The sequence below is a fragment of the Acinetobacter faecalis genome, assembly GCF_034187745.1.
Classification (GTDB): Bacteria; Pseudomonadota; Gammaproteobacteria; order Pseudomonadales; family Moraxellaceae; genus Acinetobacter; species Acinetobacter faecalis.
The window spans coordinates 171676-360047 of record NZ_JAXHPF010000002.1; the positions used below are offsets into that span (position 1 = coordinate 171676).

The window sequence follows — 188372 nt, forward strand, 5'->3', positions numbered from 1 at the left end:
ACGGTTACGCTCACCACCTGACAATTGACCTACGCGTTTTTGCTGATCTTGACCTTTAAAGTTAAAACGACCGATATATGCACGAGATGCAATTTCGTAATCGCCAATCTTCAAGATATCTAAACCGCCAGAAACTTCTTCCCAAACAGTTTTGTCGTTATCTAATGTGTCACGAATCTGACCTACATAAGCAACTTTAACAGACTCACCAAGAACTACAGAGCCTGTATCTGGTTGCTGTTCGCCAGTCATCATGCGGAATAAAGTTGTTTTACCTGCACCGTTTTCACCCACGATACCAACAATGGCAGCAGGTGGTACAACGAATGATAAATCTTTATAAAGCGTACGATCACCAAACGATTTACTGATGCCTTCAACTTCTACAACCTTGTTCCCTAGGCGTGGACCAGGTGGAATGTAGATTTCTGAAGTTTCATTACGTTGTTGGAATTCACGCGAGTTAAGCTCTTCAAAACGCTCCATACGCGCTTTGTTTTTCTTTTGCTGACCTTTCGCATTTGAACGAACCCATTCAAGTTCTTTTTTCAATGCTTTAGCAAAAGATTCTTCTTGCTTGTTCTCTTGTTCTAAACGAGCATTTTTCTGCTCTAACCAAGAAGAGTAGTTACCTTGGTATGGAATACCCATGCCACGGTCAAGTTCAAGAATCCATTCCGCAACGTTATCTAAGAAATAACGGTCATGCGTAATTGCTACGATAGTACCTGGGAAGTCTTTCAAGAAGCGTTCTAACCAAGATACAGAAGATGCATCTAAATGGTTCGTCGGTTCGTCTAGAAGCAACATGTCAGGTTTAGAAAGCAATAAACGGCAAAGTGCAACACGACGGCGTTCACCACCTGAAAGCAACTTAACGTCTGCATCCCAAGCTGGGAGGTTTAACGCAGCAGCAGCTTGATCCATTTGGTTGCCAAGGTTATGTGCATCCCAAGCATGAATAATTGCTTCTAACTTCTCTTGCTCTTTTGCAAGTGCATCAAAGTCAGCATCTTCAGCTGCATATTCAGCGAAAACTTCGTCTAAACGAGCTAAAGCATCAAGCGGCTCACGTAAACCATCTTCTACGTTACCACGAACGTCTTTAGTTTCATCTAAAGGTGGCTCTTGCTCTAGATAACCGATTTTAATACCCGGTTGTGCACGAGCTTCACCAGAGAAATCTTTATCTACGCCAGCCATAATACGAAGCAAGGTAGATTTACCTGCACCGTTTAAACCAAGAACACCAATTTTAGCGCCTGGGAAAAATGATAAAGAGATGTCTTTTAAGATTTCGCGCTTAGGCGGAACCATTTTAGACACACGGTTCATCGTGTAAATATATTGGGCCACGTAGGACTCCTCAATAGAAAAACCAAACTGGAGATATCAACAACCTATCCCCTTACTCAAATGAGCAGAAAAAATAATCGACCATTATACGATGAAAGTCCTGAAAAAATAAGGCATCTCGGTCAACTTCATCACTTTGTTGTAAAAAGTTTTTCGATTACAAATTAAGCAAATTATTAAATACTGAATTTCTTGCATTTTCACTTGAAAACATTTCAGCGTTATTCACTTTAAATATAAATATTTCAATAAATAAGCGCTTTATTTCATAAAAAGAAATGTTAAGATCGATCAAAATTAACACATGAAGATGAAATAAAAATGACGTATAAAGATGAAACTTTAGCCATTCATGCAGGTTACAGCCCTGAGCCTACAACCAAAGCTGTTGCTGTGCCTATTTATCAAACCACATCGTATTCATTTGATAATACACAACATGGCGCAGATTTATTTGATTTGAAAGTTTCAGGCAATATTTATACGCGCATTATGAACCCAACTACTGCGGTGCTTGAACAGCGTGTAGCTGCTCTTGAAGGCGGTATTGGCGCATTAGCATTAGCTTCTGGTATGGCAGCTATTACTTATGCTATTCAAACCATTACTGAAGCAGGCGACAACATTGCATCTGTATCTACACTTTATGGTGGAACATACAATCTTTTTGCTCATACTTTGCCAAAACAAGGTATTGAAGTTCGCTTCTTCGATTATCAAAAGCCTGAGAGCTTACGCAACTTAATTGATGAAAAAACCAAATTGGTTTTTGTAGAATCTATTGGTAATCCACTTGGAAACATCATTGATTTAGAAGAAATTTCAAAAATTGCACATGAATATGGCGTGCCTGTTATTGTAGATAACACGGTTGCAACACCTGTTCTGCAAAAATCTTTCGAATTTGGCGCAGATATTGTTGTGCATTCTTTAACGAAATATATTGGCGGTCATGGTAATTCTATTGGCGGCATTATTGTCGATAGCGGTAAATTCCCTTGGGGCGACCATGCCAAGCGCTTCCCTGCTTTAAATACACCAGACCCAAGCTATCACGGTGTAAATTATGTAGAAGCATTAGGTGCAGCAGCATATATCGCACGTGCGCGCGTTGTACCCTTACGTAATACAGGCGCTGCAATTAGCCCTCAAAATGTGTTCTTAATTTTACAAGGTTTAGAAACTTTAAGCTTACGCATGGAACGCCATACTGAAAATGCGCTCAAAGTTGCGGAATATTTAAAAGCACATCCAAAAGTGAAATGGGTAAATTACGCAGGCTTAAAAGACCATCCACAACATGTGTTAGCGCAAAAATATGTAAAAGGTAAACCATCTGCAATTTTATCTTTTGGTGTTCAAGATGGTTTAGCTGGCGGAACTCGCTTTATTGATGCTCTTCAATTATTTACACGTCTTGTAAACATTGGCGATGCAAAAAGTTTAGCTTGCCATCCTGCAACAACGACACACCGTCAATTGAATGAAGAAGAGTTGAAAACTGCTGGTGTAAGTATTGATATGGTGCGTTTATCTATTGGTATTGAACATGCAGATGACTTAATTGCAGACTTAGAACAAGCGCTCGCACAAGTCTAAGTTCCAACCAAAATCCCTTTTATTGCATAAATAAAAGGGATTTTTCACATCTAAGATATTGGTTTTACATAAGCTTCATGCTAAGAATAACAATTAAGCAATGAATATAAAAATACCAATCCAAAGCCACTTTAAGCTTTAGCATGACAAACTGAATATAAAAACAAGCTTTTTTGATATTCATTAAGCTCATGCATTGCTTTAAACTGCCATTCTTAATAAGCGATTGAAACCTTGAAGTCTTCAATATTTCAGTCAATTTTTATCAGGGATATAAAGCTGTGAACACCAAATTAGAAAAAGCCTTTAAGCAAAAAGTAAATGGAAAAACTGTCCTCATTACAGGTGCATCAAGTGGTATTGGTTTAACCGTTGCCCATAAACTTGCTGATGCTGGCGCACGCGTACTTCTTGTTGCACGTACCGAAGAAACTTTAAATGAAGTGAAGCGTGATATTGAAGCTAAAGGCGGTCAGGCTTTGGTTTTCCCATGCGATTTAAATGATTTAAATTCTATTGATGAAGTTTCAAATCAAATTTTAAGTTCTGTCGATCATATTGATATTTTAATTAATAACGCAGGTCGCTCTATTCGTCGAGCAGTGCATGAATCTGTAGATCGTTTCCATGACTTTGAACGTACTATGCAGCTCAATTACTTTGGCGCTATTCGTTTGGTAATGAATATTTTACCGCAAATGATGATTCGTCGAGATGGTCATATTATTAACATTAGTTCAATTGGTGTATTGGCAAACGCCACTCGCTTTTCTGCTTATGTTGCTTCAAAAGCTGCGTTAGATGCATTTAGTCGTTGTTTATCCGCAGAAGTGCATTCTCACAATATCGCCATTACCTCTGTATATATGCCACTTGTACGCACCCCAATGATTGCACCAACTAAAATTTACAAATACGTTCCGACATTATCGCCAGAACAAGCAGCGGATTTAGTTGCTACAGCAATTGTTAAACGTCCGAAAAAAGTAGCGACAAACTTAGGTCGTTTAGCCTCTATCACCTACTCTATTGCGCCAGATATTAATAATAAATTAATGTCTATTGGCTACAACTTATTCCCAAGCTCAAGTGCATCTGTAGGACAACATCAAAAATTAAATTGGGTACAAAAAGCGTATGCTCGCTTGTTCCCTGGTGAGCATTGGTAAAACCTAAAAGATCATTTCATTACATTCAAGCACTTTAGTTTGAATGTAATTTGTGACGATTAATTTTTTATAGCCAACTGTTTTCATGCTATAAACATCGTGCTTTTTATCTTGTCTATTGGTTTTATGCGAATACTTGGTTTTGTTTTACAGTTTGCTTGTGTAGCTTTCGCACTTTATCTTAGTTATAAAGTTGGCGTGTCTTTGTATCAAAATAACTATGAGCTTATGGAGCTTGTTGCAGATATTGGTACTATTTTAATTTGTATCGACTTGGGTACGTTCTTATTCTCCACGAACAATAAAGGTGGTTTAAGCCTTGAGCAGTATGCAAAACAAATTGATCAACCACCTTCAAAGCTTATTAGTGTGACTCGCAAACTTGGTCACTTAGGTATTATGCTGATTATTTGTAGCTGGATTGTTCCGCTCATATAAAAAATTAAGAAATAAAAAAACCTCCCAAATGGGAGGTTTTCTTATTTAACAGTTAAAGATTACTTCGAACCTTTAATCCCTGCTTGTAATAACAATGCACCTAAACCACCAATTTTTTGCTCTTGTGGTTTTTGGTTTTGAGGTTTCTTCGCTTGAGGGCGATCACCTTGAGGACGTGCATTTTGCTGACGTTTTGTTTGTGGCTTACGTTCAGCACGTTGCTCATTATTTTGCTCACGACGTGGCTGACGAAGTGCTTTAGCAGGCGCTTCAGAACCTTCAGGACGCATAGACAAGTTTACGCGGTTACGCTCAACATCTACATTTAAAACACGTACTTGAACAATTTGACCTGGTTTAACCACTTTATGCGGGTCAGATACAAATTCATTCGCAAGTTCAGAAATATGAACTAAACCATCTTGATGAACACCAACATCCACAAATGCACCAAAGTTCGTTACATTGGTAATCACACCTTCCAATTGTAAGCCTTCCGTCAACTGTTTTACTTCCGTAATATCTTCACGAAATTTAGCAGTACGGAATTCTGGACGTGGGTCACGACCTGGTTTTTCAAGTTCAGCCAAAACGTCTTTAATTGTAGGCAAACCGAACTTATCATCCACCAATGCTTCAGCATCAATTTGACGAATAATTTCAGAATTACCAATAATATCTTTTACTGTTGTTGCTTTCGCTTCAACAATCTTGCTGACTAATGCATAAGATTCTGGGTGAACCGCAGAAGCATCAAGTGGCTCTGAACCATCTTGAATACGTAAGAAGCCCGCAGCTTGTTCAAAAGTACGTTCGCCTAAACGTGGTACATTTTTCAACGCTTGACGGTTGTCGAAACGACCGTTTTCTTTACGGAAATCTACAATTTGCTGTGCAATTGATTTATTCAAACCTGCGATATAACCCAAAATTGCTGAAGATGCAGTATTTACATCTACACCAACCGAGTTCACACAGTCTTCAACGACAGCTTCTAGCGTTTTCGCTAAACCTGCTTGGTTTACATCATGTTGATATTGACCCACACCAATCGACTTAGGATCAATTTTCACAAGCTCCGCTAAAGGATCTTGTAAACGACGCGCAATAGAAACCGCACCACGAATTGAAACGTCAAGTTCAGGTAACTCAGCCGATGCTAATTCAGATGCTGAATAAACCGATGCACCCGCTTCTGAAACAGAAACACGTGTTAAGTTTAGGTCTGCATTTGCAGTCATCATTTCAGCTACAACCGCTTCTGTTTCACGGCTTGCAGTACCATTACCAATCGCAATAAGTTCTACATTAAACTCACGGCAAAGGCGCGCAAGTTCAGCAATTGAACCTGCTTTATCTTCTTTTGGAGCAAATGGATAAATTGTGCTGTGTGCAAGTACATCACCCGAAGCGTTTACAACAGCAAGTTTCACACCTGTACGAATACCAGGGTCAACACCTAAAGTTGTACGCGCGCCTGCAGGTGCAGAAAGCAATAAATGACGTAAGTTTTCAGCAAATACATCCATTGCTTCAGTTTCTGCATTTAAACGCTTTTCTGTTAATAATGAATGTTCGATGCTTGGACGAACTTTACCTAACCAGAAGAGTTTTGCAGTTTGCTTTAAAAACTCTTGACGGCTTTGTGGCTGTACAGTTTCTAAGTCGTATTCAGTTTCAATACGGGCTAATGGCGCAGCATCTTCACCATCTACTTTTAAACCAAGTACATTTTCTTGACGACCACGCAACATTGCAAGTAAACGATGCGATGGCACTTTATTTAGATTTTCAGAGAAATCGAAGTAATCGCGGAATTTCTTACCAACTTCTTTTTTCTCTTCACTTGCAACTAAGCTTTTTAAAACTGCTGTTTTTGCAAATATTGCTTTTAATTCTGTTGTTAAACCAATATTTTGCGCCCAATCATCAATTAAAATGTGTTGGATTGCGTCTAATTGGCTTTCTGTATCTGCATAATCTTCATGGCTAAAACCAGCTAAAGCTTCTGTAGGATCTACCGCTTCTTTAAAGATTTTTTCTGCAATAGGACCCAAACCAGCTTCTTTGGCTTTAAATGATTTGCTCGTACGTTTTGGACGGTACGGTGCATAAATTTCTTCTAATGCATTTTTTGTTTCAGCAGCATTTACACGCGCAAGTAAATCATCAGACAATTTATTTTGTTCTGTTAATGACTCAATTACTTTTTCACGACGTTCAAACAAGTCGCGTAAATAAGATAACCGTGTATCAAGCTGACGTAATTGCGTATCGTCTAAACCTTGCGTTACTTCTTTACGGTAACGTGCAATAAATGGAACGCTTGCGCCATCATCAATTAACTTGATAGCAGCTTCAATTTGATTAGGACGTACGGCAATCTCATTTGCCAACTGCTGAACTAAGTCAGTCATCGTGTTTAATTCCACAAAGGATAAGGACTAAAAGTTAGTGATTATAAAGACCAAGACCATAAAATCCACAATTGTTTTTAAAATTACTAAAGAAAAAAACTATAAAAGCTTACTTTTCAATATTTTTTTCTGTGCAATCAGCAATTTCATGTTCTTTGCCTAAAAGTGACTGCTTAAATAAAACAATCTGATCAATTTTACACCGAGTTAATTTAACTTGTCCTTGCATTAATGAACTAAAGTGAGTTTTTCATCTTTATTGAAACAAAAAATTAATGTAACAAGACCTAAAACTTTAAATTGAAATATCATGCTTTTATGATTTAGAAACACAAGATAGGCTAAATTATTTTCAGATGTTGTTTTTTAGTTTAAATAAGCCCTTTAAATTGTAATTTTGAGCAAATTGATACATAGTCTTAACAAGAGCTTAGGCATTATACTGAGATTAACGAATATTTATAATTTACAACATTTAGGGAGTGCATCATGAGTTTAGTTGTACCTGCTGAAAATACAGATGTCGTACATAACGAAACTGATCGTGTCGAACGCATTTTAGTGGTCGATGATGATGTGCGTCTTCGCACATTACTCCAACGCTTTTTAGAAGATAAAGGCTTTGTAGTAAAAACTGCGCACGATGCAGCGCAAATGGATCGCCTACTTCAACGTGAACTTTTCTCGCTCATCGTTTTAGACTTTATGCTTCCCGTAGAAGACGGTTTAAGTATTTGTCGACGCTTACGTCAATCGAATATCGACACACCTGTAATTATGCTCACTGCACGCGGTAGCGATGCTGACCGTATTGCTGGCTTAGAAGCTGGTGCAGATGACTACTTACCAAAGCCATTTAATCCAAATGAATTACTAGCTCGTATTCGCGCAGTATTACGTCGTCAAGTTCGTGAAGTGCCTGGCGCACCTAGCCAACAAATGGAAGTTGTGAGCTTTGGTCCTTGGTCTTTAGATCTATCTACACGTACTTTAACGCGTGAATCTCAAGTTGTAACTTTAACAACAGGCGAATTTGCCGTTCTTAAAGCACTTGTTCAACATCCACGTGAACCACTTACACGCGACAAGTTAATGAACCTTGCTCGTGGTCGTGAATGGGGTGCAATGGAACGCTCTATTGATGTTCAAGTTTCACGCTTACGTCGTTTAATTGAAGAAAACCCTGCTCGCGCACGTTATATTCAAACGGTTTGGGGCGTAGGTTATGTCTTTGTTCCAGATGGTGCTGAATAAAAATTTGTCTTTATGTAAGTGATGAAATATCTATTACATAAGTTTTAAAAAGCCATTCTCAACTTTTAAAATCTTGTTAAATCTATGTTTTAGATGACATATAAAAGTTAAGTGAATGGCTTTTTTTGATTCATTCAGAATAAATGGTACGAATCTTTCGAAGATACCAAATCGATTTACTTTCAAATCTCGAATAACCATCTGCCATTAAAAAATATAGCTAAAGGAATCAGGTGTGAAACTCGAACCAATTGATCCACAAAATTTCACAGAATATGAAGCTTATTCGGAAAGAAAACGTACACCTTGGGAACGCTTTTTAGACAAAATTAAGCCTCGCTCAGCCGCAATGCGTACAGCTGTTTTAGTTGTATTTGTCGTTTTCTTTAGCTTATTCATGTCATTGTGGTTCTTTTGGCGCACTCTGTATTTACCTGAAATACAACAACACGCACGCTATTTAGCAATTGAGCTTGAATTGCTTAGAAGCAACGACATTAAAATCACGTATAAAGATAAAGAAATTACTCCGCATGAATGGCTAAATACACGTGCAGGTCTTGAATACGTTACCGACCCTGAAAAATTTCCTAATGTTAAAGATAAAATTGTTGCAGAAATATTTACAAGTAGAATCGAAGAAAGCTTAGCCAAAGAATTAAATATTGATGCTGCAACAGTTTATTTCCAGTTTAAACCTAGCCCTCAAATTTGGATTCAAACACCAGAAATGAATGGCAATTGGGTTCGTGAGCCTTTAGGTACTTATGCGAACTATAGCCCTGAACTTATTCTTATGTGGCTACTCGGCGTTCCATTATTTTCAGCCATTATTATTTTAACGCTTGTTCGTCAGCTCAATAGACCTTTAAGACGCTTACAAAATGCGGCAAATAGTTTCAGTAAAACAGGGACAGCACCTTATTTAGAAACAAATCATGGTCCGCTTGAAATTCGCCAAGTAAACCAAGCATTTAACCAAATGATTTACACCCTAGAGCAAACAGAGCGTGACCGACGTATTATGTTGGCAGGTATTTCACATGATTTACGCACGCCCCTCACACGCATTCGCTTAAGCGCAGAAATGATGCCTGATGAAGACTTTCTTAAAGAAGGCTTCATTTATGATGTAGAAGATATGGATGCGATTTTAAATCAGTTCATTTCATACATGCGTGATGGCTCAGATGAAGAAACTCATGACACCGATTTAAATGCAGTTTTACAAGAACTCATTATTCAGTTTAAACCGCTAGATATTCGTTTTGAACCAGCAGACCTACCTATTATTCAAGCTAGAACACTATCACTTAAACGCTTGATTGGTAACTTAATTAACAACTCAAAACGCTATGGTGCAGAACCTATTGAGCTTTCAGCAAGCATTGAAAATGAAAATATTTTCATTCATGTTGCAGATAATGGTGATGGTATTCCTGAAGATCAAATTGAAGAACTTATGCAACCTTTCGTTCGTGGTAACGAAGCACGTACGATTCAAGGAAGTGGTTTAGGTCTTTCTATCGTGAAACGTATTGTAGATATTCACCAAGGCGAACTCACAATTAAAAACCGAGAACAAGGTGGTCTAGAAGCAATTATATCTTTGCCTATAAATTTAGTTGAAAAAACAGACATGCCAACTGTGAGTCGCTTCGAAAAATTAAAGCAAACTTTGACAGAACATTTCTAAATGGTGGCGAATAGTTAATCAAACAGTTTTGGTTAACTATTCAGCATTAATATTTTTTACATTAAATATCAACAACATAAAAACCATCATATTTTTTTATACCTTCATTTTTTCAAAAAATTAGACCTTAGCCTAACAGGTATGTAAATTGGCTTTTTGAACGGTACAATCCGTATCAGTTCAAGATTTTAACGAGAGTAATCCATGTCTTTAGATCGTATCCGTTTAGCAAGTCTACATAACAAAGTAATCAGTGCTGAAGAAGCTGCCAAGTTTATCAAAGATGGTATGACTGTAGGCATGAGTGGCTTTACTCGTGCAGGGGAAGCAAAAGCAGTTCCTTTAGCTTTAGTAGAACAAGCAAAAAATAATCCTTTAAAAATCACTTTAATTACTGGCGCAAGTCTTGGTAATGATTTAGACAAAAAGTTAACTGAAACTGGCGTTCTTGCACGTCGCTTACCATTCCAAGTAGATAACACTTTACGTAAAGCCATCAACAAAGGCGAAGTAATGTTTATCGATCAGCATTTGTCTGAAACTGTTGAGCAAATGCGTAATGGTCAGTTGAAAAAAACTGAACTTGCAATTATTGAAGCAGTTGCAATTACTGAAGATGGCGGTATCATTCCAACAACTTCTGTAGGTAACTCTGCAAGCTTCGTTGAATTTGCTGATCAAGTTATTGTAGAAATCAACACTAACTTAAGCCCTGCTTTTGAAGGCTTACACGATATCTACATTCCACCTATGCGTCCTACACGTGGTGCTATTCCACTAACTGAAGTAGATCAACGTATTGGTACTAGCGCAATTAAAGTAGATCCTTCAAAAATTGTTGGTATCGTAATTAACAGCGAATTACATGACTCTCCATCTACAGTAACTGAACCAGATGATGAGACTCAAGGTATTGCAGATCACTTAATCGCATTCTTTGAAAAAGAAGTTTCTGAAGGTCGTCTTCCAAGAAGCTTAGGTCCATTACAAGCAGGTATTGGTTCTATTGCAAACGCAGTGTTAACAGGTCTTAAAGATTCTAATTTCGAAAACCTAATCATGTATTCTGAAGTACTACAAGACTGTACTTTCGAATTAATTGATGCAGGTAAAATGATCTTTGCTTCAGGCTCTTCAATTACGCTTTCTGAAAAGTATGGCGAAAAAGTATTTGGTAACATTGAAGCGTACAAAGACAAACTTGTTCTTCGTCCACAAGAAATTTCTAACCACCCTGAACTTGTACGTCGTTTAGGTATTATTGGTATCAACACTGCGCTTGAGTTCGACATTTACGGCAACGTAAACTCTACTCACGTTTGTGGTACTAAAATGATGAACGGTATTGGTGGTTCAGGCGACTTCGCACGTAATGCACACATGGCGATTTTCGTAACGAAATCTATTGCTAAAGGTGGCGACATTTCTTCTATCGTTCCGTTCGCATCTCATATTGACCATGCAGAACACGACGTAGACGTACTTGTAACTGAACAAGGTCTTGCAGATTTACGTGGTTTAGCACCTCGTGAACGTGCTCGCGCAATTATCGATAATTGTGCTCACCCAATGTACCGCGATGCATTGAATGACTACTTCACTCGTGCATGCGAAAAAGGCGGTCAAACTCCTCACATCCTTCGTGAAGCGTTATCTTGGCACTCTAACTTCGAAGAGCAAGGTAAAATGCTTGTAGAAGCGAAATAATTTTTTAAAACATTCGTTTTAGCATATGAAAAACGCCCTTTAGGGCGTTTTTTTATTTCTTAAAATTTGGATAAGTACTGTTTACTATTCATACAATTTTAACTAATCTCAAACTATCCTTATTCGGTCACTTTTAAACAAATATGTTTATTATCAGACAATTTGCAGAAACAGATTTAGACGATATTATTTCACTTTGGGAAATTTGTGATTTAACACGCCCTTGGAATAGTCCTGAAATTGATATATTCAGAAAAGTTGCTCAAAAGGATGATTTATTTTTAGTCGCAGTAAAAGATAACGAACTTATCGCCACGCTTATGGGCGGTTACGATGGTCATAGAGGCTGGTTAAACTATTTAGCGGTTCATCCTCATGTTCAGCGCAATGGCATCGCTACAGCGCTTATACAGCAGCTAGAAAAGCGTTTAATCGCACTTGGTTGCCCAAAACTACAATTACTTGTTCGAAAGGACAATATCGACATACAAAGCTTTGCAGAACAACTTGGATATGAAGAGGATGAAGTTGTTTGTTTCGGAAAGCGCCTTATTTCAGATTGAATATCTTTAGAAGTTTTAACGCCCTATTCTTAATAAAATAGGAAACTCTATTTCATAAGATACGTCCTGTTCTGTTAGCGCCATTTTTAATGTAGCGAGAGGATCATCTTCATTTTTCTTTTTATAATGTTTAATAGCAGACCATGTATTCAAATAATCGAGTAATTGCGCTGCCGACCAAGAATATTCCATGCTTAATTTAGGCACATCAATTTCTTGAAAAGGAAATGGAATTTTTAAATATTCTTCATCAATATATTTACGTTCAGCATCCCAATAACCTTTTAACGTTTGGTAATACAGTTTTTGAACTAAATCATTAATTCGCACATCTTTAATTTCCAACAATCCATAACCAACCACAGCAAACACACCATCTGGCTTTAGAACACGCTTTACTTCTTTATAAAAAATATCAAAGTTAAACCAATGAATGGCTTGTGCGACCGTAATCAAATCGAAATATGCAGATGGAAAATCATTTTCTTCCGCAGGTTGCGCTAAATACTCCACATTGCTGAATACAGGTGCTTGATCTAATTGCTGTTGACTTAAATCAGTTGCAATCACATTTGAAAAATATGGACTTAATAATTGGGTAAATTGTCCTGAACCTGCTCCACAATCCCAAGCAAGCTCTTTATGTTCAACGTGTTTTAATATTTCATTGATGACACTTTGTGGATAATTTGGACGTGCCTTTTGATACAACTGACTTTGGCTTGAAAATAAATCTTTCATTTTTAATTTAAATATTTATGCTATTTGAAATTTTAATTTAGCAACTTTTCACGGCAAAACAATGCTTGATATAAATTTTAAGCAATAAAAAACCCCAAACACTGTTTGGGGTTTTTTGAATATGGTGGCGAGACCCAGGATCGAACTGGGGACACACGGATTTTCAATCCGTTGCTCTACCTACTGAGCTATCACGCCGATGCGGTGTATTAAGCCGTATCTCGAGATAATAGTCAATATAATTCCTAACTTTTTTATTTGAATGCTTTTTTTTTGCACAAAAAAAATCTCCAACAATTGTCAGAGATTTTTTAAAACGTTTTCACGTTTGAATATGGTGGCGAGACCCAGGATCGAACTGGGGACACACGGATTTTCAATCCGTTGCTCTACCTACTGAGCTATCACGCCGATGACGCACATTAAACAGTTTCTCGGTGAGCACGTCAAGATACTTTCTCTGACATTGAATCAAATGTTCACTTTTAAATCATATTTAACGTAATAATTGGAATTTAGCTTATTTTACAAACAATTATTGAGTCATAAACTCGTGCTTTAAAGCTTATTTAAGCCTTCTAAGCAACGACGAATTGCACCACATCCCGGAATAAAAGTGGTCACACCTTTCTCTTCTTCCATTCTGCACACTTCGCTTACCAATCTTTCTGCTACACCACGACCTCGGTTTGCAGAATGAATAACAATATTTTCAATTGTTCGAGTTTCAGCCTGTCCTGTACACCAAACTGCCCCAATAATTTTTGTATTAAATTCTGCCATGTAAAGTAAGGTATACTGTTGCAAGTTTTGTTCAAGTTGTGCTGTCGCATCTTTCCCATCTGCAAACTCTGGGCTAGTGTCATACAGTCGCTCAAGCTGAGTACGGACTTCATCATTTTCGATAGAAGTTTTGGCATGTACGTTAATAGGCATTGATTAACCCTCCTGAGCAATCTAATATGCGGTATTTAGTTACCGCTAAAAACATTTTATATCAATCATTTCAACGTTTTTGAGGAACGTGTTTATGACGCAACGTATCAGTGCAGTAGTAAGAAATACTAACGAAACTAAAATTCGTGTTCGTGTAAATCTTGATGGTACGGGTCAAGGCACCCTCAATACAGGTGTTCCCTTTTTAGATCATATGATCGATCAAATCAAGCGACATGGCTTATTTGATATCGATATTCATTGTGATGGCGACCTTGAAATTGATGATCACCACACTGTAGAAGACTGTGGTATCACACTTGGTCAAGCATTTGCACAAGCATTAGGCGACAAAAAAGGTCTAAAACGCTACGGTCATTTCTATGCACCGCTTGATGAAGCTTTAAGTCGTGTTGTTGTAGATTTATCTGGCCGTCCTGGTTTGTGGATGGATATTCCATTTACACGTGCACGCATTGGTACTTTCGACGTAGATTTATTCTCAGAATTCTTTATTGGCTTTGTGAACCACTCTTTAATGACTGTTCATATCGACAATTTAAAAGGTAAAAACAGCCACCACCAAATCGAAAGCGTATTTAAAGCATTTGCTCGCGCACTTCGTATGGCATGTGAAGTAGATCCACGTGCTGAAAATACTGTTGCTTCAACTAAAGGTACTTTGTAATGACCCGTATTGCCCTTCTTGATTATGGCATGGGAAATCTTCACTCAGCAGCAAAAGCATTAGAACATGTTGGTGCAACTGTTGATGTGACAAATGATCCAAAGTTAATTGCTCAAGCAGACAAAATTGTTTTCCCTGGTGTCGGTGCAATGCGTGACTGTATGCAAGGCATGCATGAAGCAGGCATTGATGACGTTGTACGCAATGCTGTATTCAATAAGCCTGTATTAGCGATTTGTGTGGGTATGCAAGCGCTCATGCAACATTCTGAAGAAAATGGTGGTGCAGATGCACTGGGTATTTTTGAAGGTACTGTAAAACGCTTCCCAGATGTTGATGGTTTAAAAGTACCGCATATGGGTTGGAACCAAGTTCATCAAGCTGATCCAAGCCACCCTATGTGGAAAGATATTGAGCAAGATGCGCGTTTCTACTTTGTGCATAGCTTTTATGTAGAACCACAAGATACATCTATTGTTGCTGCAACATGCGATTATGGTCTTGAGTTCTGCACGGCTATTCATAAAGAAAACTTGTTTGCAACGCAATTCCACCCTGAAAAAAGTCATACAGCAGGTTTACAACTGTTGAAAAACTTTGTGGAATGGAAAATCTAATTTTCCTCATGAATTCAAAAAAGCTCACTTCGGTGGGCTTTATTTTTAACCATAAAGCACATATTATTCACCGCGTAATATATCTAACAGCACAATATTTTAAAAAGTTTTTATAACAATTTTTATTTTTGGAATTATTAAAAATGAATTCATCAATTCAACAAACTGAAGATTCACCGTTCAAAGCTAATGGTCGCTTTGGGCGACTATCATTTGCTGCATGGAACTTACTACTTGCAATATTTATATTGGCTCTATTCATATTAGCATCGATTTTTTTTCAAAGCTCTGAACAATCTGACTCAATTTATTCAGGGATATTTTTCTTTTCAGTTGTGATTTATGCTTTAGGACTGTACTTCTCTTTTGTTTTTATCATTAAACGCTTACATGATAAAAATCAATCAGGCTGGCTTTCTCTTCTCGTTCTCCTACCAATTGCCAATCTAATCTTAATTATTTATTTACTCTGTGCAAAAGGCGATCCTGCACTTAACCGTTATGGAAATCCTCGCTTAACAGCTGGATGGGAAAAAGTATTGGGTTGGATTTATATTATTATTATTCCTCTCACTTTTGTTCTTGGTATTTTAGCCGCAATTTTTGTCCCCGCTTATCAAAATTATATTGAACGTTCTCAACAAATTCAAATTGAGCAAAATCATCAACAATAAAAAGCCATTTTAAATTAAGCCTGAATCATCAGGCTTTATTTTTGCTTAAACATTCAAAATCTTTTAATCTCAAAAATTATTGATTTAAATTTGAAATTATATGGAAGTGCAACAACCTGCTTTATTATCAAAAGAAGAAATTTCAAAACTTCCTTTATTTAAAAACTTATCTTCAAATCAAATTATTGTGCTAAAAACACTCGATCAATGTTTAGCATTACAAGAAGAACTTTATAGCATCGCATTATTCGGCTTCGATTCAGAATCTAAACCCACTTTTAACAAAGGTGAAACTCAAACAGGCCCTCACCTTATTCAATTAGCCACATTAGAAAAAGCCTATTTATTCCAAGTAAATAATGAAATTTTAGAATTTTTAGCGCCTATTTTTAGCAGCCCCGACCAAATTAAAGTGGGTTTTGGATTAAAAAATGATGCTCATCTATTTAGAAAAAAAGGAATAGAACTCAATAGCGTTATTGAATTATCTAAATGCTTTTCTTCATTTGGATATAAAAATCAAGTCGGGCTAAAAAATGCAATTGCGATACTATTTAACCTACATTTTCAAAAATCTAAAAAAATAAGCACCTCAAATTGGGCAAGAAAAGAATTAAGCCCACAACAAATTTCTTATGCAGCAGCAGATGCTTACGGTGCAGTTTTAGTATTTGAAGAACTTTTACGTTTAGGTTTATTACCAAAAGACATTCCAAATACAAGTTTAAAGCTCCGAATACGCCCGATTAAAATAAAACCATCATCAGATGCTTAGAGAATTGCCAATACTTTGTTAAGATTGTCGCCATTAAATTCATCAAGATTTGGCTTGGAGCGAAAGCATGCTAATCATTCCTGCAATTGACCTGAAAGATGGCAAATGTGTCCGTTTAAAACAAGGTCGTATGGAAGACGATACTGTATTTTCTGATAATCCAGTAGCAACTGCACAGCATTGGGTAAATGAAGGCGCACGTCGTTTGCATTTAGTTGACCTAAACGGTGCTTTCGCAGGTACGCCTATTCATAAGCCTGTTGTTGAAGCAATTTGTAAAGCTCAACCAGAACTTCCAATTCAAATTGGCGGTGGTATTCGTTCTTTAGAAACAATCGAGCATTATTTAGATGCTGGTGTTTCTTATGTGATTATTGGCACGAAAGCAGTTCAAGACCCATCATTTGTTGAAGAAGCATGTAAAAAATTCGCAGGTCATATCATTGTTGGTATTGATGCAATGAATGGCATGGTTGCAACTGACGGCTGGGCAAATGTAACCGATGTTAAAGCAACTGACTTAGCTAAACGCTTTGCAGATGCTGGCGTTTCTAGCATTGTTTATACAGATATTGCACGTGATGGCATGATGCAAGGTGTTAACATTGAGCAAACTGTAAATCTTGCTACATATTCAGGTTTACCAGTAATTGCTTCTGGTGGTGTAACGAACCTAGATGACGTTCGCAACTTGAAAGGTCAACCTGGCATTTTAGGTGCAATTACAGGTCGTGCAATTTACGAAAACACGCTAAATCTTCGTGAAGCACAAGCACTTTTAGATCAAGTGTAATTAACCCTTTTTATAAAAAAGAGGTCTTTTGACCTCTTTTTTTCATTTCATCAATTATAAGATTTTTACCTAATTTCATGGCTTCACTATCTCCTACTTGGATTAAATCTAAAGCACCACAACTTTCACTCATTTTAATTACGTTCATTTGGGGTGGAAGTTTTATCACTGTTCAGTACGGTTTAAATTTTAGTAGTCCCATTATGTTTGTGGCGCTTCGCTTTGCTGCGGCAGCAATTGCGGTAAGCCTACTTTCTTGGAAATATCTAAAAGATTTCAATAGCCATGAAGTATTTGCAGGTGCTGTCATTGGCGCTGTTATTGCAATTGGTTATGGTACACAAACGATTGGCTTACAAACCATTAGTAGTAGTGAATCTGCGTTTCTTACAGCGTTATATGTTCCCTTAGTTCCTATTTTTATGTGGCTCATCTTTCGTAAAAAACCATATTTAATGACATGGATTGGCTGTCTATTTGCCTTTGTCGGATTAGTTTTCTTAACAGGAAATGGTTTTGGACAAATTCAGCTACATTTCGGACAAATTATTACGATTATCGGCTCTATAGCAATTGCGCTAGAAATTATTTTTATTGGATATTTCGCAGGAAAAGTAAATGTTAGACGAGTGACCGTTTTACAGCTCATTTTTGCATCTTTATTCTGCTTTATTATCAGTCCAATTTTAGGTGAGAGTGGTTTACCTGCTTTTAATTGGATGCTTGTTGTTATTTTAGTTGGCTTAGGATGTGCAAGTGCATGTATTCAACTTGTTATGAATTGGGCGCAACAATCTGTAGATTCATCTCAAGCTGCAATTATTTATGCAGGCGAACCTGTTTGGGCAGCGCTTATTGGTCGAATTGCAGGTGAAAGACTTCCATTTCTTGCGCTTATTGGAGGTACATTAGTGGTATTAGGTGTTGTATTAAGTGAATTAAAACCTGACTTTTTAAAGAAAAAACTTAAAAAATAAATACAAAAAAAAGAGCTTAATTAAGCTCTTTTTTTACGCATAAATTTGAAATTTAAGATTGATACATTGGCTTATTATCGTTTACACGAATTAAGCCAAGAATTGCACGATAAACAATCCAAATCCATGCAAGTACAATAATAGAAACACAAAAAGCAGATGCACCAAACGCAACACCTACAAATGCATTCGGGTTTTCACCCGTAAAAAATAAAAATATAAATGGAATGAAAGCGATAATATTCCAAATCAAATACCACCAAAAACTACGAATTTGCCATGTGAAATGACTTTCAAAAATCGAGCCTTTAACTGCATCACGCTTAATATAATTAATAATTAAAGCAACAATTGCCAAAATACCAGCCGAAAAAATCGCGACAATGTAAAGAATATATAAAGCAATAGTGAGTGTACGATTTGAATCTTTATCTATTGAATAAGTCATTTTATACCCTCTAAAAATTAGGCCTTATTAAATAGAAAAGCTATTTAAAGGTGAGACCAACCATAAAATTAAAAGAATGTTAAATGCTATAGTACAAAAATAAATCGTTCTAAATGGTTGTTTTTGTGTTTTATGTCTCAGGCGTTGTTGCGCAAGCCATGCTGCTGGCCAACCACCTAAAAAAGCTAAAATGTGCAATGAATTTTCAGGAATACGTTGCTTATTTAACTGTGCTGCTTCTTTGTCCTGCATATAAAACCAATAAGTCGCTGCGTTCATTAAACTAATAAATAATAAGTAAAGTCCAGCCAAAAGACCTGTTAAGGTTAACAAAGCCAATAACAAAATATATGCGATACATAGAATTTGCATTGGTTGCATCTTTTTATTCATTTTTACGACATTAGATGCAGATGATGACTTTTTTGATTTAACCGTTTGAGCTGCTTTTAAATACACAACTTTTTGCGCTTTATAACGTCCCTTTTCATCTAAAATAACTTGATAATCTAATGCACAACCCACGATTGGACGTGGGCCTTGCCGTGCAAAATCTTTTATATGTAAAAACACACGACCCTTATTTAAATCATTTGGTTGAATAAATCCATAACCTTTGTCATCAAACCATTCAACTAATCGACCTTGATCGCGCATTTTTACTTTTCCTTCTTAAGCCGTAACAAACTTCAATCTTTCGATTAGCATATTACGCATTTCTAAAGGATTTTTTTGCAAAATATCATCACCTGTACGTCCTTCAGCAGCATTTTTTTGTGCCACTTGCAAACGCATCATCCAAAAACGACCTGCTGCCATTGCCAAATATATTTCAAGACAAGCACGTTCATCTTCAGTTAAAGGGCGAACTGTTTCATAAGCAGTTAAGAACGCAACTGCTTTATCTTCGTTTAAATGCACATCAGGATATTCTGTACAGAAATCATTTAAAGTAATTGCTATATCAAATAACAATTCATCTTTATTAAGTTCATAGAAATCTAAAATACCCTTAAGTTGGTCGCCTTCAAATAAAGTGTTATCACGGAACAAATCTGAATGAATAAAACCTTTTGGACGGTTTGGATAAGCTGCTGTTAACGCTTCATATAAACCTAATAATTCGCCCAATAATATTTTATCGGCAACATCTAAATTTGGTTTTAGCTCTTGAGTTACCTTCGCCCAATAAGCCTGATCTCTATATTCTGCACGCTCTAAAGGAAAATCTTTTAAAGCAACATGCATTTTTGCTTGTGCAATTGCAATTTGTTTTACTTGCTCAATGGTCGATGGCATGGGATGTTCTCCCATCATACGTGGAGCAATTTGTGCAGGTTTATTCTTAAGGCTATGAATAGACTTTCCTGAGTGATTTAAAGGAACAGGCACAGCTAAGCCTGCTTTTCCTAAATGCTCAAGTACAGGTACCAGTTCTCCTGCGCCATGCTCATCCATTTCTTCAAACACTGTGAGTACAAACTGAGATCCATCTTTTGTGACTAAAAAATAGTTTGTATTTTGAATACCTCCTTGAATTGGAATCAGGTCAATCACCTCTAATCCATAAGGTGAAGAGAAGTCCTGAACTTCCGTTAAAGTCAAAGTGGTATAAACCGACATAGAAAACCTGCGAAAAAACTTACATATTTTTGATAGAATACATTGTCCATCTACCAAGGTGTAGCACCAACCGTAGGTCTGTTTCGTAATATGCTGTAATTATTGGAAAAAATTATGCTTGCTAAACGTATTATCCCTTGCCTAGATGTCGATAATGGTCGCGTTGTTAAAGGTGTTCAATTTTTAGATATTCGTGATGCAGGTGATCCAGTTGAAGTTGCACGTCGTTATAACGAACAAGGTGCAGACGAAATTACCTTTTTAGACATTACAGCAACTTCAAATGGTCGCGATACAACATACAGAACTGTTGAACGCATGGCTGAATCTGTATTCGTTCCGCTTACCGTTGGTGGTGGTGTTCGTAAGGTCGAAGATATTCGCTTACTTCTAAATGCTGGTGCAGACAAAGTAAGTATTAACTCTGCTGCTATTTATAACCCAGAATTTGTTCAAGAAGCATCTCAACGTTTTGGTGCACAATGTATTGTTGTAGCTATTGATGCTAAAAAAACTGGCGATAATAAGTGGGAAATTTTTACTCACGGCGGACGCAAAGAAACTGGAATTGATGCTATTGATTGGGCTGTAAAAATGGCGGAATTTGGTGCAGGCGAATTACTTGTTACCTCTATGGATGCCGATGGTACAAAAGCAGGCTATGACCTTGAGTTAATGCGCCAAATTAATGACCGTGTCACTATTCCGACGATTGCATCGGGTGGTGTAGGTAACTTACAACATTTAGCAGATGGTATTTTAAAAGGTGGTGCAGATGCGGTTCTTGCTGCTTCTATCTTCCATTTTGGTCAACATACCATTCCTGAAGCAAAAAAATATCTTGCAGAACAAGGTATTGAAATGCGTCTGTAAAATTTAAATTATTAATATAAAAAAGAGTGCCTTAAGTGCACTCTTTTTTATTAAACATTAAAAAATAAATCACTTTAAACCGCACTAAAATACCTAAAAATAAAGGCTTTATAAGCGATATATTTGAAAATGATCAAAAAAAAGGCTAAAGTGCGCTTGCAACAATAAATACATACAAATGTTTCAACCTCTAAAAAGCAATAAAAATAAATTGCTGGAGAAAATAAATGAATAAATATTTAGCAGAACTTTTAGGTACCTTTTGGCTTGTTTTTGGTGGTTGTGGTAGTGCTGTTCTTGCTGCTGCCTTCCCTGAACTAGGCATTGGTTTTGTTGGTGTTTCTCTTGCCTTTGGTTTGACTGTTTTAACAGGTGCTTATGCACTTGGTCATATTTCTGGTGGTCACTTTAACCCTGCTGTAAGTATTGGCTTATGGGCAGGTGGTCGTTTTGAAGCCAAAGAACTTGCACCATATATTATTTCTCAAGTCATTGGTGCAACATTAGCGGCATTGGTTCTATACATTATTGTTCAAGGTCAAGCTGGCTTTGCAGGAACTGGTGGTTTTGCTACAAATGGCTATGGTGAATTATCTCCAGGTCAATACTCAATTGCCTCTGTACTGCTTATTGAAGTTGTATTAACGGCATTCTTCTTAATTGTGATTATGGGCTCTACAGACAAACGCGCTCCTGCTGGCTTTGCACCAATTGCAATTGGTTTGGCATTAACACTCATTCACTTAATTAGTATTCCTGTTACAAATACCTCTGTAAACCCTGCACGTAGTACAGGTGTTGCATTCTTTGCTGAAACTGCGGCAATGGGGCAATTGTGGGCGTTCTGGGTAGCACCAATTGTAGGTGCTGTTATTGGTGCTTTCCTTTATAACCTTATGGCTAAAAAAGCAGACTAAACGCATTCAATTTTAATCATAAAAAAGCCCACATTATTGTGGGCTTTTTTATGTTTCATGTGGAACATAATATTTTAAATTCTTTATAAAAATGGATTTTCGATTTCATCACTCTCTTTATTTTGAATATGTTCAGGTAAATCACTTTCACTTTGTAGCTGTTGCACAAGTTGATTCATAACAGCTTGTAAAGCAAGCGCAGCCTTTAGCCCTGCTTGATCTTTTGTAATCTGTAAATTGCCATAAATATTCACACGATCTACATCATTTTCAATTGTAAGATCATGAATTGCATGTGATTCCGTACCATTTTCAAAAGCTTTGAACATATTTATTTCACTCTATTTCTTGTTATAAGCATAAATTTAAACCATCTCATGCAAAATAATAGGCGTTCAAACTTATCTTAGCAACTGTAAAATATACTGTAATAATGCTTCTACAAGCTGTTTTACAATCGCATCAAGCGTACTCTGATCCATGCCAGATTGGCTAGATTCAGAATTATTTGAGCTTTGAGATAAACCATCCGACTTAAATTTCTTTTGAAGTGCAAGTAATTGATCCTTTGATACATCTTCCGCACATTGACTTTCAGCATCCCAATTTCCGTATGGAATTTCTTGATGAGCTTTCACCGAGTTTGCATTTAAAGGCAATTTATAGATATTTCGTTTTTGTTCCTCGGTCAATTGAGGGAAAATATTCATACCCAATTGTTCTTCTAAATAACAAATACTGACTACTTTTACCTTTAAAGAATTATCATTTGGCGCGTAATACGCCCCAATTGCACCTGTTTTAGGAATATAAATTGCCTTAAAAACAGAAGTTGGAACAATAACCTTATTATCACCAATCGTTTTTAATTTTTTGCCCGTAAACGTTGGCCCAGTTACCACATAAACATCATGTTTTTGCTTCGTTACAATTGCACGTGTCGCCTCTTCTAACTCTCGCCAAACTTGCTGATTATTTTTAGGCGCTTGAGGCACCATGTTCGCTAAAGAAAAACTATCTGCTTGTGCCGCTTTTGTTGGCATATCTGCATTAGGCGCCATGTGCCCACGGTCATAGCCTGAAGCTCTATAGTCAGCCAAAGTCGCACGATACGCTAAAGGAACTTTTAGCTCTTCATGAAAACTATCTTTACGTGGAATTTTTTGGCTTAAACGCTGTGGTGTCAGTGCTTCTGCAACCCAAAGTGGCGTTTTAGATACACCTGAATACATCACATTAAAACCATTAAAACATAATGGATATGTATTTTTACTCAGCGCTTCTTTGGCGATGAATGGCGGAATATCTTTATAAAATTGTTCTGCACAAACAGAACTTGAAGATGATGATGACGGCAATGAAATCCACTGGCTAATTTTTTCTTGCCCAAAAGCAATCACAAAACTTCCCGATGCAACTAAGCCTAAAACAATTTTTAAACCGTTTTGCCCTAAAAGTTGAGTAAAAACATTTTTCGAACTGGTTCTTTTCTTCGCCATTAGATCTACAAGTACTGTACATATACACAAATTTTTCAGCAGATTAGCAAGCACCACATAGCTTGTATATGCCGCAGAATCTGTTCGACCAACAAATAGGCAAAAGGAAATATACAGAAATACTATGTTGTAACAACATGTCTTTTTTATAGAGAGTTTTTAGGTAGTCTATTTGAGTTTTCGTGTGTTTAGTAGAACCAAAACTTCAAAATATGGCACTGTAAAATACGAATAAGCACAATCATTATTTTTTGGAGTATTTTATGCGTTCTTCTAAAGTTACAGGTTCTAAAATTTTAGGTCTAGGTCTTATCGCTGGCATTATCAGTGTTGCAGCTTTTGCTGAACCTGCTATTCAACCTGGTGAAACATTAGAAAGCTTATCTCAAGCGAAAATTACGACAACTGTAAATGGCCAACCAGGTTCATTACAAGAATTAGCAGCTAGCGGCAAAATCAAAATTTTAGGTGATTCTGCTCAAGCAACTGAAGCTCCTGCATCTGAAGTAGCTACATCTGATGCTATTGCTGACGAAACTGCTACATCTGAAGTAGTAGCTACTGAAGAAGCGCCTGCATCTGAAGTTCCTGCGCAATAATATTTGCCAAGCTTTTAAGCATAAAAAAACCAGAATAAATTCTGGTTTTTTTATGCTTAAAATTAAGTAAATGAAACTATATCTACTTAAATTTCAATCTGACTTCCAAGTTCTACCACACGGTTTGTTGGAATTTGATAGAAATCACTCACTGGGCTTGTATTTCGTTGCAATGAAATAAATAATTTTTCACGCCACGGTGCCATACCATCACCCACTGTATGAATAATACGCTCTCTTGAAATAAAGAAGCTGACTTGCATTAAATCAAACTCAAAATCAAGTTCGTCATACGCCTGTTTTAATGCAGGGGTAATACTTGGCTTGTCTTTAAAACCATAATAAATGGTTATTCTATAAAAACGATCATCAAGCTTTTCTACAGCAACACGATCTTCTTGCCCAACATACGGAATATCTTTTGTAATAACCGTAACGATAATATTTCGCTCATGCAGCACTTTATTGTGCTTAATGTTATGCAACATCGCATGTGGAACAATATTTGGTGTTCCTGTTAAGAAGATAGCATCACCCGGTACAAACTTAGTTTCAGAACCAGAGTTTACGCTTTTAATAAATAAATCGATTGGAATTGAGTCTCGTTGTAAACGATTGAATACGAGTTCTCGTCCATCTTTCCATGTCATTAAAATTGTAAATAACACCGCACCAATCATAATTGGCACCCATCCACCCGATATAATTTTGAGCGATGTTGATGCAACAAAAATAAAATCTAAAATTAGGAAAGGCATTGCAAATAATATGATTTTCCAAAGTGGCCAGCGCCATACACCATAAGCCAATACGGTAATTAAAATCGTACCGCACAGCATTGTCATTGTTACGGCTACACCATAAGCACTTGCAAGGTTTGCGCTATTTTTAAAGAGTAAAATTAAAATAACGACAGAAATAAACAGTACCCAGTTAATAAATGGGATGTAAATTTGCCCTTGTTCTACGTCAGAAGTATGGCGCACGGTTAAACGAGGTAAATAGCGAAGTTGGATCGCCTGATTCACCATAGAGAACACACCCGTAATCACCGCTTGAGAGGCTATGACAGCCGCTGCTGTCGCAAGCCCAATCATCGGGAAAAGTGCCCATTCTGGAACAAGCATGTAAAACGGGTTCGCAATCGCATCTGGATTACGTAGTAATAATGCACCTTGCCCTGCGTAGTTCAATAACAAACAAGGTAAAACCACAATAAACCAAGCTAAGCGGATAGGTAATCTACCAAAATGCCCCATATCTGCATAAATGGCTTCACCACCTGTCATTGTTAAAATAACAGCACCCATTGTTAAAAATGCAACATAAGGCTGTTCTACAACAAAGTTAAATGCCCAATGTGGACTAATCATTGATAGTACAAATGGTGTTTGGCTAATGCTCCATACACCTAATGCACCAATAGATAAGAACCAAAGTAAGGTAAGTGGACCAAAGAACTTACCCATTGTTGCTGTACCATGGCGCTGAACTAAAAATAGTCCTGCCAAAATACCGATGGAAAGTGGTTCTAACCAATGATTCAGCATTGGCGTGGCAATACTAATTCCTTCAATAGCAGATAGAACTGAAATTGCAGGTGTGATAATACCGTCACCAAAGAATAATGATGCACCAATAAAGCCAAGTGCAATTAAGTAAATTTTCTTTTGTTCCGCAATTCGATTGGTTCTTAAATTCAACGCAAGCAAAGACATAATACCGCCTTCACCGTTGTTGTCTGCACGCATAATAATAGTGACGTACTTGAAGCTGATGCTAAGCATCATGCACCAAAATATGAGGGAGAGAATACCGAGCACCGTAGCATTTGTAATTGCTAAGTGAGCCGTTAAGAAACATTGGCGGAGCGCATAAAGTGGACTTGTACCAATATCACCAAATACAACACCAAGTGCTGCCAAGGTAATAACAGGCAATGCCGCTTTTTTTGCAGTATTTTGCATATTTTGTCTTCATTTTAGACAGTATTTTGGCGAATCATATCACCACAGTGAAAGTTTTTCTTTAAATCAATTGTTTCAGCTTGGCATAGCATTTTTTTTTCGTTATCATCCATCGCCTATACGGTGAGGTGTCCGAGTGGCTTAAGGAGCACGCCTGGAAAGTGTGTATACGTTTGCGCGTATCGAGGGTTCGAATCCCTCTCTCACCGCCAGAATTATCAAAGACTTAGATACAAATATCTAGGTCTTTTTTTATTCCGGAAAATAATCTGTATCAAAATATTTTATGTTAAAGATGAAACTTAGATGCTTAAATTTCTACATATTGTGGTCTTATAAATAGAAAATTTAGCATTTTTCTTGCTTATTTTATGACACCTTTTATTACAAATTCCTTTTACAAACAATAAAGACAATGACCTAACTATATGCTAAAAAAGGAATATCACATCAAATAGATGTAGCTTAAAACATATTTTAAATATCTATTTGTGATGATTAAACCTCAACATCAACCCTCACATTTATACAAAGCGTTATTTCAGGAAACACAACATATAGAAACTGCTATTCGGGGAGCGAACATGAATAACAGCACAAATTATGTCAAACAAATTAAAAACGCTAAACGAGGAGGCTACACCCCTACCATTGCCAAAGACATCAATAAACATAAAATTCAAAAAGCGATACGCCTTATAGATGAATGGAGAAAACTTGCAATGGAATTAAAACCCCAACTTCAACTAGACACCGCATTTACTTTAGAAGAATGCGCCCAAGACCTAGACCGAATATTACGTAGTAAATAACCACGCTAAATCTGTTATCTTAAACTTATATGTAGATCGCTTACTTCATATGAGCTAAGCGATTTACTTATTTCGAAGCAGTTTTTTAATAAATTTAATAAAAATATTCAAAATAGAATTAAGTGCTCAATTTTTGGCTTGCATTCAATCAAACTTTCTGTAGAATGCATTCCACAACGCCGGCATAGCTCAGTTGGTAGAGCAACTGACTTGTAATCAGTAGGTCCACAGTTCGAATCCGTGTGCCGGCACCATATCTTAGCCTCGCTTTTTAGTGAGGCTTTGATGTTTTTACAGCATGCATTTTTCTTCTAATTATTATTTTTAGCTGTTACTTGTACGTATTTCACCAAACCATCTTCATATAATTTCGAACATAGCTTTGCTGTCATTTCAATTTTAAAACTATCTAATTTGTTCGTTTGCATATTTAAATTCAAAACATCTTTTACATAAGTAGCAAAACCCGCAAACACCTGTTTAGATAAATCTACAATTTGAACATCTTTAAATTCATTTTTTTCTATCGTCTGTTTCATTTCTTTCTGCATCATTAAATGTTCTAAATTTATATCCGCTGCTTTAAGCAACCATTTGTATTTTTGCTTTTGTAATGAATTCAAACTTTGCCACTCATCAGACAACATTAAGTAATGAAAACCTAATTTTCCATTTGAATTTAAAACTGAATTTACCGATTTTAGAAATGAATTCAAATCGCAGTGATATGCAGCATCAATACAAACTGCAACATCAAACTTTTGCTGAAATGAAATTGTTTTTAAATTCAAAAATGATTCGCAATGAATATCTACAGATGGACATAATTTTGCTTGAAGGTTCTGCACGCATTCTTGTTGAAGCTCTACAGCAGATATTTTATGAATGTGATAATTATTCTGCCAATGCAAAAGACTAGCGCCCTGCCCACAAGCAAGATCTAATAAATGATGTTCTGATGTTAATTCTAATGATTGTGTAAGCTGATCTGCTAATACCTGACAAGCTTCAGGATAGGAAGATGTTGCATCTTCCCAATATCCCAAATTGCTCCAAGCAAGTTCGTTATGATCTCCCAATATGTGCGCATTAATTGCATATTTATGTTTTGGAACAGTGTTACGAATTGCTTGAAGCCATTTCATTCTTAATAACCAAGTTGCGGTGCGACCTCAACTTTAGGTTTTAATCCTACAAACGGCAATGGTGCACCAAAGTTTTCTACAATTTTCATAGCTGATGTCACCGCAGATTCTAAAATTGGTAAACCATCACAAGACCAAGAGCCACAGAAATAAACTTTACGATCTGCTGCTTTATGGCGTTCTTGCAGTTCTTTATTCAATGCAATTGTGTCTGAATCTACAACAGCACGTGTTAATTTCACAGAAGAAATTACTTTCTTAGGATCGATATCTACAACTGGACGCCATGTTTGAAAAATTGGTGATTTACCTACAAGTGATGGCTCAATTGAGTTCAACCAAACTGTAAATTGCTGACGGGTAAATTTACGATCCATCATGTAGCTTAATACAGCCCAATCTTTACGTTTAGGTGGCATTGCAGATTGATCTGTATGAATAACCAATTCACCATCTTCAAATCTAAATTTTTTCAACAGCGCAATATCATCTGCAAATTGTTCAGCATCTAAGAAAGATTCAATTTTAGTAGTTGGTGTTGCAACAACAACTTTATCAAATTGATAACTTTCGCCTGCTTCATTTTGAACAAGTACTTTTCCATCTAATTCTTTTACGCAATTAATTGGCGAACCACTTTTTACATTTATGCCTTGAACAAGCTTATCTACAAATGCAGGCGTTCCACCTTGCAAACGAAGCAATGCATCGCCATCTGTCAATTGACGTAAAAATACCAATAATGGTTTTGCAGGCCATTCGCCAATTGTTTTTGGATCGCAAGTACAAATAGTATAAAGCACAGGCATTACCGCACCATGCCAAAATACTTCTTCAATGTCGTTATTATTAATAAATTCGGCAAGCGTAATATCTTGGTTTTTAGATTTAAAAAATTTTGCGATTGCAGTTTTAAGTTGCAACATACCTTTAACTAAACGCCAGCCATATTGTTGCAAACCTTTGCGGTTGTTAATAATTGGAAAGTTGCCAATACGACTACGAGATGTCGTTAGCCATGTTTCTGTTTTATCTTCAAACAACCAACTGCACGCCATATAAGTACGAACAGGATATGTACTAATACCAAGATGAGTGGCTAAACTTAAAGTATTCTTCCAAAGATGTGGATTCATTACACGCAATGGTGCATCAATTAAACCACCTTCAAACTCCATGCTATGGCTGTCCATGCCACGTCCAGATAGAGCTTCAAATATTGTTATATTGTGCCCTGCATCTTTAAGAATTCTTGCTGTAGCGAGACCCGCCATGCCACTACCAATGACTGCAATATCCAAAATATAATCCGTCTTTATTGTCTAACTCATCAAGATTATGAACTAAAGATTTCAAAAAGCGGTTAGTAAAAACTACCAGATTATTAATTTATTGTGCGTATCTAAAAAATGTTAAAAAAATGCACGAAATTACAATGTAACCAAATGTACACAAATATAGGAATTTATTGAATTTTTAAATGCAACTTACAAAAATGGATAAAAATCATTCAATATTTTTTAATTTTTTTAGCAAAAGTAGTTTACAAACAATTACGAAGTGGTTACTATTACACCAACAAAAACGATAACTGCATCACAATAATAATACATTACAAATATAACAACACAATAATAAGAAGAACTAAAATACAGCGTAAATAAAAAAGCCCTTGAGTGCATCCAAGGGCTTTTTTATGATTTAAAAAAATATAATTAACTAATTACATTAATGAGTTACAGGAATTTCTCCAAATTTTCCATTATTAAAATCATCAAATGCTTTAATAATTTCTTCTTTGGTATTCATTACAAATGGACCATAACCTTGAATTGGCTCATTTAATGGCTCACCTGTAAGAACTAAGAACTTAGCAGTGCTTGTCGCTTCAAGTTGAATATCTGTATCGCTATCTTTGTTAAAAATAACAATAGAACTATCCAACACTTTTTGCGTACCGTTTAATAGCATTTCACCTTCAAGCACTACAAACAAAACAGTATGACCAACAGGAACCTGAATCACTTCTTTGTGACCTACTGTTAATTCACCATCCCATACATTAATAGGACTAAAAGTAGATGCTGGACCTTGAGTTTTCGCAAACTCACCTGCAATCACACGTAAATGACCTGCATCATCTTTGAATTGAAGCACTGGAATATCTTTGGCTTCAATTGCTTGATAACGTGGTGCTGTCATTTTGTCTTTAGCAGGCAAATTCACCCACAATTGTGCCATTTGAAATAATCCACCTTTTTTTGCAAATTCAGGAGAATGGAACTCTTCATGCACAAGACCTGCACCAGCTGTCATCCATTGCACATCACCTGTTTTAATAGTTCCACCACCACCAGCTGAGTCTTTATGAGTGACTTCGCCTTGGTAAGCAATTGTCACTGTTTCAAAACCACGATGAGGATGTGAACCTACACCACGTTGAGCAGTAGATGGATCAAATGGGTATGGCGAAGCATAATCTAAAAGTAAAAATGGGCTAATCGCCTGACCTAAACGATCATAAGAAAATAGACCTTTCATTGGGAAACCATCACCCACCCAATGCATATTTTCATTGCGATAAACGCCTATAATTTTTTTCATTTCAAGCTCCTACGCTCGAACTTAACTTGCGATTATTTTATGTTTTATAGCGCCTTTAACCAATGGCTCAGGCAGAAAACAGCATCTCATAATTAGAACAATTAATAACTATATAAATTAATATTTCAACTAAATGTCATTTTATCTCATTTTTAAGATTATAAATCCTAAAAAATAGGCTATATCAAAAAAAACTATCCTATTAATATGAATATTCACTAGAGATTGATCTTACTTTCAGTCGTCTAATTTACTTCTATTAAAATTAAAGGATGCCATCATGGGTAAGCCATATGTTCGTTTAGATAAAGACAATGCAGTAGTATTATTAGTAGATCATCAAACAGGTTTACTTTCTTTAGTTCGTGATATCGATCCAGATAAATTTAAAAATAACGTATTAGCTCTTGCAGCTGCTGCAAAATATTTCAACCTTCCAACAATTTTAACAACTAGCTTTGAAGAAGGTCCTAATGGTCCTTTAGTTCCAGAATTAAAAGAAATGTTCCCAGATGCACCTTATATTGCTCGTCCTGGACAAATTAATGCTTGGGATAACGAGGATTTTGTTAAAGCTGTTAAAGCAACAGGTAAAAAACAAATTATTATTGCTGGTGTTGTAACTGAAGTTTGTGTTGCATTCCCTACTTTATCTGCACTAGAAGAAGACTTCGATGTATTTGTTGTTACCGATGCATCGGGTACGTTTAACCACTTAACTCGTGATGCTGCTTGGCAACGTATGAGCAGTGCTGGCGCACAATTAATGACTTGGTTTGGCGCAGCAGGTGAATTACACCGCGACTGGCGCAACGATATTGATGGTTTAGGTGCTTTATTTAGCCAGCACATTCCAGACTATCGCAACCTAATTAACAGCTACATTCAAAACACAACTAAAAAATAAGTTTTAGTTTTCACATAAAGGCGATCTTTTGATCGCTTTTATTATTTTTAGATTCGTATTTGAATAATATCCTTTATGATGAATATTCAAATTTCAAAATCCTACTTTGTACGGAGCGAATATGCATTCATTTGATGATTACTATTACTTTTACCTTGTTGTAAAACATGGTGGTTTTAGTGCAGCCAGTGAAGCAACGAATATTACAAAATCTAAGTTAAGCCGTAGAATTTTAGACTTAGAAAATAAATTTGATATCACACTTATTCAAAGATCAACTCGACATTTTAAAGTTACACCCTTAGGACAAGAATTCTTTGAAGCATGTGAAAAAATTATTTCGCAAACAAATTTTGCTCAAAATATTTTAACCAAACAAACCTTAGAGCCTAAAGGCTTAGTCAAATTAAGCTGCCCATCTGTCATGATGGAACATCAAATTCGTCCACTACTCAATCAATTTTTAAAGCAATATCCACAAGTAAAAGTAGAAATGGAACTTACTAGCCGTCGTGTTGATATTTTGCATGATGATATTGATTTAGCGATTAGAACCAATTTTGAAAATAATGAAGATTCAAGCATTATTGTACGTGATGTGATTCGTACTACACATTGCCTAGTCGCAAGTCCTGAATTATTGAATGGTCATATCATTGAGCATGTGACTGAGCTTTGTAATTATCCAAGCATTGTTTTAGGTACACAAAAAACCAATTATCGTTGGTCTTTATACAATGAAAAGCATAAAGAAGAAATTGATATTCTCTTAGATCCAAGAGTGAAAAGTAACGATTTATCTGGCGCTTATTTTTCGGCTTTAGATGGTTTAGGTATTGCGGATTTACCTTTTTTAACTGTAGAAAAAGATATTCAAGAAGGGCGATTAATCCATATATTACCTGAATGGTGTTCTAACATTGGAACAGTGCAAATTGTCTATTCTTCAAGAAAAGGACAGCGTCTTGTCATGGAAAAATTAATTGATCATTTAATTGAAGGTATTAGAAGTTATGCAGAATCGAGCAAAGGCTATTTAATATAATTTTAAAATTCATATAAAAAGCCAGAACAAATGTTCTGGCTTTTCTTTTATCTAAAACTTAGATTTTACCAACTAGGTCAATTGACGGCGCTAAAGTTGCATCGCCTTCTTTCCATTTAGCAGGGCAAACTTCACCTGGGTGAGCATAAACATATTGAGCTGCTTTTAGTTTACGAAGCAATTCAGATGCATCACGACCAATACCACCTGCATTAATTTCTACAATTTGAATTGTTCCGTTTGGATCAATTACGAAAGTACCACGGTCTGCTAGACCATCTTGCTCAATAAGAACTTCAAAGTTTTTAGCAAGTGTCCAAGTTGGATCACCTACCATTGGATATTCAATTTTTTTGATTTCTTCAGAAGAATCATGCCAAGCTTTATGCGTGAAATGTGTATCTGTCGAAACAGAATAAACTTCAACACCCATTTTTTGGAATTCAGCATAATGATCAGCTAAATCGCCTAATTCTGTTGGACATACAAATGTGAAATCTGCAGGATAGAAAAATACAACAGACCATTTTCCAATCATGTCTTTATCAGACACTTCAATGAATTCACCATTTTTATAAGCTGTGGCTGTAAATGGTTTTACTTGGGTGTTAATTAAACTCATGAGATATTCCTCTAGCTTCAATTTATATAAGTGCTTATCTTGTGAAGCTAGAATACGAAAATATCAAACATTGGTAAAACAGTACTTTTTTATAATTTTAATCGTTTTTTTAAATCAAAAGATAAACTTTCATTCTTAAACCAAATTTTAAGATGACATGCTATATATACGATGCTCTTTCCCCCACTTCACCATCATTACAATAACATCTTCTAATTTTCTACCAGATTCCGTTAAGCCATATTTTGTAATGCTTAAACCATTTTCAATGACTTCGACCTTTTTAATAATGCCATTAATTTCTAGCTCTTTAAGTTCTTTTGAAACCATGCGCGGTGTAATGCCTGTTATTAAATGTTCAATATCTTTAAATCGTCTTTGTTCTTCAAGCAAAATACAAACAATTGCTAGCTTCCATTTGCCATTAATCACGTTAAGTGCATCTTTAAGAGCAACAACAAAACTAGCGCTACAGCTCTCTTGATTAATCATATTTGTCATAATTTTCAATTACCTTTATCAGTAGCTTAACTTTAATTTATGTACTTAAATTTTCACTATCTTCGAGTATAGTAGAGCACAAATTAACTTTACAATTACTCAATTTATATATATTGTTTGACATAAATCACATAAATAGAGCATTAATTACTTAATATTTAACTTTGATGAGATCATCATATTTCTTTCATTTGAAGATTATATATCTCCATATTAAAAGAAATATAAATATTATTTTATTAATTATGTTGTCTATTCATATACAAAAAATCAGAGGATAGAACATGATATTAGTTACAGGCGCAACAGGTCAGTTAGGCTCAAGCGTAATTTCCCAATTAAATAAAGTTTCAAAAAAAGATCAATTTGCAATTTTCGCTAGAGATGAAAAGAAAGCAACAAAATACAAAGAACAAGGTATTGAAGTTCGACTTGGTGATTTCAATCAAATTTCCTCTTTAGGACATGCTTTTGAAGGTATAACTAAACTCTTGTTAATTTCTACAATGGAATTTAACCGCTTTGAGCAGCATAAGAATGTCATTGATGCGGCAAAAATGGCAGGTGTAAAACATATTATTTATACTGGTTTAGCCATTCAAGATATTGAAACATCTAATGTGAAAGACCTCATGCAAAGTCACTTCGACACAGAAAAATATATTCAAGCAAGTGGCTTAGATTTTACCTTTGTTAGAAATACTATGTATACAGATGCAATTCCACAGATTGTTGGTGAAGCGGTATTTGATACAGGCATTTATCTATCAGGCGGTGCCGGTAAAGTCCCTTATGCTTTACGTAGAGAAATGGGTGAAGCAATTGCAAACATTCTTGTACAAGACAATCATGAAAATAAAATCTATAACATTACAGGTGATATTGCTTATTCATATGCAAATGTTGCTCAAACACTTAGTGAATTAACCAATCAAAAAATTGACTATGTCGATTTAGATGAAATTCTTTATGAACAATTTTTAACTGATATTCATTTACCTGAATTCCTTATTTATTTAACAAAAGGAACTGTGGTTGATATTAAACAAAATCAATATGAAGTGAATAGTTCGGATTTAAAAACACTATTAGGTAGACCACCTCTAGATTTGAAATCTGCACTTAAAGAACTGTACAAACTTTAACAATCTCAATGAAAGACTAAATCACAAGACAAAATAGGAACACATATGGAACTTTTAAAAGCTTTAAAATGGCGCTACGCAACTAAACGTATGACAGGTGAAAAACTTGATCAACATCTTGTAGATCAAATTGTTGAAGCTGCTCGCTTAGCACCAACTTCAGCAGGTGTACAACCATTTCATATTTTTGTAATTTCAAATCCTGAACTTAAAGAAAAAATTTCTCCTATCGCATTTAATCAGCCACAAATTACTGAGTCTTCTCATTTACTTGTTTTCACGGCTTGGGACAAAATGGATCCTGAACGTATTCAAGCAATTTATGACTATACAAATAAAGAACGTGGTTTGCCTTTAGATAAAACTGCCGATGTCGTTGCTGGATTAAATAGCCTATTCTCAACATTCACAGAAGAACAGCAACATCACCATGCATCTAAACAAGCGCATATTGGCTTTGGTATGGCAATTGCTGCGGCAGCAGAATTAGGTGTAGATGCAACTCCAATGGAAGGTTTTGACAAAAATCAATTAGATGAGTTATTAGATTTAAAATCAAAAGGTTTAATGTCTTGCACTTTACTCGCTTTAGGTCGTCGTCAACCTGAGGGTGATTGGCTAAGCATATTGAAAAAAGTACGCCTACCAACAGAAAAATTTATTACCGAAATTAAATAAGCTTTAATTTCAGCAAAAAAAATAGCACTCAAATGAGTGCTATTTTTTTTAAATTTTATTTTTAGCCTTGCAAACATATTTATAGACTTTCATCAGATCTATATGCGAATCATAAATAGGTTCAAAATATACTGTTGAAAATGGTGTATCCATATCTATTGCTTTGCCATTTGGCTTAAAACGCTGACTTTTAATGGTTGCTTTAGTTTGTTCTTTACAATTGATTTGGTGTATTGCTTGAATATAACCACGCGGTGCAATTTGTAATGATGGCACACCATATGTATAAATATATTTATAACCATACTCTATAACAGATGGATGTCCCGCTACACTTTTTATATGGCTTGAGTTTACAAATGTTTCGCCATATTCATCTGTACTTACTTTTACCCATTTTTCTGATGTTGTTGCATAAGCTGTTGTCGTAAAAAATAAAATTGATATTGCTATGAGTTTTTTCACGCTTATTCCCCCAAATAATTATTCGTGTTTGATCCTTTATTTATAATAGATTTTTTAAAATTTAACAAAATAAATTATATATGCACTTTTAACTTAACATTTTCTATAGTTAAAAAAATAGCTTCTCTTATTTACAAAATAAAAGAAGCTATAATTCAATCTAAGCAATTGAGTTTAAATAAATTTAATAAAAAATCACCTAGAGTAACTTAACAGATTAACTCTATATATGATCTAGAACGGTAAATCATCATCTAAGTCTGAAGGTGCTGTTGCCATTGGCTTAGCAGGTTGTTGCTGTGGCTTAGGCGCTTGGAAACCTTGGTTAACATTGTTGCCATAGCCACCTTGTGGTGCTTGTTGTTGGTTGTTATAACCACCAGACTGTTGACCGCCATAACCACCTTGATTGCCGTAGTTATTGCCACCGCCTTGGTTATTATTGTTAAAACGTGGTTGAGCAAAACCATCTTGCTGATCGCCACCTTGTTGTTGACGGTTCGCAGAATCGAGCATTTGCATTTGTTCGCCACGAATTTCAGTCGTGTAGCGTTCTTGACCACTTTGGTCTGTCCATTGGCGTGTACGCAATGAACCTTCAATATAAACTTTAGAACCTTTACGCAAGTATTGTTGTGCAATTTCACCTAAACGGTTGTGCAATACAATACGATGCCATTCTGTTTGTTCTTTACGTTCACCTGAACTTTTGTCTGTCCAAGATTCGCTTGTCGCGATAGAAAACTGAGTGAGTGATCCACCATTTGGAAATGTTTTTGTTTCAGGGTCTTTACCCAAAGTACCAACTAAGATTACTTTATTTACGCCGCGCATTTGCTGTTATCTTCCTATTCGATTCTATGTTTTACTTTATAAGAGTTCTCATTAAATGACTACCTCTTTACCTAACAAGTGCGTTAAATGTTGTCGTGCAGTATCATCTAGCTGCAATTTATCAACTTTTACATAAGCAACTTGCTGTTCAGGCATCACTAAGACTTCTTCAATACCACGAATTGCCAATAATTGAGAAGTCCATTCATCTGTTTGTTTTGTCTCTGGCAATCTTAATACCAATGATGATAAATAACGAGGTTGAGACAGACCAAAACTAATAATTAACCAAATAATTGCGATTGCCGTAAGTATGCCCCATCCCATTGCAGTATTGTTGAGCATGATCAATTGACCACCTAAAATACCACCACAAAATGCACCTAAAAATTGACCGCTCGCATTTATGCCCATTGCCGTTGCTTTAGACTGAATTGGCGCAGCTTTAGATAACCAAGAAGGCAACAAAGCTTCCATCACATTAAATGCAATAAAGAATAATCCTAAGCCTAAAAGCAGAATGTATTTAGATTCAAATCCAAATATCATAAAGATTAAACCTAAAATAATTCCGCCAATTGCTGTGAGAAAAATGCCTCGCATTTTGCGATATTTTTCAGCCAAAATAATACTTGGAAATGCAAAAAACAAGCTTAAAACGAGAAGTGGTAAATAGATTAAACCATGGCTCGAAAGTGGAATTTTTGCATAATTAATGAGTTGTAAAGGCACATAAATAAACATGGCCGTAAGCAGTAAGTGCAATGAAAAAACAGAAACATGAAGTCTGTTTAAATCTTTCATTTTAAGCACTTCTTTCAACTGCACAAAATAGCCTTGTTGAAAGCTTTTATGATGGCGCGTGACTTTTGGTACAAGCAACAACATAGAAATGGCAAGCATCCCCATAATAGTTGTTACCCAAAATAAACCTGAAATGCCCACTAAACTGGTTAACCAAGGTCCTAAACTAAAAGCAATCACAAAAGATAAGCCAATACTCATGCCCATCATTGCCATTGCTTTAGAACGCTGTTCTTCACGAGTAACATCTGCAAGCAATGCCATCACCACCGCAGAAACTGCACCACCACCAGCAATAGCACGACCAATAATCACGCCATAAATAGTGTCGGACATGGCAGCAATTGCACCACCTAAAGCAAAAAGTAAAAGTCCAAATACAATAAGTGGTTTACGACTGTAACGGTCTGCAATAAGACTAAATGGAATTTGTAAAATAGCTTGAGTTAAACCATATACACCTACTGCTAAACCAATCAGCGCAGGCGTTGCCCCTTCATAAGCCTGACCTGCCACTGAAAATACAGGGATGATCATGAACAAACCCAACATGCGTAAGGCAAAAATACTACTTAAAGCAAAGGTTGAGCGACGTTCTAGGGCGTTCATCATAGGTCGTTAAAACTCGTTAATTTCTGTGGAAGATTATAGGACATTTGGTGCAATTCTCGGCATATATTTTATTTGAATTAAAGATCATCGCCATCTAAAAAACAAAAAAGCGTAACTTGCGTTACGCTTCTCAACAACTTAATCACAAATAGATCATGTTATTTGTCGTTTATTATATTGAATAGATGCAATAACCGCCCAAACAATAAATGCCACACCAATTAAGCCTGTTAAAACTTCTGGAACATGCAAGCCTGTACCACTCGCAATCATAATAAATGCTAAAGCACCAATTGCATAATGTGCGCCATGCTCAAGGTAAATATAAGCATCTAATGTTCCCTTCTCGACTAGATAAATTGTCATAGAACGTACAAACATTGCACCAATTGCTAAACCTAACATGATAATAACAACATCTGAAGTAATGGCAAAAGCACCAATTACACCATCAAAACTAAACGATGCATCTAATACTTCTAAGTAAAGGAAACCACCAATACCTGCTTTAACCACACCACCTGGAACAATATTACCTTGCTTATCTACACTGTTTCCGTCTTCATCTACTTCAGGTTCACCACCCAATAAGTGACTTAAAACTTGAACACCTACATAAACAACAATACCCCAAATACCTGCCATTGTTACAACCAAACGTTTCGCTTCATCTACGTTTGCAGCCATAATTAATAAAGCAATAAGGGCAATAAATACTGACATTGCAGGTACATTTGCTAGGCTTGCTAAACGGCGTTCAACCCATTTAAACCAATGCGTATCTTTACCTTCATCTAAGAAGAAGTTTAAAAATACTAATAACAAGAATGATCCACCAAATGCTGCAATTTCAGGATGATGATCCATTAAACGTTGTGAATAGGTTTTAGGATCGTTCAATGCCAATTTCACCACTTCCACAAAGCCCATATCTGCTGTTACAGCTACAATAGCGACAGGGAAAATTAAGCGCATACCAAAAACAGCAACAATAATACCCACTGTTAAAAACAGCATTTTCCAAAAGTGATCCCAGTTACGTAGAACTGAAGCATTTACAACAGCATTATCGAAAGATAAAGACACTTCCATAATGGCTAATATGGTAGTTACCGTTAATGCTGTAAGCATTGTACGTATGCCTGCTTCTGGCCCATGGGTATAACCCCAATATGCAGAAATTGCTAAACACACAATCGTAAAAAAGATAGAGAAACCAAAATGTTTCAACATGGCAGAACGACCTTAAATAATTTCAATATTAAAATTTGGTAAAATTATACAGCACAAAATTTACTTTTATTTTCAGTTTTAGATATTCCGATATCTGTAGTTTTCTGTCTTTGTGTAATTTTACCTTGGAAGATAATCAAGCAGGTTTAAGTGTTGTCTGATTTAACTTGGTTCAATTATGAACGTTTTTTTAAATTAATCCAAAAAGTTCATATTATTTTTTGAAACCGAGTAATTATTAATACTTCTTCAACACCATTCATGCACACAATTGTTATATTAAGCTCAACAATATCAACATGCTCTAAATAGGATTTGAAATGAGCTTTTCACAAGACGTTTGGTCACGAAATTTAGATTTATATCAAAAAACACTTCAGCATCCTTTTAACCAAGAACTTGCGCAAGGCACTTTAAATAAAGATGCGTTTTGCCATTATGTGATTCAAGATGCGCATTATTTAGTGGCGTATGGTCGTTCACTTGCAGTATGTGCTGCAAAGGCATTCAGCGCAGAAGAAATTATTCAGTTTTCAGAAGCAGCAAAACTTGCGATTGTTTTTGAACGTGAAATGCATAATGACTTTTTAGATCAATTTAAAATTTCTGCGCAAGATTTTGAATCGACTCCTCTTACGCTTGCTTGCCATCATTACACTTCTTTCTTACAAGCAACGGCTTGGTCTGAAAGCTACCCTGTTGTTTTAGCATCTCTACTTCCTTGCTTCTGGATTTATGCAGAAGTAGGTAAAGATATTGTAAATAAATCAGTAGAAAATAATCCGTACCAAGCTTGGATCGACACTTATGCAAGTGAAGAATTCCACGAAGCGGTACAAAAAGTCATTGAAACTGTAGATGCAGTTGCTGAACGTGCTGATGCCGATACGCTTGAAAAAATGCATCAGGCTTATACACGTGCAGCACAGCTTGAATGGTTGTTCTGGGATGGTGCTTATCATCAAAGACAGTGGAACGGATTAGAGGCTTAATTGTCTTCATAAAAATATTCTCGATGCACACTTGTATCGAGAATATTAAATACATCAGCTAATTCGTTACTTTGGTTTCGCCCAAAGTAACCAAAAGCATTTTCATTCGCAAAACTCGTCAAATTACAGTGAGAATCAAAAAAATCGCAGAAACATTCTCTTTAAAATTTCAGTCTGCCTCGAACAGTTGCGAATGATATTCGCACGAAAGCAATGTGGTTTTTTTATAATTATTTACTGATGATATAACTGCCAACCATAAATTAAACCTGCTGCAGCAATCACCCAACACAAAGTCGCAAGTCCTAAGCACGACCACATCGACATTTTAGTTGCCAATACATACACCATAAACAAATAAATAAAATATGGAATAAGTGACCATAAACCGAAAAGTGCAGTTTTCTGTAGAGCTTCAGCCCCTTGTTGTTGTGAAACGATGACATGTGCAATAAGTGCAAATGTAGGAAATAAAGGAACTAAACCTGCAATATAGAATGCTTTGCTTTTAGATAAAACTGCAATAATTAAGACAACAGCAGCACCAAGTACGCACTTCAGAAACAACCCAAACATAATTTATTATTCACAAATTCCTTTTTTAATAGTATCGCGAAATTCATATTTTTTTAATAGACAGTAAATTTTTACAACGAGATGAATTGAGATTTTAATTTTAGTTAAATAGAGAAATATACAAAGTTTAATTAACGAAAATTTTCCAAAACCATTTAAAGATATTACCAACCACATTAGGAAATAAATAGCCTATAACGAAACAGCAAATTACTGTAAAAATTACAATTTTAGGTGAGCTAATTGTAGAGCTTAGATATAGAGAGAAAAATATTGCTAGCCCTAGACCTAAAATGATCCCACCTACAAAATAGTAAAATGCTGTAATTAAACGTTCCGAATTGTCCATTCTTTTAACTACCTACTGGAAAGCCGTGAAACATCCATTGTATGCCCCACAAAATAGCGAGGATTAAAATTATTAAAAAGATAATTTCTATTTTTTTCATTTTTAAATATTTCTAAAACCAACATAATACCTGCTCAAGATAAGTCTTTATAGCTCTTAATTCAAATACTTAAATCATTTCAAAGTATCCAATTTTAACCAACTAGACTTATATATTTTTTCATATTCGATGGATTCATATAATTTTAGTTAATCCCCAAAAGAGAAGAAATTTAAATACTCAGGGTACTCAAAATATCTAAAGAATAAAAAACCAGCATCTTTAAACCGAATAAAATTTGGCATTTCAATCGTTAAAATTACACTACTAAAACTTGTAATTATGCTCACTTCCAATATTATAAATGATAATCATTATCGTTTATTTAATTACTGGGGTTAGCTATATGACAATTGAAACTCAAGGTACTGAAGCCATCCGTGCCATGATTACATTACGGAAATGCTGGTATGAAAATGAAGAAATCTATTTGAATCAAGGCTGTTTACATTGCGGTTCTGCTGCAACGTATTTAATTTATTTTACCAACCGAAAAGTTCAAAAATTAATGCTCGACTTTATTGGGCACTACAACTGTAACGCTAAACTCAATTTTGATTTTCTAGATATCGAAAACTTTCCCGAACAATACGAACAGTTTCTATCTCAACTCGAACGCTTAGTCATCCAATATTCATTTGGTAAAACCCAACAGAAAAAAACACAGTCTTTTGAAGATATTGAATCTATTTTCGAGCGCAGTTATAACGCTGTATGTTTTGCCTAATAATCACCTAACATTTATATAAAACATAAACTTAGAATTTAATTAAATAGATACAGCACCCCAAGTGTAATGATTGCAGGTAAAGCCTGAATAAAGAATATTTTCTTGCTTGCAGTCATTGCACCATAAATACCGGCAACCACAATACAACTCAAAAAGAAGGACGCTATATGAATAGAAAAACTCGACTTTTCAACAACTGCCCAAAGTAATCCTAGGGCTAAAAAACCATTATACAAACCCTGATTTTGTGCCAAAACCTTTGTAATTTTCGCTTTTTCTAAACTGTTTCCAAAAGCTTTCATACCAAGTGGCTTATCCCATAAAAACATTTCTAAAATCAAAAAATAGATGTGTAATAACGCAATAAATACCATTAGAAACTTAGCAATCAACATTGTATTTTCCTTGTTTTATTTTGATAAAAGCCAAACTTATTATTTCTTCTGCGCTATAAATAACATGAAATTGAAAAAAGTATGTAACGCGTTCCTATAACCGTCATAATTTGACGTTTAAATTACTTTATTTTGCACTTGAACATTTTTCATGCGCTATCATATACACCTTTCCACGCACCTAAAAATTGAGAAATATTTATGAGCCAAAGTCATATCCGTATTCGAGGCGCACGCACACACAATTTAAAAAATGTGTCTCTCGATATTCCACGCGACAAGTTTGTGGTAATCACGGGACTATCAGGCTCAGGGAAATCATCTTTAGCATTCGATACTTTATATGCCGAAGGTCAACGTCGTTATGTTGAATCACTTTCTGCTTACGCACGTCAGTTCTTATCGCAAATGGAAAAACCTGAAGTCGACTCTATTGAAGGTTTAAGCCCTGCTATTGCCATTGAACAAAAATCGACAAGTCATAACCCACGTTCAACTGTGGGAACAATTACAGAAATTTATGATTATTTACGTCTTTTATATGCACGTGTGGGTACGCCTTACTGCCCTGAACATGACTTGCCGATGGTCGCGCAAACTATTTCGGAAATGGTCGATGCGGTAAAAGCACTTGAAGAAGGTACAGCACTGATGTTGCTTGCGCCTGTTGTGCGAGATCGTAAAGGTGAATACACCAACTTATTCGAACAATTACAAAGCCAAGGTTTTGTGCGTGCACGTGTCGATGGCGAAGTCATGGATATTGACCCAATTCCAGAACTCGATAAAAAGAAAAAACACACCATTGAAGTTGTTGTAGATCGTTTTAAAGTTCGTGACGATTTGGGCAATCGAATTGCAGAAAGTTTTGAAACAGCACTACGTTTAGGTGGTGATATTGCCATTTTATCTTGGATGAAAGGCGAACAAACAGATCGTACTTTCTCTGCAAAACATTCATGCCCAGAATGCGACCGTGCTGTTGGCGAATTAGAACCACGCTTGTTCTCGTTCAACAATCCATTTGGTGCCTGCCCTACTTGCGATGGCTTAGGCACACGTAGCCATTTTAGTTCAGACAAACTCATTCCAAACCCAGAAGTTTCTATTAGCCAAGGTGCAATTCGTGGTTGGGACAGACAACGTCCTTATTACTACACCATGATTCAAAAAGTTGCCGATCATTTTGGTTTTTCTGTAGATACGCCTTGGAATGAACTTGATGCAGATACCAAAAAGAAATTTTTATATGGTACAGGCAAAGAAAAAGTAGATTTAAGTTATATCGATGAGCGTGGTCGTTCACATAAACGTGTGCAAGCTTTTGAAGGAATTTTGCCACATTTAGAACGTCGTTACCGTGAAACAGAAAGTAATTATGTCCGTGAAGATTTAGCACAATATCTTTCAAATGCAGCATGTGACGTTTGTGATGGTTCACGTTTAAATGAAATCTCACGTAATGTAAAAATCTTAGATAAAACCATCGCCCAAATTACTAAGATGTCGATAGGCGACGCTGAAAATTACTATCAAGACGTTCAGCTTGAAGGTGCCAAAGGCGAAATTGGCGATAAGATTTTTAAAGAAATTCGTGAACGTTTGCATTTCTTAGTATCTGTTGGTTTGAACTATTTAAGTCTTTCACGTTCTGCCGAAACCCTTTCAGGTGGTGAAGCACAGCGTATTCGTTTGGCATCGCAAATTGGCGCAGGCTTAATGGGCGTCATGTACGTGCTCGATGAACCCTCTATTGGTTTACATCAACGTGATAACGACCGCTTGCTAGAAACCCTTGTGCGTTTACGTGATTTAGGCAACACCGTTTTAGTTGTGGAACACGATGAAGACGCCATTCGTGCTGCCGATCATATTATTGATATTGGTCCTGGTGCAGGTATTCATGGTGGTCACGTGATTGCCGAAGGTACGTATGATGAAATTCTTGCCAATCCGAAATCGCTTACAGGGCAATATTTATCGGGCAAGTTAAAAATTGAAGTGCCTAAAGTTCGTGTACAACCGCCAAAACCTGAAGAGCAAATTAAGTTGATGGGCGCGGCAGGTCATAACTTAAAGAATGTAGATTTAGCCATTCCTTTAGGCATTATGACTTGTGTAACAGGTGTTTCGGGTTCAGGTAAATCGACCTTAATTAACCGTACACTTTTACCGCTTGCTGCAACGCAATTGAATGGTGCAACAACACTCACTGCTGAAAAATTCGATTCTATTGATGGTCTACAATTTTTAGATAAAGTGGTTGATATTGACCAAAGCCCAATTGGTCGCACGCCTCGTTCAAACCCTGCAACGTATACAGGTTTGTTTACACCTATTCGTGAATTATTTGCACAAACACCTGAAGCAAAAGCACGTGGCTATGCCGCAGGTCGTTTCTCGTTTAACGTGAAAGGTGGTCGTTGTGAGGCCTGCGAAGGCGATGGTATGATTAAGGTTGCAATGCACTTCTTACCCGATATGTATGTGCCTTGCGATGCGTGTCATGGCAAACGCTATAATCGTGAAACTTTGGAAGTTGGTTATAAAGGCAAAAATATTTCCGATGTTTTAGAGATGACCGTTGAAGATGCAATGCATTTCTTTGATGCCATTCCTGTGATTCACCGTCGTTTAGAAACATTGAACCAAGTTGGTTTGGGCTATATCCGCTTAGGTCAATCTGCGACTACGCTGTCAGGTGGTGAGGCGCAGCGTGTGAAATTGGCGCGTGAACTTGCTAAACGAGATACAGGTAAAACCTTATATGTGCTAGATGAGCCAACCACAGGTTTGCATTTCCACGATATTGCGAAATTGCTTGATATTCTTCATGAGCTTCGTAATAAGGGTAATACGATTGTGGTAATTGAACATAATTTGGATGTGATTAAAACTGCCGATTGGATTGTAGATTTAGGTCCTGAAGGTGGTGCTGGTGGCGGTATGATTATTGCAGAGGGTACACCTGAAGAAGTTGTGAAAAATAAGCTTTCGCATACTGCTCGATTCTTAAAGGCGATGTTGAAGTAATCTCCCTTAGCCTCTTTTTAAAAAAGAGGAGCATTCCCTCCTTTTTCAAAGGAGGGTTAGGGAGGATTCAAAATAATAAATTATTATGCTAAAACGGTGATTCATTCACCGTTTTTTATTTCGGGAAATAATGTGGTTTTCAACAAACATTCAAAATGTAGAAAGTAGACTATCCCCAAACTCTTAACTCTTAACTCTTACAAATAATGAAAAACACCCAACTTATCTAACGCATCTAAAGTCAGTTGCTTCCGTAAATTTACATCATCACCATCTTTCATTTGCATATTCAAAGCAAAACTTACAACCTGACCATCTGCCTTTTCAACAAAACCTACATACCAACCCACTTGGGGATCAACATCCATTCCCCAACCACTTTTCGCATATAAACGATTCTCCCCTCTGCGCTCCACATACAACATTTCTTTCACTTTTTGCTGAACTTCAGGTTTAAACGCCAACTGCCCTTTACCAAGTTGATATAAAAATTGCACTTGTTCATTTGGGGTAATGGTTAATGGACCTTTCAACCAAAACTGATCGACCTGTGCACCCACTTGCATATTGCCATAACCAATTCGCTCCAACTCCTTTTGCATTAAAGGCAAACCCGTTCGACGCGCCAAAGTTTGATAAACTGGCACAGCAGATGCTTGCATTGCCTCTGCCAAAGTCATGTCACGTTCCCAAGACTTAATAAATTTAGGCTTTCCATCCCATTTAAAAACTTCTTGAGTATTGGCTTTTCCATGTTGCAAACCAATAAGCGCATTTACGATTTTAAACGTTGATGCAGGAATATAAGCAGTATCGGCACGGTTCAAATGTGTGCCATATGCATTGAGTTTTGTCCCATCGAAAGTCACAAAAACAGCATCTGCATGTACCTCTTTAAATAAAACCTGAATTTTTAAAGCAGGATTCACAACACTTAAATGAGATGTGACAGGTTGATGGTTTTGAATTTGAGATGGCACACATGCCATAAGCCCCATGCTGAAAAGCATCACAGCACAATATTGAAATAATTTCATATTAAAAAATAAGATAAATAAAACTAGATTGAATCAGGTGCAGAAAAAATACCATTAAGTTTTCGTATATTTATAAATAAACGGAGATTAAGAGCTGTTTCGGCTTATCCCAAAACAGCATTTTTACCCTGAGTTTTCACTTTTAATAATGATTTATCTGCACGTTCTAATAAAGCCATCCACGAGACTGCACCTACCGCAACACCAGCACTCACAGAAATACCTACGAACTCATTTAACTCTTTGATATAACAATCAGATCGACCAATAGATTGACGGATATTTTCTGCCAAAATTAATGCATCTTTAAAATTAGTATTATCAATAATAATTAAGAATTCATCACCACCATAACGTACAACAAGCTCAGACGATGTTAAATGTTCTTTTAAAGTATCAGCGACAAATTTAATCACTTGATCACCAATAATGTGCCCGAAGCGATCGTTCACAATTTTAAAGTCATCAATATCTATAATAATTAAACCTGTTTGCGTTAAACGTTCAGGTCTTAACTCGAGTAAACGAATATATTCATTTAATGCCAAACGATTCGAAACACCTGTCAAAACATCTGTATTCGCAATATTTCGTAATTGAAATTCTAAAATATCTCGTTGTTGCAACATTGTTTGTAATTTCTGAATAGCCTCAAACAATGAAATTTCACGCTTATTTTCCATAATTTTATGAGAAATAGACTGATGCGATTCCGAAAGCTCTAGAATTTTTTGTCTTGCTTCAATGAGTGGGGTAAATACTTTTTTCCGTGCATAAATTAAAGTAAATAATGCTGAAAATAATGAAATTGCTGAAACAGTTAAGGTAAAAATAAACTTTCTAAATTCTTTTTTATAACTTCGCTCGACTGAAGATAAGCTGCGCTTTAATATATAGCTTTGTAAATCAACAACAGTTGCGAACTTTTCAACCATAGCCTTTGTTAATTCAGTTCCTGTAAGTGAATAAGGTTTATTCTGTCGACTTTCTTGAACTAATCCTGCAACAACAGGTATACCCTTATTAATGAACTCAGCTTGAACTTTTTTATGTAAATCTAAATATTCTTCAGTGCGCTGTTCCGCAGGTTGCAGAGTATTAATTAAATCCCATAAATAATGTACTTGATATTGGTTTTGTAGCGAGCGAGAAATATTATTTTCAGATATAGGTTGCTGATAAGAAACTGCTGCCATAATTGTAGATGCTACACGTCCAGCTTGATCTCTTAAATCTGCAAGTAAAAGCACTAAAGTATAATTATCTGAAATACTCGATGTACGACCAACAGAATGATAAACCACATCTTTTAATACGACATGGGTAGCATCCCAAGCAACAAACATCTTTTTAATTGCCTGATCTAACTGCTCTGCACTTCGTATTGAAACAGGTGTTTCAACATATTCATCTACCGCTTTTCGCCCAGTTTCAAGTCTTTTAATTAAATTGATATATAGCGCTTCAGATTGGTCAGGAAAACCATGACTATTTAAGACATAAACTGTCTTCTGTATTTGACGATCAACTTTTTTTCTATATTCTGTAAGTTCTTTTAAATTGGCTTCTAATTCTTCTGGTGTACTCGACATCACCTTATTTGAAGGTGCTCGCTCTCTCGACACATTATTGGCAAGCTCAGCAACATTTTGCAAAACTAAAATTTCAGACAATGCTAGTTCAGATTTTTTATAACTAAAATAACTATTTACTGTTAATGGCACAGAAATAATGAGTAATGAAGCAATAATGACACTCATCGACCAAAATAGTTTATGTCTAATATGCTCCGAACGCAGTTTTTGATTCATTAGAGCTTACCCTTAGTGCGTATGCGTAAGGGTCAAATAACGAACCCTAAAATAAAGCCTATATAATATACACTTGTTATAAATAAGCATATATTATTTAACCTTAAAATTTCGATGTACTGAATTGCTTAATCCGATTATATTTTCAACATTTTGTATAAAATTAATTCATTTTTCGCTATTTAAATAAACAATTTTTATTCACTTGCATAATATTTACCAAACAATATTGATAAAAAATGCACTGAATATTTACACTTGCATCAATTGAGTGCATAATGCACCCCATTAGGGCAAGTTAATAAATTCCTCAGCAGATTTATAAGTTTTCCCGCAATTTTTGGCGATAAAAAAACCAGTTTTCTAAGAAAACTGGTTTTTTTATGCTCTTTTTTACGGAAATCATGTTTCCAAGTCACTTTTAAGCACTATTTTGGTGCAACCAATTAACTCATTAAAAAAAAGCCCAACCTTGGGGAAAGCTGGGCGGATAAAAACTATATTCGTGGAGAATTAAGTTAATTTTTCACACTTAATTGAAATCCAATTCAAATTACAAACCAATAAAGCCAACTGGTTTGGTTGGTTTTCAGTAATTATTATTCACCATATTATGTGATATGTAAAGTAGATTTATAGTCTAATTTTTCATACTTATTAAATAAAATTTCAATATTATTCAAAAATATATTAAAAATAGTATCTGTATTGATTAACCTATATTTAGATAAAATATAACCAATCGATCTATTATTCCAATAAGCATATTCATCAATAAAAACCTTTTCCTGAACAAAAATTACTCTTAGATTGTTGTAATACAAATTTTTTTTAGAGGTTGACAAAGAAATATTTAATTGCTTATTTTTCAAACAAATTTAAATATCTAAATTTAATGATAACGTTCTGTTACTTAACTTCATTGACTTCATAATTTGTTACAATACAATGGCAACCGCTTTTACTTTTTTTAATAAAACTGGTAACTATCATGAAAAAACTCGGTTTAGCCACTGCATTATTATTAGCAATGACCGGCGCTCAAGCGTACCAATTTGAAGTACAAGGTCAATCAGAATTCATCGACAATACTGCTAACCAAAATGACTTCACTGGCGCTGTTCAGGGTACTTACTACTTCAATAATGTTGATTCTTCTAAAGGTCCTTTAGCTGAAGCTGCATTCTTGAATCAAGCATCAAACGTTTCTTTAGCGTATAACTACGGTGAATATAAAGAAGCTGGCAACCGTACTGTAAACCACACTTACGGTGCTAAAGCTGAAGCTTATATTCCAACTAAACTTGTTCCTGCATACGCAAGCGCGTCTTATAGCCACACTATTTCTGATAGCAAAACTGGCCAAAACGATGACAATGGCGACCGTTATGCATTAGAACTAGGTGCTGTTGTAGCTCCTAACTTCTTAGTTGCTGTTGGTTACACTAGCGTTGCAGACCAAGCGTCTTACGATGCTTTCAACATCCTTTCAAATGGTGTTGCTAAAGCTGCAATTGAATCTGGCACAATCGCTGACGACCAAGATGCAATCACTGCACGTACTAAATACGTAGGTGCTATCGATGGTACAAACATGTCTATCGGTTTTGATGCTGGCTTAGTTTATGGCGAAGATACTACTTACAACTTAGGTACTACACTTTACCTTAACAACCAGTTAAGCGTTGGTGCTTCTTATGTTGAAACAAGTGCTGACTTAGACGCTAAATCAGCTTGGGGCGCCAACGTAAACTACTTCATCACTCCTGCTGTAGCAGTTGGTGCAACTTACGTAAATGCTAATGCTGAAAATTCAACACGTGACACTCAAACTGTTGGCTTAAATGCTAAATTCCGTTTCTAATTTAAATTAGATTCTGAGTATAAAAAAAGGACGCATAAGCGTCCTTTTTTTATGGCTGTTCGGTTCGAACCAAACTTAAAAAATGTAAGTGACGTTCGTATTGATCAATAATGTCTTGAATTAAATCTTCAACCGTCCAATCCATCACATCATAATTTTGTCCACCTTCTCTTAAGAAAACTTCAGCTTGATAGTTTTGACAGTCTTCAGCTTGCGGTTCTGCCATAAAGCTTGGTGTAGATGTTTCACGTGAAATAACTTGATAAACAAAATTGATTTCATCGTGGTGATTCACACGCAATTGCAAACCATCGTCTACATCTTTAATGCTGATATCTAATTTACGGCGTTTAAGTTCTTTTTGAACGCTTAAGAAGGCTTTTTTCACAACATCTTGAATATAAGCCTCCACCTCTTGCTGAGTATGCGGATAATGCATAATCAAGCCTAAACGTTGTTGCCAACTTCTTGGGTTTTGAATGGCACGAGGTGTAATACGAGCAGTTTGTAAGGCTTGCATTTTAATTGCATCTAAACGTAATGCTTTGACTAAGCCCCAACATATAAACAGCATAATAAAAGTGAATGGCAATGCACTTAGCATAGTCGCAGATTGCAAAGCGCTTAAACCACCATTCAATAGCAAGACAATTGCCAAGAATGCCATGAGCACAGTCCAAAATAGACGTTGCCAAGTGGGTGAGTTTTCAGATTTCGCAGTTAAATAATCTGTAACCAATGCGCCTGAATCGGCTGAAGTCACAAAAAATAGGATGACCAATAACGTCGCAATTAAACTCATTACACCTGAAAAAGGTAATGTATTTAAAAACTCAAATAGCGCTACAGATGAATCATTTTGAACTGCTGTAACAAGCGTTGTATTAGCTTCATTTAAAATGCTGTTTAATGCAGCATTTCCCATAAAGCCCATCCAAATTAAAGTGAAGCCTGTTGGAATAAATAGCACCCCAACAATAAATTCACGAATAGTTCGCCCTTTCGATACACGCGCAATGAACATTCCTACAAATGGCGACCATGAAATCCACCATGCCCAGTACATAATTGTCCAACCACCGATCCATCCATTCGGTTGGTAAGCATACAAATTAAAGGTCATGTTAAATAGATTGGAAACGTACTGTCCTGCGTTTTGAATTGTTGTCTGTAATAAATAAATAGTCGAACTTGCGAAGAAAACAAAAAGTAAAAGTACCAAAGCTAAAACTAAATTTAATTCTGAAAGACGTTTAATACCTTTATCTAGTCCTAAAAATACAGATAAAGATGCCATGATACTAACCACTATAATCAAAATTACTTGTGTGATAGAAGATTGCTCTATACCAAATAAATAATTAAGGCCCGAGTTAATTTGGGTTACACCAAAACCTAAGGTTGTCGCTACACCAAAGACCGTACCAATTGTGGCAAAGGTATCTACCCCATCTCCAATTGGTCCATAAATTTTCTTACCAATTAATGGATATAAAGCAGAACGAATTTTTAAAGGTAAATTATGTCTGTAAGCAAAGTAAGCAAGCGATAAACCAACAATGGTATAAATTGCCCAAGCATGTAAGCCCCAATGAAAGAAGGTTACTTGCATGGCTTGTTGTGCAGCTTGAATCGTTTCTGCATCTCCTATTGGTGGAGATACATAGTGCATAACAGGTTCTGCAACGCCAAAGAACATTAAGCCAATACCCATACCTGCGGTAAATAACATAGCAAACCATGAACTGTTACTATAAGTAGGTTGGCTATGATCTAAACCAAGCTTAATTTTACCCATATCTGAAATGGCAATATAAATGAGTAATATCAAAAATATTGCGACAGATAAAACATAAAACCAGCTAAAGGAATCTGTGACCCACTGATTCAGATGCTTTGTGACCAAATCAAATGAATTTGGAGCGAGCAAAACGACAATTAAAAATAATCCAATAATTGCCACTGTGCTAACAAAAACATTGGGATTGATATTTTCATACCATGCTAATTTTTCGGAAGGCATATTCCCCTCATCTTAATTATTTATAAAAACAGACAGACCTTAAGAGTCAAAAAGACATTCACGACAAGTGAATAAAGCGCATGCTTAATATTTAAAGCAGAATAAAATGATAAATTACTGTTAAAAATAAAGCTGTTAGACAACTGTTCATTTATTGTTAACACAACTTTTTTTAATTATTGGATGATCAACACAAATTTTTAGACAATAAAAAACCCCTTTCGGGGCTTTTTATTTAGGCAATCTTATCTTAGTGATCAGATGCGCCTGAGATACCAACACCAGTTTGTGAACGTACATACTGTGCATCAAACGCTTTGCGTTCTGCTTGTGCTTGTGCTGAATTATCAGTCACAGAGAACAACCAGCAGCAGAAGAATGATAATGGCATAGCGAACAATGCAGGACCATTGTATGGGTTAATAGGTGTATCAGAAATACCCAATGTATCTACCCAAACTGCTTTAGATAATACAATTAATACTACTGCTAATACTAAGCCTACAACACCACCAATTACGGCACCACGTGTAGTTAAACCTTTCCAGAACATTGATAGTACTAGAACTGGGAAGTTCGCACATGCAGCTACAGAGAATGCTAAACCAACCATGAATGCAACGTTTTGTTTTTCGAACAAAATACCTAGAATCATTGCGAAAATTGCTAGACCTAAAGTCGCAATTTTTGACATACGAAGTTCAGATTCAGGAGTTGTTTGACCTTTTTTGAATACGTTTGCATACAAGTCATGTGAAATTGCAGAAGCACCAGACAACGTCAAACCAGCTACAACCGCAAGAATTGTTGCGAATGCTACTGCTGAAATGAAGCCCATGAACAAGTCACCGCCTAATGCATCAGACAAGTGAACCGCAGCCATGTTGTTACCACCAACAAGTTCTAACTTGCCTGTAACCGCCATTTTAGCAACATCAAGGAATTGTGGGTTGTTCGATACATAAAGAATCGCACCAAAACCAATGATGAATGTTAATAGGTAGAAGTAACCAATAAAGCCTGTTGCAACAACTACAGATTTACGAGCTTCTTTCGCATCTTTTACTGTAAAGAAACGCATAAGAATGTGTGGAAGACCCGCTGTACCAAACATCAATGCAAGACCTAACGAAATTGCATCAACTGGATTTGCAGCAAGCTTACCAGGACCCATAATTGCGCCAGCTTGATCCAAAGTCACATCATGAACTTTTGAGAATACTTGAATAGCTTGAGTGAACATTTCAGTGAAGCTGAAGCCAACACCTTTCATTACCATAAATGCCATGAAAGTTGCGCCTGAAAGCAACATCACCGCTTTGATGATTTGCACCCAAGTTGTTGCCAACATACCACCAAACATTACGTATGCCATCATGAGTAAACCCACAATTACAACAGCAATATTATAGTTCAAGCCGAAAAGTAACTTAATAAGCTGACCAGCACCTACCATCTGAGCGATTAAGTAGAATGCCACTACAACTAATGAGCTTACTGCAGCTAAAGTACGTACTGGCTTTTCTGCTAAACGGAAAGACACAACGTCAGATAAGTTGAATTTACCTAAGTTACGTAAACGTTCTGCAATTAAGAACAATACAATTGGCCAACCCACCATGAAACCTAGTGAGTAGAGTAAGCCGTCAAAGCCTGACATAAATACCATGGCAGAAATACCAAGGAATGACGCAGCTGACATATAGTCACCAGCAATTGCCAAACCATTTTGGAAACCAGAAATACCACCGCCTGCTGTATAGAAGTCATTGGTATTGGTTGTTTGCTTTGCAGCCCACTTGGTAATAAATAATGTTGCACCAACAAAAATCATGAACATGATAATTGCTGGCCAGTTTGTTGCTTGCTGTTCCGCTGCACCTAAATCTGGACCTGCAAAAGCCATTCCAGACATGAATGCCGTTGATGCGACAAGTGCTTTAAGTGAATTCCATTTCATCTTAATTTTGTCCTTTTTCATGAGCAATTGCTTCAACTTCACGCATTGCATCTTCATTTAATTGATCTAATTTATTGTTCGCGATATATGAATAAACACCACATAATAAAAATGACAATACAATGATGCTTAAACCTAGAGGAATACCCCAAGTTGTAACACCACCAGAAAGTGAACTATGAAGAAATTCTTTGTTATAGCCTACTAACAACATGAAGCCTACATATACAAACAACATAATGGCAGTTAAAGTCCAACTTAATGTACTTTTTTTACTGACCATTTCTTTAAATTTTGGATTTTGTAGAATACGTTCTACTTGTTTATCATCCATTAAACCAACTCCTATAATTGCCCAACCATGGACACATTTTTAATTCGAATTTTCACTATGCAACTTAACAATGTTTAATACTGCTTGTAATTTAGACTTTGGTCGTTAAAAAATGATCAATTTAAACTGATAAGTACACGAATAGAGTATGATGAGCCTATAGATTTTCTGCTGTGAGCAATATGAATAGCTGGCTAATTATTGGGGTGCTCGCCCTTTATATCGCATTACTTTTTTTGTGTGCATTTTTTGGAGAAAAACACGCAAGTCGTTTAAGTACTCGCGGTCGAATGTTTCTATTCAGTCTAACTTTAGGCGTTTATTGTTCATCTTGGACATTTTACGGTGCTACTGGTGCAGCCGTAAGAGAAGGCATTCTCTTCCTTCCTATTTACTTAGGTCCCTTACTTTTTGTTGCTTTAGGTTATGACATTTGGCGACGTTTAGGCAGAGTTAGACAACACCACGCTATTTCATCTATTGCCGATTTTATTGCAGCTCGTTACGGAAAAACTGGTGCGCTTGCATCGCTTGTAACCATACTTGCCGTTATTGCTGTTATTCCCTATTTAGCACTACAACTTCGTGCTATTGCACTTAGTGCAGCAGTCATTTTAGAGCCTACAGCAGGTGTAACAAGCGCAACAAATAGCGTGTTATTCCTTACTAGTGTTCTTGCTATTTTGGCTATGATTTTTGGCACACGACAAATTGCCAACACAGAACAACATGGCGGTTTAATGTTGGCGGTAGCATTCGAATCTTTTGTTAAGCTTTTTGCTTTACTTGCTGTTGCATGCTTCTTTATATTTGATTCACCTGAAAATATTCATCAAATTTCACGAGATGTTTCACGTACTTTTGGTGAAATAAAAATGTATGGTGTGCCCGATACTTTCTGGGTTCAAACCTTACTTGCAGCACTTGCAATTATTTGTTTACCACGCCAATTCCACGTTGCTGTGGTCGAACTTCGAGATGAAAATCATATTCGAGGTGCAAGACGTTGGTTTGCTGTTTATTTAATTTTAACCACTATTGCAATTGTTCCTATTGCAAGTTGGGCAATGCATGCTGCTCCGCATTATCTTGCTATTCCAGATATTGCAGTTTTGTCTTTACCGTTAAGCTATGAGCAAGATTGGCTCACATTACTCGCATTTTTAGGTGGGTTTTCAGCATCTACAGGAATGTTGCTAGTTTCTTCCGTAGCCTTATCTATCATGCTCAGTAATGACTTAATTATGCCTGCATTATGGCGTTTTAAAATCTTCTCTCGTCATGATAAACGTCTACCTTTAGTACTTAAATTTACACGTCGCGTGTGCATTTTAGTTGTAATGTTACTTGGCTTTTTATTCTTCCATTTCTTTAATGATATCGACCAACTTTCAGTATTTGGCTTATTGGCATTTAGTGCTGTAGCACAATTTGCACCTGCTTTAATTGGTGGTCTTTATTGGCGTGGAGGCAGTAAACAAGGTGTTTATGCAGGTTTAATTACAGGCTTTATTATTTGGGCATATACATTATTACTCCCTACTATTTTAAGAAGCTTACCTGACAGCTTCCTGGATTTTTCACATTATTTTTTAAATTATGGACCTGCAGGAATTACTTGGTTACGTCCAGAAGCATTGTTAGGTTTCCAATCTTTAGCCCCTCTTACACATGGTGTACTTTGGTCCTTAGGATTAAATTTAATTTTATATATTTGGATCTCTCGAATTTTCCGCCCAAGTGTTGCAGAACAAATTCAGGCAGAAAGCTTCTTTTATTATGAAACTAAACCACTACCATCTCAAAATACAAATAACGAAACAAATTTCTCTCATCAAGATGTTGCTCGTTTAAAAGTTCGTGACTTAATTACCCTTGCAAAACGCATTACCGGTGATGAACCAACAATTAAGGCATTTGAACAATTTTGTACACTAAACAATCTAGAACTAAATGAAAATAGCAGTGCTAATGGTATGTGGTGGCGCTTCACAGAACAATATTTAGCAGGAACAATTGGCGCAGCGTCTGCTCGAACATTACTAACTACAGCAATGGTAAATAATGGTTTAGCTTTGGGACAAGTTGCAAATATTCTTGACCAAGCATCTCAATGGCAACGTTTTAATCAAAATTTAATTATGACAATGATCGATCACATGACTCAAGGTGTGAGCGTGGTCGATGCCAATATGTGTTTAGTTGCATGGAATAATCAATATTTAAAACTATTCGATTATCCAAGAGATATTGTTTATGTAGGTTGCCCTATTTCAGACCTGATTCGTTATAACGCAGAGCGTGGTGAATGCGGTCCTGGTTCAGTTGAAGAGCATGTACGTAAACGTATGCATTGGATGCGTGTTGGTAGCGCACACGAATTTGAACGTATTCGTAAAGATGGTCGCGTAATTCAAATGCGTGGCAATCCAATTGAAGGTGGTGGTTTCGTTACAACCTTCGCAGATATTACCGCATTCCGTGAAAATGAGGCTGTGCTTGAAGGTCGTGTACAAGATCGTACCCAACAATTAGCAAATGCTCTTTCCGAGCAACAACTTGCACGAGAACAAGCAGACCAAGCCAATATGTCGAAAAGCCGATTTATTGCAGCGGCAAGTCACGACTTATTACAACCTATGCATGCAGCACGTTTATTTAGTACAGCTTTAGAGCAAAGCGTGCAATGTGATGATGATCGGAAAACACTACAACAGCTTGATCGTGCCTTACATGGTGCAGAAAGTATGTTGTCTGCATTATTAGATATTGCACGTTTAGAAGGTGGAACCATTCAGCCGAAACGTCAATCGTATCCATTGCATGATTTATTAAGTGATTTAGAGCTTCAATTTAAATCAATTGCTGCACAACGTAATATTAAATTCAGCGTACATGACGCTCAATTCTGGATAGATACAGATCCGCAATGGATTCGTCGTATTATTCAAAACTTTGTAAGTAATGCGCTACGCTACACAGCAAAAGGACGTGTTGTTGTTGGAATTTTGCGTTCTGCCGAAAGACCAAATCATATTCGAATTGGTGTTTGGGATACAGGACCCGGCATTGCAGAAGAACAACGTATTAAACTTTTCCAAGAGTTCGAGCGTTGTGGTCATACATCGCCATGGGGTGAACAAGGTTTGGGCTTAGGTCTTGCTATTGTGCATCGTATGACAAGTCTGCTGAATTATCCTATCCATGTTTATTCAACTTATGGAAAAGGCTCTTGCTTCATGATTGAAGTGCCTATTGTTGAGCCACCAAAAGTGATTGCCACACCAACTCAGGCAATCCCTTTACAGTCAAAAGCCTATAAAATTTTATGTTTAGATAATGATGAAGCAATTTTGGAAGGTATGACAACACTACTCACCAAATGGGGTTATCAGGTCTTTAAAGCGACCGAACCTGAACAAGCCGCTGAAATTATTCAACGTGAAAATATTCAGGTTTGGTTGGTCGATCAGCATTTGAATAACGATAAAGTCGGTTTAGATTTTATTTTGGAACATCGTCCAGAAAATACACCTGTTGCGCTTATTACCGCAGATTCTGATCCTGAACTTCCTCAAAAGTTAAAAGAACTTAATATTATTTTGCTCAGAAAACCGTTAAAGCCTGCTTCTTTACGCTCATGGTTATCTGGCTTAAAAATTAGCAAATCTTAAAATTTAAACAAAAAAAAGACCTCTTAATGAGGTCTTTTTTATTTTGCATTTAGATATTTTTTTCTTCGATATTTAACGCATTAATTGCCAATACCGCTTGTGTACGATTTTGCACCCCTAACTTACGGAAAATAGCAGTGACATGCGCTTTAATCGTTGCTTCTGATACATCAAGTTCATAAGCAATTTGCTTATTCAATAAACCTTCAGCAACCATCATTAATACACGAAATTGTTGTGGTGTTAATGATTGAATACGTTCTGCTAATGCAGTTTCATCTGCCGCACGTGGGTCGAAGTTCAAGTTTGCAGGTAAGTTTGGTGGTAACCAGATTTCACCTTCCAATACTTGACGAATCGCTTCACCAATATTACTTGGATGCGCAGACTTAGGAATATAACCCATTGCACCATGTGCAATTGCACGTTGGATAATAGACACTTCTTCGTGTGCAGAAACAACAATAATAGGAATAGATGGATACTGTGCGCGTACGTGAACCAATGCAGAAAAACCTGAAGCGCCAGGTAAATTCAAATCAAGTAAAACTAGATCTGGCTCTGGACCTTTTTCCAAACGCTCGTAAAACTCATTCACAGCAGCTGTTTCATGAATTTGAGCTTGAGGTAGACTATAACGAACAGCTTGAATTAAAGCATGACGAAATAATGGATGATCATCAACGATTAAAATATTCATAAATCACGAGAGAGATCTAGTGCACGGTGAGACTATTCTAACCACACATCGATGTTTATAGATATGCAAAATAGCTATATTTTGCATTTAATTATCTCTTTTTTGATTAAATTTTAGTTTTTCTTATCATTTTTATGTTTTTTACTTACTAAATCAGTTTTTCGTATAAATTTTATCTCACCTTTAAAATAGCTTATCTAAATTAAATATAACATTGTTATTCATATACTTATATTAATATTTAGCATTTAAACACCGCACTAATTCGCCATATCTAAAAATAAGATAACTTATCTTTATTTCAGTATTTTACAGAAATAAGCACATATTGATTAATAAAGACATTACGAAATAAATCACATTTTAGGTTTTTCTCATGTCAAATTTTAATCAACAAAAACCACTTAATATTGTTGCTGTTTCAGGTGGTTTAAATAATCCATCTAAAACTGAAGCTTTGGTTCAGGCTATTTTGAGCGAGTTAGGCGAAGCAACGCCAATTAATGTACATTTCATTAAATTCAGTGAAATTGGTCCTTTGTTAGGTGGTGCAATTTACCGTAACCAACTTCCACAACGTGTGCAGGATGATCTTGCAGCAGTTGAAGCAGCAGATGCACTCATTGTGGGTACGCCTGTTTACCGTGCATCATTCACTGGTTTGTTTAAGCATTTCTTTGACTTTGTAGAGCAAACAGCACTTGTAGATGTTCCTGTACTCCTTGCTGCTTCTGGTGGTAGTGATCGTCATGCGCTTGTTCTTGAACATCAATTACGTCCTTTATTTAGCTTTTTCCAAGCACAAACTTTACCGATTGGCGTGTATGCAACAGACCGCGACTTCACGCCTGAATACACTATTCATAGCGAATTTCTCATTGACCGTATTACGCTAGCTGTGGCTCGAGCATTACCAATTCTTGAATGGGCACCTGCAAAAGGTCAACGTGCTGAAGTTGTGAAAGAAAAAACCCAACTTGCAAATCAAAGCTTAGGTATTAATAAACAAATTGAGCAAGAAGAAGTTCTTCCATCTGCGGCAGTTCCTAGCTTAGATGCAGCAGAATCTCGTTTACATGCGAAAACGCCTAAATCTCAGGTGGCATAACAATAAATACTGTGGAGAATTTGCCATGACACAAGTAAAAAATGATGCAATTAAATTTGCCTACTGGGTACCGAATGTAAGTGGCGGTTTAGTTGTTAGCAATATTAAGCAACGCACCGATTGGAGCTATGACTACAACGTAAAACTTGCTCAAACTGCTGAAAATAGTGGCTTTGAATATGCACTGACACAAATTCGCTTTACCGCAGGTTATAACGCTGAAAATCAACATGAATCAGTGAGTTTTAGTCATGGAATTTTGGCAAAGACCGAAAAGCTCAAAGTGATTGCGGCAATTTTGCCAGGTCCTTGGAAGCCTGCTTTAGCAGCAAAACAATTGGCGACGATTGATCACTTAACCCATGGACGGATTGCCATTAATGTGGTGAGCGGTTGGTTCCGCGGTGAATTTGATGCCATTGGCGAAGAGTGGCCAGAGCATGATCAACGTTACGCACGTTCTGAAGAGTTTATTCGTGCTTTAAAAGGTGTTTGGACACAAGATAACTTTAGTTTTGATGGTAAGTTTTACCAATTTAAAGATTACACATTATCGCCAAAACCTGTTCAAAAACCACATATTGAAATTTTCCAAGGTGGTAGTTCTCGTGCAGCTCGCGATATGGCATCTCGTGTATCTGACTGGTACTTCACCAACGGAAATACACCTGAAGAACTAAAAAAACAAATCGATGATATTCGCGAAAAAGCCAAAGCAAATAATCATGACGTTAAAGTAGGTGTAAATGCTTTCATCATTGCTCGTGATACAGAAGAAGAAGCGAAAGCAGTTCTTCAAGAAATCATTGATGGTGCAAATGTAGAAGCGGTAAAAGCCTTTGGTGATGCAACGAAGGAAGCCGGTGCAGCAACTGCTGAAGGTGAAGGTAACTGGGCAAAATCGACCTTTGAAGATTTGGTTCAATATAACGATGGCTTCCGCACAAATTTAATTGGTACGCCTCAGCAAATTGCTGAACGCATTGTCGAATTAAAATCTGTAGGTGTCGATTTAATTCTTTTAGGCTTCTTACATTTTATTGAAGAAGTTGAATATTTTGGTGAAAAAGTTTTGCCTTTGGTTCGTGAACTTGAAGCAGCTCAACAAAATCAAATTACGGCAAAATCTGCGTAATTTTCAAATAATAATTAAATAGAATTCTAATGTTTCAAATTCCCCTCAAGACTCGGCTTGGGGGATTTTTATGTTTTACAATCAGACAAAATATAGCCTAAATGTAAAATCTACTGGTCGCTCTTTACTTTCATCTCTACAATTATCTTCAAAATTTAAATAAGATTTCGCATATGTACACAGGCATTGTTCAAGGTTTAGAAAAGGTTCTTGAAGTTCGTCAAGGCGATGGATTCAGCACGATTATTGTTTCAAATACAAATAACTTTTTCCAAGATGTTTTTATAGGTGCAAGTGTTGCAATCAATGGTGTTTGCCTCACAGCAACGCACATCGATTCAGACCAAAATACGGTTCATTTTGATATCTCAAATTTAACCAATCAACTCACTACTTTAAAATTTCTTGAAGCAGGTACAGAAATTAATATTGAACGCTCTGCCAAAGTGGGTGCAGAAAATGGCGGACATAATTTATATGGTCACATTGAAGGTACAGCAAAAGTTGTTAATTTAGTTCGTACAGGTGAAACCTTACATTTAGATATTGAAATTCCTGAAGGGAATATCAAATATTTCTTCTTAAAAGGTTTTATAGGATTAAATGGATGTAGCTTAACCGTGAATCGTGTTGACCGAAATACGCAACAAATCTCTGTCGATTTAATTCCTGAAACTTTACGTTTAACCACTTGGAAAGATGTAAAAATTGGCGATGATGTGAATTATGAAATTGATCAAATGACACGAACAATGGTCGATACTTTAGAAAATATTCATCAAAAATAAAGCAAAAAAGAGCCTTAAATTTTCAATGAAGTATTTAAGGCTCTTTCCAAATAACGAATAAATTTAAGAATAAAAACTTGGATCAGGAACTTTTCCTGTAAGCACCCATTCACCAATTTCTTGGTATTTATAATCTACAGGATCATGCAAAGTTTGAGTACGCACATTACGCCAAAAACGATCTAAATTTAACTTTGCTGTCGTTGCCCGCGCGCCCATCACTTGGAAAATATTTTGCGTGATATATAACGAAGTATTTGTAGATGCAATTTTTGCAGTCGCGATTGCAATAGACACTTCGCCACGCTGTTCAGCTGTTAATTTTTCACCCTCATTCCAAGCCTGTTGTAATGTTTCTACTGCTTTATTCGCAAGCAAACGCACACCTTCAAGCTGCACATAAAACTCTGCAAAGTGCTTTTGAGTAAAAGGATCATTCACCGCATTTTCAGCTAAAGATTTAGACCATGCTTTTTGGCTTTGAACCGTTGCTTTTGCTGTTTCAAATGCCCCTTCTGCTACGCCTAAAAACATATGCACAAAAATAAGTTGAGCAATAAGCGGACGTAAACTCGAATATGGCGTACTTAAAGGCCCGGGATTTAATAACAACTCACTTTCTTGAATTTTCACTTGTTCAAAATGACTTGTACCACTATCGGTTTGGCGTTGCCCCATATTATTCCAATCGCCTAAAAAGCTTACACCTTCACGAACTGTTGGAATTACGCCAATCAATAATTTACCTGCTTCGTTATAACCCGAACAAAGCAAAATATCCGAATCTATTGAACCTGAGCAAAAGCTTTTATCACCATGGAAAATATAATCTGTTTCCGAAACTTTCGTTGCAATTGTTCGCTGATCTAATGGGTTTAATGTATTGCCCCAAAATAAGTTTTCTTTTGCCGTTTGCGTGAACCATTTTCCATATTGTTCAGGCTGTGCAAAAAGCTGAACTGTAGCAATAAGTAAATGATGAAAACCATATACATGTGCTAATGAACTATCAACTTGGGCAATCGTTTGAATGGTTTTGAAAATGGTTTTCCAACTCGCACCCAGCCCACCAAACTCATTTGGAATAGATAAACCTAAAAGTCCACTTTCACGAATTAAATCACGTTCAACTTTTGGGTTCCCTCCTGTTTTATCTCTTTCCGCTGCTGTTTCTGAAAATTTTTCTGCAAGTTGCTGTGCAATTTTTATCGCATCAAATTGAGTAGGAGATGAAGCATTCATAATATTATCGACATTTTTCATAACTTTTTTTAGCTTATCAGAGGTTGAACTTTTGCTTTATCTCAATGTATGAAGACTTTATCTTTAAAATAAAAATACCGCTAAAACAACTAACGGTATTTCCATATAAACAATAATTTAAGAATGTTGTGATTTCACTTCAATAATCAGCTGATCTACGACTTGTGGATCTGCTAAAGTTGAAGTATCACCTAAACTATCCAGCTCATTTGCTGCAATTTTCCTTAAAATTCGACGCATGATTTTGCCTGAACGGGTTTTTGGTAATGCCGGTGCCCAATAAATAGCGTCTGGCGTTGCAACAGGTCCTAAAACTTTACGAACCCAAGCAACAAGCTCTTGCCTTAATTCTTCTGTTTCAGGTGTATCTGCTTGCAAAGTGACATAAGCAGCAACACCTTGCCCTTTAATATCATGTGGCATACCTACAACAGCAGCTTCCGCAACATGTTCATGTGCAACCAAAGCACTTTCAATTTCTGCAGTTCCTAATCTATGCCCCGACACATTTAATACATCATCGACACGACCGGTAATCCAGTAATATCCGTCTTTATCTCTGCGTGCACCATCTCCAGTGAAATATGCTCCCGGATAAGTTGAAAAATACGTTTCAATAAATCGAGGATGATCTCCCCAAATCGTTCGCATTTGTCCCGGCCAAGAATCTGTAATAATAAGATTTCCTTCCGCTTCTCCCAAAAGCTCTACACCATCTGAATCTACAATCGCTGGTTTCACACCAAAAAATGGTCGTGTAGCTGAACCTGGTTTTAAAGCCGTTGCTCCTGGTAATGGCGTAATCATGAAACCGCCTGTTTCCGTTTGCCACCATGTATCTACAATTGGGCAACGTTCCTCTCCTACAACCGTGTAATACCAATTCCAAGCTTCAGGATTAATTGGCTCACCTACAGAACCAAGTAGACGTAAGCTACTACGGTCACTTTCACGTACAAATGAATCGCCTTCTCGCATCATGGCGCGAATTGCTGTTGGCGCAGTATATAGAACTGTAACGTTGTGCTTATCTACAATATGACCTGTTCGTGCCCATGTTGGATATTGTGGAATCCCTTCAAACATAAGCGTGGTTGTACCATTTGAGAGTGGACCATACAAAACATATGAATGTCCTGTAATCCAACCTAAATCTGCTGTACACCAAAATACATCGTCTTGTTTTAAATCGAAAACTTCACGAAATGTAAAATTTGCATAGGTTAAATAGCCGCCTGTAGTGTGCATTACCCCTTTTGGCTTACCTGTAGAACCCGAAGTATATAAAATGAATAGTGGATCTTCCGCATTCATTGGTTCAGGCGAGCAAATGTCATTAACCGTCATAATTTCTGAGTGATACCACAAATCCCTCCCATCTTTCATATCAATTGGATTGCCCGTGCGATGTACCACAATGACATTTTGAACACATTCTGTTCCGGGAATATTTAAAGCGATATCTACATTTTCTTTCAGTGGAATTGGCTTACCACCGCGCATTCCTGAGTCAGCCGTAATAACCACTTTAGCTTGACAATCTTCAATCCGGCTTGCCAATGAATCCGGTGAAAAGCCTCCAAATACAACACAATGCACTGCACCAATACGTGCACATGCAAGCATAGAAATAGCAACTTCAGAAACCATTGGCATATACAAAACCACACGATCGCCTTTTTTCACGCCATTCTTTTTTAAAACATTGGCAAATCGGCAAGTTTCATCATGCAGTTCTGAAAATGAAATAATTTTATGCCTAGAAGGATGATCTCCTTCCCAAATAATGGCGGGTTTATACGGATGTTCCTTTAAATGACGGTCTAAACAATTGGCACTTATATTGAGTTGTCCATCTGCAAACCATTCAACTTTAAAGTTATTTTCTTCAAAACTTGTATCTTTTACCTTTGTAAAAGGCTTAATCCATTCTAATTTATTTGCTTGTTCAGCCCAAAATTCTTCAGGATGATCTATAGATTTTTGATAACGTTCAAAGTAGTCTGCTTCATTTGTACGCGCAGTTTTTTTAAATCCTTCTGGTACAGGGTATAATTCTTTCATATTGTACTTCCTTGATCTTTTGTACATTTCATCTCGAAATGTTATGCCCGTTATTCATTTATTATTTCTGCATACCATCAGTATTAAGGCTATTTTTCACACACGACAATCCTGCTTTGGTCGTATAATATTTGTACAACTCAATGTGTGAAATTACAATTTAAATAATATGAATTGTGTATTTTTATATCTGAAATATTCAGTTCACTTTATAATTCGAACGAATATTTAAATGATGTTTAGTTTTAAATATCTCTCTTTTTAAAGCTTTGAGCACATCCATGAATCCAAACCAATCATCTAACTTCTTTTCCCGTCAGCTAACGCAAATTCAAGATAATCCTTTATCTTTGAATGGCCGCTTTGGGCGTTTAAGTTATATCGCGTGGTATGGTTTTCTTAACTTAATTACATTTTTTGCTGTTATTGCCCTAAGCTTGGCTTTAGGTATTTTTAATTTAAGTACTCAATCCTTAGATTCACATTTCATCGATACATTAACAGGTCTAGGCGGATTGGGCTTTTTAATTATTTCTGTTTTATATTTCTATTTTAATCTTGTGATTCAAGTGCGTCGTTTTCACGATATGAACCGTTCAGGCTGGTTCATTCTGCTTTTTATTGTGCCACTCGTAAATATTTTTGTCTTTTTCTACCTGCTTTTAGGTTCAGGAACTCAAGGTACAAATCATTACGGTCCTCAGCGTATTAGCGCAATTTGGGAAAAGATTTTGGCTTGGTTTATGATTGTTATAAGTGTCTTATCTATATTAGGAACGGGTAGCTTGATGTCTTACATGATGGGTGCTGGACAACTTGAAACTCCAACGGAAATCCTTGAAAAAAGTACGGATTATTTTTAAACAAATTTTCTTAAAACTTGACAAAATAATACATGCAGTAAAATTTTAATTATTAATTTTTATATTTATTTCAGGCAAAATAGCATCAATTTGAATCTATTGGAAAGCCTGTGGCCGGACAACAAAATACTTTGAGCGATGTAACTCAAGGTACAACTGAGCTTTTACACGAAGCAACAGAAAAAACTGCTCAAACTGTTATTGCACATACTGCAAAATATAATGATGCCTACTCTACCATCGATAAATTTATGGATGGTTTTTGGGAACGCTTACCTTATATTTGTATCGCACTTATTGTTTTTACTATTTTTTGCTTACTTTCAAAAGTATTCAAATTTTTTGTACGCAAAGCATTATCTGACCGTTCTTACACCAAACAAAACTTAGTTTTAGTGCTAAACCGTGTCGGTAGTTCTGCCATTATTTTCATTGGCTTTTTAATTGCGATGGTGATAGCAATTCCTGGTTTTACACCGGGTCAGCTCATGAGTGCTCTTGGGATTGGTTCGGTTGCAATTGGTTTTGCATTTAAAGATATTTTCCAAAACTTGCTGTCTGGTATTTTAATTTTACTAGGCGAGCCATTCAAAATTGGCGATGACATTATTGTGTCTGGCATGGAAGGTACGGTTGAAGATATTCAAATTCGTGCAACTTATTTACGTTCGCCAGATGGTCGTCGTATCGTTATTCCAAACGCAACGGTTTATACAAGCGCTGTAACTGTAAATACCGCCTACACGCGTCGTCGTTGTGAATTTGTGGTTGGTATTGGCTATGAAGATGATGTTCAAAAAGCACGTGATGTCATTTTAAAAATCTTAGACCGTAATCCAACAATTTTAAGTGAGCCTATGTTTAGCGTGAATGTATCTGCACTTGCAGATTTTTCTGTAAACCTAACTGTTCGTTGGTGGGTAGATACAACAGAAACAGGTACATCAGCGTCTATTAGCCACGTTCAAGAAAATGTAATACAAGCTTTTGCTGAGCATGAAATTTCAATTCCTTACCCTGTACAAGAAGTAAAAGTGTACCGCGGTGAAGGTCATGAAGGTGAGTCAGCTCGCGCTAAATAATCTTCCTAAAACATAAGGAATGACTGTTTCAGTTCGAATAATTCGGTTGCCTAAGCTGACGGCTTGGCAGCCGTTTTTTATGAGTAAATCAATCTCATAAGGAATAAATCCACCTTCGGGACCAATCACAATCGTACAGCCCTGCTCAATCGCAAATGGCATTTTATGGTCGACATAAGGATGTGCCACATAAGCAGGACATTCTTCTGAAATAAGTGTAGGTAAAACATCTTCCACAAAAGGTTTGAAGCGTTTGTACAATTCAATTTTAGGTGAAATGGTATCGCCTGCTTGCTCTAAACCTAATGTCACATAATGATCGAGTTGCTGTAAAAATGGTGTTTGCCAGTAGCTTTTATCTACGCGATAACTATGTAATAAAATGATTTTTTCAACGCCCAAAGTCACGCTATCCATAATTAAACGACGTAAAACTTTAGGTCTTGGTAAAGCCACAACTAACGTAACTGCCAATTTTTCAGGCACAGTTTCTTCATGTAAGGGTTGCACATGAATTGCTGTTTCAGACATATCGACAATTCTTGTAAGATACCGTTTGCCTTGAAGAATCCCGACTTTGAGGGTATCTCCTATTTTTACATCCACATGAGTGTGTAAATGTTCAAGCTGACGTTTCGATGAAATTTTCCAAACATCGGACTGAGTTTGTCGCTCATCAATTAAAACGATATTCATAAATATTGGTCAATAACTTGAATGTGCTTTGCTAAAGAGCCTTTATTTTTTTGCATGATATTGGCTGCATTTAGGTTCAAATGCTCAACTAAGGCACGATCATAAACAAGCTGTACTAAATCTGTTGCAGCTTCTTGCGCAGTTTGTGCAATTTTAACCGCAGATGCGTCTACAAACTCATCAACAATCGTTTGAAAGTTGAAGTAGTTTTTGCCTAAAACAGTCGGAATATTCAATGCAATTGGTTCTAAAATATTATGACCACCACCTGGTTCATTTAAAGAACCACCTACAAAACAAGCCTGACTCATGGCATACCAAAGCCACATTTCACCCATGCTATCTGCTAAATATACTTGGGTATTTTGTTCAATCACTTGCCCTAAACCACGACGCTGAGTATTTAAATCTAGGCTCTGACTTGCCTCTAAAACCTCATCAAAACGCTCAGGGTGACGTGGTACAACAATACACAAAAGCTCAGGATATTCAGTTAAATATGGCTTTAAAGCAGCCAAAATATCTTTTTCTTCAGGCGCATGTGTACTTGCAATCGTAATAATTTTACGTTGTTCTAATTTCCATTCTTGCACCAAATTTTTAGCATTTTCTATAAACGATTTTGGTGCCGTAATATCGAACTTAATACTGCCAACCACTTGGCTTGTTTCAGTATTTGCACCTAAAGTAATAAATCGCTCTAAAGATGCTTGATCTTGCGCTAACAACTCATTTAAACCACTTAACATGGGTGTGGTTAAGCTTGGAACTTTTCCATAACCTTTGGCAGATTTTTCTGAAAGTCGTGCATTAATTAATATACATGGCACATTAAATTCATGTGCTTGATCAATTAAATTTGGCCATAACTCTGTTTCAACCAACGCCAATAATTTCGGTTGATACAACTGGAAAAAATTTTGAATAAGTTGCTTTTGATCTGCGGGTAAATACACCGCCTGAAATAAATCTAAATAAGGTTCTTTTAAAAATAATGATTTAGCGCGAGCCTGCCCTGTTTTTGTTGTATTGGTAACTAATACGGGATGACCATTTTTCAAATAGTGTTCAATTAAAGGTTGAGCCGCATTTGTTTCACCTACAGAAACCACATGAAACCAAATTGCATTTAAATTTTTAGGATTTTGAAAAGGTCCAAAACGTTCTAGCAACTCCTGTTGTAACTGTTCAGCACTATCTGCACGTTTTTTAATTTTCCATTGATAAACTGGTTTTAAAAGTGAAAGTGCTGCGTTATACCAAAATGGAGTAGCCAAATGTCTTGCCTTAAAATGTGGTGAATTAAAAATATAACAGAGCCACATTCACTTGTTAATCAATGTGGCTCTTTAAAATCACTTTATTATGTAAAGACTTATGCTTTATCTAAAGTTGGATAGTCGATATATCCTTCAGGAACATCTGTTCCAATCATATTTTCGAGTTTTAATTCATTTAAAGGTGAATTATTTACCAATCTTTCAAATAAATCTGGATTCGAAATATAGTCTTTACCAAAGGAAACTGCATCTGCTTTACCTGATGCTAATAATTCGATTGCATCATCACGACTTAAACGCATATTGGCAACATATGGAACATTCCCTGAACGCTCTTTCATATATTCTGAAATACTGTCTTCTGCTAGATATTCACGGGTAAAGAAGAAAGCAATATTTCGCTTACCTAATTCTTCCATTGCATAACCAAAGGTTTCACGTGGAGCATCATCGCCCATATCGTGCTCATCACCACGTGGTGCTAAATGCACACCAACTCGACCTGCACCCCAAACTTCAATTAAAGCATCTACAACTTCTAATAAAAAACGTGCACGGTTTTCAACTGAACCACCGTATTCATCTTCACGCTTATTAGTTTTAGTTTGTAGGAATTGGTCAATTAAATAACCATTTGCAGCATGAAGTTCTACGCCATCAAAGCCTGCTTCTTTGGCACGAATAGCGGCTAGTTTAAATTGTTCTGTAATTGAATGAATTTCTGAAATTTCAAGCGGACGAGGTACAACATAATCGCGTTTAGGACGTAATAAGCTCACTTGACCTGCTTGTTGAACGGCACTTGCTGAAACAGGTGTTTCACCGTTCAATAATTCAGGGTCAGACACACGACCAACATGCCATAATTGCGCAACAATTAAGCCACCTTTTTCATGTACAGCAGAAGTCACCTGTTTCCAGCCTTCAACTTGAGCATCTGAAAAAAGCCCTGGGGTGTTTAAATAGCCATTTGCTTCTTCAGAAATTACCGTTGCTTCTGAAATGATAAGACCTGCACTTGCACGCTGTGCATAGTACTCCGCCATCATTGCTGTAGGTACACGATCATCTGTTGCACGGCTTCGTGTTAACGGTGCCATAACCACACGGTTTTTAAGTTTTAAATCACCAAACTGTACAGGAGAGCTTAAATCAGCCATATTCGCCTCATTATTCACGTATTTAAAGTGAATGTTTCAATTGTTCGATATATTGCTGAATCAATTCTTCATTACGTGAAAAATACGACCATTGACCATATTTTTCAGCTTTAATTAAACCTGCCTGTTGTAATACAGATAAGTGGTTAGACATAGTCGATTGTGAAACTTTACCCAAGTTCTCAATTTGACCTGCACATACGCCACGTTTAAAACCACCACACTCTTCACTCGACAAAAATTTTTCAGGTGTTTTTAGCCATTCTAAAATTTGACGACGTGTAGGATTGGCAAGCGCTTTAAAGATTAAATCTATATCCATAATTCAGACACTTTAAATTAATAAAGCTCAATTCAGCATCTTCGCATACAATATATCGTATTTTTACGATATTTATATCGATATTTTACGATTTAATGAAAAATACTCAATTGAGCTTTGTTTTACTTAATAAAATTTATAGACCTTGCTTTAAGCTAGCTTCAATAAATTTATCTAAATCACCATCAAGCACAGCACCTGTGTTTGAACTTTCAACACTTGTACGTAAGTCTTTAATGCGTGAATCATCTAAAACGTATGAACGAATTTGACTTCCCCAACCAATATCAGACTTTGTATCTTCTAGAGCTTGAGCAGCATCGCTACGTTTTTTCATTTCCAATTCATACAATTTTGCACGTAACTGTTTCCAAGCATGGTCACGGTTGGCATGTTGAGAACGTTGGTTCTGACAAGCCACCACAATACCTGTTGGCGCATGCGTTAAACGTACCGCAGAATCTGTTTTGTTAATGTGCTGACCACCTGCACCCGAAGCACGGTAAGTATCTGTACGTACATCTGCAGGGTTAATTTCAATTTCAATATTGTCATCAATTTCAGGAGAAACGAAAACAGCAGAGAAAGATGTATGACGACGGTTACCAGAGTCAAATGGTGACTTACGAACAAGGCGGTGAACACCAGATTCCGTACGTAACCAACCGTATGCATACTCGCCTTCTACACGAATCGTTGCAGATTTAATACCCGCAACATCACCGTCAGATTCTTCCATTAATTCTGCTTTAAAGCCATGACGTTCAATCCAACGTAAATACATACGAAGTAACATCGAAGCCCAATCTTGCGCTTCTGTACCGCCTGAACCCGCTTGAATTTCCACATAACATGGGTTCGGATCCATAGGATTACTGAACATACGACGGAATTCTAACTTCGCTAATTCTTCTTCCGCTGTATCTAGTTCTGCTTGAACATCGGCAAGCATTTCCTCTTCTTCAGCTTCTACAGCCAAATCAAGCATTGCTTGCGCATCTTCCAATTGATTTGAAAGACCTTCTAAAACATTAATAACGTTTTCAAGCTCGCCTTTTTCTTTCGCCATTGCTTGCGCACGACTTTGATCGTTCCAAATTGCAGGGTCTTCTAATTCACGTAGAACTTCTTCTAAACGCTCTTTTTTCAGATCGTAGTCAAAGATACCCCCGTAGTGTTTGACCACGTTCGCTTAAGTCTTTAAGTTGGTTTAGATAAGGATTAATTTCCACGTAAATTACTCGCAATCAATGTAAAGCTAAAAATGACCTAGAATTATATCACATACAAAATGCTCAGTTTTAAACTTCAATCATCAATAAAAAGAACAACTATTCTTAACGAATATGCCTATTTCACAAGTTATGAATTTTCTATTTTTACTTCATCTAAATTGCCTTATTTTTTACAATTAGATTAAATATCAATCAATTTTTTGTTTATTTCGTAAATTTAATTACCTTTATTTTAAAATCACTAAACATGATTTATTTATATTTTTCAAATATTTAATATTTTTATATTACACAACATTACGTAGTTTACATTGCGGTAACTTAGTCTTCATTGATCATTCTACATTTTTCTCTAGACTAAAACTTGTAACAAAAAATGTATAAATTCAAGCAAACGAGAAAGGGGTACAATCCATGAAAAAATTAGCAATTGCCTCAGCATTATTATCTACTTTAGCCATTACAGGCACTGCAAATGCATACCAAGCTGAAGTAGGCGCGTCTGCTGGCATGATCGATCCTGATCATGGAAGCACAGCTGGTACTTATGGTGTAGATGGTACTTTCTACTTCAAACCAGTTCAAACCCGTAACGCTCCGCTTGCAGAAGCTGCATATTTAGACCGTGCAAGCAACGTAAATGCTCAGTATCAATACAGCAAAGTAGATGATGCAAAAATTCATAACTACGGCGTTGGCGTTGAATACTTCGTACCAAACTCAGATTTCTACTTAAGTGGTAATGTTGGTCGCGAAGATGTAAAAGTGAAACATCATGGTAAAGATGACACAACACTATACAGCGCTGAAGTAGGTTACATGCCTGCTCCTGGTTTCTTAGTTGCTGTTGGTGCGAAAGGTTATGACAACGATCGTAAAGACGGTGTTGATCCAACAATTCGTGCTAAATACGTAACAACACTAAGCAATGGTAAAGACATTAACTTAGAAGCTGGTGCTGCATTTGGCGACCTAGATGAATACAATCTAGCCGCCGATTACTACATCGACAAATCATTCAGTGTTGGTGCAGATTATTACAGCAATGACTTAACTGATAACCAAGAATTTGGTATCAATGCACGTAAATTCTTTACCCCACAAGTGAGCCTAGAAGGTCGTTTAGGTTTCGGTGATGTTGGTAACAACGATTACACATCTTTTGGTTTAGCGGGTAAATACCGTTTCTAAGACCTGAAAGACTTACTTCCCCAAAAAAGCCACTCATATGAGTGGCTTTTTTAATATCTAAAATAAATCAAAATCTATTGAGATAAATGCACAACTCGGAGTTGTAAACTCACATTTCCATTAAAGATATTTTTTTCTAATTCATAGACCAAATGCACATGATTCAGCATTGGATTAAAGTCATATTTATCCTTCGCACTAAAGGCAATGGCTTCAACCACTTGACCATTATCTAAAGCTAAGCGCAGTTTTAAATGCGTATCTTTCAACCATCTAAAATCTACAAGTTTGAATTGCCCTTCAAAAATCGGCTGAGGGAATTTTTGCCCCCAAGGTGTTAAATGCTGAAGTAAATCGACTGTATTTATTTGAATTGCTTCTGGTGATAATGCACCGTCTGTCCACAAAACTGCTTGGAATAAATCTTCATCCATACCCGCAACAAGCTTTTCAAAAACTGTTTTAAACTCTAAAAAATGTTCTTTTTTTACAGTCAAACCTGCCGCTGCTGCATGCCCACCAAAATGACTAATTAAATGCGGATGCTGTTCTGCAACCAGTTCAATCGAATCTCGAATATGAATTCCATCAATAGAACGTGCTGAACCTTTTATGTGTACCCCATCTTCATCGGCAGCAAATACAATTGCAGGTCTATGGAATTGTTCTTTTAAGCGTCCCGCAACAATGCCAATAACCCCTTGGTGCCAATGCTCTTCAAACATCACCAAAGCTGCTGGTAAATTTTGTTGATCGAATTCTAGCTTTTCAAGTTCAACCAAAGCTTCTTGTTTGATTTTACCTTCAACTTGACGACGCTCAACGTTCAAATCATTGAGTTGTTGTGCAAGTGCATAAGCTTTTGAGGCATCATCGGCAAGAAGGCACTCAATCCCAATGTCCATGGTTTCCATACGCCCTGCCGCATTAATGCGTGGACCAATGACAAAACCTAAATCTTGCGCTTTTAATGAAGCAGGATCTCGCCCTGCAATATCTAGTAATGCACTAATGCCTGACCTACATAAATTTTGCTGAATTCGCTTTAAGCCTGCATCAACTAAAATTCGATTGTTATAGTCTAAGCTTGCAACATCTGCATAAGTTCCTAATGCCACCAAATCTAAATATTGGGTAATTTTTGCTGTAGATTTACCATTTTTTGCACGATGGCTAGACAAGTTAGCAAGCAAATAAAATGCAACCCCAACACCTGCCAAAGCTTTACTTGGAAACTCACAGCCTAATTGGTTCGGGTTCACCACAGCTTCCGCTTTAGGCGTTTCTTTGGTTGTTAAATGATGATCTGTAATCACCACTTTCATGCCATGCGCTTGTGCTTGCTCCACCCCTGCATGGCTTGAAATACCATTATCAACCGTAATGAGTAAGTCTGGTGTGTAAGTTGTAAATGCTAAATCTGCAATTGCAGGCGTTAAACCATAACCATATTTAAAACGATCCGGTACCAAATAATGAACATCTGCCCCCATCTCTTTCAAGGCTAAAACCATTAATGTAGTACTTGTTGCTCCATCTGCATCATAATCCCCCACAATCACAATTTTTTGTTGCTGATCAATTGCTTCATCAATAATTTGAATGGCTTGATTTAAACCTTTCATGGTTGGGGTAAGTAAATGCTTAAGTTTTAAGTCAAGTTCTTGTTCAGATTCGACACCACGACGCGCCAAAACTTCAGCGACAAAAGTAGGCACGCCCTGAAAATTTTCAGGCCGTGTAATGAATGGTCTTTGTTTAATTAGAGTTTTAGACATTTAAGGCATCAATCGTTGGATATTCCATTTACCTTCGATTCTTTCATAAGTAATACGGTCATGTAAACGATTTGGACGACCTTGCCAGAATTCATAATAATCTGGCTCTAAACGGTAGCCACCCCAAAATTCAGGTTTAGCCAATTCCGTTTTGCCTTCAACTTCATCATGCAAGGTTTGGAAACGTTGTTGTAACTCTTCACGGTTCGCAATGACACCACTTTGTGGTGTACTAATATGCGCTGCAATTTGGCTATCGCGTGGACGCTTGTGGTAATAATCTGTCGATTCTTCTTCAGAAATTTTTACCACACGCCCCGAAACACGAATTTGACGTTCTTGCTCTTGCCAATAAAACAATAATTCAGCATAAGGATTTATTGCTAAATCGATACCTTTTTGACTGTCATAATTGGTATAAAAATCATAACCTGCTTCAGTTGCACCACGTAACAAAACCGTACGCACATGCGGACGACCTTGTGCATTTGCTGTTGCCAAAGACATCGCATACGGTTCATGTAACTGTGCTTCTAAAGCATGGTTGAACCAATTTAAAAATTGCTCATGTGGATGTTGCTCAATTTGACCTTCATGTAGTTCACCTTTTTGGTAACTTAAACGAAGCTCACTCAAATCTTTAATAACATCATTCATAATGAATTACCTAAGCTGCATTTGCACGAACAGCATCTGCTAAATGATTAGCCAATGCAGTTACTTCTTCCAAGTCTTCACCTTCAACCATCACACGAATAACAGGTTCAGTGCCTGACTTACGAATTAAAATACGTCCACGACCTTTCAATGTTTCTTCTACTTTTTCAAACTCATTAACTAAAGCTGGCACAGAGTACGGGTCAAACATTTGTGCAAGGCGAACATTTACAAGTACGTTTGGTAATAACGTAAAGCCTTCAACTAATTCATGAAGTGCTTTTTGCTGCTCAACCATTACCGTCAATACTTGTAGCGATGCAATAATTGCATCGCCAGTTGTGCTCTTGTCTAAAGTTAAAATGTGACCTGATGGTTCACCACCAATTGCCCACTTGTTATCTTCTAAGCCTTGAAGCACATAACGGTCGCCAACTTTCGCACGATGTAACTCTACATTAGCTTTATTCAGTGCAATTTCTAATGCCATATTACTCATGACAGTACCCACAATGCCTGTAGGCTTATTTTTAGCTTGGGTCGCTAAAATATAAAGAATATGGTCACCTGTAACCTGCTCACCATTTTTGTCGACCAAAATTACACGGTCAGCATCACCATCAAAAGCAATACCTAAGTCAGCCTTATGTGCAACCACAGCTTTTTGCAGACTTTCAGGATGCGTCGAACCACAACCTTCATTGATGTTTAAGCCATTTGGTTCATTATGAATAGCAATAACTTTTGCACCAAGCTCACGATATACAGCAGGTCCAACGTTATACGCCGCACCGTTTGCACAATCGACAACAATCGTTAAATCGTTTAAATCTAAATGGTATGGGAAGGTTGATTTACAAAATTCGATATAACGACCATTGGCATCTTTAACACGTACGCTTTTACCTAAATTTGCAGTGTCTTCAATAAAAATATCATTTTCCAATTCTTTATTAATAGCCTCTTGAATTTCATCAGGAAGCTTTTTGCCTTCACCTGAGAAAAACTTAATACCATTATCAAAATATGGATTGTGTGACGCTGAAATCACGATGCCTAAACTTGCATGTAAAGCACGTGTTAAGTGTGCAATAGCAGGCGTTGGCAATGGTCCAAGTAAATGTACATAAACACCCGCTGCATTTAGCCCTGCTTGTAATGCAGCTTCTAAAATATAACCAGATAAACGTGTGTCTTTCCCCAGTACAACAATTGGCTTACTTTTTTTACTATAATTTTTTAATACTTTACCCGCGGCAAACCCTAACTTCAAAGCAAATTCAGGTGTAATAGGTAACTCACCAAACTTGCCTCGAATTCCGTCGGTACCAAAATAACTCATGTTTTTCTCACTTCTTAATAGTGATATTTATCATCACCTTTCTACCAATTACTTTACACCAAAAACAAAAAAGCCGTCATAACTCTGACGGCTTTTTCGAGTAAAAACTACGAAAAGTTAACCAACGCGATAGTTCGGTGCTTCTTTTGTAATAGTTACATCATGTACGTGTGATTCAGACATACCAGCTGCTGTAATTTTCACAAATTTTGCATTTTGACGAAGATCTTCAACAGTAGATGAACCTGTGTAACCCATAGAAGAGCGTAAACCACCCATCATTTGATGAACGATGTTACCCATTGGGCCTTTGTAAGGTACACGACCTTCAATACCTTCTGGTACAAGTTTCTCTGCACCCGCTTTAGAGTCTTGGAAATAACGGTCAGCAGAACCAGTTGCACCCGCCATTGCACCCAAAGAACCCATACCACGGTATGCTTTGTAGTAACGACCTTGGAAGAATTCAACTTCACCAGGCGCTTCTTCAGTACCTGCCATAAGTGAACCAACCATAATTGTGCTTGCACCAGCACCAATCGCTTTTGCCATATCGCCAGAGAAGCGAATACCACCATCAGCGATTAATGGAATTTGATCTTTAAGTGCATTCGCAACGCTGTCAATCGCAGAGATTTGTGGCATACCAATACCAGCAACAATACGAGTTGTACAAATTGAACCAGGACCAATACCTACTTTAACAGCATCAGCACCCGCATCTAACAATGCAAGAGCAGCATCACCAGTCGCGATATTACCGCCAATTACTTGTACTTGTGGGTAATTTGCTTTCACCCAACGTACACGTTCAATTACGCCCGCTGAGTGACCATGTGCTGTATCTACAACAATTGCGTCAACACCTGCGTCTACTAATGCTTCTACACGGCTAGGTGTTTCTGCACCAGTACCTACAGCAGCACCAACACGTAAACGACCCAACTCATCTTTACAGCTATTTGGATAAAGTTCAGCTTTGTTGAAATCTGTTACTGTAATTAAACCTTTAAGTTCGTTGTTTTCACCAACAACGATCACTTTTTCAATGCGATTCTTTTGAAGAAGTGCTTGAATGTTTTCTTTTGATTCATGTTCACGAACAGTCACCAAACGATCTTGACCAGTCATGATGTTGCTTACTGGTTGTTCAAGATTGGTTTCAAAACGTGTATCACGACCTGTCACAATACCAACAACTTTGCCATCTTTTACAACTGGCACACCGCTGATGTTATTTGCTTGAGTAATCGCAATAAGTTCACGAACTGATGTTTCTGGGGTTACGGTGATTGGATCTTTCACCATACCTGCTTCAAATTTCTTAACACGGCGTACTTCTGCTGCTTGCAGTGCAATATCCATGTTTTTATGCAGAATACCAATACCGCCATTCTGCGCCATAGCAATTGCCATACGTGATTCAGTCACTGTATCCATTGCAGCAGAAACGAGAGGGATATTAAGATTAATTCCGCGTGTAAAACGTGTCTTTAATGAGACATCTTTTGGGAGGACAGTTGAGTAGGCAGGGAGTAACAAGACATCATCGAAGGTTAGCGCTTCTTGAACGATGGTCAGCATAACAGTCTCACTGGTAATTTCCGTGCGCTATTATAAACAAATTTAGATGTAAATTTCATTGATTATTATCAATTATTTATTTTCAGGTTTTTTTTCAACTTTATTTTAATAAAACTCAATTACTTATTTAAATAAATTTGATGTATAGCCATCTCATTTAAAACAATAAGAAAGAAAAGTTTTATCTCCTGCCTTATTGTTGGTTTATACAACTTTAAGATTTAGCTTATTTAATAAGAGTTTTATCATCAAAATAAGATCAAAAAAGGCGCAATAAGCGCCATTTTTGAAATACGAATTCTGTATAAATCATTGAGACAACATTTTCTGAATTTTCAACCATCTAAATATAAGTTTTAGATGGCATATTTTAAAAATATTGTTTTGTCTCTCAATATTTTATTTTTTAATGTTCAGGACATGTAAATACACGTTCATCCATTAAATCTGTTCCGCATTGAAGTGTTTCAATCCAATCAAGGAATTGATTCACTTGCTCTTTACCAATAAATGGCGTGCCGTGCTGTGGAACAATACTTTCAACATCCATTGTGCGTACCATTTGTACCCAAAGACGAATCACCTTGTTGTTACACATATAACGCTGATGGAAGCCTTTCATATTTGGAATATGATCTTCAAAATTTTCTAGTGGAATACCTGCATCTTCAACCATTGATGCACCCATATCTCCAGAAAATAAAATTTTCGAGATTGGATCATAAAATTGGAAGTTACCAACAGAATGTAAAAAGTGTGCAGGTACTGCAATAATTGATGTATTACCCAATGCAATTTTTTGACCTTGGTCTGGCAATTCAATTAAGCGATCTAACCAGCTACCTTTCATTCGATCACTCATAAATGCTGAGTTTAAATGTGGTAAGAAGCGAGCCCATAATTTAGATGCCACAACTTTAGCATCTGTATATACCAACCAACGCGGCATGGATGTAATAATATCTGGATCTTGATGCGATGCCATAACCAAATCTAAGTTTGCAAGGCGCGTATATTTATTCAATTCCATTGTGAGTGGGACATAAGTTAAGTCACCACCTGGATCGAGTACAGCTGCTCGTTCATTATCAATAATCAAGAATTGGTTGGCCTGTACACCCTCACCCTTAACCAAGCTGGTAAAGCTAATACATTTATGTGACCCATTATCAAATAATACTTGCGATGTAGTACGGTCAAATGCCATGCCGAATCCCCAAAATTTCTAATTTTAAAAGCGTATTTCTATGTACGGATAACATATATTTAATTGGTGAAACTTACAATGAATATAATTTAAATATTATTAATAATATCAGCAGTTTGAGAACAATATCACAAATAAAACCAAGCTATTGACTTGGTTTTATTTGTTTATTAGTAAAGCTTAAAAGAAATAATGTTGTACTAAAGCGGCAATACCAATAACTAAAAAGACCAAAGCACCAATTTTATGAATCAAAGAAATTGGTAGTTTTTCGGCAAGCTTATTACCAATGAAAACAGCAGGTGCATTCACCAGCATAATACCAATCGTTGTACCTAAAGTGACCCAACCAATGCTGTCGAAACGTGCTGCCAAAGCAACTGTTGCTATTTGTGTTTTATCACCAATTTCAGCTAAAAAGAAAAGAACAAAGGTCGCACCAAACACGCCATATTTTTGCCATTTATTGATGCTTTCAGATTCATCATCTAATTCATCTGGAATCAACATCCAAATTGCCATGCCAATAAAACCAAGCGATACAATCCATAAAAGTATGGTTGGACTTAATACGGTTGTAATCCATTGACCAAGCACCGCAGAAACACCATGGTTCACTACAGTTGCAAGAAAAATAGCAATTAAAATAGGAATAGGTTTACGAAAACGTGCGGCAAGGAGTAATGTAAGAAGTTGTGTTTTATCACCCATTTCAGAAAGGGCTACAACCACTAAAGAAATCAGAAAAGCTGAAAGCATGATGTGTTTCTCTGGCTAGCAATAACATATACCAATGACTCACCCCTCCTGCTAGCCAATGTGCAGAGTGGTAAATCAAAGGTCTTGCCAACAAAAGAAAGCTTATAGATAAGCTCATTTGGTTATTTGCTATGATGACCATGTTCGGTTTAGAACAAATATGTTGATCATCACCTTTTTACATTGCGTAAAAAGCGGCTACTCCCCAATGAAGTAACGCTATTATATTTAAATTTTCAGCTCTTTTCAAATCTCATAATAAAACCCTGCCGTAGCAGGGTTTTTCCTTTCATTTCTTTCTCCTTCTAGGAGAAAAATACAATGAGAGTTTAGATCAATAAAGTACGAATATCTTTTAACAATTTCGTTAACTTATTCGTGAAGCGTGCTGCATCTGCACCGTTAATCACACGGTGGTCATAAGACAATGACAATGGAAGCATTAACTTCGGATCAAAACCTTGACCATTCCAAACAGGTTGCATTGTTGCAGGAGAGATCCCCAAAATTGCAACTTGAGGCCAGTTCACAAGTGGTGTAAATGCTGTACCACCAATTGCGCCTAGGCTTGAAATTGTAAAGTTTGCACCTTGAAGATCTTTCGGAGAAAGTTTCTTATCACGTGCTTTTTGACCCAATACGCCCAATTCAACAGCAATTTCTTTAATTGATTTTTGATCTGGATTACGTAATACAGGAACTGTTAAACCATCTGGCGTTGCAACTGCAATACCCATATGGATTTCATTACGTAATAGAACAGATTTACCATCATCAGATAAATGACCTGCAAACTCACGCTCTTCTTTCAACAAATGCGCAACCGCTTTGATGATAAATGCCATGATTGTTAGGCTAATACCTTCTTTCTTAAAGTTCGCTTTAAGATCATTACGCCAAGCTTCAAGCTCTGTAATGTCAGCAAGATCAAACTGTGTAACTTGTGGAATGTAGTTGTTTAAAGAAAGTTGTGGAATCGACACTTGTTGTAAACGTGTCAACGCTTTCTCTTCTACACCACCAAAGGCATCAAAACTTGGAAGTTTTGGTAAACCCGCAGATACTGCTGTTTGTGCAGTAGGAGCTGCTTGTGGTGCAGTTAAACGTGTTTTCACATAAGCAAACAAATCTTCTTTCATTAAACGTGCATGTGGACCAGATGCTTTAACATCTGCCAATACTACGCCTAACTCACGTGCAAGCTTACGTACAGCAGGACCTGCATAAACTTTCGAGTTCGCTGCATTTTGCTCTTTGGTCAGTTTATCTGCACTGTTGGTTGCAACAGGTGCTGAAGCTGGTGCTTTCACCTCTGCCACAGGTGCAGCAGCTTTAGGTGCTTCTGTTTTTGCAACAGGAGCTGGCGTAGAAACCACTTGTCCTTCAGCTTCAATTGTCACTAAAGCAACGCCTTCAGAAACGTTCTGACCTAATGCAACATGAATTGCCTTAATCGTGCCTGCTGTTGTACTTGGTACTTCAACCGTTGCTTTGTCTGACTCAACAACAATAATGCTTTGGTCTTTTTCAACTTTGTCGCCTACAGCAACTAAAATTTCTGCTACAGCAGCTTTATCTACACCTAAATCTGGTACAGCAATTTCTACAGGACCTGAAGCCGTTGTCGTTACTGTTGCTGCTGACGCTACAGGTGCTTCAGCTACATGAGCAGTTTCAACTTTTGCTGGTTCAGCAGATACAGCAGGCGCAGACCCTTCAGTTTTTACTTTTAGAATCACAACACCTTCTTTAACGCTATCACCAACTTGAACAGTCACAGCTTCTACTACACCTGCAACAGTGCTAGGAACTTCAACAGTCGCTTTGTCTGACTCAACAACCATAATGCTGTCATCAACTGCAATGGTGTCACCAACAGCAACTAAAACTTCACCAACAAGTGCTTTTTCAACACCAATATCTGGCACTTGAACATCAACAACTTGAGATGAAGTTGCAACAGCTTTTGGCGCAGTTTCAACTTTAGCTTCTGCAACTGGTGCTGCTTTTTCTTCAGCTTTTGGTGCTTCTGCAACAGGAGCTGCCGTTTGACCTTCAGCTTCTAGCTCGATAAGCACAGCACCTTCTGCAATGCTATCGCCTAGATTAACTAAAATACTTTTAACAACACCTGCCGAAGTGCTAGGCACTTCAACAGACGCTTTATCAGATTCAAGCAAAACAATACTGTCATCAACAGCAATGGTATCGCCAACTTTTACTAAAATTTCAGCAACAGTTGCTTTATCTACACCAATATCAGGAGTTGTAATTTGCATACTTATTTCTCCTCTTTGTAGTCAGCTACAGCTTGTACAGATGGAGTTGCTTGAGGAGCCCAAGCTACAGGACGATCTGTGTCTAATTCAAATGTAGAGATTGCATCTTTAACTAAGCGTGCATCTACTTCACCTTCATCAGCCAATTTTTTCAATGTTGCAACAACAATGTGAGCTGCATCTACACCAAAGTAGCTACGTAATTTAGCGCGTGAATCTGAACGACCATAACCATCTGTACCTAATGCTACAAATGGACGGTTGTCTGGAAGATATGCACGAATTTGTTCGCTATAAGCACGCATATGATCTGTTGCAGAAACAACGATACCTTTCGTACCACGAAGCTGTTTAGATACCCATGCTTCTTTTGCTTCTTCAGTCATTGGATGTAAGCGATTGTATTCTTCACATGCCATACCATCACGTGCAAGTTCGTTGAAACTTGTTACGCTGAATACGTTTGAATGGATTTGGTATTCATCACGTAAAATTTGAGCAGCTTTAATTACTTCACGAAGAATTACACCTGAACCCATAAGTTGAACAGTTGCTTTTTCATCTTCTTGTAGTAAATACATACCACGTTTAATACCTTCTTCAGCACCTTGTGGCATTTCAGGATGCTCGTAGTTTTCATTCATTACAGTTAAGTAATAGAAAATACGCTCTTGGTTTACATACATGCGTTGTAAGCCATCATGCACAATAACAGCAAGCTCATAACCAAAACATGGGTCATAAGACACACAGTTTGGAATTGTATTTGCAAGAATATGTGAATGACCGTCTTGATGCTGTAAGCCTTCGCCATTTAGCGTTGTACGACCTGCTGTTGCACCTAGTAAGAAACCTTGTGCTTGTGCATCGCCTGCAGCCCATGCAATGTCGCCAATACGTTGGAAACCAAACATAGAGTAGTACATGTACATTGGAATCATTGGTAAGTTATTTGTTGAATAACTTGTTGCCAATGCTGCCCAAGCGCTCATTGCACCTGCTTCGTTAATACCTTCTTGAAGCATGTGACCATCTTTCGCTTCACGGTAATGCATAAGCTGTTCTTGGTCTTCAGGTGTGTAATGCTGACCATTTGCCGCATAAATACCTAACTGACGGAACATACCTTCTAAACCAAAAGTACGCGCTTCATCTGGAACAATTGGAACAACACGGTCTTTAATTGCTTTTTCTTTCAATAATGCTGAAATTAAGCGAACCATAACCATGGTTGTAGATTGTTCTTTACCTTGAGAACCTTTTAACACTGCGTCAAATACAGAAAGCTCAGGAATAGCAAGCTGTTCGCTTTCTTTACGACGTGCAGGTAAGTAACCACCTAAAGCCTCACGACGTGCTTTCATATATTTAAGTTCAGGCGAGTTTTCGCTTGGACGATAGAAAGGCACTTCTTCTAATTGCTCATCGTTAAATGGCAAATTGAAGCGATCACGTACATATTTTAAAGATTCAATTTGCATCTTTTTGATTTGATGCGTTTTGTTTACCGCTTCAATTTCATCAGATAAACCATAACCTTTCACTGTTTTCGCTAAAATAACAGTTGGTTGACCTTTTGCTGTACATGCTTCTGCATACGCTGCAAATACTTTGTACGGGTCATGACCACCACGATTTAGATTATCAATATCTTCATCGCTTAAATCTTTTACAAGCTCAGCAGCTTCTGGATATTTACCAAAGAATTTTTCGCGAGCATAAGCACCGCCTTTCACTTGTAAACGCTGATATTCGCCATCAAGTGTTTCTTCCATTACAGCTTTAAGTGCGCCTGTTTCATCTTTAGCAAGTAGTGGATCCCAATGACGGCCCCAAACCACTTTAATTACACGCCAACCCGCACCACGGAATAGTGATTCAAGTTCTTGAATAATTTTACCGTTACCACGAACAGGACCATCTAAACGCTGTAAGTTACAGTTTACAACCCAAATGAGGTTGTCTAACTTTTCACGACCTGCAAGTGAAATAGCACCAGTACTTTCTGGCTCATCCATTTCACCATCGCCAAGGTAAGCCCATACCTTACGGTTTTCTTCTTTAATCAAACCACGGTTCATTAAGTATTTTTGAATATGTGCTTGATAAATCGACATGATTGGACCAAGACCCATAGATACTGTAGGGAACTGCCAGTAATCAGGCATTAGGTATGGATGCGGATAAGAAGGCAAGCCAATACCATCAACTTCACGACGGAAGTTATTTAAATGTTCTTCAGTTAAACGACCTTCAAGGAATGAACGTGCATAAATACCAGGAGCACAATGTCCTTGGTAATAAATCATGTCGCCGCCAAAATTATCGTTACTTGCACGGAAGAAATGGTTAAAACCAACATCATATAAAGTTGCAGATGATGCAAAGCTCGCTAAGTGGCCACCTAAGTCATCACCTGTTTTATTTGCACGAAGAACCATTGCAAGCGCATTCCAACGAATAAGTGCTCGAATACGACGCTCCATATCTTGATCACCCGGCATTGCAGGTTGTTCTTCTACTGAAACTGTATTTAAGTAAGGAGTATTTAGTCGCTGAATGGGAACATGCTTCGCAATTGCGCGTTGGTATAATTTTTCAAGCAAAAATGCACCGCGTTCAGTACCCATATGTTGTATTACAGAGTCAAACGCATCTTGCCATTCTTGGGTTTCTTGCGCATCTGTATCGCCATAAAACGCCATAATTCACCTATTCCATATGCCTAATTATATATACATATATGTATCACACTTTTGGCTAGCGCAGATATCGTTCTAGATGAATACGGTTTTGGTCTAATATTTAATAAATAAATACCTATTGACATTTTTTTACTCAAAACAACAAAAAACCGCCAATATTGGCGGTTTTTTAAACACAACTATCAAAATTTAATGATAGCCTAATTATATTCAGTTTATGAGTGAGTTTTATGCGGACTCATTCAAGCAGTCATAATCCTTCTTATGGCAGCATCGCTAAATATGTAGATGGATTTTTGCGTTGACCATCTTTTACTACTTCATAATGTAAATGAGGACCAGTACAGCGACCAGTACAACCTACATCGGCAATATGTTCACCTGCTTTAACACGCTCACCAACACGGGCAATTAAACGTGAAGCATGCGCATAACGCGTTAAATAACCATTACCATGGTTAATTTCAACATATTGACCGTAACCAGTGCCCCAACCTGATTTTGTTACAATGCCAGGACCTGTTGCATAAATTGGTGTACCTGATGGTGCAGACAAATCTAGACCTGAATGGTTTTCAGCACGACCACCCATGGTACGACCACCATAGTTCGAACTTACACGCTTCATATCAGGTAATGGATGTGTCACCAACCAAGAATATGCTGTTGAAGAATATGTAGCATTTGAGTTGTATTTCTTAGCAATTGAATCGTTGTTTAATTCAACCGATTTTTCACGAAGTTTTACTGAAATTTGAGTATTTGCAGGAACATCAACATCCTCAGCTTCTGTATAGCTACCTTGAGCTAACGTACGCGTAAGTTGTTCTAAACGATCCGGTGAATTATTTTGCGTTGTATTCACTTGAACCAAATCTGCAAATGCTAAAGAAGTAGCCGAAACCGCTACCGTAATAGCAAACACAATACGTTTTAAATGCATAAAAACCTCATAAACTGTTTTACTCAAAATTTCTTGGTGATCTCATCCTTGATATCCACCGAAAAATGCGCTTAACATAAGACAAAATCATGAAGGAATGATGTATGTCTGAACCAGTAAACGTCTTTCAGCAAACAAGAAAACACTCAAAAACAGGAAACTTAACGTTTCTCTCTCAACAAGTATCTGCATGGCAGAAACTTACAAAATTAATTCAACCCTTATTACCACAACCTGAACAATGGCATGTGGCTTGTTACCAAAATGGTATTTTAACAATTACCGGACTCAATCAAGCTATGATTAGTCAGTTGGCATATTTACAAAAACAATATATTACTCAACTTTCACAGCTTGAAGGACTACATGATTTACAAAAAATCTATGTCCGATTAAGAGTAGAACCTCTTAAACCCCAAAAAAATGAAGTTATGCCCAAAATTCTTAATGCTGAAACTCAAGAAATGCTCAAAAGTGCAGCTGACTGTGTGACAGATCCTAAGCTTAGCCAAGCTTTGTTACGTTTGGCAAGTAATAAAAAATAACAAACTTGAACATTATATGATCATTGCAAGCGATATTTCGATAAACACATCACATTATTTTTAATATATTATAACATTCGCTAAAAATATAATGAATTAACTCACACTTACATACTTAATTGGGCATTCGCTTTCGTCATTAAATGTTACAATTTCATAGCTTGTCGAATCACTTTGAACATTGCGAAGAAGTTGGTTGTTAAGTGCATGACCCGACTTATAACCGTCAAATTTTGCAATGACTTGATGACCTAATAAATATAAATCCCCTACCGCATCTAATATTTTATGGCGCACAAACTCATCGGAGAAACGTAAGCCCTCTTCATTTACAACGCCATCGTCATCTACACCAATTGCATTTTCAAGACTTGCGCCTAAAGCCAAATTATTTGCTTTTAAGTAGTCCAAATCTTTCATAAAACCAAATGTACGCGCGCCACTGACTTCATATACAAATGTTTCGGTAGAAAAATCGATGGTTGCAGACTGATATTCTTTTTTAAATGCAGGATGATCAAAATCAATTGTAAAGTTTAATTGGAAACCATCATGTGGATTGAAAATTGCACGTTTATCTGCAATTAAAGCTTCTACAGGTTTTAAAATTTTAATAAATTTTTTCGGTGATTCTTGTTCTTGCAACCCACCTTGCATAAGCAAGTAAATAAATGGGCCCGCACTACCGTCCATAATAGGGACTTCAGACGCGGATACCTCAATAATCAAGTTATCTATACCTAAACCTGCAATAGCACTCATTACATGTTCAATAGTACCTACTTTGGCATTTTCTTGAACCAAGTTAGAACACATGAAAGCTTCTTGAATTAGCATTGCATCGGCAGGAATGTCTATAGGTGGATTTAAATCAACACGGCGAAAAACAATACCTCCATCGGCATGGTGAGGCACGAAATTAATCAATACTTTTTGCCCACTATGTAAACCAATACCGCTCGCTTTCACGACACGTTGTAAGGTACGTTGTTTCAACATGTTTCTCTAATCATCTATATATCAAACAGCTATACGTTAGCATATTTAGTCATTTTTAAAAAACAAAAAGGTAGCATTTTAGCTACCTTTTTGTTTAAGACACTTCATACAACAAGCATTTAATATTATTTATGTTGTTGGTTTTTAAGATATTCTTGAATACTCATAGGTGTTGGACGAGCAGTACCCGTAGCACCTGAAGTATTGGCAGAAGTTGACGCATCATTGTGCTGACGTTGAATTGCAGGCACATCATCCTCATCTGTTGAACTAACATGCGATGAAGATACTTGTGTTTGTGCAACTGAACGCTTCACAGGTTCCACTGAATCTGCCGAGTTACGTGTCAAGCCTGTTGCAATCACAGTAACGCTAATTTCATCACGTGCGTCTGGATCAAATACCGTACCGTAGAATACCTGACCTTCATCAAGATCGGCAATTTGGTTCACAACATCAGTAATTTCTTCAATTTCACCAAATGTTACGTCATCACCACCCGTTACGTTAATTAAAATACCTTTGGCATTCATAATTGTTACATTATCGAGTAATGGGCTACGAATTGCTTGTTCTGCAGCTTGGCGCGCACGTGTTTCACCACGACCTGAACCAACACCCATCATTGCGTAACCACGCGTACTCATCGCAGTTTTCAAATCGGCAAAGTCAAGGTTAATATGACCAGGACGTACAACCAAATCGAAAATACTACGTACCGCATTTAACAATACATCATCTGCTTTTTTATAAGCATCTTTCATTGAAATATCACGGAATACTTTAAGTAAACGTTGGTTTGGAATAATAATTAAAGAATCAACGTGTTGTTCTAAAGCTTCAATACCTTTTTCAGCAGATTGCAGACGACGCTTACCTTCAAAGTTGAACGGTGTAGTTACCACGCCAACAGTCAAAATACCCATCTCTTTAGCAATTTCAGCAACAACTGGTGCAGCACCAGTACCTGTACCACCACCCATACCAGCAGTAACGAACACCATATCGGTGCCTTCAAGTTGCTGACGAATAAGCTCACGGCTTTCTTCTGCTGCTGCTTGACCGACTTGTGGATTTGCACCCGCACCTAAACCGCGTGTGCTTTGTTCGCCCAGTTGAATTTTAAATTGCGAATTCATACGATCCAAAGCTTGTTTGTCTGTATTTGCACAAACAAATTTTACACCTTGGATATCAGACTCAAGCATATGCTGTACAGCATTACCACCAGCGCCACCCACACCAAACACAGTGAAGCGGGCTTGACCGTTATTATCAGCTTGATCATCTTCAAAAAATTCAAATGATGCCATGATCTTTAGATTTCCTAATTCATAATTGGCAGCGACTTAAGCCCGTATACTGCCTTGATCTTAATAAAAATTGTTTTTAGGATGCTGTTCAATGCTTAGCTTGTCAAGTGCTCGCTATTTTATATACAACTTCCTAACAATATTCCCTAAAAACTCAACTAAAAAATTGATTTTAACTTCTCATTTAAGCCTGACCATGCTCGCCCTACACGGCCCCACACTGAAAGTTCACCAGTATCTTCAGGCTCAACAATTGTGTCTTGTGCATATATCTGACTATACATTAATAGACCTGCAGCCGTAATGTATTGTGAACGACGTAAGGCTGCCTGATGTTGATCATCTGCTGTTACTTCAAGCGGTGGATTGCCTAAATGAGCAGAAACACCTAATACTCTACGTGCAAAACTCACCATACCTTCAATTTGACAAGCATCGCCAGCAAGCACAACGCCATGATATAAACCATGAATTGCACCACTTTTTTCTAGTTCATGACGAATTTGTGCAAATATTTCTTCATATCGAGCAATAATAATTTCTGATAGCTCAATACGGCTAATGGTTTGCGGACCATCAATACCTTGTATTTGAATCATGTGATCTGGCTTAACAACGCTTAAATCGACACAACCATATAAAAGTTTAATACGTTCAGCTTCTTCAGTAGAGGTTTGCAATACTGCTGCAATATCACGTGTTACATTTTCCCCACCACGTTGTAATGTATGTGCTAATGCTAAACGACCTTCTAAATAAACCGCTAAATTTGTGGTTCCTGCACCAATATCAACTAAGCAAACACCATATTCTTTTTCATCTTTTAATAATGATGCCTCTGCAGTTGCTAGGTTTGAAACCACCATTTTTTCTACAAAAATATTGGCACCTTTTAAAGCACGATCAAGATTTTGCATGACACTAATAGGCATCATCATTAATTGATAATGCGCTGTCATACTATGTGCAGACATGCGAATTGGATTTTGCACCCACTCACCTGCATCATCTAAATCGAAACCTAACGGAACAGCACTTACTAAATAATGATCTGACGTTAAATGACTTGCTTTTGCTAAGTCTAAAGCGCGCACAACTTCACTTGTTGTAATTGTATGGTCATGATTATCAATTGGCGTACGACCAGAAGCATAATAGCTCTTCAATTCTGCACTTGGAATAGAAATCCAAGCCGAGTGAATACGGCATTCGGCCATATCTTCAGCTTCTTGCACTGCATTTTTAATTGCTGTAACGACTTTGTCGAGACTTACAATTTTCCCTTTATTCATGCCTCGGTTACGAGCGGTTGCCATCCCTATAACTTGGATGTTATCCGGCGCATGTACCTTACCAATCAAAACTGAAACTTTGTGTGTCCCAATGTCTATCGCAACAACCGAGGGAACAGCTTCATTCATTATTTATTACTACCATTACTTGTGAATGTTTAATTTTTGGCAAAAAAGCCTATATTTTAAAGCCTATTATTATGGCTTCGCAGTGACTTCGCCTGCAATGCTTTTATCACTAATCGTTACAACAAAATGTCCATTTGCAATATGAGGCGCAACTGAATTTTTCCATTGAATCGCTAAACCATTTCTGTAGCGTAAATCGATAGCAGAAACTCTATCCCATGTTGGCTTTAAATCATTCTGAGCCAAATAACTTAATCTTTGCAGTTTGCTCATCATTTGATCTTGGTCAACAATAACACGTAAACCTGAATCAAACTGCATAAACCATGTCATGCGATCTGTTAAGTATAATTCTTTTAATCGCATATTTGCTGATAAAAATAATTGATTAATCTCATTATATCGGCGCATCATCATTTTAGACTGATGTGTTGGACCATGTAAAAGTGGCAAATTTTGATGATTTTTTACAACAACTTCTGTAAATACATCACCACTATCACTAAGTAGTCGTCCTGTTCCCCAACGTGCAATCGCTTGTTTTGGCATTACACGAACTCGAATTGAGTTAGGCCATAATCGAGAAACAACCACGCGATCTACCCAAGATAACTCAAGTGTTTTATCTCGAATTTCTTTTAAGTCCGATGTGAAATAGTTATCTTTCACAACAGGTGAAACATGGGTAATTATTTGTTTTTGTTCTACGCTAGATGTTGTACCTACAACATCTAGTCGTGCAACTTGACCATCTGTAATAACTTTATAAAGTCCAAATATACCAACCACCAAAACAACAACAGCCACACACAATAGTAGCCACCCACCGATATTCGAAAGTTTTTCTTTCGCAGTAAGAGGCTTGTCATGTATAGACGTAATTGCGGCTTTTTTGCGACGCATAGAGGCTGGTAATTTAGCCATAATTTAGTGAGTCGCTTCCGTCAATGTTTGCTCAAGAATAACAACACATAATTCATCAAAATTATAACCCACTGCTTGAGCAGCTTTAGGAACTAATGAATGACTTGTCATACCAGGAACAGTGTTTACTTCTAATAGCCAGAAGTTACCTTGTTCATCTTGCATCGCATCAATACGCCCCCAACCACTTGCACCAACTGCTTGAAATGCACGCAATGATAATGCTTGAAGTTGTTTTTCTTCTGACTCTGTCAAGCCACAAGGAATACCATACTCCACATCATCACGGCTATATTTAGCATCGTAATCGTAGAAAGCTACGTCTTTAGGTGGCTCTAAACGAATTACAGGAAGCGCCTGACCATTTAAAATTACAATGGTAAATTCACGACCTGTAATCCATTTTTCAGCCATAACAACAGCATCATGTTCTGTTGCTTTTTTAATCGCTTCTGCAAAGTCTTCAATTTTTTCAACTTTGCTCATACCAATACTTGAGCCTTCATGAACAGGCTTAATAATAAATGGCAAACCAATTGAATCTACAATTTCTTGTAAATCGGAATCTTTAGTTACAATGCGATATGGTGCTGTTGGAAGCTCTGAACCTTGCCAAATTTGCTTGGTTTTTACTTTATCCATCCCAATTGCTGAACCTTGAACACCTGTACCTGTATAAGGTAAACCAAGCCATTCAAGAGCACCTTGGATTTGACCATCTTCGCCGCCGCGACCATGCAAAACAATAAACGCGCGATCGTAGTTTACTAATTCAGTTACGCTACGATCTTTCGGGTCAAAACCCTCTGCATTCACACCTGAACGAAGCAAAGCTTCTAGAACAGCATTACCACTGTTTAAAGAAACCTCACGTTCGGCAGATTTCCCACCTAATAAAACGGCAACTTTGCCGAACTTCGAAGCATTAGACACGTTTATATCCTTAAACTTTATAAATGACTTAATTGAATTTAAACCTCATTCCGAGATTATTTTAAATATAAGTTATTTTGTACAAGTTCGATTGAAATTGCACCAACATTACCCGCACCTTGTGTTAATAACAAGTCGCCTGGCTTGAGTACATTTTTCATCACGTTTTGAATATTGCCTTCTACAGGATCAATAAGCGTTGGCTCAACTTCACCGCGCAAACGAATACTGCGTGCCAATGAGCGACTATCTGCTCCTACAATTGGCTTTTCACCTGCCGAATAAACTTCTAATAATAAAAGTTGATCGACTTGCGAAAGTACATCTACAAAGTCATCGAAACAATCACGTGTACGACTGAAACGGTGCGGTTGGAATATCATCACCAAACGACGGTCTGGATGACTTGCACGCGCAGCTTTAATGGTTGCTTCAACTTCTTTAGGGTGATGACCATAATCATCTACCAATTTCACGCTACCGCCATCTAGTTCAAATTCACCTTGAACCTGGAAACGACGACCAACACCACTAAAACTCTCTAAAGCACGACAAATTGCACCATCAGAAACACCTTCATCTGTTGCAATACCAATTGCAGCCAATGAATTTAAGATGTTATGTGCACCCGGCATATTAATGGTTACGCGTAATGGCTCGCGATCTTTACGCAAAACCGTAAAGTGCGATTGCATACCAATCTGTTCAACATCTACAGCACGAATATCGTTGTCTTCGTTAAAGCCGTAAGTCAGTACAGGACGACCAATACGCGGCATAATTTCACGAATATTTGCATCATCACCGCATACAACAGCTAAACCATAGAATGGAAGTCTTTGTAAGAAAGTCACAAACGTGTCTTTTAATACATCGAAGCTACCGCCATACGTATCCATATGGTCTGCATCAATATTTGTCACAATGGCTGCCATTGGCTGTAAATGCAAGAATGATGCATCTGACTCATCTGCCTCTGCCACAATAAAACGACTCGCACCCAATGCAGCATTTACACCCGTGCGGTTAAGCAAACCGCCAATCACGTATGTAGGGTCTAAATTTTCTTCTGCCAACATACAAGTGACTAAACTTGTTGTTGTAGTTTTACCATGTGTACCTGCAACCGCAATACCATGGCGGTAACGCATAAGTTCGCCAAGCATTTCGGCACGACGCACCAAAGGAATACGAGATTCAATAGCTGCTTTAATTTCAGGATTTTCCTGATCAATGGCAGTTGAAACAACAATTACGTTGGCATTTTGAATATTTTCAGCCGCATGACCGATATAAACTTTAATGCCATTTTCTTCGAGCTGTGCTGTTGTTTTTGATGCTTTGATATCTGAACCAGAAATTTTATAACCTTGGTTCTTTAATACTTCCGCGATACCACACATCCCCGCACCACCGATACCCACAAAATGAATGTGTTTAATACGGCGCATTTCAGGCACTTTAATTAACTTTTTAGCTTGATCAGCTGGTGTAGATGGAGACATATTTTTCTCGGATTACAATTCTTGAATTAAACGAACCACTTGTTGGGTTGCATCTGGTTGAGCCTGTTGACGTGCTTTTGCAGCCATTTCTGACAACAATTGACGGTTCATCAACGGGGCTAAAATTTCTTTTAAACTTTCTGATGTTAATGTTGCTTGCGGGCAAATTTTCGCTGCACCGCTATTTGCTAAAAATTTTGCATTTGCAGTCTGATGATCATCTACAGCAGATGGCAATGGTACAAAAATAGCAGCAACACCTGCGGTTGCAATTTCAGTTACAGTTAATGCACCTGCACGGCAAATAATTAAATCTGCTTTTGAGTACGCTTCCGCCATATTTTCAATAAATGGTTGTACATCTACATTCAATTGGTCAGGCTTACCGTCATAACGTGCAAGTGTTGTTTCAGCATGGTTTTGACCACATTGATGATAAACATTTAATGGCACATTTAACTGTTTTAATGCTTCTGGCACACGCTCATTTAAAGCTTGTGCACCAAGCGACCCACCCACAATTAAAATGCGTAATGGCTCGCCTGCTTTTTCACGTTCTTGGTAACGCCAAGACGGATTTAAAATTTCTGTAATTTCTTTACGAACAGGATTTCCCGTTGTTTGTACTTTTTCATTTGTAGCAAATGTATTTGGAAATGCCTGACATACCGTTTTTGAAATACGCGACAATTGTGTATTGGTAAAACCTGCTACGGCGTTCTGCTCATGAATAATGACAGGAATTCCTAACGCTCGTGCAGCCAAACCACCCGGACCTGCAACATATCCACCAAAACCAGCTACAGCATCAACATTAAGCTGCTTCATATAACGCATAGCACTTAAAGTAGCTTTTAATATTTTAAATGGTGCTGCTAATTTACGAAGTACACCATTACCACGCACACCTTGAATATCAATTTGATAAATTGGAATATTTTGATTTTTTAATAATCTATTTTCCATACCAGACGGTGTTGCCAACCAAGAAACTTCCACACCTTGCTGCTGAAGTTCTTTCGCAACTGCAAGTGCTGGGAAAACATGTCCGCCCGTACCTGCTGCCATCATCATGACGTGTTTAGGCTGTTTTTTCTGTGCGTTGGTCACGGTCTAATTCTTCAACTTAATATGGGCTAATGAAAATTCGTTATAAGCTATCAATTGTAATCACAAACGTATGGTACGTGAAAGTTAATTTACTTTTTTTCACCAAGCAGTTTATCGTTTTTTTCTACAGTTATTGAAGTTTAAACTAGATTTATTATCAGGTCTGTATTTTTACTTATACTTAAGTGAAATATCATTCACTTTTCTTTGTATTTGATTGCTCACATCTTAAATATAAACCTACGAATTTTAAAAATGTGCACATAGTTCATGCTGTTCAATCTATTATTTCATTAGCATATTTTTCCAATAAGCTTAGCCATAAAGGCTATAAGTCTTTTATCTTATTTATGTTATTTCTTTGTATTTACTTTATAAGTTAGCAGAGTTTTGCTCACTTAAAGTTATGCATCGGAAGCACATGTCTAAATTATCAATACGGGATTTATGGGTTATTTTAGCTGGCTATTTAGCTGCTATTCATATGGGAAAATTATCTGTCGTCCTCCCTATTTTGCAAAAAGATTTAAACTTAACACTCACTCAAGCAGGTTTATCTCTATCTATTGTTCAAGGTGCAGGCATGCTATTTGCCTTGAGTATAGGTGCATTTTCCGAAAAATTAGGTTTAAAACGCTGTTTAGTTTTTGCCTTAATTATTATGGGTTTAAGTAGCATTGCAGGCCCTTGGCTTGATACTGTTATTTTACTTTACTTTTTTAGATTTCTCGAAGGTATTGGTTTTTTAACTATTTCTCTTTGTGCGCCTGCAATTTTAAAACGCATTAGCAAGCCAGAAACCATCAGTTTCAAAATGGGGCTTTGGAGTTCTTATATGGGGCTTGGCATTAGTTTCGCAGTATTTACAATTCCCTTACTTTTAGAATATTTAACTTGGCAAAATATTTGGGTTATTTTAGGTATCGCTTGCTTTGTTATTGCGCTCATCATTCAACTATTTTTAAATATTGATCATCCCCCTCAAACCATAAAATCTCCTGTACCTGCAGCTAAAGATAGTCTTTGGCAAATTATTCGTATCACCCTTACACACCCTCCTATCATTTGTTTAGCGATTGCATTTGCATGCTATACAAGCCAATGGATTGCTGTTACAGGATTTTTACCAAGTATTTATGTAGAGAATGGTTTGAGTTTAAAAACAGCAGGTTTACTTGTATCACTTGTTGTTTTAGCCAATTTAGGCGGAACATTTGGTGCAGGCATGCTGTTGCAAAAAGGTTGGACAACACAAAAACTATTAATTATTGGATTTATTGGTATGTTTATTACCAGTATTCTAACGTTCACAACAAATAGCTGGTTAGCTTTTGAAATACAGTTTTTAAGTGCTGTTTTATTTTCAATGATTGGTGGCGTCATTCCAACCACAATCTTATCAATGACATTACACTATACCCCTCATATAAACGCAGCGGCGGCAAGTGTAGGTTTACTGCTTCAATGCTCTGCCTCTGCACAATTTTTTATTCCTCTTTTCAGTGCTGCTTTTGTTTCAGCAACACATACATGGGCAAGTATGAGCATTGTGACATCTTTACTTTGCTTATTAGGTTTGTTCATTATGTCTTTATTTTTTAAACGCTATGCGAAATAAAAAAGAGCCTCAAATGAGGCTCTTTTTATTTAGACTTAATCACCGCTTCATCTGTAGCTTTTAATTTTCCAACTTTTCGCCAAGGATTTTTCCGCTGATATTTTTGCTCTAAAAAATCTAATGCTTTCCAATACCACGGAATTAAATGCTGCTTTACAAAAGGAATAGAAAGTACATTTAAACCAACCCACGGCAAAAATGGACTACGACGACCATAAGCCCATAATTCAATTCGCATTGATGGTCGAACGCTTGACCCACGTGCATGAAAACCATAAGTATCTGCAATCACCAACGTATTTTTCTTTACAGAAAATGCTTGTGGCTGACCATAACCTAAGCTTTCTAATTCATTTTGATTGATTCTCAAAGATCCTCTACGACTAAGTGCATTCGACTTTTCATTCATTTGAATAGATTGCAAATACTCCCAGTCGAGTCTTTTCTCAGTCACAATATGTGAACCTGGCACATAAACAAAAGGACCTTCGTCTTCTGCAACATCGGTTAAAAATAACCATGCTTTGACACTCGAATGAAAAGTATCGCTATGTAAGCTTGTTTGTGGGTCGGGACGCGACTTTCTGACCTGTGACAAAATCACCTGTACATAATACATGGGCTGAACTTTAGAACTTGCCACATAATTCAAAAGTGCTTGCCACGTTGAGCTATTTAATAATTTTTCTGTTGCAGGTAATTGCTGCAAAGCATCGCCATCTAAAGCCATTCTACGAGTAACGGTATCGCCCTGCAAAGTTTCGCGGGTTTCCAAAGGTGTTTCTAAAAGCTCTTTCGACAGTTGTACAAACTCATCTTCAGGTAAAAAGTTTTCTTTTAAAATAAAACCATTTTTCTGGAACTGTTCTACTTCATCTGAAGTTAATACTTTTGCAAGTTTTTGCCGTCTTTTTTGCGCACGTTTAGATGCATATTCAACACGAAAACGATGTAAACCTAATTCATTAAACGTTTTATTTCCCACAATTGAATGCGATTCAAAGCTTTTTGCAAATCCGAAAAGTGTTGTGGCATCAACCACAAACTTTTTCGGATTTGCTTTCGCAATTTGTTTTAATTCTTGTAGAACTACTTTTTTATTTGGATATGCCCATATTTTTTTATTATTTTGACCATAAAGTCTCTCTTTTTTTAAATTATTTGGCTAAACCCGCTTCTAAAACATCAAACAGATCATCAGCAATTGATGTACCAAATGTTGCGTCAATTTCACGAATACAGGTTGGGCTTGTTACATTAATTTCTGTCACATAGTTCCCAATGACATCTAAACCAACAAATACCAAGCCTTTTTCTTTTAAGAACGGACCAACTTTTGCTGCAATTGCTTTGTCATTTTCAGTGAGTGGACGCGCTTCACCACGACCGCCTGCTGCCAAGTTACCACGTGTTTCACCATTTTGTGGAATACGCGCTAAGCAATATGGTACAGGTTCGCCATTCACCATAAGAATACGTTTATCACCATCTACAATTTCAGGGATATAACGCTGCGCCATGATTGGTTGTTGACCCATTTCTGTGAGCATTTCTAGTGTAGAGCCAATGTTCGCACCATCCACAGTTAAACGGAAAATACCCATACCGCCCATGCCATCTAGTGGTTTTACAATCACATCTTTATGTTCTGCAATAAACTCACGAATTAAACTTTGTTGTGAAGTGACTAATGTTGGTACTTGAAGCTCTGGGAACTGCGTAGCAAAGAGTTTTTCGTTACAGTCGCGTAGGCTTTGTGGTTTGTTGATAATCCAAGCGCCTTCGCGTTCTGCTTGTTCTAAAATATACGTCGTGTAAACAAAGTTCATGTCGAACGGTGGGTCTTTGCGCATAAGCACAACGTCGTAAGCAGCAATCGATTCTTTTTGTTTTTCACCAAGTTCATAGTAATGGTTGTAATCTTCAAATACTTTTAAAGGCGAAATAAGACCAAATGCTTTACCTTGGTCAATATATAAGTCTTGTTGTAATGCATAACCGAGCTCATGACCACGTCGAGATGCCGCCCAAAGCATTGCCATAGATGAGTCTTTTTTTAGATTTACATTTTCGATGGGATCCATCACAACAAGTACGCGCATATTTCTGCTCTTTTAAAAATGATCTGCTAAAGAGTATAACGGAGATTCTTCATTTCTTTTTCGGAATTTCCGTAATCCTTTTATTCTTTTATGTTGAAGGTGTTTTGATGTTGCAAGCAATTATCGGATTTCATTTAGATGATGAGCAGCATTATGTTGCGAAGCTTGCTTGTGGGCATAATCAGCATGTGCGCCATACTCCGCCTTGGCAAAACCGTCCTTGGGTAGTAACAGAAGATGGTCGCAAAGAAAAATTAGGCGTGATGTTGGAATGCAAATTATGTGACGATGAATTAAACAAATAATAATATTAGTGTTATATTTTATTTACTTATAAAAATTCTGTTTTCAAAAGCTATGTCTACACCTGTTTGGATTTGTTTATATATTTTCATTAGCCTAACTTGTAAATGGATTCTTTCTTGGGGTGGCGCGGAAGTAATTAAGGGATGGAAAAGTATCTTTTTCTTAGATATGGAAGCCGATTGGAATAAAGAACAATTACGTGCAATGGCTTTATTTACATGGATAGGATTTACTATTCTTTTTATAGTCGGGTTAATTTTTCCTGAGTATCGGTTTTATAAAAATTTAAGTTAAGTTTTCACACAACAACCTATGCAAAAAAAAAAAATTTACTTTAAGATAGTGTTTTTATGTAACCAAACGATGATATATGAAAAGTTTTGTAATAAGTTTACTTGCAAATAATGCAAAACGACGACAACATATTGAGAAAGAATTTAGTGAAAAAAATGTAAAGTTTGAGTTTTTTGATGCTATAACTCCAGATATGAACAAGACTCTTATGTCTAAATATCATCTCGAAAATATCCCAACAAATCTCACAGAAAAAGAAATTTCATGCTTTTTAAGTCATTACGTACTATGGAATTATGTAGTAGAAAATGATTTAAATCATATTGCTATATTTGAAGATGATATATATTTAGGTAATAATGTACAAAACTTCTTAACTGATTCAAATTGGATCGACCCCAATATAGATATCATAAAATTAGAAAAAGGTGTTCAAACAACAGTAAAATGCTCATTTAAGCATACTGAAATATTTGGAAGATCTATTTACCGTTTAAAAAGCACACACTATGGTACTGCTGGATATATTATTTCAAATAAAGGTGCTAAATATCTAATAGAACAGTATAGCAATGCTACTGAATTATTTGCGGTCGACATCCACATTTTTGAAAATTATTTAAAAAATAAAAGTTATATAGTAATGCAACTTTTACCAGCACTTTGTATACAAGATTTCGTCGCGCATCACTTAAATTTAAATAATGAAATAACTCTTGAGAGCTCCTTACAGGTAGGTAGAATTAATAACCAATCATCACAAATTAAAACCAGAAAAAATAAATCCATTTTATATAAAATAATAAGAGAAATTATTAGACCTTTATTTCAAATTTATAATTTTTTTTACAAAAGGTTATATACAAAAAATGTGATATACAAATAAGATATTTTAAATCAATAGGTTGAACATAATGCTCATTATGTTTAACCTATTAGTTTCATTCGATATAATTCAATGTATTAACCTGACACATATAACAAAATGCAAACAAAACTGATTTTCATATTTCACAATCAATTTACAAACAGTATTTAAAAAAATCATCAATTTCATAAAAAAGGAAGCCTTCGCTTCCTTTTTTACATCTCTAAAAAACATTAGATACCATACTTAACGCGATAATCTTCCATTTTCGCTAAAGCTTCTTTCTCGCCTTTTGCTTCTAAGTAATCCATCAAATCTTTCATGGTAATTAATGCATGAACAGGAATTTCTAATTCTTTTTGAACTTCTTGAATTGCAGAAAGTTCACCCTGACCTTTTTCTTGACGGTCAAGCGCAACTAAAACACCCGCAATTTGTGCGCCTGCATTTTTCAAAATAGTTACCACTTCACGAATAGCCGTACCCGCAGTAATCACATCATCAATAATCCAAACTTTTTTACCTTCAACAGAAGCACCTACCAAAACACCACCTTCACCGTGATCTTTCGCTTCTTTACGGTTAAAGCCCCATGGCACACTTACACCATGATTTTGTGACAAAGCCACAGCAGTTGCAGCTACAAAAGGAATACCTTTATAAGCAGGACCAAAAACCACATCAACATTTTCACATTGTGTTAATTTATCTGCGTAGCCCGAAGCCAATACAGTTAAAGCTTCACCGTCGTTGAGTAAGCCTGCATTGAAAAAATAAGGACTCACACGACCCGATTTTAAAGTAAACTCACCAAATTTAAGCACACCACGTGATAATGCAAGTTCGATAAAAGCTTGAGGGTTAAACTGAGCTGGCGATGTCATGAGGTGCTCCAAAATTCATAAAGAAAGGTTATGACTGCGCATGATACCAAAGAGTAGCTATCCAAGTGATCAAAAAATTTTACGAGTCGTGTCAATAAACGTAAACGGATTACGTGCGGCTGAAAAAAAAGGCATTTTCAATTGGATGGCGACATCCGATGCAGACGTAATTTGTATGCAAGAATCACGCATTACGCACGAACAATGGACAGACAAATTCAAACCTGAAGGATGGTACACACATCTGTTCCCTGCGGAAAAATCAGGCTACGCAGGTACAGCAATTTACAGCCGCTTACCTTTTGTCTCTGTAACCGATGGTTTAGGTTTTGAACTTGCCGATTCACAAGGTCGTTTTATTTCAGCCGAATTTGATCTTGGATTAGACAAACCTGCGCATATTTGTTCATTATATCTTCCTTCTGGGTCATCTGGCGATGAAGCACAAGTACGCAAAGACCACTTTTTAGATGAATACAAAAAAATTCTAAAACAATGGCGAGATGAAGATAAATCTATCATTGTGTGCGGTGACTACAATATCGTACATAAACGCATTGATATTAAAAACTGGTCGGGCAACCAAAAAGCGTCAGGCTGTTTACCACATGAACGTGCTTGGCTAGACCATATTTATGATGATTTAGGCTATGTAGATACGTTCCGTGAAGTTCGTAAAGAAGCTGAAGTGTATTCATGGTGGTCAAATCGCGGACAAGCACGCGCGAAAAATGTGGGTTGGCGTATTGATTACCAAGCATGTTCTCCAGACTGGAAAGACCGTACAGTAAATGCTTGGGTATATAAAGAAGAATGGTTTAGCGACCATGCTCCTGTGATCATTGATTATAAAATCTAAACTAGTTAAGTTTACACTCGTTCACTGAATAGAGTTTATTATCCTACACAACATGTCGTATTTGGGCATTTATCTCTACATCGAATCAGCGCATTATAGCTCCACGGCAAAGGGACACTGTCAGGATGACAACAAAAGGATTGGAAGCCGTAGGATGAAGAAGGAACAATTAATTTTGTTCTCAAGGATGTAAGACATTGGACGTTATAGTGAGACCCGCATAATCAGGATGATTAGATGCGGGTTTTCTCTTTTTATAAATATCATTTTTATTTGCAGTTTTTTATTCTTCTTATCTACACAGCATATTCTCAATGAATTTCATGACAATTACATGAACCTTTCGTGTCAAACTCATGAAACATGATTTTTATGATTTCACATAGAGCTTTCCTTTATTTTCCGCTAATCTATTTAAAATTTAGAATCTAAATAAGGCGTAATTATGCTTAAGGTTTATGGCATTAAAAATTGTAATTCAATGAAAAAAGCATTCGATTTACTGACAGAGCTTGGCTTAGCGTATGAATTTCATGATTATAAAAAACAAGGCATAGATGCCGAAACTGTGAAAACTTGGTTAGCTGAAATTGGTCAAGATTTGGTGCTTAATAAAAAAGGTACGACTTGGAAAAAACTGAGTGAAGAAGAACAGCAACACGCCCTTGCAAGTGAAGCGAATCTTATTGAAACGCTTACAACACATACAAGCATGATTAAACGTCCTGTTATTGCTACAGGTTCAGGCTTTATTATTGGTTTTGATGATTCTGAAATTAGTAAATTAAAATAAATTGATCTTCATAAAAAAGCCTGACAAATGTCAGGCTTTTTTTATTTATATAGTTAAAACTTAGTTAACACGAACCCAAGTTTGGTTACGTCCTAAAGCTGCAACACCAATGTAACCACGTAGCTCTAGCTTTTTACCACCATTCGCAAGCTTACCTTTTAGACTATAAGACTTGCCATTTTTAGGATCTAAAATTGAGCCGCCATCATAGTTTGCACCACCTGTATTTTTAAGGTTACGTACAATTGTTACACCTTTAAGTGATTTATTTTTATATGTACCTTCACACTTAGTACACGAGTTTTCTTCACCTGGCGTTAAAATGCTTTGAATCGTTGCATTCAATGTACCATTTGATTGTTCAGTAAACTTAACAACCGCTTTTGGTTGTTTCGTTTTATCGTCAATTGTTTTCCACACTGTGCCATTTAATGGGTCTGCTGCGTGTGCTACTGCTGCAAAGCCAACTAATCCTAATACCATTGCAATTTTTTTCATTTTTCTATGTCCCTGATGTGTCTATATACGAGCCTAGTATCAAAAAATCACAAATATAAAGCAATTTATGAATGTGACCGTTTGGTGTAACTTTGTAATTTATATTGTTGAATTGAATAAAAAGTGTCTAAATAACAACCAATATAAAGTATATATGGACATATCGCGAATGTTGAAACAATTTTTAACAGAGCAATTTCTTAAGGCTTCAATTCGTACACCTAGCAAATTGAATCTACCTATAGGTTCAGCACGCTTTTCAATTGAGCAAATGTGTAAGCTTTTTCCAAAAGACGAAAATGTAGAAATTCGAAAAATTTCTTTAGCAGGATTAAAAGCCGAAGAACTAAAACCTCAAGATGAATCAACTCAGCTTATTTTCCATATACATGGCGGTGCCTTCTATTTAGGCTCGCTCAATACACATCGCGCATTTTTAACCCATGTTGCAGCACGCACACAAATGCAGGTGATTCATGTCGATTATCCTCTTTCACCAGAACACCGCTTTCCTACTGCTTTAAATGCATTATTTGATGTGTATCAAGAATTACTAAATCAAGGTATTCAAGCCAAAGATATTATTTTGTCGGGAGATTCTTGCGGTGCGAATTTAGCTTTAGCACTTGCCTTAAAAATTAGAAATGAAAAATTACCGCAAGCAAGCGGTCTTATTTTACTTTCGCCATTTTTAGATTTAACGCTAACCAGTGAATCTATCCGTTTTAATCAAAAACATGATGCCCTACTTTCACTAGAAACCATTGAAACAGGAATTAAGCATTATTTACCTGAAGATGTTGATGTTGGAGATCCCCAAGTTTCTCCAATGTTTGATGACTTCAAAAATTTACCACCAACGCTTGTTCAAGTGGGTTCTAAAGAGCTTTTACTCGATGATGCAAAGCGCTTTAAAGACAAAGCAAAGCAAGCAGGTGTAGATGTGACATTTAAAATTTACACAGGCATGTGGCATAACTTTCAAATGTTTCACTCTTGGTTTGATGAAGGTAAAAAGTCTTTGGCAGATTTAGCTGAATTTGCACATAAACAAGATAAAGACTAAGAATTTAAGTACAAAAAAGAAGGCTTTTGCCTTCTTTTTTTATTTTATTTTTGAGCTTGATAAGGCTCTAAATAATTCACCCATGCATCTTCAGCTAACGCACCTTCTATCCATTCTTTAACTGCAAAATGATTAAGAACATTTTGCATATATATTTGCGTGCTTTTACTCACAGGCAAGGCATACGTTTTTAAGCGTGTAACTATAGGTGCGTAAAATGCATCTGCTATAGAAAACTCTCCACATAAAAAACTATCTATATGTGGACGCTCCGAGAAAATTTGCTCAATGCGTGCAACGTCTGCATGTAAGTCTTCAAACTCATGCCAAAGTTCAGCACCTTTTTCTGCTAAATTAGCGCGAAGATTCATCCCACATAAGTTACGAATATTGGGGAAGCCGCTATGCATTTCCGCAGAAATACAACGTGCTCTTGCTCTTAATTTAGAATCTAAAGGCCATAAATTTTTCTCAGCATATTGCTCTGCTAAATATTCACAAATTGCTAAGGAATCCCAAACCAATACATCATTTTGTACCAATACAGGTACTTTCCCATTGGGGTTTATCGCTAGAATTTCTTGCTTGAATGTACCTGTATTTCGCTCTTTTGGAAAAGGAATCATCACTTCTTCAAATGGAATATGAAAGGCTTTAAGTACTAACCACGGACGCATAGACCAACTCGAATAGTTCTTGTTGGCTATATAAAGTTGCATCATGGCTAACCTCCTAAATGCTGTTTAAATTTTTCAATTTGACTAAGCAATTCTTGTTCAGAAAAAGCACCCGTTAAACGTAAATTACGAATTTCTTGTTGTTCCGCATTTAAAAATAAATAGGTTGGAGGACCCAAAATATCGCGCTCATTCAATAAAGCTTGATGACCTGCATCGTACTCACTTAAATCTAGTTTAATTAAATAAAAATCTTGAAGTGCTTGCTGAACATTTGTCGCCTTCAAAATACGATGCTCTATAGGCTGACACGCGACACACCAATCGGCATATACATCAATAATAATGCCTTGATCTTTTGGTGCTTGAGTAAGAATTTGATGAAATTCTGAAGCCGTATATGCAACATTCCAAACCATATTTGAAGACGTGTTTGTAGCTGTATGAAAGAACCGTTGGCTTTGTTGATATTGGCTATAAACCAGATAAGGCACAGTTAAAATTAAGATCGCAATATATGCCCATTTCCACTGTGTTTTATTCCACATAAAACGAAATAGCACATAGGCAACAAAGCTAATGCCTAATGCCAAACTTAAGCATTGGAACCATATTTCAGACAATAACGGGCGCACAAAATACAAAGCTAAAGTGAGCATAATAAATGCAAAAATCACTTTAATTTGATTCATCCACATGCCAACTTTTGGCAAGAATTTAGAACCTAAAATACTCGCAATAAGAAGTGGCGTTCCCATCCCAAAACCCAATGTAAACAGCAGTAATGCACCATGCCACTGACTTTGTGTTTGAGAAATAAAGAGTAATGCACCTGCCAAAGGTGCAGTCATACACGGACCAACCAACAGTGCCGAAATCATCCCCATGACCGCAGCACCAACAAGACTTCCACCTTGTTGCATAGCTTGTGCATGATCCAATTTATTAACCAAAGCCTGTGGTAACTTAAGCTCGAATGCGCCAAATAAATTCAGCGCAAATGCCACAAATAACAAGCTAAATGCAATAAGTGTCGATGGTTGTTGCAACCATCTTTGGAAATTTAACCCTGCCGATGATGCAATTAACCCTAAAATTGCATACACCATTGCCATGCTACAAACAAAGACCAAAGCAATCATCCATGCTTTTAGACCTTTGTTATTACGCACAATAAGTGAGGTTAAAATAGGAATCATCGGTAAAGAACATGGCGTAAATGCCAATAAAATACCTAAGCCAAAGAACAGTAATAATCCATAAATAAATGAACTATCTGCAAGCTTTTCCGACCACATTTGATCTTTAGCAGACTCATCATCATTTAAGTTTTTTGGCGAAGATGTTTCTGTATTATTTACAGCATTCTTCGCTTCATTTTTTTGTGTAGATGCGGCTAAATCCAAAAAGCTTTTCGAAGGCACTGCCTGATTTTTTAGTGCAACCAAACCATCAATATCTGTTTCAAATTCTATTTGTTGTGGTGGATAGCAAATTCGATCTTTAGCACACCCCTGCCACATTACTTGATATTTTTTAGAGGCTTCTACAGGAATATTAAAGTGAACTTTCTGATAATAAACTTGAGTTTCCCCATAATTTTCATCATAAAGGTTTTGAGCTTTTGGTAAATTTAAAGGAAGTATTTTTGAGTTAGTTTTAACTTCAAATTTATGCTGATAAAGATAATAATTTTCTGGAATTTCCCAATTTAATTGGGCATGTTTGGAATCTATAGACTCAACTGAAAATGCAAAAGCATCTTCTGCCGAACGTAAGGAAGTTTGAGCATATAAGGTTGTTGAGAGAAGTACGAATAACCCGCCCAACATCCACTTTATAATGACATACAAACTTGGCTTATTTTCTAGAAGATGCTTTTTCATAGGTTCTTCAAATTAGAATAGGTAAGAAACACCAAATCCTGCTTGATAACCTTTATCTTGACCATTCAAGTCTAAGCCAATCGTTGCATCAACTTGGGCACGTTCATTAAAGGCATAAATTACACCTGAACCTAAGTTATATTCAACATCTTGACCTTCTTGCTTACGATAAACCAACTCAGAAAAACCTGACCAGTTACCCGCAATTAGATACTCAACTGTTGGTACAGCAGTTACCGCCCAATTGCTGCTCTGAACTTCATAAACCATAGAAATAGACGTTGTAAGCTGATCGCTATGATCATAAGCAACTACTGAACCTAAGCTATAAATATCTTTGTCATTGGTAAATTCATCATTACCTGTTGCAATTACAGCTTGTGCCAAAACTGCCATCGACATTTTTTCATCATCAAGCTCAATGGCTTTTTTCAAACCAATACTTACATCACCTAAACCATGCTTAGACTCTTTGGTTTTGCCCACTTTAGATTGTGTCCACTGTGGGCCATCCCAACCTAATTGTAATTCAAGCCCTTCAGCTAAACCTGTACGTAATAATACATCTGCACCATACGTCGATTTTTTTAACTTACCATTTTCTGTTTTTTCTTCAGAGTAGCTATAGCTTGGTAAAGATTGTTCCCAAGCAAGTTTACCTACAGGTGTAATACCCGTGCCTACACCAGAACCTGTATGGTCAAATGAAAACTCAGCAGCAACTGCATTTGCACTTAAACCTGCCAATAATGTGAACCCTAAAGTTTTTAATGCTGACATAATTGTTATCTCAAATAATTAAACCAATTCTTTTGTCATTTTTGCGCCATGACTGCGTAAAAGTTCTAACGTCTGTTTTTCTTCTTCTAATGCTTCTGACCAATTAATTTCATCGAAGTCACAATCGAAGAATAAATCGCTAATTGAAGATAAGATAGTTAAACCTTCTTCATCTTTCGTATTCGGATTCACTTTTTCTTCTAATAGGCGTTTTACTGCTGGTACACATGCAGAGCTTGCAGCATCCCAAAGTGGGCCATACACTTCTTCTGAATCCCACAAATGAACATTTACTTTCGCTTGAATAAGCACTTCTAAAATTTCTAAATGTACCGCTAAATTTGCTTGTTTTTGTTCTGCACTTAACGGTGTTCCCGCTTCATGTGCTTCACAAATTTCTTCCCACCATTTAAACAAACCATCAGACCATACAGAAATTGCAGGACCTTTTTCACCGTCAATAAAGTTTGGATCGAGCCCATCTGCTAAAAGGCTTTTTACTTGTGCAAGGTTTGCTTCTTCTAATGCTTGCACCAAGAGTTGTTGCTGCGCTGTTAACATGGAGAGAACTCTCATCAATTTAATTTATGTGTATTATGCAGAATATTTACCCATTTGTTGAAATTAAATATGCATACACTATTTTAATTGTGTAAAAAGCCATAAAAAAAAAGCCCCGCAGGGCTTTTTCAGACTCAATGTTGAGGACTGTAGTCATCTAAATCTTCGTCTACAATGCCTTCATCGGCATCTACAAATGCAGGTTGAGCACTACGCGGTTTTTCATTTTTTTCAAATGTATGCTCTAGGCTTCGTTTTAAGCGTTCAATTGCACCATGAATTGCAGTATCAATGTTATGACCTTTATGGTTCACAACCACTGGTTTTAAGCCTGCTGGACGCGCTTCAATCATACATTTAATGTCGGCTTCGCCACCTTTAGGGCCATTTTCATCGCTTAAATGTACTGAAAAATGTGTAATTTTTTCGCTGTGACGCAGGAATTCTTGATTTAGCTCTTCACGCACATAAGTAATGAGTCTGTCACTATTTTGAATGTTTTTATCTGTACGTAGTTCAATATTCATATAATTCCATCCTCTTCTTTATTTGTATCTTTTCTTGCACAAAACTTATTATCTTGGCACGTTGGTAACCCACTGCTATAAGCAGTAATAGAACATCTTCAATCTATTTTGGAATACTTCCTCCACATTGAATGATGAACACTAACGAGGTCTGCAGAACCGTGTCCTTATACTTCGAATATCGGGCCTAACTCAAAATTTTGCAAGTGATATTTTCAAAATTATCAAAAGAATAATGTTTTATAACAATGTATCTGTTCAATGAAAACTACTGTATTAATTAAGGTACAAAACCAAAACAGCTTCATAAAGAATAATTGCAAAGATCTTTTACTTTTTAGCTAAATTACCTAATGGTTAATTTAAAGTCATTTAATAATAAATATATGTAATTCAAAAAATCTGCCTCTACTATTTAATTAAATATTTAAATGACCATATTTCTATATGAATCATTACTTTTAAGCTTTTAATTTTATAACGAAAGATAAATTCTTTTTTAAAGCATCAACCAATCATCTTTTTTGGCTTTATTTTTGCTTAATAACCTGTATTCTTTACACGTTTTCTTGGGGAAGAGAAACTTTCATGAAATTTAATCAAGTTTTAGCAGCAACTGTTGTTGCAACAACTGCGGCATTAACTCAAGCAGCTCCTGTTTGGCAAGACTTCAGCATTACTGGTTTGTATGGCGAAAACTACGAATCTATCGATGCTAATGGTATTCATAGTGATGTTGAGCAATCAACAATTACTGCTGAATATGCAGCAAAATTAACATACGGTGATTTCTTTGCTTTTGCTGACCGCACAAACAATGACATCGATGGTAACCAAACTTATTTCGAAGTTTCGCCGCGTTTAAGCCTTGGTGCTGTAACGGGTCAAAAACTTGAATTAGGTCCAATTAAAGATGTTTTAATTGCGACAACTTGGGAAGGCAACACAGGTGCTAGCAACTTCAACAACTACCTATATGGTGTTGGTTTTGACTTAGCTATTCCTTACTTCCAATATGCTCAATTGAACTTCTACAAAGCCGATAATGATTTAAGCGACGATGATTATCAAATGACCTTTACTTATGGTGTTCCATTTAAGTTAGGTTCTGAAGATTTTCTTGTAGATGGTTTCCTTGATTGGTCAACTGCAGAACGTGATCACGCAAGTGAACTAAACTGGACGACTCAATGGAAATGGAATGTTGGTAAACACATTTCTCCAGAAACTCGTTTATACCTAGGTGTTGAACACTCTGTGTGGAACAACAAATACGGTATCAAAGGCATGGATCAAAACGACGTAAGTGCTTTAATTAAGTACCACTTCTAATTGATTTGAAGTTTAAAAAGCAAGGCAACCGCCTTGCTTTTTTTATGTCTAAAAGTGCATGATTCAACTTATAGTTCTCATATTTAATGCCATTTTATGTCTTATATTATTCGCCCTGCGACAGAACAAGATTTACCTGAAATTTTAGAAATTTATAATGCTGAAATTCTAAATGGCTTGGCAACATGGAATGAGCAACCTTACGACTTAAAACACTTTCAAACTTGGCTTAAACAACTCCAACAGCAAAATTTTCCTGTGTTTGTAATTGAAGACTCAATAAAAAATAAAGTTGCAGGCTACGCAGATTACGCATCTTTTCGAAATTTTTCTGGCTATAAATATAGTGTTGAACATTCAGTTTATATTTCACCTGAATATGCTAAACAAGGTTTAGGTAAACGTTTGATGCAACATCTTATTGAACATGCGAAGCTAAACAATATGCATGTGATGATTGCAGGAATTGATCATGAAAATATTGGTTCAATTGAACTACATAAAAAACTGGGTTTTGTACAAACAGGTTATATGCCTCAAGTAGGTCAAAAATTTGGGAAATGGCGAGATTTGGTTTTAATGCAATTGATGTTAAATAATGAATAAAACAAAAAAAACGCAAATAAATGCGCTTTTTTTTGGAATATATTAAGAAATTACAATGTAATCTTCATCGGCAGCAGAGCTTGCAAACTCTTCCATACGTGTAATTAGACCATTTTCAAAGGTATAAATTTGCACCCATTTTTGAGCCAAAATACTACCATCTTCTACTTTAATAAACTTTTCTTTACCCGTCACAATAATCGTATTTCCTTGTTGATAGGTATTTAAAATATCGAAATATTCTACTTTTAACGTTGTGAAGTTCGCTTGGAAAAATTGATGTACACCTGCTTTTCCTTCAAAGCGTAATGAGGGTAATTTCTGTGTTCCATGATGAATCCAAACTGAATCATCCGATACCGTTTCTACTGCTGCTTCTACATTTTGCTCAGCAAACGCTGCATACATTTTATCGAGTGTTATTTGTTCTACTGTACGGCTCATTTTATTTACCTTTATATCTGTTTTGTTGATGTAATGAGCATACGATTTTTATACTTTTAAAAGCACTATCATGAGTGATAGTCTATTTTTTGATGATATTTAAAATTTATTTTTTAATGGATTTCTAAAATGAAACTACAAATTTTTAATAATGAGAAAATAGAACTCAAAACAATTTCAGAACTTATACCTATTTTATATGCTGTATTTTCATGCCTCTCAATTTTATATTTTGTGGGATATTATTCTAAATTTGATGCTTTATGGCTTATTAAAGATCTATCTATCCCTAATATTCTGATCTACACCACGTTTCAAATGATTGGCTCTCTTTATGGGATTTTATTTGCTCTAACTAGCATGGTAAACCAGCTAGAAATTACTCTAAAATCACTTATGATAAAAATCATAATAGTAATTGTTATAGTCTGTATTCTTTTTATTCTAAAGCTATATTTTCATCAAATACCAACATAAGTCGTTATATTCTCAACCCTAATTCTTTTAAATTTTTTATTTACATATACGGTTGTTTATATAAATAAAAAACCTGAAACACCATTCAAAATAATAAATGCATTCCAATTATGCTTAGGCATCAGTGTTATATATTTTGTATGCGGCACTGCTGACTCTGCCCTTAAAGTAAAATCCAAAGAATTTTATCAAGTAAACGATAGTGCCTTTTATATGTTAGAAAAACAAAATGATCATATTATTGCTTTTAGAAAAAATCCAACCACAGATAAGTTTGAATATAAGATCATCAAAAATGATGATGTGATTTCTTTATCTAAATAAATAAAAGCCCATGATTTACATGGGCTTTTATTATTAATCTTAAACTACCAAATCGGCTAAATTACCTTTTTGCTCTAACCAATCTTTACGGTCACCTGAACGCTTTTTAGCAAGTAACTTATCTAATAAACCTGCCGTGAACTGCATATCATCTAAATCAAGCTGAACCAAACGACGTGTATCTGGGTCAAGTGTAGTTTCACGAAGTTGGCTTGCGTTCATCTCACCCAATCCTTTAAATCGGGTAATTTGAGGATTTTTGGTTTTACACTTCTTCAAAATACCTTCAAGTTCAGCATCATCTAAAGCGTAATGAACTTCTTTTGCATCATCAATTCGGTACAGCGGTGGCATTGCAACAAATAAATGACCTTCCTCAACCAATGTTGGAAAATGCTTCACAAACAGCGCACATAACAATGTCGCAATGTGTAAACCATCCGAATCGGCATCGGCAAGAATACAAATTTTACCGTAACGAAGTTCTGAAAGATCGTCACTACCTGGGTCTACGCCAATTGCAATTGCAATATTATGTACTTCTTGAGATGCCAAAACTTCATCTGAAGAAACTTCCCAAGTATTTAGAATTTTGCCTCGAATTGGCATAATTGCTTGGAAGTTTTTATCACGTGCTTGTTTTGCAGAACCACCCGCAGAGTCACCTTCCACAATAAACAATTCAGATTCTTCTAATGTATGTCCAACACAATCCGACAATTTACCCGGAAGCGTTGGACCAGAAACAATCTTTTTACGCTCTACTTTTTTCGCCGCTTTTAAACGACGACCAGCTTTGCTAATCATCATTTCAGCCAATTGCATCGCAACTTCTGAATTCTGATTTAGCCATAATGCAAAGGCATCTTTTGCAATATTTTGCACAATACCTGAAGCTTCGCGACTCGAAAGACGTTCTTTGGTTTGCCCTGAAAATTGTGGTTCTTGGAACTTTAAAGACAAAATGTAATTCACACTGTCCCAAACATCTTCAGCAGAAAGTTTAAGGTTACGTGGTAGTAAATTACGTAACTCACAGAACTCACGCATTGCATCGGTTACGCCCGAACGTAAGCCATTCACATGCGTACCGCCTTGTGCGGTAGGAATTAAGTTCACATAACTTTCTTGAATGCTTTCGCCACCTTCCACGTTCCAGCAAATTGCAAATTCTGCACTTGCTCGGTCTGCTTCGCCTGTTGCAACAAATGCAGGATGTGGAACAATCTCACGATCTTCCAATTCATCCATTAAGTAGTCGACTAGACCATTTTCAAACTGCCAAACAATTTTTTCATCGTTAATTTGGTCTACATAAGTAATTTGTAAACCTGCAGCTAAAACTGCTTTTGCTTTTAAATTATGTTTTAACGCTTTTAGCCCAAATTTTGGTGAATCGAAATATTTTGCTTCGGGCCAAAAGTGAACAGATGTTCCGCTTGCACGTTTTGGTGCTTTACCTTCTAAAACTTCAAGTGGCGCAACAGGTTCACCTTGTTCAAACGCCATTTTGTAGAGGTTGCCTTGACGTTTCACTTCAACTTCTACACGAGTAGATAAGGCATTTACCACCGAAATACCTACACCATGCAAACCACCTGAAAATTGGTAGTTATCTGTGCTGAATTTACCGCCCGCATGAAGCTTGGTCAGAATAATTTCAATACCGCTTTGACCATATTCGGGGTGAATATCGACTGGCATACCACGACCATTATCATCCACAGACAATGAACCATCTTTATAGACAGTTACCGTAATTTGATTGGCATGACCTGCAAGTGCCTCATCGACAGCATTATCAATAACCTCTTGCGCCAAATGGTTTGGACGAGTGGTATCTGTATACATGCCGGGACGACGGCGTACTGGGTCTAAACCAGATAAAACTTCAAGTGATTGAGCCGTATATTGAGACACGTTGTACTGTTTCCTTTATTTTATGCTGTCCGATAAAAACCGCAGTGCCATTGGGATTTTAGTTTTAAAATCATCCATTGCATGATTTCCACTGGATTCGCTAATGAGCAAAGACCGCTTATAATAGCGCTCTGCTTCACGATAATCCAAAACTTCATCGCCTTGTTGTAATAACACCATTATTTTGTCTGCATCTTGCACAAACGGTACAGCAAATTGTTCTAAATCGATCAAGTGAGCATGATCTAAAGTCCATGTATCACAGACTTTGTACGGAATCTGCTCATCCCCAAACAAGTCTTTAAATAACTTCCATGGTCGCATAGCAGGGTTAATTAAAACAGCAGGAATAGCAAACTTTGCGACCAACTGCGTCGCGTAAAATCCACCTAAACTACTTCCAACTATGGCAACATTATCTAAGCTGTGAATTAAGCTTTCCATATTTTTCATGACATCTAAAGGTGGCATGTTTAAATCTGGTAGATGTATCTTAATGTGTGTTTGTTGTTCTACATAATCTTTTAACCACTGTCCTTTCATAGAAAGCGGTGTACTTTGAAAACCATGTAAGTAAATAAGATTCATCAATTTTTGCTTATTTCGTAAAATCAATTTAAACTATTTTATGTGATATTCATCACTCATGTTTAAATTTGTACTTTAAATATAATTGTCAGACAAAATAACTTAAAAATAGTGATCTTGCCCTGTACGTTTAAAGTTGTTCTAAACAACTTTGTTCATTGTAGAATTTTATACCGCGATCACGATTAAAAATAAAGAGTTAATAAAATGATCACCTCAAGAGGTGCCAAAATATGCCAAGTTTAACGCCACTGCATGAAACATATTGTAAATGGGATCGAACACCTCCAAGTCAGGCAGACCTTTTAGAGGGTGTTGCTCAAGTTGTAAGTACGCCTTTGAATCATGTTGCACGTGAGCTTATTCAAACCATTCAACATGAAGTTATTTCGAGTGTTTTTGGAATTAGTCGTAAAAAATCGACCAAATTAAAAAATAATTCTAATATTCAAAAGTTTTATAAATATTCTTTTGACACGATTCAAGACTACGGTAGTCAATATATTGCGCCTGGTTTACGTCAAATTATTACTAAGTTCCCAACGCTTCACGCTTCACCACTTACGCCCAAACAGCATTATTTTGTAGGTGCTTTAAATGGCGTTTGCGGAGATTATTTGCTGAAACAGCAAAATCCAATTAGTTTACCTATGGTGATTTACGACCATTATGGAAGTGTACAAAAAGGCGAGCTTACAGGTCATGTCCTGCTGTTTATTCACGGTTTGTGCATGAACCATTTAGATTGGTCAAATCCACAATTTGGTGGCATAGGTGAAAAGCTTTTAGCCCAACGTGACCATAACACCATGTTGTATTTAAATTACAACACAGGACGTCGTATTTCATCGAACGGACATAGCTTAGCAAATACCCTTGAAGACTTAATTCAGCGTAATCCTAAAATTAGTAGTTTGAGTTTAATTGGTCATAGTATGGGTGGTTTAGTTGCCCGTAGTGCATTGTTTTATGCAAAGCAAAATTTATATTCTTGGCTACATTTAACTGAAAATTTAGTGTGTATTGCATCTCCACACCATGGTGCTGCACTAGAACGTTTTAGTTTTAATATTCAAAATAAATTAGGCAGATTTCCTGTTGTCAGAATTTTTGGTCATTTATTTAATATACGCAGCAATGGTATTTTAGATTTACGCCACGGCAGTATTCGAGATGATGACTGGGAATATAACGATGCACGTGTTGGCTTTGTAGATGATCATCGAAAACCTGCACCGTTGCCCTCTCATATTCAGTCATATTTAATTGCTGGTTCAATTGAACGTGAAAAAAAGAATAAAACGTCTCGCCATCTTTTTGGTGATTATTTGGTGAGTATACAAAGTGCTTTAGGTGAACATCCAAATCCACGTTTACAGCTTAATGTTTCAGACTCACACAAAGCCATTTTTTATGGTTTAAGCCATTTTAGAATTCATCATAATTCAAGTGTTGCAGAACAAATTGCGCTTTGGTTTTACCCATTTCAGCAAGAAAATTCTAGTGAACAAGTTCATGAATATTTTATTAATTTAGATCATTATAATGGCATTGCTTTAACCTAAAAATAGCCTTCCAAAAAAATGAAAGAGCACTAAAAAAAGCCAGTTTAAAACTGGCTTTTTTATATTTTTAGCTTGGCATTTTAAGCAGGATATTTTCTAAATAGTTGCCACAGACTTACTAAGGCTAAAACAGCAAAAAATAAGAATGACCAAACAGGTAAAGATTGTCCTAAGAATGACCAATCAACGACTGCACACTCTCCAGAACCGCTTAAAACCTGAGATAAAACCGATTTCAATGGAAGAGCATCAACCAAATAATCTAAACCAGGTCCACAACTTGGTACTTGATCTGGTGGTAAGTTTTGTAGCCAAACATGACGTGCAGCCACACCAGCAGACCAAAGAATACCAACCGAACCAAGTAAAGCATAAACACGCTTCATGATATTTGAAGCAGGATTATGAATAAATGCAATAAGTGAAACCGTACCTAAAGCAATTAAACCAACACGCTGAAATACGCACAGCGGGCAAGGCTCAAAACCTTGCACATGCTCTAAATACAAAGCGAATGCCATACCAATGACACTGGCTAAAAATAAAAAACCACTCACGAAGCGATATCGACTCCAATTCATGGTAAATCCTCTTTAATTTTTATCGAAATTGAGCAAGAAACTCCTCAAAACTTTGTGTTGTATCTTGCTCGAGCTGTTCTTGCTTTTCTAAAGATGCTTGCGCTGTTTCTTTAAAATAAGCCGATGTTGTTTTACTTAACTTATGTTTTTCATAAGCTTCAGCATGTTGTAATGCTAAGTGACTACCAAAATTCCAAGTGCCACCATGTTCTAAAGTATCTGCAATCATTTTAGCAGATAGGGTTTCATCTACTTCATCCACTCGTGCTTGCATAAGTTGCAAAGCATTTGAGTAAATTTGAGTTTGGTATGCATCATCTAATAATTCAGCAAACACCTGCATATTGTTTAAATATGTACGGCTCCAATCTTCAATGAAATATGCTTGACCATTTTCAACAATAGATGCATTTGGCGCACGACCACGATTCACAACTTCTGCTTGGTTTTTCTCAATCGCATCTTGTTCTTGCTCAAGAAGTTCAGGACTGTCTGTAAGTAAACAATACAGTGCCAATACTTCTAAGAAACCTGCTGTGTTTTCATCAATACCAATTGGGCTATACGGATTCACATCTACAGCACGTAATTCCACATAACCAATACCACGGTTTGCTAATGCTTCAGAAGGTGTTTCTCCATCTTTTGGCACTTGTTTTGGACGGACCAAACTGTAGTATTCATTTTCAATTTGAAGAACGTGATCATTAATTTGTAGCGGTTCACCATTGGCATCATTTAACCCTAAACGGCTAAATGGTTTATATGATGTTTTCACTGCTTTTTGTAAGCCACTTAAATAATCTGGTAAATTATTATAGTGAATACCTAATTGTTTTTGCGCAGAGTTTTGATAACCAAAACGTCCCATACGCAGTGCCGTTGCAAAAGGTAAATACAATGTGCCTTTCAACAATGGCAATAAATGATGTTCACGCCCTGTCATAAAGCACTTACACACAGATGGACTTGCGCCAACTAAAAACATCACCAATGGCGTTAAACGAATAAAATTACGAATTAAACCTAAATAACGATGGCTTCGATAATCTTGTGCGCTCAGCGCTTTTAGTTTTTCATCTGTTTCGTTATTTTGCAGTGCTTCAAATAATTGATCTGGGAAAGATAGGTTGTAATGAACGCCTGAAATCGTTTGCATACGACGACCATAACGCACACCCAAACCACGGCGATACAATGTTTTAAAAAGACCAATATTTGACGTGCCATATTGTGCCAAACGAATGCTGTCATCAGCATCATCTAACATACATGGCATTGAAAGTGGCCACAGCTTTTCTTCATTTTCTAAGTGCTGATGTGCAACGGTATGAATATCTGTTAAATAATCTAAAGTTTCTTGAATGCTTGCTTTTGGAGGCGTAATAAACTCCATTAAAGCTTCAGAATAGTCTGTAGTAATATGCGGATGCGTCAATGCCGAACCCAACGCTTTAGGATGTGATTCTTGGGAGAGAAATCCGTCACTTTGCATACGTAAAGTTTCACGTTCTATGCCACGTAACATCCCTTTGAATAGCGAAGATTCCACCCAAGCTGGTAATTGTTCTTGAGAGGTCGATTCAGGTTGACTCATTACTATCTCGCTTATGGAAGAAACTACATAAATAAAATCATAAGTTTATATCAATATACTCGGTTTGAGTGACTACTCCATACAAGCTGTCTAGTTTTTACTCGAAACAGTTCATATATTTTTTGCAATTTTTTATCACAAACTTACCCTTTTAGACATATAAAATTTGTGTTTCTATAAACATATAAAAGATAAAGAGATATAAAAGTGATGAATTATCAAGTGATTCTCGATTTTTGGTTCAATGAAAAAACTCAACCGCTATGGTTTGCAAAAAGTGATGAATTTGACCAACTAATATTAAAAAACTTTAAAAATATTCATCAACAAGCTGCGCAAGCAGAATTATGGAAATGGCGTGACACTACGGAAGGTCGTTTAGCTGAAATTATTGTACTCGATCAGTTTTCACGTAATTTATATAGAGACTCGCCGAAAGCTTTTGCTCAAGATGCTTTAGCACTTGCACTGGCCCAAGAAGCAATCCACTTAGGTTTAGACCAAAAATTAACTGAAGATTACCGTAAATTTTTATACATGCCTTTCATGCATAGCGAATCTAAAATCATACATGAACAAGCATTAAAACTATTTCAAGATTTAGGAAATCCAATTAACTTAGACTTTGAAATTAAACACAAAGTGATTATTGATCGTTTTGGACGTTATCCGCATCGCAACGCTATTTTAGATCGTGAATCTACGGCTGAAGAAATTGAGTTTTTAACACAACCAAATAGCAGTTTTTAACTTTCTCCCCTTGCTACTTAATTATCCGATAAGGAGATAGCATGAAAAAAATATTGATTGGTTTAGCCGTCGCAACAACGCTCACCATAACAGGTTGTGCAACCTTACCAAGTAAACCACGTACATTCGATCAATTGGGTCAGTTTTCAAATACACCACTCAATGCAAAAACATACCGCATTAGTTTTGTTGCAGACTCAAATATGAGCTACAGTACAGCCGAAGAAATTACTTTGGTAAAAGCAGCACAAACAACGCTAAAAAATGGTTTCCGCTTTTTCAAAGTGATGGATGACCCAAGTAATCGTTCGCAAAAACCGCCTCGCCAAGCGGTAGTCTATCCAAATCCGCCAATGTATGGCCCATACGGTTATCACCGTCGTCATCCTGCATTTTGGCCTGACCCATTTTTTGATGCACCACAAGTTGTAAATGTAGAACCTGCTCAGGTTTCCTATACAATTGAATGCTTTAAAGATCAAAAATCTGCACCACAAGAAGCTTTTGATGCATCACTCATCTTACAATCTTTAGGTCAGAAATATGGTTTGAGTCCAAAAGGTGATGTGTTACAACCTGAACCAAGTACTCCAGCCAAATAAATAACGGAACATCTATGGCAATACCAGATCGAGATATTTCACCAAGTTTACAGCGTAGTAAAAAGTTTGCCACTTGGGCACTCATTGCTGCGGTGTGTGTTTGGATCGCCTTAATGGTGACCGCAAAACTTGTTCCTGAATATGTCTGGCTTATTCACATTTTAATGCTTTCTGCTGAAGCAGGCGTTGTAGGTGGATTAGCCGATTGGTATGCCATTACCGTTTTATTTCGTAATCCTTTTGGGAAAATGCCAATCCCAAAATTTTTACGTGACCATACGGAAATTATTCCGCGCAACAAAGCGCGTATTGCAGAGTCGATGGGACGTTTTGTTCAGGAAAACTTCCTATCTCCACAAATTGTAGAAAAAAGCCTGAGCAATACCGATGTATCTTTAGCGGTTGGACAATGGCTCGCAAATCCTAAAAATAATGTACAAGTCACACAAGTCATTCAACAAACTGCACCTAAAGTTTTTGAGTTTATTGGGCAAGAACAAATCGCTCACTTTATTCAATCGAATAGCATTCAATGGGTCAAAAATACAGACGTCAATTACTTAGCAAGTGAAATGCTTCGTGCTGTTTTAGAAAATGACTTCCATCAAGATGTATTACAACGTGGTTTAGATGTTGCTCATGAATGGATGATTCAGCATCCTGAACAAGTACAACGCTTGTCTAAACAACTATTTAAAGAAATTGGCGTTTGGAAAATTGCCAAAGGCGCTAGCTTCTTTGGTTTAGATGTTCAACAACGTTCGATTGATTCGCTTATTCAAAAAATTGAAGCGATGTTATCCGATGCCAATCACCCTTGGCGTGTTCATATTGAAGAATTTGGACAAGAACTGATGCTACAACTTGCAGATAAAAATAGTGCTGCAAGCATCAAACTCAATGAAACAAAAAATTCATTGCTTGAAAGTCCACAAGTACTCAATTTTATTAGCGGTGCTGTAGTCATTTTATGCGATGCAATTAAAAACGACTTAGAAAAGCCAAATTCAGGAATTGCAGAAAATATTCGAATTGCTATTCAACAAGTCGGTGAAAACATCGTGTCGAATAACTCTGTTCGTCAATTGTTAAATGAAAAAATTGGTGGAATTGCTATTAATTTATCTGACCAATACAGCGAAAAAGTCATTCGTTTTATTAGCGAACGTATTCACGAATGGGACTCGCGTGAAATGATCGACAAAATCGAAAATGAGGTTGGTGGTGACCTACATATGATTCGTGTGAATGGTGTTGTAGTCGGTGCATTTATTGGTTTGGCTTTAGGGATTATTCGCGCCATTGTAGATGTGCTTTTATAACGCTATTCAATCAATTTATTGATGTCTTCTTCAACTTTTTAGAATACGCAAATATAGCTGACCGTGCTATGTTAAATACTATGATTAACTTAACAATTTAGTGCGGTCATGATCGAAATCCAATCCAAACTTCCTGCGCAAGGTGTGACTATTTTCAGTGTTATGTCTGCCCTTGCTCAACGCTTAAATGCTTTAAATCTATCTCAAGGATTTCCTGATTTTCCTGCACCTCCTGCATTATTAGAAGAACTTAGCCAAGCCACTTTAGATGGTTTTAATCAATATTCACCAGGCGATGGCTTACTCACTTTACGAGAACAAGTGGCAGCGCAATTTTTAAAACGAGATGGACTTCAGCTCGATCCTGTTTCAGAAATTACCATTACCCCAGGGGCAACCATTGGCATTTTTAGTGCCATTCAGGCGATTGTTCATGCAGGTGATGAGGTCATTATTTTTGACCCAAGCTACGACAGTTATGCACCTAGTATTCAATTGGTTGGCGCAACGCCTATTCATATTCCACTTACTGCACCCAACTTTGCAGTCGATTGGAATAAAGTGAAAGATGCTATTTCTGCAAAGACCAAAATGATTATTGTGAATACACCACATAATCCATCAGGAGCAATTTGGTCAAAGCAAGATTGGTTAAATTTAATTGAACTAATTCAAAATACGAATATTGTCGTGTTGTCAGATGAAGTCTACGAACATTTAATTTTTGATGGACAACAACATTATTCTGCATTGTCATTTCCTGAATTGCGTCATCGCAGTTATGTGGTTGGCTCTTTTGGTAAAACCTTTCATGTGACAGGTTGGAAAACTGGATATTGCATTGCTTCACCTGAGCTAATGAAAGTATTCCGCCAAGTTTATCAATTTGCTAATTTCTGTGGTGTTACACCCGTTCAAGTTGCACTTGCAAACTTTATGCAAAAGCATCCTGAACATATTGCAGAACTTGGTTCTTTTTACCAAGCCAAACGCGATTTATTTAATGCAGGAATTGTCCAATCACGGTTTAAATGGACACCATCATCGGGTACTTATTTCCAAAATTTAGATTACAGTGACATTCGTCCAGATTTAAGCGATGTAGAAATGTGCCAATATTTAGCTGAACAACATAAAATTGTGTCTATTCCTGTCTCTGTTTTTTACAAAAATAAACCGCAAGATTTACGTATTTTACGCTTCTGTTTTGCCAAAAAAGATAAAACCTTAATTCGTGCAGGTGAAATTCTTTCTAGCATCTAAATTTAAACAAAAACATCTATAAAATTAAGCCTTTGTTACCGAATAACTAAGGCTTTTTTTTTCACTTTAAGTTACCTTAACCCTTAGATGAATAACATAAAAATATTGTGAGTCCGCCTTTTAATGCAGAATAATCAACAAACATTAGTCACCCAACCTAACTTATGGAAAACGTTCTTTATTTTCCTATTGCCACTTATTGCGACTAATATTCTGCAAAATCTTTCAGGTACTATTAACACGATTTTTGTAGGGCAGATGTTAGGTGTACATGCAATTGCTGCTGTTGCTGTTTTCTTCCCAATTTTATTTTGCTTACTGGCTTTTGTGATTGGTCTTTCTGCAGGTGCAACAGTGCTTGTTGGACAAGCTTGGGGAGCTCAAAACCTTGAAAAAGTGCGTAATGTTGTAGGCTCAACACTATTTATGACCATTGTAGGCGGAACCATAATTGCCATTTTAGGTGTTGTTTTTGCAGAACACATTTTACTTGCTCTTGGTCTAGATGATGATGTGATGCACCTTTCACTGCCTTATGTGCAATGGATGCTTGCAGGTAGCCCACTACTATTTATTTATATTGTTTACACTTCAATTTTACGTGGTGTAGGTGACAGTAAAACACCGCTTTACGCATCAACTATGTCTATTGGAGTTGGAATAATTACAACACCTGTGCTTATTGCAGGTTATTTTGGCTTTCCAAAATTAGGAACGCTTGCGCCTGCTATTGCCACCAACTTAGGCATGTTCACTGTTCTGTTGTTTTTAATTATTTACTTGAACAGAACTGATCATCCTTTAAAGCCTGACTTAAACCTCATAAAAAATATTCGTCACCATCCGAAACTCAGTAAAATTATACTTCGCCTCGGTATTCCAACAGGCGTACAAATGATTACGACCTCTGTTGCAGGCTTAGTCATCATTGGTTTAGTTAACCGACATGGTGCAGATGCAACAGCAGCTTATGGCGCAGTAAATCAGGTGCTCAATTACATTCAATTCCCTGCGCTTTCTATTGCAATTGCAGCTTCTATTTTTGCAGCTCAAGCCATTGGTGCAGGTAAATCTAACTTGCTTTCTAAAGTAACAAAAACAGCTTTAAGCATGAATTTTTTGTTTACAGGTGGCTTAGTCATTTTGGCTTATTTGTTCTCTAAATATTTAATGGCGCTGTTTATTACAGACCCAAATGTTGTTGTTTTAGGGCAACAACTTCTATTCATTGTGCTGTGGTCTATTTTATTTTTTGGCGCAAGTGCAATTTTTGCATCAATTATGCGTGCAAGTGGCACGGTCAACATACCTATGCTCATTAATGTTTTTGCAATTGTGTGTATTGAAGTTCCTACAGCATATCTCTTTAGTGATTGGTGGGGCTTAGAAGGCATTTGGTATGCCTATGCTTTAGCATTTGTTTGTTTATGTTTAATGCAAGGGTTGTATTACCAATTTGTTTGGAAAAAGAAAACCATTCAAGTCTTAATTTAATGATTTATAAAAGTAAGAAAAAACTAAATTCCATATTTCTTATAAGGTTTTATTTTTATCTTATTTTTCAAGCATTTTTTAAATTGCTATAAACCTATTCATAAATTAAAAATGAATAGGTTTTTTTCATGGCAAAACGACAAATAAAACTAGGCGCATTTATTCCTACAACATCACAACATGCCGCAGGTTGGCGCCATCCTGAATCTCGCCCACAAGATCATTTAAGTATCGACTACGCAATTGAATTAGCAAAAACAGCTGAAAAAGGCTTATTTGATGCCTACTTTTTAGCAGATGGTTTATCTGTAAATTGGAGCCATGGCGCTTCAAAAAATGCAAATACAATAGGTTATACCGACAAAGCTGTTGGCTTTGAACCTGTCACTTTATTTGCTGCAATTTCGGCTGTCACAAAAAATATTGGCTTTATTGCGACAGCATCAACCACTTATGAAGACCCTTATTTACTTGCGCGTAAATTTGCATCTTTAGATCATATTAGTAAAGGTCGTGCTGGATGGAATGTTGTCACAACAAGTGCAGCAGACACAGCACGAAATTTCAATTTCGACAGACATCCTGATCCTGCTTTACGTTATGAACGTGCCGATGAGTTTATTGAAGTCACACAAAAACTATGGGACTCTTGGGAAGATGATGCCTTTAAATACAATAAAGAAACTGGTCAATTTTTTGATGCTTCACAAAGCCATGAACCCTTGCACAGCGGTAAATATTTTAATGTTCAAGGCGCATTAAACGTACCTCGCCCACCGCAAGGTTATCCTGTTATTGTTCAAGCAGGACAGTCTGAAGCAGGTCGTGAACTTGCTGCAAAATATGCAGAAGTCATTTTTACATCACAACAAAATTTAGAAGATGCTCAAGCGTTCTATCGCGATATTAAAGGTCGCTTAGTAAAATATGGTCGTCATGCAGATGACATCAAAATCATGCCCGGTGTTTCTATTTTTGTTGCTAAAACTGAAGAAGAAGCTCAACAAAAATATGCTCTTTTAAATAGTTTAATTTTACCTGATGTAGGTCTTGGTTTACTTTCAGGATTATCTGGTGGCATCGATTTATCTAAATACGATTTAGATGCACCATTCCCTAAAATTAACGATGCAGATTTAACCTTCTCAAGTCGCCAACAATTGATCATTGATATTGCCAAAGAACATAATTTTACGATCCGTCAGCTATATGAATATATTGCTTCAGCTCGCGGTCATTGGACATTAATTGGTACACCTGAACAAGTAGTTGATCAGTTGCAAGCATGGTTTGAAAATGAAGCTGCTGATGGTTTTAATGTTTTACCACCATCTACTCCTGCGGGTTTAAATGATTTTGTCGAATTTATTGTGCCTGAATTACAACATCGTGGTTTATTCCGCACAGAATATGAAGGCACAACTTTACGTGAAAATTTAGGTCTTCAACGCCCTGAAAATCAATATGTCATTGCAAGCCGTTTGCGAAACTCAGAAGCATCTTAATTCATGTGAATGATTCATAAAAAAGCCTGCATGATTGCAGGCTTTTTTATCTTTTGACTTCAATTATTTTTTGGACTTACTCGCAAATGCAATCACCTTTTGATAACCCGTAGGTAATAGACGTTGTAGTAAATCTAAGGCTTTCGCATCATTACCAATAAGCAAACGGCGTTTATCTTTTTTCACAGCTTCTAAAATTTGGCGAGCTGCTTCTTCGGGTGGACAACGCAGCAATTTATTAAACGATTTTGCAGATTTTTCAGGATTCATTCCTAAAGTCTTCAAACTATCATTCATTTTTGCTGAATTTGCGATATTAGTTCGAATACCACCAGGGTGAACACAAAGTGCGCTCACACCGCAATTTTCCATGTCTAGTTCTTGACGCAAAGATTCTGTAAAACCGCGCACTGCGAATTTGGTTGCGTTATAAGCAGATTGTGTTGGTTGTGCGGTTAATCCAAATAAACTGGAAATATTTACGATATGACCATCACCAGTTTGCTTTATGAAGGGTAAAAATTCTTTCGTTCCGTAAACTACGCCCCAAAAGTTAATATTTACGATCCATTCAAGCTCTTCATACGATGCACCTTCAACTGTAGATGCTAAAGCCACGCCTGCATTATTGAAAATCATATTCACAGAACCATGATCTTGTACGGTTTCTTCTGCCCATGCTTTCACTGCAACTTGATCTGCAACATCTAATTTTTTAATCGTAACGCGTACATCTGTATCTTTTAGCTTTTCAACAGTTTCAATTAAACCTTGTTCATTTACATCGCTTAAAGATAAATGACATCCTTCTTTGGCAAGCAAAAGTGCAAGTTGCTGACCAATACCTGAACCCGCACCTGTAATTGCAGCCACTTTATTTTGAAAATTTTGCATTTTATTTAGATCTCTCAGTATTTTGCATTACAGGCAAATATTGCCGTTCAAAGTATCTCTTTAATTGTAACAATGAACCGAAAAAACTTAAAATTTCATCAGTCACTTTTAGTAAAAATGCGCTTTTTTTCCAAATTTGTCATAAAAGTGACATAAGTTATTATCGATAATATTAGAGAAATTGAGCCTCTGTATCTTTATAATTCTTGTGATATTTGCAGAAAAATTTAATTTTAAAATAAATTGTTTTAATTTCTATTTTTTATAATTTTTAACACATTCAACAATCTGAAAGACAATCATAGCAATCATTACAACAATAAAAAATCTTCATAAAATCATCAAGAAAATGTCATATTTGCGTTTTAGAATTGTCATATTTTCTATTTTGCAATGATACTGTCATAATTAGTCTTTGTAATAAGCCTGTCATAAATACAAAAACGGTCAACCGTTTATATTAATAGGGTATTGCGCTGTGAAAGATGACTACATTTTAATTGTTGATGATGAACTCCCTATTCGGGAAATGATCCACACTGCTTTAGATATGGCAGGCTTTAACTGTTTGCAAGCTGAAGATGCTCGCCAAGCGCATCAAATGATTGTCGATCAACGCCCTTCTCTTGTCTTATTAGATTGGATGATGCCTGGTGGTGTTAGCGGTGTTGATTTATGCCGTCGCTTAAAAAAAGATGAAAGCCTTTCTGAAATTCCAGTCATTATGCTGACTGCTCGCGGTGAAGAAGACCATAAAGTTCAAGGTCTAGATGCGGGTGCAGACGATTACATGACCAAACCATTTTCTACTCGTGAATTGGTTTCTCGCATTAAAGCTGTGCTTCGTCGCTCAAATGCTTTAAGTGGTGAAAAATCTATTGATGCCAATGGTTTAATCTTAGATCCTATTAGCCAACGCGTAAGCTTTGGTAACAATATTTTGGAAATGGGACCAACTGAATACCGTCTTTTGGCATTTTTCATGACCCATCCTGAACGTGCATATACACGTGCTCAATTACTTGACCAAGTTTGGGGTGGAAACGTATATATTGAAGACCGTACAATTGATGTTCATATTCGTCGTTTACGTAAAGTTTTAGAACCATTTGGTGCAGATCGTTTTGTCCAAACTGTTCGTGGAACTGGTTACCGTTTTTCTACGCGAGCTGATGTCGCATTAGGTTAATTATTTTTTTATGTACGAACCATATCCTGTCCCAGAGCTTGCAAGAGATCATAAAAAGTTTCGATATAGCAGCTTATGGGCTTTTTCTAAGCAAGATTTAAGACTCCTCACATTCTTTATTGTGATTGCTGTATTTATTGGATTAGGAACTGGATACTTTTGGAGCTGTATTCTTTGTGCATTTGCAGTGTTCTGCATTATTCAACTGCGCTCGCTTTATTTAGTGAACGATTGGATTTCAAATAGACCCTACGATGTCCCACCAAACTTAGGTGGCATTTGGGGCGCACTACTTTTCAATGTTTACAGAGCACAGCGCCAAGAACGAATTGTACAAGCAGAAATGGTGGGCTTAATTGACCGCGCCCAATCATCACTTGTTGCCTTAGCAGAAGCAGTTGTTTTAATTGACGACAACAACCAAATTGAATGGTGGAATCCTGCTGCAGAAAACTTACTTGGTTTTCAACTGCATGATCGTGGTCGAAATATTTTAAGTATTTTACGTCAGCCAAATTTCATTGAATACTTTAACCATATTGATGAATCTCCAGATGGCTTGAAAATGAAATCAAGCGTTCATGAAGAACATTATGTACAAGTTAAAATGACTCGATTTGGTGGTGAAAGTCGTCTATTGGTTGCTTATGATGTCACTCGCATGCACAATCTTGAACAAATGCGTAAAGACTTTGTAGACAACATTTCACACGAACTTCGCACGCCATTAACCGTGCTTAGTGGCTATATTGAAACATTTACAGACCAAGAAGATATTAATCCACGTTGGAAGCGTGCATTTGATCAAATGCAATCGCAAACACGTCGTATGAATGCTTTGGTAAATGACCTACTTTTACTTTCTCGCTTAGAAAATGAAAAAAGTATCGCCAAAAACCAAATCATTGAAATGCCAAGTTTAATGAACCAATTATTTGATGATGCACAAGCTTATAATGTCGATTACGGTCATACACTGAATTTAAATATTGATAGCCACTGCGAAATTATTGGTTCAGATATGGAACTCGCAAGTGCTTTTAGCAACCTCATTACCAATGCAATTAAATACACGCCTAAAGGTGGAACAATTACCATTGGTTGGCATGATGATGGTACGCATGGCTACTTTACAGTAGAAGATACAGGCATTGGTATTGACCCGAAACACTTGCCACGCTTAACAGAACGCTTTTACCGTGTAGATAGTGCACGTAGCCGTGCTACAGGTGGTACAGGTTTAGGCTTAGCCATTGTGAAGCATGTCCTTATGCAACATAATGCTTATTTAGAAGTCGAATCTAAAGAAAATCAAGGTTCAATTTTTAAAGCTGTATTTCCAAAAGAACGCTTATTTCACTCAAATTAAATTCGTAAATAAGACATTAAAAAAGCACCTTTCGGTGCTTTTTTAATGTCATAAAACTTAAAGTGTATGACCTAAAGCTTTACCCATTTCTACCGCAGAATTCGCTTTAAATTCTGCATCCCACTGCATTTTATTCTCTTCAAATAAAACCACAGCCGTTGAACCTAAATAGAAACGACCTAATTCAGCACCCTTTTCTAAAAATAAATTGTGCTGATTCACTTCTAAACGACCAGAAGGTTTAACTTTACCTGTCGCAACAGTTTCAATACCCGCAACAATCATCGCACCAACAAGAACAACCGCCATACGACCAAGTTCTGTATCAAATAAACATACCATACGTTCATTACGTGCAAATAAACCTGGAATATTTTCCGCAGTGGTTTGATTCACAGAGAATAATTCGCCCGGAACATAAAGCGTTTCAGTTAATGTTCCTGCAAATGGCATGTGCACACGATGATAATCTTTAGGTGAAAGATAAACCGTCGCAAACTGACCATTTTTAAATGGTTCTGCCAATAAAGGGTCTGCAATTAAGTTTGCCGTATTGAAACTTTGCCCTTTCGCTTGGAAAATTTCACCCTCTTCAATTTTGCCTAATTGCGAAATTGCACCATCAGCAGGTGACACAATACTTGTTGCGTCTGCATCAATTTCACGAACGCCTTCTTTTAAAGAGCGCGTAAAAAACTCATTAAATGATTTAAATTTCAAAGCATTTTGTTGTTCTGCAATCGACATATCAATGCCATATTGCGCTTTAAAAGCACTAATTACGGTGTTTTTAATAATTGGAGTTTCACTTGCGGCAAGTTTACCTACAACACGAGATAATTGGTGTTGTGGCACAACACGTTGTGCTTGAATGAAAAGTTGTTTTTTTAAACGTGATGTGAGGCTCAAGACGGCGACTCTCCAGTAATAATAGGACTAGCGAGGCAGTTGCCCCATTCACTCCACGCCCCATCATACGCTTGAATTTCCCACCCCAATAAACGACCTAAAATATAAGCCAAACCTGAACGATGATGCGATTGGCAATACACCACTACAGGTTCATTTAAATTGAAGCCTAACTGTTCCAAACGTTGTTGCGTGTTTTGTAATGGATGCAATTTTAAATGATTTTCACGGTTTAGGGCAGTACTCCATTCAAAATGAATAGCCCCTGGAATGTGACCGCCGCGTCGCGCAGCTAATCGGATGCCTGTATATTCATCTTCTGTACGGCAATCCCAAACCTGAATCTCTTTATTATTCACCTTTTCAAGTAATTCATCATATTGAATTCGATATGTTTCATCTAAATTAAATTGAACTAAATTACTTACGTTTTCAAAGCTTTCTACATCTGCTGAAGTAGGTAAACCTGCACCTAACCATGCATGAATACCGCCATTCAACAGGCTTGTATTATAAAAACCTAAACAATGTAAATTCCAAATTAAACGCCCTGCCCATGCACCACCTTCATCGTCATAAGCAACAACGTGATGATCTGGCGAAATATTTAAATATTCAATCAGTGCTTTTAAGCCATCTTCATTAGGCAATAAACCCGATGCATTTTCTTCTTGGCGTACCAAAAGATTTGGTTTCAAATGAATTGCATGAGGAATATGTAATTGTGCATATACCGAACTTCGGCTCACATCAACAATACGTATTTTCTCATTTCCTAGGTAAGGAACTAAATCCTCTGCCTCAATTAACAGTTTGAAATTAAAATCAAATGTAGCCATTTTTTGCATTATATATTTAGATGAATAACTTCAATCTTAGCACACTTACTTTTTTGTAATCTGTGCAATTCTAGTATTCACTTAGCATAATTTTAAATAAGAAAACTTGGTTCTTATTTAAAAAAAAATGCCAAACATAAAGTTCGGCATTTTTAAAATATAAGTAATTTTACACTTCTGCAATATCAAAAACCTGACGTAAATATGCAAGAAAAGTATCATTATCTGTCATAGTTTTTCCTGGACTATCTGAAATTTTCGCAACAGATTGTCCATTACATTCCACAAGTTTCAACACAATATTAAGCGGTGTTTGCCCCATATCATTGGTTAAATTTGTGCCTATACCAAAACTCACTTGGAAACGATCTTTAAAGTAATTATGCAATGACCACGCTTTTTCTAAATTTAAGCCATCACTAAACGTGAGCATTTTAGTTTTGCTGTCAATTTTAAGATTTTTATAGTGTTCATAGGCTTTGTCACCCCATTCGTATGGGTCGCCACTGTCATGACGTAAACCATCAAACAGTTTTGCAAAATACAAATCGAAATCACGTAAAAATGCATCCATTCCGACGACATCGGTCAGCGCAATTCCTAAATCACCACGGTACTCTTGCACCCAAGTTTCTAATGCCGATTTTTGGAAATTACGTAAGCGCACATCTAAAGCTTGGAAAGCCTGTAAGAATTCATGCGCCATTGTTCCAATAGGCGTAATGTTTAAATTCTTCGCAATAAGAACATTACTTGTTCCACGAAAAATATGCGGTGCAGCTTTGTTAAATTCTTCAATAACGTGCTTTTGCCATTCAAAACTATAACGACGACGTGTTCCAAAATCTGAAACCAAAAATGGTGGATCACTTGGATTTTGTTCTGCTTCGTATTTTTTAAGTAGTTCAACTTTTGCTAAAAGACGGCGTTCACCTTCTTCCAAAACGTCATCTGAACGAATACGTTTAAAATAAAGCTCATTTACAATGGCAAGTACAAAAATTTCAAACATCATCGCTTGAACCATTGGACCTTCTACCCAAATATCCAAACGACCTTCTTCATCTATTCCAGCTTTTATAAAACGACGCTTTAATTGAAATAATTCTAAATAATCGACAAAATCACTTTTAATAAAACGCAAACTTCTTAAATATAAAAGCTCGTCTTCTTTAAATTGAAGTTGGCAAAGATAATCTAATTGCTCATTTAAATCATCTAAAATGTCCACAAGTGGATAAGCCGTATCTTGCAAATTACGGCAACGGAAATGATAGACACTATGCGTTTGTGGAAACTTATGAAGAACCACCTGAAGCATTGTAAATTTGTATAAATCTGTATCAAGTAAAGATTGAATGATTGGAGCCATATCTTGATGTATTTCGCTGTGCTTATTGCATTAAAGCATATTTTTTAAGTAAAAATTAAAAGTTTTATCTGACAGTAGTCTGTTTTAGATAAAAGAAAAGATCCAATTTATCTTGGATCTTAAATATTCTTAATATTCAGAGCGTAAAATTAATCTTTTAACTGCTTTAATTTCTCATCCTGTCCAATAATTTTGGCAAATTGTTCAACTGTTTTCTGTCCTGTTTGCTTTGCATTTACATCACAATCTGTTTTGCGAAGCTGTTTCACAATAGACCATTCTAATTTAAACATTGCGCCCATTAAGGCTGTATTGCCTTTATTGTCGCGGGCACAGCGGTCTGCACCGTTTGAAATTAAGGTCGTTACAATATTTTGATGTCCATAATAAGCCGCCATCATGATTGGCGTGTAACCATCCTTATTTCTGACATCTACAGGAAAACCATATTTTAAAAACTCATTGATCACTTCTTCATTACCCGTTTTAGCAGCAGCAAAAAATAGATCAATCAATTCCTGTTGTGAGTTCACCTGATTAGTTACAGCATTTTTAGCGGGGGAGATATTTTTGACTTCAGTTGCTGTTGCAAATGCAGAAGAAAAGACAAAAATACTAGCTAAAAATGTTCGTTGTAAAATACTCATAATGAACTCCAACAGAAATCGAATTATTTCAAAGTTTGAAATTTGCAAAAATTGAGTGCCTGTAAAACTCCCCTAGGGTGCAGGAAAGGAATTGAGTTCTACAGGACTTTCTTGAGGTGACTTCCTATGCCCTAGTCACCAATTCAGCCAATCAACCTAAATTGATTAGTTAAAGACTTAGTCTTTTAATTTCGCTGCTTTTGCTTTTACAGTCGCCAAGTTACCATTTACAGCTTTAGTCATGCGTGTACCGTAGTCTGCATCTGCTTTATAGAAGTAAGACAACATGATGTGTTTTGTTTCTGAATCTTTAACGTTGCCTAAGTCAGCCGCCAAGTTCATGATCAAATCATCTTTTTCTTTTGCAGTGTATGAACGGTATAAATCACCAGCTTGCTTGAAGTTTTGTTCTTTCACAGCAATTTGTTGAACATAACCAGATAAAGGCGTTTCTACCGCACGTGCTTTCGCAGTTGATGGTTTTGGCTCTTTACGGCTTGGTTCATAGTTCACGTCAGAATCACGTTCACTTACGTTCATGTAACCATCTTGGTTGTTATTATTTACTTCAACCAATGGACGGTTTACAGGAATTTGCTGATGGTTCGTGCCTAAACGATACATTTGAGTATCTGAATATGAGAACACACGACCTTGTAATAAACGGTCTTCAGATGGTTCGATACCTGGAACTAAGTTACCTGGTGCAAATGCGGATTGCTCAGTTTCGTTAAAGAAGTTCTTCGGCATACGATTAAGCGTTAACGTACCTACTTTAGTTTCTGGAACTAAATCGTTAGGCCAAATTTTTGTAGGATCTAAAGGATCGAAATCAAACTTACCTAAATCTTTCGGATCTAAAACTTGAATATAAAGATCCCATTTAGGGAAGTTACCTTTGTTAATATTGTTGTAAAGATCATTCGTTAAGTGGTTGAAGTCTTTACCTTGCTGTTCCGCAGCTTCTTTAACGTTAAGACCTTTTACGCCTTGTTTAGAGCGGAAGTTAAATTTAACGTATTTGTATTCGCCTTTGTCGTTATACAACTTGTAAGCGTGAACACCAAAACCATCTTGTTCACGATAGCTTGTTGGCACACCTTGGTTACCATACACATAAGTCAACATGTTTGTTGCCCATGGTTGGCTAGACAAGAAGTCAAAAACACGGTTCGCATCTTGAACGTTGTTAATTGGGCTTGGCTTCATTGCATGAATGAAGTCTGGGAATTTAATTGCATCACGAATAAAGAATACTGGAGATTGGTTACCCACTAAGTCCCAGTTACCTTCTTTTGTATAAAACTTGATAGCAAAACCGTGTGGGTCACGTAAAGTTTCAGGAGAACCTTTACCATGAATTACAGTTGAAAAACGTAAGAATACTGGAGTTTTTGTGCCACCTTTGAAAAGTGATGCAAGTGTTAAATCCGATAAATCTTTAGTTGCAACAAACTCACCATAAGCACCTGTACCACGTGCATGAACAACACGCTCAGGAATACGCTCGCGACCAAAACGTTGTAATTTTTGTACCAATTGAACGTCTTGTAGCAAAGTGCCACCATTTGGACCTGCGGTGATTGAGTTTTGATTATCACCCACTGGAGCACCGTTATCTTTTGTTAATGGTGCAGCTTGTGTCGCTGCCGTTGCTGCTGTAAGCATTGCAACCAATAAAGAACGCTTAAACATGATGTTTTCTCTCAATTCATACCTTTCCTGCACGGGCTAAATTACATTTTTCACATAAATTGGTAAAAGGGTTTATTTTTATATTTACAATCGTTTTATTAGATCATGTGTTTGGTTTTATATGATTTTTTTATATTTATTATATACTTATACAAATCCAACGCTTAAAACATCATGCTGAATAGTGATATTTGCTACAATCTGTTTGAATTAAAAAACATCATATGTGGTTGTGTTATGCGTGCTTTATTGCAACGAGTTCTTGAAGCTAAAGTAGTTGTAGATGGTGAAATAACTGGAGAAATTGAAAAAGGCATTCTGGTTTTTCTAGGTTTAGGCAAAGAAGATAATTTAGAAAAAGGCAAAAAGCTGATCGATAAAATTTTAAAATATCGCTTTTTTGATGATGAACAAGGAAAAATGGGCTGGAATATTTCCCAAGCCAATGGTGGCTTATTACTTGTTTCTCAATTTACTTTGATGGCACAAACACAAAAAGGTTTACGTCCTGACTTTGGTCCTGCAATGACACCAAACGATGCAAAAGAACTTTATGAACAACTGGTTGAATATACAAAATCTCAGTTTGAAAATGTTCAAACAGGTATTTTCGCAGCAGATATGAAAGTGCATTTGGTCAATGATGGACCTGTGACATTTAACTTGGAAATTGAATAACTCAATATGTTATAGATGCAAAAAAGCCCTCATATTTGAGGGCTTTTTATTAAGCTTTCTCCTAATTTCTACTTTCTCAAAGAAAGGAAACTTTGGAGTAAAATTCTTATTTACCCGTTTTTTCTTTGATGAATTGACGAGCAAAAGACAATTTTTCTTTCACAGGCTTTGGCAATTTTGGTGGAATAAGTCGAGCAACGCGGTTAAACCAAACCAATAAACTGAAATCGCCTTCCATTTTAATTGTGCCGTTTTGCATACCTGTCATAAATACAGATGGATCGCCTTTAGCCAAAGTTTTCACACCTTGCTCACTGTCTGCAAACTGCAAAGTAAAATCAGCAGGTTCAGCACTTCCTGAAACGGTATCAATTTTGCCATTATTCACAATAATTTGACGTGCCATACCTAAGTCCGTACCAATTTGAATACGGAACTGTCTATCGTGAATTAACTCAATAAATTTAGGACTTGTACGAGCCAATTGCTTCATACGCAATACTAAACCTGCAATCATAAGATCAAGTGGATCTGTACTCACATCAACAAGTGGTAATTTTACGACAGGTAGTGAAGGAAATTTCATGACATCGAAGCCTATTGTAATTTTATAAAATTGAACTACGACATCCTACCATAGCTTATTTTTTTTGCAGTACTGCTTTACGTAATAAAGTATAAATTTTAGGTATAAAAAAATGCACATAAATGTGCATTTTTCAAGAAAGATCAGTCTTCGCTTAACGGCTAGAATATTGCTGCTGATCGTCCTCATATACTGGAGTATGCTCAATATAACGACGCTTTGCTACTGCTGCTCGTTCCGCGCGACGATCTTCAACTAAAAGCAATATCGTCATCATGACCATTGCAAATGAAATCGCAGCTAAATAACTATAGGTTACAGGGAATTCGAATACTGTTTGTACGCTAAAACGTACCGCTTCCAGTAATCCCCAAAACACCATTCCAGCCATCATAAAACTTAACCAGCGGCGATAAGGCGAGAAGAAAACAGCAATCAAAGCAACCGCTACTAAGCTTATGCCGACAATGCTTGCTAAATCTGCTGTTGCCATAAAAACCTCCGTTAGTGTTAGATTTGTGCTTTTGTACAAAGCGCCCATCTAACGCGAATACCTTTAATTAGATTAATGGGCTATGTATATTTAAACTCTATGAAAAGCATTATGAGCAGTTTTTTGTATAAAAAAAGACTTGTTATTTGGTTATGCGACATACATTGTCGCAATATTATATTGTAATTACATTTTTTTGATTTTAACTTTTTCGGGAACTTAAGCCTGTTCTTTCTTAGCGTGTCATTACAAAAAAAACAGTGCTCTTTTTAGATCAGAAATTTTTTTTACCGATGGCATTTATCGTTATTTTTTTCTTGTATTAAATTGCTACTTGCTTCTCGTTTTCGACCTAAATTCAAACAAAAAAATACGGCATGACTGCCGTATTTTTATTCAAACTATTCAGTGATTAAGCTCGATTTAAGTCTTTATCATGAACGCCAAGTAAATAAAGTACGCCATCTAAACCAACGCTTGAAATGGCTTGGTTTGCATTTTGACGAACTAATGGTTTAGCACGGAATGCTACGCCTAAGCCTGCAATTGAAAGCATTGGTAAATCGTTTGCACCATCGCCTACTGCAATTGTTTGTTCAAGTGAAATACCCATTTCTTCAGCAATTTGCGTCAGTAATAAAGCTTTACGAGCACCATCTACAATATGCCCTTTCACTTCACCTGTTACCTTGCCATCTTGAATGTCTAAGATGTTTGCATGTACTTCATCTATACCTAATTTTGCTTGTAAATATTCTGCAAAATATTGAAAACCACCAGACAAAATTGCCGTGCGATAACCTAATGCTTTTAATGTAGAAATTAAACGTTCTGCACCTTCAGTAATAGTTAATCGTTCTGCAATACTTTCAAGTACAGAAGCATCCATACCTTTTAATAAAGCAACACGTGCACGGAAACTACTTTGGAAATCAAGTTCACCTTGCATTGCACGTTCGGTAATTTCAGCAACTTGCTCCCCTACGCCTGCTTCTTTCGCAAGTTCATCAATCACTTCTTGTTCAATAAGCGTTGAATCCATATCGAAACATACTAAGCGACGGTTACGGCGGTAAGCATTGTCTTCTTGAACAGCAACATCGACATTTAATTCGCTAGATAACTTTAAGCAAGCCGCACGCATTGCAGCTGCATCTAACATTTGCCCTTTTAAACCAAACTCTACACAAGCACGTTTAGGCTCAATTGCTTCATTTTCTAAAGTTGGTCTACCAGATAAACGTGTTACCGTTTCAATGTTAAAGCCTTGGCTAGACACAATTTGAGTCACTGCTTGTAAGTGAGATGCTTTTAATTCAGGAGCTAATGCCGTTACGATATAACGTGTGCGCCCGCCTTCACTTACCCATTGATCATAATCTGTTGTTAAGATTGGTTTAAAGCGAACAGTTAAACCAATTTCATGTGCTAAAATTAAGATCTCTTTCATGGCTAATGCTGTCGCAGTCTGATCTTCAGAGGCAACAACAATACCTAAAGTGAGTTGATTATGGATGACGGCTTGGCCAACATCTAGAATTTGTAAGGAATGAGCGGACAACACCTGCATTAATCGAGTAAACTGATTAGGTTGGTCAGGTCCTAAAAATGATATAAGAATGATTTCACGCATGAATTGACTCTGGTCTGAGCTACAACTATTGTTAGAATCATAATCGAATTTAAGTAGAATTACTTTGGAAGTTTACGTTGAATGCGCCTAGACAAGGGCTATTTGCTAGCCTACTGATTGTAAGCTTTACCTTGCATACCTTTTTATTGGTACTTGCAACGACACATCAATTAAATGAAAACCGCGCCAATCAAGGGCAATTGATGACAACTCAATTGGTTACGGACAGCTTATCTGAGCTTGATCCTGCCAATACAGTGTCTCTTGCTTTGTTGGCGAATCGTTATGCAACCAACCCGAATATTGCATCTATTCGTATTTTAGATGCCAATAAGCAGGTGCTTGCGACTGGCGGCATGTCAAAAACACGTCAGGGTGAAATTTTTGTTCGTGATGCCTTACAAAATGAAAAGAAAGTCGGAACAATTGAAATTACGTTAATTAAGCCAAGTATTGGTGAAATTTTACGTACTCAATGGATGGCAATTCTATTTTCATTATTTATTCATAGCTTATTATGGTTAGCGTATCGCGCTATTGCTCGACCAAGCCGTACTGAGTATCTTACAAATATTAATAATGAAGCGCGCTTAAAACACGAACTTCAAATGCTGACTCAAGCATTAGAACAAGAAAAGAAAAATTCAGCTGTAACATTGGCGCAATCTCAGCATCTTTCGAAGCCTTTAGTTAAAGCAAGAGAATTCAAAACCGAAACTCAAGATCAAAATGCAATTGCTTTAAATATTCAGTTCTACGATCCAAAGCAATTACTTGACTCAATTACAGATAAGGTTTCAATTCCTTACTTTAATTTATGCCAAATCTTTTTAACAAAGAGTATTGAGCTTTGTGTTCAGCATTACAAATTGAATGTTTCCGACATTACAACTGTTCAGCAGTTCAATCGAAATGGTGCAACTTTAACTATTTCTTCTGAGAAGCCTAATGCTGCAGAGTGTTTAGCGATAATTGGTACAGTGTTCCAACTTCTGTCTGAAGTATTGTATAAGCGTTACCGCGAAGACAAACGTTTTGTTCTACAAACTCGTTGTGCTATCGCAACTTCAGTTGAAACAATGCAGCTAAATGCAGTACAAGCTGCGGAACGCTTAGTAAATCAACTTTCAGCAAAAGAAAGTGCAATTTACCTACCAAATGAGTTATTAAAAGATTTGTCTACGCACTATGAATTGGTGAATCTACCAAATCCGACCAATGTTTTAACGCGCCATGCATTTATGATTAACGGCATGGATAGCAATCAAGCGGAGTTGGCTCAAACTATTCGTACTGAAATCCTTAAAGCAAAACAATCTCGCGCATCTTAAGCATGCAATGTTGAAATAAAAAAGCCTGACTAAATGTCAGGCTTTTTTACATCTAAAAATTTATTTTTCTGTTTTATCTGATTTAGCTGCCCAATACGTTGCAAGCGCAGAACCCGAAATATTGTGCCATAAACTAAAAATAGCACTTGGAACTGCCGTAATGGGTGAAAGTGCAAAATGTACTGCAGCTAAAGCTACACCTAAACCTGAGTTTTGCATTCCCACTTCAATAGAAATTGCTTTGCAATCTGTGTACGGCAATTTGAATATTCGCGCTGCCCAAAAACCTAAAAGTAAACCTAAACCATTATGTAAAATTACAACGCCTAAAATCATTAAGCCTGATTCTAAAATTTGTGCCTTACTGCCTGCAATAATAGCAGCAACAATTGCGACAATCGCAACTACAGAAATTAGAGGCATAACCTGAATATAATGATCGACCTTTTTTTTCAAAATAGCACGTACAAGCAAACCTAAAACTATTGGAAATAACACCACTTGTAAAATAGATTTCAGCATCGACATGGCATTAATATCAATCCACTGACTGGCTAAAACATAAAAAATTGCAGGTGTCAGAATTGGCGCAAGAATTGTGGAAACAGAAGTACATGCAACAGAAAGCGCTGTATTTCCTTTTGCCATATAGGTAATAACATTCGAAGCTGTGCCACCAGGGCAACAACCTACGAGAATCACTCCAATTGCAATTTCTGTAGGTAAGTTAAAAAGCTTACATAGCAAATAAGCCAAAGTAGGCATCACAATAAACTGTGCAAATACACCAATCGTGACCGCTTTCGGGCTTTGTAATACACCTTTAAAATCGCCCAAGGTCATAGTCATGCCCATACCAAACATAATGATGCCTAACATCCATGTAATATAGGTTTTTAACCAAACAAAGCTCTCTGGGTTATAAAGGGCAAGTCCTGAAAAAAGTATGACCCATAAAGCAAAGGTCTTTTTAACAAACTCTGAAAATTTAAAAAGAATAGACATCTGCCTACTCCTGTATTTATGGTTTTAGGAGATAAAAATAAAGGGAATAATTCTGTATTATCCCCATGAAAGACGATACTTATTTAAGCCTGTTGTTGTATTAAATCTTTCATATTAATTCGATGTACACCTGCTTCCAACATATCTTGCCATGCTTGCTGCAGCGAACCGTTTAAATCAATTCCTTTGGTCGCATCTGCAATGACAAAGGTTTTAAAACCTAAAGTTACAGCATCAATTGCCGTCCAAGCCACACAAAAATCTGTTGCAATGCCCACAACAAAAACAGTGTCTATCGCACGTTCTTTTAAATAACCAGACAAGCCTGTTGTTGTTTTATGATCAGCTTCCATAAATGCCGAATAACTATCTATATGACGATGGAATCCTTTTCGAATAATAAGCTGAGCTGTTGGCAATTTTAAATTTGGATGCAATTCAGCATCATGAGTTCCCTGTACACAATGCGATGGCCACAATACTTGCGTACCGTAATCTAGTTCTACAGTATCAAAAGGGTTCTTATTGGCATGGTTTTGGGCAAAAGAAATATGATCTTCAGGATGCCAATCTTGCGTGATAATAATATTTTCAAAATACGTCGCAATTTCATTGATGTTTGGAATAATTTCATCTGCATTTGCAACAGCTAAATTTCCACCTGGTGTAAATCCATTTTGAACATCAACAACAATTAAAGCTGCATTTTTTTGCATAAGCCGACCATGTTCTTCTCAGTTTAGACTGTATTCAAGCATAACTTAAAATTTTATGTTTATTCTAAACGAGTAAATTATTTGACTGCCTAGGGTAAAGCTACAATAAAAAAAGACCCGCTCATGGCGGGTCTTTTAAGAAAATTTTGCTTAGTTCGTTGTATTCATTTTACGAACAAGTAACAACATCACTACAGCTGAAATGATAATACATGGAATTGCTGCTGAGATCACACCTGCCGCACCAAAACCTGCTGTTAATAAGCTACCCGCAATTGCAGGACCAAGCATAGCGCCAATACGGCCTACCGCAGAAGCAACACCAATACCTGTGCCACGCACTGTTGTTGGATAAACAATACCACCGAATGCGTAAAGTACACCTTGACAACCAATTACGAATGCACCAACCAATGCCGAAGCCATATACATTTGTGTTAATGAGCCTGCTGCGTTTAATGCAATTAGACCAGCCAAGATACCGCCGTACATTAACAAAATAACATAAGCTTTCTTCCAACGGTCAGTCAACATACCTAAAATGATTGTACCAATCGTTGCACTTACCATGAAGTAGAACTGCGCAGTTGCACCTTCTTTACGTGTAAAGCCTAGTTCTTGGAACAATGATGGCAACCAGCTTAACATGATGTAAACCACCATCAATGTGAAGAAGTAGCTTGTCCAAATGAACAATGTACGCATTAAATTTTGAGAATTAAATAAATCTTTGAATGAGCCCTGAGCAGCAGCATCTGCTGGCGCTGACGCAGCAATATCTTTTGCTTTTAAGTATTCTTTAGATTCAGGTAAGAACCACATCATTACTGGAATAACGATGATTGGCAGTAAACCACCTAGGTAGAAAATATTTTTCCAGTTACTACCAAACTCAGTTGCTGCAATCAAAGATAGAATTGCTGCACCTACAGGCATACCACAGTACATTAAGCCAACAGCACGACCACGGTTCTGTGGAGATACTGCTTCTGATGCTAAGGTAATGAGAATAGGCATTGCAGCACCCAAACCAGCACCCGCTAAGAAACGCACTGCCAATAAAGAACCAAAGCTATTTACCCATACAGTACATAAGGTGAAAACTGCAAATGTAGCTACTGACCAAATAAGGACAGTTTTACGACCGATACGATCGGCAATTCGACCACCAACTAAAGCACCTGGTAATAAACCCAAAATACCAACACTGAAGAAAATGCCTAATTGAGAACTATCTAAGCCAAAATGTTCTCTAATCCCCGCCGCAGCAATCCCTGCTGCTTGAATATCTAACCCTTCGATTACTGCAATAAGAAAGCAGATTGCTACTGTAACAATTGCATGCTTCTTATTGGATTGGTGATTTACACTATCCATAGTTAAACTCAAACTAGATGTTAAGAAAGTGCCCATCATCTTTAAATTTGAAATAAAACTGTAGCTAACTATTGGTGGAATAGAGTTTGATATTTGAAATTAACTCATGTGAATTTTCTATTAATTTATTATTAGATAAATAGTCTTAAAAACAATAAATAATTAAAATAGATGGAGCAATATTGTATTTTTATGCTCAATTAAAGAATATTTTATCACTATGCAATAATGGTAATTTTCTTAAATAGACTAAAAAGGTCTTAAATAATGATTTATTTTCGATAATTAAACCTCAAATTAAGCCGACTATTAAGATCAACTTTATCTAAAAATAGATTTATTTCATCTTAAAAATAAGTATTTAAATATCAAATAACTTTTAAATGAATCTCTGAATAGATTTAAAACAAAATATTTTTGTTGGATTTTCATAATTGAAAATTAAAAAAAGGCTCATTTTAATGAAGAAAATAACAGCGTTTTAAAATCAAACTTATAATTTCAATAAAGTTTTATAAATATTAAAAACTTTGTTATTGCTTTGACTAAAGGTTATTGTTCTGACAAACTGAATCAGTCATAATTTGCATAAGCATTATTCAATGATGATTATTGAATTTTGACTCAAATCAAAATACTGCAACCATCCACATTTTCTGTTTCGCTACATAACGTGGATGGGAAAATAGGATATTTTTAAAAAATGACTCAGCAAGCACAGACCATTCAAGGCTCAATTGTCGCAATTGTCACCCCAATGTTAGAAGATGGCAGCGTAGATTGGAAGGGTCTAGAAAAGCTCGTTGAGTGGCACATAGAACAAGGCACGAACAGCATTGTTGCAGTTGGCACAACTGGTGAAGCATCTACTTTAAGTATGGCTGAACATACTCAAGTGATCAAAGAAATCATTCGTGTAGCAAACAAACGCATTCCGATTATTGCTGGTACTGGTGCAAACTCAACACGCGAAGCCATTGAACTTACGCAAGAAGCAAAAGAACTTGGTGCAGATGCTGCATTGTTGGTGACTCCTTATTACAACAAGCCAACACAAGAAGGTTTATATCAGCATTATAAAGCCATTGCAGAAGCAGTAGACTTACCTATCATTCTATATAATGTACCGGGTCGTACTGGTGTAGATATGCTGAATGAGACAGTTATTCGTCTTGCAGACATCCCAAACATTGTTGGTATTAAAGATGCTACTGGCGATGTACCACGCGGTCAGGAATTAATTATTGGCTTAAATGGCAAAGCAATGACTGTTTACTCTGGTGATGATGCAACTGCGTATCAACTTATTGCATTAGGTGCTAAAGGTAATATCTCTGTTACCGCAAACGTTGCGCCTAAAGAAATGAGTGAAGTATGTGCAACAGCACTTACTGGCGACTCTTCAAAAGCAGAACAATTAAATAGCAAGGTTGCTATTTTACATGACATTTTATTCTGTGAATCGAACCCAATTCCGGTGAAATGGGCGCTTCATGAAATGAAACTTATTGGTACAGGGATTCGTTTACCTCTTACCCCACTTGCAGAACAATATCGCACTCCGCTTCGTGAAGCACTCACGTCGGCAGGCATCATTAAATAAAAGAGCTTATATTATGCAAATACGTTTTGGTTTAGTCACTGCACTTTCAGCTTTAAGTTTGGTTGGTTGTAGTTCACTTGGAATCGGTAATGGTTCTTTGGACTATAAAAAAACAGCAACAATCGAACCTTTACAATATCCTGAAGGTTCAATGGTTAGACCAGTAACGCCTTTGTATCCTGCTCCTATTGTTGATCCTCTTGCGACTGCAAATGCACCAAAATATGAAAATGAACGTGGTAATCGTTTTGCGCTTCCACGTCCAACAACATTTACGCAAACGACTACACAAGATGATTTAAACGAAGGCTCTATTGGTCGTCCTCAGCAAATAACTGATGGTAATCAAAATCCTTTGCTCAAAATTGATGGGAATTCTGCTACAATTTGGCAATATACACTTGCCACGCTTAGCAGTCTTAACCACTCAATTGTAGCTCAAAGCAAAAATGCGACTGATGTAACAATTAAGATTGATCAAAAATCTTACGTATTAAGACTATCTTCTGTTGGTTCAAGTAATAGCCTCGCTGTGTTCAATACTGACAACACTTTTGCAGACAAACAAGTTGCTGCAGAATTGTTAGCCCAGATTTATCAAAATTGGCCAGCCTAGACATTTCTAGGCATTTTTTTTGAAAAAGGTTCCCTCCATGTTAAAACAAACCTTGCTCTATACTGGTAAAGCAAAATCTGTTTATGAAACAGATAGTGCAGACCATCTGATTTTAGTCTTTCGTGATGATGCTTCTGCATTCAATGGCGAGAAAATCGAACAACTAGATCGAAAAGGTAAGGTTAACAACCGTTTTAACGCCTTTATCATGGAAAAGCTGGCTGCTGCTGGTATCGAAACACATTTCGAAAAACTTCTTTCTCCTACAGAAGTTTTAGTTAAAAAGTTAGACATGATTCCTGTTGAATGTGTAGTTCGTAACTATGCTGCAGGTTCATTATGTCGTCGCTTAGGTGTTGAAGAAGGCAAAGAGCTTGTTCCACCTACTTTCGAATTATTCTTTAAAGATGATGCACTTGGTGACCCAATGGTTAACGAGTCGCAAGCAATCACTTTAGGTTGGGCAACTGCTGAGCAACTTGCTCGCATGAAAGAATTGACTTACCAAGTAAATGAAGTTCTTAAAGAATTATTCGCAACTGGCAACATGCTTCTTGTAGATTTCAAACTTGAATTTGGTGTATTCCATGACCGCATTGTTCTTGGTGATGAATTCTCTCCAGACGGTTGCCGTTTATGGGACAAAGATACTAAGAAAAAACTCGACAAAGACCGTTTCCGTCAAGGTTTAGGCGGTGTTGTTGAAGCTTATGAAGAAGTTGCTGCACGTATTGGCATCGACCTTTCAGATATCTAATAATATCTGATCTTCAAGAAACCGAGCTAATAAGCTCGGTTTTTTTATGTTTAAAGTTCACAATTAGACTGCTTATAAAGCAAACTATATAAAGACTAAACAAAGACTTCCTCTCCTTTATGAAGCTTTATAAAGCATCATGAAAATGTAATAATGTATAATCTTTTACGGTATTTTTTAGACTTATCTAGCGCAATCTCACACAGAGTAAACTTATGATTTATCAAATAAGTGAATTACAACATTTTGGACAAGGGTGCTCTAAAATTGTTTACCAACATCCTGAAGATGATAATAAAATTATCAAAATTATGAATCCTAAATATGTAGGTGAAGATGGCGGATGGCAAGATCATACATTTAAGCGTAATAGATCAAATGGAGTATTTAAGCAGTTCCAGCGTCAAATATTAGAATACCTAAAATTATGCAAAAATAATTATAAAGATAATAGATTCCATTTTCCTATTGAAACAACCTATGGCTTTGCCATGACATCTAATGGTCTAGGTTTAGTTACCGAAAAAATTATTAGTCCTAATGGAAAAGGCATGACCTTATACGAAATGTGCCTACAAAATTTATTTCATGAAAAACATGCTAAAGCTTTAGCTGAATTTTATGATACTTGCTGTGATTTACATATCGTGTATGGTGAAGTCAATATTAATGGCATCATGTATACTGAATGCAGAAATGATAAGCCTGAATTTGTTTTGGTTGATGGAATTGGTGAAAAACTTTTTATTCCAATAAGAAGCCTATCTAAAACTATTAACACCAAGAATATTCGGAAAATGCAAAAACGTATTGATGCTGAAATTCAAGTTCTGTTAAATGCACACTCATAGTAAAAAATAGCTTATTAATACTTTAAAAGAAGCCCTATAAATTAGGGCTTTTTTAATATCAATCCAAACAGGAATATTGCTTTATAAACTCATTGTTATACCTAATTGAAGCCCTCTTCCTGGTAAAGGAGCAATATATTTCAATGGTGAATTTTGAGGTCTCGCCTCTTCATTCAATAAGTTTGTTCCATTTAAATAAAATTCAACTTCTGCATTTTTTAATGCAATTTTCTTACTAAAAGATAAATCTAATAAATTATAAGCAGGTAATACAACTTCGGTATTTACACTTTTACCTAAGTATTGTGGTTTTGCATAATAGATGTTTGAAAGTCGGATGTGATAATCATCCTTTTCCCACTCTAAACTTGCTCCATAGCGATTAGTTGGCATATTTGTTGGATATTCACCATCATTTGAGGACTGTAATTTTTTTTTATCCTTCACACGATTTTTCACAAAATCACCAAAAGCACTGAGCGTTAAATCCCCCCATTTATCTAACAAAAATTTATAGCTTAAATCAATTTCAAAACCATCAATTTTAACATCTGTTTGTCTCCAATATTTCAAGGGTAAACGATTCCCCATTGCCATCCCCGAATGCATTAAATATACATAATTTGTAAAATCCATTTGATACAAAGAAAGCTGAATTTTTGATTGATCAAATACAAAATCTGTATTTAATTCCATAGCTTTCACTTTTTCTTTTTCTAAATTTTGATTGCCTTCTTCTTGAGTCATAACTGAGTAATGCGGATTACTTGAATATAATTCGTTAATTTCTGGTGCTCGTTCAGACTCGCTATATTTAGCATAAATATGAACATGTTCTCCCCAGTTAAGCCCTGCACCTACATAAAATTGAGTTAAATCAAAATCACGATTTTCTAATTTTTGATTATTTGCGTTACGCGCTAGTACAAATGTTTGATCTTGAATTTGATGTTCGACTTTTTCTTTACGGTAACCTGCATCAAAATAAATAGGATTAAAACTAAGTTTCTCTTGAATGAAAAATGCTTGTCTATTAGTTTTTACATTCGGTAAATAACGAGCATATCCTTTTCCATGAACATCCCTTTGCCCCCAACTTAGCCCCATCTCACCAGATAAAAATTTTAATTCTTTTTGCTTAACGACAAATTCTGCAAAATTTTGTTCAAACTCATATAAATTTGCTTCGCTCGCGCCAATATATTCACCTGATTTATTCACTAAATTAGAAGCTTTAAATTGAATATTATCTAGAAAAGGCAAAGGTTGATTAAACAAACTATCTAATAAAAATGTATTTTGTTCAGTCTTTACACCAACGGGTAAACCATCATCATAGTTTGTTTGAAAAGACTTATTTTCCATAGAAAAACCAGGCACACCATAATGACTCTTTTTATAATCTGCACTAAATCCAATATAACCATTTTCTAGAAAATACGTTGCTCCCAAAGCAATGTTGTCATTAAGTGCGTAACTATTACCTAGTTTTTTATTATAGTTTGGCGTCACATCATTATTAATATTCTCATGTTTAAACCTTTCTGTTCCTTGAACATAATCGGGATTCACAATATTTTGATATACTTTTCCGCCAAAAGTTGATGTTGCATTATCGGTATAATATGAAAAATCGCCATCTGCATAATCAGGATTATCTGTTATAAATTGATCAATATAAGGCTGAGATGCTTTGTTATATGTACTCTTAATTCTTGAATCTTTTTGACATACATCCGCCAAAGAACTATTCACACCACCATTTCTAAAAATTTCACTTTCACAAACATCTGCTTTGCTCTTTCCTGGAATTTTATAAGACTTAATTTCTTGTCTGGAAAATCGAATATTGGTCGCTAAATTTGTTTGATTGCTGAGTTGTAATTTAAGACCTTTCGCATCAAAATTATTCCAACCTTTTTTTAAAACCAAATCTAATTCACGAGATTTTTCTGGAATTTCTTTAGGAATTAAACCGCTATCTACTTCAACACTCCCACCTAAAGATTGATCTCCATAGCGCACACTATTACTCGATTTATTAATTTTAATAGATTCTGTAAAAATTGGATCAAAGGGAATATTTACATTTCCACTAATGGCATTTAACCCTTGAATAGATGTTCCATTTTCAAATACACCAACTCGATTACCTTGCAAACCACGAATCACAGGTGCTCCTGAATTTGGACCAAATGAACTACTTTGCACACCTGAAACATGTTTAATGGCATCGCCTAAAGTATTCGCTTTTTCAATAAACTGCTTTTCAACTTTATGCTCTTTTTTAAATTCTTCTTCCGCACTTAGCTTAATAGGTTTTAAAGAATGAGCCGATTGAATTTCTTCTGCTTCTACTTGTTCTATAAGAATAAAAAGTAGAAATAGCATAGGTACGGTTTTCATATTACTGTCTTATTTATGTTACGTTATAACATACCATTATACAGTTTTATTGAATGATGAATATTCCCAAGTCAGAAGATTCACCATTTTTAAAAGTTGTGATTTTGTATCTTATTGAATAAAAAATTAAATTTCTGATAATTAATATTTTATTCGAAAAACTTAAAAAAAGTCTCTTTATAATCGGATAAACACATAATCATGATTAAAATGATCATTTTTACTTTTTTAATATATTTTTCTATTATTCATTACATACAAGGCAATGTAGAAAGTATCTCAGCTTTTTTGTTCTACATTGCCGACCAGTTTACCCTCTGGATGTAATCTCCCTAAGAAACATCCACTTTATGCCCGTTTCCCCAAGGAACGGGCTTTTTTTATTGCTGTTGCTGCCAACGTCGTTGTTGCAACTTTTCACTTTCAACTTCACGCTTATTACGTGCAGACTCATACAATTTTGTCCCTTTTAATTCAGGTGGCAAATATTCTTGTAGTACAAAATGTTCTGGATAATTGTGCGGATATAAATAATCGACACCGTATCCCTGCTCTTTCATTAACTTTGTTGGAGCATTACGTAAATGAAGTGGCACAGGTAAATTTGCTGTTTTTTCTGCTAAATCCATCGCCTTATTAATGGCTAAGTACGTGCTATTACTTTTAGCACTTGTTGCTAAATACACTGCACATTGTCCAAGAATAATTCGGGATTCTGGCATTCCAATGACTTGAACTGAACGGAAGCATTCACCTGCAAGTAAGAGTGCATTTGGGTTTGAATTACCAATATCTTCAGATGCTGCAATTAGCATACGACGTGCAATAAATACAGGATCTTCGCCGCCTTTCAACATGCGAGCCATCCAATAAAGCGCACCATCTGGATCACTGCCACGAATAGACTTTATAAATGCAGAAACCAAATCATAATGCTGCTCACCTGCTTTGTCATAGCGAGCAATATTCTGCTGTGCAACTTTTACAACCACTGCATTGGTGATGATATTTTCTAAATCAGGTTCAAATGTACTGGCAATTAAGTCTAATAAATTTAAAGCTTTACGAGCATCACCTGCTGCAAATTGAACAAGCGCATCAAATTCTTCAATTTGAATATAACGATCTTTTAAAAATTGATCTTTTTCAATCGCATGATTAATTAAAGTTTGAATCGCATTTTCATTTAAAGCATTTAAGGTATAAACCTGACAACGCGAAAGTAATGCACTATTAACTTCAAATGATGGATTTTCTGTGGTTGCACCAATCAGTGTAATTTTGCCTTTTTCTACGGCATTCAAAAGTGCATCTTGCTGTGTTTTATTAAAGCGATGAATTTCATCAATAAAAACCACTGGCGGCATTAAATCGCCACTATCTGAAATAACTTCTCTTAATTCTTTTACACCCGTATTAAGTGCAGATAAACTCACAAATGGTCGATCTATAGCTTGAGCAAGTAATAAGGCAATTGTCGTTTTTCCAACGCCTGGTGGCCCCCAAAAAATAATCGAGGGTAAATGTCCCTGATCAATCATTTGGCGTAAAGGTGCATCTGAACCAAGCAGGTGGTCTTGTCCAATAATTTCGGATAAGTCTCTAGGACGTAAGCGTTCAGGAAGTGGAATATTGCTATCTGACATCTTGTTATTACTTTGCTAAGCTTTTACTTAGTCTACTATGTTATTCATCTATCTAGGCAACAGTTTTAAGCACAATATTTACGATCAGTTTGATGAAGTATTATTTTTATGAAATATTTAATTAGCGCATGCTTGGCGAACATTCCTGCACGTTACGATGGCAAAGCATATCACTATGAAAAAATCGCTCAACTAATACAAACACAACAAGCCATTACTATATGTCCTGAAATTTCAGGAGGATTAGACACGCCTCGTTTAGCCGCAGAAATTATCGGTGGAACCGCTCAAGATGTTTTAAATCGCACAGCAAAAGTAATCGATTCTCAAGGAAATGATGTAACAGCTGCCTTTCTTGATGGTGCTTTTAAAGCATTAGAAATAGCTCAAAAGCATCAAGTTTCTACAGTCGTTTTAAAAGAAAATAGCCCATCTTGTGGAACAAATTTTATTTATGATGGCTCATTTTCAGGCACAAAAATTGTTGGTTTAGGTATAGCGGCATTTTTACTAAAACAATACGGATTCCATGTCATTTCTGAAGATGATTTCTTAAAATCTTTAGATTAAATAGTTGCATTAAATTAGCGAACCCAACGCACAATATAGTCTTCAATTTCATCTTCATCGATGTCAGCTTCTGAAACACAGCGACCTGCAACCGATTTTCTTGCTTTAATCACGCTTTCTCGTGTACCTGTATTTAAATAGTGCCAAGAAGGTAAACTTTTACCTTCACTCATACGTTGATAGGCACAAGAAGATGGTAACCAAGTAATTTTAGCTAATTTTTCTGGTGTAAGTTGAATGCAATCTGGTACATGCTCAATACGGTTTGAATAGTCTGAACAATGCCCTGTTTTGCAATCTAATAGCTTACAAGCCACTTTGGTATAGGCAACTTCATTAGTTTCTTCATCTTCTAATTTTATTAGACAACATAGTCCACAACCATCACACAAAGCTTCCCATTCAGCAGTATTTAATTCTGCTAATTTATAATTTTTCCAAAATTGTGGGCGTAATAGTTCAGACATAATAATGTGTAATAAAAAAGAAAATGCTATCGCATTATATCAGGCTTAATTGATCAGGAAGAAAGAAGAACCTGTTTCCAAGGAACATTCTTCGCCAGTACAAAAAACAAACAAATACATCACATTTATTGGAATTGTCATCTTTATACTAAATTGCATAATCAAAAAAATCGTAAGGAGAATTCTAATGTTTCGCTGGGCAATTATTTTCGCTGTTATCGCTCTCATCGCCAGTTTATTAGGTTTTGGTGGTGTTGCAGGCTTATCTAAAGATTTTGCTGTAATTCTACTTGTTGTTGCAGTTATTCTTGCAATTGTTGGCTTTCTCTCTCGTGGAAAAGTTTAAAATCCAATCTCATATCTGATAAAAAAGAAGGGCTTATGTCCTTCTTTTTTTTATTTATCATTAATAAATAATAATTTCTCACATTTGTTTCTATTTCATTTAATGCTTTTCAAAACATCTGCAATATTTTTATGCTTTAATCAGGTTAATCATAATGAATGCTTTAAGGATTGTGCATGGCTTCTGTAATTAAAACACGTGAAATTCAATATACGGCAAAAGATGGTTCTACCTTAATTGGCTACTTTGCTGCGCCTGAGTCAACTACGCCTGTTGCTGCTGTAATTGTGGCTCCAGAATGGTGGGGGCGCAATGAATATACAGAACAACGCGCACGTGAATTGGCAGAAAATGGTTATGCAGCCTTAGCAATTGATATGTATGGTCAAAAGAAAGTGACTTCAGAAGCATCTCAAGCAAATGAATGGATGACTGAAACATTTCAAGACTCAACCACAATTGTGACACGTGCATCGGCAGCTTTAGAAACTTTAGCTGCACAAGATGAAGTAGATAGCTCAAGACTTGGCGCTATTGGCTTTTGCTACGGCGGTAAAGTTATTCTAGATTTAGCACGTTCAGGTGCACCATTAAAAGCTGTTGCAACTTTCCATGCAAATTTATCAGCTCAAACACCTGCTGAAGAAGGCAAAATTCAAGCTGAAATTTTAGTTTTACATGGTGAATTAGACAGCATGGTTTCTTTAGATGATGTTGCTGCTTTCCGTGAAGAAATGCATGCAGCAAAAGTAAATCATGAAGTTATTATTTTTGAAGATGCAAAACATGGCTTTTCAAACCCACTTGCCGACGAAAAAGCCAAAGCCAATGGTGTAGATCTTGGCTACAATGCTGAAGCAGAAAAGCAAAGCCTCGAAGCAATGTATGAATTACTTGCTCACCAGTTAAAAGCTTAATGCTTGAAACTACCTTTTATTTTTATAAATAGGTAGGTAATAAAAATACAAAGAGGATGAACAAATGACTGAAAATAACTGCATATATTGCAACTTTGATGAGTATGACATCATTGCGAAAAATGATTTCGGTGTAATTTTACCCGAGACAAATGCACTATCTAAAGGACATTGTGTAATTGTTCCTCTACGTCATGTGAGTTCTTTTTTTGATGTTACAGATAAAGAGCGCAAAAATCTGATGACATTATTAGAACTTGCACGAAATGAATTACAAATTCGACATCAACCTACAGGTTTCCATGTAGGCTTTAATGATGGTGAAGTCTTTGGCTCAACTTCAGCGCATTTACATATTCATATTATTCCACGCTACGAAGGACAAGCTTTACAACTTGACGCGCGTTGGGGAATGAAAGGCTAACTTTAAGATTTTTATTAAAATAAATGGTGCTTAGGCACCATTTTTTTATTTCTAAAATCATTCTTTTAATAGCGATGCTTCTATTTAATTTTCAGGCTAATTAGACAATTCCGCTATACTACAACCATAGTTGATGTTGCCCTTACTTTATGTCTGAATTTTCTTTTTCTAATGCCCTTTTAACTTGGTTCGATGAACATGGTCGTCATGATTTACCATGGCAAATTGCCGATGATCCTTACAAAGTTTGGATATCTGAAATTATGTTGCAACAGACTCAAGTTAAAACTGTTCTGCAATATTTTGACCATTTTATTGAGCGCTTTCCAACGGTTGAAGATTTAGGACATGCATCTTGGGATGATGTTGCGCCCTATTGGGCAGGTTTGGGTTATTACGCACGCGCAAGAAATTTGCATAAAGCCGCAGGAATTGTCGCTCAAAAGGGAGCTTTCCCTCAAAACTTAGAAGAATGGATTGAACTTCCAGGCATTGGACGCTCTACGGGTGGCGCATTAATGTCACTTGGTTTACGTCAATATGGCGTCATTATGGATGGCAATGTTAAGCGGGTTTTATCACGCTTTTTAGCAATTGAAGATGATTTATCTAAACCCGTTCATGAGCGTGCAATGTGGCAAATTGCGGAAGATTTATGCCCCACAGAACGGAACCACGATTACACTCAAGCCATTATGGATTTAGGTGCAACTGTGTGTACGCCCAAAAAGCCATTGTGTTTATACTGCCCAATGCAGCAACACTGCAAAGCACATCAACAAGGTTTAGAAACAGAATTACCTTTTAAAAAACAGAAAAAAGCAGTGCCCGTAAAATCTGCTCAAGTATTACTCATTCAATGTAATGATCAATGGTTATGGCAACAGCGTCCTAACTCAGGTTTATGGGGTGGGTTATGGTGCTTACCAATTATTGAAAATGAAATAGATTTTTTAGAAAAAACGCAAAGTTTGGGCTTAAAAAAAGTCATTAAAAAAGCCCAAATATCTCATAGCTTCACCCACTTTACTTGGCTGTTAGAGGCTGTTTGTTTTGAGGTAGATGCTGATTTGAAAGAACATTTAGCAATTGAACTTGATGGCAATTGGTATTCATCACAAATTGCTACACAAATGGGTATTCCAACTGCCATGAAAAAATTGATCTCTGCCGTAAATTTATGACATAGTCCGGTGATTATTAAAACCGCTATATAAATAAAAGACAGGAATTTATCGTGCCCCGCTTTAGCTCTATTTTAAGTTTAATTTTTACTTTTATTTTTCTTGCTGCATGTAGTACAGCACCTAAAAAGCCAAGCCAACCACTCAACCCTGCTACAGTTCAAAAACTCAAAAAAATGAGTTTGCCTAACCAACTTCCTGTTCCTGTTCAGGGTATAAAACGTAATAATTTAACAGATACATGGGGCGCATCTCGAAGCAGTGGTAGAATACACGAAGGCGTCGATATTATGGCTCCACGTGGAACGAAAGTTTTTAGCACAACAGAAGGTTTAATTGCCGATTTACGTAATAATAACTTGGGCGGAAAAGTCATTTGGGTTTTAGGACCAAGTGGAAGTTGGCATTACTACGCACATTTAGATGGTCACAAACGTGGTTTACGCGTAGGTGATTACATCAAAAAAGGTGATTTAATTGGTTATGTCGGCAATACTGGTAATGCTCGTAGAACTGCTCCACATTTACATTATGGAATTTATTTAGGTGGCAAAGGTCGTGGTGCTGTTAACCCCTATCCATATTTACGTTAATTTTCTTTAGGAATTATTCATGTCAGAAGCGTTGATCAACCGTTTGGTAGAGTTTGCTGAATCAGGCAATCAACAAAAAATTGTGGTGGCAGGAAAAAGCCGTCAGGGTTGGGTCATGGAAATTACAGAAGAAGCATTATTAATAAGCACTGGTTTTTCAGACAAAGTTGGCAAAGATGATTGGATTTCTTTTGAAGAAATTCAACAAGCTGAACTTTTCTATTGGGACAACAAAGCTGACCAATGGGCTGAATTTAAACTTTAATTTAAGCCTTAAATAATTACAAAAATAATGGAGCATATCCATGACGTCTTTAACAGTAAAACACTGTGGTTGGTGCTCCAACGACCCTCTTTATGTTGCTTACCATGATCATGAATGGGGACGCCCTATTTATGATGAACAGCAACTTTTCGAAATACTGTGTTTAGAAGGTCAACAAGCGGGTTTATCTTGGATTACAGTCCTTAAAAAACGCGAATGTTACCGTGAACATTTCTTTCATCACTCCATTGCTAACATTGCAAATTTAAGTGATGAAGACTTAGAACTTAAAGTTCAAGATGCAGGTCTTATCCGCCACATTGGAAAACTAAAAGCTATTCGTGACAATGCAATTGCATGGCAAAATTTAAAAAATAATGGCGAAGATGTATCTGCTTGGTTATGGAGCTTCGTTCAGAACAAAACCATTGTGAATGATGTGCCAAATTATAAAAATGCACCTGCACAAACCAAACTCAGTGTTTTAATGTCGAAACAGCTTAAGAAAAAAGGCTTTAAATTTGTAGGACCTACAACCTGTTATTCTTTTATGCAAGCTGTAGGTATGATCAACGATCATGAAGATGATTGTTCATTTAAATATAAGTGATTTTCTAATAAATTTATAAATTACGTTTTACCCACTGCACCAATACATCAATCGCTTGTTTAATTTCATCTGATAATTCATGTCCTGCATTTAAGCGAATGCAGTTTGAATATCGCGAATCTTCACCAAATACAATTCCAGGCACAATATTAATTTTCTGTGTCTGTGCAAAATAGTACATATCTAAACTATTTATAGTTTCAGGAAGCTGTAGCCAAATAGAATAACCACCTTCTGGCTGACTAATACGCACATCTACACTATGAAATGCTTGTTGAATATAGTGTCTATATTGAGCAACTTGCTGAAATAGTTTTGGTCTTAATTGGTTTAAGTGCGTTCTATAAGCACGACAATGAATTAAATCTGCCAGACCTAATTGTAATGGTGTATTTACCACAACATTTCTATTAATAAATTGCGCTCTAAATGACGTTAGTTTTGCTGTAATACAAAACCACCCGACCCTATATGCTGAAGATAATGACTTAGACACAGAACCACAATAAATTACATAACCTGCTTTATCCCAATTTCGAATGGGCAAAGGCTTATTTTGGTCGAATCCACATTCGGCATAAATATCATCTTCAATAATAAAGCATTGATATTTTTCAGCTAATTCTGCAATTTTTTGCTTATCTTCATTCGTTAAACAAAAACCTAAAGGGTTTTGAAAGTTCGCTGTTAATAAGCAAGCTTTAGCACCCGAATGCTTCATTTCATACTCTAAACGCTCTAAATTAAAGCCATTATGATGTGCCGGAATTTCTACAATTTTTCGTTTTAAACTCGCTAATAATTGAAGCTGTCCATTAAAATTTGGCGTAGGAACAATAATGCTATCGCCTTCTTCTGTGAGCGTTTGCAAAACTACCGACAAAGCGGGCATGCACCCATTGGTAATAAAAATATCATCTTTAAAAATGAAAAGACCATCCTCCGCCCAATGTGAAACCAACGCTTCTCTTAAAATAGAATGCCCTTGTCTATCGCTATATAAAAAATCTTCAGGTTTACTATGTTTTAACGCACGCTGAATTGAACGACGCAATAAATCTATTGGAATAAGCTTTGGAGAAAGTTGAATCGCACCTAGATGGATAGATTGATCTTGGATTGATGTCTCTTGAATTTCAATCTGTAAATCTAAGTTTGAAACATCTCTTGCATGAGATTCAAAATCATCATGATATGGCTGTTCTACTTGTAATTTTGGAGCTTTAATAAAATAGCCAGACTTGGCTTTTACGAAAACTAATCCACGCGCTTCCAATAATTCATAACAACTTTTTGCCGTATTTAAACTAATTTTTTGCTGATCTGCAAAATCTCTTAATGATGGTAACCTTTGACCATCTTCTAATTCGCCTAAATATATTTTCTGTGCGACTTGCTGTGCAAGGGTTTGATATTGAAATGCCAAAATCTGTACCTATTTTTTAGATTATTTTGTATCTGTATCCACATTATCACCTACTTTATCCTTAAGTTATCGTTTGATAAGGATAAATTCATGAAAAAGATCGCTTGTTTAAGCTTGTTTGTTTTTTTAACGGCATGCCAACCAACTCCAGTAAAGAGCAATCAAGATGAGTTATTTATTTGTAAATCACTGATTAATGGCTACTTAAATACATTACAGCTTAAACAATTTGTATTTTCTTCTCATGCTTTAGTGGGTAAACAGGCTATTTATTCTTATAAGCAACCTACGGTTTCAGGAATGGTACTTGGAATAATTCAATCACCTGAGCTTCAATTTGGCTGTGAAAAAAATCTTAATACATATCAATTAAAGTTGATAAATCCTGATAAAACTCAAGTAAATATCCTTCAATTTACAGATTCACCAAAACCCTTATGATTTATTCACTTCAGTTTTAACAAACTTTGGGCTTTTCTAATAAGACTTATATTTATTGTATAAAAAATGTTTTACATATTCAGACTGTTATAGAATATTCTATGCGATAAGAATATATTGATAACAAAGATGCACGAGATTCAAACGCCCGTGTTTTATCCAAAAGTCTGCTAATATAGCTGCAACTTTTAACTATAAAATGAATTTGAGATAACTTATGAGTAAAGCCTTACCCATCGCTGTAGCTGTAATTTTAGGCGGTGCTGCACTTGTTCCTGTTTACTATGCAACTCAAACTCCAGCTACGCAAACTGCAAAATCATCTGCGAATGCATCGGGTATTGAAAAAATTAGTTATGCCTTAGGTTTTGAAGTTGCGCATCAAACTCCACCAGAGTTAGATATTGATAGCTTTGTAACAGGTATTCGTGATGCACATGCGCGTAAGCAACCTGCATATACAGAAGAAGAATTACAAAAAGCATTTGAGCAATATCAACAAGAAATGCAAGAGAAACAAATTGCAGACACTCAGAAAGTTCAAAGTACAAATGACTCATTCTTAACAGAGAATGCGAAAAAAGCTGGCGTAAAAACTACAGCTTCAGGCTTACAGTACAAAATTACTCAAGAAGGTACTGGTAAATCACCTACTGGCGGTCAAACCGTTAAAGTTCACTACACAGGTAAACTTGTAGATGGCAAAGTATTTGATAGCTCTGTAGAACGTGGCGAGCCAATTGAATTCCCGCTTAACCAAGTTATTCCAGGTTGGACTGAAGGTCTACAATTAATGAAGGAAGGTGGTAAAGCAACGCTTTATATTCCTTCTAACTTAGGCTACGGCGCACAAGGCGTTCCGGGTACAATTCCAGCAAATAGCACACTTATTTTTGATGTAGAGCTTATTGAAGTTAAATAAAATTACGAGATAAGGAGAGCAATGCTCTCCTTATTTTTTTAAGGAAATATAATGAAAATTCAAATGACGTTATTGTGTTTAGTACTATGCAGTACAGGTCTTTTTGCAAAAACAGTAAACAATAAAAGTAGCTATGAAGATAAAGTTGGCTACAGCTTTGGTTACATTATGGGCCGTGGTAATGCAGATGCACTTAAAGATATGGATTTAGATGCTTTCTTAGATGGTTTAAAAACAGCATCAAAAGGACAATCATCTGCATTATCAGATGAAGAAATGTCTAAAGTGTTAACTCAGTTCAAAAAAAATGCCGAAGCAAAACAGCTTATTGCACATAAAAATCTTGCTGAAGAAAATGAAAAAATCGGTTCTGCATTTCTTGCTGAAAATGCTAAAAAATCAAATATTAAAGTCACTAAATCTGGCTTACAGTATGAAGTGATTAAGCAAGGTTCTGGTAAAACACCAAAAGCATCTTCAAAAGTAAAAGTGCATTATGAAGGTCGCTTATTAGATAACACTGTGTTTGATAGCTCTATTGCCCGTCAACAACCTGCTGAATTTATGGTGAGTCAGGTTATTTCTGGTTGGACAGAAGGTCTGCAACTCATGAAAGAAGGCTCAATTTATCGATTTTACATTCCTGCTAATTTAGCTTATGGTCAAATTGGATCAGGTGATGCAATAGAACCAAACAGCACTTTAATTTTTGATGTTGAGCTTTTAGAAGTTTCTCCAAAATAAAGTACATATAAACATATAAAAAAGACCGCAAATGCGGTCTTTTTTATTCATCAAATTTTATGGTTTTAAATGACGTGGTCTAAAACCAGTTGCAATTAATACAACGCCATAAGCGACAGCACCAACAATACAAAGACCTAGAAGCTCTACAATGCGAGTCCACTGTGAAGCATCGCCACTATATAAAGTTAAGCCGTACCATAACGCTGCAACCATAGCAGCATTAGCAATAGCAAACTGAACCAATAGCTTTTTCCAGTGTGCGCCAAATCTGAAAATATCACGCTTATGTAAATAGAAATACAACATACCTGCGTTCACTAAAGCAGAACCTGAAGATGCTAAAGCAAGTGCCATATGTTCTGCATTCCAATCTATCAACTTAAACAATCCAATAAATACCACGTTTAAAATAGCATTTGCAGCAACTGCCATTAAACCTACACGTACTGGTGTTTTAGTATCTTGACGTGCATAAAAACCAGGTGCAAAGACTTTAATTAACATAAAGGAAATTACCCCTGCACTCATACATTGAAGTGCAAGTGCTGTCATATAGGTGTCTTCTGCTGTAAATGCGCCACGCTCGAACAGTGTATGAATAATAGGTGTAGAAAGCATAAATAGCGCAATACTTGCAGGAACGCCCACCAATATAATGACTTTAGCAGCCCAATCCATCATGCCACGGAATTTGCTTTGATCTTGCTCTGCAATACGCTCAGATAATGATGGTAAAATAACAGTACCAATGGCAACACCAATTAAGCCTAAAGGTAGTTCTGTCATACGTTCTGCACTGTATAACCAAGATACAGAACCATCTTGCATATAAGATGCCCAAATTGTATTGAGCAATAAATTGATTTGCGTAACTGAAACACCAAATAACGCAGGCAACATCAATTTCATGATGCGATCTACACCTTCGTGTTTGAAGTCAATTTTTGGTGGAATCAGTAATTTTTTACGCCACAATTCAGGAATTTGAATAGCTAATTGGAAAAACCCTGCAGCAACAACAGACCAACCCAACGCCATGATGGGCGTGTCCATATATGGCGTTAACCATAATGCACCTGCAATCATGGCAGCATTTAACAATACAGGGGCAAATGCAGGTGTTGTAAATGATCCATAACTGTTCAAAATACTGCTGGCAAAAGCAGTTAATGACATGAACAATAAATATGGAATTGTCAGACGAAACATATCCGAAGCCAAAGCAAATTTGGCAGGATCATCATGAAAACCAGGTGCGTAAACATAAATAATGACGGGTGCCGCAATCATCGCAAACAATGTCAATAAAGACATAACTGTTGCTAAACAACCAAATACACGACTAATAAGAATTTGAACTTCTGCATGTGTACGGCTTGTTTTGTATTCTGTAAGCACAGGAATAAAAGCCTGTGAAAACGCCCCTTCTGCAAATAATCGCCTAAAGAAGTTTGGAATACGAAATGCCACGACAAAAGTATCGAAGTCCTTGCCTGCACCAAATACATTGAGCAAAACAATATCTCGTACTAAACCTAGTACACGAGATAACATTGTCATTGCACTTACAATTACGGTCGATCGCCAAAGCGCCATCGGAACCACCTAGTCTAAAATCAAGTCGCTATTGTAATAAAACTCTTTGTGAAGTTTCATTGTTTAATCATTCTACAATTTAACAATTTATAGGTTTTTTAGTTGCTTTAGTTGCTTTCTAAATTTTACCCAGTCAAAAAATAGCCCTGGATCTGTTTTTCGACCCGGTGCAATGTCGGAATGTCCTGCAATATGTTGTTTAATTTTTGGATATGCTTTTTGTAGCGTTGCAACCACATTTACTAAAGTTTGGTATTGTTCTTCTTCAAAAGGCAAATCATCGCTACCTTCTAATTCAATTCCAATCGAATAATCATTACATTCTTTTAAAGCCAAATAACTTGAGCGTCCTGCATGCCAAGCTCGATCTTTAAAGTTTACAAATTGAATGATTTCTCCAGATCTTAAAATTAAAAGATGTGCAGAAACTTGCATGCCTTCAATGGTCTGAAAGTATGGATGAGCTGACCAGTCTAATTTATTTTGAAAAAAATCTTTGATATAACCGCCACCAAATTGTGATGGTGGCAAACTAATATTATGAATAACAACCAACTGAATATCTGCACCTTCAGGACGCTGATTAAAATTTGGCGAAGGAATATGTTGAGCGCCTTTAAGCTCTCCATCAACGACCTGAAAAGACGATGCCTGTTGCATAAATCAGTCCTGAATTTTTCTAAATTAAATTTGGCTAGTCATCCATCCTAAAACTTTCACTTCAAAATCTCAAACTTAGTGATGTAAGCACGTTAATAAATGCGTTTTTTTATTGAACAATGCTAATATAGCGCACAATTTTTATAGGTTCTCACTATACGGATATTGCCAATGAGCATCTCACCAGCTTTATTAGAACAGTCAATTCAAATCAATATTCAGCAAGCTTTGCAAGAAGATATTGGTGATGGCGACATTACCGCTTTGCTTACCCCTGAAGATGAACAAGCGACTGCAACAATTATTAGCCGTGAAAACATGGTACTTGCAGGTCAGCCTTGGGTGAATGCACTTATTCAAGCTTATGATGCAAATGTGCAAGTGACTTGGCTTAAAAATGATGGTGATATTGTTGCTGCCAATGAAGCCTTTTTAAAGCTTTCAGGTTCTGCTCGTAGTTTATTAACCGTAGAGCGCCCTGCTCTCAATTTCGTGCAAACACTTTCTGCTGTAGCTACAAAAACTGCTGAATACGTTAAACATTTAGATGGTCTAAATACTAAATTATTAGACACTCGCAAAACACTTCCTGGTCTACGTATTGCACAAAAATATGCAGTTGCTGTAGGTGGTGGACAAAACCATCGTTTAGGTTTATTTGATGCATTCTTAATTAAAGAAAATCACATTATGGCAGCAGGTGGTATTGCCCAAGCTATTGCAAAAGCGCATGTGATTGCACCAAATAAGCCTGTAGAAGTTGAAGTTGAAACTTGGGATGAACTGAACCAAGCACTCGAAGCAGGCGCAGATATTGTCATGCTTGATAATTTCAGCCAACAGCAAATGATTGATGCAGTAAAGCACGTTGCAGGTCGTTGTAAACTTGAAGCTTCAGGTAACATTACTATCGATAATTTACGTGAAGTTGCAACCACTGGCGTGGACTATATTTCAATGGGTGTTTTAACCAAAGATGTTAAAGCAATTGATTTATCTATGCGTTTTAATGCTTAAAACTGAATCTTAAATTCAGATTTATCTATTGCAGAGCTGATCATTCTAAAGAGGTTACTCTGCAAACTGCTTTTAATTAAAAATTAAAATATTGCGATTTAATCATTTTTTCGTGGCGCACAAGCACACATTAAAAATGTACCTATCATTAAACCTATAATAAGAACTGTCATGTTTTTCTCCTTTTTCAAGTGATTGCACGAAGTCTTTATATGTTAAAAATTAATTATGTTGAAAAAACCAATTGATGTTATAACTTTGTCTACAAATGATGATCTATGTCATTTTTTCTATTTATTTATGTAAGTTTCAATGATGTAAGCTTCAATAAAAAAGCGCCATTTTCACGGCGCTTTTTCAATACAACAATTTTAGCTTTAAAAACTTACCAACCTAAAGCTTCTTGTTGTTTTTTCACTAACTCTTGAATGCCTTTTTCAGCCATTTCTAACATTGCATTCGATTGAGCACGTGTAAATGGTTTATCTTCCGCAGTACCTTGAATTTCAATAAATTCACCTGCTTGAGTCATTACAACGTTCAAATCTGTTTGGCAGCTAGAATCTTCTTCATAGCAAAGATCAAGAAGAACTTCATCTTTATAAATACCAACAGAAACTGCAGCAACTAAACCTTTTAATGGATCTTGCTTAATTTTTTTCTTTTCAAGTAATACATTCATTGCATCAATAAGCGCAACTGCCGCGCCTGTAATAGATGCTGTACGTGTACCGCCATCTGCTTGAATAACATCACAGTCAATTGTAATTGTATTTTCGCCAAGCTTTTTAAGATCGACCATTGCACGCAAGCTACGACCAATTAAGCGTTGGATTTCTTGAGTACGACCACTTTGCTTACCACGAGCAGCTTCACGGTCACTACGTGTATGCGTAGAACGTGGCAACATACCGTATTCAGCAGTTACCCAACCTTGTCCCTGACCTTTTAAGAAGCGTGGAACTGAATGATCAATACTTGCTGTACAAAGGACTTTTGTATGACCGAATTCAACCAATACAGAACCTTCCGCATAACGCGTGTAGTTACGAGTAATTTTAACGTCACGCAATTGATCTAAAGTACGTTGGTCAATACGCATAATTTGTCCTTATTTATAACTCAAATATATTGCGGCTAAGTATAGCAGAAGCCAATACAAAGGTTTTGTTACAGTCTTTAATCCATTTTAATTTAAAGATATGACCATTCTAATAATCTGAAATAATTAAAAAATAAGGTTCATATTTCACTGATATTTTTTGCTAAACTAAGTTGACAAAAATTGTAGGGATACATTTGGCATGCCAATTCGTGATGAACGTAAGCGACAAAGCCGCCAAGCAATTATAGATGCTGCATTACGCCTTAGCACTTCTGGACGCTCATTTAACAGCATTAGTTTAAGAGAAATTAGCCGTGAAATTGGCTTAGTTCCTACGGCATTTTATCGTCATTTCAAAGATATGGATGCTTTAGGATTAGAACTTGTCGACCAAATTTCTTTAAACCTGAAAAGTACATTGCATCAAATCGGGCAAAGTTATGTCTATCAACCCGAAGCTAAAATTGATAAAAGCTTAGAATTTTTTTTTCAGACCATTCATCAACATACAGAAGATTGGGTTTTTATAATTACCGAACGTTGGGGTGCATCCCAAGTTATTCGTAAAGCAATTGCCCGAGAAATTGAATATCTTGTAGAAGATTTAGCAATAGATTTACAACGTTTAGCCAGTACCAAACATATTCAAAAATTAGATGATTTAAAAAATCTAGCTCATCTTGTAGTGAACTTGGCTTTTAATTGGGTAATGGCTTGGATTGAACTTTCTAGACAATTTGAAGAACCTGTATTAGCTCAACAACAACAGCTTTTGCAAATGCAATCGCTCACTCAAATGCGCCTACTCTTTCATGGTATTTTAAATTGGGAAAGTAATTAAAATCTGTGAGTTAAAAATTTTAATTCTAAAAAAAACCGCTCATATTGAGCGGTTTTTAATTTATCAATTATTTTGCTTTGCGTTCTTTTTCAATTAAATAATTAACAACTTGAGGAACTTTTCCATCATCACCCTGAACAACATATTTCCCGTTCACAACAACAGCAGGAACACCTGTTAACTGGTACTGTCTAGCAAGTTGGTTTGATTGAGCAATTTTTGCAGAAATCGGGAATGAGTTAAACATGCTATTAAATTTAGCTTCAGGTACGCCATATTTCACAAAAAACTTAGCTTGTGATTTTTGGTCAAAAATTTGCTGACCACCTTCATGAATTGCCTTAAACAATGGTAAATGTGTTTTTCTACGAATTTGTAAAGCTTCTGACACATAATATCCACGAGCACCTTGTTCCCAAGTCGGGTTCATAGCAGCAGGTGTACGCACAAAATGAACGCCTTTAGGCATTTTTTTAATCCAAGCCTGCATATGTGGTTCTAAACTATGACAATGTCCACAGCCATACCAAAAAAATTCACGAACTTCGATTTTACCCGGAACTTCTACTTTTCCAGGGTTAGCAAGAACGGTGTAATCTTGACCAGCAACAAAGTTTGCTGCCATTGCACCACTTGAAATTGCTAACATCGCCGTAGCGAGGCTACCTAAAAGAATTTTTTTCATTGCGTTTATTTGCCTCAAAAATATTATGATTAGCTTATTGAAATACTATAAATCAATTTAGCCTTTTTCGTTTTCATTCTGTGAACTTTTTTAAGGCTTTTATCGCTTTTTTTTTAATAATCGCTACACTAAGAAGATACTAAGTTTTTCGAATTATAACGACTTGATTGAGGTGAACCCGATGTCGCAACTAAATGTTGATCCACAAGAAATTGCCAAATTTGAAGCATTCGCAGCCATTTGGTGGGATCAGCATTCTGAATTCCGCCCATTACACATGATTAATCCATTACGTTTAAACTGGATTGATGAACATTCAGGCGGTCTTGCAGGGAAAAAAGTACTCGATGTTGGATGCGGTGGCGGTATTTTGGCAGAAAGCATGGCACGTCGTGGTGCAAATGTTTTAGGCATCGATATGGGTGCTGCGCCTTTAAATGTAGCGCGACTTCACGCAGAACAAGAAGGCGTTAAAAATATTGAATATCGCCAAATTCCTGTTGAACAACTGGCAGATGAACAAGCAGGACAATACGACGTTGTCACTTGCATGGAAATGCTTGAACATGTTCCAGACCCTGCATCTATTATTCTTGCTTGCCAAAAACTTGTAAAACCAGGTGGTCACGTGTTTTTCTCGACCATCAACCGCAACCCTAAAGCCTACTTATTTGCCATTATTGGCGCAGAATACGTACTTCGTATGTTGGCAAAAGGCACACACGACTACAGCAAATTCATTAAGCCCTCAGAGTTAGCACACGACATTCGCGCTGCCAATTTAAAACTGAAAGATATGACAGGTTTACATTATAACCCAATCACAAAACGCTATTGGTTAGCACCAAATGTCGATGTGAACTACATGGTTTATACGCAAAAAGAAGAAGCATAATGAAAGCGGTATTATTTGATTTAGATGGTACTTTAATTGATACCGCAGCTGATTTTATTCGCATTATTCAAGATATGTGCCGTGAAGAAGGTAAAGCGATTGTTCCTGCCGATTTAATTCGTACGCAAGTGTCTGAGGGCGCGCGTGCAATGGTGAAATTGGTCTATCCTGAATTAGAAGTGACAGATCCTATTTTTTTTGCACACCGTCAACGCTTTTTAGACCTATATGGTGCAGATATTGCAGTAGATACAGACCTTTTCCAAGGCATGTACCCACTCTTAGAAGAGCTTGAAAGTCACCATATTCCGTGGGGTATTGTGACCAATAAACCACGTTGGTTAAGTGAAGAACTTCTTAAAGCACTTAATTTAACTGCACGTTGTTCTGTTTTGGTTTGTCCTGAAGATGTGACCAATACCAAGCCCGATCCTGAGCCAATGTATCTTGCAGCAAAACAAATCAACATAAATGCCGAAGACTGTATTTATGTGGGCGATCATCCAAGAGATATTGATGCAGGTCGTAACGCCAATATGTACACCATTTTGGCAGCATATGGTTATTTACCAATCGAACACAAAGATGACTTAACAGCATGGCATGCAGATTGTATAGTGAACAATGTGGATGAATTACATCAAGTCATTCTTAAAATGGTGATTAAGCCAAAATAAAAAATTAAATTCATAATGATATAAAACGAGGAGGTTCGACTATGAAATATTCAGAATATAAGCCTCGCCCCGACTTATTAAAAGATCGCATTATTTTAGTCACAGGCGCAGGTGATGGAATTGGTCGTGCAGCAGCACTTAGCTATGCCCTACACGGTGCAACTGTTGTTTTACATGGTCGAACCTTAAATAAACTTGAAGTCATTTATGATGAAATTGAAAGCTTAGGTGCTCCACAACCTGCCATTTTACCTCTACAACTTTCTAGCGCGTCGCCACGTGATTACGAGCTTTTAGTCGACACGCTAGACAAGCAATTTGGTCGTTTAGATGGTATTTTGCATAACGCAGGTATTTTAGGTGAACGTACAGAACTAGAAAATTATCCTGTCGATGTTTGGGATGACGTTATGGCTGTAAATTTACGTGCACCTTTTGTACTCACTCAAGAACTCCTTCCTCTTTTAAAAAAATCTGAAAGCGCATCTGTTGTCTTTGCAAGTTCAGGTGTAGGGCGAGAAACTCGTGAACGTTGGGGTGCTTATTCTGTTTCAAAAATTGCAATTGAAGCCGTGAGCGAACTATTTGCTAAAGAAAATACCCATCCAAATTTACGTTTTAACTGTATAAACCCTGGTGCGACACGCACCGCAATGCGCGCAAAAGCATTTCCAGATGAAGATCCGAAAACACTCGCAACACCAGAAATGATTATGCCTGCATACTTATATTTAATGGGTGATGACAGTCTTGCATTGAATGGTCAAAGTATTGATGCCCAAGACTAATGTCTTTAAATATGCAACATAATACTTAGGGGGCTTATGCCCCCTTTTTTATCATCAAAATAAGCACTCATTTTAAAATTGAATAATATTTATACAGCTATTTTTTCTAGCATTGTTTTTAGCGCTAATTTACTCATACTAAACACATATCACTTAAACATTCTGAGATTTCACATGTCTGACTTTAGCAATATTGGCGTTACTCACCTTGAAGATGGAATGGTATCTTTACTTGTAGATGGCAAACCTATTTCTGAAAAATACGGCATGAAATTTGAAGCAACCATCATAAGTGAACTTCAAGCCCTAGAAAATGGTAAAAATATAAAGCTGTTCGATCAGTTCGTATTTTCACATACAGATTTAAACTTTGAACATTCTTATCATTACGTGACTAGTATTTTAAAAGAAGATGATAAATACAGTGTTATCACCAACTTCGTATACAAAATTGTTGCGCCAGAACAAGCACCGTTTGAGCATGTAATTACCAAACAAGGCGAGCCTTTAAGCCCTGAAGATGTTAAAGAATTCATTAATGCGCATGTTCAAAAATCTTTAACAGACTACACAGATATGAAATACGCATACTAACAAAGTTGAATAAATTTAATATTTAAAAAGGCAGCTCGAACTGCCTTTTTTATGCGAACAAAAAATATAAATCGGTTTTCCATATCATCGCAATAATATTATTCGGTTTTTATGATTAAACTCCATTCCTTATAATACCTTGCAAGCAAAACAGCAGATAAGGAGCTATCAATGACCGATTTAAAACATAAAGTTGAAATGATTCGCTCAATTGAAAATCTACAACTTTCTACAGATTTAATTACAGCATTAGATGATGTTCACCAAGCTAAAGATGTTGTTGAAGCTGTAAATTCATTACAAAATTTAGTCGAACATTGGAATTAATCTTGCCTCAAAAATAGTCCTATTTAGGGCTATTTTCATTATAAAAAATAAGCTCAACGTCTATTTTCTTATTTGTTCTTATATGTAATTCAAATTTTATAATTTTCCTAAAATACAGCATAATACCTTAATATATTTATGGCTTTAAAATAAAAAGTTATTCTTTCTTCACAGTTTCTCTGCAATTTTTCAGTAGAGTAATCTCATAGTGAAAATAATATTAAGAGGGTTAAACATGAAAAAGATATTGTCTGTACTCGCAATTTCTTTAAATGCTTTGATGGCAAGCAGTCTCACTGCTGCTGCACCTCATCATGATGATGATCGAGGCTTTGATAAGCCTCGCCATGAACAAAGTAGAAAACATCGTGAATACCGTGAAGAAAATAGTGACGAACGCTTTGAAAAACGTCGTATGCGCGAAGAAAGAGGCGTACAACGTTTACAGCAATTAAAATGGCAAGAAGGTTATGTCATGCCTCAGCATTACCGAGGAAACAGCTATAAAGTAGATTCAAAAGATTCAAGCCTTCCAAAAGCTTCACGAAATGAACAATGGTACAAAGTGAACAATAACTATATTTTAGTAAACACAGACAGCAATACCATTATTCGTATCGCTAATTAATTTTAATTACCTATATCGCCCAACTTTTGTTTGGGCTTTTTTATGCCTGTATTTTTAAAATACTTAATTTCTTCATTTATTTCACAATTCCACTATATTCCTCTCATTATTTATCGCTAGTTATTCGCTAATTTAAAGTTATCGGAAAACATTCAAATAGAATAGTGGTAAAACAAATGAAAAAAGTGTTAACAACAATTGCCCTCTCGTTAAGTGCTCTTATTGCAACATCTGCTATGGCTGCACCGCACCACGATGCTCGTTTTAACCATCCATCGCATGCGCCTGCACATTGGAACTCAAATGACAAACATCCTAGTAAGCAACATTGGAATAATGATAAGCGCTATAACTCTTATAAAGTAAATCCAAGTCGTGATTGGCGTGTAGGTCAACCATTACCACGTCAATATGATTCTTCACGTTATAAAGTAGATTACCGCGAAGCAAAACATCTAAAAAAACCAAGCCGTAATCAAGCTTGGTATAAAGTGAATGGCGATTATGTATTGGTAAATACTAAAACTGATAAAATTTTACGAATTAGTTAATAAAAGCATATTACCAAGTTATAGAAGCCTGATTTATATCAGGCTTTTTAGTACCCCAAATAAAATAATTGTTCAATGAATGGTCAATTTATTTAAAAAATGTCGAAATATTAAAATAATAAATAAATCACAAAATACTTAAAAAATATTAAATTATTTACATTTTTCTAATATTCCTCCATTTCAGCAGTGCATAAAATAACCATATAAAATAGAGGACAATAAATATGAAGAAATTTTTTACAATATCCACTTTATCTTTAACGGCTTTAATTACAGCTCAATATTCACTTGCAAAAAAGTTTATTTATGATGATCAGACGGGTCTTTATAGCGAAATAAGAGATAATCAAAATTATAATAACAGTGGGCAATACTACAGCCCCCCTGTTTACGGTCAACCGCAACAACAAAACGGTCGCTATTACTATGATACCAACCGTGATCAAAGAATTGACACAACGATGCCAAGACCATCTTGGGATTGGAAAAAAGGCGATAAAATTCCAGAGCCACTCAGAACAGACCGTTTTAAAGTTAAAAGTAATGATTCTCCACGTATTTACAACGTGGGGCCATCTGAACAATGGTACAAAATTAATAGTGACTACGTTTTAGTCGATCATCGCTATAAAATTTTAGACATTGTCCGCTAATTTACTGCTGAAAAGTCTCAATATTTTCTAACCATCGAAGATTTATCTCCGATGGTTTTTTTAATTGTGCTTATATATTTTAATTTATATAAAAATCGAAGATACTCTAATTATTCAAATCAATTGAGATGGGCATGACAGTAAATATATCTGAAACTTCACATAGTATGACGTTGCAATATGTGCACTGGTTTCGGCATTCTGCACCCTATATTAATGCCCATCGTAATAAAACCTTTGTCATTATGTTTGATGGTGAAGCTGTTCAACATGAAAACTTTCAGCATATTATTCACGATATTGCCCTATTACACTCGTTAGGTATTCGCCTTGTACTTGTTCACGGTGCACGTCCACAAATTTCTCAAAATTTAAAAATTAATCATATAGAAACGCCATTTCATAACAATAAACGTATTACTACGCGTGAATCTTTAAATGCAATTATGAATGCAGTTGGTTCAATTCGCTTGCAAATTGAAGCTCTACTTTCAATGGGATTAGCCAATTCCCCTATGTACGGCGCACGCATAGACGTTGTTTCAGGTAATTTTGTTACCGCAAAACCTTACGGTATTCGAGATGGCGTGGACTACCAACTTACAGGTGAAGTTCGTACTTTAGATACTGCGGCTATCCATCGGCATTTAGATAATCAAAATATTGTGGTACTTGGACCAACAGGCTATTCGACAACTGGCGAAGTTTTTAATTTATTAGCTGAAGAAGTCGCAACAAAAACCGCTGTTAGCTTAAAAGCTGATAAATTGATTTTTTTAGGTAAACATCATGGTTTATCTAATGAAAATGGGCAGTTATTACGTGAAGTTTTACCGCATCAAATTGATCAATTTATTCAACAATACCAAGATGAAAGCCCAAATCGTGCATTACATTTAAAAGGTGCAAAACTTGCATCGCTAAATGGTGTTCACCGTGTTCATCTACTTTCTTATAGCTATGATGGTGCACTTATTGAAGAGCTTTTCACTCGTGATGGTTCTGGCACTATGATTACAGATGCGCATTATGAAGAAGTGCGTATGGCAAATATTCAAGATGTCGGTGGTTTAATTAATTTATTGCGCCCACTCGAAGAAGAAGGAATTTTGGTTTACCGTTCACGTGAACTCTTAGAAAATGAAATTGAACAGTTTGCTGTCATTGAACGTGATGGAACTATTTTAGCTTGTGCAGCTTTATATCCTATTCCAACAGCAGAAAATGAAATTAAATCTGCTGAAATTGCTTGTGTAGCTGTTCATCCAAGTTATAGAAAATCGAATCGTGGTAGTCAAATTCTTCATTATTTAGAAGCAAAAGCAAAATCGATGGGCATTGAGCAACTGTTTATTTTAACAACTCGAACAGCACATTGGTTTTTAGAGCAAGGCTTTGAAAATGCAAATGTTGATGATTTACCAAATGCTCGGCAAGCACTTTATAACTATCAACGAAATTCAATTGTTTGTAAAAAGTCACTTTAAAGTGACTTTTTTATTGTTCGATATATCTATATTTCTCATATCTAAATGACTTAAACAGCGTACAAATATAAGTTTTCAAATGAATAGCTGAATCTATAAATTTAGAAAATAATTTAAAAAATCAATTTTTAAAATAAATATCATTAACTTATGAGCTTTTATTGGTGAAATTTTTACAGGATTATTTATTCCTGTGTTGAATAAGCTTTGCTTATTTTTATTTATCTTTTTTTCTCATTAGAAATTCCTGAATAGTTATTTTTTCCGAAAAAGAAAAATGATTATTTTAGTTGCTCATTCAACGACCTCATTATTTTTGCTCGGAGCAACATCATTATGGGTAACCTCAACACAAATTTTTTAACGAAAAGCTTAGTTCTTTCTACTGTGGTTGCTGGTGCATTAATGATGTCTGGTTGCAGTAATAAAGAGCCAAAAACTGAAACCGTTACTTTAAATATTGGGTTCCAAAAATACGGTTTACTGCCTGTAATTAAAGAACGTGGCGTACTTGATTCAACATTAAAAGAAAAAAATATTAATGTGAAATGGGTTGAATTTACCGCAGGTCCACAACTTTTAGAAGGTTTGAATGTAGGCAGCGTTGCATTAGGTGAAGTTGGAGAAGCTCCTCCTATTTTTGCTCAAGCTGCTGGTGCAAATTTGGTTTATATCGCTAACCAACCTGCTGCCCCAACTGCTGAAGCACTTATTATTCCTAAAGACTCTCCAATTAAATCCATTCAAGATTTAAAAGGTAAACGAGTTGCTTTAAATAAAGGTTCAAATGTTCATTACCTTTTATTAAAAGTTCTGGAAAAAAATAATTTAAAACTCAGTGATATTGAAGTGGTGTATTTACCTCCTTCCGATGCTCGTGCAGCTTTCGAACGTGGTGCCGTAGATGCTTGGGTTATTTGGGATCCATTCTTTGCAGCAGCAGAACATCAAATTGGTACACGCGTATTGGCTGATGGCACAAACTTAGTCAACAATCATCAATTTTATTTAGCAGATCGCAAATTTGCCGAACAACATCCTGAAGTACTTGAAACAGTTATTACAGAACTTAATAGCGCAGCAGATTGGGTGAAGAATAATCAAGATCAAGCAACTCAAATTTTAGAAAAACCAACAGGTCTAAGTAAAGATATTTTAAAAACCTCAATTAGTCGTATGAGCTTTGGTGTTCAATCTATTTCAACTGAAGTTGCCAAAGAACAGCAGTATGTTGCTGATGCCTTTTATCAACAAAAATTAATTCCAAACACAATCAATATTCAAGCTGCATTACTAAGCAGCAAAAAATAATAGAAGGATTACCTATGAGCTCGCTCAAAATAACAACCCTTATTGGTATTACTACACTGAGTTTGGGGCTGAGTGCATGCCAAAAAGAAACAACATCAAAAACGTCTACAAATACAAAAAAAGAAGCTGATGTTGAAGTGAAGTCACTACAAATTGGTTTCCAAAAATCATCACTTAACTTTTTAGTAGCTCGCGAACAAAAGCTATTTGAACAACAGTTTCCAAATACAAAAATTGAATGGCGCGAATTCCCTGCTGGACCACAAATGCTTGAGGCTTTAGCAGTTGGCGCTGTAGATTTTGGCTATGTAGGCAATACACCACCTATTTTTGCACAAGCTGCCGACAAAAATCTGAGCTATGCAGGCTACGAAGTCTATCCTGAAAAATCTTTAGGTTTGGTTTTACCAAACAATAGTTCAATAAGAAGCTTAAGCGACCTAAAAGGTAAACGAATTGCACTTCAAAAAGGCTCAAGTGCACATGAGTTTTTAGCAAAAGTTTTGCAAAAAGCGAATCTTTCATGGCAAGACATTCAGCCAATTTGGCTACCACCTGCAGATGCTCGTGCAGCGTTTAATAAAGGCTCTGTAGATGCTTGGGCAATTTGGGATCCATTTCTTTCCGCAATTGAATTGAGTGGTCCTGTCACAACCTTTATTAGCGGTTCAGATTTCCCAACCACCTACTCGTATTACATCTCAAATCCAAAATTTGTAAATGCACATCCTGGTGTAACCGACAAGGTTTTAAAAAGCTTAAACGATGCAGACACATGGATTTTGAACAACCAAGATTTAGCTGTCGACTTATATGCAAGTAGCACAGGCTTAAAGAAAGATGTTGCAAAAAATGCCTTAGATCGTAGATCAAAGCCATCACCGATTCGTCCTATTACCTCTGTAAATATCGAATCACAACAACAAATTGCCGATCTTTTTTATAAAGAAAAGCTCATTCCTAAACAAATAAAAATTCAAGATGCCATTTTGAATTCTGAATCTAATCACTAATTTTTTAAATATTGAGCAAGGAAATTTGACATGAAAATCTTTTGGTTTATTCCTACACATGGTGATAGTCGTTATTTAGGTACGAGCAAAGGTGCCCGTCAAGTTGATCATGCTTATATGAAACAAATTGCTGTGGCTGTAGATAATCTTGGCTATGAAGGTGTGCTTATTCCAACAGGTCGCTCGTGTGAAGACCCTTGGATTACAGCTGCAAGCTTAATTGATGCAACTAAAAACTTGAAATTCTTAGTGGCTTTACGCCCAGGTGTTACAACGCCTGCGCTTGCTGCACGTATGGCATCTACATTTGATCGTCTTTCAAATGGACGTGTTTTGCTGAACCTTGTAACAGGTGGTGATGAACAAGAATTGAAAGGTGATGGGTTATATGAAGATCATTCAACACGCTATAAAACTGCTGCTGAATATACAAAAATTTGGCGTGAAATTTTAACGCGTTCACATACTGGCGAATCGTTCACTTTCCACGGCGAACGCTTAAGCGTAGATGATGCAAAATTACTTTATCCACCTGTTCAAGAACCACATCCGCCACTATGGTTTGGTGGTTCTTCTGAAGATGCTATCGAGCTTGCAGCAGACCAAGTAGACACGTATTTAACTTGGGGTGAACCACCTGCGGCAGTGAAAGAAAAAATTGCGGTTGTAAAAGCAAAAGCTGAAGCGAAAGGTCGCCAATTAAATTACGGTATTCGTTTACACGTGATTGTTCGCGAAACAAATGAACAAGCATGGGCTGCTGCTGAAGAACTTATTCAATATGTAGATGATGCAACAATTGCAGCGGCTCAAGCGAAATTCAAAACCATGGATTCAGTTGGTCAGCGTCGTATGGCTGAACTGCATAATGGAGATAGAACTAAACTCGAAGTTTCGCCTAATTTATGGGCCGGTGTTGGGCTTGTTCGTGGTGGTGCAGGGACTGCGCTTGTAGGTGACCCTGAAACTGTTGCGGCACGTATTCAAGAATATGCAGATTTAGGTATTGGTACGTTTATATTTTCAGGCTATCCACACCTAGAAGAATCTATTCGCTTCGCTGAACTCGTGTTCCCTCTGCTTCCTTTAGAAACACGTAAAAAATTAGCTCAACCAAATTTAACAGGTCCTTTCGGTGAAATTGTGGCAAATAACTATGTTGCAGATCAAACGAAAAAAGAAATTAAAAATAAGGAGCCTGCTTAATGTCTAAAAAGATTTCTGTGGATACCTTAATTGAAAAAAAGGTTTCACGTGGAACAATCCTTGGTCAGCGTTTGCTGCCATGGTTGTTCCCATCTGTACTTATTTTAGTTTGGCAAATTGCATCAAGTACCGGCTTATTAGAAAGTCGGATTTTGCCTGCACCTACCGCAGTGGTAACCGCCTTTTGGACTTTGCTTGCAAGTGGTGAACTTGTTGAACATGTTCAAGTGAGTGCTGGACGTGCCCTACTTGGTTTATTTGTGGGTGGTGGTTTAGGCTTACTTTTAGGCTTATTAAATGGATCATCAAAATTCGCATCTACTTTGTTAGATACAACTTTACAGATGATCCGTAACATACCTGCTTTGGCACTTATTCCATTGGTCATTCTTTGGTTTGGTATCGATGAATCTGCAAAATTATTTCTGGTTGCAATTGGTGTATTCTTCCCGATTTACATCAATACCTATCATGGAATTCGCTCTGTAGATCCTCAGCTTATTGAAATGGGTAAAAGTTACGGTTTAACACGTTGGCAGCTTTATAAAGAAATTATTTTACCAGGTGCAATGCCTTCAATTTTGGTTGGACTACGTTTTTCATTGGGGCTTGTGTGGGTACTGTTGATTGTTGCCGAAACTATTTCAGCACAGTCTGGTATTGGCTACATGACCATGAATGCACGTGAGTTTTTACAAACAGATATCGTACTTGTTGGTATTTTACTTTACGCACTTTTAGGTAAATTAGCAGATGTGTTGGCTGTAGGTTTAGAAAAATACTTACTACGCTGGCATGCTGGCTATCAAAAATAATAAGGAAAATAAGATGACAGATTTAAGTGTTGGTCTTCAAGTTAGTGAATCGAAATCACATTCACCAATTTCTCCAGATATTAATCCAAATGCGGTTTTAGGGGCTGAAATTTACATAGAACAACTCCACAAATTCTATGGTCAAGTTAAGGTTTTAGAAGATTTAGATTTACATATTCAACCAGGTGAGTTCTTGGCAATTGTTGGTCGTAGTGGTTGCGGAAAAAGCACCCTACTTCGGTTAATTGCAGATTTAGAACAACCCAGCTATGGCGAAATTAAATTTAAATCTGCACGTCATTTACGTGAAGGTATTACAAGCGATGATATTCGTGTCATGTTCCAAGACCCACGTCTTTTACCATGGCGTAGCATTGAAAAAAATATTCAATTAGGTTTACCTAAAGAACGTCATGAAAATGCATCTGAATTGCTTAAAAAGGTTGGCTTAGAAGAAAAAGCGGCTTTATGGCCATCTCAACTTTCAGGTGGTCAGCGTCAACGTACCGCACTTGCTCGCGCCCTTTCTCATAAGCCCCGTATTTTGTTATTAGATGAACCTTTAGGTGCTTTAGATGCACTTACACGTTTAGATATGCAAAACCTTATTGAGAAACTTTGGACTGAACAAGGCTTCACAGCAATTTTAGTCACGCACGATGTTTCTGAAGCCGTTCAATTGGCGGACCGAATTATCTTGCTAGATAAAGGCCATATTGCCAAAGAGTTCAAAGTAGATTTATCTCGACCACGCAAAAAAGGAATTGACTTTGCAAATTTAGAACAACAAGTTCTTAATGCTGTTTTAGCAACCTAATTAGAAGCATCTTCTAAGTTCAACCTTGAATTTAGAAGACTTTTTTGTTTGTAACATGTAATTTTACTATTTAATAAATATTTAAAATGAAGAAAAACCACATTTAGAGTAAAAAATCTTATAAATCACCAAGCTCTTTGAAACATTTGTATAAAAATAAACACATACTTTTAGTAATACTTAATTAAGCATTGCTAAAATATGTCGATTCCATCTCAATTTAATAGATTTTCTTTAAAGTTAAGATGCATTTATACACAAAATACAAATTTAGATTATCCACAAATCTGATGATTTGCCGTACAATTGACGATTCCCCTTTTTTTATTGTTTTAAGTTTGCTAATGGAACAGAAAAAGAGTACTCAAAAACGTCAACAGCTCCTTAATGCAGCGTTGGACGTATTCTCAGTCTATGGCTTTAGCGGTGCTAGTCTAGATGAGATTGCTCAAATTGCAGAAATGCACAAGTCGAATATTTTCTATTATTACGAAAATAAAGAGGCTTTGTATGTAGAAGTATTAACGACTGTCCTACAAAAATGGCTTGCGCCTTTACAATCACTCGAATCTGAACTTGAGCCAGAAGAAGCGCTTACCAATTATCTTATGCAGAAAATTGAGGTTTCACGTACTCAACCTAAAGCATCTCGTTTGTTTGCCCTCGAAATTATTCAAGGCGCACCACATATTCTTGAAATTTTAAAAGGTCCACTGAAAAAGCTTTTTAAGCGTAAAGCAAAAGTAATTATCATGTGGCAAGAGCAAGGTAAAATTTCGAAAGATATCGATCCTGAACTTTTGATTTTAAATATTTGGTCTGTGACGCAGAACTACGCAGATTTTTCTACGCAAATGGAAATGGTAACGGGTAAAACCTTACGTAACCGAAGCATGCAACAACGTATTATTCAACATACAATTCATATGTTTTTATACGGTGTTCTTCCTCGTACTGAAAAATAAAAAACAGAACATCTTCATTGATGATTGGCACACGACCATAGCACTTTCTATGGTCGCCAACCTTTCTTCTATTTAATTGTCTTATATAATTCTAATAATTTTTTTGCACCAAGTAGCAAGTTCTCTTCCCAATCTAAATGCGCTGTATCGTTTGCACCATCTGTAATGTATTTTACGGAAATTAAACGCACACCTAGTTTTTTACATACTTTCGCTAAAGCATAGCCTTCCATATCTACTAAATTACAAGCAACCTTTGGCGTACCTGTTTCAAAATTATCGCCTGTACCACAAGTCCCTTTCTTCAAATGCTCAAAGAAACCATCTAAATTAATTTCAGCAGGATAATCTGTATCTACTGGCGTAACACCTACTTCAAAACCAAGTGGTGAAACATCCATATCACGTTGTACATACTGAGTTACTTCAACAAGTTCATGCGCATCAAAATATGAACTTCCTGCTGTTCCCAAATTTAGTAATGTTTTACAACCTGTTTTTTGAATAACTTCAAACGCTTTAAATGCAGCATTCACTTTGCCTATTCCGCTGTAATGAACCTCAATTCCTGCTTGTTCAAATAAACCTTTTGATTCATTCGGAAGAGCCATAATTAAAGCTAAATCTGAAGACATTTTTATCTCATTACATTTCTAAATTGCTGCTCATTAAAGAGGATTCACCACTTCAACGCAATTGTTTGAACATCTTTAAAACATAAAAAAAACCTGATCTTTCTCAAAATCAGGTTTTTAATTGGGAGAGATTTACAGCCACCTTTTACTTTATTTATTCTCCAAATATGTTTTTAAACATGGTGAAAAAAATAAGTGACCTGCATAAAAACCTTTGAATGTTTTACTCGCAACAAGCATCCATAACAGAATTAAAATCGTGGCAAAACCATAACCAAATATAAAAATGAAATGTAAATCTGTTTGATGTGCCAAATTTAAAATTGCTAAGGTAAATACGCCCAATGGAAAGGTTAAGCCCCACCATCCTAAGTTAAATGGCAAATCTTGTTGTGCATGTTTTAAGGTTGTTAATACTGCTATACCTAACCACCACAAACCAAAGCCAATTAAAATTAAGCTCACAATTAAACCGCCTTGTTGCGCAAATATACCCAAGCTTTCCATGCCAATCACCTGAAGGACATGCGGTGCTTGTTCACCTAAAACCAATAAAGCCAAAGCACCTGTACCAATTGGTCCTAAAGCCAACCAGCTGCTTATTGCTAACTCTTTACTTGGTAATTGGTGCAAAGCTAGGCGTAACATTAAAATGGTTAAAATAGCGAATGCAGGTAAAACTGAAATACCCCACAACATATAACTGCCAAATAATATCGCAACTGCGTGTTGTGTTGCTTCTATATGACCTAGTAACAAGCCTCCAGATGTTGCTGCAACCTCACAAGCGACAATGGGAAGTAACCAAACTGCTGTCATAGTATTCAGCTGATGCTGTTGGCGGTTATACATGCAAAAAGGAACAATCCATGCAATTGCAACAGCTAAAAATACATCGATGTACCAAAGTACTTGTGCAATCTGTACCGCAACATCACCAATTAAAGGAATACCAAACTTTAAGAATCCATTTAAAATTGTGGCAAGCGCCATAGGTATAGCACCTAAAAACAAACTCATGACAGGATGTTTAAAAATTTGTTTAGCTTCATTTGTATACAGCGTCCAACGCAAAATATATAAAGTGCTAAACAAGACAAATAAAACAATATTCAGTAACCACAACGTGCTACCTAACAACCAAGTCAAGGATTCAGCCACAGGAAATTCAGGCAAAATTAATGCAACCACGCCTGTTCCCATAATCGCAGTGAACCAATTTGGTGTAAAATGACGAATAATGTCTTGCACTTGTTGCAGCTGATAAAGTGGTTTTTGCATCACTGAATCCTCATTGAGTGGTGATACAATCATTCTACGAGTATTTTTAAATAAGAAAAACTGATTAATATTTATTTTAAGAATAAGTTAAATTTATATATAAATTAATTTAATGTAAATTTCTTTTGAGTAAAAACAGAACAACAAGACGTAATCGCGAGAATATGGCAATATATAGCCCTCATAAATTTAAACCTTTTAATTTAGCCATGAAGCTACTCCGCCTGAATGCTTTAGCACCAAATACTCAATTGCCAAAAACAGCAGTAACAATTGGCAATTTTGATGGCGTGCACCTTGGTCATCAGGCCATGATTACCCAATTAAAAGAGATTGCAGTACAACAAAATTTAAAAACTGCTGTCATGATTTTTGAGCCACAACCTTTAGAATTTTTTAAAGCTTATGAAGCACCACCACGTATTAGCTCTTTGCGCGAAAAAGTAGAATATTTAACAGAACTTGGTGTGGACTATATTGTTATTGCTAAGTTTGATAATTCATTTCGTAGTTTAAGCGCTGAAGAATTTGCATCTTTACTCAAACAAAAACTTAATGCACATAGCTTAGTTTTAGGCGATGACTTTCACTTTGGCAAAAACCGCCAAGGGAATAGTGAGTTTTTAAAAAATTACGGCTTTCAAATCACCAATTTAAAAACGGTAGAATTAGACGGTGAACGTGTTAGTTCAACACGTATTCGTCAAACCTTACAAGCAGGTGACTTAGCCCTTGCCGCCAAATTATTAGGTCGTCCATATAGCATTACAGGTCGTGTGCAATATGGTGACCAAATTGGACGAACCATTAATTTTCCAACCATTAATATTCGACTGAACCGCCATAAACCATGCTTACATGGCATTTATGGTGTAGATGTAATATGCGAAACTACATCTTTGAAAGATAAAGTTAAAAATGAAAATCCTGAAAAAATAGGGATTGCTGGCTACACCCCAACATCATTATTTGGTGCAGGTCATGTCGGCACTCGTCCTGCCATTCAACAAGAACACCCTGAATGGCGATTAGAAGTACATTTTCCCGATGTTTCTGCTAATCTGTATGGCCTATTAATGCGGGTGACATTCTTAAACTATTTACATGGCGAAAAGAATTATCCTTCGCTTGAAGCACTCAAAGCAGGAATTGATGATGATACCGAGAAGCTCCTTGAGTTTCGAAGCAATCACCCCCATTTCCAGTTTTAAACTCCCTATTATTCTATTGTAAAACGCGTCAGTTAATATGCTGATAAACTTGGAAGAAAACTTGCATGAGCGATAAGCAAACTCCTGAAAATGCAGTGGATTACAAAGCCACGCTAAACCTCCCAGGTACTGAATTTGCAATGAAAGCAAATCTCGCAGTACGTGAAGCTAAATGGTTAGAAGAGTGGTATGCCGACAACATTTATCAGAAGATTCGTGAGTCGCGTATTGGCAAGAAAAAATATGTACTTCACGATGGCCCTCCATACGCAAATGGTCAAATCCATTTAGGTCATGCGGTTAACAAAGTACTTAAAGATATTATTATTAAAAGCCGTGTAATGGATGGCTTCGATGCGCCATACGTTCCAGGTTGGGACTGTCACGGTCTTCCAATTGAACTTAAAGTAGAAGAAAAAGTAGGTAAAGTTGGCGTAAAAGTAGATGCATCTACTTTCCGTAAAGCTTGCCGTGAATATGCTTACACACAAGTTGAACTTCAAAAGAAAGACTTCGTGCGTATGGGCGTGTTTGGCGATTGGGACAATCCATATCTAACAATGAACTTCAAACAAGAAGCTGACATTGTTCGTTCATTGGGCGCAATTGCCAAAGCGGGTCACATTGAACCAGGTCTTAAACCCGTAAACTGGTGTTTAGATTGCGGTTCTGCACTTGCAGAAGCAGAAGTTGAATACGAAGATAAAAAATCTGACGCAATTGATGTTGGTTTTACAATTGTAGACCTTGCAGATTTATCTGCACGCGTAGGTGTAGAAGTTGCAGATCGTACTGATATTGTGATTTGGACAACAACGCCTTGGACAATGCCTGCTAACCAAGCAGTTGCACTACATGCAGACATCGAATATCAACTTGTTAAGGCAACAGGCGAAGAAAAAGCAGCACAAAACTTTATCTTAGCGAAAGATTTAGTTGAATCTGCAACAGAACGTTATGGCTTTACAGCTGTTGAAATTCTTGCAGATTTCACAGGTTCAAAACTTGAAAACTTATTACTTCAACATCCGCTTATTGCAGAACGCCAAGTTCCTGTAATTTTAGGCGAACACGTTATTGCTACAAGTGGTACAGGTGCAGTACATACAGCACCAGGTCACGGTGTAGACGATTATAAAGTTGGCTTACAATACAACTTGAAAGTGGAAAATCCTGTAGGTGGTAATGGTGTTTACTTACCAACTTCACCAATTTTCCCAGGCGAACACATTTATAAAGCCAATCCGAAAATTATTGCTGCATTAACTGAAGCAAATAAACTTTGGGCGCATGTTGTAATTAAGCATAGCTATCCGCATTGCTGGCGTCATAAAACACCTATTATTTTCCGTGCAACACCGCAATGGTTTATTAGCATGGATGCAAAAGGTTTACGTCAAAATGCATTAAATGCAATTGAAAATGACATTAGCTTTGTACCTGATTGGGGTAAGAATCGTATTCAATCTATGATTGAAGGTCGTCCTGATTGGTGTATCTCACGTCAACGAACTTGGGGCGTACCAATTCCATTCTTCGTGCATAAAGATACAAACGAATTGCACCCACGTACACCTGAATTGACTGAAGAAGTTGCAAAACTCATTGAACAAGAAGGTATTGATGGTTGGTATAACCGTGATGCTTCAGAATTCATTGGTGATGATGCAGAATGTTATAACGCAGTTCGCGACACTCTAGATGTATGGTTCGACTCAGGAACAACTCACTATGCTGTACTACGTGAACGTGAGGAATTGACTGATCCTGCCGATTTGTATTTAGAAGGTTCAGATCAACATCGTGGTTGGTTCCAATCTTCATTATTAACATCTATCGCAATTAATGAACGTGCACCTTACAAAGGCTTGTTAACTCACGGCTTCGTGGTTGATGAAAAAGGTCGTAAGATGTCTAAATCTTTAGGTAACATTATTACGCCACAAGACATCATTAAAGATATGGGTGCAGATGGTTTACGTTTCTGGATCGCATCTGCAGATTACCGTTATGAAATGACGGCTGGTAAAGAAATCTTTAGCCGTGCGTCTGATGGTTATCGTCGTATTCGTAACACGCTTCGTTTCTTACTTGCGAACTTGAATGGCTTTAAACCTTCAACAGATGCATTACCAGTAGATGACTTAGTTGCATTAGATCAATACATTTTACAACGTGCTGCGGAAGTACAAAAAACTGTTCAACAAGCCTATGAAGATATGAACTTCCATATCGTAACTAGCGCTTTAACGAACTTCTGTATTAATGACCTTGGTGGCTTCTATTTAGACATCATCAAAGACCGTCAATACACTACAAAAGCAGACTCTAAAGCACGTCATTCTGCACAAACTGCGTTGTATCACTTGGTACAAGCATTTGTACGTTGGATGGCACCAATTTTAAACTTTACAGCGCAAGAAGCTTGGCCACTGATTCCTGAACAATCAGAGAAATACGTGTTCACAGCAGAATGGTACGACATTCCTGTATCGTCTAAAGCGAACTTAATTTCTGAAGAACAATGGCAAACTTTAATTGCAGTTAAATCTGCAACGAATAAGCACATTGAAGCTGCACGTAATGCAAAACTTGTAGGTTCTAACCTATCTGCAAAAGTTGAGCTTTGGGCAAATGCAGAACTTAAAGCTGTTTTAGACAAGCTAAGTGATGAACTTCGTTTTGTTATGATTACATCTCAAGTGCTTGTAAATGACTTCGATGAAACACAAGGTGAAGCATCTGACCTAGATGGTTTACGTGTGAAAGTTTCAGCTGCAGATGGCGAAAAATGTGCGCGTTGCTGGCATGTACTTCCAGATGTAAATACACATTCTGCACATCCTGGTTTATGTTCTCGTTGTATTATCAACCTTCCTACAGGTCAAGGCGAAGAGAGAAAATATGCCTAATCCACAAAATAAAAAGGGTTTATTCCAATTTTACCCACACAATTTAGTGTGGTTGAGTTTGTCCATTGTGGCTATTATTTTAGATCAATGGACAAAATGGATTGCCAGTACAAGTCTCAATTATGCAGACCCTGTTCCGGTACTGCCCTTTTTAAATTGGACATTACTACATAACTATGGCGCAGCCTTTAGTTTCTTGTCCGATGCTGGTGGATGGCAACGCTATTTCTTTACCTCACTTGCAGGTTTAGTTTCTGTTGTTTTTGTATTTTGGCTTATGCGTATGCCAAAAACCGTGAAAGTTTTACCAATTGCAATTGCCCTTATTTTAGGTGGTGCAATTGGTAACCTAATTGACCGCGTAAGCCTAGGCTACGTTGTCGATTTTATTCACGTTTACTACAACAACAATCACTTCCCTGCTTTTAATATTGCAGACAGTGCCATTACGCTTGGTACTATTTTATTATTAGTGGATACGTTCTTTTTAGAAAAGCACCGTATTCAACGTGCAGAAGTGCAAAAAAATGACTGATTTTATTAACCCAAACGAAGAAACACGTATTGAAGATGGCGCTAAAGTCGCACTTCATTTTTCTGTAGCCATTGAAAATGGTGTAGAAATTGACAATACGCGTAACCGCGAAGAGCCTGTAAGTTTAGTTATGGGCGATGGCAGCTTATTACCAGGCTTTGAAAAAGCATTATTTGGTTTACGTGCAGGCGACCGTCGTACAGTTAGCCTTTTACCAGAAGATGCTTTTGGTCCGTGGAATCCAGAAAACGTACAAAAATTTGATACTGTAAAATTCGAACAACGTCCTGTTGAAGGTCACATGATCGAGTTTGAAGACAAAGCAAAACAAAGCTTATATGGCGTGGTTAAAACTGTTGGTGATGACATTACCGAAGTTGACTTCAACCATCCACTTGCAGGTAAAAACATTACTTTTGAAGTAGAAATTTTCAAAGTAACACCTGCAGGTCAACAAGGTGTGAAATTGATGTAATTCAATTTTCTATAAAAGAGCTTCTTCGGAAGCTTTTTTTATGCCCGATTCTTTTAGATATAAAGTTCCTATATACATGAAATAATTACTATAATAATTTAATAAACATTCATTAAAAAACACAGGATTTATAAATGAAAATTCAAGTTGTTATCGGTAGTGTTCGTGAAGGACGCACAGCAATTAAAGTTGCACGTTGGATTCAAAAAAGCATCGAATCTTATGATTTTTCAACTGTGGAAGTTGAACTTGTCGATTTAAAAGAATGGGATTTACCAATTTTTGCAGGTGCTTATCCTCCATTAACAGGTATTTATGATCAACCGAAACAACAAGCTTGGGCAGACAAAGTTGCTCAAGGTGACGCTTTCATTTTCATTAGCCCTGAATATAACCACGGTTATAGCCCTGCGCTTAAAAATGCACTCGATTACTTAGGTAAAGAATGGGCGGGCAAACCTGCTGCATACGTAAGTTATGGCGGTTCAAATGGTTCACGTTCAATTGATCAAATTCGTCAAGTTGCAACTCAGCTTGGTTTAGTTGATAGCAATGCTGTTGTAGAAATTCGTGATATTTTCTCACGCAATCAAACAGAAGAATTTGAAGCAAATACTTTTGATGACCGCGCACTAAAAGCGTCATTTGATAAATTAGTACAATATGTTAGCGCTTAATTCGTTTTATTTTTAAGCAATAACGTACGTTTTAGCTTACATAAGTTGGTGAGTTTTGTCGCTATTCAGATATTATTTTTCGAGCTATATTTAAGTCATAAGGAAGCAGGAAGTTTCCCAAACAGAAAACTAAAATAATAAGTTTGAGCATCAGGACGTGAGGTACGACAGGAGTTATACCTAAAACACGAAATACAAAGAAACCCCAACAGGACGTTGGGGTTTCTTTTTTGTATCAATTATTTTTGTGCTTTTAAGTAGTTTACAATTTCTATATGTCCTGCCATTTCAGCAAGCTCTAAAGCTGTATATTCACCTTTATAGCTAACATCAACACCTTGGGCAACCAAATACTCTACAACGTCTAAATAGCCGTTCTCAGCCGCTGCTTGTAATGCGCTATAACCTTCTTCATCGGTTGTGTTTACATCGGAACCATTTTCTAGGCTCTTTTTAACTTCTTCAAGTTCACCTAAAGATGCCCAATAAACGAGTTCAGGAAGATGTAGTTCTTCATCATCTTCTGGAATTGGAGAAATTGAATTAAATTGCATTATATGTCCCTCAATATTTCGAGTAGCTTAATATTTTTAAGATGACAATTAAACTTTATTGTTCATGAACTTAAATCTTTCAAGCAATTCGTCATTACCATTTAATACCAATAAAGCAATATCTATCATAATCTTCTTACCAGACTGTATGTTCTCGACATCAATATCATCTATACATATATCGTTAAACTCAGGATTCAAAGTCATTTCAAAATTAACTATCCACCAATTTTCAATTTTATTAATTAACTCATAAGCACATAAAAAATTATCCATAAAATTAGAAATTTCACCATTAAAGACGATATTACTCATTTCATGGGCTAGATAATTCCTATACGTTTTTAAATTTTCAATGTTTTCCAAATCTTTTTGATTAATTACATCATGTTCTAATAACCAAGAAATAGAAGCATATAAATAATTTTTATTTCTTGAGAGAACTTCTAATTTGTATCGCTCTTCCCCTTCTAAATCTCTAAAATCAATCAACGGCATTATATAAAAATCCTTAATTCGATTAATAATAGAATCCTTTAACATTTCATATATCGTTATATATATTGAGATACTTATTAGTCGATCTTTAAATATCTCAGGATTTAATAAGTTTTCCCACTTTTCAGAATTATTCATTTTTATAGCTTATAAATTCTCTTAAATAATTTTAATTCATTTTCCTAATAAACAAAAAGCCCCCTTTCGGAGGCTTGTTTTACATCTTAATTTTTAAGCTTTTGCAGCAGCTACATTTTGCGCAGCAATTTTCTCAGGCTCATCATCATGCATAATTAAAGCAACAGCAATTGCAGTAATTAATACAGGTAAACCTACAGCAATAAAGTTAAAATGCGCTGGTAAATTCATTCCTAACAAACCACCAATTAGAATTGGACCTACAATTGCTCCCATACGACCAATAGCAGAAGACCAACCAATACCAGTAGAACGTACAGCTAACGGGTAGAATTGCGCAACATAGCTATAAAGAAGCATTTGCGAACCAATAGAAGCAGCACCAGCAAGGAACACTAAAATATAAAGCAAGAATTGATTAGATTGGAAGCCCATTAAGCTCATAACAATCGCGCCCATAATACCCAAGAACATAAGTACAGGTTTTAAATGGAAACGATCCGCTAAAATACCACCGCCAACAATACCAACCACAGCACCTACGTTCATAATCATCATGAACATTAAGCTGTTATCCATTGAATAACCCGCTGCCATCATAAGCTTAGGCAACCAGCTACTTAACGCGTACATGGTTAATAAGCAAGTAAAGAAGGCTACCCAAAATAATAATGTATTGGTTGCACGACCACGTCTAAACAAGCTCGCAACGTTTGCAGCTTCAGGAACATCAACTTTATAAAGTTCGAATGTCGTATCTTCTTTTACCGTTACGTTTGGAGCTAGCTTACGCACAATTTTTCGTGCTTCTTCTTGCTTATTTTCTTTTACAATAAACGTTAAAGATTCAGGTAAATATTTCCAAATAACTGGAAGTAAGAATAATGGAATACCAGCAATAAAGAACATGATTTCCCAACCAAAACTTGGTGTAAACCATGAACCTAATAACGCCGCCATTACACCACCAACTGCATAACCACTGAACATAGTCGTCACGAGCGTACTACGCATTTTTTGAGGCGCATATTCAGAAGTTAAAGCAACAAGGTTTGGCATAACACCGCCAATTCCTAAGCCTGCTAAGAAGCGTAAAATACCAAATTCTGTAGGGTTAGATGCAAAGCCACCAGCGAAAGTTAAACCACTGAATAGCACAATACAGATCATAATGACTTTTTTACGGCCAATTTTGTCTGCAAGTGAGCCAAAAATCATGGCACCAAACATCATACCTGCCAATGCTGTACTCGCTAACATACCAGCTTGTACAGCACTTAAGCCCCAATCATCCATTAATAGTGGTAAAACCACACCATTAATTGCCAAATCGTAGCCATCAAAAAGAATAATTAATAAGCACCACGCAACAACCCTAAAATGGAATGGCGTAAATTTTGCGTGATCAATAATTTGATTAACGTTCACTGCTTGATGAGTCATTCCTTACTTCCTGTAAGTTCATATTTCAATTAATCCAATAGCGATCCATACAGAGAAGTTTTTGTTTTTATGTATCTATCAGCTACATTTTGCTATTGGAACTATAATGTTAATTTTCACACAAAACAAAAAATACTCAATTGAACATTAGTCTAAAAACTTATTAAAAATATACATTTAAATTATTATTAGAATAAAAAATCATGAATAACGAACATTTAAATTGAGTGAAAAATACACTATTTTATCTATTTATTTCCAACA

Annotated in this window: 180 protein-coding genes, 4 tRNA genes and 1 riboswitch (1 of these 185 running past the window's edge); of the genes, 93 read left to right on the forward strand and 91 right to left on the reverse strand. The window is 36.5% G+C overall.

Features of this window, described 5'->3' with window-relative positions; genetic code table 11:
- Nucleotides 1-1356, reverse strand: partial view of an energy-dependent translational throttle protein EttA gene (ettA, locus tag SKM54_RS02715; protein WP_321093903.1) — the 5' portion only. Its footprint begins 306 nt before the window's first position; 1356 of the gene's 1662 nt are visible here — the first part of the coding sequence; it begins with the start codon at nucleotides 1354-1356; its stop codon lies beyond the left edge, outside the window.
- Between the two features lie 321 nt (nucleotides 1357-1677).
- On the opposite strand from ettA, the gene SKM54_RS02720 reads away from it, so the two are divergent.
- The 3 genes from SKM54_RS02720 to SKM54_RS02730 all read left to right on the forward strand — a co-directional run bounded on the left by SKM54_RS02720 (nucleotide 1678) and on the right by SKM54_RS02730 (nucleotide 4562).
- Nucleotides 1678-2955 carry an O-acetylhomoserine aminocarboxypropyltransferase/cysteine synthase family protein gene (locus tag SKM54_RS02720; protein ID WP_321093906.1) on the forward strand — a complete coding sequence of 426 codons (1278 nt, stop codon included), beginning with the start codon at nucleotides 1678-1680 and terminating at the stop codon, nucleotides 2953-2955.
- 281 nt (nucleotides 2956-3236) lie between these two features.
- The gene (locus SKM54_RS02725) at nucleotides 3237-4124 is read left to right on the forward strand and encodes an SDR family NAD(P)-dependent oxidoreductase (protein WP_171501222.1); all 888 of its coding nucleotides are present in this window, start codon (nucleotides 3237-3239) and stop codon (nucleotides 4122-4124) included.
- A gap of 126 nt (nucleotides 4125-4250) precedes the next feature.
- Complete coding sequence (locus SKM54_RS02730; RefSeq protein ID WP_321087628.1) at nucleotides 4251-4562, forward strand: hypothetical protein; 312 nt, start codon at nucleotides 4251-4253, stop codon at nucleotides 4560-4562.
- Nucleotides 4563-4621: 59 nt separating this feature from the next.
- Here the strand turns inward: SKM54_RS02730 and SKM54_RS02735 are convergent, their stop codons facing one another.
- A complete protein-coding gene (locus SKM54_RS02735; RefSeq protein WP_321093911.1) occupies nucleotides 4622-6979 on the reverse strand; it encodes a Tex family protein in 2358 nt (785 codons plus the stop codon).
- A 489-nt stretch (nucleotides 6980-7468) separates the two neighbouring features.
- Here SKM54_RS02735 and ompR point away from each other — a divergent pair, with 489 nt between their 5' ends.
- The 4 genes from ompR to SKM54_RS02755 all read left to right on the forward strand — a co-directional run bounded on the left by ompR (nucleotide 7469) and on the right by SKM54_RS02755 (nucleotide 12199).
- Nucleotides 7469-8233, forward strand: a complete 765-nt coding sequence (ompR, locus tag SKM54_RS02740) for an osmolarity response regulator transcription factor OmpR (RefSeq protein WP_154772257.1) — start codon at nucleotides 7469-7471, stop codon at nucleotides 8231-8233.
- Nucleotides 8234-8468: 235 nt separating this feature from the next.
- Nucleotides 8469-9929, forward strand: coding sequence for an ATP-binding protein (locus SKM54_RS02745; protein ID WP_321093913.1), 1461 nt, complete (start codon nucleotides 8469-8471; stop codon nucleotides 9927-9929).
- A 204-nt stretch (nucleotides 9930-10133) separates the two neighbouring features.
- Nucleotides 10134-11636 carry an acetyl-CoA hydrolase/transferase family protein gene (locus SKM54_RS02750; protein WP_154772258.1) on the forward strand — a complete coding sequence of 501 codons (1503 nt, stop codon included), beginning with the start codon at nucleotides 10134-10136 and terminating at the stop codon, nucleotides 11634-11636.
- Nucleotides 11637-11779: 143 nt separating this feature from the next.
- A complete protein-coding gene (locus SKM54_RS02755) occupies nucleotides 11780-12199 on the forward strand; it encodes a GNAT family acetyltransferase (protein ID WP_321087521.1) in 420 nt (139 codons plus the stop codon).
- Between the two features lie 15 nt (nucleotides 12200-12214).
- On the opposite strand, the gene SKM54_RS02760 is transcribed toward SKM54_RS02755, so the two are convergent.
- From SKM54_RS02760 to SKM54_RS02775, 4 genes are all read right to left on the reverse strand, one after another.
- Nucleotides 12215-12940, reverse strand: coding sequence for a class I SAM-dependent methyltransferase (locus tag SKM54_RS02760; RefSeq protein WP_321093916.1), 726 nt, complete (start codon nucleotides 12938-12940; stop codon nucleotides 12215-12217).
- A 122-nt stretch (nucleotides 12941-13062) separates the two neighbouring features.
- Nucleotides 13063-13138: transfer RNA gene (locus SKM54_RS02765), tRNA-Phe, on the reverse strand.
- Between the two features lie 137 nt (nucleotides 13139-13275).
- Nucleotides 13276-13351: transfer RNA gene (locus tag SKM54_RS02770), tRNA-Phe, on the reverse strand.
- A gap of 147 nt (nucleotides 13352-13498) precedes the next feature.
- Nucleotides 13499-13876, reverse strand: a complete 378-nt coding sequence (locus SKM54_RS02775) for a GNAT family N-acetyltransferase (protein ID WP_321091495.1) — start codon at nucleotides 13874-13876, stop codon at nucleotides 13499-13501.
- Between the two features lie 94 nt (nucleotides 13877-13970).
- Here SKM54_RS02775 and hisB point away from each other — a divergent pair, with 94 nt between their 5' ends.
- From hisB to SKM54_RS02805, 6 genes are all read left to right on the forward strand, one after another.
- Nucleotides 13971-14564 (forward strand): imidazoleglycerol-phosphate dehydratase HisB, encoded by a 594-nt coding sequence (gene hisB / locus SKM54_RS02780; protein ID WP_321093918.1) that lies wholly within the window; start codon nucleotides 13971-13973, stop codon nucleotides 14562-14564.
- Nucleotides 14564-15181 carry an imidazole glycerol phosphate synthase subunit HisH gene (gene hisH / locus SKM54_RS02785; protein WP_321088962.1) on the forward strand — a complete coding sequence of 206 codons (618 nt, stop codon included), beginning with the start codon at nucleotides 14564-14566 and terminating at the stop codon, nucleotides 15179-15181. Before hisB ends, hisH begins: the two co-directional genes overlap by 1 nt.
- A gap of 143 nt (nucleotides 15182-15324) precedes the next feature.
- Nucleotides 15325-15855 carry a DUF805 domain-containing protein gene (locus SKM54_RS02790; protein ID WP_321093921.1) on the forward strand — a complete coding sequence of 177 codons (531 nt, stop codon included), beginning with the start codon at nucleotides 15325-15327 and terminating at the stop codon, nucleotides 15853-15855.
- A 100-nt stretch (nucleotides 15856-15955) separates the two neighbouring features.
- A complete protein-coding gene (locus tag SKM54_RS02795) occupies nucleotides 15956-16630 on the forward strand; it encodes a 3'-5' exonuclease (RefSeq protein ID WP_321093923.1) in 675 nt (224 codons plus the stop codon).
- 67 nt (nucleotides 16631-16697) lie between these two features.
- The gene (gene hisA, locus SKM54_RS02800) at nucleotides 16698-17423 is read left to right on the forward strand and encodes a 1-(5-phosphoribosyl)-5-[(5-phosphoribosylamino)methylideneamino]imidazole-4-carboxamide isomerase (RefSeq protein WP_154772265.1); all 726 of its coding nucleotides are present in this window, start codon (nucleotides 16698-16700) and stop codon (nucleotides 17421-17423) included.
- 77 nt (nucleotides 17424-17500) lie between these two features.
- Complete coding sequence (locus tag SKM54_RS02805; protein WP_321087515.1) at nucleotides 17501-18400, forward strand: DMT family transporter; 900 nt, start codon at nucleotides 17501-17503, stop codon at nucleotides 18398-18400.
- Between the two features lie 52 nt (nucleotides 18401-18452).
- Here SKM54_RS02805 and SKM54_RS02810 read toward each other — a convergent pair whose 3' ends face one another.
- Genes SKM54_RS02810 through SKM54_RS02820 form a run of 3 tightly spaced genes read right to left on the reverse strand, consistent with a single transcriptional unit; the run spans nucleotide 18453 to nucleotide 20471 of the window.
- Nucleotides 18453-18848, reverse strand: a complete 396-nt coding sequence (locus tag SKM54_RS02810) for a DUF4870 family protein (protein ID WP_154772267.1) — start codon at nucleotides 18846-18848, stop codon at nucleotides 18453-18455.
- A gap of 27 nt (nucleotides 18849-18875) precedes the next feature.
- Nucleotides 18876-19505 carry a DUF1294 domain-containing protein gene (locus tag SKM54_RS02815; protein ID WP_321087513.1) on the reverse strand — a complete coding sequence of 210 codons (630 nt, stop codon included), beginning with the start codon at nucleotides 19503-19505 and terminating at the stop codon, nucleotides 18876-18878.
- Between the two features lie 15 nt (nucleotides 19506-19520).
- Nucleotides 19521-20471 carry a homoserine kinase gene (locus SKM54_RS02820; protein ID WP_154772269.1) on the reverse strand — a complete coding sequence of 317 codons (951 nt, stop codon included), beginning with the start codon at nucleotides 20469-20471 and terminating at the stop codon, nucleotides 19521-19523.
- 114 nt (nucleotides 20472-20585) lie between these two features.
- Between SKM54_RS02820 and hisF the strand changes: the two genes are divergently transcribed.
- Both hisF and aqpZ read left to right on the forward strand, forming a co-directional pair.
- Nucleotides 20586-21344 (forward strand): imidazole glycerol phosphate synthase subunit HisF, encoded by a 759-nt coding sequence (gene hisF, locus SKM54_RS02825; RefSeq protein WP_154772270.1) that lies wholly within the window; start codon nucleotides 20586-20588, stop codon nucleotides 21342-21344.
- Nucleotides 21345-21571: 227 nt separating this feature from the next.
- On the forward strand, nucleotides 21572-22261 hold the full coding sequence (aqpZ, locus tag SKM54_RS02830) for an aquaporin Z (protein ID WP_321088966.1): 690 nt from the start codon (nucleotides 21572-21574) through the stop codon (nucleotides 22259-22261).
- An 83-nt stretch (nucleotides 22262-22344) separates the two neighbouring features.
- On the opposite strand, the gene SKM54_RS02835 is transcribed toward aqpZ, so the two are convergent.
- Together SKM54_RS02835 and SKM54_RS02840 are read right to left on the reverse strand one after the other, a co-directional pair.
- On the reverse strand, nucleotides 22345-22590 hold the full coding sequence (locus SKM54_RS02835) for a hypothetical protein (protein WP_154773767.1): 246 nt from the start codon (nucleotides 22588-22590) through the stop codon (nucleotides 22345-22347).
- Between the two features lie 72 nt (nucleotides 22591-22662).
- A complete protein-coding gene (locus SKM54_RS02840) occupies nucleotides 22663-23760 on the reverse strand; it encodes a DNA/RNA non-specific endonuclease (RefSeq protein ID WP_321093925.1) in 1098 nt (365 codons plus the stop codon).
- Between the two features lie 263 nt (nucleotides 23761-24023).
- Here SKM54_RS02840 and SKM54_RS12375 point away from each other — a divergent pair, with 263 nt between their 5' ends.
- The gene (locus tag SKM54_RS12375; RefSeq protein ID WP_407061293.1) at nucleotides 24024-24359 is read left to right on the forward strand and encodes a hypothetical protein; all 336 of its coding nucleotides are present in this window, start codon (nucleotides 24024-24026) and stop codon (nucleotides 24357-24359) included.
- Nucleotides 24360-24445: 86 nt separating this feature from the next.
- On the opposite strand, the gene SKM54_RS02850 is transcribed toward SKM54_RS12375, so the two are convergent.
- Nucleotides 24446-26326 carry a potassium transporter Kup gene (locus tag SKM54_RS02850; RefSeq protein WP_321087503.1) on the reverse strand — a complete coding sequence of 627 codons (1881 nt, stop codon included), beginning with the start codon at nucleotides 26324-26326 and terminating at the stop codon, nucleotides 24446-24448.
- Between the two features lie 122 nt (nucleotides 26327-26448).
- Here SKM54_RS02850 and SKM54_RS02855 point away from each other — a divergent pair.
- From SKM54_RS02855 to SKM54_RS02865, 3 genes are all read left to right on the forward strand, one after another.
- Nucleotides 26449-26538, forward strand: a tRNA-Ser gene (locus SKM54_RS02855).
- Nucleotides 26539-26910: 372 nt separating this feature from the next.
- Nucleotides 26911-27138 carry a hypothetical protein gene (locus tag SKM54_RS02860; RefSeq protein ID WP_321088967.1) on the forward strand — a complete coding sequence of 76 codons (228 nt, stop codon included), beginning with the start codon at nucleotides 26911-26913 and terminating at the stop codon, nucleotides 27136-27138.
- A gap of 178 nt (nucleotides 27139-27316) precedes the next feature.
- A tRNA-Thr gene (locus SKM54_RS02865) sits at nucleotides 27317-27392 on the forward strand.
- A gap of 57 nt (nucleotides 27393-27449) precedes the next feature.
- On the opposite strand, the gene SKM54_RS02870 is transcribed toward SKM54_RS02865, so the two are convergent.
- The 3 genes from SKM54_RS02870 to SKM54_RS02880 form a co-directional block, all read right to left on the reverse strand.
- On the reverse strand, nucleotides 27450-28283 hold the full coding sequence (locus tag SKM54_RS02870) for an SAM-dependent methyltransferase (protein WP_321093928.1): 834 nt from the start codon (nucleotides 28281-28283) through the stop codon (nucleotides 27450-27452).
- A 2-nt stretch (nucleotides 28284-28285) separates the two neighbouring features.
- Complete coding sequence (locus SKM54_RS02875; RefSeq protein WP_321093930.1) at nucleotides 28286-29584, reverse strand: FAD-dependent oxidoreductase; 1299 nt, start codon at nucleotides 29582-29584, stop codon at nucleotides 28286-28288.
- 427 nt (nucleotides 29585-30011) lie between these two features.
- Nucleotides 30012-30887: a pirin family protein gene (locus SKM54_RS02880; protein ID WP_321088969.1), complete on the reverse strand. Its 876-nt coding sequence runs from the start codon at nucleotides 30885-30887 to the stop codon at nucleotides 30012-30014.
- 280 nt (nucleotides 30888-31167) lie between these two features.
- Between SKM54_RS02880 and ycaC the strand changes: the two genes are divergently transcribed.
- Nucleotides 31168-31794 carry an isochorismate family cysteine hydrolase YcaC gene (ycaC, locus tag SKM54_RS02885; RefSeq protein ID WP_321088970.1) on the forward strand — a complete coding sequence of 209 codons (627 nt, stop codon included), beginning with the start codon at nucleotides 31168-31170 and terminating at the stop codon, nucleotides 31792-31794.
- 121 nt (nucleotides 31795-31915) lie between these two features.
- Complete coding sequence (locus SKM54_RS02890) at nucleotides 31916-32839, forward strand: LysR substrate-binding domain-containing protein (protein ID WP_321091478.1); 924 nt, start codon at nucleotides 31916-31918, stop codon at nucleotides 32837-32839.
- Nucleotides 32840-32897: 58 nt separating this feature from the next.
- Here the strand turns inward: SKM54_RS02890 and ahpC are convergent, their stop codons facing one another.
- Both ahpC and SKM54_RS02900 read right to left on the reverse strand, forming a co-directional pair.
- On the reverse strand, nucleotides 32898-33461 hold the full coding sequence (gene ahpC, locus SKM54_RS02895) for an alkyl hydroperoxide reductase subunit C (protein WP_154773816.1): 564 nt from the start codon (nucleotides 33459-33461) through the stop codon (nucleotides 32898-32900).
- A 147-nt stretch (nucleotides 33462-33608) separates the two neighbouring features.
- Entirely contained in the window at nucleotides 33609-33962 is a 354-nt protein-coding gene (locus tag SKM54_RS02900; protein WP_321088972.1) for a winged helix-turn-helix transcriptional regulator, read from the reverse strand.
- A 284-nt stretch (nucleotides 33963-34246) separates the two neighbouring features.
- Here SKM54_RS02900 and SKM54_RS02905 point away from each other — a divergent pair, with 284 nt between their 5' ends.
- Both SKM54_RS02905 and SKM54_RS02910 read left to right on the forward strand, forming a co-directional pair.
- The gene (locus SKM54_RS02905; RefSeq protein ID WP_321088973.1) at nucleotides 34247-35107 is read left to right on the forward strand and encodes an SDR family oxidoreductase; all 861 of its coding nucleotides are present in this window, start codon (nucleotides 34247-34249) and stop codon (nucleotides 35105-35107) included.
- Between the two features lie 45 nt (nucleotides 35108-35152).
- Nucleotides 35153-35785: a nitroreductase family protein gene (locus SKM54_RS02910; RefSeq protein ID WP_321093933.1), complete on the forward strand. Its 633-nt coding sequence runs from the start codon at nucleotides 35153-35155 to the stop codon at nucleotides 35783-35785.
- Nucleotides 35786-35833: 48 nt separating this feature from the next.
- Here the strand turns inward: SKM54_RS02910 and SKM54_RS02915 are convergent, their stop codons facing one another.
- The 4 genes from SKM54_RS02915 to SKM54_RS02930 all read right to left on the reverse strand — a co-directional run bounded on the left by SKM54_RS02915 (nucleotide 35834) and on the right by SKM54_RS02930 (nucleotide 39733).
- Entirely contained in the window at nucleotides 35834-36250 is a 417-nt protein-coding gene (locus SKM54_RS02915; protein WP_321093938.1) for a hypothetical protein, read from the reverse strand.
- 234 nt (nucleotides 36251-36484) lie between these two features.
- Nucleotides 36485-37084: a single-stranded DNA-binding protein gene (gene ssb / locus SKM54_RS02920; RefSeq protein ID WP_152873989.1), complete on the reverse strand. Its 600-nt coding sequence runs from the start codon at nucleotides 37082-37084 to the stop codon at nucleotides 36485-36487.
- A gap of 51 nt (nucleotides 37085-37135) precedes the next feature.
- Nucleotides 37136-38500, reverse strand: coding sequence for an MFS transporter (locus SKM54_RS02925; RefSeq protein ID WP_321088979.1), 1365 nt, complete (start codon nucleotides 38498-38500; stop codon nucleotides 37136-37138).
- Between the two features lie 153 nt (nucleotides 38501-38653).
- Entirely contained in the window at nucleotides 38654-39733 is a 1080-nt protein-coding gene (locus tag SKM54_RS02930; RefSeq protein WP_321093944.1) for a DUF475 domain-containing protein, read from the reverse strand.
- Nucleotides 39734-40053: 320 nt separating this feature from the next.
- On the opposite strand from SKM54_RS02930, the gene tenA reads away from it, so the two are divergent.
- Nucleotides 40054-40725 carry a thiaminase II gene (gene tenA / locus SKM54_RS02935; protein ID WP_321088981.1) on the forward strand — a complete coding sequence of 224 codons (672 nt, stop codon included), beginning with the start codon at nucleotides 40054-40056 and terminating at the stop codon, nucleotides 40723-40725.
- 234 nt (nucleotides 40726-40959) lie between these two features.
- Here tenA and SKM54_RS02940 read toward each other — a convergent pair whose 3' ends face one another.
- Entirely contained in the window at nucleotides 40960-41301 is a 342-nt protein-coding gene (locus SKM54_RS02940) for a GlpM family protein (protein WP_154772602.1), read from the reverse strand.
- A 795-nt stretch (nucleotides 41302-42096) separates the two neighbouring features.
- On the opposite strand from SKM54_RS02940, the gene SKM54_RS02945 reads away from it, so the two are divergent.
- A complete protein-coding gene (locus tag SKM54_RS02945; protein ID WP_321093946.1) occupies nucleotides 42097-42477 on the forward strand; it encodes a hypothetical protein in 381 nt (126 codons plus the stop codon).
- Between the two features lie 38 nt (nucleotides 42478-42515).
- Here the strand turns inward: SKM54_RS02945 and SKM54_RS02950 are convergent, their stop codons facing one another.
- The gene (locus SKM54_RS02950) at nucleotides 42516-42872 is read right to left on the reverse strand and encodes a DUF1304 domain-containing protein (protein WP_321094120.1); all 357 of its coding nucleotides are present in this window, start codon (nucleotides 42870-42872) and stop codon (nucleotides 42516-42518) included.
- A 204-nt stretch (nucleotides 42873-43076) separates the two neighbouring features.
- Between SKM54_RS02950 and uvrA the strand changes: the two genes are divergently transcribed.
- Nucleotides 43077-45908 (forward strand): excinuclease ABC subunit UvrA, encoded by a 2832-nt coding sequence (uvrA, locus tag SKM54_RS02955; protein ID WP_321093948.1) that lies wholly within the window; start codon nucleotides 43077-43079, stop codon nucleotides 45906-45908.
- A gap of 197 nt (nucleotides 45909-46105) precedes the next feature.
- Here the strand turns inward: uvrA and SKM54_RS02960 are convergent, their stop codons facing one another.
- Nucleotides 46106-46945 (reverse strand): OXA-1258 family class D beta-lactamase OXA-1262, encoded by an 840-nt coding sequence (locus SKM54_RS02960; protein WP_321093950.1) that lies wholly within the window; start codon nucleotides 46943-46945, stop codon nucleotides 46106-46108.
- 104 nt (nucleotides 46946-47049) lie between these two features.
- Nucleotides 47050-48756 (reverse strand): GGDEF domain-containing protein, encoded by a 1707-nt coding sequence (locus SKM54_RS02965; RefSeq protein ID WP_321093952.1) that lies wholly within the window; start codon nucleotides 48754-48756, stop codon nucleotides 47050-47052.
- Nucleotides 48757-49744: 988 nt separating this feature from the next.
- On the opposite strand from SKM54_RS02965, the gene omp33-36 reads away from it, so the two are divergent.
- Entirely contained in the window at nucleotides 49745-50620 is an 876-nt protein-coding gene (gene omp33-36 / locus SKM54_RS02970; RefSeq protein WP_321094123.1) for a porin Omp33-36, read from the forward strand.
- Nucleotides 50621-50669: 49 nt separating this feature from the next.
- Here omp33-36 and SKM54_RS02975 read toward each other — a convergent pair whose 3' ends face one another.
- The 3 genes from SKM54_RS02975 to SKM54_RS02985 all read right to left on the reverse strand — a co-directional run bounded on the left by SKM54_RS02975 (nucleotide 50670) and on the right by SKM54_RS02985 (nucleotide 54937).
- Nucleotides 50670-52643, reverse strand: coding sequence for a BCCT family transporter (locus SKM54_RS02975; RefSeq protein ID WP_321093955.1), 1974 nt, complete (start codon nucleotides 52641-52643; stop codon nucleotides 50670-50672).
- A gap of 250 nt (nucleotides 52644-52893) precedes the next feature.
- A complete protein-coding gene (locus SKM54_RS02980; RefSeq protein ID WP_248102356.1) occupies nucleotides 52894-54603 on the reverse strand; it encodes a cation acetate symporter in 1710 nt (569 codons plus the stop codon).
- Between the two features lies 1 nt (nucleotide 54604).
- Entirely contained in the window at nucleotides 54605-54937 is a 333-nt protein-coding gene (locus tag SKM54_RS02985; protein WP_154772611.1) for a DUF485 domain-containing protein, read from the reverse strand.
- Nucleotides 54938-55119: 182 nt separating this feature from the next.
- Between SKM54_RS02985 and SKM54_RS02990 the strand changes: the two genes are divergently transcribed.
- Nucleotides 55120-58611, forward strand: coding sequence for a hybrid sensor histidine kinase/response regulator (locus SKM54_RS02990; protein WP_248102359.1), 3492 nt, complete (start codon nucleotides 55120-55122; stop codon nucleotides 58609-58611).
- Nucleotides 58612-58660: 49 nt separating this feature from the next.
- On the opposite strand, the gene SKM54_RS02995 is transcribed toward SKM54_RS02990, so the two are convergent.
- Nucleotides 58661-59311, reverse strand: coding sequence for a response regulator (locus SKM54_RS02995; protein ID WP_154772613.1), 651 nt, complete (start codon nucleotides 59309-59311; stop codon nucleotides 58661-58663).
- A gap of 376 nt (nucleotides 59312-59687) precedes the next feature.
- Here SKM54_RS02995 and msuE point away from each other — a divergent pair, with 376 nt between their 5' ends.
- From msuE to SKM54_RS03010, 3 genes are all read left to right on the forward strand, one after another.
- On the forward strand, nucleotides 59688-60419 hold the full coding sequence (gene msuE / locus SKM54_RS03000) for an FMN reductase (RefSeq protein ID WP_154772614.1): 732 nt from the start codon (nucleotides 59688-59690) through the stop codon (nucleotides 60417-60419).
- A 25-nt stretch (nucleotides 60420-60444) separates the two neighbouring features.
- Entirely contained in the window at nucleotides 60445-61554 is a 1110-nt protein-coding gene (sfnG, locus tag SKM54_RS03005) for a dimethylsulfone monooxygenase SfnG (protein WP_321093957.1), read from the forward strand.
- Between the two features lie 173 nt (nucleotides 61555-61727).
- Nucleotides 61728-62342: a riboflavin synthase subunit alpha gene (locus SKM54_RS03010; RefSeq protein WP_321087452.1), complete on the forward strand. Its 615-nt coding sequence runs from the start codon at nucleotides 61728-61730 to the stop codon at nucleotides 62340-62342.
- A gap of 63 nt (nucleotides 62343-62405) precedes the next feature.
- Here the strand turns inward: SKM54_RS03010 and SKM54_RS03015 are convergent, their stop codons facing one another.
- Entirely contained in the window at nucleotides 62406-63584 is a 1179-nt protein-coding gene (locus SKM54_RS03015; protein WP_321093958.1) for an acyl-CoA dehydrogenase family protein, read from the reverse strand.
- Between the two features lie 138 nt (nucleotides 63585-63722).
- The gene (gene acs / locus SKM54_RS03020; RefSeq protein WP_321093961.1) at nucleotides 63723-65669 is read right to left on the reverse strand and encodes an acetate--CoA ligase; all 1947 of its coding nucleotides are present in this window, start codon (nucleotides 65667-65669) and stop codon (nucleotides 63723-63725) included.
- 281 nt (nucleotides 65670-65950) lie between these two features.
- Here acs and SKM54_RS03025 point away from each other — a divergent pair, with 281 nt between their 5' ends.
- Together SKM54_RS03025 and SKM54_RS03030 are read left to right on the forward strand one after the other, a co-directional pair.
- Entirely contained in the window at nucleotides 65951-66532 is a 582-nt protein-coding gene (locus tag SKM54_RS03025; protein WP_321093963.1) for a DUF805 domain-containing protein, read from the forward strand.
- Between the two features lie 110 nt (nucleotides 66533-66642).
- Nucleotides 66643-67614, forward strand: a complete 972-nt coding sequence (locus SKM54_RS03030; protein WP_321087446.1) for a mechanosensitive ion channel family protein — start codon at nucleotides 66643-66645, stop codon at nucleotides 67612-67614.
- Here SKM54_RS03030 and SKM54_RS03035 read toward each other — a convergent pair.
- The 5 genes from SKM54_RS03035 to prfB all read right to left on the reverse strand — a co-directional run bounded on the left by SKM54_RS03035 (nucleotide 67597) and on the right by prfB (nucleotide 72304).
- Entirely contained in the window at nucleotides 67597-68310 is a 714-nt protein-coding gene (locus tag SKM54_RS03035) for a 16S rRNA (uracil(1498)-N(3))-methyltransferase (protein ID WP_321087444.1), read from the reverse strand. The two genes, SKM54_RS03030 and SKM54_RS03035, sit on opposite strands and share 18 nt — an antisense overlap.
- Nucleotides 68307-69587 (reverse strand): 3-deoxy-D-manno-octulosonic acid transferase, encoded by a 1281-nt coding sequence (locus SKM54_RS03040; protein ID WP_321087443.1) that lies wholly within the window; start codon nucleotides 69585-69587, stop codon nucleotides 68307-68309. Before SKM54_RS03040 ends, SKM54_RS03035 begins: the two co-directional genes overlap by 4 nt.
- A 98-nt stretch (nucleotides 69588-69685) precedes the next feature.
- Complete coding sequence (locus SKM54_RS03045) at nucleotides 69686-70750, reverse strand: alkene reductase (RefSeq protein ID WP_321088997.1); 1065 nt, start codon at nucleotides 70748-70750, stop codon at nucleotides 69686-69688.
- A gap of 22 nt (nucleotides 70751-70772) precedes the next feature.
- The gene (locus tag SKM54_RS03050) at nucleotides 70773-71072 is read right to left on the reverse strand and encodes an ArsR/SmtB family transcription factor (RefSeq protein WP_154772623.1); all 300 of its coding nucleotides are present in this window, start codon (nucleotides 71070-71072) and stop codon (nucleotides 70773-70775) included.
- Between the two features lie 136 nt (nucleotides 71073-71208).
- Nucleotides 71209-72304, reverse strand: a protein-coding gene (prfB, locus tag SKM54_RS03055; protein WP_171501263.1) for a peptide chain release factor 2 whose coding sequence is annotated in 2 segments (ribosomal slippage) — nucleotides 71209-72231 and nucleotides 72233-72304 — 1095 coding nt in all. Because the reading frame shifts where the segments join, the coding sequence is not laid out codon by codon here.
- Nucleotides 72305-72721: 417 nt separating this feature from the next.
- Between prfB and SKM54_RS03060 the strand changes: the two genes are divergently transcribed.
- Nucleotides 72722-73498 carry a putative porin gene (locus SKM54_RS03060; protein WP_321093966.1) on the forward strand — a complete coding sequence of 259 codons (777 nt, stop codon included), beginning with the start codon at nucleotides 72722-72724 and terminating at the stop codon, nucleotides 73496-73498.
- Between the two features lie 74 nt (nucleotides 73499-73572).
- Here the strand turns inward: SKM54_RS03060 and recJ are convergent, their stop codons facing one another.
- From recJ to SKM54_RS03105, 9 genes are all read right to left on the reverse strand, one after another.
- Nucleotides 73573-75276 carry a single-stranded-DNA-specific exonuclease RecJ gene (recJ, locus tag SKM54_RS03065; protein WP_321093969.1) on the reverse strand — a complete coding sequence of 568 codons (1704 nt, stop codon included), beginning with the start codon at nucleotides 75274-75276 and terminating at the stop codon, nucleotides 73573-73575.
- A complete protein-coding gene (gene pdxH, locus SKM54_RS03070; protein ID WP_321093972.1) occupies nucleotides 75277-75933 on the reverse strand; it encodes a pyridoxamine 5'-phosphate oxidase in 657 nt (218 codons plus the stop codon). It abuts the gene before it with no gap.
- A 10-nt stretch (nucleotides 75934-75943) separates the two neighbouring features.
- Nucleotides 75944-77275, reverse strand: a complete 1332-nt coding sequence (gene glmM / locus SKM54_RS03075) for a phosphoglucosamine mutase (protein WP_321093974.1) — start codon at nucleotides 77273-77275, stop codon at nucleotides 75944-75946.
- Between the two features lie 117 nt (nucleotides 77276-77392).
- Nucleotides 77393-78859, reverse strand: a complete 1467-nt coding sequence (guaB, locus tag SKM54_RS03080; RefSeq protein WP_154772629.1) for an IMP dehydrogenase — start codon at nucleotides 78857-78859, stop codon at nucleotides 77393-77395.
- Nucleotides 78860-79265: 406 nt separating this feature from the next.
- A complete protein-coding gene (locus SKM54_RS03085) occupies nucleotides 79266-80066 on the reverse strand; it encodes an oxygen-binding di-iron domain-containing protein (protein ID WP_154772630.1) in 801 nt (266 codons plus the stop codon).
- 180 nt (nucleotides 80067-80246) lie between these two features.
- Nucleotides 80247-80825: a TMEM165/GDT1 family protein gene (locus SKM54_RS03090; RefSeq protein ID WP_321093976.1), complete on the reverse strand. Its 579-nt coding sequence runs from the start codon at nucleotides 80823-80825 to the stop codon at nucleotides 80247-80249.
- A 17-nt stretch (nucleotides 80826-80842) separates the two neighbouring features.
- Nucleotides 80843-81044, reverse strand: a riboswitch (yybP-ykoY riboswitch).
- A gap of 110 nt (nucleotides 81045-81154) precedes the next feature.
- Nucleotides 81155-83104: a 2-oxo acid dehydrogenase subunit E2 gene (locus SKM54_RS03095; RefSeq protein ID WP_154772632.1), complete on the reverse strand. Its 1950-nt coding sequence runs from the start codon at nucleotides 83102-83104 to the stop codon at nucleotides 81155-81157.
- A 2-nt stretch (nucleotides 83105-83106) separates the two neighbouring features.
- Nucleotides 83107-85809 (reverse strand): pyruvate dehydrogenase (acetyl-transferring), homodimeric type, encoded by a 2703-nt coding sequence (aceE, locus tag SKM54_RS03100; RefSeq protein ID WP_311917982.1) that lies wholly within the window; start codon nucleotides 85807-85809, stop codon nucleotides 83107-83109.
- Between the two features lie 262 nt (nucleotides 85810-86071).
- Entirely contained in the window at nucleotides 86072-86752 is a 681-nt protein-coding gene (locus SKM54_RS03105; RefSeq protein ID WP_321087430.1) for a M23 family metallopeptidase, read from the reverse strand.
- Between the two features lie 104 nt (nucleotides 86753-86856).
- Between SKM54_RS03105 and SKM54_RS03110 the strand changes: the two genes are divergently transcribed.
- Nucleotides 86857-87297 carry a DUF721 domain-containing protein gene (locus tag SKM54_RS03110; protein WP_321093979.1) on the forward strand — a complete coding sequence of 147 codons (441 nt, stop codon included), beginning with the start codon at nucleotides 86857-86859 and terminating at the stop codon, nucleotides 87295-87297.
- Between the two features lie 96 nt (nucleotides 87298-87393).
- Here the strand turns inward: SKM54_RS03110 and lpxC are convergent, their stop codons facing one another.
- The 7 genes from lpxC to murG all read right to left on the reverse strand — a co-directional run bounded on the left by lpxC (nucleotide 87394) and on the right by murG (nucleotide 95502).
- Complete coding sequence (gene lpxC / locus SKM54_RS03115) at nucleotides 87394-88296, reverse strand: UDP-3-O-acyl-N-acetylglucosamine deacetylase (RefSeq protein WP_154772636.1); 903 nt, start codon at nucleotides 88294-88296, stop codon at nucleotides 87394-87396.
- Between the two features lie 125 nt (nucleotides 88297-88421).
- A complete protein-coding gene (gene ftsZ, locus SKM54_RS03120; protein ID WP_154772637.1) occupies nucleotides 88422-89609 on the reverse strand; it encodes a cell division protein FtsZ in 1188 nt (395 codons plus the stop codon).
- Nucleotides 89610-89767: 158 nt separating this feature from the next.
- Complete coding sequence (gene ftsA / locus SKM54_RS03125) at nucleotides 89768-91030, reverse strand: cell division protein FtsA (protein WP_321087428.1); 1263 nt, start codon at nucleotides 91028-91030, stop codon at nucleotides 89768-89770.
- A 69-nt stretch (nucleotides 91031-91099) separates the two neighbouring features.
- Entirely contained in the window at nucleotides 91100-91954 is an 855-nt protein-coding gene (locus SKM54_RS03130; RefSeq protein ID WP_321089004.1) for a cell division protein FtsQ/DivIB, read from the reverse strand.
- A gap of 3 nt (nucleotides 91955-91957) precedes the next feature.
- Nucleotides 91958-92887: a D-alanine--D-alanine ligase gene (locus SKM54_RS03135; RefSeq protein WP_321087425.1), complete on the reverse strand. Its 930-nt coding sequence runs from the start codon at nucleotides 92885-92887 to the stop codon at nucleotides 91958-91960.
- Nucleotides 92888-92943: 56 nt separating this feature from the next.
- A complete protein-coding gene (gene murC, locus SKM54_RS03140; protein WP_321093981.1) occupies nucleotides 92944-94392 on the reverse strand; it encodes a UDP-N-acetylmuramate--L-alanine ligase in 1449 nt (482 codons plus the stop codon).
- Nucleotides 94393-94404: 12 nt separating this feature from the next.
- Nucleotides 94405-95502 (reverse strand): undecaprenyldiphospho-muramoylpentapeptide beta-N-acetylglucosaminyltransferase, encoded by a 1098-nt coding sequence (gene murG / locus SKM54_RS03145; RefSeq protein ID WP_321093983.1) that lies wholly within the window; start codon nucleotides 95500-95502, stop codon nucleotides 94405-94407.
- A gap of 421 nt (nucleotides 95503-95923) precedes the next feature.
- Between murG and SKM54_RS03150 the strand changes: the two genes are divergently transcribed.
- Nucleotides 95924-97120 (forward strand): MFS transporter, encoded by a 1197-nt coding sequence (locus tag SKM54_RS03150; RefSeq protein ID WP_321093985.1) that lies wholly within the window; start codon nucleotides 95924-95926, stop codon nucleotides 97118-97120.
- A gap of 25 nt (nucleotides 97121-97145) precedes the next feature.
- Here SKM54_RS03150 and SKM54_RS03155 read toward each other — a convergent pair whose 3' ends face one another.
- Entirely contained in the window at nucleotides 97146-98162 is a 1017-nt protein-coding gene (locus SKM54_RS03155; protein ID WP_321093986.1) for a phytanoyl-CoA dioxygenase family protein, read from the reverse strand.
- Nucleotides 98163-98277: 115 nt separating this feature from the next.
- The gene (gene gshB, locus SKM54_RS03160; protein ID WP_321093989.1) at nucleotides 98278-99222 is read right to left on the reverse strand and encodes a glutathione synthase; all 945 of its coding nucleotides are present in this window, start codon (nucleotides 99220-99222) and stop codon (nucleotides 98278-98280) included.
- A gap of 107 nt (nucleotides 99223-99329) precedes the next feature.
- Here gshB and SKM54_RS03165 point away from each other — a divergent pair, with 107 nt between their 5' ends.
- The 3 genes from SKM54_RS03165 (at nucleotide 99330) to SKM54_RS03175 (ending at nucleotide 100708) form a co-directional block, all read left to right on the forward strand.
- The gene (locus SKM54_RS03165) at nucleotides 99330-99527 is read left to right on the forward strand and encodes a DUF3565 domain-containing protein (protein WP_321093992.1); all 198 of its coding nucleotides are present in this window, start codon (nucleotides 99330-99332) and stop codon (nucleotides 99525-99527) included.
- Nucleotides 99528-99579: 52 nt separating this feature from the next.
- Nucleotides 99580-99822 (forward strand): hypothetical protein, encoded by a 243-nt coding sequence (locus tag SKM54_RS03170; RefSeq protein WP_321093994.1) that lies wholly within the window; start codon nucleotides 99580-99582, stop codon nucleotides 99820-99822.
- A gap of 76 nt (nucleotides 99823-99898) precedes the next feature.
- Nucleotides 99899-100708, forward strand: a complete 810-nt coding sequence (locus SKM54_RS03175; RefSeq protein ID WP_321093997.1) for a glycosyltransferase family 25 protein — start codon at nucleotides 99899-99901, stop codon at nucleotides 100706-100708.
- Between the two features lie 215 nt (nucleotides 100709-100923).
- On the opposite strand, the gene pyrE is transcribed toward SKM54_RS03175, so the two are convergent.
- Nucleotides 100924-101574, reverse strand: a complete 651-nt coding sequence (gene pyrE / locus SKM54_RS03180) for an orotate phosphoribosyltransferase (RefSeq protein ID WP_321094000.1) — start codon at nucleotides 101572-101574, stop codon at nucleotides 100924-100926.
- Nucleotides 101575-101614: 40 nt separating this feature from the next.
- Between pyrE and SKM54_RS03185 the strand changes: the two genes are divergently transcribed.
- Both SKM54_RS03185 and SKM54_RS03190 read left to right on the forward strand, forming a co-directional pair.
- The gene (locus SKM54_RS03185; RefSeq protein WP_154772648.1) at nucleotides 101615-102433 is read left to right on the forward strand and encodes an exodeoxyribonuclease III; all 819 of its coding nucleotides are present in this window, start codon (nucleotides 101615-101617) and stop codon (nucleotides 102431-102433) included.
- A gap of 445 nt (nucleotides 102434-102878) precedes the next feature.
- Complete coding sequence (locus SKM54_RS03190; RefSeq protein ID WP_321094003.1) at nucleotides 102879-103226, forward strand: Spx/MgsR family RNA polymerase-binding regulatory protein; 348 nt, start codon at nucleotides 102879-102881, stop codon at nucleotides 103224-103226.
- A 60-nt stretch (nucleotides 103227-103286) separates the two neighbouring features.
- Here the strand turns inward: SKM54_RS03190 and SKM54_RS03195 are convergent, their stop codons facing one another.
- Nucleotides 103287-103724, reverse strand: a complete 438-nt coding sequence (locus SKM54_RS03195; protein WP_321094005.1) for a DUF2147 domain-containing protein — start codon at nucleotides 103722-103724, stop codon at nucleotides 103287-103289.
- Nucleotides 103725-103878: 154 nt separating this feature from the next.
- Here SKM54_RS03195 and SKM54_RS03200 point away from each other — a divergent pair, with 154 nt between their 5' ends.
- Nucleotides 103879-104790, forward strand: coding sequence for an alpha/beta hydrolase (locus SKM54_RS03200; RefSeq protein WP_321094009.1), 912 nt, complete (start codon nucleotides 103879-103881; stop codon nucleotides 104788-104790).
- A gap of 44 nt (nucleotides 104791-104834) precedes the next feature.
- Here the strand turns inward: SKM54_RS03200 and SKM54_RS03205 are convergent, their stop codons facing one another.
- The 5 genes from SKM54_RS03205 to SKM54_RS03225 all read right to left on the reverse strand — a co-directional run bounded on the left by SKM54_RS03205 (nucleotide 104835) and on the right by SKM54_RS03225 (nucleotide 109221).
- Complete coding sequence (locus tag SKM54_RS03205; protein WP_321094013.1) at nucleotides 104835-105512, reverse strand: glutathione S-transferase family protein; 678 nt, start codon at nucleotides 105510-105512, stop codon at nucleotides 104835-104837.
- A gap of 2 nt (nucleotides 105513-105514) precedes the next feature.
- Nucleotides 105515-107299 (reverse strand): protein-disulfide reductase DsbD, encoded by a 1785-nt coding sequence (gene dsbD / locus SKM54_RS03210; protein WP_321094125.1) that lies wholly within the window; start codon nucleotides 107297-107299, stop codon nucleotides 105515-105517.
- A gap of 66 nt (nucleotides 107300-107365) precedes the next feature.
- Complete coding sequence (locus SKM54_RS03215; RefSeq protein WP_321089013.1) at nucleotides 107366-108133, reverse strand: transporter; 768 nt, start codon at nucleotides 108131-108133, stop codon at nucleotides 107366-107368.
- An 18-nt stretch (nucleotides 108134-108151) separates the two neighbouring features.
- Nucleotides 108152-108694, reverse strand: a complete 543-nt coding sequence (locus SKM54_RS03220) for an ankyrin repeat domain-containing protein (protein ID WP_154773755.1) — start codon at nucleotides 108692-108694, stop codon at nucleotides 108152-108154.
- A gap of 134 nt (nucleotides 108695-108828) precedes the next feature.
- Complete coding sequence (locus SKM54_RS03225; protein ID WP_154773756.1) at nucleotides 108829-109221, reverse strand: HPF/RaiA family ribosome-associated protein; 393 nt, start codon at nucleotides 109219-109221, stop codon at nucleotides 108829-108831.
- A gap of 588 nt (nucleotides 109222-109809) precedes the next feature.
- On the opposite strand from SKM54_RS03225, the gene SKM54_RS03230 reads away from it, so the two are divergent.
- Nucleotides 109810-110553, forward strand: coding sequence for an outer membrane protein OmpK (locus SKM54_RS03230; RefSeq protein ID WP_321094016.1), 744 nt, complete (start codon nucleotides 109810-109812; stop codon nucleotides 110551-110553).
- Between the two features lie 96 nt (nucleotides 110554-110649).
- Nucleotides 110650-111159 (forward strand): GNAT family N-acetyltransferase, encoded by a 510-nt coding sequence (locus SKM54_RS03235; protein WP_321091408.1) that lies wholly within the window; start codon nucleotides 110650-110652, stop codon nucleotides 111157-111159.
- Nucleotides 111160-111201: 42 nt separating this feature from the next.
- Here the strand turns inward: SKM54_RS03235 and SKM54_RS03240 are convergent, their stop codons facing one another.
- Nucleotides 111202-111603, reverse strand: coding sequence for a nuclear transport factor 2 family protein (locus tag SKM54_RS03240; RefSeq protein WP_321089014.1), 402 nt, complete (start codon nucleotides 111601-111603; stop codon nucleotides 111202-111204).
- 129 nt (nucleotides 111604-111732) lie between these two features.
- On the opposite strand from SKM54_RS03240, the gene SKM54_RS03245 reads away from it, so the two are divergent.
- The gene (locus SKM54_RS03245; RefSeq protein ID WP_321094019.1) at nucleotides 111733-112080 is read left to right on the forward strand and encodes a hypothetical protein; all 348 of its coding nucleotides are present in this window, start codon (nucleotides 111733-111735) and stop codon (nucleotides 112078-112080) included.
- Between the two features lie 363 nt (nucleotides 112081-112443).
- Here SKM54_RS03245 and parE read toward each other — a convergent pair whose 3' ends face one another.
- On the reverse strand, nucleotides 112444-114324 hold the full coding sequence (gene parE / locus SKM54_RS03250; RefSeq protein WP_321094022.1) for a DNA topoisomerase IV subunit B: 1881 nt from the start codon (nucleotides 114322-114324) through the stop codon (nucleotides 112444-112446).
- Nucleotides 114325-114339: 15 nt separating this feature from the next.
- Nucleotides 114340-114912 carry a YqiA/YcfP family alpha/beta fold hydrolase gene (locus tag SKM54_RS03255; RefSeq protein ID WP_321094025.1) on the reverse strand — a complete coding sequence of 191 codons (573 nt, stop codon included), beginning with the start codon at nucleotides 114910-114912 and terminating at the stop codon, nucleotides 114340-114342.
- Nucleotides 114913-115145: 233 nt separating this feature from the next.
- On the opposite strand from SKM54_RS03255, the gene SKM54_RS03260 reads away from it, so the two are divergent.
- Nucleotides 115146-116477: an alpha/beta fold hydrolase gene (locus tag SKM54_RS03260; protein WP_321094028.1), complete on the forward strand. Its 1332-nt coding sequence runs from the start codon at nucleotides 115146-115148 to the stop codon at nucleotides 116475-116477.
- An 80-nt stretch (nucleotides 116478-116557) separates the two neighbouring features.
- Here SKM54_RS03260 and SKM54_RS03265 read toward each other — a convergent pair whose 3' ends face one another.
- Both SKM54_RS03265 and gshA read right to left on the reverse strand, forming a co-directional pair.
- Nucleotides 116558-117058, reverse strand: a complete 501-nt coding sequence (locus tag SKM54_RS03265; RefSeq protein ID WP_321094032.1) for a disulfide bond formation protein B — start codon at nucleotides 117056-117058, stop codon at nucleotides 116558-116560.
- Nucleotides 117059-117077: 19 nt separating this feature from the next.
- On the reverse strand, nucleotides 117078-118655 hold the full coding sequence (gene gshA, locus SKM54_RS03270) for a glutamate--cysteine ligase (protein WP_321094035.1): 1578 nt from the start codon (nucleotides 118653-118655) through the stop codon (nucleotides 117078-117080).
- A 210-nt stretch (nucleotides 118656-118865) separates the two neighbouring features.
- Here gshA and SKM54_RS03275 point away from each other — a divergent pair, with 210 nt between their 5' ends.
- From SKM54_RS03275 to SKM54_RS03300, 6 genes are all read left to right on the forward strand, one after another.
- Entirely contained in the window at nucleotides 118866-119405 is a 540-nt protein-coding gene (locus SKM54_RS03275; RefSeq protein ID WP_321094128.1) for a DUF924 family protein, read from the forward strand.
- Between the two features lie 41 nt (nucleotides 119406-119446).
- Nucleotides 119447-120007, forward strand: a complete 561-nt coding sequence (locus tag SKM54_RS03280; protein ID WP_321094038.1) for a CC0125/CC1285 family lipoprotein — start codon at nucleotides 119447-119449, stop codon at nucleotides 120005-120007.
- Between the two features lie 14 nt (nucleotides 120008-120021).
- Entirely contained in the window at nucleotides 120022-121329 is a 1308-nt protein-coding gene (locus tag SKM54_RS03285) for a DUF445 domain-containing protein (protein ID WP_321094041.1), read from the forward strand.
- Nucleotides 121330-121437: 108 nt separating this feature from the next.
- Nucleotides 121438-122592, forward strand: a complete 1155-nt coding sequence (locus tag SKM54_RS03290; RefSeq protein WP_321091395.1) for a methionine aminotransferase — start codon at nucleotides 121438-121440, stop codon at nucleotides 122590-122592.
- Nucleotides 122593-122715: 123 nt separating this feature from the next.
- Nucleotides 122716-124086: an MATE family efflux transporter gene (locus SKM54_RS03295; RefSeq protein WP_321088327.1), complete on the forward strand. Its 1371-nt coding sequence runs from the start codon at nucleotides 122716-122718 to the stop codon at nucleotides 124084-124086.
- A gap of 128 nt (nucleotides 124087-124214) precedes the next feature.
- A complete protein-coding gene (locus SKM54_RS03300; RefSeq protein WP_321094044.1) occupies nucleotides 124215-125591 on the forward strand; it encodes an LLM class flavin-dependent oxidoreductase in 1377 nt (458 codons plus the stop codon).
- 63 nt (nucleotides 125592-125654) lie between these two features.
- Here the strand turns inward: SKM54_RS03300 and SKM54_RS03305 are convergent, their stop codons facing one another.
- On the reverse strand, nucleotides 125655-126485 hold the full coding sequence (locus tag SKM54_RS03305; protein ID WP_321091392.1) for an SDR family NAD(P)-dependent oxidoreductase: 831 nt from the start codon (nucleotides 126483-126485) through the stop codon (nucleotides 125655-125657).
- Between the two features lie 478 nt (nucleotides 126486-126963).
- Between SKM54_RS03305 and phoB the strand changes: the two genes are divergently transcribed.
- Both phoB and phoR read left to right on the forward strand, forming a co-directional pair.
- Entirely contained in the window at nucleotides 126964-127674 is a 711-nt protein-coding gene (phoB, locus tag SKM54_RS03310; protein ID WP_171501324.1) for a phosphate regulon transcriptional regulator PhoB, read from the forward strand.
- Nucleotides 127675-127684: 10 nt separating this feature from the next.
- Complete coding sequence (gene phoR, locus SKM54_RS03315) at nucleotides 127685-129043, forward strand: phosphate regulon sensor histidine kinase PhoR (RefSeq protein WP_321088332.1); 1359 nt, start codon at nucleotides 127685-127687, stop codon at nucleotides 129041-129043.
- Nucleotides 129044-129100: 57 nt separating this feature from the next.
- On the opposite strand, the gene asd is transcribed toward phoR, so the two are convergent.
- From asd to SKM54_RS03340, 5 genes are all read right to left on the reverse strand, one after another.
- The gene (gene asd / locus SKM54_RS03320) at nucleotides 129101-129952 is read right to left on the reverse strand and encodes an archaetidylserine decarboxylase (RefSeq protein WP_154773289.1); all 852 of its coding nucleotides are present in this window, start codon (nucleotides 129950-129952) and stop codon (nucleotides 129101-129103) included.
- Entirely contained in the window at nucleotides 129949-130791 is an 843-nt protein-coding gene (locus SKM54_RS03325; RefSeq protein WP_321094047.1) for a sulfurtransferase, read from the reverse strand. Before SKM54_RS03325 ends, asd begins: the two co-directional genes overlap by 4 nt.
- Nucleotides 130792-130960: 169 nt before the next feature.
- On the reverse strand, nucleotides 130961-132163 hold the full coding sequence (gene pncB / locus SKM54_RS03330) for a nicotinate phosphoribosyltransferase (protein WP_321089027.1): 1203 nt from the start codon (nucleotides 132161-132163) through the stop codon (nucleotides 130961-130963).
- Between the two features lie 149 nt (nucleotides 132164-132312).
- Nucleotides 132313-132810 (reverse strand): ankyrin repeat domain-containing protein, encoded by a 498-nt coding sequence (locus tag SKM54_RS03335; protein ID WP_321094049.1) that lies wholly within the window; start codon nucleotides 132808-132810, stop codon nucleotides 132313-132315.
- Between the two features lie 177 nt (nucleotides 132811-132987).
- A complete protein-coding gene (locus tag SKM54_RS03340; RefSeq protein WP_321094052.1) occupies nucleotides 132988-134505 on the reverse strand; it encodes a catalase in 1518 nt (505 codons plus the stop codon).
- A 237-nt stretch (nucleotides 134506-134742) separates the two neighbouring features.
- Between SKM54_RS03340 and dtd the strand changes: the two genes are divergently transcribed.
- Complete coding sequence (gene dtd, locus SKM54_RS03345) at nucleotides 134743-135183, forward strand: D-aminoacyl-tRNA deacylase (RefSeq protein WP_321089029.1); 441 nt, start codon at nucleotides 134743-134745, stop codon at nucleotides 135181-135183.
- A gap of 106 nt (nucleotides 135184-135289) precedes the next feature.
- On the opposite strand, the gene SKM54_RS03350 is transcribed toward dtd, so the two are convergent.
- The 3 genes from SKM54_RS03350 to serB all read right to left on the reverse strand — a co-directional run bounded on the left by SKM54_RS03350 (nucleotide 135290) and on the right by serB (nucleotide 137895).
- The gene (locus SKM54_RS03350) at nucleotides 135290-135769 is read right to left on the reverse strand and encodes an SCP-2 sterol transfer family protein (RefSeq protein WP_154773295.1); all 480 of its coding nucleotides are present in this window, start codon (nucleotides 135767-135769) and stop codon (nucleotides 135290-135292) included.
- A 154-nt stretch (nucleotides 135770-135923) separates the two neighbouring features.
- Nucleotides 135924-136262, reverse strand: a complete 339-nt coding sequence (gene aciT / locus SKM54_RS03355) for a ciprofloxacin tolerance protein AciT (RefSeq protein ID WP_248103962.1) — start codon at nucleotides 136260-136262, stop codon at nucleotides 135924-135926.
- Between the two features lie 412 nt (nucleotides 136263-136674).
- Complete coding sequence (serB, locus tag SKM54_RS03360) at nucleotides 136675-137895, reverse strand: phosphoserine phosphatase SerB (protein WP_154773297.1); 1221 nt, start codon at nucleotides 137893-137895, stop codon at nucleotides 136675-136677.
- A 77-nt stretch (nucleotides 137896-137972) separates the two neighbouring features.
- On the opposite strand from serB, the gene SKM54_RS03365 reads away from it, so the two are divergent.
- Nucleotides 137973-139226 (forward strand): hypothetical protein, encoded by a 1254-nt coding sequence (locus SKM54_RS03365; protein ID WP_321094054.1) that lies wholly within the window; start codon nucleotides 137973-137975, stop codon nucleotides 139224-139226.
- A 60-nt stretch (nucleotides 139227-139286) separates the two neighbouring features.
- Here the strand turns inward: SKM54_RS03365 and SKM54_RS03370 are convergent, their stop codons facing one another.
- From SKM54_RS03370 to mhpT, 3 genes are all read right to left on the reverse strand, one after another.
- Nucleotides 139287-140231, reverse strand: coding sequence for a bile acid:sodium symporter family protein (locus SKM54_RS03370; RefSeq protein ID WP_321094057.1), 945 nt, complete (start codon nucleotides 140229-140231; stop codon nucleotides 139287-139289).
- An 83-nt stretch (nucleotides 140232-140314) separates the two neighbouring features.
- The gene (pncA, locus tag SKM54_RS03375) at nucleotides 140315-140947 is read right to left on the reverse strand and encodes a bifunctional nicotinamidase/pyrazinamidase (protein WP_321091383.1); all 633 of its coding nucleotides are present in this window, start codon (nucleotides 140945-140947) and stop codon (nucleotides 140315-140317) included.
- A gap of 150 nt (nucleotides 140948-141097) precedes the next feature.
- The gene (gene mhpT, locus SKM54_RS03380) at nucleotides 141098-142378 is read right to left on the reverse strand and encodes a 3-(3-hydroxy-phenyl)propionate transporter MhpT (protein ID WP_321091513.1); all 1281 of its coding nucleotides are present in this window, start codon (nucleotides 142376-142378) and stop codon (nucleotides 141098-141100) included.
- 649 nt (nucleotides 142379-143027) lie between these two features.
- Between mhpT and dapA the strand changes: the two genes are divergently transcribed.
- From dapA to SKM54_RS03400, 4 genes are all read left to right on the forward strand, one after another.
- Entirely contained in the window at nucleotides 143028-143927 is a 900-nt protein-coding gene (gene dapA / locus SKM54_RS03385) for a 4-hydroxy-tetrahydrodipicolinate synthase (RefSeq protein WP_321094059.1), read from the forward strand.
- A gap of 13 nt (nucleotides 143928-143940) precedes the next feature.
- Nucleotides 143941-144543, forward strand: coding sequence for a lipoprotein-34 precursor (NlpB) (locus tag SKM54_RS03390; protein ID WP_321094062.1), 603 nt, complete (start codon nucleotides 143941-143943; stop codon nucleotides 144541-144543).
- Nucleotides 144544-144580: 37 nt separating this feature from the next.
- Nucleotides 144581-145300 carry a phosphoribosylaminoimidazolesuccinocarboxamide synthase gene (purC, locus tag SKM54_RS03395; RefSeq protein WP_154773304.1) on the forward strand — a complete coding sequence of 240 codons (720 nt, stop codon included), beginning with the start codon at nucleotides 144581-144583 and terminating at the stop codon, nucleotides 145298-145300.
- Nucleotides 145301-145515: 215 nt separating this feature from the next.
- Nucleotides 145516-146151, forward strand: coding sequence for a YrbL family protein (locus SKM54_RS03400; protein WP_321089034.1), 636 nt, complete (start codon nucleotides 145516-145518; stop codon nucleotides 146149-146151).
- A gap of 81 nt (nucleotides 146152-146232) precedes the next feature.
- Here the strand turns inward: SKM54_RS03400 and SKM54_RS03405 are convergent, their stop codons facing one another.
- Both SKM54_RS03405 and SKM54_RS03410 read right to left on the reverse strand, forming a co-directional pair.
- Nucleotides 146233-148557, reverse strand: a complete 2325-nt coding sequence (locus SKM54_RS03405) for a TonB-dependent receptor (protein ID WP_321094065.1) — start codon at nucleotides 148555-148557, stop codon at nucleotides 146233-146235.
- Between the two features lie 380 nt (nucleotides 148558-148937).
- On the reverse strand, nucleotides 148938-150203 hold the full coding sequence (locus SKM54_RS03410) for a replication-associated recombination protein A (RefSeq protein ID WP_321088347.1): 1266 nt from the start codon (nucleotides 150201-150203) through the stop codon (nucleotides 148938-148940).
- Nucleotides 150204-150311: 108 nt separating this feature from the next.
- Here SKM54_RS03410 and SKM54_RS03415 point away from each other — a divergent pair, with 108 nt between their 5' ends.
- Nucleotides 150312-150773 (forward strand): DUF523 domain-containing protein, encoded by a 462-nt coding sequence (locus tag SKM54_RS03415; RefSeq protein WP_321094067.1) that lies wholly within the window; start codon nucleotides 150312-150314, stop codon nucleotides 150771-150773.
- A gap of 14 nt (nucleotides 150774-150787) precedes the next feature.
- Here the strand turns inward: SKM54_RS03415 and SKM54_RS03420 are convergent, their stop codons facing one another.
- Nucleotides 150788-151240 (reverse strand): YcgN family cysteine cluster protein, encoded by a 453-nt coding sequence (locus SKM54_RS03420; RefSeq protein ID WP_311918025.1) that lies wholly within the window; start codon nucleotides 151238-151240, stop codon nucleotides 150788-150790.
- Nucleotides 151241-151427: 187 nt separating this feature from the next.
- Between SKM54_RS03420 and SKM54_RS03425 the strand changes: the two genes are divergently transcribed.
- The 7 genes from SKM54_RS03425 (at nucleotide 151428) to SKM54_RS03455 (ending at nucleotide 155579) form a co-directional block, all read left to right on the forward strand.
- Complete coding sequence (locus SKM54_RS03425) at nucleotides 151428-151586, forward strand: DUF1328 domain-containing protein (RefSeq protein WP_004656956.1); 159 nt, start codon at nucleotides 151428-151430, stop codon at nucleotides 151584-151586.
- A gap of 176 nt (nucleotides 151587-151762) precedes the next feature.
- Nucleotides 151763-152503 carry a dienelactone hydrolase family protein gene (locus SKM54_RS03430; protein ID WP_321088349.1) on the forward strand — a complete coding sequence of 247 codons (741 nt, stop codon included), beginning with the start codon at nucleotides 151763-151765 and terminating at the stop codon, nucleotides 152501-152503.
- Between the two features lie 64 nt (nucleotides 152504-152567).
- Complete coding sequence (locus SKM54_RS03435; RefSeq protein ID WP_321088350.1) at nucleotides 152568-152927, forward strand: HIT family protein; 360 nt, start codon at nucleotides 152568-152570, stop codon at nucleotides 152925-152927.
- Between the two features lie 149 nt (nucleotides 152928-153076).
- Nucleotides 153077-154111 carry an A/G-specific adenine glycosylase gene (gene mutY / locus SKM54_RS03440; RefSeq protein WP_321094070.1) on the forward strand — a complete coding sequence of 345 codons (1035 nt, stop codon included), beginning with the start codon at nucleotides 153077-153079 and terminating at the stop codon, nucleotides 154109-154111.
- Nucleotides 154112-154164: 53 nt separating this feature from the next.
- Nucleotides 154165-154704, forward strand: coding sequence for a M23 family metallopeptidase (locus tag SKM54_RS03445; protein WP_321089040.1), 540 nt, complete (start codon nucleotides 154165-154167; stop codon nucleotides 154702-154704).
- 19 nt (nucleotides 154705-154723) lie between these two features.
- On the forward strand, nucleotides 154724-154969 hold the full coding sequence (locus SKM54_RS03450; protein WP_248102466.1) for a hypothetical protein: 246 nt from the start codon (nucleotides 154724-154726) through the stop codon (nucleotides 154967-154969).
- A 40-nt stretch (nucleotides 154970-155009) separates the two neighbouring features.
- Nucleotides 155010-155579, forward strand: coding sequence for a DNA-3-methyladenine glycosylase I (locus SKM54_RS03455; protein WP_321094072.1), 570 nt, complete (start codon nucleotides 155010-155012; stop codon nucleotides 155577-155579).
- A gap of 13 nt (nucleotides 155580-155592) precedes the next feature.
- Here the strand turns inward: SKM54_RS03455 and SKM54_RS03460 are convergent, their stop codons facing one another.
- Nucleotides 155593-157005 (reverse strand): aminotransferase-like domain-containing protein, encoded by a 1413-nt coding sequence (locus SKM54_RS03460; protein ID WP_321094074.1) that lies wholly within the window; start codon nucleotides 157003-157005, stop codon nucleotides 155593-155595.
- 90 nt (nucleotides 157006-157095) lie between these two features.
- On the opposite strand from SKM54_RS03460, the gene SKM54_RS03465 reads away from it, so the two are divergent.
- The 3 genes from SKM54_RS03465 to SKM54_RS03475 all read left to right on the forward strand — a co-directional run bounded on the left by SKM54_RS03465 (nucleotide 157096) and on the right by SKM54_RS03475 (nucleotide 159112).
- Entirely contained in the window at nucleotides 157096-157446 is a 351-nt protein-coding gene (locus SKM54_RS03465) for a hypothetical protein (RefSeq protein ID WP_321094077.1), read from the forward strand.
- 217 nt (nucleotides 157447-157663) lie between these two features.
- Nucleotides 157664-158368, forward strand: a complete 705-nt coding sequence (locus SKM54_RS03470; protein WP_154773118.1) for an FKBP-type peptidyl-prolyl cis-trans isomerase — start codon at nucleotides 157664-157666, stop codon at nucleotides 158366-158368.
- 51 nt (nucleotides 158369-158419) lie between these two features.
- Nucleotides 158420-159112 (forward strand): FKBP-type peptidyl-prolyl cis-trans isomerase, encoded by a 693-nt coding sequence (locus tag SKM54_RS03475; protein WP_321094079.1) that lies wholly within the window; start codon nucleotides 158420-158422, stop codon nucleotides 159110-159112.
- Between the two features lie 57 nt (nucleotides 159113-159169).
- Here SKM54_RS03475 and murJ read toward each other — a convergent pair whose 3' ends face one another.
- Both murJ and ampD read right to left on the reverse strand, forming a co-directional pair.
- Nucleotides 159170-160711 carry a murein biosynthesis integral membrane protein MurJ gene (murJ, locus tag SKM54_RS03480; protein ID WP_154773116.1) on the reverse strand — a complete coding sequence of 514 codons (1542 nt, stop codon included), beginning with the start codon at nucleotides 160709-160711 and terminating at the stop codon, nucleotides 159170-159172.
- 87 nt (nucleotides 160712-160798) lie between these two features.
- Nucleotides 160799-161371, reverse strand: a complete 573-nt coding sequence (ampD, locus tag SKM54_RS03485) for a 1,6-anhydro-N-acetylmuramyl-L-alanine amidase AmpD (protein WP_321094081.1) — start codon at nucleotides 161369-161371, stop codon at nucleotides 160799-160801.
- 171 nt (nucleotides 161372-161542) lie between these two features.
- Here ampD and nadC point away from each other — a divergent pair, with 171 nt between their 5' ends.
- Entirely contained in the window at nucleotides 161543-162388 is an 846-nt protein-coding gene (gene nadC / locus SKM54_RS03490; protein WP_321088360.1) for a carboxylating nicotinate-nucleotide diphosphorylase, read from the forward strand.
- Nucleotides 162389-162773: 385 nt separating this feature from the next.
- Here nadC and rph read toward each other — a convergent pair whose 3' ends face one another.
- Nucleotides 162774-163490, reverse strand: coding sequence for a ribonuclease PH (gene rph / locus SKM54_RS03495; RefSeq protein WP_321088361.1), 717 nt, complete (start codon nucleotides 163488-163490; stop codon nucleotides 162774-162776).
- 202 nt (nucleotides 163491-163692) lie between these two features.
- Here rph and SKM54_RS03500 point away from each other — a divergent pair, with 202 nt between their 5' ends.
- On the forward strand, nucleotides 163693-164334 hold the full coding sequence (locus SKM54_RS03500) for a TetR family transcriptional regulator (RefSeq protein WP_321094084.1): 642 nt from the start codon (nucleotides 163693-163695) through the stop codon (nucleotides 164332-164334).
- A 67-nt stretch (nucleotides 164335-164401) separates the two neighbouring features.
- Here the strand turns inward: SKM54_RS03500 and SKM54_RS03505 are convergent, their stop codons facing one another.
- A complete protein-coding gene (locus SKM54_RS03505) occupies nucleotides 164402-165019 on the reverse strand; it encodes a thiol:disulfide interchange protein DsbA/DsbL (protein WP_154773111.1) in 618 nt (205 codons plus the stop codon).
- Between the two features lie 181 nt (nucleotides 165020-165200).
- On the opposite strand from SKM54_RS03505, the gene ubiG reads away from it, so the two are divergent.
- The 15 genes from ubiG (at nucleotide 165201) to SKM54_RS03580 (ending at nucleotide 177749) form a co-directional block, all read left to right on the forward strand.
- A complete protein-coding gene (gene ubiG / locus SKM54_RS03510) occupies nucleotides 165201-165914 on the forward strand; it encodes a bifunctional 2-polyprenyl-6-hydroxyphenol methylase/3-demethylubiquinol 3-O-methyltransferase UbiG (RefSeq protein WP_321094086.1) in 714 nt (237 codons plus the stop codon).
- The gene (locus tag SKM54_RS03515; protein ID WP_321094131.1) at nucleotides 165911-166591 is read left to right on the forward strand and encodes an HAD family hydrolase; all 681 of its coding nucleotides are present in this window, start codon (nucleotides 165911-165913) and stop codon (nucleotides 166589-166591) included. The genes ubiG and SKM54_RS03515 overlap by 4 nt, the downstream gene beginning before the upstream one ends.
- A gap of 41 nt (nucleotides 166592-166632) precedes the next feature.
- A complete protein-coding gene (locus tag SKM54_RS03520) occupies nucleotides 166633-167379 on the forward strand; it encodes a YciK family oxidoreductase (protein WP_321089050.1) in 747 nt (248 codons plus the stop codon).
- Nucleotides 167380-167553: 174 nt separating this feature from the next.
- A complete protein-coding gene (locus SKM54_RS03525) occupies nucleotides 167554-167973 on the forward strand; it encodes a hypothetical protein (RefSeq protein ID WP_321088365.1) in 420 nt (139 codons plus the stop codon).
- 171 nt (nucleotides 167974-168144) lie between these two features.
- Complete coding sequence (locus SKM54_RS03530; RefSeq protein WP_171501304.1) at nucleotides 168145-168300, forward strand: hypothetical protein; 156 nt, start codon at nucleotides 168145-168147, stop codon at nucleotides 168298-168300.
- 235 nt (nucleotides 168301-168535) lie between these two features.
- Entirely contained in the window at nucleotides 168536-168928 is a 393-nt protein-coding gene (locus SKM54_RS03535) for an RcnB family protein (protein ID WP_321088366.1), read from the forward strand.
- A 176-nt stretch (nucleotides 168929-169104) separates the two neighbouring features.
- Entirely contained in the window at nucleotides 169105-169479 is a 375-nt protein-coding gene (locus SKM54_RS03540; RefSeq protein ID WP_154773105.1) for an RcnB family protein, read from the forward strand.
- 227 nt (nucleotides 169480-169706) lie between these two features.
- The gene (locus SKM54_RS03545; protein WP_321094087.1) at nucleotides 169707-170135 is read left to right on the forward strand and encodes a hypothetical protein; all 429 of its coding nucleotides are present in this window, start codon (nucleotides 169707-169709) and stop codon (nucleotides 170133-170135) included.
- A gap of 134 nt (nucleotides 170136-170269) precedes the next feature.
- The gene (gene argA, locus SKM54_RS03550; protein WP_321088368.1) at nucleotides 170270-171622 is read left to right on the forward strand and encodes an amino-acid N-acetyltransferase; all 1353 of its coding nucleotides are present in this window, start codon (nucleotides 170270-170272) and stop codon (nucleotides 171620-171622) included.
- Between the two features lie 336 nt (nucleotides 171623-171958).
- Nucleotides 171959-172933 carry a sulfonate ABC transporter substrate-binding protein gene (locus tag SKM54_RS03555; protein ID WP_321094089.1) on the forward strand — a complete coding sequence of 325 codons (975 nt, stop codon included), beginning with the start codon at nucleotides 171959-171961 and terminating at the stop codon, nucleotides 172931-172933.
- 14 nt (nucleotides 172934-172947) lie between these two features.
- On the forward strand, nucleotides 172948-173946 hold the full coding sequence (locus SKM54_RS03560; protein ID WP_321092554.1) for an aliphatic sulfonate ABC transporter substrate-binding protein: 999 nt from the start codon (nucleotides 172948-172950) through the stop codon (nucleotides 173944-173946).
- 30 nt (nucleotides 173947-173976) lie between these two features.
- Nucleotides 173977-175152 carry an FMNH2-dependent alkanesulfonate monooxygenase gene (gene ssuD, locus SKM54_RS03565; protein ID WP_321088371.1) on the forward strand — a complete coding sequence of 392 codons (1176 nt, stop codon included), beginning with the start codon at nucleotides 173977-173979 and terminating at the stop codon, nucleotides 175150-175152.
- Complete coding sequence (gene ssuC / locus SKM54_RS03570; protein WP_321088372.1) at nucleotides 175152-175967, forward strand: aliphatic sulfonate ABC transporter permease SsuC; 816 nt, start codon at nucleotides 175152-175154, stop codon at nucleotides 175965-175967. Before ssuD ends, ssuC begins: the two co-directional genes overlap by 1 nt.
- Before the next feature lie 13 nt (nucleotides 175968-175980).
- On the forward strand, nucleotides 175981-176784 hold the full coding sequence (locus tag SKM54_RS03575; protein ID WP_321094092.1) for an ABC transporter ATP-binding protein: 804 nt from the start codon (nucleotides 175981-175983) through the stop codon (nucleotides 176782-176784).
- Nucleotides 176785-177128: 344 nt separating this feature from the next.
- Nucleotides 177129-177749, forward strand: coding sequence for a TetR/AcrR family transcriptional regulator (locus tag SKM54_RS03580; RefSeq protein WP_154773097.1), 621 nt, complete (start codon nucleotides 177129-177131; stop codon nucleotides 177747-177749).
- A gap of 68 nt (nucleotides 177750-177817) precedes the next feature.
- Here SKM54_RS03580 and SKM54_RS03585 read toward each other — a convergent pair whose 3' ends face one another.
- Together SKM54_RS03585 and SKM54_RS03590 are read right to left on the reverse strand one after the other, a co-directional pair.
- Nucleotides 177818-178384, reverse strand: a complete 567-nt coding sequence (locus tag SKM54_RS03585) for a 5'-methylthioadenosine/S-adenosylhomocysteine nucleosidase family protein (RefSeq protein ID WP_321092558.1) — start codon at nucleotides 178382-178384, stop codon at nucleotides 177818-177820.
- Nucleotides 178385-178534: 150 nt separating this feature from the next.
- On the reverse strand, nucleotides 178535-179665 hold the full coding sequence (locus SKM54_RS03590; protein WP_321088374.1) for a TDT family transporter: 1131 nt from the start codon (nucleotides 179663-179665) through the stop codon (nucleotides 178535-178537).
- A gap of 209 nt (nucleotides 179666-179874) precedes the next feature.
- Here SKM54_RS03590 and ribF point away from each other — a divergent pair, with 209 nt between their 5' ends.
- The 5 genes from ribF to SKM54_RS03615 all read left to right on the forward strand — a co-directional run bounded on the left by ribF (nucleotide 179875) and on the right by SKM54_RS03615 (nucleotide 185475).
- Nucleotides 179875-180876 (forward strand): bifunctional riboflavin kinase/FAD synthetase, encoded by a 1002-nt coding sequence (gene ribF, locus SKM54_RS03595; protein WP_321088375.1) that lies wholly within the window; start codon nucleotides 179875-179877, stop codon nucleotides 180874-180876.
- A 65-nt stretch (nucleotides 180877-180941) separates the two neighbouring features.
- Nucleotides 180942-183788, forward strand: a complete 2847-nt coding sequence (ileS, locus tag SKM54_RS03600; protein WP_321094095.1) for an isoleucine--tRNA ligase — start codon at nucleotides 180942-180944, stop codon at nucleotides 183786-183788.
- Nucleotides 183781-184323, forward strand: coding sequence for a signal peptidase II (gene lspA / locus SKM54_RS03605; protein ID WP_154773092.1), 543 nt, complete (start codon nucleotides 183781-183783; stop codon nucleotides 184321-184323). The genes ileS and lspA overlap by 8 nt, the downstream gene beginning before the upstream one ends.
- Nucleotides 184316-184798: an FKBP-type peptidyl-prolyl cis-trans isomerase gene (locus tag SKM54_RS03610; RefSeq protein WP_154773091.1), complete on the forward strand. Its 483-nt coding sequence runs from the start codon at nucleotides 184316-184318 to the stop codon at nucleotides 184796-184798. The genes lspA and SKM54_RS03610 overlap by 8 nt, the downstream gene beginning before the upstream one ends.
- A 134-nt stretch (nucleotides 184799-184932) precedes the next feature.
- Nucleotides 184933-185475, forward strand: coding sequence for an NADPH-dependent FMN reductase (locus SKM54_RS03615; RefSeq protein WP_321094098.1), 543 nt, complete (start codon nucleotides 184933-184935; stop codon nucleotides 185473-185475).
- A 239-nt stretch (nucleotides 185476-185714) separates the two neighbouring features.
- Here the strand turns inward: SKM54_RS03615 and SKM54_RS03620 are convergent, their stop codons facing one another.
- The 3 genes from SKM54_RS03620 to SKM54_RS03630 form a co-directional block, all read right to left on the reverse strand.
- The gene (locus tag SKM54_RS03620) at nucleotides 185715-186029 is read right to left on the reverse strand and encodes an ankyrin repeat domain-containing protein (protein WP_321094100.1); all 315 of its coding nucleotides are present in this window, start codon (nucleotides 186027-186029) and stop codon (nucleotides 185715-185717) included.
- Nucleotides 186030-186077: 48 nt separating this feature from the next.
- A complete protein-coding gene (locus SKM54_RS03625; RefSeq protein ID WP_321094103.1) occupies nucleotides 186078-186665 on the reverse strand; it encodes a DUF4145 domain-containing protein in 588 nt (195 codons plus the stop codon).
- Nucleotides 186666-186758: 93 nt separating this feature from the next.
- Entirely contained in the window at nucleotides 186759-188108 is a 1350-nt protein-coding gene (locus SKM54_RS03630) for an aromatic acid/H+ symport family MFS transporter (RefSeq protein ID WP_321094106.1), read from the reverse strand.
- Nucleotides 188109-188372 lie beyond the last annotated feature (264 nt).

What these genes read in the sequence shown, in the direction of transcription:
- SKM54_RS02720 (WP_321093906.1), top strand. Translation starts at nt 1,678, where the DNA reads ATGACGTATAAAGATGAAACTTTAGCCATTCATGCAGGTTACAGCCCT.
- SKM54_RS02730 (WP_321087628.1), top strand. Translation starts at nt 4,251, where the DNA reads ATGCGAATACTTGGTTTTGTTTTACAGTTTGCTTGTGTAGCTTTCGCA.
- SKM54_RS02735 (WP_321093911.1), bottom strand. Translation starts at nt 6,979, where the DNA reads ATGACTGACTTAGTTCAGCAGTTGGCAAATGAGATTGCCGTACGTCCT.
- ompR (WP_154772257.1), top strand. Translation starts at nt 7,469, where the DNA reads ATGAGTTTAGTTGTACCTGCTGAAAATACAGATGTCGTACATAACGAA.
- SKM54_RS02750 (WP_154772258.1), top strand. Translation starts at nt 10,134, where the DNA reads ATGTCTTTAGATCGTATCCGTTTAGCAAGTCTACATAACAAAGTAATC.
- SKM54_RS02755 (WP_321087521.1), top strand. Translation starts at nt 11,780, where the DNA reads ATGTTTATTATCAGACAATTTGCAGAAACAGATTTAGACGATATTATT.
- SKM54_RS02760 (WP_321093916.1), bottom strand. Translation starts at nt 12,940, where the DNA reads ATGAAAGATTTATTTTCAAGCCAAAGTCAGTTGTATCAAAAGGCACGT.
- SKM54_RS02775 (WP_321091495.1), bottom strand. Translation starts at nt 13,876, where the DNA reads ATGCCTATTAACGTACATGCCAAAACTTCTATCGAAAATGATGAAGTC.
- hisB (WP_321093918.1), top strand. Translation starts at nt 13,971, where the DNA reads ATGACGCAACGTATCAGTGCAGTAGTAAGAAATACTAACGAAACTAAA.
- hisH (WP_321088962.1), top strand. Translation starts at nt 14,564, where the DNA reads ATGACCCGTATTGCCCTTCTTGATTATGGCATGGGAAATCTTCACTCA.
- SKM54_RS02790 (WP_321093921.1), top strand. Translation starts at nt 15,325, where the DNA reads ATGAATTCATCAATTCAACAAACTGAAGATTCACCGTTCAAAGCTAAT.
- SKM54_RS02795 (WP_321093923.1), top strand. Translation starts at nt 15,956, where the DNA reads ATGGAAGTGCAACAACCTGCTTTATTATCAAAAGAAGAAATTTCAAAA.
- hisA (WP_154772265.1), top strand. Translation starts at nt 16,698, where the DNA reads ATGCTAATCATTCCTGCAATTGACCTGAAAGATGGCAAATGTGTCCGT.
- SKM54_RS02805 (WP_321087515.1), top strand. Translation starts at nt 17,501, where the DNA reads ATGGCTTCACTATCTCCTACTTGGATTAAATCTAAAGCACCACAACTT.
- SKM54_RS02810 (WP_154772267.1), bottom strand. Translation starts at nt 18,848, where the DNA reads ATGACTTATTCAATAGATAAAGATTCAAATCGTACACTCACTATTGCT.
- SKM54_RS02815 (WP_321087513.1), bottom strand. Translation starts at nt 19,505, where the DNA reads ATGCGCGATCAAGGTCGATTAGTTGAATGGTTTGATGACAAAGGTTAT.
- SKM54_RS02820 (WP_154772269.1), bottom strand. Translation starts at nt 20,471, where the DNA reads ATGTCGGTTTATACCACTTTGACTTTAACGGAAGTTCAGGACTTCTCT.
- hisF (WP_154772270.1), top strand. Translation starts at nt 20,586, where the DNA reads ATGCTTGCTAAACGTATTATCCCTTGCCTAGATGTCGATAATGGTCGC.
- aqpZ (WP_321088966.1), top strand. Translation starts at nt 21,572, where the DNA reads ATGAATAAATATTTAGCAGAACTTTTAGGTACCTTTTGGCTTGTTTTT.
- SKM54_RS02835 (WP_154773767.1), bottom strand. Translation starts at nt 22,590, where the DNA reads ATGTTCAAAGCTTTTGAAAATGGTACGGAATCACATGCAATTCATGAT.
- SKM54_RS02840 (WP_321093925.1), bottom strand. Translation starts at nt 23,760, where the DNA reads ATGGCGAAGAAAAGAACCAGTTCGAAAAATGTTTTTACTCAACTTTTA.
- SKM54_RS12375 (WP_407061293.1), top strand. Translation starts at nt 24,024, where the DNA reads ATGCGTTCTTCTAAAGTTACAGGTTCTAAAATTTTAGGTCTAGGTCTT.
- SKM54_RS02850 (WP_321087503.1), bottom strand. Translation starts at nt 26,326, where the DNA reads ATGCAAAATACTGCAAAAAAAGCGGCATTGCCTGTTATTACCTTGGCA.
- SKM54_RS02860 (WP_321088967.1), top strand. Translation starts at nt 26,911, where the DNA reads ATGAATAACAGCACAAATTATGTCAAACAAATTAAAAACGCTAAACGA.
- SKM54_RS02870 (WP_321093928.1), bottom strand. Translation starts at nt 28,283, where the DNA reads ATGAAATGGCTTCAAGCAATTCGTAACACTGTTCCAAAACATAAATAT.
- SKM54_RS02880 (WP_321088969.1), bottom strand. Translation starts at nt 30,887, where the DNA reads ATGAAAAAAATTATAGGCGTTTATCGCAATGAAAATATGCATTGGGTG.
- ycaC (WP_321088970.1), top strand. Translation starts at nt 31,168, where the DNA reads ATGGGTAAGCCATATGTTCGTTTAGATAAAGACAATGCAGTAGTATTA.
- SKM54_RS02890 (WP_321091478.1), top strand. Translation starts at nt 31,916, where the DNA reads ATGCATTCATTTGATGATTACTATTACTTTTACCTTGTTGTAAAACAT.
- ahpC (WP_154773816.1), bottom strand. Translation starts at nt 33,461, where the DNA reads ATGAGTTTAATTAACACCCAAGTAAAACCATTTACAGCCACAGCTTAT.
- SKM54_RS02900 (WP_321088972.1), bottom strand. Translation starts at nt 33,962, where the DNA reads ATGACAAATATGATTAATCAAGAGAGCTGTAGCGCTAGTTTTGTTGTT.
- SKM54_RS02905 (WP_321088973.1), top strand. Translation starts at nt 34,247, where the DNA reads ATGATATTAGTTACAGGCGCAACAGGTCAGTTAGGCTCAAGCGTAATT.
- SKM54_RS02910 (WP_321093933.1), top strand. Translation starts at nt 35,153, where the DNA reads ATGGAACTTTTAAAAGCTTTAAAATGGCGCTACGCAACTAAACGTATG.
- ssb (WP_152873989.1), bottom strand. Translation starts at nt 37,084, where the DNA reads ATGCGCGGCGTAAATAAAGTAATCTTAGTTGGTACTTTGGGTAAAGAC.
- SKM54_RS02925 (WP_321088979.1), bottom strand. Translation starts at nt 38,500, where the DNA reads ATGATGAACGCCCTAGAACGTCGCTCAACCTTTGCTTTAAGTAGTATT.
- SKM54_RS02930 (WP_321093944.1), bottom strand. Translation starts at nt 39,733, where the DNA reads ATGTTGAAACATTTTGGTTTCTCTATCTTTTTTACGATTGTGTGTTTA.
- tenA (WP_321088981.1), top strand. Translation starts at nt 40,054, where the DNA reads ATGAGCTTTTCACAAGACGTTTGGTCACGAAATTTAGATTTATATCAA.
- SKM54_RS02940 (WP_154772602.1), bottom strand. Translation starts at nt 41,301, where the DNA reads ATGTTTGGGTTGTTTCTGAAGTGCGTACTTGGTGCTGCTGTTGTCTTA.
- SKM54_RS02945 (WP_321093946.1), top strand. Translation starts at nt 42,097, where the DNA reads ATGACAATTGAAACTCAAGGTACTGAAGCCATCCGTGCCATGATTACA.
- uvrA (WP_321093948.1), top strand. Translation starts at nt 43,077, where the DNA reads ATGAGCCAAAGTCATATCCGTATTCGAGGCGCACGCACACACAATTTA.
- SKM54_RS02960 (WP_321093950.1), bottom strand. Translation starts at nt 46,945, where the DNA reads ATGAAATTATTTCAATATTGTGCTGTGATGCTTTTCAGCATGGGGCTT.
- SKM54_RS02965 (WP_321093952.1), bottom strand. Translation starts at nt 48,756, where the DNA reads ATGAATCAAAAACTGCGTTCGGAGCATATTAGACATAAACTATTTTGG.
- SKM54_RS02975 (WP_321093955.1), bottom strand. Translation starts at nt 52,643, where the DNA reads ATGCCTTCCGAAAAATTAGCATGGTATGAAAATATCAATCCCAATGTT.
- SKM54_RS02980 (WP_248102356.1), bottom strand. Translation starts at nt 54,603, where the DNA reads ATGAAATGGAATTCACTTAAAGCACTTGTCGCATCAACGGCATTCATG.
- SKM54_RS02985 (WP_154772611.1), bottom strand. Translation starts at nt 54,937, where the DNA reads ATGGATGATAAACAAGTAGAACGTATTCTACAAAATCCAAAATTTAAA.
- SKM54_RS02990 (WP_248102359.1), top strand. Translation starts at nt 55,120, where the DNA reads ATGAATAGCTGGCTAATTATTGGGGTGCTCGCCCTTTATATCGCATTA.
- SKM54_RS02995 (WP_154772613.1), bottom strand. Translation starts at nt 59,311, where the DNA reads ATGAATATTTTAATCGTTGATGATCATCCATTATTTCGTCATGCTTTA.
- msuE (WP_154772614.1), top strand. Translation starts at nt 59,688, where the DNA reads ATGTCAAATTTTAATCAACAAAAACCACTTAATATTGTTGCTGTTTCA.
- sfnG (WP_321093957.1), top strand. Translation starts at nt 60,445, where the DNA reads ATGACACAAGTAAAAAATGATGCAATTAAATTTGCCTACTGGGTACCG.
- SKM54_RS03010 (WP_321087452.1), top strand. Translation starts at nt 61,728, where the DNA reads ATGTACACAGGCATTGTTCAAGGTTTAGAAAAGGTTCTTGAAGTTCGT.
- SKM54_RS03015 (WP_321093958.1), bottom strand. Translation starts at nt 63,584, where the DNA reads ATGAATGCTTCATCTCCTACTCAATTTGATGCGATAAAAATTGCACAG.
- acs (WP_321093961.1), bottom strand. Translation starts at nt 65,669, where the DNA reads ATGAAAGAATTATACCCTGTACCAGAAGGATTTAAAAAAACTGCGCGT.
- SKM54_RS03025 (WP_321093963.1), top strand. Translation starts at nt 65,951, where the DNA reads ATGAATCCAAACCAATCATCTAACTTCTTTTCCCGTCAGCTAACGCAA.
- SKM54_RS03035 (WP_321087444.1), bottom strand. Translation starts at nt 68,310, where the DNA reads ATGAATATCGTTTTAATTGATGAGCGACAAACTCAGTCCGATGTTTGG.
- SKM54_RS03045 (WP_321088997.1), bottom strand. Translation starts at nt 70,750, where the DNA reads ATGGCTGATTTAAGCTCTCCTGTACAGTTTGGTGATTTAAAACTTAAA.
- SKM54_RS03050 (WP_154772623.1), bottom strand. Translation starts at nt 71,072, where the DNA reads ATGGATATAGATTTAATCTTTAAAGCGCTTGCCAATCCTACACGTCGT.
- SKM54_RS03060 (WP_321093966.1), top strand. Translation starts at nt 72,722, where the DNA reads ATGAAAAAATTAGCAATTGCCTCAGCATTATTATCTACTTTAGCCATT.
- recJ (WP_321093969.1), bottom strand. Translation starts at nt 75,276, where the DNA reads ATGTCTAAAACTCTAATTAAACAAAGACCATTCATTACACGGCCTGAA.
- pdxH (WP_321093972.1), bottom strand. Translation starts at nt 75,933, where the DNA reads ATGAATGATGTTATTAAAGATTTGAGTGAGCTTCGTTTAAGTTACCAA.
- glmM (WP_321093974.1), bottom strand. Translation starts at nt 77,275, where the DNA reads ATGAGTTATTTTGGTACCGACGGAATTCGAGGCAAGTTTGGTGAGTTA.
- guaB (WP_154772629.1), bottom strand. Translation starts at nt 78,859, where the DNA reads ATGCTGACCATCGTTCAAGAAGCGCTAACCTTCGATGATGTCTTGTTA.
- SKM54_RS03085 (WP_154772630.1), bottom strand. Translation starts at nt 80,066, where the DNA reads ATGGCATTTGACCGTACTACATCGCAAGTATTATTTGATAATGGGTCA.
- SKM54_RS03090 (WP_321093976.1), bottom strand. Translation starts at nt 80,825, where the DNA reads ATGCTTTCAGCTTTTCTGATTTCTTTAGTGGTTGTAGCCCTTTCTGAA.
- SKM54_RS03095 (WP_154772632.1), bottom strand. Translation starts at nt 83,104, where the DNA reads ATGCAAATTACAACTCCTGATATTGGTGTAGATAAAGCAACTGTTGCT.
- aceE (WP_311917982.1), bottom strand. Translation starts at nt 85,809, where the DNA reads ATGGCGTTTTATGGCGATACAGATGCGCAAGAAACCCAAGAATGGCAA.
- SKM54_RS03105 (WP_321087430.1), bottom strand. Translation starts at nt 86,752, where the DNA reads ATGCATTTAAAACGTATTGTGTTTGCTATTACGGTAGCGGTTTCGGCT.
- SKM54_RS03110 (WP_321093979.1), top strand. Translation starts at nt 86,857, where the DNA reads ATGTCTGAACCAGTAAACGTCTTTCAGCAAACAAGAAAACACTCAAAA.
- lpxC (WP_154772636.1), bottom strand. Translation starts at nt 88,296, where the DNA reads ATGTTGAAACAACGTACCTTACAACGTGTCGTGAAAGCGAGCGGTATT.
- ftsZ (WP_154772637.1), bottom strand. Translation starts at nt 89,609, where the DNA reads ATGGCATCATTTGAATTTTTTGAAGATGATCAAGCTGATAATAACGGT.
- ftsA (WP_321087428.1), bottom strand. Translation starts at nt 91,030, where the DNA reads ATGAATGAAGCTGTTCCCTCGGTTGTTGCGATAGACATTGGGACACAC.
- SKM54_RS03130 (WP_321089004.1), bottom strand. Translation starts at nt 91,954, where the DNA reads ATGGCTAAATTACCAGCCTCTATGCGTCGCAAAAAAGCCGCAATTACG.
- murC (WP_321093981.1), bottom strand. Translation starts at nt 94,392, where the DNA reads ATGTCTCCATCTACACCAGCTGATCAAGCTAAAAAGTTAATTAAAGTG.
- SKM54_RS03150 (WP_321093985.1), top strand. Translation starts at nt 95,924, where the DNA reads ATGTCTAAATTATCAATACGGGATTTATGGGTTATTTTAGCTGGCTAT.
- gshB (WP_321093989.1), bottom strand. Translation starts at nt 99,222, where the DNA reads ATGCGCGTACTTGTTGTGATGGATCCCATCGAAAATGTAAATCTAAAA.
- SKM54_RS03165 (WP_321093992.1), top strand. Translation starts at nt 99,330, where the DNA reads ATGTTGCAAGCAATTATCGGATTTCATTTAGATGATGAGCAGCATTAT.
- SKM54_RS03170 (WP_321093994.1), top strand. Translation starts at nt 99,580, where the DNA reads ATGTCTACACCTGTTTGGATTTGTTTATATATTTTCATTAGCCTAACT.
- SKM54_RS03175 (WP_321093997.1), top strand. Translation starts at nt 99,899, where the DNA reads ATGAAAAGTTTTGTAATAAGTTTACTTGCAAATAATGCAAAACGACGA.
- pyrE (WP_321094000.1), bottom strand. Translation starts at nt 101,574, where the DNA reads ATGACATCGCCAGCTCAGTTTAACCCTCAAGCTTTTATCGAACTTGCA.
- SKM54_RS03185 (WP_154772648.1), top strand. Translation starts at nt 101,615, where the DNA reads ATGATACCAAAGAGTAGCTATCCAAGTGATCAAAAAATTTTACGAGTC.
- SKM54_RS03190 (WP_321094003.1), top strand. Translation starts at nt 102,879, where the DNA reads ATGCTTAAGGTTTATGGCATTAAAAATTGTAATTCAATGAAAAAAGCA.
- SKM54_RS03195 (WP_321094005.1), bottom strand. Translation starts at nt 103,724, where the DNA reads ATGAAAAAAATTGCAATGGTATTAGGATTAGTTGGCTTTGCAGCAGTA.
- SKM54_RS03200 (WP_321094009.1), top strand. Translation starts at nt 103,879, where the DNA reads ATGGACATATCGCGAATGTTGAAACAATTTTTAACAGAGCAATTTCTT.
- SKM54_RS03205 (WP_321094013.1), bottom strand. Translation starts at nt 105,512, where the DNA reads ATGATGCAACTTTATATAGCCAACAAGAACTATTCGAGTTGGTCTATG.
- dsbD (WP_321094125.1), bottom strand. Translation starts at nt 107,299, where the DNA reads ATGTTGGGCGGGTTATTCGTACTTCTCTCAACAACCTTATATGCTCAA.
- SKM54_RS03215 (WP_321089013.1), bottom strand. Translation starts at nt 108,133, where the DNA reads ATGTCAGCATTAAAAACTTTAGGGTTCACATTATTGGCAGGTTTAAGT.
- SKM54_RS03220 (WP_154773755.1), bottom strand. Translation starts at nt 108,694, where the DNA reads ATGTTAACAGCGCAGCAACAACTCTTGGTGCAAGCATTAGAAGAAGCA.
- SKM54_RS03225 (WP_154773756.1), bottom strand. Translation starts at nt 109,221, where the DNA reads ATGAATATTGAACTACGTACAGATAAAAACATTCAAAATAGTGACAGA.
- SKM54_RS03230 (WP_321094016.1), top strand. Translation starts at nt 109,810, where the DNA reads ATGAAATTTAATCAAGTTTTAGCAGCAACTGTTGTTGCAACAACTGCG.
- SKM54_RS03235 (WP_321091408.1), top strand. Translation starts at nt 110,650, where the DNA reads ATGTCTTATATTATTCGCCCTGCGACAGAACAAGATTTACCTGAAATT.
- SKM54_RS03240 (WP_321089014.1), bottom strand. Translation starts at nt 111,603, where the DNA reads ATGAGCCGTACAGTAGAACAAATAACACTCGATAAAATGTATGCAGCG.
- SKM54_RS03245 (WP_321094019.1), top strand. Translation starts at nt 111,733, where the DNA reads ATGAAACTACAAATTTTTAATAATGAGAAAATAGAACTCAAAACAATT.
- SKM54_RS03255 (WP_321094025.1), bottom strand. Translation starts at nt 114,912, where the DNA reads ATGAATCTTATTTACTTACATGGTTTTCAAAGTACACCGCTTTCTATG.
- SKM54_RS03260 (WP_321094028.1), top strand. Translation starts at nt 115,146, where the DNA reads ATGCCAAGTTTAACGCCACTGCATGAAACATATTGTAAATGGGATCGA.
- SKM54_RS03265 (WP_321094032.1), bottom strand. Translation starts at nt 117,058, where the DNA reads ATGAATTGGAGTCGATATCGCTTCGTGAGTGGTTTTTTATTTTTAGCC.
- gshA (WP_321094035.1), bottom strand. Translation starts at nt 118,655, where the DNA reads ATGAGTCAACCTGAATCGACCTCTCAAGAACAATTACCAGCTTGGGTG.
- SKM54_RS03275 (WP_321094128.1), top strand. Translation starts at nt 118,866, where the DNA reads ATGAATTATCAAGTGATTCTCGATTTTTGGTTCAATGAAAAAACTCAA.
- SKM54_RS03280 (WP_321094038.1), top strand. Translation starts at nt 119,447, where the DNA reads ATGAAAAAAATATTGATTGGTTTAGCCGTCGCAACAACGCTCACCATA.
- SKM54_RS03285 (WP_321094041.1), top strand. Translation starts at nt 120,022, where the DNA reads ATGGCAATACCAGATCGAGATATTTCACCAAGTTTACAGCGTAGTAAA.
- SKM54_RS03290 (WP_321091395.1), top strand. Translation starts at nt 121,438, where the DNA reads ATGATCGAAATCCAATCCAAACTTCCTGCGCAAGGTGTGACTATTTTC.
- SKM54_RS03295 (WP_321088327.1), top strand. Translation starts at nt 122,716, where the DNA reads ATGCAGAATAATCAACAAACATTAGTCACCCAACCTAACTTATGGAAA.
- SKM54_RS03300 (WP_321094044.1), top strand. Translation starts at nt 124,215, where the DNA reads ATGGCAAAACGACAAATAAAACTAGGCGCATTTATTCCTACAACATCA.
- SKM54_RS03305 (WP_321091392.1), bottom strand. Translation starts at nt 126,485, where the DNA reads ATGCAAAATTTTCAAAATAAAGTGGCTGCAATTACAGGTGCGGGTTCA.
- phoR (WP_321088332.1), top strand. Translation starts at nt 127,685, where the DNA reads ATGTACGAACCATATCCTGTCCCAGAGCTTGCAAGAGATCATAAAAAG.
- SKM54_RS03325 (WP_321094047.1), bottom strand. Translation starts at nt 130,791, where the DNA reads ATGGCTACATTTGATTTTAATTTCAAACTGTTAATTGAGGCAGAGGAT.
- pncB (WP_321089027.1), bottom strand. Translation starts at nt 132,163, where the DNA reads ATGGCTCCAATCATTCAATCTTTACTTGATACAGATTTATACAAATTT.
- SKM54_RS03335 (WP_321094049.1), bottom strand. Translation starts at nt 132,810, where the DNA reads ATGAGTATTTTACAACGAACATTTTTAGCTAGTATTTTTGTCTTTTCT.
- SKM54_RS03340 (WP_321094052.1), bottom strand. Translation starts at nt 134,505, where the DNA reads ATGTTTAAGCGTTCTTTATTGGTTGCAATGCTTACAGCAGCAACGGCA.
- dtd (WP_321089029.1), top strand. Translation starts at nt 134,743, where the DNA reads ATGCGTGCTTTATTGCAACGAGTTCTTGAAGCTAAAGTAGTTGTAGAT.
- SKM54_RS03350 (WP_154773295.1), bottom strand. Translation starts at nt 135,769, where the DNA reads ATGAAATTTCCTTCACTACCTGTCGTAAAATTACCACTTGTTGATGTG.
- aciT (WP_248103962.1), bottom strand. Translation starts at nt 136,262, where the DNA reads ATGGCAACAGCAGATTTAGCAAGCATTGTCGGCATAAGCTTAGTAGCG.
- serB (WP_154773297.1), bottom strand. Translation starts at nt 137,895, where the DNA reads ATGCGTGAAATCATTCTTATATCATTTTTAGGACCTGACCAACCTAAT.
- SKM54_RS03370 (WP_321094057.1), bottom strand. Translation starts at nt 140,231, where the DNA reads ATGTCTATTCTTTTTAAATTTTCAGAGTTTGTTAAAAAGACCTTTGCT.
- pncA (WP_321091383.1), bottom strand. Translation starts at nt 140,947, where the DNA reads ATGCAAAAAAATGCAGCTTTAATTGTTGTTGATGTTCAAAATGGATTT.
- dapA (WP_321094059.1), top strand. Translation starts at nt 143,028, where the DNA reads ATGACTCAGCAAGCACAGACCATTCAAGGCTCAATTGTCGCAATTGTC.
- SKM54_RS03390 (WP_321094062.1), top strand. Translation starts at nt 143,941, where the DNA reads ATGCAAATACGTTTTGGTTTAGTCACTGCACTTTCAGCTTTAAGTTTG.
- purC (WP_154773304.1), top strand. Translation starts at nt 144,581, where the DNA reads ATGTTAAAACAAACCTTGCTCTATACTGGTAAAGCAAAATCTGTTTAT.
- SKM54_RS03400 (WP_321089034.1), top strand. Translation starts at nt 145,516, where the DNA reads ATGATTTATCAAATAAGTGAATTACAACATTTTGGACAAGGGTGCTCT.
- SKM54_RS03405 (WP_321094065.1), bottom strand. Translation starts at nt 148,557, where the DNA reads ATGAAAACCGTACCTATGCTATTTCTACTTTTTATTCTTATAGAACAA.
- SKM54_RS03410 (WP_321088347.1), bottom strand. Translation starts at nt 150,203, where the DNA reads ATGTCAGATAGCAATATTCCACTTCCTGAACGCTTACGTCCTAGAGAC.
- SKM54_RS03415 (WP_321094067.1), top strand. Translation starts at nt 150,312, where the DNA reads ATGAAATATTTAATTAGCGCATGCTTGGCGAACATTCCTGCACGTTAC.
- SKM54_RS03420 (WP_311918025.1), bottom strand. Translation starts at nt 151,240, where the DNA reads ATGTCTGAACTATTACGCCCACAATTTTGGAAAAATTATAAATTAGCA.
- SKM54_RS03425 (WP_004656956.1), top strand. Translation starts at nt 151,428, where the DNA reads ATGTTTCGCTGGGCAATTATTTTCGCTGTTATCGCTCTCATCGCCAGT.
- SKM54_RS03430 (WP_321088349.1), top strand. Translation starts at nt 151,763, where the DNA reads ATGGCTTCTGTAATTAAAACACGTGAAATTCAATATACGGCAAAAGAT.
- SKM54_RS03435 (WP_321088350.1), top strand. Translation starts at nt 152,568, where the DNA reads ATGACTGAAAATAACTGCATATATTGCAACTTTGATGAGTATGACATC.
- mutY (WP_321094070.1), top strand. Translation starts at nt 153,077, where the DNA reads ATGTCTGAATTTTCTTTTTCTAATGCCCTTTTAACTTGGTTCGATGAA.
- SKM54_RS03450 (WP_248102466.1), top strand. Translation starts at nt 154,724, where the DNA reads ATGTCAGAAGCGTTGATCAACCGTTTGGTAGAGTTTGCTGAATCAGGC.
- SKM54_RS03455 (WP_321094072.1), top strand. Translation starts at nt 155,010, where the DNA reads ATGACGTCTTTAACAGTAAAACACTGTGGTTGGTGCTCCAACGACCCT.
- SKM54_RS03465 (WP_321094077.1), top strand. Translation starts at nt 157,096, where the DNA reads ATGAAAAAGATCGCTTGTTTAAGCTTGTTTGTTTTTTTAACGGCATGC.
- SKM54_RS03470 (WP_154773118.1), top strand. Translation starts at nt 157,664, where the DNA reads ATGAGTAAAGCCTTACCCATCGCTGTAGCTGTAATTTTAGGCGGTGCT.
- SKM54_RS03475 (WP_321094079.1), top strand. Translation starts at nt 158,420, where the DNA reads ATGAAAATTCAAATGACGTTATTGTGTTTAGTACTATGCAGTACAGGT.
- murJ (WP_154773116.1), bottom strand. Translation starts at nt 160,711, where the DNA reads ATGGCGCTTTGGCGATCGACCGTAATTGTAAGTGCAATGACAATGTTA.
- ampD (WP_321094081.1), bottom strand. Translation starts at nt 161,371, where the DNA reads ATGCAACAGGCATCGTCTTTTCAGGTCGTTGATGGAGAGCTTAAAGGC.
- nadC (WP_321088360.1), top strand. Translation starts at nt 161,543, where the DNA reads ATGAGCATCTCACCAGCTTTATTAGAACAGTCAATTCAAATCAATATT.
- rph (WP_321088361.1), bottom strand. Translation starts at nt 163,490, where the DNA reads ATGCGTATTGACCAACGTACTTTAGATCAATTGCGTGACGTTAAAATT.
- SKM54_RS03500 (WP_321094084.1), top strand. Translation starts at nt 163,693, where the DNA reads ATGCCAATTCGTGATGAACGTAAGCGACAAAGCCGCCAAGCAATTATA.
- SKM54_RS03505 (WP_154773111.1), bottom strand. Translation starts at nt 165,019, where the DNA reads ATGAAAAAAATTCTTTTAGGTAGCCTCGCTACGGCGATGTTAGCAATT.
- ubiG (WP_321094086.1), top strand. Translation starts at nt 165,201, where the DNA reads ATGTCGCAACTAAATGTTGATCCACAAGAAATTGCCAAATTTGAAGCA.
- SKM54_RS03520 (WP_321089050.1), top strand. Translation starts at nt 166,633, where the DNA reads ATGAAATATTCAGAATATAAGCCTCGCCCCGACTTATTAAAAGATCGC.
- SKM54_RS03525 (WP_321088365.1), top strand. Translation starts at nt 167,554, where the DNA reads ATGTCTGACTTTAGCAATATTGGCGTTACTCACCTTGAAGATGGAATG.
- SKM54_RS03530 (WP_171501304.1), top strand. Translation starts at nt 168,145, where the DNA reads ATGACCGATTTAAAACATAAAGTTGAAATGATTCGCTCAATTGAAAAT.
- SKM54_RS03535 (WP_321088366.1), top strand. Translation starts at nt 168,536, where the DNA reads ATGAAAAAGATATTGTCTGTACTCGCAATTTCTTTAAATGCTTTGATG.
- SKM54_RS03540 (WP_154773105.1), top strand. Translation starts at nt 169,105, where the DNA reads ATGAAAAAAGTGTTAACAACAATTGCCCTCTCGTTAAGTGCTCTTATT.
- SKM54_RS03545 (WP_321094087.1), top strand. Translation starts at nt 169,707, where the DNA reads ATGAAGAAATTTTTTACAATATCCACTTTATCTTTAACGGCTTTAATT.
- argA (WP_321088368.1), top strand. Translation starts at nt 170,270, where the DNA reads ATGACAGTAAATATATCTGAAACTTCACATAGTATGACGTTGCAATAT.
- SKM54_RS03555 (WP_321094089.1), top strand. Translation starts at nt 171,959, where the DNA reads ATGGGTAACCTCAACACAAATTTTTTAACGAAAAGCTTAGTTCTTTCT.
- SKM54_RS03560 (WP_321092554.1), top strand. Translation starts at nt 172,948, where the DNA reads ATGAGCTCGCTCAAAATAACAACCCTTATTGGTATTACTACACTGAGT.
- ssuD (WP_321088371.1), top strand. Translation starts at nt 173,977, where the DNA reads ATGAAAATCTTTTGGTTTATTCCTACACATGGTGATAGTCGTTATTTA.
- ssuC (WP_321088372.1), top strand. Translation starts at nt 175,152, where the DNA reads ATGTCTAAAAAGATTTCTGTGGATACCTTAATTGAAAAAAAGGTTTCA.
- SKM54_RS03575 (WP_321094092.1), top strand. Translation starts at nt 175,981, where the DNA reads ATGACAGATTTAAGTGTTGGTCTTCAAGTTAGTGAATCGAAATCACAT.
- SKM54_RS03580 (WP_154773097.1), top strand. Translation starts at nt 177,129, where the DNA reads ATGGAACAGAAAAAGAGTACTCAAAAACGTCAACAGCTCCTTAATGCA.
- SKM54_RS03585 (WP_321092558.1), bottom strand. Translation starts at nt 178,384, where the DNA reads ATGTCTTCAGATTTAGCTTTAATTATGGCTCTTCCGAATGAATCAAAA.
- SKM54_RS03590 (WP_321088374.1), bottom strand. Translation starts at nt 179,665, where the DNA reads ATGCAAAAACCACTTTATCAGCTGCAACAAGTGCAAGACATTATTCGT.
- ribF (WP_321088375.1), top strand. Translation starts at nt 179,875, where the DNA reads ATGAAGCTACTCCGCCTGAATGCTTTAGCACCAAATACTCAATTGCCA.
- ileS (WP_321094095.1), top strand. Translation starts at nt 180,942, where the DNA reads ATGAGCGATAAGCAAACTCCTGAAAATGCAGTGGATTACAAAGCCACG.
- lspA (WP_154773092.1), top strand. Translation starts at nt 183,781, where the DNA reads ATGCCTAATCCACAAAATAAAAAGGGTTTATTCCAATTTTACCCACAC.
- SKM54_RS03610 (WP_154773091.1), top strand. Translation starts at nt 184,316, where the DNA reads ATGACTGATTTTATTAACCCAAACGAAGAAACACGTATTGAAGATGGC.
- SKM54_RS03615 (WP_321094098.1), top strand. Translation starts at nt 184,933, where the DNA reads ATGAAAATTCAAGTTGTTATCGGTAGTGTTCGTGAAGGACGCACAGCA.
- SKM54_RS03620 (WP_321094100.1), bottom strand. Translation starts at nt 186,029, where the DNA reads ATGCAATTTAATTCAATTTCTCCAATTCCAGAAGATGATGAAGAACTA.
- SKM54_RS03625 (WP_321094103.1), bottom strand. Translation starts at nt 186,665, where the DNA reads ATGAATAATTCTGAAAAGTGGGAAAACTTATTAAATCCTGAGATATTT.
- SKM54_RS03630 (WP_321094106.1), bottom strand. Translation starts at nt 188,108, where the DNA reads ATGACTCATCAAGCAGTGAACGTTAATCAAATTATTGATCACGCAAAA.